This window comes from Bacillus rugosus (genome assembly GCF_023238245.1).
GTDB classification, from domain to species: domain Bacteria; phylum Bacillota; class Bacilli; order Bacillales; family Bacillaceae; genus Bacillus; species Bacillus rugosus.
The window spans coordinates 1,047,672-1,278,357 of sequence record NZ_CP096590.1 but is presented as its reverse complement, the minus strand read 5'-3'; the positions used below and the strand labels follow the sequence as shown (position 1 = coordinate 1,278,357).

General features: G+C 45.1%; 230 protein-coding genes, 9 pseudogenes, 2 riboswitches and 1 other annotated feature (1 of these 242 running past the window's edge). Of the genes and pseudogenes, 103 read left to right on the top strand and 136 right to left on the bottom strand.

Translation table 11 applies throughout. The features are described 5' to 3' along the window. The first annotated feature begins 56 nt into the window (after positions 1–56). Together cotY and cotZ are read left to right on the top strand one after the other, a co-directional pair. Positions 57–545 carry a spore coat protein CotY gene (gene cotY, locus M0696_RS06470; RefSeq protein ID WP_014113395.1) on the top strand — a complete coding sequence of 163 codons (489 nt, stop codon included), beginning with the start codon at positions 57–59 and terminating at the stop codon, positions 543–545. A 127-nt stretch (positions 546–672) separates the two neighbouring features. Beyond that, complete coding sequence (cotZ, locus tag M0696_RS06465) at positions 673–1,119, top strand: spore coat protein CotZ (protein WP_248602616.1); 447 nt, start codon at positions 673–675, stop codon at positions 1,117–1,119. A 91-nt stretch (positions 1,120–1,210) separates the two neighbouring features. On the opposite strand, the gene cotO is transcribed toward cotZ, so the two are convergent. The 10 genes from cotO to M0696_RS06415 form a co-directional block, all read right to left on the bottom strand. Continuing rightward, positions 1,211–1,909, bottom strand: coding sequence for a spore coat protein CotO (cotO, locus tag M0696_RS06460; protein ID WP_248602615.1), 699 nt, complete (start codon positions 1,907–1,909; stop codon positions 1,211–1,213). A 100-nt stretch (positions 1,910–2,009) separates the two neighbouring features. After that, entirely contained in the window at positions 2,010–2,786 is a 777-nt protein-coding gene (gene fabI / locus M0696_RS06455; RefSeq protein WP_166853613.1) for an enoyl-ACP reductase FabI, read from the bottom strand. Positions 2,787–2,927: 141 nt separating this feature from the next. Beyond that, entirely contained in the window at positions 2,928–3,743 is an 816-nt protein-coding gene (thiD, locus tag M0696_RS06450; protein WP_248602614.1) for a bifunctional hydroxymethylpyrimidine kinase/phosphomethylpyrimidine kinase, read from the bottom strand. Between the two features lie 18 nt (positions 3,744–3,761). Continuing rightward, positions 3,762–4,772: a thiazole biosynthesis adenylyltransferase ThiF gene (gene thiF, locus M0696_RS06445; protein WP_248602613.1), complete on the bottom strand. Its 1,011-nt coding sequence runs from the start codon at positions 4,770–4,772 to the stop codon at positions 3,762–3,764. Next, positions 4,769–5,539, bottom strand: a complete 771-nt coding sequence (gene thiG, locus M0696_RS06440) for a thiazole synthase (RefSeq protein ID WP_248602612.1) — start codon at positions 5,537–5,539, stop codon at positions 4,769–4,771. The genes thiF and thiG overlap by 4 nt, the downstream gene beginning before the upstream one ends. After that, a complete protein-coding gene (gene thiS, locus M0696_RS06435; protein WP_072182824.1) occupies positions 5,536–5,736 on the bottom strand; it encodes a sulfur carrier protein ThiS in 201 nt (66 codons plus the stop codon). Before thiS ends, thiG begins: the two co-directional genes overlap by 4 nt. Next, positions 5,736–6,845, bottom strand: a complete 1,110-nt coding sequence (gene thiO, locus M0696_RS06430; protein ID WP_248602611.1) for a glycine oxidase ThiO — start codon at positions 6,843–6,845, stop codon at positions 5,736–5,738. The genes thiS and thiO overlap by 1 nt, the downstream gene beginning before the upstream one ends. Then, the gene (tenI, locus tag M0696_RS06425) at positions 6,829–7,446 is read right to left on the bottom strand and encodes a thiazole tautomerase TenI (RefSeq protein WP_248602610.1); all 618 of its coding nucleotides are present in this window, start codon (positions 7,444–7,446) and stop codon (positions 6,829–6,831) included. The genes thiO and tenI overlap by 17 nt, the downstream gene beginning before the upstream one ends. After that, positions 7,424–8,131, bottom strand: coding sequence for a thiaminase II (gene tenA, locus M0696_RS06420; protein ID WP_248602609.1), 708 nt, complete (start codon positions 8,129–8,131; stop codon positions 7,424–7,426). The genes tenI and tenA overlap by 23 nt, the downstream gene beginning before the upstream one ends. An 81-nt stretch (positions 8,132–8,212) precedes the next feature. Continuing rightward, positions 8,213–8,321, bottom strand: a riboswitch (TPP riboswitch). A gap of 61 nt (positions 8,322–8,382) precedes the next feature. Beyond that, the gene (locus M0696_RS06415; protein WP_014113385.1) at positions 8,383–10,227 is read right to left on the bottom strand and encodes a monovalent cation:proton antiporter family protein; all 1,845 of its coding nucleotides are present in this window, start codon (positions 10,225–10,227) and stop codon (positions 8,383–8,385) included. Between the two features lie 233 nt (positions 10,228–10,460). Between M0696_RS06415 and prpE the strand changes: the two genes are divergently transcribed. After that, positions 10,461–11,195, top strand: coding sequence for a bis(5'-nucleosyl)-tetraphosphatase PrpE (gene prpE / locus M0696_RS06410; RefSeq protein WP_014113384.1), 735 nt, complete (start codon positions 10,461–10,463; stop codon positions 11,193–11,195). 12 nt (positions 11,196–11,207) lie between these two features. Here the strand turns inward: prpE and M0696_RS06405 are convergent, their stop codons facing one another. The 4 genes from M0696_RS06405 to M0696_RS06390 are packed head-to-tail and all read right to left on the bottom strand — an operon-like array spanning position 11,208 to position 13,970. Continuing rightward, positions 11,208–12,107 (bottom strand): RluA family pseudouridine synthase, encoded by a 900-nt coding sequence (locus M0696_RS06405; RefSeq protein WP_205200867.1) that lies wholly within the window; start codon positions 12,105–12,107, stop codon positions 11,208–11,210. A 14-nt stretch (positions 12,108–12,121) separates the two neighbouring features. After that, the gene (locus M0696_RS06400; RefSeq protein WP_003224622.1) at positions 12,122–12,922 is read right to left on the bottom strand and encodes an NAD kinase; all 801 of its coding nucleotides are present in this window, start codon (positions 12,920–12,922) and stop codon (positions 12,122–12,124) included. A gap of 18 nt (positions 12,923–12,940) precedes the next feature. Next, the gene (yjbM, locus tag M0696_RS06395) at positions 12,941–13,576 is read right to left on the bottom strand and encodes a GTP diphosphokinase (protein WP_019713982.1); all 636 of its coding nucleotides are present in this window, start codon (positions 13,574–13,576) and stop codon (positions 12,941–12,943) included. A 28-nt stretch (positions 13,577–13,604) separates the two neighbouring features. Further along, on the bottom strand, positions 13,605–13,970 hold the full coding sequence (locus M0696_RS06390) for a UPF0738 family protein (RefSeq protein WP_248602608.1): 366 nt from the start codon (positions 13,968–13,970) through the stop codon (positions 13,605–13,607). A gap of 123 nt (positions 13,971–14,093) precedes the next feature. Between M0696_RS06390 and M0696_RS06385 the strand changes: the two genes are divergently transcribed. From M0696_RS06385 to M0696_RS06365, 5 genes are all read left to right on the top strand, one after another. Continuing rightward, complete coding sequence (locus M0696_RS06385) at positions 14,094–14,666, top strand: CYTH domain-containing protein (protein WP_248602607.1); 573 nt, start codon at positions 14,094–14,096, stop codon at positions 14,664–14,666. A 14-nt stretch (positions 14,667–14,680) separates the two neighbouring features. After that, positions 14,681–15,418: a bifunctional muramidase/murein lytic transglycosylase gene (cwlQ, locus tag M0696_RS06380; RefSeq protein ID WP_248602606.1), complete on the top strand. Its 738-nt coding sequence runs from the start codon at positions 14,681–14,683 to the stop codon at positions 15,416–15,418. 254 nt (positions 15,419–15,672) lie between these two features. Then, the gene (locus M0696_RS06375) at positions 15,673–16,071 is read left to right on the top strand and encodes a globin domain-containing protein (RefSeq protein WP_003224612.1); all 399 of its coding nucleotides are present in this window, start codon (positions 15,673–15,675) and stop codon (positions 16,069–16,071) included. Next, complete coding sequence (spxH, locus tag M0696_RS06370) at positions 16,068–16,967, top strand: protease adaptor protein SpxH (RefSeq protein ID WP_166853625.1); 900 nt, start codon at positions 16,068–16,070, stop codon at positions 16,965–16,967. Before M0696_RS06375 ends, spxH begins: the two co-directional genes overlap by 4 nt. Positions 16,968–17,280: 313 nt before the next feature. Continuing rightward, a complete protein-coding gene (locus M0696_RS06365) occupies positions 17,281–17,448 on the top strand; it encodes a hypothetical protein (RefSeq protein ID WP_019713977.1) in 168 nt (55 codons plus the stop codon). Between the two features lie 36 nt (positions 17,449–17,484). Here the strand turns inward: M0696_RS06365 and pepF are convergent, their stop codons facing one another. After that, positions 17,485–19,314 (bottom strand): oligoendopeptidase F, encoded by a 1,830-nt coding sequence (gene pepF, locus M0696_RS06360; RefSeq protein WP_166854689.1) that lies wholly within the window; start codon positions 19,312–19,314, stop codon positions 17,485–17,487. A gap of 229 nt (positions 19,315–19,543) precedes the next feature. Next, positions 19,544–20,665, bottom strand: a complete 1,122-nt coding sequence (locus tag M0696_RS06355; protein WP_248602760.1) for a competence protein CoiA family protein — start codon at positions 20,663–20,665, stop codon at positions 19,544–19,546. Positions 20,666–20,738: 73 nt separating this feature from the next. On the opposite strand from M0696_RS06355, the pseudogene M0696_RS06350 reads away from it, so the two are divergent. Further along, positions 20,739–20,859, top strand: a pseudogene (locus tag M0696_RS06350) (hypothetical protein). Here M0696_RS06350 and mecA read toward each other — a convergent pair. Together mecA and M0696_RS06340 are read right to left on the bottom strand one after the other, a co-directional pair. Beyond that, positions 20,854–21,510, bottom strand: coding sequence for an adaptor protein MecA (gene mecA / locus M0696_RS06345; RefSeq protein WP_014113374.1), 657 nt, complete (start codon positions 21,508–21,510; stop codon positions 20,854–20,856). The pseudogene M0696_RS06350 and the gene mecA overlap by 6 nt on opposite strands. Beyond that, positions 21,477–21,602 carry a hypothetical protein gene (locus M0696_RS06340; protein ID WP_120698858.1) on the bottom strand — a complete coding sequence of 42 codons (126 nt, stop codon included), beginning with the start codon at positions 21,600–21,602 and terminating at the stop codon, positions 21,477–21,479. The genes mecA and M0696_RS06340 overlap by 34 nt, the downstream gene beginning before the upstream one ends. A 185-nt stretch (positions 21,603–21,787) precedes the next feature. Here M0696_RS06340 and M0696_RS06335 point away from each other — a divergent pair, with 185 nt between their 5' ends. Continuing rightward, on the top strand, positions 21,788–22,444 hold the full coding sequence (locus tag M0696_RS06335; protein ID WP_166853627.1) for a TerC family protein: 657 nt from the start codon (positions 21,788–21,790) through the stop codon (positions 22,442–22,444). Positions 22,445–22,486: 42 nt separating this feature from the next. Here M0696_RS06335 and spx read toward each other — a convergent pair whose 3' ends face one another. From spx to M0696_RS06295, 8 genes are all read right to left on the bottom strand, one after another. Next, positions 22,487–22,882 carry a transcriptional regulator Spx gene (gene spx, locus M0696_RS06330; protein ID WP_003239281.1) on the bottom strand — a complete coding sequence of 132 codons (396 nt, stop codon included), beginning with the start codon at positions 22,880–22,882 and terminating at the stop codon, positions 22,487–22,489. 180 nt (positions 22,883–23,062) lie between these two features. Beyond that, positions 23,063–23,641 carry a GNAT family N-acetyltransferase gene (locus M0696_RS06325; RefSeq protein WP_003224597.1) on the bottom strand — a complete coding sequence of 193 codons (579 nt, stop codon included), beginning with the start codon at positions 23,639–23,641 and terminating at the stop codon, positions 23,063–23,065. A 179-nt stretch (positions 23,642–23,820) separates the two neighbouring features. Further along, a complete protein-coding gene (locus M0696_RS06320) occupies positions 23,821–25,035 on the bottom strand; it encodes an MFS transporter (protein WP_222142934.1) in 1,215 nt (404 codons plus the stop codon). A gap of 105 nt (positions 25,036–25,140) precedes the next feature. Further along, on the bottom strand, positions 25,141–26,058 hold the full coding sequence (gene oppF / locus M0696_RS06315; protein WP_166853628.1) for an oligopeptide ABC transporter ATP-binding protein OppF: 918 nt from the start codon (positions 26,056–26,058) through the stop codon (positions 25,141–25,143). Between the two features lies 1 nt (position 26,059). Next, the gene (gene oppD / locus M0696_RS06310) at positions 26,060–27,136 is read right to left on the bottom strand and encodes an oligopeptide ABC transporter ATP-binding protein OppD (protein WP_072182805.1); all 1,077 of its coding nucleotides are present in this window, start codon (positions 27,134–27,136) and stop codon (positions 26,060–26,062) included. A gap of 4 nt (positions 27,137–27,140) precedes the next feature. Then, a complete protein-coding gene (gene oppC, locus M0696_RS06305) occupies positions 27,141–28,058 on the bottom strand; it encodes an oligopeptide ABC transporter permease OppC (RefSeq protein WP_166853629.1) in 918 nt (305 codons plus the stop codon). Between the two features lie 3 nt (positions 28,059–28,061). Next, a complete protein-coding gene (oppB, locus tag M0696_RS06300) occupies positions 28,062–28,997 on the bottom strand; it encodes an oligopeptide ABC transporter permease OppB (protein WP_222142600.1) in 936 nt (311 codons plus the stop codon). A 107-nt stretch (positions 28,998–29,104) separates the two neighbouring features. Continuing rightward, a complete protein-coding gene (locus M0696_RS06295) occupies positions 29,105–30,742 on the bottom strand; it encodes a peptide ABC transporter substrate-binding protein (RefSeq protein WP_222142599.1) in 1,638 nt (545 codons plus the stop codon). A gap of 473 nt (positions 30,743–31,215) precedes the next feature. Beyond that, positions 31,216–31,429 (top strand) — a binding site (T-box leader). Positions 31,430–31,487: 58 nt separating this feature from the next. Between M0696_RS06295 and trpS the strand changes: the two genes are divergently transcribed. Further along, positions 31,488–32,480, top strand: a complete 993-nt coding sequence (gene trpS / locus M0696_RS06290) for a tryptophan--tRNA ligase (protein WP_166853631.1) — start codon at positions 31,488–31,490, stop codon at positions 32,478–32,480. Positions 32,481–32,514: 34 nt separating this feature from the next. On the opposite strand, the gene M0696_RS06285 is transcribed toward trpS, so the two are convergent. The 9 genes from M0696_RS06285 to fabH all read right to left on the bottom strand — a co-directional run bounded on the left by M0696_RS06285 (position 32,515) and on the right by fabH (position 42,371). Continuing rightward, positions 32,515–33,267, bottom strand: a complete 753-nt coding sequence (locus tag M0696_RS06285; protein WP_003239298.1) for a YjbA family protein — start codon at positions 33,265–33,267, stop codon at positions 32,515–32,517. A gap of 205 nt (positions 33,268–33,472) precedes the next feature. Then, positions 33,473–34,387 (bottom strand): oligopeptide ABC transporter permease, encoded by a 915-nt coding sequence (gene opp4C / locus M0696_RS06280; protein WP_222142598.1) that lies wholly within the window; start codon positions 34,385–34,387, stop codon positions 33,473–33,475. A 15-nt stretch (positions 34,388–34,402) separates the two neighbouring features. Next, a complete protein-coding gene (locus tag M0696_RS06275) occupies positions 34,403–35,353 on the bottom strand; it encodes an ABC transporter permease (protein ID WP_039073551.1) in 951 nt (316 codons plus the stop codon). Between the two features lie 74 nt (positions 35,354–35,427). Next, positions 35,428–37,056 (bottom strand): peptide-binding protein, encoded by a 1,629-nt coding sequence (locus M0696_RS06270; RefSeq protein ID WP_222142597.1) that lies wholly within the window; start codon positions 37,054–37,056, stop codon positions 35,428–35,430. Between the two features lie 87 nt (positions 37,057–37,143). Next, complete coding sequence (appF, locus tag M0696_RS06265; protein WP_222142596.1) at positions 37,144–38,133, bottom strand: oligopeptide ABC transporter ATP-binding protein AppF; 990 nt, start codon at positions 38,131–38,133, stop codon at positions 37,144–37,146. Beyond that, positions 38,130–39,116 carry an oligopeptide ABC transporter ATP-binding protein AppD gene (gene appD, locus M0696_RS06260; protein WP_248602605.1) on the bottom strand — a complete coding sequence of 329 codons (987 nt, stop codon included), beginning with the start codon at positions 39,114–39,116 and terminating at the stop codon, positions 38,130–38,132. The genes appF and appD overlap by 4 nt, the downstream gene beginning before the upstream one ends. A 189-nt stretch (positions 39,117–39,305) precedes the next feature. Beyond that, positions 39,306–40,091, bottom strand: coding sequence for a DUF2268 domain-containing putative Zn-dependent protease (locus M0696_RS06255; RefSeq protein WP_166853637.1), 786 nt, complete (start codon positions 40,089–40,091; stop codon positions 39,306–39,308). A gap of 75 nt (positions 40,092–40,166) precedes the next feature. After that, positions 40,167–41,408 carry a beta-ketoacyl-ACP synthase II gene (gene fabF, locus M0696_RS06250; protein WP_222142594.1) on the bottom strand — a complete coding sequence of 414 codons (1,242 nt, stop codon included), beginning with the start codon at positions 41,406–41,408 and terminating at the stop codon, positions 40,167–40,169. Between the two features lie 24 nt (positions 41,409–41,432). Then, positions 41,433–42,371 carry a beta-ketoacyl-ACP synthase III gene (fabH, locus tag M0696_RS06245; RefSeq protein ID WP_222142593.1) on the bottom strand — a complete coding sequence of 313 codons (939 nt, stop codon included), beginning with the start codon at positions 42,369–42,371 and terminating at the stop codon, positions 41,433–41,435. Positions 42,372–42,536: 165 nt separating this feature from the next. Between fabH and yjzB the strand changes: the two genes are divergently transcribed. Beyond that, entirely contained in the window at positions 42,537–42,764 is a 228-nt protein-coding gene (gene yjzB, locus M0696_RS06240) for a spore coat protein YjzB (protein WP_222142933.1), read from the top strand. A 29-nt stretch (positions 42,765–42,793) separates the two neighbouring features. Here yjzB and comZ read toward each other — a convergent pair whose 3' ends face one another. From comZ to M0696_RS06220, 4 genes are all read right to left on the bottom strand, one after another. Further along, positions 42,794–42,985, bottom strand: coding sequence for a ComZ family protein (gene comZ, locus M0696_RS06235; protein ID WP_222142592.1), 192 nt, complete (start codon positions 42,983–42,985; stop codon positions 42,794–42,796). Positions 42,986–42,999: 14 nt separating this feature from the next. Beyond that, complete coding sequence (gene med / locus M0696_RS06230; RefSeq protein WP_222142591.1) at positions 43,000–43,953, bottom strand: transcriptional regulator Med; 954 nt, start codon at positions 43,951–43,953, stop codon at positions 43,000–43,002. Positions 43,954–44,043: 90 nt separating this feature from the next. Further along, complete coding sequence (locus M0696_RS06225; RefSeq protein ID WP_166853641.1) at positions 44,044–44,601, bottom strand: hypothetical protein; 558 nt, start codon at positions 44,599–44,601, stop codon at positions 44,044–44,046. An 81-nt stretch (positions 44,602–44,682) separates the two neighbouring features. Further along, positions 44,683–45,417, bottom strand: a complete 735-nt coding sequence (locus tag M0696_RS06220) for a hypothetical protein (RefSeq protein WP_248602604.1) — start codon at positions 45,415–45,417, stop codon at positions 44,683–44,685. Positions 45,418–45,667: 250 nt separating this feature from the next. Here M0696_RS06220 and M0696_RS06215 point away from each other — a divergent pair, with 250 nt between their 5' ends. After that, on the top strand, positions 45,668–45,853 hold the full coding sequence (locus tag M0696_RS06215; protein WP_003224551.1) for a YjzD family protein: 186 nt from the start codon (positions 45,668–45,670) through the stop codon (positions 45,851–45,853). A gap of 44 nt (positions 45,854–45,897) precedes the next feature. On the opposite strand, the gene M0696_RS06210 is transcribed toward M0696_RS06215, so the two are convergent. The 13 genes from M0696_RS06210 to M0696_RS06150 form a co-directional block, all read right to left on the bottom strand. Then, positions 45,898–46,077: a YjzC family protein gene (locus M0696_RS06210; protein WP_003224549.1), complete on the bottom strand. Its 180-nt coding sequence runs from the start codon at positions 46,075–46,077 to the stop codon at positions 45,898–45,900. A gap of 100 nt (positions 46,078–46,177) precedes the next feature. Further along, on the bottom strand, positions 46,178–47,122 hold the full coding sequence (argF, locus tag M0696_RS06205; RefSeq protein ID WP_166853643.1) for an ornithine carbamoyltransferase: 945 nt from the start codon (positions 47,120–47,122) through the stop codon (positions 46,178–46,180). After that, positions 47,110–50,202: a carbamoyl-phosphate synthase (glutamine-hydrolyzing) large subunit gene (carB, locus tag M0696_RS06200; protein ID WP_222142589.1), complete on the bottom strand. Its 3,093-nt coding sequence runs from the start codon at positions 50,200–50,202 to the stop codon at positions 47,110–47,112. Before carB ends, argF begins: the two co-directional genes overlap by 13 nt. Continuing rightward, entirely contained in the window at positions 50,195–51,256 is a 1,062-nt protein-coding gene (locus tag M0696_RS06195) for a carbamoyl phosphate synthase small subunit (protein ID WP_222142588.1), read from the bottom strand. The genes carB and M0696_RS06195 overlap by 8 nt, the downstream gene beginning before the upstream one ends. 70 nt (positions 51,257–51,326) lie before the next feature. Further along, positions 51,327–52,484: an acetylornithine transaminase gene (gene argD, locus M0696_RS06190; protein WP_222142587.1), complete on the bottom strand. Its 1,158-nt coding sequence runs from the start codon at positions 52,482–52,484 to the stop codon at positions 51,327–51,329. Further along, a complete protein-coding gene (gene argB, locus M0696_RS06185) occupies positions 52,481–53,257 on the bottom strand; it encodes an acetylglutamate kinase (protein WP_166853647.1) in 777 nt (258 codons plus the stop codon). The genes argD and argB overlap by 4 nt, the downstream gene beginning before the upstream one ends. Positions 53,258–53,271: 14 nt before the next feature. Next, positions 53,272–54,492, bottom strand: coding sequence for a bifunctional ornithine acetyltransferase/N-acetylglutamate synthase (gene argJ / locus M0696_RS06180; RefSeq protein WP_248602603.1), 1,221 nt, complete (start codon positions 54,490–54,492; stop codon positions 53,272–53,274). 19 nt (positions 54,493–54,511) lie between these two features. After that, positions 54,512–55,549: an N-acetyl-gamma-glutamyl-phosphate reductase gene (gene argC / locus M0696_RS06175; protein ID WP_166853649.1), complete on the bottom strand. Its 1,038-nt coding sequence runs from the start codon at positions 55,547–55,549 to the stop codon at positions 54,512–54,514. Between the two features lie 204 nt (positions 55,550–55,753). Continuing rightward, positions 55,754–56,293 carry an MFS transporter gene (locus M0696_RS06170; RefSeq protein ID WP_217501490.1) on the bottom strand — a complete coding sequence of 180 codons (540 nt, stop codon included), beginning with the start codon at positions 56,291–56,293 and terminating at the stop codon, positions 55,754–55,756. Then, positions 56,293–57,723: an FAD-binding oxidoreductase gene (locus M0696_RS06165; protein ID WP_248602602.1), complete on the bottom strand. Its 1,431-nt coding sequence runs from the start codon at positions 57,721–57,723 to the stop codon at positions 56,293–56,295. The genes M0696_RS06170 and M0696_RS06165 overlap by 1 nt, the downstream gene beginning before the upstream one ends. A gap of 61 nt (positions 57,724–57,784) precedes the next feature. Next, complete coding sequence (locus tag M0696_RS06160; protein ID WP_003232996.1) at positions 57,785–57,955, bottom strand: YqaE/Pmp3 family membrane protein; 171 nt, start codon at positions 57,953–57,955, stop codon at positions 57,785–57,787. 68 nt (positions 57,956–58,023) lie between these two features. Next, positions 58,024–58,332, bottom strand: a complete 309-nt coding sequence (locus M0696_RS06155; protein ID WP_003224525.1) for a metal-sulfur cluster assembly factor — start codon at positions 58,330–58,332, stop codon at positions 58,024–58,026. Positions 58,333–58,395: 63 nt separating this feature from the next. Then, positions 58,396–59,163, bottom strand: coding sequence for a prolyl oligopeptidase family serine peptidase (locus M0696_RS06150; RefSeq protein ID WP_166853651.1), 768 nt, complete (start codon positions 59,161–59,163; stop codon positions 58,396–58,398). Positions 59,164–59,283: 120 nt separating this feature from the next. Here M0696_RS06150 and yitU point away from each other — a divergent pair, with 120 nt between their 5' ends. The 3 genes from yitU to M0696_RS06135 all read left to right on the top strand — a co-directional run bounded on the left by yitU (position 59,284) and on the right by M0696_RS06135 (position 60,551). Beyond that, positions 59,284–60,096: a 5-amino-6-(5-phospho-D-ribitylamino)uracil phosphatase YitU gene (yitU, locus tag M0696_RS06145; protein WP_222142584.1), complete on the top strand. Its 813-nt coding sequence runs from the start codon at positions 59,284–59,286 to the stop codon at positions 60,094–60,096. A 104-nt stretch (positions 60,097–60,200) separates the two neighbouring features. Next, the gene (locus tag M0696_RS06140) at positions 60,201–60,353 is read left to right on the top strand and encodes a hypothetical protein (protein ID WP_003224519.1); all 153 of its coding nucleotides are present in this window, start codon (positions 60,201–60,203) and stop codon (positions 60,351–60,353) included. After that, positions 60,354–60,551 (top strand): DUF3813 domain-containing protein, encoded by a 198-nt coding sequence (locus M0696_RS06135; protein ID WP_162101973.1) that lies wholly within the window; start codon positions 60,354–60,356, stop codon positions 60,549–60,551. Between the two features lie 30 nt (positions 60,552–60,581). Here the strand turns inward: M0696_RS06135 and M0696_RS06130 are convergent, their stop codons facing one another. Both M0696_RS06130 and M0696_RS06125 read right to left on the bottom strand, forming a co-directional pair. Beyond that, positions 60,582–61,037 carry a BsuPI-related putative proteinase inhibitor gene (locus M0696_RS06130; RefSeq protein ID WP_069149352.1) on the bottom strand — a complete coding sequence of 152 codons (456 nt, stop codon included), beginning with the start codon at positions 61,035–61,037 and terminating at the stop codon, positions 60,582–60,584. 18 nt (positions 61,038–61,055) lie between these two features. Continuing rightward, positions 61,056–61,898 (bottom strand): YitT family protein, encoded by an 843-nt coding sequence (locus M0696_RS06125; protein WP_003224514.1) that lies wholly within the window; start codon positions 61,896–61,898, stop codon positions 61,056–61,058. 136 nt (positions 61,899–62,034) lie between these two features. On the opposite strand from M0696_RS06125, the gene M0696_RS06120 reads away from it, so the two are divergent. Then, on the top strand, positions 62,035–62,886 hold the full coding sequence (locus M0696_RS06120; protein ID WP_248602601.1) for a DegV family protein: 852 nt from the start codon (positions 62,035–62,037) through the stop codon (positions 62,884–62,886). A gap of 41 nt (positions 62,887–62,927) precedes the next feature. On the opposite strand, the gene M0696_RS06115 is transcribed toward M0696_RS06120, so the two are convergent. Together M0696_RS06115 and M0696_RS06110 are read right to left on the bottom strand one after the other, a co-directional pair. Next, the gene (locus tag M0696_RS06115; protein ID WP_428830223.1) at positions 62,928–63,179 is read right to left on the bottom strand and encodes a DUF3784 domain-containing protein; all 252 of its coding nucleotides are present in this window, start codon (positions 63,177–63,179) and stop codon (positions 62,928–62,930) included. Positions 63,180–63,329: 150 nt separating this feature from the next. Further along, a pseudogene (locus tag M0696_RS06110) lies at positions 63,330–64,227 on the bottom strand (CvfB family protein). A gap of 98 nt (positions 64,228–64,325) precedes the next feature. Here M0696_RS06110 and M0696_RS06105 point away from each other — a divergent pair. The 7 genes from M0696_RS06105 to M0696_RS06075 all read left to right on the top strand — a co-directional run bounded on the left by M0696_RS06105 (position 64,326) and on the right by M0696_RS06075 (position 71,602). Then, entirely contained in the window at positions 64,326–64,817 is a 492-nt protein-coding gene (locus M0696_RS06105; protein WP_019713929.1) for a YajQ family cyclic di-GMP-binding protein, read from the top strand. Positions 64,818–64,924: 107 nt separating this feature from the next. Further along, a riboswitch (SAM riboswitch) is annotated at positions 64,925–65,042 on the top strand. A gap of 90 nt (positions 65,043–65,132) precedes the next feature. Next, positions 65,133–66,971, top strand: a complete 1,839-nt coding sequence (locus tag M0696_RS06100) for a bifunctional homocysteine S-methyltransferase/methylenetetrahydrofolate reductase (RefSeq protein ID WP_248602599.1) — start codon at positions 65,133–65,135, stop codon at positions 66,969–66,971. A 90-nt stretch (positions 66,972–67,061) separates the two neighbouring features. Then, positions 67,062–67,511, top strand: a complete 450-nt coding sequence (locus M0696_RS06095; RefSeq protein ID WP_248602598.1) for a GNAT family N-acetyltransferase — start codon at positions 67,062–67,064, stop codon at positions 67,509–67,511. Positions 67,512–67,515: 4 nt separating this feature from the next. Then, positions 67,516–68,373: a GNAT family N-acetyltransferase gene (locus M0696_RS06090; RefSeq protein WP_222142579.1), complete on the top strand. Its 858-nt coding sequence runs from the start codon at positions 67,516–67,518 to the stop codon at positions 68,371–68,373. Between the two features lie 111 nt (positions 68,374–68,484). Then, positions 68,485–69,753 (top strand): MFS transporter, encoded by a 1,269-nt coding sequence (locus tag M0696_RS06085; RefSeq protein ID WP_222142578.1) that lies wholly within the window; start codon positions 68,485–68,487, stop codon positions 69,751–69,753. Between the two features lie 8 nt (positions 69,754–69,761). Further along, on the top strand, positions 69,762–70,877 hold the full coding sequence (locus M0696_RS06080; protein ID WP_248602597.1) for a mandelate racemase/muconate lactonizing enzyme family protein: 1,116 nt from the start codon (positions 69,762–69,764) through the stop codon (positions 70,875–70,877). 95 nt (positions 70,878–70,972) lie between these two features. Continuing rightward, positions 70,973–71,602: a YitT family protein gene (locus tag M0696_RS06075; RefSeq protein WP_222142576.1), complete on the top strand. Its 630-nt coding sequence runs from the start codon at positions 70,973–70,975 to the stop codon at positions 71,600–71,602. Between the two features lie 44 nt (positions 71,603–71,646). On the opposite strand, the gene M0696_RS06070 is transcribed toward M0696_RS06075, so the two are convergent. Both M0696_RS06070 and M0696_RS06065 read right to left on the bottom strand, forming a co-directional pair. Further along, the gene (locus M0696_RS06070) at positions 71,647–72,405 is read right to left on the bottom strand and encodes a phosphosulfolactate synthase (RefSeq protein ID WP_166853664.1); all 759 of its coding nucleotides are present in this window, start codon (positions 72,403–72,405) and stop codon (positions 71,647–71,649) included. Further along, a complete protein-coding gene (locus M0696_RS06065) occupies positions 72,402–73,088 on the bottom strand; it encodes a 2-phosphosulfolactate phosphatase (protein ID WP_166853665.1) in 687 nt (228 codons plus the stop codon). The genes M0696_RS06070 and M0696_RS06065 overlap by 4 nt, the downstream gene beginning before the upstream one ends. A 190-nt stretch (positions 73,089–73,278) precedes the next feature. Here M0696_RS06065 and M0696_RS06060 point away from each other — a divergent pair, with 190 nt between their 5' ends. The 3 genes from M0696_RS06060 to cysC all read left to right on the top strand — a co-directional run bounded on the left by M0696_RS06060 (position 73,279) and on the right by cysC (position 75,876). Then, on the top strand, positions 73,279–73,992 hold the full coding sequence (locus tag M0696_RS06060) for a phosphoadenylyl-sulfate reductase (protein WP_166853666.1): 714 nt from the start codon (positions 73,279–73,281) through the stop codon (positions 73,990–73,992). Between the two features lie 112 nt (positions 73,993–74,104). After that, on the top strand, positions 74,105–75,280 hold the full coding sequence (gene sat / locus M0696_RS06055) for a sulfate adenylyltransferase (RefSeq protein WP_166853667.1): 1,176 nt from the start codon (positions 74,105–74,107) through the stop codon (positions 75,278–75,280). After that, positions 75,277–75,876: an adenylyl-sulfate kinase gene (gene cysC / locus M0696_RS06050; protein ID WP_222142575.1), complete on the top strand. Its 600-nt coding sequence runs from the start codon at positions 75,277–75,279 to the stop codon at positions 75,874–75,876. Before sat ends, cysC begins: the two co-directional genes overlap by 4 nt. A 27-nt stretch (positions 75,877–75,903) precedes the next feature. Here the strand turns inward: cysC and M0696_RS06045 are convergent, their stop codons facing one another. Then, positions 75,904–76,710: an alpha/beta fold hydrolase gene (locus M0696_RS06045; RefSeq protein ID WP_248602596.1), complete on the bottom strand. Its 807-nt coding sequence runs from the start codon at positions 76,708–76,710 to the stop codon at positions 75,904–75,906. Between the two features lie 204 nt (positions 76,711–76,914). On the opposite strand from M0696_RS06045, the gene M0696_RS06040 reads away from it, so the two are divergent. After that, on the top strand, positions 76,915–77,553 hold the full coding sequence (locus M0696_RS06040) for a pentapeptide repeat-containing protein (RefSeq protein ID WP_248602595.1): 639 nt from the start codon (positions 76,915–76,917) through the stop codon (positions 77,551–77,553). A gap of 7 nt (positions 77,554–77,560) precedes the next feature. Here M0696_RS06040 and pdxR (M0696_RS06035) read toward each other — a convergent pair whose 3' ends face one another. After that, positions 77,561–79,009: a MocR-like pyridoxine biosynthesis transcription factor PdxR gene (gene pdxR / locus M0696_RS06035; protein ID WP_166853671.1), complete on the bottom strand. Its 1,449-nt coding sequence runs from the start codon at positions 79,007–79,009 to the stop codon at positions 77,561–77,563. A 79-nt stretch (positions 79,010–79,088) separates the two neighbouring features. Here pdxR (M0696_RS06035) and M0696_RS06030 point away from each other — a divergent pair. Continuing rightward, positions 79,089–79,738, top strand: a pseudogene (locus M0696_RS06030) (LysE/ArgO family amino acid transporter). A gap of 49 nt (positions 79,739–79,787) precedes the next feature. Next, positions 79,788–80,297, top strand: coding sequence for a DinB family protein (locus M0696_RS06025; protein ID WP_222142571.1), 510 nt, complete (start codon positions 79,788–79,790; stop codon positions 80,295–80,297). Positions 80,298–80,361: 64 nt separating this feature from the next. Here the strand turns inward: M0696_RS06025 and iolX are convergent, their stop codons facing one another. The 3 genes from iolX to M0696_RS06010 form a co-directional block, all read right to left on the bottom strand. Continuing rightward, positions 80,362–81,390, bottom strand: a complete 1,029-nt coding sequence (gene iolX, locus M0696_RS06020; RefSeq protein WP_248602594.1) for a scyllo-inositol 2-dehydrogenase — start codon at positions 81,388–81,390, stop codon at positions 80,362–80,364. Between the two features lie 207 nt (positions 81,391–81,597). Further along, positions 81,598–82,608, bottom strand: a complete 1,011-nt coding sequence (gene degA, locus M0696_RS06015) for a transcriptional regulator DegA (RefSeq protein WP_166853675.1) — start codon at positions 82,606–82,608, stop codon at positions 81,598–81,600. A gap of 17 nt (positions 82,609–82,625) precedes the next feature. Next, positions 82,626–83,489 (bottom strand): AraC family transcriptional regulator, encoded by an 864-nt coding sequence (locus M0696_RS06010; protein ID WP_166854692.1) that lies wholly within the window; start codon positions 83,487–83,489, stop codon positions 82,626–82,628. A 123-nt stretch (positions 83,490–83,612) separates the two neighbouring features. Between M0696_RS06010 and M0696_RS06005 the strand changes: the two genes are divergently transcribed. Beyond that, on the top strand, positions 83,613–84,980 hold the full coding sequence (locus tag M0696_RS06005) for an MATE family efflux transporter (protein WP_166853676.1): 1,368 nt from the start codon (positions 83,613–83,615) through the stop codon (positions 84,978–84,980). Positions 84,981–85,005: 25 nt separating this feature from the next. Here the strand turns inward: M0696_RS06005 and M0696_RS06000 are convergent. Further along, positions 85,006–85,835, bottom strand: a pseudogene (locus M0696_RS06000) (phytoene/squalene synthase family protein). 81 nt (positions 85,836–85,916) lie between these two features. Beyond that, on the bottom strand, positions 85,917–87,761 hold the full coding sequence (gene asnB, locus M0696_RS05995; RefSeq protein WP_222142567.1) for an asparagine synthase (glutamine-hydrolyzing): 1,845 nt from the start codon (positions 87,759–87,761) through the stop codon (positions 85,917–85,919). A gap of 169 nt (positions 87,762–87,930) precedes the next feature. Between asnB and M0696_RS05990 the strand changes: the two genes are divergently transcribed. Continuing rightward, on the top strand, positions 87,931–88,488 hold the full coding sequence (locus tag M0696_RS05990; protein WP_166853679.1) for a DUF2777 domain-containing protein: 558 nt from the start codon (positions 87,931–87,933) through the stop codon (positions 88,486–88,488). Between the two features lie 231 nt (positions 88,489–88,719). Here M0696_RS05990 and wprA read toward each other — a convergent pair whose 3' ends face one another. From wprA to M0696_RS05975, 3 genes are all read right to left on the bottom strand, one after another. Beyond that, entirely contained in the window at positions 88,720–91,404 is a 2,685-nt protein-coding gene (wprA, locus tag M0696_RS05985; protein WP_222142566.1) for a cell wall-associated protease WprA, read from the bottom strand. A 166-nt stretch (positions 91,405–91,570) separates the two neighbouring features. Then, positions 91,571–91,927 carry a YisL family protein gene (locus M0696_RS05980; protein WP_166853681.1) on the bottom strand — a complete coding sequence of 119 codons (357 nt, stop codon included), beginning with the start codon at positions 91,925–91,927 and terminating at the stop codon, positions 91,571–91,573. A 115-nt stretch (positions 91,928–92,042) separates the two neighbouring features. Continuing rightward, positions 92,043–92,948, bottom strand: a complete 906-nt coding sequence (locus M0696_RS05975) for a fumarylacetoacetate hydrolase family protein (protein WP_222142565.1) — start codon at positions 92,946–92,948, stop codon at positions 92,043–92,045. Between the two features lie 154 nt (positions 92,949–93,102). Here M0696_RS05975 and M0696_RS05970 point away from each other — a divergent pair, with 154 nt between their 5' ends. The 8 genes from M0696_RS05970 (at position 93,103) to M0696_RS05935 (ending at position 96,691) form a co-directional block, all read left to right on the top strand. Continuing rightward, the gene (locus M0696_RS05970) at positions 93,103–94,026 is read left to right on the top strand and encodes a CotH kinase family protein (protein WP_166853683.1); all 924 of its coding nucleotides are present in this window, start codon (positions 93,103–93,105) and stop codon (positions 94,024–94,026) included. A gap of 144 nt (positions 94,027–94,170) precedes the next feature. Further along, positions 94,171–94,341, top strand: a complete 171-nt coding sequence (locus tag M0696_RS05965) for an aspartyl-phosphate phosphatase Spo0E family protein (RefSeq protein WP_166853684.1) — start codon at positions 94,171–94,173, stop codon at positions 94,339–94,341. A 416-nt stretch (positions 94,342–94,757) separates the two neighbouring features. Continuing rightward, a complete protein-coding gene (locus tag M0696_RS05960; RefSeq protein ID WP_166853685.1) occupies positions 94,758–94,979 on the top strand; it encodes a spore germination protein in 222 nt (73 codons plus the stop codon). Between the two features lie 14 nt (positions 94,980–94,993). Beyond that, entirely contained in the window at positions 94,994–95,227 is a 234-nt protein-coding gene (locus M0696_RS05955; RefSeq protein WP_166853686.1) for a spore germination protein GerPB, read from the top strand. 23 nt (positions 95,228–95,250) lie between these two features. After that, positions 95,251–95,868 carry a spore germination protein GerPC gene (gene gerPC / locus M0696_RS05950; protein ID WP_166853687.1) on the top strand — a complete coding sequence of 206 codons (618 nt, stop codon included), beginning with the start codon at positions 95,251–95,253 and terminating at the stop codon, positions 95,866–95,868. After that, a complete protein-coding gene (gerPD, locus tag M0696_RS05945; protein WP_166853688.1) occupies positions 95,865–96,047 on the top strand; it encodes a spore germination protein GerPD in 183 nt (60 codons plus the stop codon). Before gerPC ends, gerPD begins: the two co-directional genes overlap by 4 nt. Further along, positions 96,040–96,441: a spore germination protein GerPE gene (locus M0696_RS05940; protein ID WP_166853689.1), complete on the top strand. Its 402-nt coding sequence runs from the start codon at positions 96,040–96,042 to the stop codon at positions 96,439–96,441. The genes gerPD and M0696_RS05940 overlap by 8 nt, the downstream gene beginning before the upstream one ends. A 31-nt stretch (positions 96,442–96,472) precedes the next feature. Beyond that, positions 96,473–96,691, top strand: coding sequence for a spore germination protein (locus tag M0696_RS05935; protein ID WP_003239412.1), 219 nt, complete (start codon positions 96,473–96,475; stop codon positions 96,689–96,691). A gap of 36 nt (positions 96,692–96,727) precedes the next feature. Here the strand turns inward: M0696_RS05935 and hlpB are convergent, their stop codons facing one another. The 5 genes from hlpB to addB all read right to left on the bottom strand — a co-directional run bounded on the left by hlpB (position 96,728) and on the right by addB (position 108,871). Next, positions 96,728–97,030 carry an HNH nuclease-like protein HlpB gene (hlpB, locus tag M0696_RS05930; RefSeq protein WP_166853690.1) on the bottom strand — a complete coding sequence of 101 codons (303 nt, stop codon included), beginning with the start codon at positions 97,028–97,030 and terminating at the stop codon, positions 96,728–96,730. Between the two features lie 13 nt (positions 97,031–97,043). Further along, positions 97,044–100,436: an exonuclease subunit SbcC gene (gene sbcC / locus M0696_RS05925; RefSeq protein ID WP_248602593.1), complete on the bottom strand. Its 3,393-nt coding sequence runs from the start codon at positions 100,434–100,436 to the stop codon at positions 97,044–97,046. Continuing rightward, positions 100,433–101,608 carry an exonuclease subunit SbcD gene (gene sbcD / locus M0696_RS05920; RefSeq protein ID WP_166853692.1) on the bottom strand — a complete coding sequence of 392 codons (1,176 nt, stop codon included), beginning with the start codon at positions 101,606–101,608 and terminating at the stop codon, positions 100,433–100,435. The genes sbcC and sbcD overlap by 4 nt, the downstream gene beginning before the upstream one ends. Before the next feature lie 71 nt (positions 101,609–101,679). Continuing rightward, on the bottom strand, positions 101,680–105,384 hold the full coding sequence (gene addA / locus M0696_RS05915; protein ID WP_248602592.1) for a helicase-exonuclease AddAB subunit AddA: 3,705 nt from the start codon (positions 105,382–105,384) through the stop codon (positions 101,680–101,682). Next, the gene (gene addB / locus M0696_RS05910; protein WP_222142562.1) at positions 105,371–108,871 is read right to left on the bottom strand and encodes a helicase-exonuclease AddAB subunit AddB; all 3,501 of its coding nucleotides are present in this window, start codon (positions 108,869–108,871) and stop codon (positions 105,371–105,373) included. The genes addA and addB overlap by 14 nt, the downstream gene beginning before the upstream one ends. A gap of 183 nt (positions 108,872–109,054) precedes the next feature. Here addB and M0696_RS05905 point away from each other — a divergent pair, with 183 nt between their 5' ends. Both M0696_RS05905 and M0696_RS05900 read left to right on the top strand, forming a co-directional pair. Then, positions 109,055–109,492: a ferritin family protein gene (locus M0696_RS05905; protein ID WP_222142561.1), complete on the top strand. Its 438-nt coding sequence runs from the start codon at positions 109,055–109,057 to the stop codon at positions 109,490–109,492. Positions 109,493–109,585: 93 nt separating this feature from the next. After that, a pseudogene (locus tag M0696_RS05900) lies at positions 109,586–109,891 on the top strand (four-helix bundle copper-binding protein); the annotation flags it as partial. 44 nt (positions 109,892–109,935) lie between these two features. Here M0696_RS05900 and M0696_RS05895 read toward each other — a convergent pair. Further along, on the bottom strand, positions 109,936–111,663 hold the full coding sequence (locus M0696_RS05895) for an SgrR family transcriptional regulator (protein WP_222142560.1): 1,728 nt from the start codon (positions 111,661–111,663) through the stop codon (positions 109,936–109,938). 113 nt (positions 111,664–111,776) lie between these two features. Here M0696_RS05895 and M0696_RS05890 point away from each other — a divergent pair, with 113 nt between their 5' ends. Further along, positions 111,777–112,982 (top strand): MDR family MFS transporter, encoded by a 1,206-nt coding sequence (locus M0696_RS05890; protein WP_166854693.1) that lies wholly within the window; start codon positions 111,777–111,779, stop codon positions 112,980–112,982. 104 nt (positions 112,983–113,086) lie between these two features. After that, complete coding sequence (locus M0696_RS05885) at positions 113,087–114,241, top strand: AbrB family transcriptional regulator (RefSeq protein WP_222142559.1); 1,155 nt, start codon at positions 113,087–113,089, stop codon at positions 114,239–114,241. Positions 114,242–114,494: 253 nt separating this feature from the next. Here M0696_RS05885 and M0696_RS05880 read toward each other — a convergent pair whose 3' ends face one another. The 4 genes from M0696_RS05880 to M0696_RS05865 form a co-directional block, all read right to left on the bottom strand. Further along, positions 114,495–115,022: a MarR family transcriptional regulator gene (locus M0696_RS05880; protein ID WP_166853698.1), complete on the bottom strand. Its 528-nt coding sequence runs from the start codon at positions 115,020–115,022 to the stop codon at positions 114,495–114,497. A 76-nt stretch (positions 115,023–115,098) separates the two neighbouring features. Beyond that, a complete protein-coding gene (locus tag M0696_RS05875; protein ID WP_222142558.1) occupies positions 115,099–116,592 on the bottom strand; it encodes a monooxygenase in 1,494 nt (497 codons plus the stop codon). A gap of 181 nt (positions 116,593–116,773) precedes the next feature. Further along, positions 116,774–117,280, bottom strand: coding sequence for a signal peptidase I (gene lepB / locus M0696_RS05870; RefSeq protein ID WP_166853700.1), 507 nt, complete (start codon positions 117,278–117,280; stop codon positions 116,774–116,776). A 1-nt stretch (position 117,281) separates the two neighbouring features. After that, a complete protein-coding gene (locus M0696_RS05865) occupies positions 117,282–117,905 on the bottom strand; it encodes a TVP38/TMEM64 family protein (protein ID WP_166853701.1) in 624 nt (207 codons plus the stop codon). Between the two features lie 152 nt (positions 117,906–118,057). On the opposite strand from M0696_RS05865, the gene M0696_RS05860 reads away from it, so the two are divergent. From M0696_RS05860 to M0696_RS05850, 3 genes are all read left to right on the top strand, one after another. Next, positions 118,058–118,420 carry a YhjD family protein gene (locus tag M0696_RS05860; RefSeq protein ID WP_222142557.1) on the top strand — a complete coding sequence of 121 codons (363 nt, stop codon included), beginning with the start codon at positions 118,058–118,060 and terminating at the stop codon, positions 118,418–118,420. Positions 118,421–118,646: 226 nt separating this feature from the next. Beyond that, on the top strand, positions 118,647–118,847 hold the full coding sequence (locus M0696_RS05855; protein WP_166853703.1) for a DUF3311 domain-containing protein: 201 nt from the start codon (positions 118,647–118,649) through the stop codon (positions 118,845–118,847). Further along, positions 118,844–120,313 (top strand): sodium:solute symporter family protein, encoded by a 1,470-nt coding sequence (locus M0696_RS05850; protein WP_166853704.1) that lies wholly within the window; start codon positions 118,844–118,846, stop codon positions 120,311–120,313. Before M0696_RS05855 ends, M0696_RS05850 begins: the two co-directional genes overlap by 4 nt. 40 nt (positions 120,314–120,353) lie before the next feature. On the opposite strand, the gene M0696_RS05845 is transcribed toward M0696_RS05850, so the two are convergent. Continuing rightward, positions 120,354–120,623, bottom strand: a complete 270-nt coding sequence (locus M0696_RS05845; RefSeq protein WP_019713871.1) for an excalibur calcium-binding domain-containing protein — start codon at positions 120,621–120,623, stop codon at positions 120,354–120,356. Positions 120,624–120,828: 205 nt separating this feature from the next. Here M0696_RS05845 and M0696_RS05840 point away from each other — a divergent pair, with 205 nt between their 5' ends. Continuing rightward, the gene (locus M0696_RS05840; protein WP_248602591.1) at positions 120,829–121,728 is read left to right on the top strand and encodes an SDR family oxidoreductase; all 900 of its coding nucleotides are present in this window, start codon (positions 120,829–120,831) and stop codon (positions 121,726–121,728) included. A gap of 46 nt (positions 121,729–121,774) precedes the next feature. Here the strand turns inward: M0696_RS05840 and comK are convergent, their stop codons facing one another. Continuing rightward, positions 121,775–122,353 (bottom strand): competence transcription factor ComK, encoded by a 579-nt coding sequence (gene comK / locus M0696_RS05835; RefSeq protein ID WP_166853705.1) that lies wholly within the window; start codon positions 122,351–122,353, stop codon positions 121,775–121,777. 292 nt (positions 122,354–122,645) lie between these two features. Here comK and M0696_RS05830 point away from each other — a divergent pair, with 292 nt between their 5' ends. Further along, the gene (locus tag M0696_RS05830; RefSeq protein WP_166853706.1) at positions 122,646–122,879 is read left to right on the top strand and encodes an IDEAL domain-containing protein; all 234 of its coding nucleotides are present in this window, start codon (positions 122,646–122,648) and stop codon (positions 122,877–122,879) included. Between the two features lie 26 nt (positions 122,880–122,905). Here the strand turns inward: M0696_RS05830 and M0696_RS05825 are convergent, their stop codons facing one another. Further along, the gene (locus M0696_RS05825; protein WP_166853707.1) at positions 122,906–123,763 is read right to left on the bottom strand and encodes an SDR family oxidoreductase; all 858 of its coding nucleotides are present in this window, start codon (positions 123,761–123,763) and stop codon (positions 122,906–122,908) included. 111 nt (positions 123,764–123,874) lie between these two features. Here M0696_RS05825 and M0696_RS05820 point away from each other — a divergent pair, with 111 nt between their 5' ends. The 7 genes and pseudogenes from M0696_RS05820 to phoE all read left to right on the top strand — a co-directional run bounded on the left by M0696_RS05820 (position 123,875) and on the right by phoE (position 130,728). Beyond that, on the top strand, positions 123,875–125,404 hold the full coding sequence (locus tag M0696_RS05820) for an FAD-dependent oxidoreductase (RefSeq protein ID WP_248602590.1): 1,530 nt from the start codon (positions 123,875–123,877) through the stop codon (positions 125,402–125,404). Positions 125,405–125,458: 54 nt separating this feature from the next. Continuing rightward, positions 125,459–126,085, top strand: a pseudogene (locus M0696_RS21120) (protoglobin domain-containing protein); the annotation flags it as partial. A gap of 240 nt (positions 126,086–126,325) precedes the next feature. Beyond that, complete coding sequence (locus M0696_RS21115) at positions 126,326–126,841, top strand: methyl-accepting chemotaxis protein (protein WP_371864110.1); 516 nt, start codon at positions 126,326–126,328, stop codon at positions 126,839–126,841. A gap of 134 nt (positions 126,842–126,975) precedes the next feature. Further along, on the top strand, positions 126,976–127,536 hold the full coding sequence (locus M0696_RS05810) for a biotin transporter BioY (RefSeq protein ID WP_222142553.1): 561 nt from the start codon (positions 126,976–126,978) through the stop codon (positions 127,534–127,536). A gap of 4 nt (positions 127,537–127,540) precedes the next feature. Then, entirely contained in the window at positions 127,541–128,980 is a 1,440-nt protein-coding gene (locus M0696_RS05805; protein WP_222142552.1) for an acyl-CoA synthetase, read from the top strand. 1 nt (position 128,981) lies between these two features. Beyond that, entirely contained in the window at positions 128,982–130,076 is a 1,095-nt protein-coding gene (locus M0696_RS05800; protein WP_222142551.1) for an acetyl-CoA C-acyltransferase, read from the top strand. A gap of 70 nt (positions 130,077–130,146) precedes the next feature. Next, the gene (gene phoE, locus M0696_RS05795; protein WP_222142550.1) at positions 130,147–130,728 is read left to right on the top strand and encodes a phosphatase PhoE; all 582 of its coding nucleotides are present in this window, start codon (positions 130,147–130,149) and stop codon (positions 130,726–130,728) included. A 31-nt stretch (positions 130,729–130,759) separates the two neighbouring features. On the opposite strand, the gene M0696_RS05790 is transcribed toward phoE, so the two are convergent. The 3 genes and pseudogenes from M0696_RS05790 to M0696_RS05780 all read right to left on the bottom strand — a co-directional run bounded on the left by M0696_RS05790 (position 130,760) and on the right by M0696_RS05780 (position 133,583). Continuing rightward, positions 130,760–131,731 (bottom strand): ABC transporter substrate-binding protein, encoded by a 972-nt coding sequence (locus tag M0696_RS05790; protein WP_248602589.1) that lies wholly within the window; start codon positions 131,729–131,731, stop codon positions 130,760–130,762. A 338-nt stretch (positions 131,732–132,069) separates the two neighbouring features. Then, positions 132,070–133,062 carry an NADPH:quinone oxidoreductase family protein gene (locus M0696_RS05785; protein WP_222142548.1) on the bottom strand — a complete coding sequence of 331 codons (993 nt, stop codon included), beginning with the start codon at positions 133,060–133,062 and terminating at the stop codon, positions 132,070–132,072. Positions 133,063–133,132: 70 nt separating this feature from the next. Further along, positions 133,133–133,583, bottom strand: a pseudogene (locus M0696_RS05780) (GNAT family N-acetyltransferase). A gap of 441 nt (positions 133,584–134,024) precedes the next feature. Between M0696_RS05780 and aprE the strand changes: the two are divergent. After that, positions 134,025–135,170, top strand: a complete 1,146-nt coding sequence (aprE, locus tag M0696_RS05775; protein ID WP_248602588.1) for a subtilisin AprE — start codon at positions 134,025–134,027, stop codon at positions 135,168–135,170. A 39-nt stretch (positions 135,171–135,209) separates the two neighbouring features. Here aprE and M0696_RS05770 read toward each other — a convergent pair whose 3' ends face one another. Further along, the gene (locus tag M0696_RS05770; protein ID WP_166853718.1) at positions 135,210–136,490 is read right to left on the bottom strand and encodes a M48 family metallopeptidase; all 1,281 of its coding nucleotides are present in this window, start codon (positions 136,488–136,490) and stop codon (positions 135,210–135,212) included. A 149-nt stretch (positions 136,491–136,639) separates the two neighbouring features. Here M0696_RS05770 and M0696_RS05765 point away from each other — a divergent pair, with 149 nt between their 5' ends. Continuing rightward, positions 136,640–137,035, top strand: a complete 396-nt coding sequence (locus M0696_RS05765) for a YhfM domain-containing protein (RefSeq protein WP_222142545.1) — start codon at positions 136,640–136,642, stop codon at positions 137,033–137,035. Positions 137,036–137,072: 37 nt separating this feature from the next. Here M0696_RS05765 and lcfB read toward each other — a convergent pair whose 3' ends face one another. The 4 genes from lcfB to M0696_RS05745 form a co-directional block, all read right to left on the bottom strand. After that, positions 137,073–138,614, bottom strand: coding sequence for a long-chain-fatty-acid--CoA ligase LcfB (lcfB, locus tag M0696_RS05760; RefSeq protein WP_222142544.1), 1,542 nt, complete (start codon positions 138,612–138,614; stop codon positions 137,073–137,075). A 117-nt stretch (positions 138,615–138,731) separates the two neighbouring features. Then, positions 138,732–139,376, bottom strand: coding sequence for an SDR family oxidoreductase (locus M0696_RS05755; protein ID WP_222142543.1), 645 nt, complete (start codon positions 139,374–139,376; stop codon positions 138,732–138,734). Between the two features lie 64 nt (positions 139,377–139,440). Continuing rightward, positions 139,441–140,436, bottom strand: coding sequence for a lipoate--protein ligase (gene lplA, locus M0696_RS05750; protein ID WP_222142542.1), 996 nt, complete (start codon positions 140,434–140,436; stop codon positions 139,441–139,443). A 12-nt stretch (positions 140,437–140,448) separates the two neighbouring features. Then, positions 140,449–141,183 carry an MBL fold metallo-hydrolase gene (locus tag M0696_RS05745; RefSeq protein ID WP_222142541.1) on the bottom strand — a complete coding sequence of 245 codons (735 nt, stop codon included), beginning with the start codon at positions 141,181–141,183 and terminating at the stop codon, positions 140,449–140,451. 157 nt (positions 141,184–141,340) lie between these two features. Between M0696_RS05745 and yhfH the strand changes: the two genes are divergently transcribed. Both yhfH and gltT read left to right on the top strand, forming a co-directional pair. Next, entirely contained in the window at positions 141,341–141,475 is a 135-nt protein-coding gene (gene yhfH, locus M0696_RS05740) for a protein YhfH (RefSeq protein ID WP_003244802.1), read from the top strand. A gap of 270 nt (positions 141,476–141,745) precedes the next feature. Then, positions 141,746–143,035, top strand: coding sequence for a glutamate/proton symporter GltT (gene gltT, locus M0696_RS05735; protein WP_014113257.1), 1,290 nt, complete (start codon positions 141,746–141,748; stop codon positions 143,033–143,035). A gap of 36 nt (positions 143,036–143,071) precedes the next feature. Here gltT and M0696_RS05730 read toward each other — a convergent pair whose 3' ends face one another. From M0696_RS05730 to M0696_RS05720, 3 genes are all read right to left on the bottom strand, one after another. After that, positions 143,072–143,479, bottom strand: a complete 408-nt coding sequence (locus M0696_RS05730) for an ASCH domain-containing protein (protein WP_222142540.1) — start codon at positions 143,477–143,479, stop codon at positions 143,072–143,074. Positions 143,480–143,491: 12 nt separating this feature from the next. After that, on the bottom strand, positions 143,492–144,532 hold the full coding sequence (locus tag M0696_RS05725) for a M42 family metallopeptidase (protein WP_166853725.1): 1,041 nt from the start codon (positions 144,530–144,532) through the stop codon (positions 143,492–143,494). Positions 144,533–144,949: 417 nt separating this feature from the next. Then, positions 144,950–145,726 carry a YhfC family intramembrane metalloprotease gene (locus tag M0696_RS05720; RefSeq protein WP_222142539.1) on the bottom strand — a complete coding sequence of 259 codons (777 nt, stop codon included), beginning with the start codon at positions 145,724–145,726 and terminating at the stop codon, positions 144,950–144,952. A 128-nt stretch (positions 145,727–145,854) separates the two neighbouring features. On the opposite strand from M0696_RS05720, the gene fabHB reads away from it, so the two are divergent. After that, on the top strand, positions 145,855–146,832 hold the full coding sequence (fabHB, locus tag M0696_RS05715; RefSeq protein WP_222142538.1) for a beta-ketoacyl-ACP synthase III FabHB: 978 nt from the start codon (positions 145,855–145,857) through the stop codon (positions 146,830–146,832). A gap of 41 nt (positions 146,833–146,873) precedes the next feature. Here fabHB and M0696_RS05710 read toward each other — a convergent pair whose 3' ends face one another. The 6 genes from M0696_RS05710 to M0696_RS05685 all read right to left on the bottom strand — a co-directional run bounded on the left by M0696_RS05710 (position 146,874) and on the right by M0696_RS05685 (position 155,751). Continuing rightward, entirely contained in the window at positions 146,874–149,201 is a 2,328-nt protein-coding gene (locus M0696_RS05710; protein WP_222142537.1) for a YhgE/Pip domain-containing protein, read from the bottom strand. 70 nt (positions 149,202–149,271) lie between these two features. After that, the gene (locus M0696_RS05705) at positions 149,272–149,847 is read right to left on the bottom strand and encodes a TetR/AcrR family transcriptional regulator (protein WP_222142536.1); all 576 of its coding nucleotides are present in this window, start codon (positions 149,845–149,847) and stop codon (positions 149,272–149,274) included. Positions 149,848–149,991: 144 nt separating this feature from the next. Then, complete coding sequence (gene hemY, locus M0696_RS05700; RefSeq protein WP_166853729.1) at positions 149,992–151,404, bottom strand: protoporphyrinogen oxidase; 1,413 nt, start codon at positions 151,402–151,404, stop codon at positions 149,992–149,994. A 14-nt stretch (positions 151,405–151,418) separates the two neighbouring features. Further along, on the bottom strand, positions 151,419–152,351 hold the full coding sequence (gene hemH / locus M0696_RS05695) for a ferrochelatase (RefSeq protein WP_248602587.1): 933 nt from the start codon (positions 152,349–152,351) through the stop codon (positions 151,419–151,421). Between the two features lie 72 nt (positions 152,352–152,423). Then, positions 152,424–153,485, bottom strand: a complete 1,062-nt coding sequence (hemE, locus tag M0696_RS05690; protein ID WP_003224305.1) for a uroporphyrinogen decarboxylase — start codon at positions 153,483–153,485, stop codon at positions 152,424–152,426. A gap of 121 nt (positions 153,486–153,606) precedes the next feature. Next, complete coding sequence (locus M0696_RS05685) at positions 153,607–155,751, bottom strand: transglycosylase domain-containing protein (protein WP_222142532.1); 2,145 nt, start codon at positions 155,749–155,751, stop codon at positions 153,607–153,609. A gap of 121 nt (positions 155,752–155,872) precedes the next feature. Here M0696_RS05685 and hmoB point away from each other — a divergent pair, with 121 nt between their 5' ends. The 4 genes from hmoB (at position 155,873) to sndC (ending at position 159,438) form a co-directional block, all read left to right on the top strand. Next, positions 155,873–156,373, top strand: coding sequence for a heme-degrading oxygenase HmoB (gene hmoB / locus M0696_RS05680; RefSeq protein ID WP_222142531.1), 501 nt, complete (start codon positions 155,873–155,875; stop codon positions 156,371–156,373). Positions 156,374–156,523: 150 nt separating this feature from the next. Next, positions 156,524–156,715: a hypothetical protein gene (locus M0696_RS05675; protein ID WP_248602586.1), complete on the top strand. Its 192-nt coding sequence runs from the start codon at positions 156,524–156,526 to the stop codon at positions 156,713–156,715. A gap of 68 nt (positions 156,716–156,783) precedes the next feature. Continuing rightward, on the top strand, positions 156,784–158,175 hold the full coding sequence (locus M0696_RS05670; protein WP_248602585.1) for a hypothetical protein: 1,392 nt from the start codon (positions 156,784–156,786) through the stop codon (positions 158,173–158,175). Positions 158,176–158,247: 72 nt separating this feature from the next. Then, on the top strand, positions 158,248–159,438 hold the full coding sequence (sndC, locus tag M0696_RS05665; protein ID WP_222142530.1) for an N-acetyl amino acid acetylase SndC: 1,191 nt from the start codon (positions 158,248–158,250) through the stop codon (positions 159,436–159,438). 17 nt (positions 159,439–159,455) lie between these two features. On the opposite strand, the gene M0696_RS05660 is transcribed toward sndC, so the two are convergent. From M0696_RS05660 to ecsA, 3 genes are read right to left on the bottom strand one after another with little or no spacing between them, the layout of a single operon-like run. Beyond that, entirely contained in the window at positions 159,456–160,166 is a 711-nt protein-coding gene (locus M0696_RS05660) for an EcsC family protein (RefSeq protein ID WP_248602584.1), read from the bottom strand. 20 nt (positions 160,167–160,186) lie between these two features. Then, positions 160,187–161,413 carry an ABC transporter permease EcsB gene (gene ecsB, locus M0696_RS05655; protein ID WP_222142528.1) on the bottom strand — a complete coding sequence of 409 codons (1,227 nt, stop codon included), beginning with the start codon at positions 161,411–161,413 and terminating at the stop codon, positions 160,187–160,189. After that, entirely contained in the window at positions 161,406–162,149 is a 744-nt protein-coding gene (ecsA, locus tag M0696_RS05650) for an ABC transporter ATP-binding protein EcsA (protein ID WP_222142527.1), read from the bottom strand. The genes ecsB and ecsA overlap by 8 nt, the downstream gene beginning before the upstream one ends. Positions 162,150–162,635: 486 nt before the next feature. Here ecsA and M0696_RS05645 point away from each other — a divergent pair, with 486 nt between their 5' ends. From M0696_RS05645 to trpP, 3 genes are all read left to right on the top strand, one after another. Next, on the top strand, positions 162,636–163,073 hold the full coding sequence (locus tag M0696_RS05645; RefSeq protein WP_166853739.1) for an HIT family protein: 438 nt from the start codon (positions 162,636–162,638) through the stop codon (positions 163,071–163,073). Positions 163,074–163,218: 145 nt separating this feature from the next. Continuing rightward, entirely contained in the window at positions 163,219–164,298 is a 1,080-nt protein-coding gene (serC, locus tag M0696_RS05640; RefSeq protein ID WP_222142932.1) for a 3-phosphoserine/phosphohydroxythreonine transaminase, read from the top strand. 123 nt (positions 164,299–164,421) lie between these two features. Further along, the gene (gene trpP, locus M0696_RS05635) at positions 164,422–164,940 is read left to right on the top strand and encodes a tryptophan transporter (RefSeq protein WP_222142526.1); all 519 of its coding nucleotides are present in this window, start codon (positions 164,422–164,424) and stop codon (positions 164,938–164,940) included. A gap of 73 nt (positions 164,941–165,013) precedes the next feature. Here trpP and yhzF read toward each other — a convergent pair whose 3' ends face one another. Then, positions 165,014–165,205: a membrane protein YhzF gene (gene yhzF, locus M0696_RS05630; RefSeq protein ID WP_166853742.1), complete on the bottom strand. Its 192-nt coding sequence runs from the start codon at positions 165,203–165,205 to the stop codon at positions 165,014–165,016. Positions 165,206–165,334: 129 nt separating this feature from the next. Between yhzF and M0696_RS05625 the strand changes: the two genes are divergently transcribed. Continuing rightward, positions 165,335–165,691 carry a YtxH domain-containing protein gene (locus tag M0696_RS05625; RefSeq protein ID WP_003224279.1) on the top strand — a complete coding sequence of 119 codons (357 nt, stop codon included), beginning with the start codon at positions 165,335–165,337 and terminating at the stop codon, positions 165,689–165,691. Between the two features lie 184 nt (positions 165,692–165,875). After that, positions 165,876–166,487 carry an HTH-type transcriptional regulator Hpr gene (locus M0696_RS05620; protein WP_222142525.1) on the top strand — a complete coding sequence of 204 codons (612 nt, stop codon included), beginning with the start codon at positions 165,876–165,878 and terminating at the stop codon, positions 166,485–166,487. Here M0696_RS05620 and M0696_RS05615 read toward each other — a convergent pair. After that, on the bottom strand, positions 166,484–166,825 hold the full coding sequence (locus M0696_RS05615; RefSeq protein ID WP_166853744.1) for a YhaI family protein: 342 nt from the start codon (positions 166,823–166,825) through the stop codon (positions 166,484–166,486). The two genes, M0696_RS05620 and M0696_RS05615, sit on opposite strands and share 4 nt — an antisense overlap. 209 nt (positions 166,826–167,034) lie before the next feature. On the opposite strand from M0696_RS05615, the gene M0696_RS05610 reads away from it, so the two are divergent. Beyond that, on the top strand, positions 167,035–167,553 hold the full coding sequence (locus tag M0696_RS05610; protein WP_019713826.1) for a DUF3267 domain-containing protein: 519 nt from the start codon (positions 167,035–167,037) through the stop codon (positions 167,551–167,553). A 107-nt stretch (positions 167,554–167,660) separates the two neighbouring features. Further along, a complete protein-coding gene (locus M0696_RS05605; protein ID WP_024571667.1) occupies positions 167,661–167,843 on the top strand; it encodes a hypothetical protein in 183 nt (60 codons plus the stop codon). 49 nt (positions 167,844–167,892) lie between these two features. Here the strand turns inward: M0696_RS05605 and yhzE2 are convergent, their stop codons facing one another. Together yhzE2 and yhzE1 are read right to left on the bottom strand one after the other, a co-directional pair. Then, positions 167,893–167,979, bottom strand: coding sequence for a sporulation protein YhzE2 (gene yhzE2 / locus M0696_RS05600; protein ID WP_003155248.1), 87 nt, complete (start codon positions 167,977–167,979; stop codon positions 167,893–167,895). 125 nt (positions 167,980–168,104) lie between these two features. Next, on the bottom strand, positions 168,105–168,191 hold the full coding sequence (yhzE1, locus tag M0696_RS05595; RefSeq protein WP_003327753.1) for a sporulation protein YhzE1: 87 nt from the start codon (positions 168,189–168,191) through the stop codon (positions 168,105–168,107). Positions 168,192–168,350: 159 nt separating this feature from the next. On the opposite strand from yhzE1, the gene M0696_RS05590 reads away from it, so the two are divergent. Next, a complete protein-coding gene (locus M0696_RS05590) occupies positions 168,351–169,226 on the top strand; it encodes a peptidylprolyl isomerase (RefSeq protein ID WP_166853746.1) in 876 nt (291 codons plus the stop codon). A gap of 40 nt (positions 169,227–169,266) precedes the next feature. On the opposite strand, the gene yhaL is transcribed toward M0696_RS05590, so the two are convergent. From yhaL to M0696_RS05560, 6 genes are all read right to left on the bottom strand, one after another. Continuing rightward, positions 169,267–169,479: a sporulation protein YhaL gene (yhaL, locus tag M0696_RS05585; protein ID WP_166853747.1), complete on the bottom strand. Its 213-nt coding sequence runs from the start codon at positions 169,477–169,479 to the stop codon at positions 169,267–169,269. Between the two features lie 124 nt (positions 169,480–169,603). Beyond that, complete coding sequence (gene yhaM, locus M0696_RS05580; protein ID WP_166853748.1) at positions 169,604–170,548, bottom strand: 3'-5' exoribonuclease YhaM; 945 nt, start codon at positions 170,546–170,548, stop codon at positions 169,604–169,606. A gap of 73 nt (positions 170,549–170,621) precedes the next feature. Beyond that, positions 170,622–173,519, bottom strand: coding sequence for an ATP-binding protein (locus M0696_RS05575; protein WP_248602583.1), 2,898 nt, complete (start codon positions 173,517–173,519; stop codon positions 170,622–170,624). 4 nt (positions 173,520–173,523) lie between these two features. Beyond that, positions 173,524–174,750 carry a metallophosphoesterase family protein gene (locus M0696_RS05570; RefSeq protein ID WP_222142523.1) on the bottom strand — a complete coding sequence of 409 codons (1,227 nt, stop codon included), beginning with the start codon at positions 174,748–174,750 and terminating at the stop codon, positions 173,524–173,526. A gap of 106 nt (positions 174,751–174,856) precedes the next feature. Then, positions 174,857–176,116: an ABC transporter permease gene (locus M0696_RS05565; RefSeq protein WP_166853751.1), complete on the bottom strand. Its 1,260-nt coding sequence runs from the start codon at positions 176,114–176,116 to the stop codon at positions 174,857–174,859. After that, positions 176,109–177,005: an ABC transporter ATP-binding protein gene (locus M0696_RS05560; protein WP_166853752.1), complete on the bottom strand. Its 897-nt coding sequence runs from the start codon at positions 177,003–177,005 to the stop codon at positions 176,109–176,111. Before M0696_RS05560 ends, M0696_RS05565 begins: the two co-directional genes overlap by 8 nt. A 125-nt stretch (positions 177,006–177,130) precedes the next feature. Between M0696_RS05560 and M0696_RS05555 the strand changes: the two genes are divergently transcribed. Then, positions 177,131–177,316, top strand: coding sequence for a YhzD family protein (locus tag M0696_RS05555; protein ID WP_003239513.1), 186 nt, complete (start codon positions 177,131–177,133; stop codon positions 177,314–177,316). Between the two features lie 20 nt (positions 177,317–177,336). Here the strand turns inward: M0696_RS05555 and M0696_RS05550 are convergent, their stop codons facing one another. Next, a complete protein-coding gene (locus tag M0696_RS05550) occupies positions 177,337–178,104 on the bottom strand; it encodes an enoyl-CoA hydratase (RefSeq protein WP_222142931.1) in 768 nt (255 codons plus the stop codon). A 162-nt stretch (positions 178,105–178,266) separates the two neighbouring features. On the opposite strand from M0696_RS05550, the pseudogene M0696_RS05545 reads away from it, so the two are divergent. The 3 genes and pseudogenes from M0696_RS05545 to khtU all read left to right on the top strand — a co-directional run bounded on the left by M0696_RS05545 (position 178,267) and on the right by khtU (position 180,390). Then, positions 178,267–178,606: pseudogene (locus M0696_RS05545) on the top strand (hypothetical protein). A 61-nt stretch (positions 178,607–178,667) separates the two neighbouring features. Continuing rightward, complete coding sequence (khtT, locus tag M0696_RS05540; protein WP_166853754.1) at positions 178,668–179,165, top strand: K(+)/H(+) antiporter subunit KhtT; 498 nt, start codon at positions 178,668–178,670, stop codon at positions 179,163–179,165. 7 nt (positions 179,166–179,172) lie between these two features. Further along, a complete protein-coding gene (gene khtU, locus M0696_RS05535; protein WP_166853755.1) occupies positions 179,173–180,390 on the top strand; it encodes a K(+)/H(+) antiporter subunit KhtU in 1,218 nt (405 codons plus the stop codon). Between the two features lie 17 nt (positions 180,391–180,407). On the opposite strand, the gene M0696_RS05530 is transcribed toward khtU, so the two are convergent. Both M0696_RS05530 and M0696_RS05525 read right to left on the bottom strand, forming a co-directional pair. Continuing rightward, positions 180,408–181,913, bottom strand: coding sequence for a coproporphyrinogen III oxidase (locus tag M0696_RS05530; RefSeq protein ID WP_248602582.1), 1,506 nt, complete (start codon positions 181,911–181,913; stop codon positions 180,408–180,410). Positions 181,914–182,024: 111 nt separating this feature from the next. Beyond that, positions 182,025–182,891 carry a Cof-type HAD-IIB family hydrolase gene (locus M0696_RS05525; protein WP_166853757.1) on the bottom strand — a complete coding sequence of 289 codons (867 nt, stop codon included), beginning with the start codon at positions 182,889–182,891 and terminating at the stop codon, positions 182,025–182,027. A gap of 485 nt (positions 182,892–183,376) precedes the next feature. Here M0696_RS05525 and M0696_RS05520 point away from each other — a divergent pair, with 485 nt between their 5' ends. Next, the gene (locus tag M0696_RS05520) at positions 183,377–184,450 is read left to right on the top strand and encodes a DNA alkylation repair protein (RefSeq protein ID WP_248602581.1); all 1,074 of its coding nucleotides are present in this window, start codon (positions 183,377–183,379) and stop codon (positions 184,448–184,450) included. Positions 184,451–184,491: 41 nt separating this feature from the next. On the opposite strand, the gene M0696_RS05515 is transcribed toward M0696_RS05520, so the two are convergent. Both M0696_RS05515 and M0696_RS05510 read right to left on the bottom strand, forming a co-directional pair. After that, on the bottom strand, positions 184,492–184,845 hold the full coding sequence (locus M0696_RS05515) for a YlbF/YmcA family competence regulator (protein ID WP_166853759.1): 354 nt from the start codon (positions 184,843–184,845) through the stop codon (positions 184,492–184,494). Positions 184,846–184,938: 93 nt separating this feature from the next. Then, entirely contained in the window at positions 184,939–186,072 is a 1,134-nt protein-coding gene (locus tag M0696_RS05510) for a DUF445 domain-containing protein (RefSeq protein ID WP_248602580.1), read from the bottom strand. 267 nt (positions 186,073–186,339) lie between these two features. On the opposite strand from M0696_RS05510, the gene spaC reads away from it, so the two are divergent. The 6 genes from spaC (at position 186,340) to M0696_RS05480 (ending at position 190,452) form a co-directional block, all read left to right on the top strand. Continuing rightward, positions 186,340–187,431, top strand: coding sequence for a spore coat associated protein SpaC (spaC, locus tag M0696_RS05505; protein ID WP_166853761.1), 1,092 nt, complete (start codon positions 186,340–186,342; stop codon positions 187,429–187,431). After that, positions 187,421–188,782, top strand: coding sequence for a spore coat associated protein YheD (gene yheD, locus M0696_RS05500; protein WP_222142517.1), 1,362 nt, complete (start codon positions 187,421–187,423; stop codon positions 188,780–188,782). The genes spaC and yheD overlap by 11 nt, the downstream gene beginning before the upstream one ends. 150 nt (positions 188,783–188,932) lie before the next feature. Beyond that, a complete protein-coding gene (locus M0696_RS05495; RefSeq protein ID WP_166853763.1) occupies positions 188,933–189,151 on the top strand; it encodes a YheE family protein in 219 nt (72 codons plus the stop codon). Between the two features lie 207 nt (positions 189,152–189,358). Beyond that, positions 189,359–189,562: a beta type acid-soluble spore protein SspB gene (gene sspB, locus M0696_RS05490; RefSeq protein WP_071580754.1), complete on the top strand. Its 204-nt coding sequence runs from the start codon at positions 189,359–189,361 to the stop codon at positions 189,560–189,562. 105 nt (positions 189,563–189,667) lie between these two features. Further along, on the top strand, positions 189,668–189,793 hold the full coding sequence (locus M0696_RS05485) for a hypothetical protein (protein ID WP_014113213.1): 126 nt from the start codon (positions 189,668–189,670) through the stop codon (positions 189,791–189,793). A 38-nt stretch (positions 189,794–189,831) separates the two neighbouring features. Continuing rightward, positions 189,832–190,452, top strand: coding sequence for an NAD(P)-dependent oxidoreductase (locus tag M0696_RS05480; RefSeq protein ID WP_166853765.1), 621 nt, complete (start codon positions 189,832–189,834; stop codon positions 190,450–190,452). A 44-nt stretch (positions 190,453–190,496) separates the two neighbouring features. Here the strand turns inward: M0696_RS05480 and bmrD are convergent, their stop codons facing one another. The 3 genes and pseudogenes from bmrD to M0696_RS05465 form a co-directional block, all read right to left on the bottom strand. After that, positions 190,497–192,521 carry a multidrug resistance ABC transporter ATP-binding protein/permease BmrD gene (bmrD, locus tag M0696_RS05475; protein WP_248602579.1) on the bottom strand — a complete coding sequence of 675 codons (2,025 nt, stop codon included), beginning with the start codon at positions 192,519–192,521 and terminating at the stop codon, positions 190,497–190,499. After that, positions 192,518–194,275: a multidrug ABC transporter ATP-binding protein BmrC gene (gene bmrC / locus M0696_RS05470; RefSeq protein ID WP_166853767.1), complete on the bottom strand. Its 1,758-nt coding sequence runs from the start codon at positions 194,273–194,275 to the stop codon at positions 192,518–192,520. The genes bmrD and bmrC overlap by 4 nt, the downstream gene beginning before the upstream one ends. 125 nt (positions 194,276–194,400) lie before the next feature. After that, positions 194,401–194,563, bottom strand: a pseudogene (locus tag M0696_RS05465) (hypothetical protein). A gap of 162 nt (positions 194,564–194,725) precedes the next feature. Between M0696_RS05465 and M0696_RS05460 the strand changes: the two are divergent. Next, the gene (locus M0696_RS05460) at positions 194,726–195,226 is read left to right on the top strand and encodes a universal stress protein (protein WP_166854696.1); all 501 of its coding nucleotides are present in this window, start codon (positions 194,726–194,728) and stop codon (positions 195,224–195,226) included. 126 nt (positions 195,227–195,352) lie between these two features. Further along, the gene (gene nhaC / locus M0696_RS05455; protein ID WP_166853768.1) at positions 195,353–196,714 is read left to right on the top strand and encodes a Na+/H+ antiporter NhaC; all 1,362 of its coding nucleotides are present in this window, start codon (positions 195,353–195,355) and stop codon (positions 196,712–196,714) included. A gap of 42 nt (positions 196,715–196,756) precedes the next feature. On the opposite strand, the gene dat is transcribed toward nhaC, so the two are convergent. Then, positions 196,757–197,605 (bottom strand): D-amino-acid transaminase, encoded by an 849-nt coding sequence (dat, locus tag M0696_RS05450; protein WP_166853769.1) that lies wholly within the window; start codon positions 197,603–197,605, stop codon positions 196,757–196,759. A 285-nt stretch (positions 197,606–197,890) separates the two neighbouring features. On the opposite strand from dat, the gene M0696_RS05445 reads away from it, so the two are divergent. Continuing rightward, the gene (locus M0696_RS05445) at positions 197,891–198,739 is read left to right on the top strand and encodes a polysaccharide deacetylase family protein (RefSeq protein WP_222142515.1); all 849 of its coding nucleotides are present in this window, start codon (positions 197,891–197,893) and stop codon (positions 198,737–198,739) included. Positions 198,740–198,768: 29 nt separating this feature from the next. Here M0696_RS05445 and M0696_RS05440 read toward each other — a convergent pair whose 3' ends face one another. From M0696_RS05440 to M0696_RS05430, 3 genes are all read right to left on the bottom strand, one after another. Further along, positions 198,769–199,512: an NAD-dependent protein deacylase gene (locus tag M0696_RS05440; protein WP_222142514.1), complete on the bottom strand. Its 744-nt coding sequence runs from the start codon at positions 199,510–199,512 to the stop codon at positions 198,769–198,771. Positions 199,513–199,584: 72 nt separating this feature from the next. After that, a complete protein-coding gene (gene mscY / locus M0696_RS05435; RefSeq protein ID WP_166853772.1) occupies positions 199,585–200,700 on the bottom strand; it encodes a small-conductance mechanosensitive channel protein MscY in 1,116 nt (371 codons plus the stop codon). A 149-nt stretch (positions 200,701–200,849) separates the two neighbouring features. Then, positions 200,850–200,957 (bottom strand): YhdX family protein, encoded by a 108-nt coding sequence (locus M0696_RS05430; RefSeq protein ID WP_003224203.1) that lies wholly within the window; start codon positions 200,955–200,957, stop codon positions 200,850–200,852. 233 nt (positions 200,958–201,190) lie between these two features. Between M0696_RS05430 and M0696_RS05425 the strand changes: the two genes are divergently transcribed. Genes M0696_RS05425 through crcB form a run of 3 tightly spaced genes read left to right on the top strand, consistent with a single transcriptional unit; the run spans position 201,191 to position 202,657 of the window. Continuing rightward, positions 201,191–201,922 (top strand): glycerophosphodiester phosphodiesterase, encoded by a 732-nt coding sequence (locus tag M0696_RS05425; RefSeq protein WP_248602578.1) that lies wholly within the window; start codon positions 201,191–201,193, stop codon positions 201,920–201,922. Then, positions 201,909–202,304, top strand: coding sequence for a fluoride efflux transporter FluC (locus M0696_RS05420; protein ID WP_248602577.1), 396 nt, complete (start codon positions 201,909–201,911; stop codon positions 202,302–202,304). Before M0696_RS05425 ends, M0696_RS05420 begins: the two co-directional genes overlap by 14 nt. After that, positions 202,301–202,657 carry a fluoride efflux transporter CrcB gene (gene crcB / locus M0696_RS05415; RefSeq protein ID WP_166853775.1) on the top strand — a complete coding sequence of 119 codons (357 nt, stop codon included), beginning with the start codon at positions 202,301–202,303 and terminating at the stop codon, positions 202,655–202,657. Before M0696_RS05420 ends, crcB begins: the two co-directional genes overlap by 4 nt. Positions 202,658–202,670: 13 nt before the next feature. On the opposite strand, the gene M0696_RS05410 is transcribed toward crcB, so the two are convergent. Together M0696_RS05410 and M0696_RS05405 are read right to left on the bottom strand one after the other, a co-directional pair. After that, positions 202,671–204,056 (bottom strand): hemolysin family protein, encoded by a 1,386-nt coding sequence (locus tag M0696_RS05410; protein ID WP_222142510.1) that lies wholly within the window; start codon positions 204,054–204,056, stop codon positions 202,671–202,673. 327 nt (positions 204,057–204,383) lie between these two features. Then, complete coding sequence (locus tag M0696_RS05405; protein ID WP_248602576.1) at positions 204,384–205,565, bottom strand: pyridoxal phosphate-dependent aminotransferase; 1,182 nt, start codon at positions 205,563–205,565, stop codon at positions 204,384–204,386. A 156-nt stretch (positions 205,566–205,721) separates the two neighbouring features. Between M0696_RS05405 and cueR the strand changes: the two genes are divergently transcribed. The 3 genes from cueR to M0696_RS05390 all read left to right on the top strand — a co-directional run bounded on the left by cueR (position 205,722) and on the right by M0696_RS05390 (position 208,608). After that, positions 205,722–206,153: a Cu(I)-responsive transcriptional regulator gene (gene cueR / locus M0696_RS05400; RefSeq protein WP_166854697.1), complete on the top strand. Its 432-nt coding sequence runs from the start codon at positions 205,722–205,724 to the stop codon at positions 206,151–206,153. A gap of 60 nt (positions 206,154–206,213) precedes the next feature. Next, positions 206,214–207,548: a hemolysin family protein gene (locus M0696_RS05395; protein WP_166853778.1), complete on the top strand. Its 1,335-nt coding sequence runs from the start codon at positions 206,214–206,216 to the stop codon at positions 207,546–207,548. A gap of 160 nt (positions 207,549–207,708) precedes the next feature. Beyond that, on the top strand, positions 207,709–208,608 hold the full coding sequence (locus tag M0696_RS05390; RefSeq protein WP_166853779.1) for an NAD-dependent epimerase/dehydratase family protein: 900 nt from the start codon (positions 207,709–207,711) through the stop codon (positions 208,606–208,608). Positions 208,609–208,628: 20 nt separating this feature from the next. On the opposite strand, the gene M0696_RS05385 is transcribed toward M0696_RS05390, so the two are convergent. The 3 genes from M0696_RS05385 to M0696_RS05375 form a co-directional block, all read right to left on the bottom strand. Continuing rightward, positions 208,629–209,756: an NAD(P)/FAD-dependent oxidoreductase gene (locus M0696_RS05385; protein ID WP_248602575.1), complete on the bottom strand. Its 1,128-nt coding sequence runs from the start codon at positions 209,754–209,756 to the stop codon at positions 208,629–208,631. Positions 209,757–209,857: 101 nt separating this feature from the next. Continuing rightward, entirely contained in the window at positions 209,858–210,457 is a 600-nt protein-coding gene (locus M0696_RS05380; RefSeq protein WP_003224182.1) for a 1-acylglycerol-3-phosphate O-acyltransferase, read from the bottom strand. Positions 210,458–210,591: 134 nt separating this feature from the next. Next, positions 210,592–211,587 (bottom strand): aldo/keto reductase, encoded by a 996-nt coding sequence (locus tag M0696_RS05375; protein WP_248602574.1) that lies wholly within the window; start codon positions 211,585–211,587, stop codon positions 210,592–210,594. Between the two features lie 196 nt (positions 211,588–211,783). Between M0696_RS05375 and sigM the strand changes: the two genes are divergently transcribed. The 3 genes from sigM to M0696_RS05360 are packed head-to-tail and all read left to right on the top strand — an operon-like array spanning position 211,784 to position 213,619. Next, a complete protein-coding gene (gene sigM, locus M0696_RS05370) occupies positions 211,784–212,275 on the top strand; it encodes an RNA polymerase sigma factor SigM (protein ID WP_003224177.1) in 492 nt (163 codons plus the stop codon). After that, positions 212,265–213,341: an anti-sigma factor gene (locus M0696_RS05365; RefSeq protein WP_166853782.1), complete on the top strand. Its 1,077-nt coding sequence runs from the start codon at positions 212,265–212,267 to the stop codon at positions 213,339–213,341. The genes sigM and M0696_RS05365 overlap by 11 nt, the downstream gene beginning before the upstream one ends. Next, positions 213,329–213,619 carry an anti-sigma factor gene (locus M0696_RS05360; RefSeq protein WP_166853783.1) on the top strand — a complete coding sequence of 97 codons (291 nt, stop codon included), beginning with the start codon at positions 213,329–213,331 and terminating at the stop codon, positions 213,617–213,619. The genes M0696_RS05365 and M0696_RS05360 overlap by 13 nt, the downstream gene beginning before the upstream one ends. A 29-nt stretch (positions 213,620–213,648) precedes the next feature. On the opposite strand, the gene M0696_RS05355 is transcribed toward M0696_RS05360, so the two are convergent. Next, positions 213,649–214,080: a GNAT family N-acetyltransferase gene (locus M0696_RS05355; RefSeq protein WP_166853784.1), complete on the bottom strand. Its 432-nt coding sequence runs from the start codon at positions 214,078–214,080 to the stop codon at positions 213,649–213,651. Positions 214,081–214,189: 109 nt separating this feature from the next. Between M0696_RS05355 and pdxR (M0696_RS05350) the strand changes: the two genes are divergently transcribed. After that, a complete protein-coding gene (gene pdxR / locus M0696_RS05350; protein WP_166853785.1) occupies positions 214,190–215,599 on the top strand; it encodes a MocR-like pyridoxine biosynthesis transcription factor PdxR in 1,410 nt (469 codons plus the stop codon). 36 nt (positions 215,600–215,635) lie between these two features. Here pdxR (M0696_RS05350) and M0696_RS05345 read toward each other — a convergent pair whose 3' ends face one another. The 4 genes from M0696_RS05345 to citA form a co-directional block, all read right to left on the bottom strand. Then, a complete protein-coding gene (locus M0696_RS05345) occupies positions 215,636–216,991 on the bottom strand; it encodes a sodium-dependent transporter (protein WP_222142505.1) in 1,356 nt (451 codons plus the stop codon). 117 nt (positions 216,992–217,108) lie between these two features. Next, on the bottom strand, positions 217,109–218,506 hold the full coding sequence (bcaP, locus tag M0696_RS05340; protein WP_166853787.1) for a branched-chain amino acid transporter BcaP: 1,398 nt from the start codon (positions 218,504–218,506) through the stop codon (positions 217,109–217,111). Positions 218,507–218,758: 252 nt separating this feature from the next. Beyond that, positions 218,759–219,628, bottom strand: a complete 870-nt coding sequence (locus M0696_RS05335) for an SDR family oxidoreductase (protein ID WP_222142504.1) — start codon at positions 219,626–219,628, stop codon at positions 218,759–218,761. Positions 219,629–219,701: 73 nt separating this feature from the next. Further along, complete coding sequence (gene citA / locus M0696_RS05330) at positions 219,702–220,802, bottom strand: citrate synthase/methylcitrate synthase (protein ID WP_222142503.1); 1,101 nt, start codon at positions 220,800–220,802, stop codon at positions 219,702–219,704. Between the two features lie 108 nt (positions 220,803–220,910). On the opposite strand from citA, the gene citR reads away from it, so the two are divergent. Continuing rightward, positions 220,911–221,786, top strand: a complete 876-nt coding sequence (gene citR, locus M0696_RS05325; protein ID WP_222142502.1) for a transcriptional regulator CitR — start codon at positions 220,911–220,913, stop codon at positions 221,784–221,786. A 70-nt stretch (positions 221,787–221,856) separates the two neighbouring features. Here citR and lytE read toward each other — a convergent pair whose 3' ends face one another. Further along, positions 221,857–222,876, bottom strand: a complete 1,020-nt coding sequence (gene lytE, locus M0696_RS05320; protein WP_166853791.1) for a peptidoglycan endopeptidase LytE — start codon at positions 222,874–222,876, stop codon at positions 221,857–221,859. Positions 222,877–223,404: 528 nt separating this feature from the next. Between lytE and phoA the strand changes: the two genes are divergently transcribed. Further along, entirely contained in the window at positions 223,405–224,790 is a 1,386-nt protein-coding gene (phoA, locus tag M0696_RS05315; RefSeq protein ID WP_248602573.1) for an alkaline phosphatase PhoA, read from the top strand. 31 nt (positions 224,791–224,821) lie between these two features. Here the strand turns inward: phoA and spoVR are convergent, their stop codons facing one another. Next, positions 224,822–226,228 carry a stage V sporulation protein SpoVR gene (gene spoVR, locus M0696_RS05310; RefSeq protein ID WP_248602572.1) on the bottom strand — a complete coding sequence of 469 codons (1,407 nt, stop codon included), beginning with the start codon at positions 226,226–226,228 and terminating at the stop codon, positions 224,822–224,824. 164 nt (positions 226,229–226,392) lie between these two features. Between spoVR and M0696_RS05305 the strand changes: the two genes are divergently transcribed. The 3 genes from M0696_RS05305 to lytF all read left to right on the top strand — a co-directional run bounded on the left by M0696_RS05305 (position 226,393) and on the right by lytF (position 230,067). Further along, entirely contained in the window at positions 226,393–227,919 is a 1,527-nt protein-coding gene (locus tag M0696_RS05305; RefSeq protein ID WP_166853794.1) for a mechanosensitive ion channel, read from the top strand. Between the two features lie 111 nt (positions 227,920–228,030). Further along, positions 228,031–228,471: a nitric oxide-sensing transcriptional repressor NsrR gene (nsrR, locus tag M0696_RS05300; protein ID WP_222142499.1), complete on the top strand. Its 441-nt coding sequence runs from the start codon at positions 228,031–228,033 to the stop codon at positions 228,469–228,471. 150 nt (positions 228,472–228,621) lie between these two features. Further along, positions 228,622–230,067, top strand: a complete 1,446-nt coding sequence (gene lytF / locus M0696_RS05295) for a peptidoglycan endopeptidase LytF (protein ID WP_222142498.1) — start codon at positions 228,622–228,624, stop codon at positions 230,065–230,067. 39 nt (positions 230,068–230,106) lie between these two features. Here the strand turns inward: lytF and M0696_RS05290 are convergent, their stop codons facing one another. Beyond that, the gene (locus M0696_RS05290; RefSeq protein ID WP_222142497.1) at positions 230,107–230,430 is read right to left on the bottom strand and encodes a YqzG/YhdC family protein; all 324 of its coding nucleotides are present in this window, start codon (positions 230,428–230,430) and stop codon (positions 230,107–230,109) included. Positions 230,431–230,630: 200 nt separating this feature from the next. Here M0696_RS05290 and M0696_RS05285 point away from each other — a divergent pair, with 200 nt between their 5' ends. Then, positions 230,631–230,686: the start of a YhdB family protein gene (locus M0696_RS05285; RefSeq protein ID WP_003224139.1), read on the top strand. It continues 187 nt past the right edge of the window; the window shows 56 of its 243 coding nt (coding positions 1–56); it begins with the start codon at positions 230,631–230,633; its stop codon lies off the right edge, out of view.

Below are 230,686 nucleotides of genomic sequence, written 5' to 3'. Positions count from 1 at the left end.
TACATATGTTGTTAAGGACTAAAGTCAAATACCCTATAAAGAAGGAGCTGAAATCAATGAGCTGCGGAAAAACCCATGGCCGGCATGAGAACTGTGTATGCGATGCAGTGGAAAAGATTTTAGCAGAGCAGGAGGCAGTTGAAGAACAGTGTCCGACTGGCTGCTATACCAACCTTTTAAACCCTACGATTGCTGGAAAAGACACAATTCCGTTTCTCGTTTTTGATAAAAAAGGCGGATTGTTCTCCACATTCGGAAACGTGGGGGGATTTGTGGATGATATGCAATGCTTTGAATCCATTTTCTTCCGCGTCGAAAAATTATGCGATTGCTGTGCAACACTGTCTATTTTACGCCCGGTCGATGTCAAAGGCGATACCTTAAGTGTTTGCCACCCTTGCGACCCGGATTTCTTCGGGCTAGAAAAAACAGATTTCTGCATTGAAGTGGATCTTGGATGCTTCTGTGCCATTCAGTGCTTGTCGCCAGAGTTAGTTGACAGAACATCCCCTAACAGAGATAAAAAGCATCATCACAATGGATAAACACTTGTAAAGAGGAATCCCCTTCCAAACTCTATTACAGGTGCAAATTATTCAGCTGCTTCCAGCGTGAGGCAGCTGACTCTCCATCATTTCGCCAGTCTCAAATTTATAAGGCAGGAGGGATAATATGAGCCAGAAAACATCAAGCTGCGTGCGTGAAGCTGTAGAAAATATTGAAGACCTGCAACACGCTGTTGAAGAGGATTGCCCGACAAGCTGCCATTCAAAGCTTTTGTCGCCAACTCATTCACTGGGCGACACGGTGCCTTTTGCAATATTTACATCAAAATCAAAGCCTTTAGTCGCCTTCGGTAATGTCGGCGAACTCGATAACGGCCCTTGCTTTAATACAGTATTTTTCAGAGTGGAAAAAGTTCATGACAGCTGCGCAACACTGTCATTATTAATCGCATTTGACGAACACAAACACATTTTGGACTTCACCGATACAGATACGGTTTGTGAAGTGTTCCGACTTGAAAAAACGAACTACTGCATTGAAGTGGACTTAGACTGCTTCTGCGCAATCAACTGCTTAAATCCTCGATTAATCAATCGCACGCATCATCATTAATGATAATGCTGAAAAGCTTGCAGGCCTGCAGGCTTTTCTCTATGTAAAAAAGCTGTCCGGGAAGATCTGCCGGGCAGCTTTTACCATTTCATTAAAAACCGAGCGGATGCAAAGAGGTGATTTCATCAATCGACAGCTCAGTCGGCGCGCCGTTTCCAGTCGTTCGAAGCAGAACGGAATCATTTCTTCTTCCGACAATCACACCCCTGTACGTTCTTCCATTGGCTTCAATCAGACAGAGTGCTCTCGGCATGTTATGAGGCAGCTTTGTTAAAAAATCAATTTTTTCATGGATTGTCATCTTGCTCATTGGCTTTTTCACTTTTCTTGCAGGCGGTGCTTTTTCCTCCGCTTTGGCAGCATTATGGACAGCTTCCGGTTCTTTTTCAGGCTTCCGGGCCTCAAGTTCAGGTGCAGGCTCTTCCTTTTTTTCTGCTTTCGGAGGCTCGTGTTCGACGGTTTCTTCAACAGCCTGCGGCTCTGCTTTCTGTTTCTGCTGGTTCTTTGTGTTCTTTGTGTTCTCTGGCTCTCTGACCTCTTGTGTTTGCTGACTCACTGGCTCAGCTTCAGGCTTTTCCTCTGCTTGCTGGACATCCTTTGCCACAACTTCCTCCGGCTGTTTCTCCTGGTAGGCCGGCTTTTCCTCTGCTTTTGGCGGAGCGGGTTTGCTGGCCTTTTTTTTGATGACAATCTCCTGCATGGATGACCTTGTTGTTTCTGCATAATCCGGCTGAACAATATACATGAGCGGTTTTTTATCCGCGTTTCTTTTCTTATTAGACATCTTCATCCCTCCGATTGTGTCATATTCTATCTATATGACAGAAAGCTGAAAATCAGAAGAAATAAAAAAGCAATCCCTGTTCGGGATTGCTTGACATAGATCCTGCTTAGCGGGCAGTGATATGGAAACCTGAATCAACGTGAAGATTTTCACCTGTAATGCCTCGGGACATATCACTGAATAAGAACGCAGCTGTATCGCCCACTTCTTCAGGTGTTGTCGTGCGGCGAAGCGGCGCACGGTCTTCGATGTCTTTTAAGATAGAGTTGAAATCACTGATGCCTTTAGCAGATAATGTTCTGATCGGCCCTGCAGAAATGCTGTTAACGCGGATATTTTCTTTTCCTAAGTCAGCAGCTAAGTATTTCACACTTGCATCAAGAGAAGCTTTCGCTACACCCATGACGTTGTAGTTTGGCATCACAAGCTCGCCGCCAAGGTAAGTCAAAGTGACAATGCTTCCGCCTTCAGTCATCATCGGACGTGCCGCTTTGACAACAGCTGTCAGAGAGTATGAGCTGATGTTATGAGCCAAAAGGAAACCGTCACGATTTGTGTTTAAGTATTCACCGACAAGTTCTTCTTTATTGGCAAACGCGATACAATGCGCGATACCGTGGATCACACCGACCTGCTCCTTAATGCTTGCGAAGCAAGTTTCGATTTCCGCGTCGTTTGTTACGTCGCAAGGAAGGATAATGGAATCATTGCGTTCTAACGTTCCCGCAAGCTCGTGAACAGATTTCTCAAGGCGTTCTCCTGCGTATGTGAAAATCAAACGTGCGCCTGCTTCATGTAAAGAGCGCGCAATTCCCCACGCGATACTGCGTTTATTGGCTACTCCCATCACAACAATGTTGCGGCCTTCGAGTGAAAAATTCATATGTATAAAGCCTCCTATATTTAATAAAGACATAGTATTAGTACCTGATCTTAAATTCCTATCCTATCATATCATAACCTTGTCCAGATGAAAAGCGCTACCATAAACAAACGTGAAAGAGACCACCATCAGCTGGTGATCTCATCGGCTAGTTTTTAAGCTGTTTCGTTTAAAGGCGAAATGGTTTGTCGGCCCGTGGCCCGATCCGATGCCGAGCGTATTTTCCACTGCTTCGCGGACAAAGTTGGCCGCAACCTCGAATGCCTGATGGATGCTGTCTCCCTTAGCAGTTTGAGCTGTCAAAGCCGCAGCAAAGGTACAGCCTGTGCCATGCGTATGCTTCGTATCGATATAAGGATGGCCGATTTGCATAAACATGTTTCCATCAAAAAGAAGGTCAGTAATGTGATTGTCCTCAGGCTGGTGCCCGCCTTTGATAATCACATGCTGCGCACCCATCTTTACGAGCTGCTCCGCAGCTTTTTTTCGGTCATCCAGCGAACGGATTGTCATTCCTGTCAGCGTTTCTGCTTCCGGAACATTCGGCGTAATCGCGTAACTTCTCGGAATGAGCAGCTCCTTTAAGGTAGCAACTGATTCGTCGTGCAGCAAGGATGCACCGCCCTTTGCGATCATAACCGGATCAACAATCACACGGTTAAACCCGTACTCGTCAATTTTTCTCGCCACTTCTTCAATCATTTCAGTATTCCAGAGCATTCCCGTTTTTACGGCGTCCGGCCTCAAATCCTCAGCAACAGCATCAATTTGCTGTCTCAGCGCCTCTACAGTCAGCGGATGCACCCCATGGACGCCAAGCGTATTTTGGGCGGTTACCGCCGTAATCGCAGACATTCCGAAAACATCAAGCTCCTGAAAGGTTTTAATATCGGCCTGTATCCCTGCGCCGCCGCCTGAATCAGAGCCGGCGATTGTCAATGCTTTATCTATACTCATTACATTACACTCCTTTTATTACCCGATCCATTTATGATAAATGGATTTTGCCCGGGCAATATCATTCGTTCCATGGATCAATGCTCTGCCATCCCTGAACAGCACCATTTTCATATCATCCGAGCGGCAGGAAATTAAATACGGATTCGCGGCTACTTCAAGCCCGGCCTGTCTCAGCTGGCCGGCTAGCACTTCAAGGTTCGCTTCTTTTGTAAGGGATGATCTGATTTGCACCGTATTCCTGCCGCACAATACAGCCGCTTTTGTTTGGTTCTCATATGACAAAAACGGAAAATCTTTCGTGCCGCAGCTTGGGCATGCGTCATGTTTGAGACCCGCCGCTCTCACCTCTGACCGTTCGTTTTTCCACAAGTCAAAGGAGCGCAGCACTGGCTCGCACTCCTCTCCCGTCAGCAGCTTCAGCGCGTCTGTCACCTGAAAGACCGCTACCTGCAAAACAGCCGGACTGATAATGCCGGCTGTGTCACATGTCGCTCCGCCAATCGGAAGTGTATCAAGCAAGCAATGCAAGCAAGGGGTCGACCCCGGCACTACGGTAAAGGTGAGGCCATAGCTCCCTACACAGGCACCGTAAAGAAAAGGAATCCCTTCTTTGACCGCAGCATCGTTTACGATTAGGCGGGTTTCAAAATTATCAGCCGCATCCACAATGATCGAAGCGCCCTTAATCAGCTCGAAGATATTTTCCGCTGTCACATCCATGACAAGGCCAGTCACATCGACATCACTGTTAATCGAACGGAGACGATGCTCAGCAGCGGCCGCTTTTGGCATTTCTTTTTTGACATCTTCTTCTGTATACAGCTGCTGGCGCTGCAGGTTGCTCCATTCAACGTAATCTCTGTCGGCAATTTTCACAGAGCCGACTCCCGCCCTAACCAGCATTTCAGCACTCGCTGTTCCAAGCGCGCCGGCGCCGATGATCACGGCGCGCGCTTCTTTCAATTTCTTCTGGCCGGCTGGGCCGATCGGAGCAAACAGCTCCTGTCTGGAGTACCTGTCCGTCATACCGGAAGACCTTCTCCCGGACTGCTTGCCGTTCCGTATTGCTTAAGCGGAATGCGGCCCGCCTCAAAAGAGAGGCGCCCTGCTTCCACCGCGAGCTTCATGGCATGCGCCATTTTCACAGGATCATTCGCGCCTGATACAGCTGTATTGAGGAGTACGCCATCCGCTCCAAGCTCCATTGCGTATGCTGCATCTTTAGGCGATCCGATTCCGGCGTCCACGATGACAGGCACCTTCGCCTGTTCAATAATAAATGACAGATTCAACGGGTTTAAGATTCCTTGTCCCGATCCAATCGGGGAGGCACCCGGCATGATGGCATGAACGCCAAGCTCCTCCAGTTTTCTCGCCAGCACAACATCATCCGACGTGTACGGGAGCACAATAAATCCTTCTTCAAGAAGCTGTTCAGACGCTTTTAATGTCTCAACGGGATCAGGCAGCAAGGAACGGCTGCATCCGATGACTTCGACTTTAATCATGTCACAAAGTCCTGACGCTTTCGCCAGCCTTGCAATCCGGACCGCTTCTTCAGCGGTGCTCGCGCCCGCTGTATTCGGCAAAAGCGTATATTTGGATAAATCAAGCTGTTCCAGAAAATTCGGCTGAGACGCTTCAAAGATGTTCATTCTCCGCACAGCAAATGTTAAAATATCAGACTCGGAAACGGCCACCGCTTCCTTTTGGATGTCAAACGATGGGTATTTCCCCGTACCCAGCAGCAATCTTGATTGAAATGATTTCCCGCCAATTGTTAACATGCTCATCCGCCTCCTACAAAATGGACAATTTCAATGACATCGCGATCACAAAGCTCAACCTCGTGATAATGTTCTTTGCCGATAATTTCTTTATTTCTTTCAACGATAACGATTTTATTTTCAAGCTGATAAGACGCCAGCAGGTCTTGAATTGTACCTGTATCTTTTTCCCACTTCACGTCTTTACCGTTCAGCTGTAGCATCATATCTGAACCGCCTCCTTGCGATCAATTCGGAATGCGTGCAGCCAGTCTTGATTGACCTCTTTATTCATCATGAGATCACTGATCAAAGCGCCCGTTGCCGGAGCAAGCAGAATCCCATTTCTGAAATGGCCCGCCGCAAATAAAATACGGCTGTCCTCAGGGTGTCTGCCGATGTACGGCTTCCCATCCTTTGTTCCCGGCCGCAGTCCTGCCCAAAAACGATCCACCTTCATACTCTGAATGGTCGGCAGCATCGTTTTTGCTTTTCTCATAACAGATTCCAACCCGCCAAGATCCGGTGTTTCACTCCAGTCACCCGGCTTCATTGTCGCGCCGACAACCAGTCTGCCGCTTTTTCTCGGGACGATATAGCAATGGTCATGGTAAAGTGTTTTTGTCAGCGGTATATCATCATTCCAAACAGAAAGGCACTCCCCTTTTACAGGGAAAAATGAATTGTTCAGCCCGAGCTGTTTAAAAAACATTCCGCTCCACACTCCGCTGGCAACCGCGACATGATCCGCCCACACATTACCATTCGGCGTCTCGATGGACAGCGCTTCCCCGTCACGTTCGACATGCAGGACAGGAGTACGCTCAAAAATCTCCGCCCCAAGCGCTTTCGCTGCTTTCGCATATGCCTTGCAAACGAAATAAGGCTCAACATGCACATCATCCTGGATAAAGGCTGCCCCGAAAATGTCACCAGACGTATATGGCTCTGTATCTAAAACTTCTTCTTTTGTATGCCAGCTGACAGAATCCAAGTCATCCATCTTCCTCAGCCGCAGCACATCTTCTTCAGAAAACGCAAGCTTAAACATACCGCCGTTATGCTGTCTGATATCGATACCGGATAATGTGTAAAGCTCTTCCCGAAGACCTTTGTACAGACGCTGGCTGTGCATGGCAAAGTCAAAAAACGCGTCACGTTCCTCGCACTCGGCATGGGCGCCCAGCATTCCGGCAGCGGCACTTGTTGTTCTGCCGCCCATTGTTCCACTTTCAAACAATGCGACATTTTTGTTTTCCTTTGTTAAATGATAAGCAATCGCGGAACCGATAATTCCGCCTCCAATGACAACTGCATCATAATGCCTTTTCATAGCGCATCTCCTTTAACTTACGGGAATATCGTCTGGCAGCTTCCAAAGGGTCAGCGGAAGAAAAAATCCCCGACATGACTGCAATGCCATCTGCTCCAGCTTGTTTTACGGCTCTTAATCTGTCCGGCGTCATTCCTCCGATTGCAATAACCGGGACAGAAATCCGCTGTGCGATATCTGACAGCAATGACACACCTCTGCCTTCAAGACCCTTTTTACAATCCGTTTCAAACACATGGCCGAACAGCACGTAGTCTGCGTCTTCCTTTTCTGCTTGAACCGCTTCCTCCAGTGAGTGCACCGACCGCCCGATATGCAGGTGAGGAAATCTGGCTCTGACCTGCTTCGGCGAAAAGCTGCTGCTTGGCAGCTGCACGCGATGAATTGTAGAAAAAAGCGCAATATCCACCCGTCCGTTCATGACCAGTTTTCGTTTATCAACACCGCCTTCAGAAATAAGCTCAAGCAGTTTCAAAATATCTGCCGCCGATTTTGAGCGTTCCCGAATGTGAATAAAATCAACTTCATTCTGAATAGCTATAATTGCTCTCGCTAACTCTTCAAGCGGCTTGCAGTCATCAGTTATGGCGTGAAGCTCCACATTCCTCCACCTCTTTTATGCCGCTGTCAGACCAGCCTTCTTTTCGATAGGCCATTCCCCAAAATTGATACTCATAGAAGCTGGAGATGACAAAATTCTCTTTCATCTTTGCGCGCACTTCCTCCGTGCTGTTTTCCGCCAGCTCATCAAACCGGTTGATTTGCTCTTCGACCTGCTGTCTGAACCAGTCACCGCCGTATGTGCCAATCCACTTTTGATAAATCGGATGTCCCGGGTCACAATGCAGCAATTTCTCACCAACCTCGTAATAAAGCCAGTAGCATGGAAGCAGAGCCGCTAAAATCTCAGCAAAATTTCCGCTCAAAACTGAACGATACATATGGGATGTATAAGAATACGCCGTAGGAGACGCCTTAAACGCCTTACGTTCTTCCTCACTGATTTCCAACAGCTCCGTAAATTCGCGATGAAGCGCCATTTCCGCCTCATATGTACCTTGGGCGTGGCTTGCCATCCGTCCCGTTGTATAAAGGTCCTTCGCATAAGCGGCGCCAAACGATTGCACCTTCGCAAAATGCGTTAAATAATAAGAATCCTGAAGCACGTAGTATTTAAAACGGTCAATCGGAAGCGTTCCATCACCGATTCCCTGAACGAACGGATGGACAAAACTCCCCTCCCACCATTCTGCGGCTGCACTGCGGCATTCTTCTGAAAACTTCACACGTCATTCCCCCTGTCTGATAAATAAAAAAACCACTTTCCCGCAAGGAAAAGTGGTTTGGAATTGGCATAGTAAAATAACACAAATACCGCTCCACTTCCCTACGCAGGTCTGAACCTGTTCAAGTTATGAGGGTCTAAAAGTCACACTTTTATCTCAGCCCTTATGAAGGACACCCCTAGTGGTTATACGAATACATATTGAATTGTTCTGCACCTCTATATTAACACGAATCCCTATTTGGTCAAGGTTTATCCTTCTAATGTTTTCTTAAGCTCCGTTACGTACCCCCGAGATCCGGTAACAATTAAGCGGTCTCCCAGTTTCAGCCTTGTGTCCCCATGTGGAACGATGCTATCCACACCCCTGAAAATCCTGACAAAGATGACGTCGCCTGTTAAAGGGAATTCCCGCAAAATCACACCGTCGTAAGTGCTGTTTTCCATATTAATTTGATACAGCGAAGACTCCTGGTTCGTGAGAAGCCTCATGACTCCAGGCGCTTCTATCAGAGCGCGAAGCAGTGTTTTTGTTGACAACAGAATAGAAAAGATGCTGATTCCCTGCTCCTTCAGAGCTGCTTCATTCTCCGGTGATCCTACGCTGGCAATGATTCTTTCTGTGCCTTTTTCTTTTGCAAGTAATGCAATGTCCGCATTCATGTCTTCATTCCCTGTCGCAACAACGAGGATATCCGTATCAAAAATGCCGAGTGATTCAAGCGTCTCGTGTTCATAGTCAGAAATCGTTTCGACAGTAAATACTGATTCTGACAGCTTTTCCTCCGCATTCTCTTGGTATACGTGTACAACACGCACATCATACTCTTCCTCCGGCAGTTCAAGAGTAACAGGCAATGTCATTTGGTTTGCACCGATAAACGTAATCGTCTTTTTCTCCTCCGGCTGCTCCTCCCGTTTGTACAATTTTTTAAAGAAGACCGGCGAAAAAATACTGGCAATGACGGCTACTAACGTCAGCGCTCCTGACATATTTGCGCTGATCACGTGAAGCTGCTGGCCGATTGTCGCAGCGGCAATCACGAGCGAAAGCGTTGATGTCAGCAGGAAACCAGATGCCAAAACGGTTCGGTTATCATACCACTTCTTCAAGTACAGGACAGGAATGATTTTGCTGACTAACAGCGCCAAAAGCAGAAGTGGAATCATGATTAATATTTTCGGATCTTGGAAAAGGGTCCATATATCCAGCTTCACACCGACCATCACAAAGAAAATCGGAATTAAGAACCCGTAGCCGAATGAATCCAGCTGCTGAACAAGTTCTTTGTTTGGTGAAAGAAGGGAAACGAGAACCCCTGCTAAGAAAGCGCCGAGAATATTTTCTGCCCCAAGTGATTCAGACAGGGCAACGAGTACGATAATTAACGTAAAAATCGCGCGCGTTCCGATCTGGATCGTCCCTTTTGACATGGATTGAACAAAAGAGCGATGTTTGAAGACCCGGCCGAAAAAGTAAAGCACCACTCCGGCTGCAAACAGGATCATCAGAAGCCACATGTTTCCGCTGTCCTCTCCGTATAAAGAGGAAAAAACAGCAAGAAGAATCATCGTAGCCAAATCAGCAATAACAGCAACGAGCAAAATAATCTGCCCGATATTTGAATTCATGATTCGTTCTTCTTTTAACGTTGGAACGACAACGCCTAATGAAATCGTTGAAATAATAAGCGTCATTAAGAATGCATTTTCGATAAATCCTGCCAAGACGAACCCATAAGACAGCAGCAATGATAAAATAAAAATACCGCCAAAGATAATAGATGCCGCAGCAAACGTATTAGGCGCTTCTTTGCCGTTCGGCATAAGCTGCTTTTTCTTTCCTTTCTCAAACGATGAAAAATCAATTTCAAGCCCGCTTAAAAACATTAAAAAGATAAATCCGAGCATAGAAAGCGTCTGGAGCCATGTGTCACCCTCCACAACTAAATTTAGGCCGCTTTTTCCTATGATCAATCCCATAATGATTTCAGCAACAACAACCGGAATGCTGAGTTTAAACCGATGCAAAAGGATGGGTGTCAAAAATGCAACGATAAGTACAACAACTAAAGATGCGACAGATGTATGCGCCATAATCAGAACCTCCTTTTTAGATCAGGGTTATTCTAGTTCTTAATCAAAGAACAAAACCTCAATTTTTTAAAAAACATAACGCGATTTTAACAAGGGTGATGATAAAAAATAAAGTAATATGGTCTAAATCCTGTTTAGAAAATGATTCTTCTATAATTTGCACATAAAAGCTTGTGATGACTCACAACACTTTGCATCATAATAAATAAAATCATTGGTAAGGAGGATGCCGAATGGCTTACGACATAATCAGCGATATTCATGGCTGCTATGACGAAATGACTGCATTAATCCAAAAGCTTGGCTATACGATCAAAAATGGAGTACCTGTCCACGAGGAAGGCAGGATGCTTGTTTTTGCCGGAGATTTAACCGACAGAGGACCCAAATCGATAGAGGTCATCCGCTTTGTAGCGGGCGCTTACGAAAAAGGCGCTGTACGTTATGTCCCGGGAAATCATTGCAATAAGCTGTTCCGCTACTTAAAAGGAAATCCGGTGAAAGTGATGCATGGTCTCGAAACAACAGCGGCAGAGCTTGAAGAACTTTCTAAAGAAGAAAGAACAGCAGTAAGCGAACAGTTTATGAAGCTGTACGAAACAGCGCCGCTTTACGACATCTTACATAACGGAGAATTAGTTGTCGCCCATGCTGGCATAAAGGCTGACGATATCGGCAAATATACCCGCAGAGTGAAAGACTTTGTGCTTTACGGTGATGTGACGGGTGAAACGTATCCGGACGGCAGACCCGTCAGACGTGATTGGGCGGCAGCCTATAACGGCAAGGCTTGGGTCGTATACGGCCATACACCTGTGAAAGAGCCTCGGAAGGTCAATCGCACCATCAACATTGATACAGGCTGCGTGTTCGGAAATAAACTGACAGGCTTTCGCTTTCCAGAAATAGAAACCGTCTCTGTTCCAAGTTCCCTGCCTTATGACGAATCAAGATTTCGCCCCATATAAAAAAGGAGAGAATCATTGATTCTCTCCTTTTATCAGTTCTTTCATATCTTGAGGCAGTGAAGCATGAAATGTCATGTTCTCCTGTGTCAGCGGATGGATAAATGAAAGCTGCTCGCTGTGCAGGGCCTGGCGGCCAATTTCCCGCCTCGTTCCGCCGTACAGTGTATCGCCGCACAGCGGGTGCCCGAGATAGCTCATATGAACACGAATTTGGTGGGTACGTCCAGTCTCAAGCTGCAATGTCACCGAGGTCAAGTCGTCATTTGCGCATGTGACATAAAAATGAGTAACAGCCTTCTGGCCGTCCGGTGTCACCTTCCGTTCAATAATACTGTCAGGATGTCTGCCAATCGGTGCATCGACTGTTCCCTCCGCCTGTGTCAACCGCCCGTGGACCACTGCCGCATACCGGCGTTTCACAAGCCCGTTTTTTTGCGCTGACGATAAAATGGAGTGGGCAAAGCGATGCTTGGCAACAAGCATGACACCAGATGTATCCCGGTCAAGCCGGGTTACAAGGTGAACCGTCGCCCGCACTCCGTTTTTTTGATAATGATGGATAATTCCATTGGCAATGCTGCCGGATGGGTGCTCTCTCGAAGGGATAGATGACACATACGGCTGCTTGTTTATCACAAGTACATGTTCATCCTCATACAGGATATCGAGCGGAACAGGCTCTGCCAGTAGCGTCTCGCTTACCTGTTCCTCAGGAAACTTGACGACAAGAAGATCTCCCTCTCTCAAAACGTATTTGACCGTCACATGCTCACCGTTGATAAGCAGGTCTCCACCGCCAAACTTGATATCGGTCAGCAGACGTTTCGAAATTCCCAGTTCAGCGGCATATTCTTTTAGAGTTATCCCATTTTCAGCGGAAGTAATGTTCTTTCTGATAAAAAAATAATCCACGATACGTCCTCTTTCTATTCACCTTTTCCGATAAACGAATCCTGGACTCTTTTCCAAAATGGAAACGGACGGAATCTCGCAAACCTCACATTTTCGGATGCAACTTGGCAGCGGATCGACTTTACATCCTTATGAAGAAGGGTTAAATGGTCAATTGTCACTTGAAAGTCAACTTCGTTTCTCGGCTTAATCATGCAATCATGATGGGAAGGGAGAAGCAGCGGCGATCCGACCGTCCGGAATACGCGGTTATTAATAGAAGCCATTTCCGCAAGCTGGATCGCTCTAATAGACGGATGGATAATCGCTCCGCCCAGCGCCTTATTGTAGGCGGTGCTGCCGGATGGCGTTGACAGGCAGAGGCCGTCGCCCCGGAAGGTTTCAAAGAGCTGTCCCTTGATTTCCACATCAGCCACAAGGCTTCCTTCTATGCTTTTAATCGTGCATTCATTCAATGCTAAATATCTTTCTTCCCGCTCGTTTTCGTGATAGGTCACAATCACTTCGAGAAGCGGATATTCGACGGTATGATACGGCGTTTTCGCAATCGCGAGAACAAGTTTTTCAATTTCATGAGGAACCCAGTCGGCATAAAACCCCAGATGACCCGTGTGAACGCCGACAAATGCTGTTTTGTCCAAGCGGTCGCTGTATCTGTGAAAAGCGTACAAAAGCGTTCCATCGCCCCCAACTGAAATGACGATTTCCGGTTCATTTTCATCCAGTTCCATATCAAAATCCAACAAATACGCCTGTATTTTGCTTTTCAGCGTATCAGAAACTTGATCACCTTTTGATGATACGGCAAATTTCATGCTTTTCTTCCCCTTTACCTATTGTTGCTCGCTTCCTTTTTTCTTTCTTGAAAAGGCAGCTTGAGCTTCCTGTACTTCACCCCTGATCTCCGACATCTCTTCATCAAGCCGGGAAGCCGCTTCAGAAGCACGCTGAAGCCTTAATTTTACTTTTTCAGGAATGTTTCCGCTGTATTTATAATTCAATGAATGCTCAATGGTCGCCCAAAAATTCATCGCCAGTGTACGGATCTGTATTTCGACAAGAACATGCTTTTCTCCGGATACCGTCTGTAAAGGATACAGCACGACAAGATGATATGACCGGTACCCGCTCTCTTTATGTTCCGCAATATAATCCCTCTGATCCACAACGGTGAAATCTTTTCTGGCAAACAGCATGTCTTTTACGATTTGGATGTCATCGACAAATTGGCACATGATTCTAAGGCCTGCGATATCCTGTATGGTTTCAATCTCATGTAACGGTATGCTTTTCCGTCTCGCTTTTTCTAGTATGCTCGCCACAGGTTTGACGCGCCCGGTCACAAATTCGATCGGAGAATGGTCATCCTCATATTCATATAGTGTGCGGATCCCCTTGAGCTTCACTTTCAACTCTTCGACAGCCTGGCGGTACGGCACTAAAAAACGCTCCCATTGTTTGTCATCCATCATACATCCCCCAATTCCGAACCAGTTTCTATAAAAACACGCGTTTCACTTTTTCTTCCATTTCTCCGTAGTTTGCATTATCTTTAATATTTTCTAACAGATACTCCAGTTCCTCATGCAGGCCTGCCAGTTCAATGGTTTCGCCTCCGGCCTCTAAAACAACCGGGACTCTTTGTTCATGGGCCTGCTTCAGTTCCGGCCATACATGTTCCTTTATAATGACATATTCAAAAGAATCAGCTAATTCAAGTATGTATACAAAAGCAAAGTGGTCAGAATCAACAAGCATTTGACCTGACGGCTTGCGTTCCGCTTCGTTTCCTTCTGTCTCACAGGCAAGGCGAAGCTGATCATCCGATAATGTTGCGTTCAAAATTTCGATTCTGTTATGCATAATGCTCTCCTTTTTAAACAAAGTACAGATTCATTTTATCATATCAAGCTGGATATTGATAAACCTAACATCTAAAGAGATAATAGTAAAAATAAGATTTACAGGGCGGAAAGGAAGAGCATCATGACACAAGAAATTGAAATAGAATTTAAAAACATGCTGACCAAACAAGAATTTGAAACCATTACTGCCGCACTCCACCTGACAGAAAAAGATTTTACAGATCAAAAGAATCATTATTTTGACACAGATAGCTTTGCGCTGAAACAAAAACACGCTGCGCTTCGAATCCGCAGAAAAAACGGAGAGTATGTCTTGACGCTAAAAGAACCGGCAGATGTAGGGCTTCTGGAAACGCATCAACAGCTTTCAGAGGTATCAGACCTTGCCAGCTTTTCAGTTCCCGAAGGCCCTGTGAAGGACCAGCTGCACAAGCTTCAAATCGATACAGACGCCATTCAATACTTTGGATCTCTAGCAACAAACCGCGCGGAAAAAGAAACAGAAAAAGGCTTAATAGTTTTAGACCACAGCCGATATTTAAATAAAGAGGACTATGAAATTGAATTTGAGGCGGCAGACTGGCATGAGGGCAAACAAGCCTTTGAGAAGCTGCTTCAGCAATTCAGCATTCCTCAGCGTGAAACCAAAAATAAAATTCTGCGTTTTTATGAAGAAAAACGAAAGTCTATATAAGGTGGAATGACATCGTGAATGTAACGAATTGGGCAGCTTTACTTCAGCTTCAAGCATTACAGTCTATATCTAATGCACGCAGCACAGGCACTCAAAATGATGCGGAAAGCCCGCTCTCAAGCTTCAGCTCTTTGCTCAGCCAATATACAAACGGTCTGACGACTCAGCAACCAACAGCATCTTCTGTAACATCAAGCCCGCTCAGCCTGCTGAACGGCGCTTCTTCAACAGCGCCGTCACTGCTTTCAGCTAATGGGCTTAACTCATATACGAATAGCAATTCAGGTTATATCACAAAAGCGGCAGAAAGCACCGAAACAGCTGCTGCAGATTCACCTTCAAACAAACATGAAGCAAAACAGATCAGCTCGGGGGACTTCTCCATTGACAGTGCTATAAAAAAGGCAGCTGACAAGTATGGCGTCGATGAAAAACTAATCCGTGCCGTCATCAAACAGGAATCAGGTTTTAATGCAAAAGCGGTCAGCGGGGCAGGTGCGATGGGCCTCATGCAGCTCATGCCGTCAACAGCAAGCTCACTTGGCGTTTCTAATCCACTGGATCCGCAGCAAAATGTGGAGGGCGGAACGAAGTATTTAAAACAAATGCTGAACAAATACGACGGCAATGTGTCTATGGCATTAGCGGCTTACAACGCCGGACCGGGAAATGTTGACCGATACGGAGGTATTCCCCCTTTCCAAGAAACGCAAAACTATGTGAAAAAAATAACTTCAGCTTATTACGCGTAACCAGAGCGGCTTCTGCCCTCTGGTTTTTTTGCGAAGTGAAATCTTACGCATTCCGGATTTTTATGTGATATGATATGAAATACAAACCCTGGCTTACAGCCGAATCTTTTGATCAAACGCATAAAAGGCAGTTTGTTTGTAGAAATGATGCCTTGTTGCTAAAATAAATCTAGATGAAATATTGAAATACAGAAAATTACTTTTTGCAATAGGATTTATGATTCCTATTAGCCATATTTAAAGGAGTAGTCAACATGGGACAATCGTTTAACGCACCTTATGAAGCGATTGGAGAGGAACTTCTATCGCAACTTGTTGATACTTTTTATGAGCGTGTCGCGTCTCATCCTTTGCTGAAGCCAATTTTTCCGAGCGATTTAACAGAAACCGCCAGGAAACAGAAGCAATTTTTGACTCAGTATTTAGGCGGGCCTCCGCTTTATACTGAGGAACACGGCCACCCCATGCTCAGAGCAAGGCATCTTCCCTTTCCAATTACAAACGAGAGAGCTGATGCGTGGCTCAGCTGTATGAAGGACGCAATGGACCATGTAGGGCTGGAGGGCGATATTCGCGAGTTTTTGTTTGGCCGGCTGGAATTGACAGCAAGGCATATGGTGAATCAAACGGAAGCGGAGGATCGATCATCTTGACAAACTATCAGCATGAGCAATACTTCGCCCATTGCCACGGCCATCCAAAAAAACCGCTTGAAATCTACATGTTTGTAGACCCTTTATGTCCTGAATGCTGGTCCTTAGAGCCCGTCATTAAAAAGCTGAAAATCAGATACGGACGCTTTTTCACCTTACGCATTATCGCTTCCGCAAGCCTTACCGCGTTAAATAAGAAACGGAAAAAGCACCTTCTCGCAGAAGCATGGGAAAAGATCGCGAGCCGTTCCGGCATGTCGTGTGACGGCAATGTCTGGTTCGAGCAAGATCAGCCGCTTTCATCGCCTTATATGGCTGCTCTCGCTTTTAAAGCAGCCGAACTGCAAGGAAGAAAAGCCGGCATGGAATTTCTCAGAAATATGCAGGAGAGTCTGTTTGTTTCAAAGAAAAATATTACGGATGAAAACGTGCTTTTGGAAATCGCGGAACAAACGAGTCTCGATCTTGAAGAATTCAAAAACGATCTTCATTCTCAAAGCGCGGTCAAGGCGCTTCAATGTGACATGAGAATTGCCGCTGAGATGGATGTTTCCGTCAATCCGACGCTGACGTTTTTCAATACACAGCATGAGGACGAAGGACTTAAAGTACCCGGCAGCTATTCATATGATGTATATGAAGAAATCTTATTTGAGATGCTTGGCGACGAACCGAAGCCGTCGGAAACACCGCCTCTGGAATGTTTTATTGAATATTTCCGCTTCGTTGCCTCCAAGGAAATAGCTCTTGTTTATGACCTGAGCCTTGAAGAGGTAGAAAAGGAAATGAAAAAATTGGCGTTTGCTAAAAAGGTTGCCAAAGTGGAAGCCAAACACGGAATGTTTTGGAAGTCTCTCAGCACTTATTCTGATGAATATCAATCATGCGAAAAATAGCCGCAGGCGTGTATATGCTTGAGGCTGTTTTTTTACGCCGGAATCAAACATACGTTCTGTTCATAACACTAAAGAAACCGCGCCGGGATAAGCGCGGTTTCATATGTCTTAACGACAACAAAGGGGATGGGAGAAATTTTTCACGGTCAAACAAAGGGGTAATGTTTGTTTGTGATCAATTTCACATCCTTATGATAACAAAAGATGTCGACTGTTGACAAGCTCTATGCTTAATGTTCATATTTTTGTCACAAAACATAACGAAGTATATTTACTCATATCCTAATAAGGAAAAAGGACGAGGGGGACCGCCATGATGTATACTGTGATCTCAATTGTGTGCATTGCCGTTTTTTTCTGTTTGAATATATTAGGCATGATGCATATGCTGCCGCTTTATATTACCTCTCCTCTGCTGTTTTTGTCTATTTTGTTTACCCTCTACCGCCTGAACCATCGGAAAACCTTTAAAGGGTTTTAAAAAAGCCTGTGCGTCATTTTTGCACAGGCTTTTTTTTTAAGACTGCTTGACTTTCATCAGCAGCTCTTCCATTTCATCAAGTTTTTCTTCAAACATTTTGCACGCAGCTTCGATCGGCTCTGGAGACGTCATATCAACGCCCGCTTTTTTCAGGACATCAATCGGGTATTGTGAGCTTCCCGCTTTCAGGAAGTCAATATAACGGTCAACCGCCGGCTTTCCTTCTTTCAAAATCTGGCTGCTTAACGCTTGGGCAGCGCTGTACCCTGTCGCATACTGATACACATAGTAATTGTAATAGAAATGCGGAATCCGTGACCATTCAAGGCCGATTTCCTTATCAATCACCATGCCGTCTCCGAAATACTTTTTATTCAGATCGTAATAGACATTTGTCAAAAGCTCAGGTGTAAGCGGCTCCCCTTCTTGCGCCTTTGTATGGATCAGATGTTCAAATTCAGCAAACATCGTTTGTCTAAAGACCGTACCTCTAAAGCCTTCAAGCATATGGTTGAGAATATATAAGCGCTGTTTTTCATCATCTAAATTGTTTAGCAGGTATTCTCCAAGAAGCGCTTCGTTTGTCGTAGACGCAACTTCCGCGACAAAGATACTGTAATTGCCGTATGGGTATGGCTGGTGCTTTCTCGTATAGTAGCTGTGTACGGAATGTCCAAACTCGTGCACGAGCGTAAAGAGATTATTGACGTTATCATGCCAGTTCATCAAGATATACGGATTCGTGCCGTAAGCTCCTGATGAATAAGCGCCATTGCGTTTTCCTTTATTTTCATAAACGTCGACCCAGCGGTTTTCCAGCCCTTCCTTCAAGATGGAAGCGTATTCTTCCCCTAAAGGTGCTAGACCTTTCAGCATGTAATCTTTGGCTTCCTCGTACGTGACCTTCATCCCCGCATCCTTCACAAGCGGTGTATACAGATCATAGATATGCACTTCGTCAAGCTCAAGCACTTTCTTTCTCAGCGCGATATAGCGGTGCAGGAGCGGCAAATGCTTATTAATCGTTTTGACGAGGTTGTCGTACACTTCCTCAGGAATACTGTTGTTAGAAAGCGCAGCTTCACGCGCTGACTTGTATTTTTTCACTCTCGCGTAGAAGTTGTCCTTTTTCACAGTGCCGCTTAGCGTCGTGGCCATTGTATTTTTATATTGACCATATGTTTTATATACTGCGTCAAAGGCATTTTTGCGGACTTCACGGTTTTCACTTTCTAAGAAATTTATAAAGTTGCCGTGCGTGATCTGTTTTTCATTCCCCTCTTCATCTTTAATGGACGGGAATGTAATCTCGGCGTTATTTAACACGCTGAACGTATTGGAAGATGAGCCGAGCACATCAGAAGCTTCAGCAAGCAGCGCCTCTTCCTTTTCGCTCAGTACATGCGGGCGTTCCTTTGTAATCTCCTCAATTGCATGGGAGTACAGTTTCAGTTCTTCCTTTTCAAGAATAAACTGCTGCAGTTTATCTTCCTCTATGGATAAAATTTCCGGAACCAAATAAGCTGTCGCGCTTGCGGCTTGTGTATACAGGTTCCCCGCCTTGTCATTCAGCCCCTGGTAAAAAGAGTTCCCGGTATCTTGGTCAGAGCGCATATGCGCATATGTGTACAGCCTGCCCAGCCGCTCCATCACTTTATCTTGGAACGTAAGAGCCTCGTATAAATGATCGGCTGAATCTGCCAGCTTTCCTTTATACTTAGATAAATTCGGAATTAATTCTTTTACAGCTTGAAATTCTTTATTCCAGGCCTCATCATTAGGAAAAATATCCTCAAGTCTCCATGTGTCTTCTGCCTTTACCTCACTTCTGTCAGGCAGTTGGTTTGCTTTTTTTTCCTCAGCCATGGTGATCCCCCTCGTTTTCTTTGATTCAAGCCAATTGAAAAAACCGCTGTTTCTCAATAAACTTGTGTTGTGAATATCTTCCGGTTTTTCACTGCCTTTTGTCAAATCATATGCAGTAATGAAGAGAACGAATGCTAAAAAAGCAGTAAAAACGCGAAAAACCTTTCCTTTTGTGCCTTTCACAGCCAGCCCACCACCTTTGTCTTAGGGTGAGCCAAATGAGACAAACTCATTCTATAAAACAGCTGCGGTCTCTTTCTATGAGATCCTGTAAAGAGCGTAAGCCTTCTGCAGGCTGGTTCAGCACATATACTTCTTTCTGAGTCTCCCTTAAAAATCCCTTCTTACACAAAAAATCAATGTACTGTTTCACAACATCAGAAAGACAATCTTTGCTGCATTCGTACCTGAGCGAGATGTTCTTTTTATGAATGTGCAGTTTGCATTGCTGTAAAACGGCTGAAAAGCGAATTGGCGCGCGTTTATATCCTAGATCCGTAATAAACAGATATAGAAACCCCTGCCACACAAAAACCGGGCTTTTAAAAACAGCTCCTTTTATAACAGGAACAAACACTTCCGTCGGAAGAAAAGAAAGGGGTGTCTGCCGCTTTTCATAAAACAGCAGCCTGAGGCGGTTTGTTTCCTTGGAGATAAACCGATGGGGTTTATGGCGAAAACGGTGAATCGCTTTCGTCCAGCTTGAATATCGAAATGAAGGTGTCGGTTCAGTGAAAAAAAGATCGTACGCAGCAGCCCGATGGATAGGGATCGTTTGAACGGAGGAATACGAATGGTTTGTGTAAAATGGAATGATGTGGCTGAGCCGGCAGAAAGAACGTGTTTCCGGGCAATAACATATTAGTTCCCTGGATGGACTTGCATTGATAAACTGCCAATGAAATGCAGAAAGCTGATAAAAGGATGGGGCCGCGCGTTGTATGCGGCTGTATCCCACAATCCACTGCGGGATGATTCCTGCTTGTTTGAAGCCTTCCGTCCGCTTTTGAAAAACATCTGAAGAAAGAGTGGCACATTGATACTCAACAGCAAGCATGCGTCCCTTGATCTTTGCCATGATATCCGGTCTTTGATTGATGTTCTTGATATACGGTTCTAATATCGGCGAAGCCTGTTGCGTTTTCAGCCATACGTACAGCTGTCTTTTTCCCTCTAAGTGGTAGGCGCTTTCCGGTTCTATGTCTATCGAGCAAGACTTGTTCTGTTTATGGGCGAAATGCGGCGCCTTTTGGAGTCCGAGCTTCACATCAAGCTCTCCTCCGCATACCGGGCAGAAGAATCGTCTCCGCTTTAATTTCTGGCTTTGCCGAGCGCCTAGAAGGTGAAACATTTGGCCGTCTTCAGTCACAGCACTAAACAATTGTCATCTCTCCTTTCCAGATAAGATATATTTTCTGGAAAAGATGATCAACTCCTGTTCGCTGTATTTTCCGCATGTATGTATGTTTTTGATTTCGCGTCTCAAAAATGGCATTTCATCGCATAAAAAAAACCGATTTCCGGAAAGAAATCGGTTTGCTATGATGCAAAGTGTTTTTTTATTGTTTCCAGAGCATGCTCTGAAATAATCAGCTTGCCGTACTCTTCAAGACGGTGTATGCTGATTGAGGATTCATTTGCGTACTCCAACAGGATGCTTAGCTGATTTTCAACCTCTTCATCAGTCATATTGCCAAAATCTACATATAAATAATATCGGTTCTCAAACGAGTATAAAGTCGTTTTGCTTCCGTTAACGTTCAATTTAGATAGAGAAATAACATCCTCAAAATCGCCAAACCGCAAGACAAATTGAAGCTTTTGCTCCTTCTCTTCCTGATTGACGGCTTGCTCTTCTTTCTGGAAATCATCCAGCAAGGCGTCAAGATCCTCAGATGCTGGTTCTTGCTTTTTATCCTCAGGAATCGGCAGTTCGAGCTTTTGTCCGTCTTTGGAAAGCTGGGCTTTTGTGACGATGATTTCTAATCCTTTGTCCAGTGCCTGAACTTGAATCCAAAGAGGGCCTTCCACAGCAAATTCCTCTTCCTCATGAACTTCATCCATGACTTCCCAGAAAAGTTCTTCACTTCGCTCACGGTTATACCAAATTTCTTCTCTGTCAAAACCGCGATCTTCAATATCTCCGTAAGACATATAAAATTTTACTGTATGCTCGTTAATTCTTTCAATTTCCATTTGCCAACCTTCCCTTCTATATAAGATGTTGAAGGGACATCTAAGCTCCCGATTAATAGTACTTTACTACACTTTACCCATTCCGTCCACATCTTAACCTTGATGCAAGGCCAGTGTGAATTCCTTTGTATTTCTATTTTATGATAAAACAGTCACAAAAGAAATAAAAATGCACCTTCACCTAAAAAACGGCATATCTGCGGCTCATATCATAAAATGCGACCTGTCTCATATAGTAAGTAGTACAAGCGATGGAACGAAAGCGAGGTGCCGATTCATGGAGCATGACTATCTGATTTCTCTGCTTGTTATTGTTGGGATCGACCTGATCCTTGGCGGAGATAATGCGGTCGTTATTGCCATGGCCAGCAGAAATTTGCCGGACAAGCAAAGACAGCAAGCCATTATACTCGGAACATTTATCGCCGTTGCCATGAGAATCGGATTAACAAGCGCAGCGGTATACCTTTTGAACATTCCGTTCTTGCAGTGCGCCGGCGGAATTTTCCTGCTGTATTTAGGATATCAGCTGCTGATTGAGAAAAAAGACACGCAGCATATCAAAAGCAGCACCTCTCTGTGGAGGGCGATACGGACGATTGTGCTTGCAGATCTCTTTATGTCGCTGGACAACGTTATAGCAGTTGCGGGAGCGTCACACGGTGAGTTTTCTCTCGTGGTCATAGGTTTGTGTGTATCGGTGCCGGTTATTATTTGGGGCAGCAAACTCATCCACATCGCACTTGAGAAAATACCGCTTCTGATTTACGCGGGAAGCGGTCTGCTTGCTTATACAGGCGGAGAAATGATTGTCAGGGACAAAAAGCTGTCTTTTTTTATGGCGCAGCACGGTGCGGTCGAAACGCTCCTCCCCATTTTAACGGTTGCATTTGTCATCCTTGCGAGTATTTACTATCAGCAGGTTGAAAAATAAAAGAAGGCTGATGACTCAGCCTTCTTTTGATGATACGATCTATTAGTTTGCCAAACGCTGTGCTTCTCTTAATTGGAAAGAGCGGACTTTTCTCGGCAAGAAACGTCTGATTTCGTCTTCGTTGTATCCGACCTGCAAACGTTTTTCGTCGATGATGATCGGACGGCGAAGCAAACCTGGGTGCTCGTTGATCAAGCGGTACAAATCTTGCAGCGGCATAGATTCAACGTTCACATTTAGTTTTTGGAATACTTTTGAACGGGTTGAGATGATTTCATCTGTTCCGTCCTCAGTCATTCGAAGAATTTGTTTTATTTCATCAATTGATAAAGGTTCAGAGAAAATGTTTCTTTCTTCAAATGGGATATCGTGCTCCTCAAGCCACGCTCTCGCCTTTCTGCATGAAGTACAGCTTGGTGATGTGTATAGTGTAACCATTCATCTTCACTCCTCTAATTAGTAGGATGAACATCTATTTTATTCTTAAATTGAAATTACTCTAAAAAAGGAATCTTTATAGGTATTATACTATAAAAAAGTAAGTGTGAACAGTATCCTAAGAAAAAAATGTGTCAATCCAGCAAATTTTTAATTTTAATGATATGTTCTAATTCTCAATTAGCTTAACTGATCGAAAATATTTTTTTGTTTTTCTTCATCAATGAGTTTCAGGACCTCGTCTGTTTTTTCGTACGATTCCCCGTACCATTTCTCATCTTTATAAGTATGAATGTTTTCATATGTCTGTTTCATGGCTTCAAGAATTTCTTCTTCTGATTCTGTTTTTGGTGACCAGTACAGAATCTCCATCTTGTTTACTTCATTCGTAGCCAATGACCGGCGCCGGTACCCAATTGACTGAGCATGTTTGAAATGCTCTCTTTGATAAAACCTCAGGCGTTTTTCTGTATCAGTATCATCTTCATCCACAGGCTCCACCTCGAGCAATATAGGCTTATTTTTCTTTTTCAGCTTCGCGATCAATTTGCCGCCAAGCCCCTGCCCTCTTGCATCCTTAGACACATACAGATAATCAACGAAGATAAAAGAATCGAATTCCGCAAACATTAAGATGTGATGTTTGCCTTCATCTTTATGATAAATATCGCTCCGCTCTTTTAGAAGAGCTTCCATATGCGCTTTTGATTTCATTTCTTCAATTGGAAAGTACTCGCTAAGCTTTTCATACCAGTTCATTGATTTGCTCCTTATGAGTTCATTGTCTTCATACTTTTAGATATACCCCATTTCTTCTTGTTTAAACAGCCTTACATCTATAAAGACGTACGAACTTCCGCCATGGTTTCATTTTTTTTCAGCAAAAAACGGAGCCAGATGCTCCGTTCATATTTTGAAGTGTTTGTAAAAAGCTCTCATTAAGCACGGCTTTCCTGCTTGTAATGAAGCAGACGGGGCTGCGCGAGTGCAATAAAAAACGTCATGATATACAATACAGCTGACGCGATAAAAGCTGTTTGCGCACCAGCCGCATCAGCCACGAGCCCCATAATGGAGTAGGTGACGCCTGACCAAGGAGCCAAAAACGCATTTTTGGCAGCCATGATCCCGATACGCTTCTGCTCGGGAATGACCTCCTGCAGCATGGTTTCCTGGCAAATATCACGCACCTGATAAAAAGGCCCCATTGCAGCACAAGCAAGAGCGCATAAAAACGGAATTGGGGAAAATGAGAACAAAAGGGTCAGCGCCGACATCACAAGTGAGCAGAAAATAATCGAATAGCCCATGTTCCGCTCAAAAAAAGCAGAAAAACGAATGGCAACCACACTGCCGACTATGGCACCTATAAAATAAGAAGCGTTAAACATCCCCCACCACACCTCTGTTTCATGCAATACAGCCGCAGTAAATGCGAGAAGAATCGCGGACGACCAAACAGAACCTGCCAGAGCTTCTATCATGTCCATTAGAGTAATGTCTCTTACAATAGGGATGATCATTAAATCCTTCCATATACTTCTGGCAGATGCTCCTTCAGCTGTTCCTTCAGCCGCTTCTTCATTTATATGAAGCACACTGATGGAAGCACCTGAAAGAACAAACAAGCAAATGGCTGCACCGACAACGAGTTCAAAAGGTACGGCATACGTCAAAAGACCTCCAAGGCCCCAGCCTGCTGTTAGAAACAATTGATTCGAGAGGGAGATCACACCATTCGCTTTCACATATTGCTCTTTTGGAACGATAATCGGCAGCAGCGCAAATCTTGCCGGCTGAAAAAAGGCGCCCGCAAATGAAAAACAGAACACAAACAGCAGCGTTACCCAAAAGAAAACCTGTCCGTTATGACTAACGCTAAAAGCCATCAGTAATGTAAAGACCGCTCTCAGCAGATTTGCACCCGCAAGCACCTTTTTAAATCCGAGATCGCGAAGCACTGGGGAGATGCAAAAGCTTGCTGCTATACTTGCAAACGACATGAACGATAAAACAAGACCTGCCAAAAAGACGGAGTCGGTCATTTGATAGACCCTTACCATTAAAACGATTGTGACAAGGACTCCTGCTAAAGATTGAAGAGATTGAGACAGCAGCAGCGCAAAGACATTTTTGTTATGCAAAAATTGAATCGTATTTCGCCTCCGCTTTTTCCTTCAATTGTAAATGTTATCACTCTCACTTTCTATGATTACGAAAAAAATCCTTCAAGAGAAATCTCTTAAAGGATTTATGATTCATGAATAAGCTTTAAATTCTGCCTCCGTGCACATCACAAAATGTCCAGGTTTGACTTCACGGAATTCCATCGTCTCCCCATCTTTTAACTGATGGATGGACGGATCGTATTTTTGGCGGACGCGATTTCTCTCATAGTCCGGATCAGGAAGCGGAATCGCTGAAAGCAATGACTTTGTATATGGGTGAAGCGGATTTTCATAAAGCTCATCTGCCGGCGCAAGCTCAACCAGTTTCCCGAAATACATGACTCCAATGCGGTCGCTGATGTATTTGACCATCGATAAATCGTGGGCAATAAACAGGTATGTGAGCCCTTTTTCTTTTTGCAGTTCTTTCATTAAATTTACGACCTGCGCTTGAATGGATACATCCAAAGCGGAAATTGGCTCATCCGCGATAATGAATTCCGGATCAACAGCAAGAGCTCTGGCAATCCCGATTCTTTGACGCTGGCCGCCGGAAAACTCATGCGGATAGCGGTTCGCGTGTTCCTTGTTTAAACCGACTGTTTCCAAGAGCTCATGGACCCGCTGCATCCGCTCTTTTTTCGTTTTTGCCAGTTTATGAATATCGAGGCCCTCGGCAATAATATCAGCAACTGTCATTCTCGGATTCAGGGATGCATAAGGATCTTGGAAAATCATCTGCATTTTGCGGTTGAATTCCAGCAGCTTTTTCCGCGATTTTTTCCCATGCACATTTTCGCCGTTGAACAGCACCTCACCATCGGTCGCTTCGTACAGCCGAATAATGCTTCGGCCAGTTGTCGATTTACCGCAGCCAGACTCACCAACCAGCCCTAATGTTTCACCTTTATAGATATCAAATGACAAATCGTCTACAGCCTTAACCGTTCCTTTTGGCGTGATAAAGTGCTGTTTTAAATGTTTGATTTCTAATAGTTTCTCAGTCATTTCATTCACCTTCTCTCACTAAGACAGGTTTTTCATACGTATTTGCCAGTTTACGCATTTTCGCTTTTACCGCTTCAGGCGGCTCTACCTTTGGCGCGTCAGGGTGAAGCAGCCATGATTTGACATAATGAGTATCGGACACCTTAAACATTGGCGGCTCCTGTTCAAAATCGATTTTCATTGCATAAGAGCTCCGCAGCGCAAAAGCATCTCCTTTTGGCGGGTTTGTCAAATCAGGCGGCGTGCCAGGGATTGCAGTCAGCTGTTCCTCTCCTGAACTTTCCAGTGTCGGCATAGATGCAAGAAGCCCCCACGTATACGGGTGTCTCGGATCGTAGAAAATCTCGTCTACTGTACCGGTTTCTACAATCTGTCCAGCGTACATGACAGCGACCCGGTCAGCAACGTTAGCCACGACACCAAGATCGTGTGTGATAAAGATGATGGACGTATCAATTTTCTTTTGCAGATCCTTCATCAATTCCAGAATTTGCGCTTGAATCGTTACATCAAGAGCAGTGGTCGGCTCATCGGCGATCAGAAGCTTCGGATTCGCCGCAAGCGCCATAGCAATGACAACCCGTTGTCTCATCCCGCCTGAAAATTCGTGCGGAAATTGGTTGACCCGCTTTTCCGGCATCGGGATACCGACTAACTCCAACAGTTCAACCGCGCGTTTTTTCGCCGCTTCCTTTGAGATTTTCTCGTGTTTAAAAAGCACTTCCGTAATTTGTTTGCCGACCTTCATCGTCGGATTTAAAGAAGTCATCGGATCCTGGAATATCATCCCGATCTCTTTTCCCCGGACATTTTGCATTTCTTTTTCGGACAGCGGCACCAGATCCTTTCCTTCAAACAAGATCTCACCGCGTTTGAAATAACCCGGAGGCATTGGAATCAGCTTCATGATCGCTTGAGAGGTCACACTTTTTCCGGAACCTGATTCTCCGACGATGGCCAGCGTTTCCCCTTTATCCAGATGGAAATTCACTCCGCGGATCGCCTGAACCTCTCCGCCATATGTTTTAAATGAAATCGCTAAATCTTTTACTTCTAATAGGCGTGTCACCCGTATCACTCCCTTATTTACGTAACTTAGGATCCAATGCGTCTCTTAATCCGTCGCCGACAACGTTAAAGCCAAACATCGTAATGCAGATGAAACCGGCAGGGAAGAATAAACGCCACGGATAATAGGTCAATGCAGGCAATCCGTCAGAAGCCATCGTTCCCCAGCTTGCCAGCGGAGCCGGAACACCAAGTCCCAAATAGCTTAAAAAGGCTTCTGTGAAAATTGCAGTCGGAACTGTCAATGTCATCGTGACCAAAATGGAACCCATTGCGTTTGGCACGATATGTTTAAACAGCAGACGAGATGTTTTCGCACCAAGTGTCTGTGAAGCAAGCACATACTCCTGATTCTTCAGCTGCAGCACTTGTCCACGCACGATTCTGGCCATGTTAATCCAGCCCGTAATCGTCATGGCAATAATAATCGTAAATAGCCCTTTCGGAAGAACAACCATCAGTAAGATGACCATTAATAATGAAGGAACTGCCCAAAGGATATCAGCGATACGCATCATAACTTCATCCGTTCTGCCTCCGCGGAAGCCTGAAATGCTTCCCCAAATGACGCCGATCAGCAAATCAAGAACAGCGGCTGCAACACCGATAAAGATTGAGATTCGCGCACCTACCCATGTACGGACGAAAATATCCCGTCCAAGATCATCTGTACCGAACCAGTGATCTTTTGAAGGCGGCTTATCCGCATTTAAGAGATTAGTAGTTGAATAATCGTACCTTGAGAACATCGGCGCAAAAATGGCCATAAGGATAATGAGCACAATAATGATAAGCCCGACCATTGCAAGCTTATTGCTGCGGAAGCGAAGCATCGCATCTTTCCAGAGGGAAAGGCTCTTTTTACTTATTTTTTCTGCATCGCCGGAATTCGCTGCGGCTGGTTCAAACAGGTTTTTTGGAATGTTCTGCATGGCCTAGGCTCCTTTCTTTGCTTTGGAAAGCTTGATTCTTGGATCAATAATGCCGTATAGCACGTCTACAATTAATACACACAATAGCAAGATGACACTGAAGAATACCGTTACACCCATAATGACTGTATAATCACGGTTTGTAATACTGTTTACGAAGTGTGCACCAAGTCCCGGGATCCCAAAAATCGTTTCAATGATAAAGCTTCCCGTTAAGACCTGCGCGGCCATCGGGCCCATGTATGTAACGACTGGCAAAAGCGCGTTTCGGATGGCGTGCCGCACTGTAACTGCTGGACGGGACAGCCCTTTTGCTTTCGCTGTGCGAATATAATCACTGTTTAACACTTCGATCATGCTTGAACGGGAAAGTCTGGCAATAAACGCCATCGGCATGGAAGCAAGTGCGATTGAAGGCAAAAAGGTGTATGCCCAGGACTCCCACCCCGCGACTGGAAACAGCCCAAGCTTCATGGAGAACACATATTGCAGAACAGCTGCCATGATAAAGCTCGGAACCGAAATGCCAAATATTGTTAAAATCGCGACGGTATAATCCTGCCACTTATTATGGTAAAGGGCTGCAATGACCCCAAACAATACACCTAACGCTAAAGCGAGGAGAATAGCTTCTGCTCCAAGAGTGAATGAAACGGGGAAACCTGAACTGATCAGGTCGTTAACACTCTGACCTTTATATTTAAATGACGGTCCGAAATCCCACATTGCAACTGATTTTAAATAACTGACGTATTGTACAAACAGCGGCTTGTCCAAGCCGTAATGTGCATTTAAGTTTGCTTCAATTTCAGGCGGAAGCTTTTTCTCACCTGAAAATGGCCCGCCCGGTGCTGCTTGCATTAAGAAGAATGTCACAGTAACAATCACAAATAATGTGATAACCATATAGACTAAGCGTCTTCCGATATATTTTAGCAAGGGGGAACACCTCCATGTTTTTTACATTTTTATACTCCATCAGTAAGAAAGGTATATGGGGCTTTTTTCCCCATATACCTTGAGGTCTTTTATTTTCAGATAAAGCCTTATTTAAAATATGCGTTTCTGAAATAAACCTCACCAGTACCTGTAACTATTGCACCTTTAAGGTTCTCATCCTGTACCCAAGTATTAGTATAGAAATAGACTGGGGCAACCGGCATTTCATCAATAAAAATACCTTCTGCTTTTTTCAGCAGCTCTGTACGTTTTGTTTTATCTGTTTCAGTTTGTGACTGGTTCAGAAGCTTTTTGAATTCCGGATTTTCCCAGCCGGTATCGTTATTTCCTCCGTCTTTGTCACGGAACAATTCAAGGAAGTTAATAGGATCATTAAAGTCGCCAAGCCAGCCCATACGGCCGATTTGATAATCTTGGCTGTGAAGCTTATCGATATATACATTCCATTCTGAATTATCAAGCTCCACGTTCACGCCTAAATTTTTCTTCCACATTTCTTGTACGGCTTGAGCGATTTTCGCATGCGCGTCATCAGTGTTATAAGATAATTTGATTTTTGGCAGGTCAGATGCCTTGCTTAAGCCCATTTCTTTCAGGCCTTTTTCAAGATATACTTTTGCCGTTTTGACATCGTTGTCTTTGAAGTAGCCTTCTTTGTTATCCTCAAATCCCATCATTGTCGGCGGCACCGCAGCCATTGCCGGGATTTGCTCTCCTTGTGTAACGTTTTTAACAATAGACTGACGGTCAAGCGCATAAGTTAAAGCTTTACGAATATTTACGTTGTTTAGTGGCTCAGCTTCAGTATTGAATTTAAACCAATAGACACCTGCAAACGGTTCTACGTGTAAAGATCCATCTTTTTTCAAGGTAGGCATAGACTCCGTTGGAAGCTGTCCGAGCGGCATACCGGCCCAATCGAGTTCGCCAGCCTGAAATTTTTTCAATTCAGTATTGTTATTATTGATCATGACTATGTTAATTTTCTTCAGCTTAACTTTATCTTTATCCCAGTACTGATTGTTCTTTTCAAGGGTGATAGATCCATTGTGTTTCCAAGCTGTCATTTTGAATGGCCCATTTGAAACATAGTCTCTTCCTGCATTCGTGTACCACTTTTTATTTTTTTCTGCAATCTTTTTGTTAATAGGATTATAAGTATAAAATGCTGTTAATTCAGTGAAGTAAGGAGTTGGATTGTTTAATTCCACTTTTAGTGTCTTTGAATTTTCAGCTTTTACTGCAACATCATCAATACTACCTTTACCTGTATTCGCAGCTTCAGCACCTTTTATGTAGTAGAGTTGGTAAGCGTATTGGGATTCATTTTTTGGGTCAAGCACCCATTTCCACGCGTACTCAAAATCATGTGCCGTTACTGGGTCACCATTAGACCATTTAACATCATCACGAATTGTAAATGTATATATTTTCCCATCATTACTTGTTTCAATTTTAGAGGCCATGGCGTTTTCAGGCTCCCCAGTCTCATTGATGCGTGTCAGACCTTCAAATGTCTGACGTATTACGTTTCCCGATACAGAATCATTTAATAACCCCGGATGTAAGGAGAACGGCTCAGTTTTAATATTAATGTTAAGTGTCGTCTTTCCTTTACTGTCCTTTTTCCCTTCACCGTTTGATCCGCTGCCGCCAAAGCCGCATGCGCTCAGCACGAGAGTGAAAATGAGCATTAACGTGACAATCGACCAACGCTTTTTCATTATCGCAAACCCCCTAATAATAATTTTTTCAGCTCCTTACGGCTAAATCCTCAGAAATATCAGACAAATGAACCTGAGTTTCCATAACTTTTATTCTGTTCCGTCTTTTCTGATTATTTTTGTAAAAAAGCTGTAACAATAGAGTGAACAAGTTCATTATAATGAAACAAATAATTTATTGCAATATTATTTTATCAATTTAAAATATTTGAACTTCGTTAGTTTTTCTTCCACGAACATAATATCCTTCTACCATTTAAAGCATAAATTGATTAAAAACTATTTTATAAGTTTTCTCTCCATATTGCTTTTTACATATAATATCTAGCTGTTTTCACGGTGATAGCAGTTATCATTTAGGGGTTTTACAGCATCAGTGGTGTTTATATCTTTTACAATGTTGCTGGAAAAAAGAATGTTTTTTCATGATGACAATTGGTTATAATTGATTTATAATGAAGCAATCAAAAGAAAAGCGTGCTATGAAAAAGAGTAGTACACATTTCTCCCGTTTGAAGAGAGTCTGCGGTGCTGGGAGCAGATAACGGGCAATGTGGAATGGACTTTGGAGCAGCTGACCGAAACCGAAAAAGTAGGCTCAGCCGGAGCAGTCTCCGTTACAAACGTCAGAGTGATTCCATTTTAATGGAATAATCAGGGTGGTACCACGGTTCATTCGTCCCTTTTTTATAGGGGAAGAATGAGCCTTTTTTATTATGTTTTAAGAAATGAGGTTGATGTTTTCATGAAACAAACGATTTTTTCAGGCATTCAGCCAAGCGGCTCCGTTACGCTTGGCAACTATATCGGTGCAATGAAGCAGTTTGTCGAACTGCAGCATGATTATAACAGCTATTTTTGCATTGTGGATCAGCATGCAATAACCGTGCCTCAAGACCGGCTTCAGCTAAGAAAGAATATCCGCAGTCTGGCGGCGCTTTACTTAGCTGTCGGTCTTGATCCAGAAAAAGCAACATTGTTTATTCAGTCAGAGGTTCCCGCGCATGCACAGGCCGGTTGGATGATGCAGTGTGTAGCATATATCGGCGAGCTTGAGCGGATGACACAATTTAAAGACAAGTCCAAAGGCAATGAAGCTGTCGTCTCCGGCCTGTTAACATACCCGCCGTTGATGGCCGCTGATATTCTGCTGTATGGAACGGATCTTGTGCCTGTCGGCGAGGATCAAAAGCAGCACCTTGAGCTGACGCGGAATCTCGCAGAACGCTTCAACAAAAAATATAACGACATCTTTACGGTTCCGGAAGTGAAAATTCCAAAAGTCGGGGCACGCATCATGTCTCTGAATGATCCGCTGAAGAAAATGAGCAAATCCGATCCGAACCAAAAAGCTTTTATTACATTGCTGGATGAACCGAAGCTTCTTGAAAAGAAAATCAAAAGCGCTGTGACAGATTCTGAAGGCATTGTAAAATTTGACAAAGAAAACAAACCGGGCGTTTCCAACCTTCTTACGATTTATTCAATCCTCGGCAATACAACAATTGAAGAGCTTGAAGCAAAGTACGAAGGGAAAGGCTACGGCGAATTTAAAGGTGATTTGGCAGAAGTCGTGGTTAACGCATTAAAACCGATCCAGGACCGCTATCATGAACTGATTGAATCTGATGAATTAGACCGGATTCTTGATGAAGGTGCGGAACGGGCGAACCGGACGGCAAACAAAATGCTGAAAAAAATGGAGAACGCCATGGGTCTGGGCCGAAAAAGACGCTAATCAAAAAACCGCTCTATGCAAAGAGCGGTTTTTTTCAGTTTACCTTTGATTCATTTTCCATTTCCCATAGCTTTTCGAAAAAAGGCTGTCCTTTTATCAGGTTTTCGCAAAATGCCAGATGCTTGTCCGACCAACCTTCAATGGTTTCGTTATACAGCATGTCCCAAATCTCTTCAAAGCTCATCCGTTTGATTTGTTCATACATATGCGGGTTCCACTCTGTGTACCAGTAGCCGATTTCAGCGCGGTTTTTCAGCCCTTTTAATTGGTCCAGCGCCATAAACATCAGCTGCTTGATTTGCCGTTCTTTTCTTGTCAGCCCTCTGACGTGTTCCGGTGCTAATGATAAAATGTGATATTCTTTAGAGGATTCCAGCTTCTTTGGCTCAAATTCATATGTTTCAGGCTCTACATCTTTTACCATTTCATAAACGAGCTGCTCCTGCCGCGGGATCAGACGGCTTTTTCTGACAGGGATCGTATAGCCGATCGTATCGACAGCCAAAATGCCGATTCCGTCTGTTACAACAAAACAATACTCAAGCTTTGTCCGCTCATGATTTTTCCGAATGTACGATTTCTGATGTACGTCTTCAAGCAAACCTTTCGGAAGCTCAGACAAATCGTTTTCTATGTAATGAAACAGTACTGACGGCACCCTTAACAGCGGCACCTGATCCAAAAGCTCAACCGTATCTTCCTTGCGCCATTCGTGAAAGTGGCATACATTGTAGCCATTTTCTTCCCCTTCAAACCAATTGACCCACACATCATGAAGAAATAACATCTCTAACCCCTCACTTTTATAAAAACTGTTGTCCACAGTATAGGCAAGGGACAGAGAAATTATTCCAAAGAGATTGAGGAAATCTGGAATCGCTGGGTTTATGTAAAAATCACAAAAAGCAGATCTCTTTGTATATTTTCTGACAAAAAGAGATCTGCTTTTCTTCTGATTTCGTTATATTTCATAGCAAATATTAATTTCATTTTTATTTAATATTTTTTGGATCCAGCGCATCGCGCAGGCCATCACCGACAAAGTTGAAACATAAAACGGTGATTAATATTAATAGCCCGGGAAATAACGGGTACCACCATGCTTGAATCATTAATGTAAAGTTTTGAGCATCCTGAAGCATGTTTCCCCAGCTTGCGATTGGCGGCTGGATACCGAAGCCCAAATAGCTTAAGGTTGATTCAGCTAAAATGACACTGCCTACTTTTAAAGTAGCGGAGACAATAATCGGCCCGATACAATTCGGTAAAATATGCGAAAAAATAATTTTATAATTTTTGGTGCCTATTGTTTTAGCAGCCAATACAAATTCTCTTGACCTTAGAGATAGAAACTCACTTCTGACAAGCCTAGCTGTTGTAGTCCAACCCGTCAGAGAAAAAATTAAAATTAATTTATCCATCCCCGGTTGAAAAATTGTCACCAAGGTAATAAGAAGAAAAATATCCGGAATAGATAAGACTACATCGACTGCCCTCATCAATACAGCATCTACTATCCCTTTAAAGTACCCCGCTAAGGCGCCCACAACGGTGCCTATAGTAATGGCACCAATTACTGAAACAAAACCGACCAATAAAGACACACGAGCCCCGTATAACACCCTTGTAAATATATCGCGCCCAAACTTATCTGTCCCCATTAGATTTTTAGGGCTTGGCGGCTTCAGTTTATTTAAAAGAGATTGACTCTCAGGTGAATAAGGCGCAATAAAAGGGGCAAAGACCGCCATTAATATAATAACTGTTAATATGATACCTCCAACAACAGCAAGTTTATTTTTGAAGAACTTCTCAAAAAAGATCCTAGTCATTGTTTCTGGTTTTTTTCTAATATTTTCTTTTAGCTTTACCTCATTAGAGGGAGCTACAGTGTTTGGATGTGCCATATGTGTCTCCCCCTTTTAATATTCAATACGCGGATCAACTAAAGCATACAAAATATCCGCAATCAAGTTACCCAGTACAACCAATACTGCAGAAATAACAGTCATGGCCATAATAACCGGATAATCTCGTGAGAATGCCGAATCAATAAATAACTTCCCTAATCCCGGCCAAGTGAAAATCTGCTCAACCACGACAGCACCACCAATAAATGATGGAATCATCAATCCGAAAATTGTAATAACAGGCAGAAGGCCATTTCTCAAGCCATGTTTGAAAATAACTTTATTTTCTTTAAACCCTTTTGACCGAGCTGTTCTTATATAATCTTGCTTTAATACATCGAGCATACTTGAACGTGTATATCGAGTAATACCGGCCATATCAGCAGTTGCTAAAACAAATGCAGGCAAAATTAAATGATGGAGCCTGTCAAAAATGCTAAAGTCAGCGTTTAATGTGCTGACACCCCCCGTAGGAAACCAGCCAAGATTTACGGAAAGAACCATAATAAGAATTAATCCGAACCAGAAATTTGGTATTGCCAGCCCTAAGAATGATGTAACAGTAATACCATAGTCAAGTTTAGAATAAGGGCGTTTCGCGGAAAGAACTCCGAAAGGAATTGAAATCAGAAGAGCAACAAGAGTTGAAAACACCATAAGCACCAAAGTATTCGGTAAACGTGAAAGTATTAGATCAGAAACTGGTGTACCCTTTTTAACAATAGATGTACCAAAGTCGCCTTGGAGCATATTTCCTAGCCATTTTAAGTATTGAACAGGTTCTGGATCATTGAGTCCATACTTTTCAATAAATTTCGCTCTGTCAGCCTGACTGATTGTTGGATCCATCATTAGTGACATCGGGTCACCTGGTGCCGCTTTCATTATCGCAAATGATAATATTGTAATGCCCAAAAGAATTGGCAGAGACATTAATGTTCGACGAACAATATATGTAACCATATTCTTGTCCCCTTTTCTAAAATAGGATAAAGAGGAAAGGATACTGGATCCTTACCTCTCTAGGGATTTCATTATTATTGTTCAAGCCACCATTTTTCAATATGATATAAGTCATTCTTTGGATGGAATACATAGCCATGCATGTTTGCCGGGATTGCCCTATGATAATTGTAATAAAATAAGAATGAATAAGGCTGATCCTCTGCAATCAATTTATAAATTTCTTCGTATTTTTTCTGATATTCTTTTCTGTCTGTAATAGATTTAGCTTCCTCCAAAAGTTTATCGACTTTAGGATTCTTATACCATATGTTATTTAATCCGTTCTCTGATTGACTGGAGTGAAAAATCGAAAATTGATCCGGAAATGTAGCCAAGCTCCAACCAAGCAGCAAAGCATCATAATCCCATTTAGGTGCACTTGTTTGTTCAATAAGAGCACTAAATTCTACAATTTGCGGTTTTGCTTCAATTCCTACTTCTTTAAGTTGCTGCTGAACAACAACCGCTAAATCTTCCCGAATTTTATTGCCTTGATTTGTCTTAATGGTAAACGAAAACTTCTTTCCATCCTTATCAAGGTAACCGTCTCCGTCTGTATCTTTCCATCCCGCTTCTTTCAATAGTTTCTTAGCTTTTTTAGGATTGTAATCAAATGTAGGTACATCACTTTTCGGGTAATTCCAAGATAGCGGACTTTCAGGAACGTTTGCAACTTCACCATCACCGTTTAACACTTGATCCACCATTGCTTTTCGATCAAGTGCATGCGTAAGAGCTTGGCGGACTTTTTTGTCTTTAAATAATTCATTTTTCTCATTCCAACCAATATAACTGTAGTTCAAACCAAGATCTGATTTAACTTGCACATTATCAAATGTCTTGACTGTCTCGAAATCAGTACCCGGAACAACAAAGAAATCAATATCTCCAGCCTTTAACTGGGCAACAGCTGCATTTGAATCCGGGATTGTTTTTACTGTAACTGTATCTAAATATGGTCTTCCGCCGTAATAATCTTCATTAGCTTCAAGTTTTACATAATCTCCTTTTTTCCATTCAGCAAACTTGAATGGACCCGAACCAATCGGATTCTTCCTATTAAACTCATTTTCGCCTAAATCTGAAACTGGCACTTTCCCTAAAATGTGTTTAGGCAGAATACCGTAACTATCTAAAACAACATTGTAAAAATACGCATCCTTTTTCTTTAGTTTAAATTCAACTTCATAATCACCTTTTTTCGTCACTGACTTAAGTGACTCAAAACCTGATCCGCGTTCACCATTATAATCTTTATTTAAAGGGATGCTGTATGTGAAAACAACATCATCTGCCGTAAGTTCTTTTCCATCGTGAAATTTTACACCTTTTCTAATCTTGACATCATACGTGAGACCATCTTTAGATTCTGTCACTTTCTCCGCCAAGGCAGGCTTTACATTTAATTTTTCATCTGTTTCTAATAAAGTGCTATAGATCATCCCTTCAATATCTGAACTGGCGACATCTGTAGAATAGAGTGGATTAAACAAAGTTGGCTCCCCAGTTGAACCCACAACCAAATCCCCGCCTTGCTGAGGTTTTCCGTTTGATTTTTTCTCGCTGCTGCTGCTTGATTTCGATCCAGAGCAGGCCGATAAAAAGATGGCCAGAACCATCAATACACTTAGCATCATTAGTGCGGTTTTCCGTCTTTTCATTAGATATTCCCCCTTTTGAAATGTTCGTTCCTCTAGGCTGTTGTTTATGTAGTGTGCATACCCCCTCTCAAAGCTGTGCGTTCAACATTAGCTATAAAGGTGACAAGCCACAAAATGGCTGGGAGCAGCTTCTTTGAATTCTGGTATTTGTTCCTTGCATATTGGCTTTGCAACAGGACATCTTGTGTGGAAAACGCAGCCTTTTGGCGGATTGGCCGGACTCGGCAGTTCTCCCTTCAGGACGATGCGTTCACGTTTGACAGATCCTTTTCTTCTTGTAACCGGAACGGATGATAAAAGAGCTTGAGTGTATGGGTGAAGCGGATTGTCGTAAAGCTCATGCTTTCCGGTCAATTCCATCATTTTGCCAAGATACATCACTCCTACTCTGTCGCTGATATGGCGGACGACACTTAGATCATGAGAGATAAATAGATAAGTCAGGTTGAATTCTTCCTGCAATTCTTCCATTAAGTTGATAACTTGAGCCTGAATGGATACATCAAGTGCGGAAACCGGCTCATCTGCAATGATCAGCTCTGGATTCAAAGTAAGCGCTCTGGCGATGCCGATCCGCTGACGCTGGCCGCCGGAAAATTCATGCGGATAACGGCCGGCAAACGACGGGTGAAGGCCTACTCTCGCAAGCAGTTCTTCGACTTTTTCGTTCCGTTCACGCATCGTATACATGTGGTGCGTGTTAAACGGCTCCTTAATGATAGAACGCAGCGTCTTCCTTGGATTCAAAGAGGCAAATGGATCTTGGAAGACCATTTGAATATTTTTACGGACACTTTTCCGCAGCTTCTCCTCTGACAGATTGGATATATCCTGCCCCTTAAAAAGGATTTGGCCTTCTGTCGGTTTGTACAGCCTGATCATCGTCCTGCCGGCAGTCGATTTTCCGCAGCCCGACTCTCCAACGATTCCGAGTGTTTCTCCTTTTTTTAATGTAAATGAAACACCGTCCACCGCTTTAACATCACCGACTTTTCTTTGAAAAAAGCCTGAGCGGATCGGGAAGTATTTTTTTACGTTACGAAGCTCTAAAATTGTTTCTTGATTGTCTGCTGTCATGATTGTTCGGCACCTTCTTCCTCATATAAAAAGCATCTCACCGTTCTTCCGCTTTTGTGTGTCAAAAGCGAAGGCTGATTTGTCCAGCATTTATCCATCGCTTTCGGACACCTTGGGGCAAAACGGCACCCCGGCGGCAGATTATCTGGAGTCGGCACACTGCCTTTAATGGCATTTAATTTATCAATCTCTCCATCTATGACGGGAATCGACGTAAGCAGGCCTTCTGTATAAGGATGAAGCGGCTCTAAAAATAAGTCGTCAACGGTGGCGTTTTCTACGACTTGTCCGCAGTACATGACAATCACTCTATCAGCTGCTTCCGACACGACACCTAAATCGTGTGTGATGAGAAGAATCGACGTGTTGAACTTCTGGCAGAGATCTTTCATGAGGTCCAAAACCTGGGCTTGTATTGTCACATCCAGTGCTGTCGTCGGTTCATCAGCAATGAGCAGTTTAGGATTACAGCTGAGTGCGATGGCAATCATCACCCTTTGCCTCATTCCGCCGGACAGCCGGTGCGGGTACTCCTTCATCATTTGCTCGGCCCGGGAGAAACCGACCATTTCCAAAAGTTCAACAGCTTTTTGGCGGGCTTCTTTTTTCTTCATGTTTTTATGGTAAATCAGCACTTCGGTAATTTGTTCTCCGATTGTTAACACCGGATTAAGGGAGGTCATTGGCTCCTGAAAGATCATGGATACTTCGTTTCCGCGGATTTTGCAATAGTCGTTTTCAGTGTATGAGGTGAGGTCTTTGTCTTCGAGTTTAATAGAGCCATCCATGATTTTTCCGCCTGAGCTTTGGACAAGGCCCATAATTGATAAAGAAGTAATGCTTTTTCCGGAGCCCGATTCACCTACAAGTGCGACGGTTTCGCCTTTGCTGATGTGAAAATCGACTCCGTCAACCGCAGGGATCGGCTCCTTTTTCCTGAAAAAATAAGTCTTCAAATTATTCACTTCTAAAAGTGTGCTCATGCTAGCTCCCCTTCCCCCTCTTGTTGTCAAACGTTTTCAAGAGAAAGTAATCCCTTTATTCAGAAATAATAAATAATATTGAATTATCGAAAAATTTTATAGTTGTATATTATTACAATCATTTTGCAAAATCAAGAATTTTTTAGGATAAATGTAATATTATTAACGAAATTCCATTATTTTATTCTTTTAAAGCGTTGCATTCAAAAAGGTTTCGGCAGGAATGGACAGCCCGTCTGCCGTGCTTGCTTTGTTGGCCGTTAAATATTTTTTTACAATATTGAATCCGACTGCGTATCCAAGCATTTTAGGCTGATATCCTTTGCCAAATAACAGCTGTGAGAACAATCGATTGTCCCGTTTGATTCCCTGGTGGGGCGCAATCTTTTTGTCGTATAAAGCTTGCAGCTGCTCCGGAGTATACCAAGACGTCCATTCAGCCGTTTGACTTCGGCCGAACCTCTCATAAACAGCATATTCCGCTAACCCTTCCATGATGATTGTATCAAGTAATGTGACATCCTTTTCCTCTTTTGTCAGATGATCTAACCGGCAAACATGATGATATTCATGTGTCATCAGAGCAGATACCGATGCAAAATCTAAATTTGACGAGAGAAAGAGGAACATCTTGTCTTGAAAGGCGAGTCCTGATTTTGATCCGAATTCTAAACGAATTCTCTTGTTTCGTTCATCAACCGGCAGCGTGACAATCGGTACATCAGGACCATGCCATTTGTTTTTAAGGTACTGTTCTTCCTTTTGAATATGCTCGTAAAAACCTTTTTCTTTCAGCTTGGAAGCAGTCTGAATGCCCTCTTTTATGTTTTTAAACATCCCATGATGCTGAAGGTGGCCCAGAATGCCTTTCCAGTTCTGTTTCTCCGCACCTGAAAAAAGCGGGACAATGTAATGGGCCAAATCATCTATTGAAGCAGCCTTCCCAAGCCAGCTATATGTTTGTTCCACACTCATGTGATCGCCTCCTCTTTTTATCCTATGCGCACAAAAAAAACCGGCTACCCTTTAGGGGCAGCCGGTTTGGCGTGATTATGCTTGGTATTTCTTAAAGATTAGTGTTGCATTGTGTCCGCCGAATCCCAATGAGTTGCTGAGAACATAATTAAGATCCTGTCTGCGGGCTTCATCAGGCACATAATCTAAATCGCATTCTTCGTCAGGCGTTTGAATATTAATTGTCGGCGGAATCATACCTTCCTTAATGGCAAGCACAGAGAAAATCGCTTCAATACCGCCAGCTGCTCCTAAGAGGTGGCCTGTCATCGATTTTGTAGAGCTTACCGCAAGTTTATGCGCATGCTCGCCGAAAACGGTTTTAATCGCCATTGTTTCGTATTTGTCATTGTAATATGTGCTTGTTCCGTGAGCATTGATATAATCAATTTCTTCAGGCGCAATACCTGCATCTTTAATGGCTTCTTGCATCGCTCTCGCTCCGCCTTCACCGTCTTGTGCCGGCGCTGTGATATGGTAAGCGTCTCCTGTTGAGCCGTAGCCGACAATTTCTCCGTAAATCTTAGCGCCGCGGGCCAGGGCATGCTCAAGCTCTTCAAGAACGATAATCCCTGCACCTTCACCCATGACAAAGCCATCACGGTTTTTATCGAATGGGCGGCTCGCTGTTTTCGGATCTGGATTAGTAGACAACGCTTTGTTGGCACTGAATCCTGCGAATGACATTCTTGTCAGCGGCGCTTCTGTTCCGCCTGTGACCATAACGTCTGCATCGCCGCGCTGAATAACTTTAAACGCGTCACCGATAGAGTTCGTTCCCGTTGCACATGCTGTAACCGTACAAGAGTTAACCCCTTTTGCTCCTAATGCAATAGAAATCTGGCCTGTCGCCATATCAGGAATCATCATTGGCACGAAAAACGGGCTTACCCGTCTTGGTCCTTTTGTTAAAAAGATTTCAAATTGAGACTCTAGTGTTTCAAGTCCTCCGATACCAGAGCCTACCCAAACACCGACTCTTGGCGCAATCTCATCGGTAATGTTAAGATCAGCGTCTTCAACCGCCATTTTTGCAGCTACAACCGCATATTGTGTAAAACGGTCCATTTTTCTAGCTTCTTTTTTATCCATATAATCTCCAACATTGAAGTCTTTCAATTCAGCAGCTACTTTTGCCGGATATTCTTCAGCATCAACACGAGTGATCGGACCGATTCCGGACACACCGTTGATTGCGTTATTCCAACTTGTATCGACATCGTTGCCAAGCGGAGACAATGCTCCGAGTCCTGTAACAACTACTCTTTTTTTACTCATCTTGTGTGCACCTCTCACCTTTTTTTATCGGCCCCAGCGTATTGCAATGGCGCCCCAAGTTAATCCTCCGCCGAATCCTACCATGACGACCACATCGCCATCTTTGATTTTACCGGCTTCCAATTCTTCTACGAGAGAAATCGGAATGGATGCGGCAGAAGTATTTCCATATTTATGAACGGTTTTAGACATCTTTTCGACAGGAAGCTCCAAACGCTCACGTGCAGCTTCCATGATGCGGATGTTCGCCTGATGCGGAATCAAAAAGTCGACATCTTCTTTTGAGAGTCCGGCTTTTTCGATGACATTGACACATGATTCTCCCATTTGGCGAACTGCAAATTTAAAAACTTCTCGTCCATTCATGATTGTATGTCGTTTTTCATTGAGATACAAGTGCTGACCGCCTGTGCCGTCCGCTCCAAGTTCAAATGAAAGGATCCCTCTGTCACCACTGACTGGTCCGACTACCGCAGCGCCAGCTCCATCACCAAACAGAACGGCTGTGTTGCGGTCTTCCCAGTCTGTAATGCTTGAGAGCTTTTCTACACCGACAACAAGAACATGTTTGAACGTTCCGGATTCAATAAATTGTTTACCGGTGACAACCCCGTACATAAAGCCCGCACAAGCCGCGCTGATATCCATAGCGCACGCTTTCTTCGCGCCGAGCTGTTCTTGAATCATACAAGAAACCGTAGGAAATGACTGATCAGGTGTAACAGTTGCAACCAGAATCATATCCAGGTCCTCAGCAGCCACCTCAGCTTGTTCAAGCGCTTGTTTTGCAGCTGCAACAGCCATATGTGATGAAAAGACGTCGTCTGCGGCGATTCTTCTTTCTTCTATTCCTGTTCTAGTACGAATCCACTCATCAGAAGTTTCAACCATTTTTTCAAGATCATGATTTGTTAAAACCTTCTCAGGGATATAACGTCCAACTCCAAGTATTCCAGCTTTCATAAGGGAAGACTCCTTTATATAGTTAATTTAGAAGATCAATCAGGTTGTGATCAATTATTAGTATCAGGTACTAATTCTATCCTATTTTTTTTCACATGGCAATATATTCGTCTAAACTATCAGTTCATCTTACTCATACAGTATGGTATATGGAAAAGGAGGCGTATACAGGTGGATATATTTTCAAAGATGATGTTCGGCGATAACGCAAAGCAAAACACAGAGAAGGAAGAAGTGGAAGAGGAGGTTTCCCGGACAAACGAAGAAGAGACGATTGATTACATGTATATTATGAACCAAATCGGTTCGATTATGAACTCTCTCGATCAAATCAAGCCCGCTCTCAAGGAGCTCGCGCCTATGGTTTCCGCTATTAAAAAGAAAATCAAGTGAAAAGCCACTTTCGAAAAAGTGGCTTCTTTTTATTCGGTTTCAGATTTCGCGTCAGACTTGCCAAGCTCATAAGCTTCAGCCATTACCGTTGTAAATAGATCCATAAACGGCTGTATGGCCTCCATTGACAGCTCAATGCCTGATTTTTCAAGCTGTTCTTTCGCTTCAGGCAGATATTTCATGGCAATTTGCAAGAACTCAAGTGATTTTTCGTGCTGCATGTGACGTCACTCCATTACTCGTTTTTTGGCAGTTCGCCTGTTTTGTTGTACGTTTTGATCAGCTTGGCGATTCTTTGCTGAAAGTCTTTATCGACAAGCGGGCTGAATGTTCCCATGTCAACAACCCCCGTTTTCAGATCGTAGTAATGATCGCCGCCTTCAAGGGTGCCTTTGTTGAATTGCTCAGCAATGATTTCATAGGCCTTGTCCACATTTTGCACCGTGCTGGTTAATACGGTATTTTCGCCCAGATCCGACTGATCTGTGACATAGCCGATGGCATAAAGGCCATCTTTTTTGATTTGCTGAATGACAGGAACATTATACCCGTCCCCGGCGGGATACACAACATCCGCGCCTTCGTTCTTCATTTTCTGATAAAGCTTTACTGCTGTCGTATCATCATCCCAATGATCCGTATATTTTGTGTTTACTTCTATATCCGGATTTTCATATTTGGCTCCTTTGATAAAACCGTCAACCTCCGGCTGCCACGTAAAGGAAGCAATCACGCCGACCTGATTCGTTTTCGACATATGGGCAGCTGTCATTCCCCCAAAAAAGCCCATTGCTTCGCCGCTGAAATGGACACTTGTTACATTATCAGCTTTCGCTTTCGCATTAGAAATGACGAATTCCATATCTGGATAATCTTCGCTGACCAAGTTAAACACCTCTGCATATTCACTCCCATGGCCATAGAGAAGATTAACGCCCCGCTTATGAAAATCTTCAATCGCATTTATAATATCTTCATCTGTTTTAACGCCTTCTTTATAGTAAACGTCCACATTGTATTTTGATTGTATATTCAGTAATCCTTTATACCCTTTTGTGCCCCATACGAGGTCATTAATCGTATCAGGAAAGAGCATGCCGACCTTCTCAATTTTTCCTTTAAACGGAGTTTGTCCACAACCGCTTAATAAAAGGAGGACAGAAAAGATCATGACAAGCCTTGTGATCAAGTCATGTTCAACTCCTTTTGACAAGCTATAACATGTATCATTTATATACGTTTATTGTATCTAGAAAACTCGAAACATGGAAGGTATTTCTTAATATTTGTCGAAAATTGATGAAAATTGTCTTTTCCACTCGGAAATTTTTGCTTTTGCTTCTTCTTTTGAGGTTTTTTCTGTGACTTGCAAATCAAAAAACTGATTTTTGCTATCTCGGCTTGGTTCTAGCAAGAATCCCAGAAGCTCATCAGCCACATCGTCTGTATAATAGCCGTCTTCCTCGGTTTCTTCTTTCCAGGGCCCATACATTTTCGGCAGGATCACCGTTTTTTCTGCCCCCGTCTTTTCACGTTTTTCCCATTCGTTTCGGTCTTGTTCATATACTAATATATAGGGAGAATCAAATTGGTCTAAAGGCAAAACGCTGCCGAACTGGATACAAATTGTATCATATTTTTGATCTTCAATGTGTTCAAGCTGGCGAAAGAGTCCATTTCTCCCAAGCCACATGAGTCTTTCTTCTAAGTACATTTGTCTCATTTCATCTTCTGTTTCCGCCAGAATGACATCCACATGTATGCCTTCATCCATCATTCGCTCGCATAATGAAAGGCCGAAAAATTCGTCCGCACCTACAATCAGCGTTGATTCCATTGCATCTGCCGCCCTTCCGGTTTTTCATTTCCCAAAGCAAAACAGCCTCCGCAAAAGAGAAGGCTGTTGTTATTGTATTCTTTATAACTCTTTTTCATGACTGTGAAAGAATTTGCAGATTGATGCATAAATTCTGCTTGGATGCTCAAATAAGTGAAATGTCATATCGACCGGTGAACCTTGCTTTTGCTGTTTTTCCTTGAATACTTCGGCATGTACGCTATACGGATATGGAGCTCCGGTCATACGCTGCCATATATGAACCGGCACGCCGCTCGGATAGCTTTCAATTGTTTTGTAACGGAGCACTTCCGCTTCTTTTTCAGAAATTCCGTAGCTTTCCGATACTTCTTTTAAAAATTGCTTATAGAAAAATTTATTTTCTTTCTCCGATTCATAATGTGCCTGAAGATCGAGACAAGGATTCAACATTGCGGCTGAGCGGATATGATCCGGGGAAAAACGAAGCAGTTCATCGGCCACGAGAGCACCCATTCCTTCTGCTAAAATATGAATCTTCGGATTGAGGATTTCCTGCTTCAGCACGGAATGTATCAGCTGTTTGGCATAGGTTACCGCTTTTTCCGCACCCCAATGCCTTCCGAACAGATTGCTGTTAAAAAGGGTATATCCTTCATTCCTCAGCATGTTCAAAAGCTGATTTCTGCCGTAATGCTGAAGCCAAAAGCTTGAATCTTTCCCGACAAAGTGGGTTCTGTCCCCCAAGATAAAGATGCCGAAGCCGTTCGGGCGATAGGGCAGATGAATGACATTATGCTCCGTTCCCAATCGAAAGTACCTTTCCGTTATTCCCATCGCTTGCCCGCCTCCTTTCACACTTCATCTCACGCTATCTTATGTAAAAAGAAAAGAAACGAATAAGGTAAAGTCCTAGCCTTTTACAGTTTTGGCTAATATACTGATTGACGTTTTTTATATTTTACCATTAAAGTGTGACGAATCAGACTCTTTTGTTACCTCACTTTCTGCTAAAATTGGATTCCCCCTTCGCTTTTTGTATGGTATGATAACTTTTAGAATAGAATGAGAAGGACGAGGTGGAAACGTGCGATATATTATTGCCTTTATTTGGACGTTCCTTTTATCACATATGGCATGCTACTTGATTGCCAGCATGAACAGCGCTGCGTATAATTTCAAAACATCATCTGTTATTGCTGTTGTACTGTATGTCTTAATCATGGTTTTAGCCGAAATCATGCCTATGAACAAAAATGCAAGCCAGCATTAAAAGCCAAAAACCCAAAACATTTATTGTTTTGGGTTTTTTCTTGATCACGGCTTTCTTTTATAGGTCCACAGCCGATTATGATTTGATGTTTCGGGGAACATTTCCCCTGCTGACAGATGGATTTTTTGAGGGTTTTTAACCATGCTTCCCGTCTCGCCAATTTCTACGTAGACACCGTTATTAGGCGCTTTCTGCCCGGGCCGGAATTGATGCTGCTGTCCCATAGTTTTTCCTCCTTTTCCTTTTTGCTGTAGTATGTGCCTAAGCGGCTGTGAATATGTTGCGATCAAAAAAACTGCTGAGTCTCACTCAGCAGTTTTTTGATTATTCCCCTTTGTATAAAATGGCCTTCAGCAGTGCTTTTTGCACATGGAGACGGTTTTCAGCCTGCTGGAATACGGCAGAATTCGGACCGTCAATAATCTCCGCAGTCACTTCTTCCTCACGGTGTGCAGGGAGGCAATGTAAAAATGTATAGTCGGGTTTGGCATGGCTGACCAGTGCCGCATTCACCTGATAAGGCGCAAAGATAGCAAGACGCTCTTGCTCTTCAGCTTCCTGCCCCATGCTTGTAAACACATCAGAATAAATCACGTCCGCATCTTTTACAGCTTCAATCGGATCAGCTGTGAGCGTGATAGAAGCGCCCGATTGAAGTGCAGCTGTTTTCGCCGCTTCAACTGCTTCATCTAACACTTCGTAGCCCTTTGGCGAAGCGATCGAGATATCGCAGCCCATTTTGGCGCAGCCAATCATTAATGAGTGCGCCACGTTATTTCCATCACCGATGTACGCGACTTTCACGCCTTTAAGCTTCCCTTTCTTTTCCTTAATCGTCAAGAGATCTGCCAGCGCCTGGCACGGATGGTATTTATCCGTAAGCCCGTTGATGACCGGAATGTCAGCTTCTTTGGCAAGCTCCTCCACCTTTTCATGTTCAAAGGTCCGAATCATGATGGCATCCACATAGCCTGACAGCACTCTAGCCGTATCAGCAACAGTCTCACCGCGCCCCAGCTGCAGATCTTTCTGGCTTAAGAAGAGGGCGCTCCCGCCCAGCTGCGCCATGCCGGCTTCAAATGAAACACGGGTCCGTGTTGATGATTTCTCAAAAATCATCGCCAAGGTTTTGCCTTGAAAAATAGGCTGGATTTTGTTTTGTTTCAGCTCACCGGCTTCAGCAAGCAAGGCATTTATATCCTGTTCACTAAGATCCTTTAACGTTAATAAATCTTTTCCGTATAAACTGGTTTGCGTCACTGTGTGCATGATGCCACTTCCTTTTTATAGAGATCTTTGAGAGATACGGGCTGCGGATGGCCTGAAGCGCTTTGTAAAAACGCACGCACGGTTTCTTCTTCTGTAAAGACGGGGATGCCATGCGTCATGGCTTCCAAACGTTCTTTGCGTGCTTCTTCAGAGCCGCTCAAATTGATGTGGAGCGCTTTTCCTTCCTGTTCCATCCATGAGGCAAATGTCCCTTCATGAACGGTAAAACCGGCTTTATCCGCTAACTCCTTCACATCTTCCGGGCCGTTTTGCAAATAAATGCTTCCTTTTTGATTCCAGACACGTGTATAAATTTTTTTAAAGGCGCTGTCGGCATCGTATGCAACACACATGCCTTCTCCCGTTGATTTCATCTCCGGCCCAAGCTTGACATCCACATCTTGAATCGCATGAGAAGAAAAAACAGGGAACTTCACGGCAACCCCATGATGATTTTGTACTGCAGGGTTTACATCTTTTAAAGATGCCCCTGCCAGCAGACGTGTGGCGAGCGGGATCATAGGAACACCCATTACTTTGCTGACAACAGGAACCGTGCGGCTCGCTCTTGGGTTCACTTCAAGAACGAGAATATTTCCATTGTCGATCACAAATTGAATGTTCATGATGCCTTTAAATGAAAGCTTTTGGGCAATTTTTTGTGCGGCATCTTTTATGCCCTGCTGCAGCCCGCTTGTGATGGACGGTCCCGGAAGGATGGCAAAGCTGTCTCCCGAATGGACACCTGCCCGTTCAATATGCTCGGTATATGTCGGGATAAAGACATCTTCACCGTCGGAAATCAAATCAATTTCGACTTCCTTTCCTGACACGTACTGATCAATTAAAATCGGGTACGGCATGCTGTCCTCACCGTTCAGCAGCTGAGAAAGCTGGGCTTGCGAATCAACAATGATCATGCCCATTCCGCCGATGACATAAGATGGGCGGATTAGCACCGGATAGCCGATCTCATCAGCTTTTGCAGCGGCCTCTTCTTTTGTATATGCGATTTCTCCTTTCGCGTGGTTCAATCCAAGCTCATCAAGAAGCTGATAGAATTGATCCCGATCCTCTAACACGTCGAGCGTTTTAAACGACGTGCCGAGCAGGGTAATGCCGGCTTTTTCAAGTGCTTCAGCAGCATTGATCGCGGTTTGGCCGCCGAATTGCACGATTGCAAAATCAATGTTTTCCTGCTCCGCCACGTTTAAAATGTGCTCCGTTGTCATCGGTTCAAAATACAGGCGATCTGCAATTTCATAATCGGTGCTGACCGTTTCCGGATTATTGTTGATCATGATGGTTTCAAACCCAAGCTCTTGCAGTGTCAGCACGCCATGAACAGCACTGTAATCAAATTCAACGCCTTGCCCGATCCGAATCGGGCCTGATCCGATAATCAGCGCGCGTTTTTTCTCTTTGCGGCTGATATCCCCATCGGTCTCTCCGAAATATGTGGAGTAGAAATAGTTTGTTTTCGCATCGAACTCAGCCGCGCACGTATCTACAATTTTGAAGGAAGGCGTAATGCCCATTTCCTTGCGAAGCGAACGCACTTCGTCTTCTGTTTTGCCGATCAGAGAGGCAATCGTTGCGTCTGAAAATCCCTTTTCTTTTGCTTTTTTCAATAATTCAAAAGAGAGATCATTGCTCTCTTCCATCATCCGGTTTTCCAGTTTGATGATGTTGTGAAAGGCATGAAGGAAAAACGGATCAATTTTTGTTTTCGCATGAATGTCATCAATTGTCACACTGCGGCTCAACAGCTCCATGACAACGAAAAATCTGCGGTCGTCCGGAGTGACTGCCAACTCCCAAAGCGCTTCAATCGACAAACCGCTGAGCTCTGGAAGGTGTGTACCGACATTTTTCAGCTCAAGGGATGCTGCCGCTTTTTGTATCGCCGCTTCTAAATTCCGTTCAATCGCCATTACTTCACCGGTGGCTTTCATTTTTGTGCCAAGCTTGCGGTCTGCGTTTTTGAATTTATCAAACGGCCAGCGCGGAAATTTGACGATCACATAGTCCAACGCAGGTTCAAAACTTGCGTAAGTAGAGCCTGTGAGCGGATTTTTCAGCTCATCAAGGGTATATCCGACTGCCAGTTTTGCAGCCATCTTCGCAATCGGATAACCGGTTGCTTTAGATGCGAGAGCAGATGACCGGCTTACACGCGGATTGACTTCAATGACGTAATATTGCTTGCTAAATGGATCAAGCGCGAATTGAATGTTACAGCCGCCTACGACATCAAGTGCTGAGATGATCGTCAGGCTTGCCGTCCGCAGCATTTGATAGTCTTCATCCGTCAATGTTTGTGACGGCGCCACAACGATGGAGTCACCTGTATGCACACCGACCGGATCGATGTTTTCCATGTTGCACACGGTAATGCATGTGTTATTGCTGTCACGCATAACTTCGTATTCGATTTCTTTAAAGCCGGCAATGCTTTTTTCCACAAGGCATTGATTGATCGGGCTTGCTAGTAGCGCCTGCTTGATCATGGCTGTAAACGCTTCTTTATCTGGAGCGATTCCTCCGCCCTTTCCGCCTAATGTGTAAGCAGGTCTGATAATGACAGGAAAACCGATGGATTCCGCAAAACGGAGGGCGTCGGCCTCGTTATCAACAATTTCGCTCTCCGGCACGGGCTGGTTCAATTCGTTCATTAACGAACGGAATTTTTCCCGGTCTTCACCTTTTTGTATCGTTTCAACGGATGTGCCGAGCAGTTTGACGCCATGCTCTTTTAAAACACCCGTTTCTTCAAGCTCCACCGCTAAATTCAACGCGGTCTGCCCGCCTAAATTGGCAAGAAGCCCATCAGGCTGTTCTTTCTTAATGATGGCTGTCAGACTTTCTGCTGTCAGCGGCTCAAAATAAATTTCATCAGCGAAGGCTTCATCGGTCATAATTGTCGCCGGATTGTTGTTGACGAGAATCACACGATAGCCTTCCTCCTTCAACGCGATGCACCCTTGAGTGCCTGAATAATCAAATTCCGCTGCCTGCCCGATGATGATCGGGCCTGAGCCGATTACTAATATGCTTGAAATACTGGTGTCTTTAGGCATGCGCGATTTCTCTCCTTGCTGGTATCACATTCTTTAAATAATCATCAAAAATCCATTCGCTTTCCGCCGGTCCAGGATGGGCTTCCGGGTGGAATTGAACACTCATGACAGGCAGTTTTTTATGGGAAAGCCCTTCAACTGACGTATCATTGACATGTTGAAACCTGATTGTGAGCTCTTCTTCATTTATGGACTGTTCATCAACCACATAGCTGTGATTTTGGCTTGTCATGAAGACACGTTTCGTTTCACGGTCGATGACCGGATGATTTGCGCCTCTGTGTCCGAATGGCAGCTTGAATGTATTCCCTCCGAAGGCGAGCGCGATCAGCTGATGGCCGAGACAGATGCCGAGAGTCGGATAACGGCTGACGATGGTTTTGATCTTTCCTAAATACGGCTGAATGGCTTTCGGGTCTCCAGGTCCGTTCGATAACACAATGCCGTCAGGCTTTATGTCGTATACAGCTTCCAATTGCTGATACGGCACCACAGTGACCTTGCAGCCTCGTTTGACAAGTGATGACGCGATGGACTTTTTATAGCCGAAATCGATGAGGGCGATATGTTTATGTCCGTCGCCGAATGTGCTGATTTCCTGTGCGGAAGCCTGTTCTGCCACGTTCTCAGGCTGAAGGGCGATCTCAGCTGCTTCTTTAGAGGCTGTGACAGTTGCACCCATTGTTCCGTTTGAACGGATTTTTTTCACGACAGCCCTCGTATCAACATGGGTCAATAGCGGAATGTTCCATTTCTGCAAATACTCTTTGAGGCTGTATACCGCTTCATGATGAGAAAAATGGTCACACGCCTCGTAGACAACCGCAGCTTTCACTTGCGGTTTCTTGCTTTCAAAATCCTTTTCATTAATGCCGTAGTTGCCAATCAGCGGGTAGGTAAATACGATAATCTGTCCTTTATATGATGGATCTGTCAGCACTTCCTGGTAGCCTGTCATTCCTGTAAAAAAAACAGCTTCTCCCGTACAGTTTTCATGACCGTCCAGCTCGCCGCTGAACGATGTTCCATCTTCTAACACTAAATAACCTTCCATCTAACAGCCCACCTCTTGATGAATAATTAATTATAAAAATGAATTTTTATACCCTTATATCGAAAAAAAATTACTGGTTTACAGCGGAATGATGAGCGATTGCCTGTTTCAGCTTGCTAACAGCTTCAGCTATTTCAGCCTTTGTCACTGTGAGCGGCGGCAGCAGCCGTATGACGTTCGGGCCGGCCGGCAAAACAAGCAAGCCTAATGTCTGCAATTCAGTAATGATGTCAGCAACAGGGCCATCACACTCAATTCCAAGCATTAATCCTTTACCGCGGATTTGTTTGACAAACGGGCTCTTTAGCTCAGCCTTGAGCAGTTCTTTTAAAAATGCCCCTTTGTCAGCAGCCTCTTGCAGGAAGTCAGGCTGGAATACAATTTGCAATGTGGCATTTACAGCAGCCATCGCCAGCATATTTCCTCCGAAAGTTGTTCCGTGAGAACCAGGGGTAAACGCTTCTCCAAGCTGTTTTTTGCCGATGACAGCACCGACTGGAAAGCCGTTTCCCAATCCTTTTGCGATTGTGATGATATCCGGCGAGAGCCCGAAGTGCTCGTATGCGAAGCCCTTTCCCGTCCGTCCGATGCCGGTCTGGATTTCATCAACGATCAGAAGGGCTTGCTTTTCATTACAAAACGACTGTACGGCTGTTAAAAATTCTGCGTTAGCCGGATTGACTCCGCCTTCTCCCTGCACTGTCTCAAGCATCACCGCGGCTATGCCGTCTTCCTCTCCGAGAGCCTCAAAAGCGGAAGGATCGTTGTATGGCAGGTAGTGAAAGCCTTCCAGCATCGGGCCGAATCCTGTTTTGATTTTATCCTGTCCGGTCGCAGCCATCCCTGCATACGTGCGGCCATGGAACGACTGAAGGAAAGTGATGATTTTCGTTTTTCCAGTTGCTTTTCGGGCGAGCTTTATCGCGCCTTCATTCGCTTCCGCACCGCTGTTGCAGAAAAAGACGAGATCTCCTGCACTGTGCGCTGCCAGCTTTTGTGCCGCTTGCTCCTGGAGACTGTTTTGAAATAGGTTGGATACGTGCCATACGCTGTCGAGCTGTGTTTTGACTGCTTCTGTAACTGTTTCATGGCAGTGGCCTAGATTAGATACCGCAATCCCTTGGATGAAATCAAGGTAGGTTTTGCCGTTTTGATCCTCAACGTACGTTCCCTTTGCTTTTTTGATGTCAATATCCCAGCGTCCGTAGGTTTGAAACAAGCTGCTCATGAAACAGCCTCCTTTGCTTTAACAATTTTTGTTCCTTGAAAGGTTTGTTCTGCGAAGAATGATCCTTTACCGTTTACGATCATGACTTCAGACACCTGATCTGATAAAGCTGACAAGGCTGAATTCACCTTCGGAATCATTCCCCCTGTGATCACTTCCTGTTTGATCAGCATTTGTACCTCCTCAGGGGTCAGAACGTCGAGACGCTGCTTTTCTTTCATGATCCCATCGACATCAGTGACGAACATCAGCTTATCAGCTTCAAGCGCTCCGGCGACTGCGGAAGCAGCCAGATCGGCATTCACATTCAGCGTCTTGCAGTCACTCGTCATAGACAGGGGTGCAATAACAGGAATGATTCCCTTTTCCATCAGCGCGTTCACCATCGATACATCGACCTTTTTAATTTCGCCGACTTCCCCGTATGTTTCCGGATCAAGATAATCCGCCTCCAAAAGTCCGCCGTCTTTTCCAGAGATGCCTGCGGCTCGCAGTCCGTGTTTGGCAAGCTCGGCAACGAAAAATTTATTAACAGAGCCGGATAAAACCATTTCAGCCACTTCCAGCACCGGCTTCGTTGTTTTCCGCTGTCCTCCCGAAAACTCTGTTTTGATATTTAACCGTTTCAGCATATTTGTGATTTCCGGGCCGCCGCCGTGAACGATCGCCAGATTCCATCCTGACGCCATCAATTCTTTCAGGTTATGAAAAAATTCCACCGACAGCTCACGGATGACACTTCCCCCGCATTTAAAAACGATTGTTTTCTTCATTGTGCTCCCCTTTATTACGTGCGATAGCTCGCGTTAATTTTGATATAGTCATAGGTCAAGTCACAGCCCCACGCTCTTCCGTTCCCGTCACCTTCGTCCATCTTGATGACAATGGTGATTTCATCTCCTTCAAGGTATTCCTTGGCGAGAGATTCAGAGAATGGCTGAGGTTCGTTATGTTTAAACAGGCATTGGCCTCCAAGATATACCTCTACTTCTTCTGCCGTCACCTGAGCTGCGCTGTGCCCGATGGCGCCGATGATGCGCCCCCAGTTGGCATCTGTTCCGTAGACCGCCGTTTTCACGAGACTTGAGCCGACAATTTTTTTGGCAATCACGTTTGCGTCAAGATTGTTTTTCGCCCCCTGTACTTGGGCTTCGATTAGTTTTGTCGCGCCTTCTCCGTCTCTGGCAATCTCTTTAGCCAAATCCTCGCAAGTAAGCAAGAGTGCTTTTTTAAAGATCGGCCATTCTGGATGATCTTCCGTCAGGCACTCGTTTTCCGCGCAGCCGTTTGCCATGACCAAGACCATATCGTTCGTGGATGTTTCACCGTCAACTGTGATTTGGTTAAATGAAACGTCAGTGATTTCGCGAAGCGCTTTTTGCAGCGCTTTTTCTTCGATTGCTGCATCAGTTGTGACAAACCCCAGCATCGTGGCCATGTTCGGATGAATCATTCCCGAACCTTTAGCTGCCCCGCCGATCGTGACTGTTTTGCCGCCGATCGTCAGCTCATAGCACGTCTGCTTGATCACTGTATCGGTTGTTAATATCGCTTCCTCAAAATCTCCTGATCCCGCAGGTGTTTGTTTCAGCAGCTCGATGCCTGCCTGGATTTTTTCCATGTCTAAATGTTCGCCGATGACGCCCGTTGATGAAACAGCAACAAGCTCCGGCTCAATGCCAAGCTGTGAAGCAAGGCTCTCCCGCATTGCATATGCGTCCTTTATACCCTGTTCTCCCGTGCAGGCATTGGCAATGGCGCTGTTGACGATGACGGCTTTCAATGCTGCCCCATGCTTTAAGCTGTCTTGTGTGACTTTAATCGGAGCGGCCTGAAAGTGGCTTTGGGTATAAACCGCTGCACTTACGGCCGGTGTCTCGCTGATAATAACGCCGAGGTCTTTTTTTGAGTAGCGCAGGCCGCAATGCACGCCCTTTGCCTGAAACCCTTTTGGCGAGGATACATCACCTGTTACTTTTACAATTTGATCTTCACTTAACTGAATCATGGTTCGATTCTCTCCCGTTCTATGGATATATTGGCGTCATGGTGAGTCCAGTCTCTTCATTCCAGCCATTCATCAAATTAAAGTTTTGCACAGCCTGACCGGCGGCACCCTTCATTAAATTATCGATTACCGAAACGATTGTGACTCTGTTCGTTCTCTCGTCGAGGGTAACGGCGATATCACAGAAATTACTGCCGTACACTTCCTTCGTTTGCGGATACTGCCCTTTTGGCCTTACTCTCACAAAATATGAATCTTGGTAAAATTCCGAATATAAATCATGCAGGTCATCTGCCGATAGACCAGAGGTTAATTGTGTATATATCGTCGCCATGATGCCTCTTGTCATCGGAACCAAATGAGCCGAAAATGTAATAGGCCCGAGCCCCGGCTGCCATTCTTGCAGCGCCTGTTCAATTTCCGGCGTATGCTGATGTTCATTGACTTTATAAATTTTAAAATTGTCGTTCAGCTCAGAAAAATGAGTTCCCATGGATGCTTTTCTTCCCGCTCCGGAAACACCAGTCTTTGCGTCAACGATAACGAAAGATTCATTGAGCAGTTTCTTTTGAGCCAATGGCGCGAGGCCAAGCAAAACAGCAGTTGGAAAACACCCCGGATTGGCGATGAGTTTCGCCTGTTGAATTTGCTTTTGATTCAGTTCTGCCAGACCGTATACCGCCTCATGAATCACTTCCTTCGGCGCCGCAGTCCGTTTATACCACTTTTCATATTCAGCAGGCTCTTGTATCCTCAGATCACCTGACAGATCAATAACTGGAATTCCCGCATCTGCCAGCTGCGGAGTCAATTCACTTGATACTCCGGGCGGTGCGGCAAGAAACATGATATCTATTTCGTGTTTGATCGTATTCATATCAATCGGCTTCAGCTTCTGATCAGCTAAGCCAGTTAGATGAGGATAAACCTCACTATAGACATTCCCTTCTCCGCTGGATGAATAAAGTATACATTCCTCTGCATGTGGGTGATGTGAGAGAATCCTGACAAGTTCGGTGCCGCCATATCCTGTAGCGCCTACAATTCCTATTTTCAAAACAAGTTCACCTTCTTGGTCTTTGTGAAATTATTTAACATTATAACATGAATAAAAATTAATTCAATCGTATATTTAATATTTTTATTCATTTATAAATTTTCTGTTCAATAAAAAATCCATTCGAAAAAAACGACAATGTTTCATCAGAAAACGTTGATCTGCCGCCTTATTTCAGCCACGTAAAAAAACAGGCTGACCGCGTCAGCCTGTTTTCATCATCATCAATCCGCTCAAAAAATAAAGAATAGAGCTTGCATAAAAAATCATTTGCACTGTGAAAAAGTCGGCGAGAAAGCCGCCGAGCATAATGGCTGCTGCTGAAAAGACAGCTGTCCAAAAGTGGTAATTCCCAATCTTCTTTCCGCGCTCTCCGCCGTCTGTAAAATCGGCGATCAGCACTTTTTCTCCGTGCTTTTGCATCGCTCCAAAGAGCCCTAACAGCACTTGGACGATATACATTTGAACGACGCTTCCAATATGCGGGACATACAAAAGCAGCACGGCCATGCCCCAAGAGTTTGCAAGCAGAAAATAGCGGCTGTCGAGCCTTTCAGACAGCCGTCCGAGCAGCGGATAAATGAGCGCTCCGCTCAGCCCGAACAATCCGTAGGAAAAACCGAACTGCGTGTAGCTTGAACCGATGTTTTTCACAAACAGGATATAAAACGGAAAGATTAAGCTGCTTGCGAAGAACACGCTGCTTTGTGATAATGTCAGCCATTTTAATTTGTTTTTCCCCATTATTTATACCTCTGATAAAAGTAATTCATAAAGCGCTCATCCGGGTCATACGTTCGTTTTTTCTGAAAAAACGATTCGCTTTTCGGATATGCCTGTCTCATTTGCGCTTTTGTCTGGTAAGTCATATACGGCAAATAATAGCTGCCGCCGTGCTTGATGGCAACGTCTGTCATGCGCCTGATAATCCGGGCAGTGTCTGCCTGGCCTTCTTTTGAAAAGCCCTCATTTATCAAAAGCACGAGTGAAAACATATCATTCTTCGCATAGGAAAGCTCGGCTTTTTCATTTTTCTGTACGTAGCGGATCGTAATGTTCAGCAGATTTAAGTCCTCGGCCGACAGCGTTTGTCTCAGGTCATCAATATATGACGTATACTCCTTCACCGGCACAAAGTATTCTTGCAGAACATCTGTGTTGTCATTGCTTTCATATTCGAGAAATTTTGATTCTGACCGCATGACGTTATTGCGTGAGACCTTTGTGCCGTTTTGGCTCTGAAAATAGGATTGCTGCGTGTTCCACAGCCAATTTCTTCCCCATTCATATCGTCTTGACAAGCCGAGTGCAAACTTTGTTACCCCCGTATACTCGTCTTCTTTGAGATCACTGTATGATGATAGCTGATCCTGATGATCAGCCAATTCATAATTCGTTACATACATGTCTTCCAGAAATCCTTTTTTCGCTGTTGAAATTCGCGCCAGATGCATTCGTACATCCGGATTTCCTTTTACGTGCTTTGTAAAATAGTCTGAGTATACACTGTAATTCATTTTTTCAGTCTGCATGACATACAGCTCATCATCCGTCAGCTCAAGCGTTACATCAAGAATCACGCCAAAAAGGCCGTACCCTCCAATGACTGCTGTAAACAAATCATCTTTTGGAGTAACGGTAACGATCGTTCCATCAGCTTTTAAAAGCCGAAATGATTTGACTGTATCAATCAGCGAGCCGTAGCGGATATCACGTCCGTGGGCATTGGCGCTGAGAGATCCTCCAATTGTAAAAATGTTTTGTGACTGCATGACTTTTACCGCGAGTCCGTATGGATTCACGTATTTCTGAATGTCATTCCATGTCGCGCCGCTTTGCACTCTGATGGTTTTCTGCTCTAGATCGAGCGACAGGATTTTATTGTAGCCTGTCATGTCGAGAACGATGCCGTCCTCATAATATGTATGGCCGCCCATGGAGTGCTGGGCCCCGGCGATCGAGATTTTTATGTTTTTTCGATTTGCTTCTTTGACCGTGTCAATCAGCGTCTCCTCTTCCTGCCCTTTCACTGTCTGCTTAATTTTCACAGGCATCAGGCGGCTGACATCCGTCATCTCGCTTATGTCTGTTTTTTGATCTGAGTGCACAGAGTACGCAAACAGGGCCGCATACGCGCCTGTACAAAGCGCGAATGCAAGCAATTTCTTTTTCATGGCGCTCTCCCTGCTGTTTTTTATGATCATTATACCATGTCTGCGCCCTCATTTTTCCAGATTATCTTCTTGCCCGTTTTTCGGCACGCCGGTCGGCGACGATAAAGCAGGCGTGAATCGCACCCGGCAGCCAAAAGATACAGGTCAATATGAGATTCAGCAATGCCTGAAACGGTTTTCCCGAAAACAAAACAGCGAGCGGCGGGCATAGGACAGCAAGCAGGTACATCATTTTACCTCACTCCTTTCAGTTGTAAAAAAGGACAGCCTCACAGTAAGGCTGTCCTCTTTTGTTTTGTTTTATTGAATGCCAAGCGCGATTTTCGCGTATCTGGACATTTTGTCTCTTGTCCAAGGCGGATTCCACACAATGTGAACCTCCGTCTCTTTTACTTCAGGAATGTCCGCTAACGCTTTTTTCACTTCATCAACGATAATCGGCGCTAACGGGCAGCCCATTGATGTCAGTGTCATCGTAACGTGCGTTAAGCCGTCTTCATCCATATCAACATCATATACCAAACCAAGGTTCACGATATCAACGCCAAGCTCAGGATCGACAACCTGTTCCAGGGCGCCCATGATGTTTTCTTTTAATGCTTCTTCCACGTTCCCTCACTCCTTTTTTCTACAGTATAACGTAAATACAGCCTTTGTTCACACCTTTGTGCTTTATAAGTGCGTATCAAACCATTCAATCGTTTTTAACACAGCTGTCCGCGGGACTTTATGGTCAGCGTGTTCATCTCCGATAAATTGGAGGCGTTCCGGCTGTTCGCTGTAATGGGATTTGATCGTGTCATAAAATTTCCGGGTCGGCGCGTAAGGCACGACTTTATCTTTTGCGCCGTGCCAAAATAGTAGCGGGCGCTGGCGCAGTCTCTCCGGCTGAAGGCTGAGATCCCGCAATTCGAGACGTTTCATCAGCTCCTCTACTTTTTCTTCCGGCACATCGATATCAATGCCCTGAGATTGAATATGGTCAATCTGCTGCTGAAACAGTTCTACATAATTCGGGCTTCCCATCAGGCTGACGCCGGCTTTTATCCAATCATAAGCAGTCAATGCGCCAAGCGTTGTGATACCTCCCATTGATGTGCCTGCGAGGCCGATGCGGCCGCTGTCTATCAGGCCCTCTTTTTCAAAGTGGGTTTTGAGTACGCCGATCTCTTCAATCTCGTTGAGGACGATGTCCCAAAAATGGCCGGCCAGCTCTTCAACTGCCATTTCTTCTCCCCGTTCACCATGGTGCAGAGCCTCCGGCAGAACGGCTCTAAAGCCCTTCTCCGCAAGCAGATAAGCAATATGAAGGTTGTGTTCCTTCGCGCTTGTAAAACCATGTATAAAGATCACGAGAGGAACAGCGCGGTGCCTGTTCTCTTCCTTTACAATATGTAAAAACGGAATACCGGAAACGGTTTGATTTTCAATTTGAATCACAATGTGCCCCTCCTTAGGATAACCATAATCATAAGTGTAACATGTAGACAATAAAGATGGTAAAAAGCTACACTGTAATTAAGGCAAAACAAGCAAATTCTAAGGTTAAAGGAGCTTTTCATGGAGACAAAACCCTATTTAATCGCATTAGATTTAGATGGAACGTTATTAAAGGATGATAAAACCATATCGGAAAACACCCTTCGGACGATACAGCGCCTAAAAGATGACGGGCATTATGTCTGCATCTCAACGGGCCGTCCGTACCGTTCAAGTTCCATGTACTACCAGCAGATGGAGCTGACAACGCCGATTGTCAATTTTAACGGGGCGTTTGTCCATCATCCGCAGGACGACAGCTGGGGACGGTATCATACCTCGCTGCCGCTTGATGTTGTCAAACAGCTAGTGGATATCAGTGAGAACTACAACGTACATAACGTGCTTGCTGAAATCATTGACGACGTGTACTTTCATTACCATGATGAGCAACTGATTGATGCCTTTAACATGAACACAACGAATGTCACGGTGGGAGACTTGCGGGAAAACCTCGGTGAGGATGTTACGTCCGTGCTCATTCATGCAAAAGAAGAAGATGTGCCGGCCATACGCTCCTATTTATCAGATGTGCATGCCGAAGTGATTGATCATAGAAGATGGGCCGCACCGTGGCACGTCATTGAAATTATTAAAAGCGGCATGAACAAAGCGGTCGGCCTGCAGAAAATCAGTGATTATTACGGTGTGCCGAGGGAGCGGATCATTGCTTTCGGAGATGAGGATAACGATTTGGAAATGCTTGAATTCGCAGGCTGCGGCGTTGCGATGGGAAATGGAATTGACGAGGTCAAGCAGATTGCCAACCGAACAACGGCTACAAATGAAGAGGACGGCGTGGCAAGATTTTTGAAAGAATATTTCTCACTTTAAAGACCAGCTTGTATTAATTTTTCCCACTCATAAACCTTACTTCGCCCCACCATACTATTGAAGACGACTCATCTCGTCAAAGTATGGAAGGGGGCAGTCTCAAAATGGGTAAACGAAGCAAATCCAGAAGGTTTATTCACCAGGGTAAAGACTCCATCGGGCTACACGCCGCAAGATTTCCATATCGGTCTACTTTAGAAGAAGCTCACCAGCATGCCGCGGCACGAGACTCGGCTGAAAGGCAGTATGAATATTAAATGAGAAATGAACTGTTCCAGCAGGCAAAATCATTTGTTCAACAGGCTGTCATGGTGACAAACGGTTTTGAGGAAGGCGATCAGGAGCAAGCAATTCTGAGAGCCAAAAACGCCGTATCTTCTGCGTATGCCAACTCGACAGATGCGGAACGTCACCAGCTCCATCAATTTCAGGATCAACTGGACAAACTGCAATAAAAAAAGGCTATGGCGAATCGCCATAGCCTCTTATTTGACTTCAAACTGCTGAACGGCTTGAACCTGCTTGAGATTCTCTGCTCTGCCCTTAAATGTCACCTTCACCTCGTAGGTTCCCGGCTCAGGGACTTCCTTCCACACATCAGAGAAATCATATGTTTCTCCAGGTTCTAGTGTCAGGTTTTGAAAAGCTTGCGTAAACATTTTGTCTTTCGAATAACGGTATCTTTCTTTGTGCTCAGAATCATACACGACAAGTTCAAATTTTTGTCCTGTGCTGAATTGAAACTCGACAGCACGTTCGCTTTGGTTCTTCAGCGACATGTTAAACTTGATTTGTTCAGGCTCCTGAATTGCGTCAACAGATAAAACAACCTCTTGATTCTCCATTCCGCCTGATACCTCCTTATCGGGTTCTGTCTGCTCATCTTTCCCGCAGCCTATCAAAAGCAGCACGGGCAGGAGCATCACAAGCAGCCGTTTCACGACTTCCACCTGCTTTCGTCAGTCTTTTCTAAAGAATCCAAAAATCCCTGTCGTTTGAACAATGTTCGTAAATGCTTTCGGATCAACTTCTTTGACGATCTTCTCTAAATCGTACAATTCGTACCTTGTGATGACGATAATCATCATTTCTTTCTGTTCGTTCGTAAAAGCTCCTTTGGCCGGAACAGTTGTGATGCCGCGCACCATTTTTCCGTAAATGGCTTCTTTGATTTCGTCCGCTTTTTTCGTCACGATCATCGCCGTGAGCTTCATATGGCGGGTGTGAATGGCGTCGATCACCCTAGTTGTCACATACAGTGTTACCAGGGTATATAATGCTTTCTCCCAACCTTGCAATAATCCTGCCGTCAAGATGATAATCCCGTTCAGAATGAAGAAATATGTGCCGACGGGTTTATCCTTCCACTTTGCAAGCACCATGGCGACGATATCGAGCCCACCTGTCGAAGCGCCGTATTTTAATGTTAAGCCGATACCGACCGCTGAAATGACGCCGCCGAACACCGCGTTCAGCAAAATATCATGTGACAGGCTTGTTTCCGGCAGGATCCCCATAAACACAGTAGTGAGTGCGACACTTAAAATGCTGTACACCGTAAACGATTTGCCGACTTTCAGCCACCCTAAAATACCGACCGGAATGTTTAAGAGGAACAAGAGCGTTCCCGTCGATATGTAAAAGGGGGCATATTGAACAATGACGCTTGATAAAAGCTGGGCGACACCCGTAAATCCGCTGGCATATACATCTGCCGGAATCAAAAATAAGTTCAGCCCGGCCGCATTGAGTAAAGCGCCGATGATGACGATGAGTAATTTTTTTGTTTGATCTAGTACCATGGCATGTTCCTCCGCTCTTTCTTCTTTATATGTTTTCCCTTAAAACAAATATTTGAACACGATTTTGGCAAATTAATATGATATAGTTGGCTTAACTCTTGTGATAACGAGCGATAACGGAAAGAAGGGAAGCAATATGACAGTTCATCTCATCGCTGACAGCGCCGCCGATCTGCCACGTTCTTATTTTGAAGAAAACAACATCGGCTTTATTCCGCTCAGAGTTTCTCTCGGCGATAAAGAATACGAAGATGCAGTCACGATTGATGCGGATCAAATATTTGAAGCGATGCAAAATGGAGAAACGCCTAAGACGTCCCAAGCCTCACCGCAAACGATTAAAAATGTGTTTTTGCAATATGCCGAAACAGGTGATCCCGCTCTTTACATTGCCTTTTCCTCAGGCCTCTCCGGCACGTATCAGACAGCTGTGATGATGGCCAATGAAGTGAAGGAGGAATTCCCTGGTTTCGATTTACGGGTCATTGATTCCAAATGTGCTTCATTAGGATACGGCCTGGCTGTCCGGCATGCTGCCGATCTCTGTATCAACGGGAATACAATACAAGAAATTGAAACGTCTGTAAAGAACTTTTGCAACCAGCTTGAGCACATTTTTACTGTTGATGATTTAACGTATCTCGCAAGAGGCGGCCGAATCTCCAAAACGTCCGCTTTTGTCGGCGGCCTGCTGAATATTAAACCGCTGCTTCAGATGGAAGACGGCAAGCTTGTGCCTCTGGAAAAAATCCGCGGACAGAAAAAACTTTTCAAACGAATCATCGAACTAATGAAAGAACGCGGTGATGATTGGGGCAATCAAACCGTGGGGATCAGCTACGCTGCGAACGAAGAAAAAGCCATTGACATGAAAGATTTGATTGAAGATGAATTCAAGCCGAAAGAGATCATCATGCATCCAATCGGTTCTACGATCGGCTCGCACGCCGGCCCCGGCACATTAGCCGTATTCTTTTTAAGAAAATGAGCAAACAAAAACCTCCAGACATTTGATATATGCTGGAGGTTTTATATTAATTTTTTATTTACATAAATGATAACTCCAGCTCCATATGCTAAAATCATTGGCGGAATCAGCTGATCTTGTCCTTGGAATGAGATAAAACCGTTTAAAAGAATAAAGATCCCTGAATTTAGAAAAAAGTATCCCGCAATTCTAGCCAGACGGTCTTTGTCACGTATCCGGGATTCACGGAAACCGGACAATATCCATGTTTGCTTTTTAATTCCTGCCATATAAGCAATCCAAAAGAAAAGCATCGCAATCAAGATCAATAAAAAATCGATGCGAATGTACACGACATCTCCCCCTATCTTTTTACTGACAAAACAATCTGTCTCCTAATGATACGTAACAGAATTTTATTTGTGAAGTTTTTATATAAAAAAATAGAGGGCCTGTACGGCCCTCTATTTTTTCTCGTATGTCCATCCGTCTTCCTGATACACTTTTCCGTTTTTCATCAAATGGCCAAGCGCGCGCTTAAAGGCGGCTTTGCTCATGTTAAAACGTTCTCTGATATCGTCAGGCTGGCTTTTGTCGCTGTACGGCATAGCGCCGTTTCTTGTTCTCATATACGTTAAAATGTACTCGGCATCCACAGACAATGCATCCTGTTTTCTCGGGAGCAGCGACATGTTGACTGAGCCGTCTTCTTTTACTTGAATCACCCGTCCCGTGATTCTTGAGCCGAGTCTTGGTTCCTCTTTTCTTTCTGACGGATGGATAAAACCGCGGATACCATCGTCTGTGATGATAAATGAACCCGTTGCGATTAATCTGTACACCGTACCTGTCAGCTCTTTATTCATCAGATCTTCTGAAGCGTCGGTAAACAGTTCGCTTATAATATCCTCCGGTGCTGGTTTGGCAAACATGCGCCCCCGATTCGTCACTTTGAGCATACAGTAAAGTTTATCCCCTTTTTGCGGCCAGACCTCCTCGTATGGCGGCAAATGCTCAGTTGCAACAAGCGCGTCCTTAGATAAGCCAATATCAACGAAAACGCCCATATCTTCCACTTTATCCACCACTTCGACCCAGCCGTACTCATCAGCGCTGATGACCGGAATTTTCATCGTAGCCGCAAGTCTTTCCTGCTGGTCGACATATATAAAGACCTCTACCTCATCCCTGTCTTCGATATCCTCAGTTATTTCACTGTTATGTAAGAGAATCGTATCTTCTCCGTCGGTTAAAAAGTAACCGAAGTCAGTTTGGTGATCTATACTCAAGGTTAATTGCTGCCCTGGTCTCATGCTATCGTCCTTCCTGTTCCGCTTATTTTTATGCGGATTCTGTTAACATTTTTTCCAATCATCACAAATTGATTCTTTGTTCTGTTGGAAGTTTCTCTTTATTCTACTATAATCGACACATAAGTTAAATGTTATGGAGGTTTTCATATGGCAAAAGAAAGTTCATTCGATATTGTATCCCAGGTGGAATTGCCAGAAGTGCAAAATGCGATTCAAATTGCGCTGAAAGAAATCAGCACACGCTATGACTTTAAAGGAAGCAAAAGCGACATTTCGTTAGATAAAGAGGAGCTTGTTCTCGTTTCTGATGACGAATTTAAATTAAGCCAGCTCAAAGATGTGCTGGTCAGTAAATTGATTAAACGAAACGTGCCGACAAAAAATATTGATTACGGCAAGGTTGAAAGCGCGTCAGGCGGAACGGTGCGCCAGCGTGCAAAGCTTGTTCAAGGCATTGACAAGGACAACGCCAAAAAAATCAATACCATCATCAAAAACTCCGGACTGAAAGTAAAGTCTCAAGTGCAGGATGATCAAGTGCGTGTCACCGGAAAAAACAAGGATGACCTGCAGCAGATTATCACAGCAGTACGGGGCGCAGATCTGCCAATTGACGTTCAATTTATAAATTTCAGATAAATTTTCTGAATCCTATTGATTATTGTCTTTATTTTCGGTAAATTTGGAGAAAGGGAAAACGCCAGGCATCTTTTGGCAGCTCCTGAACATGTAAAATTTCATATCCGTTCTTATCAAGAGAAGCAGAGGGACTGGCCCGACGAAGCTTCAGCAACCGGTGTAATGGCGATCAGCCATGACCAAGGTGCTAAATCCAGCAAGCTCGAACAGCTTGGAAGATAAGAAGAGACAAAATCACCGACAAAGTCTTCTTCTTAAGAGGACTTTTTTTATTTCTCTTTTTTCCTTGCTGAATGTGAATAAAGGAGGCAGACAATGGGACTTTTAGAAGATTTGCAAAAACAGGTGTTAATCGGCGACGGCGCCATGGGGACGCTCCTCTACTCCTACGGCATTGACAGATGCTTTGAGGAGCTCAACATTTCAAAGCCGGAGGAAATTCAGCGCATACATAAAGCGTACGTTGAGGCTGGAGCCAACATCATTCAAACTAATACGTACGGGGCCAATTATATTAAATTATCCAGACACGGGCTTGAGGATGACATCAAAAAAATGAATCAGGAGGCGGTAAAAATCGCGCGGGCTTCAGCAGGCGATGCGTACGTGCTGGGGACGATGGGCGGCATCCGCACCTTTAATAAAAATGCGTACAGCCTTGACGAAATCAAACGCAGCTTTCGCGAGCAGCTGTACCTGCTGCTGCATGAGGAGCCGGATGGGCTGCTGTTAGAAACGTATTATGATTTGGAAGAAGCCCGTGAAGTGCTGAAAATCGCGCGCAAAGAGACTGACCTTCCGATTATGCTTAATGTCTCCATGCATGAGCAAGGTGTACTGCAGGACGGAACACCGCTTTTTGAAGCATTGCGATCGATTGCGGATCTCGGAGCTGATATCGCCGGCATTAACTGCCGGCTCGGCCCTTATCACATGATTGAAGCGCTTAGCGAAGTGCCGATTTTTGATGATGTGTTCTTATCAGTTTATCCGAACAGCAGTCTCCCCTCGCTTGAAGAAGGCCGGCTCGTCTATGAAACAGACGACACGTATTTTCAAAACAGCGCGTCAGAATTCCGCAAGCAAGGCGCACGGATTATCGGCGGCTGCTGCGGCACCACGCCGAATCACATCCGGGCGATGGCGGAAGCGATTGGCGGGCTTGCTCCGATTACAGAAAAAGAAGTCAAAACCCGGCCTAAGGAATTCATTTCTGTTCAGGATGAGCGCACAGAACCGGGCCTGAATGAGATCGCAGCGGTAAAACGCTCCATTATCGTAGAGCTGGATCCGCCGAAAAAATTGAGCTTTGACAAATTTCTGTCCGCCGCTGCTGAATTAAAAGAAGCGGGAATCGATGCCCTAACGCTCGCTGACAATTCCCTAGCGACCCCGCGGATCAGCAATGTTGCCTGCGGCGCCCTTGTGAAGCAGCAGCTTGATATGCGCTCTCTTGTCCATATTACGTGCCGTGACCGAAATATTATCGGCTTGCAGTCACACTTAATGGGTCTTGATACGTTAGGGCTGAATGACGTGCTGGCCATCACGGGCGACCCTTCTAAAATCGGGGATTTTCCGGGTGCCACGTCTGTTTATGATTTAACATCCTTTGATTTAATCAGGCTGATCAAACAGTTCAATGAAGGGCTGTCCCTGTCTGGAAAGCCGCTTGGCAAGAAAACGAATTTCTCAGTCGCAGCCGCATTTAATCCTAACGTCCGCCACCTGGATAAAGCGGTAAAACGGCTGGAGAAAAAAATAGATTGCGGCGCCGATTATTTTGTTTCACAGCCTGTCTATTCCGAACAGCAGCTTGTCGATATCCATAACGAAACAAAGCATCTGCAGACGCCGATCTATATCGGAATTATGCCGCTTACTAGCAGCCGGAATGCTGAATTCATCCACAATGAAATTCCGGGCATTAAGCTGTCTGACTCTATTCGGGAAACAATGGCCCTCGCCGGTGAAGACAAAGAGAAGCAAAAAGCGGAGGGCCTTGCAATTGCACGCTCTCTGTTGGATACGGCATGCGAGCTGTTTAACGGCATCTATTTGATTACGCCTTTTCTCAGATCTGACTTAACTGCTGAGCTCACTTCTTATATCCAGCAAAAAGATGAGCAGCGACAAAATATCTATTTGCATTAATTCCGATAAGACTGCCTGAATCAATCGGGCGGTCTTTTTTAATAGGATTCGTGTTACGATATAGAAAATCGGTATATGAGGAGGAACATCATGCTCGAAGTCAAAACCATTTCCGCGGAAGATACATACGAAATCCGGCATCGTATCCTGCGTCCCCATCAATCCATCGAACAATGCAAATATGAACAAGATCATGCAGAAGGCGCTTTTCATCTCGGCGCGTTTTATGAAGGAACGCTGATCAGCATCGCTTCTTTTTTCCCTCAAAAACAGCCATTAATAACGGCCTCCTCCGCATATCGGCTGAGAGGCATGGCAACACTTGAAGGATATCGCGATCAAAAAGCCGGAAGCACGCTGATCAAATACGCGGAGCAAAAACTGGCAGATAGAGGCGTACAGGCGGTCTGGTGTAACGCAAGACACTATGTCAAAGGCTACTACGCAAAGCTCGGCTGGGAGGAACTAGGCTTACCGTTTGAGATTCCCGGCATTGGCACTCATATTGTGATGTACAAAACACTCGGAACAGGCAGGTGATCTTATGGACGTAATGGATGAGCTGATTGAGCTTCATGAAGAGCATGCATCCGGTCTATTGCGACTTTGCAGGCAAGCCGGGTGGCCGGATTATGGCGAACAAGAGCTGACACTTCTTGTCCAACAAGGACGCTTTTTCGGTTATCAAAATGTCCGCGGAGACATCATCTCTTGCATCGGCTTGTTTTTGTTTGGCCGTCTTGCTTCTATTGGACTCGTCATCGTGGACAAAGAATACAAACGGCTCGGTCTAGGGCGGCGGATGGTAAACGCGTGTATCAGCCAAACGGATGAAAGCACCGCCATCAGGCTTTGTGCTACAAAAGAAGGTTTGCCGCTTTATGAAAAAGCAGGTTTTCATTCGGCTGGTTCAGTCCGAAAGTACAGCTGTCACAGTTTTCGACCGATCGAAACGCAAAATCGCCTTGATGCTGAACTGTCATCCTTCAGAGAACAAGACTTTCAAGAATTAGCTGCAGCCGATCTGACAGCCTTTGGCGGAGATCGATCAAACCTTTTGCAGCAGCTTATTTCTACCTCAGAGGAATGCGTCATCGCCAGAAACAATGAGGGACATCTGGTTGGCTACGGCCTATCTGTACAGACACCTGCCAATCTGAAATTCGGCCCCATCATCGCCCCATCATCAGACGTTGCTGCACGAATTATCAACAGGCTGGCCGCAGGCAAACAAGGTCCGATGCGCATCGATATACCGGCTGAACACACATCTTTTCATGACAGGCTGTTAGAGATGGGATTTCATTCAGACGCAGAGCTTCCGCTTATGCTTTACCAGAAAAAGATGTTTCCGGACCAAAATGGACACTTATATGCGTTGATTTCACAGGCGCTCGGTTAACCCTCCTTTTTCCCGAACAGGTATTTTCTGTTCGGTTTTTTGCTGTCTAAACGTTGAATAAACGAAGCTATCAGGGACATTCTAAGCAGAAGAAAAGGAGTGTGCTCTGAGATGGAATCATCAAAACAAAATAACGGAATGACGATTGTCGCAATCGGTTCAATCCCGTTAATATTAACACTTGGAAACTCAATGCTTATTCCGATTTTGCCAAAAATGAAATCTGAACTTCATTTATCACAATTTCAAGTCAGTCTCGTGATCACAGTATTTTCCTTGATTGCGGCGTTTGCGATTCCGATTGTCGGTTATCTCGCTGACCGATTCTCAAGGAAAGTCATCATTATCCCTTGCTTAATTTTGTATGGTGCCGGCGGCTTGTTAGCCGGGTTTGCGGCAGGTTTTTTTGACAATGCGTACCCTTGGGTCATGGCAGGACGGGCGCTTCAGGGAATCGGGGCAGCCGGGACCGGCCCGATCGCCATGGCACTGACGGGGGATCTGTTTAAAGGCGCCCAGGAAAGCAAGGTACTCGGTCTCGTTGAAGCTTCAAACGGCATGGGGAAAGTGCTTTCACCGATCATAGGCTCGCTTATCGCCCTGCTTGTCTGGTATGGCGCGTTTTTTGCCTTCCCGGTATTTTGTATCATTTCGATCGTGCTGACTTGGATTTTTATTAAAGAAAAGAAAAAGGAAAAAGAACCGCCCCCGATCGGAAAATATGCAAAAGGGCTGTTAAGTGTTTTTAAACATGAAGGCAGATGGCTGTTTACCGCTTATTTAGCCGGAGCGACCTGTTTGTTTACTTTGTTCGGCATCCTGTTTTATCTATCAGATGTCTTGGAGAAAACATACGACACCGACGGCGTCAAAAAAGGCTTGATTTTGGCGATTCCGCTTTTGGTCATGTGTGTGACGTCTTATACAACCGGAAGCAAAATCGGGCAAAAGCAATCGTTAATGAAAAAGCTGATCGTTCTTGGATTGGCGTTCATGACGGTGTCTTACGCTGCACTATCATTCATTGAGAATCTGGTCCTTTTCATCAGTGTTCTCGTACTGAGCAGCGTCGGTTCAGGACTTGTTCTGCCTTGTGTGAACAGCTTTATTACCGGGGCTGTCGGCAAAGAAAGACGGGGATTTGTGACCTCGCTGTACGGATCAGTGCGTTTCTTAGGGGTGGCGATTGGGCCTCCGATTTTCGGCCGCTTAATGCAATGGTCCAGACCCGGCATGTTTTTGAGCATTGCGGGATTGACGTTTGTTGTCGGCATTCTCGTGATTTTACTGATCCATGTGAATCAAAACAAAGAAGAAACAAAAGAAAAAGAAGATCCTAAAATGGCTGGCAATCGGCTTCAACCAGCCGAGGAAAGGTAGTATCCAGTTTGAAAATCGAACGGGTTGAGACCTTTCCGCTTTTGTACCGATTAGAAAAGCCGTACGGAGACGCAAACGGATTTAAACGGTATCGCACTTGCTATCTCATCAGAGTAGTCACCGAAAGCGGGATTGACGGCTGGGGAGAATGCGTTGATTGGCTCCCTGCTCTCCATATCGGTTTTACCAAACGGATCATTCCCTATCTTTTAGGAAAACAGGCCGGCAGCCGCCTGCCATTAGTGCGCACGATTCAAAAATGGCACCAGCGCGCGGCCTCCGCTGTAAGCATGGCGCTAACAGAAATCGCGGCCAAAGCTGCCGATTGTTCTATTTGCGAACTATGGGGCGGGCGGTACAGAGAAGAGATCCCTGTATACGCCTCATTCCAATCATATTCAGACCATCCGCAATGGATCAGCCGGTCGGTTTCCAATGTAGAAGCCCAATTAAAAAAGGGCTTTAAGCAAATCAAAGTCAAAATCGGCGGGACTTCATTCGAGGAAGATGTCCGGCACATCAATGCGCTGCAGCATACGGCCGGCAGCTCCATTACGATGATTCTGGACGCCAACCAAAGCTACGATGCCGCTACAGCTTATAAATGGGAACGATATTTCTCAGCATGGACAAATATCGGCTGGTTTGAGGAGCCTTTGCCCTTTGATCAGCCGCAGGATTACGCTTTGCTGCGCAGCCGTTTATCTGTTCCTGTTGCCGGTGGAGAAAACATGAAAAGCGCGGCAAAATTTGCCCCTCTCCTTTCACAGCGCTGCTTGGATATCATTCAGCCCGATGTCATGCATGTCAACGGGATCGATGAGTTTCGGGACTGCCTCCAGCTCGCGCGTTATTTTGGCGTCAGAGCGTCCGCCCATGCATATGACGGATCGCTTTCACGGCTCTATGCCTTATTTTCGCAAGCCTGTCTGCCGCCGTGGTCTAAAATGGAGAAAGATCAAATTGAACCGATCGAGTGGGACGTCATGGAGAATCCATTTACAGACCTCGTCAGCCTTCAGCTTTCAAAAGGAATGGTTCACATTCCGAAAGGAAAAGGCATTGGAACAGAAATCAATATGGAGATTGTTAAACGCTACAAGTGGGATGGTTCAGCATATTAAGCTGAGCCATTTCTTTATTTGCAGACATAAATGATGGACAGCCTCATAAAATGGAAACAGCGGACAAGTCTTTTCATAAAGGAGCAAATGACTTAATGGCTGAACTGCTGATGAAAGTAAAACTCACGTTTATGATTGTCGTAGGCGGCGTACTACAGGGACTCGGCATGTCCTTATTTTTATTTCCGCATGATATTCCGACAGGCGGGGCAGCAGGTATTGCGGTGCTATTGCATTATCTGTTTGAAATTCCCCATGGGTTTTCAGTGTGGGCTGTGAATGTATCGATGCTTTTTACCGCCTTAAAATGGCTGGAGATGAGAACATTCACCGGCACCCTCGCTTCGATTACCGTCACCTCTGTCTCGGTATTAATCTTTGATGCGGTTTTTCCGGATATCACATCAAACCTGTGGATTGATCTTGCAAGCGGCGCTGTGTTATTGGGACTCGGCATCGGGCTTTTATACAAATATAAAATTTCAAACGGAGGATTCGGGGCTCTTGCTCTGATGATTTCCATCTACCGCGGCGGGAATCCCGGTACAATCCTGCTGATCATGAATTGCATCATTTTTATGGTGACTGCGTCTATTATTGCCTGGGGCATTGTCATTCAAGCCCTGATATGCCAAGTCATATCGACAAGAGTCATCGACTTCATCTATAACATCCGTCTGACTTCACTCCCCTATCTCACGCCTATGTACCGCCATAAAAAATAATAGGCAGAGGCTCTCTATAAGGCGAGAGCCCCGAAGCCGCGGTTTTACAAATAAAAGGTATCGGATCTTAGCCCTAAGCGCAGCGTCTCTAACGCGATCGCATCATGAAATGGGATATTGGCCAAATTCACATTCGGCCCGATCTTTTGAATAAACCCTTGCTGGAGCGTTTTGTTCGGCGCTTCAAAAATCAGCCGAGTGATATCAATATCCGAGGAAATGATATCATCAACGATTTGAAACCGGACATCGCCGCTGCTGGAACAGATCCCTCCTGTCCCGCTTTCCCTTGCCTCCGTAATCACTTTTTCCGCGCCCGCTTCCATATCCTCAATGATATACTCAAGCCATTCCTCAGAGCTTTGCCGGCTTGCCAATTCAGCATCCTTGCTGCCCACCTCGCTAAGCACAAGAAATTCATCAGAAAAATCGGCAATGTAAGCCGCTTTCTCTTTATTCGTCATCGGAAGCGTGCCGTTTGAAATCTCAATATATTCACAGCCGAAATAGGTGCAGTACCGATGAAATTCATTCACTTTTTTCTGGCTTACATACTTCTCAAACAATGTACCGCCAAAGAAAAATTTAATGTCATGCTCTTTCAGCGTGCTGATTTTTTCTTCAAGATCTTTCGTAAGTAATGATGTGCCCCAGCCGAATTTCACAAAATCAATATAGTCGGACGCTCCGGCTATTACATCTTTGAAAAATTGCAAGGGATATCCGTTATCGATTAAAATGGTCTGCCCGGTTTCTCTCGGTTTGCTTGTTCTCACTGGCAATTCTAGTGAAAAATCATTCATATTATGACCCTCTCTATCGTTGGAACTTCTCTTTCTTGTTTCACTTTCATCACGAAATCGCCTGTTAGTTCTTTTGTACAGTACGTGATATCTTCCGGATCAAACAATGGCTGGCTGCGGTCAAAAAATTTCTCCGCAACAGATGAGCGTTTTATTCTTTCAATCGACTCCGCAGCGGTTACAGCATTTGTCCCTTCGATGATGCCTTTAATATACTCCGCACACGCCATGTCGTCATCACCTGACGGGTGGGAAGCAACAATGTTCATGACACTATCCTTTGCGGCGAGAGTTTTCACATGCTCTGCCGTTGTTCTGGCGTTGGAAAATCCAGTTACAAACAGATGCTTGGCGTTCAGGGCCCCTAACGCCGCTGTGACGCCGTTTGTTGTTTTCTGGATCAGGCACTTATCCGCCATATCCTGTTCCGCCATGCGTTTTGGAGAATTATCCAAATCAAATCCGCTGATTCCGACCCCCTTTTCCTCTCCCGTCAATACGTATTCCGGATAAGTGTCTTTCAGCGCAAAGGCTTCCTCTGCTGTTCCGACCAATAAAATCTCTTTCGCCCCGCCGATAAACGCATAATGGGCGACCGTAAAGGCTCTGATGACATCAATGACGATGTTAATATCCGCCGGGGCAGGCGAATGATGATTCCCCTGATAAATGGTAATCGGCATAATACCTCTCCTTGGGCATAAAACCAGTTTGCTTAAAAGCATATTCAGCTGGTCTCTTAATGGTTCCGTTCCTCATTTTAGGCGGGTGCCGCACCTAAAAACCCTGAACCTTTATGCAAAAAATGAATAGTCTGCCTATAACTCGATCAAATAGATAAAAAAACAGACAGATGCAAACGGGGGGAAAACGTTGAACGAACAAATCATCACATATGACACATGGAACCACACGCTGTCCAAACAGATAACGGATCAATTGATCGATGAGCTTGATGTGTTGAAATGGGCTTACCGAACATACGGGGAAAAGATTGTGTACGCGTGCAGCTTTGGCGCAGAAGGAATGGTGCTTCTCGACCTCATATCAAAGATCAACAAAAACGCGCACATCATCTTTTTGGATACAGGGCTGCATTTCCAAGAAACATATGAGCTGATCGAGACCGTCAAAGAGCGATATCCGGGATTGACAATCCAGTTACTCGAACCCGAGCTGAGCTTAAAAGAACAGGAGACACAATACGGCGGTGAGCTGTGGAAGCATAACCCGAATCTATGCTGCCAATTGCGGAAAATCGAGCCGCTGAAAAAACACCTGTCCGGCATGACAGCTTGGATTTCAGGGCTGCGCAGGGAGCAGTCGCCTACGAGAAAGCATATTCAATACGTGAATCTGGATCAGAAGTTTAAGCTCATCAAAATTTGCCCGCTCATCCACTGGACATGGAATGACGTTTGGACGTACATCCGCCTGCACAATTTGCCTTATAACAAACTGCACGATCAACATTACCCGAGCATAGGCTGTGAAATGTGTACATTGCCTTCCTCGGACCCGGACGATGAGAGGGCGGGAAGATGGGCCGGACGGGAGAAAACAGAATGCGGCCTGCATCAAGAATAATGTCCGGCATGCCCATGCTTTGGGAATGAAATGATGTTGAGTCGCTGCCTTGACGTTTTAATCAGCGCACAAAAAAAAAACAAAGGAAACGTAAAAATGGAGGTTGAACACGTTGAATGGAAGCGAGCCCCATGGAGGGGTGTTAATCAACCGCTGCGATCCCGCATGCCATTTTGAAGGGTGCACGTGCGAAGCGGAGCTGGATCAGCTTGCACTGAGCGACCTGGAGCTTATCGCGATCGGCGGCTACAGCCCGTTAACTGGTTTTTTGGGAGAAAAAGATTATTATTCTGTTGTAAAAGAGATGAGGCTGGCAAACGGCTTGCCGTGGAGCCTGCCGATTACGCTGCCTGTCGGAGAAGAAACAGCAAACAAACTGTCTTCCGGAGATCGCGTTAAGCTTGTGAAAGACGGCGTCACCTACGGCATGATGACAGTCACTGATATCTACCAGCCTGATAAAACACAAGAATCACTGTCTGTTTTTAAAACAAACGATCCTGCCCACCCAGGCGTGAAAAAGTTGTTGGCGCGTCCGGATTACTATATCGGAGGGCCTATCGTTGTCAGCCGCCTTCCCGACAAATCCTTCGAACAGTTTTACGCAGCGCCCGCAGAAACACGAGCGGCCTTTAAAAAGCTCGGCTGGAAAACGATTGTCGGTTTTCAAACCAGAAACCCTGTTCACAGAGCGCATGAATACATTCAAAAAACAGCGTTAGAAACGGTCGACGGTCTGCTGCTGCACCCGCTTGTCGGAGAAACGAAGTCAGATGATATCCCGAGTGATATCAGAATGGAAAGCTACCAGGTTTTGCTTGATCACTATTATCCAAAGGATCGTGTCATGTTATCGGTTTTCCCTGCCGCCATGCGGTATGCAGGTCCGCGGGAAGCGATTTTCCATGCGCTCATCCGCAAAAATTACGGCTGCACCCATTTCATTGTAGGCCGTGATCACGCGGGTGTCGGCAGCTATTATGGAACGTACGACGCGCAACATATTTTTCAATCATTCACAGAGGAGGAGCTGGGCATCAAACCGCTGTTTTTCGAGCACAGCTTTTACTGCCGAAAATGCGGAAACATGGGCACCTCGAAAACATGTCCGCACAGCCAAAGAGACCACATCCACTTATCCGGCACAAAAGTGAGAGAGCTTCTCCGCAACGGCAAAAAGCCTCCTAAAGAATTCAGCCGGCCTGAGGTCGCAAACGTTCTGATCAAGGGTCTTCAGCAACAGCCCGTTGCCATCCAGATCCAGCATAACAGCGGGGGATTGCAATGAATCACAATCCAAACATCATTTGGCACCCTGCTGCAATCACAAAGTCTGACAGACAGACCTTAAACGGACACAAAAGCTGCGTTCTCTGGTTTACCGGTCTGTCCGGCTCAGGAAAATCGGTGCTTGCCAATGCCGTTGATGAAAAACTGTACCGAATGGGCATTCAGAGTTATGTGCTCGACGGCGATAATATCCGCCACGGCTTAAACAAAGATCTTGGTTTTCAGACTGAAGACAGGATTGAAAACATCCGCCGGATCGGAGAAGTGGCGAAGCTGTTTGTCGAGAGCGGTCAAATCATTTTAACAGCGTTTATTTCTCCATTCAGAGAGGACCGGGACATGGTCAGAGCACTCTTTCCTGAAGGAGAATTCTTCGAAATGTATGTAAAGTGCCCGCTGCATGTTTGTGAACAGCGCGATCCGAAGGGACTTTATAAAAAAGCGCGAAACGGAGAAATCAAACATTTCACCGGGATCGATTCTCCGTACGAATCGCCGCTTTCACCCGATTTCATCATTGAATCAGACCAGATATCTATTTCCGACGGAGCTGATTTGATCATTACAGAACTGCAAAGCAAAGGAATCATATAAAAAACCCGATCAATATCGGGTTTTTTCTTATGATTTGGCAAACTGCGCAATCAAACTGTTGATCTTCTCTTTTTCTTCAAAAAAAGCTCCGTGCCCGCTGTTTACAAACGGAACCAATTCCGACTGTTTGATGCCGCGCTTCAATTCTTTCGCAAAATCAAACGGCGCAATTTTATCCTTTCTCCCATGCAGGATCAGCGTCGGCACCTTGATTGAGGCAAGATCCTTTCTGAGATCCTCATCTCTTAATGCGATACCCGAGTGGATCGTCCCGTAGGAGGAGGCCTCCAGCATCAGATTGAGAAACCACTGCCTGAACTCTGGTGACACTTTTTTCTCAAAAAACTGCTGCCCTAAATCAGCCAGTGTTTTTGGCCGATCCGTTTTGAATTGTTCAATCATATCGTCAATATCCTGCTTCCTCATACCGTACGGATAACCCGGGCGTTTTGTGAATGCGGGTGCCGCTGCAGACAATAAAATCAGCTTATCAATATCGGCTCCGTTATGCCTTGCCAAATAACGGATTGCAATTGCGCCGCCCATCGAAAAACCGGCAAGAACCGCGTTCTCAAGCTGCAGCGTATAAATGACTGCCTTCACATCATCGGCCATCGTGTCATAATCATAGCCTTCCCACGGGCGGTCCGACTGCCCATATCCCCGTAAATCAATGCCAATGAAACGAAATCCTCTTTTCGGAAGCTCATTCATTTGATATTCAAACATCTTATGATTCAACGGCCACCCGTGTAAAAAGATGATCGGCCTTCCATGTCCGATATCCTCTACAAACAGTGTCACATGCTCCTCGGTTTTGACGTAATGCCCCATTCCGCACTCCTCCTGTTCCCTTTTCTTTCCCGGCCTGTATACGCCTTGACGTACAGGAAGCTTTCCATTTATGCTAACAAAACAAGCGGGCTGCTATACCAAGAAAAGGCTCTTCACGATTTACTATATGTATCAATTTCCATAACGATCTATTAAATTGATCCCGGAGGCTTCTGGTTTTCGGGCAGCAAAGGATGTCATCGCATGAATAAAATAGTGATTCAAAAACCGCACATACCGGAAAACCTGCAAACTGCAGATTTTCATGAAACCGTAACTCAGGATGATGTGGTCAGTATGCATTTGTTTGAAGATTGTACAATCTGCGGCGAAGAAATGGAAAGACTTTGTGTGGAAAAAACGATATTCAGAAATGTCGTATTTATCGATGTGTCTTTCCGGCATATTGAACTGACCGATGCGATCTTTGAAAAATGTGATTTGTCAAACGCCGATTTCAGCGGGGCTGTCATTCACAGAACTTCCGTTAAGCAATCAAAGATGGTTGGAATGAATGTGGCGGAATCAACGCTGCGGAATGTTTCATTCGAGGAGTGCCATGGACATTTCAGTTCATTTTCGTACTCAAATATGAGACAAGTTCGATTTGATCACTGTGCCCTTATGCAAAGTGAGTGCAGCAATATGACGCTCCAGCAAACACACTTTGACGGGTGCGAACTGGGAGGCGCCAGCTTTTTTGGCACGTCCCTTCAAAACATGGACCTCAGCACCTGCCGTTTTGAACAGCTTCATGTCTCCCTCGACAAATTGAAAGGCTGCAAAATTGCGCCGGAGCACGCGATTGCTTTCGCCAGGGCGCTGGGGGCTGTCATTATATAACAAACGCTTACATCAGGCGGCGGGCTGTATCGGCTGCCGCTTTAATGCCTGTTTCCAAATCCGTAAGAGACGCATAGGAATACGACAGCCTGATGCTGTTTCGATCTTCGCCGTCATAAATGGAACCGGGATTCACCAGCACCTGCTGTTTCAGCAACTCATGAAAGAAACGGCTGACAGGCAGGGTTTTGTGAAATGTCACCCAAATATAAAAGCCTCCGGCGGGAATGCGCCACGCCGCGATGTCTCCGGCATACTGCTTAAGAAAATGAATTGCCGCGTCTCTCCTTTGTTTTAGCACCCTTCGTATCCATGTCAGATGCTCTTCATAATACCCCTGTGACAGCCATTCGGCGGCAGCCCACTGGGACAGGCCGCTCGATCCGTAGTCTGTCTGCATTTTAATGTCCGCCAGCCTTTCAATGACTGGCTCCGGTCCGGCTAGCCAGCCGATTCGAAGGCCGGGGCTAACCGTTTTTGAAAAAGTGCCCAGATACAGAATATTGCCCTCATGATCCATTGCTTTTAAGGGGTGCGGCGGTTTTTCTTCAAACCACAAATCACCGTACGCATCATCCTCAATGATCGGCAGCTGCTCTTTTTTTGACAGGTCGATGATCTCTTTCCGTCGCTGCTCTGACATGACAGTGCCTGTCGGATTATGGAACGACGGAATGGTGTAAAGCAGCTGTCCTCCATATTGTTTTCGAAAAGAAGAGACAAGCCCCGCTTTGATTCCTTCCTCATCCAAAGGAAAGCCGCGAAGCCGCATCCCCGCTGATTGAAACACATGTAAAGATTGAAGATAGGACGGCTTTTCGGTCAAAATGACAGAACCTCGTTTTAAAAGCCCGACCGAGATGAGCTGAAGTGCCTGAAGTGCGCCGGACACTATTAAAATCGCTGACGGTGATACATGGATCTGCTTGCCTTTTAAATAGTCCGCCACCGCCTCCCTCAGCTTAAGATTTCCTTTCGGCTGCTCGTATCCTAAAGACAGGGCGTGCGGATTCATCTGCTGTAACATCCGGCGCATTGTGTCTTCCGGAAGCAGATCTGGTGAAAGCTCTCCTGTGCCTAATCTGATGATATCCGCTCTTGGTTCGTTTTGGTTAATCTCCTGAATGATAGAAGAATTTGGGTGATGAATACCGGAACGGACGTAATTGCTCCAATCGAGCGGAGGCTCAGCCGCCAGCACGCTCCAAGTACTGTTTACAACCTTCGTTCCGCCTCCTCTTCTCCCCTCTAACAGGCCTTGAGACGTGAGTTCATCAATGGCTGCTGTTACTGTGCTGCGATTGACTTGAAACATGTCGGCCAGCGTTCTCTGTGAAGGGATTTTCGTCCCCACAGCCCACTCTCCGTGAAGAATTTTGTCTTTCATGTATTGTTCAATCTGCCGATGCAGCGGAATATCCGAATCCCGGCTTGGCTGCCATTGCGACATAGTCATGCCCCCTTATTTTACATTATACATTTGGCCGGTTCTAAACCCAACCAAATGGCCGGAGACATGATAGAAAATCTCCCTTATGATTGAAAAAAAAGATGTAAAGGGAGTTTTTTCAGCATGAATGCAATTATTCACGGAGTTGTGCTTGCCTTTGGCTTAATTTTGCCGCTGGGAGCGCAGAATGTATTTATTTTTCAGCAAGGAGCGTGGCAAAGGCATATTTGGCGGGCATTCCCCGCCATCATCAGCGCTTCTGTCTGCGATACCCTGCTAATTGTTTTAGCTGTTGCAGGGGTATCTGTCATCGTGCAGCAGCTGCCTGTGTTTGAGACAGTTATGATGGCAGGCGGATTTTTATTTCTCCTCTATATGGGCTGGGTGACTTGGAACAGCCGTCCGAAAGCAAACCAAAATGTGAAAAATACGTTCACAGCTAAAAAACAAGCTGCGTTTGCGGCCGCCGTTTCTCTTTTAAACCCACACGCTATTCTGGACACGATCGGCGTCATCGGCACGAGCTCACTCCAATATTCTGGGCTTGAAAAATGGCTCTTTATGGCCGCCTGCATCGCTGTCTCTTGGTGTTGGTTTATCAGTCTTGCGATAGCGGGCCGGCTGTTTCAGACGATAGATACGAGCGGCAGGCTTATGCTGATCATAAACAAATGCTCTGCAGTGGTGATGTGGGCAGCAGCAGGATATTTCGGGGCATCGCTCTTCAGCAATTGAAGGAATAACAATTGAAACAGCGAATGTCTTAGAAAAGGAGGCAATGCTGATGACTGATGCAAAACAGTTTTATGACTACCATTCCTGGGCGAACAAGCGAATATTTAACCATATCGAAAACCTGCCGGAGGAAACCGCTTATCAAGAAGTAAAGAGCGTATTCCCTTCTGTCAGCCACGTGCTGCTTCATATGTGCAGGGCTGACTACATTTGGCTGAACGTTCTTTCGGAAGTTGCCTACCAAGAGATCATAGACAGCGTAGGCAAATTCGAGTCCGCGCAAGGTGATATGACAGCGATTAAACAGCATGCTTCCGAGTTGGAAGCACAGTATCATGATTTCTTCAGCCGCCAGATGGACTTGGAACAGACCTTCTCAATGAAACATCCGAAACTCGGTACACTGGAGACAACTTATGCAGACATCATCCTGCATGTCGTCAATCACGGCACTTATCACAGAGGGAACGTGACCGCAATGCTGAGGCAGCTTGGCCATACAGGTATACCTACTGATTATATGTACTATTTATATGAAAAGAGCGAAAGCAAGGGCTAAACTGTCCTTGCTTTTTTGATATGAACGATTTGCGGGAGAAGCCTCAAACGCAACATGATAACGCTTACATACCGGTGTAAGCACGCTTCACATCCAGCTGTACGGGCCTGCCGCTTCGATATGAATTGGTCGCGGCGATGCCGACTTCTAGATTGATCGTCGCATCGACATCTGTCACAATCGGTGTATTTCCATTCCGGACACACTCAGCAAAATGCTGCAGCTCTAAGCAGTAGGCTTCATGAAAACGAGTTTGAAAGTCTGGGATAATATCATAGCTGCTCCCTTTTGCCGACAGGATGGTCACATGTTGATTCCTCAATGTCCCTATGAAAATACTGCCCTCTGTTCCGATAATTTCCGCCCGGATGTCATGTCCGTATGGAGAGGTTCTGCTTGCCTCGACATCCCCCGCAGCGCCGGAATCAAATTCGATATACGTCAGCGCCTGATCCACATCGCCGTACTGCTCCATAAACGGGTTGTTCAGGATCCTGCCGTGTCCCGAAACAGAAGTGATCTCCGCTCCGAGCAAATAACGGGCAATGTCATAGTCATGGATGGAACAGTCAATAAAAATTCCGCCGCTGTGTTTGATAAACTCTGCGGGAGGCGCTCCCTGGTCACGCGTAAAACCTTTATAATAGATGGGTTTGCCGATTTCCCCAGCGTCGATCCGCCGTTTGGCATCTGCGTATGCGGGATCAAATCGCCTCATAAAGCCGACCTGGCAAATGACACCTGTCTCTTTCACTTTTTCAGAGACTGTTTTTGATTCCTCAAGGCTTAAGGTCAGCGGTTTTTCAACGAAGATCTGCTTGCCGTTTTCCGCTGCTTTGATGATTATATCGCCATGTGTGCTTGTCGGCGTTACGATGATAACAGCGTCAATGCCAGGATCTTCTAACATCTCATACGGGTCCTCTGACCATTTTTCGATACCGAATTCTCTGGCAACCTGCTCCGCTCTCCCTTTCAACGGATCACCGACACTGACCAGCTTTGCCCCCGGAACACTGGTGACGAGATTTTTCGCATGATAATAACCGAGCCTTCCTAATCCTAATACTGCACACCTTACTTGATGTTTCACGTCCCATCCTCTCCTTTATGTCATTCTAGGATCGCTTCGAGAAAGCGCTTTCTCACAACTGCTAAAAAACAGCGGTTCAATCCGCTTCCACATATTGCGCAAGCGCTTTCTCAAAAGATGGTTTCATTTTACACTGCCTGTTGTTTACACGCAATATGTTTTTTTGCTTCAGCTGTCAAAATGAAAAGAACCCGCTCATTAGCGGGCTTATGTTTTGAGTGGTGATGTAGAATGTCTGACCACGAGCTCAGGCGGCAGCACGATTTTTTGTTTTGTCTTTCGTCCTTCGATTGCTTCTGCCAGCAGTTCGATGACACTCCGTCCCATATCTTTGATCGGCTGGGCCACGGTGGTCAGGGGCGGGGCCGCCATTTCTGCAAGTATCGTGTTATCAAAACCGATGATGGAAAGGTCGTCCGGCACTTTTATGCCTCTTATTCTCGCAGCTTGTATAGCGGCGCAGGCCAATACGTCGTTGAAGGCAAAAATAGCCGTTGGGGTGTTCCTGTCCAGCAATTTTCCCGCTTCTTCCTTGCCGCTTTCCAAAGAAAATCGTGTCGGGACGATAAGCGATTCATCGACAGGCACGCCCGCTTCCTCCATCGCCTGACGGAAGCCTTTGATTCTGTTTTTTTCACCCGTTGTTGACCCGTCCCCAACAATGCAGGCGATGTTCGTGTGGCCGAGTGACAGTAGATGCTTGGCAGCCTCATACCCGCCGCGAACATCATCCATGACAACAATATCCATCGGAAGCAGCGGCTTATCCTGAGAAATCATGGCGAGCGGAATTTGTTCGCTGGCGATTTCCTCCAAAGCAGACATGCTGTCATGATTCTCAATGCCAGTCGCAAAAATAATCCCGTCCACTTTTTTCTGCTTCAGCATCGAAAAATACTTTGTTTCTTTTTTCGGATCGTAATCGGTACTGCAAATCATCATTTGAAAACCGAGCTCATCCGCCCTTTCCTCAATGCTTTTGGCAAGTTCGCCGTAAAACGGATTTGAAATATCAGGCGCCACAAGTGCGATCATATTCGTTCGTTTTCCTGTTAACGCCGCAGCGTGGACATTGGGCGTGTACGCCATTTCCTTCATGATATTCATCACCTTCTGCCGCGTTTTGCCGCTGATTCTGCCCGTATTGTTAATCACGCGCGACACAGTGGTGATCGAGACTCCTGCCGCCCTTGCCACATCGTAGATTGTTGTTTTCATGTTCATCCCTCGTCTGGTTATTGAACTTTCCGGCTGACAATTTTCCGGTATTCAATTGGTGAAATGCCCTCTATCTGCTTAAAGAGTTTTGAAAAGTATGTCGGGTCTTCCATTCCGATCGTTTCCGCAATGACACCCATTTTATCATTTGTAGAGGATAAAAGACGCTTCGCTTCTGTCATTCTCACCCGGTTCGTGTATTGTGCCGGCGTGACGCCTAGCACCTGCTGCATGCAGCGGCTCACATAATCCTGATGATAGTGAAGGGCGAGCGACAGATCCTTGATTGTCGTCTTTTCCTTATAATGCTCCTGTAAGTACCGAGCCGCCTCCCAGGCTACCCGCTCTTTCGCAGACGGTATTTGAAACGCCTCTTTTTGAAGATGCAGCATCAGCTCCTCAAATAAGATTTGCTTTCTAAGCGGCAAATCGGAGTTTTCCGCGGAGTAATCTATCAGCCTTTCAAACTGCTGCGCCATAAACTGCGGGCGCTGCACCTTGCCTTTTCTCGGCAAAGCCAGTCCGTAGCGGGCCGGCTCCTCGAAGCTCCCTTTTTCCTTCTGAAGCTCAGACCAATTGCTGCCTCCCTTTGCCGTAAATTCATACCGATGTTCATTAAAGTGAAGCCAATAATAGGAGGTTGCTTCATCACTGCCCTTCGTCCCGTAATGTTCAAGACCGGGAGAAAGCAGGATATACTCGCCGCCTTCAACAGAGAACGATTTTTCATTTTCTGTTATATATAACGTTCCCTGTTTGACATATATCAGATCAAACACGGAGAATACACGTTTCACATGGGTTTCTCCCTTTTTAAAAACCCCTTCTCCGGCTGCGATAAATACCGGAAAAGGCGGGACTGTAAACAGGATGCGAGGCATTTTGATCATCCTCCTTTTTAAGTCGGATTTTTGCAAGAAGTATCGTTTCTCTCCCTTTTTATTATAAGGAAATGGAGGTACACTTTAAAACGTTGATTTTATTTACGAAAGGGGTTAGACACAATGAAACAAGCTGTCTTCAAATCAACTGCTTTGAAAAAACCCGCTGACAAATCGTTCTCATTATTTTCACTTACTTGGCCGATCTTTATTGAGGTCTCATTATATATGTTTATGGGTAATGCCGATACACTGATGCTCAGCCAATACTCAGATAACAGCGTGGCAGCAGTCGGCGTCAGCAACCAGATTTTGAATTTAATTATCGTGATGTTCAGCTTTATCGCAACAGGAACGACCGTTATCATTTCACAATTTTTAGGGTCACGGCAAAAGAAAGAAGCCATGGAAGTCGCTTATGTATCAATCGGCGCCAACTTCTTCATCAGCCTTGCCATCAGCGCCATAATCTTTTTCGCGGCTGTCCCTCTGCTTCATATGATGGGATTGACAAGTGACCTGATGCCTGATGCAAAAGTCTTTTTACAAGTTGTCGGAGGTCTGTCCTTTATACAGGCTTTAATCATGACATTCAGCGCGATCTTAAAAAGCTATGGCTACACAAAGGATACAATGTTTGTCACAATCGGCATGAACATTTTAAACATTGCCGGAAACTTTGTTGTTATTTTCGGTCTGTTCGGCTTTCCTGTTCTCGGTGTTGCCGGTGTGGCGATATCTACATCTATCGCCCGCGTCATCGGATTAATCGCGATGATTATTATAGTCAACAAACGCATTCAGCTGAAGATGTCGCTGAAAAAAGTCTTTCATATGCATAAAGAGCATTTGCGCAAGCTGCTGAAAATCGGCATCCCTTCTGCAGGAGAACAGCTTTCATACAACTTGTCGCAAATGATTGTCACGTATTTTATCGCCATCATGGGCGCGCAGGCTTTGACAACAAAAGTGTATACGCAAAATATTACGATGTTTATTTTGCTGTTCGGCACTGCGATCAGCCAAGGCACGCAAATTTTAATCGGCCGTTATATTGGCGGTAAACAATTTGATGCTGCTTATGAGCGCTGCATGAAGAGCTTATATTGGGCACTTGGAATTGCTGCGGCTACATCGGTTTTGATGACGATTTTTTCAAAAGACCTGATCGGCATCTTTACACAAAGCCCTGACATTATTGCGACTGCGAGCCTTTTGATTGCCATGACGATTATCCTTGAACCGGGCCGCTCGTTTAATGTCATTATCATTAACTCCCTGCGTGCCGCGGGGGATGCGAAATTCCCGGTTTACATGGCAATGATTTCGATGTGGGGCATCGGCCTACCGCTTGCCTATCTATTCGGCATCCACCTCGGGTTCGGTCTTGCCGGCATTTGGATTTCCTTTATCGCGGACGAATGGGTCCGGGGAATCTTAATGTACAGAAGATGGCGCTCCCGTATCTGGATTCAAAAAGGAATGGCGTAACACCCGGCTCAAGGCCGGGTGTTTTTTATATGTCAGACAGAATCCGCTTCACTTCGTTCTCTGTGACATCGTATTGATGTTGAAATACATCGTGCTGCTCCGCCCGGATTTTTTCTAAAACAGCTCGATACAATTGAAGAGCGGCTTTCACCGTTTTTTGCGAATACAGCGGAAATAGCGGCAAGGCATCCTGACACTCCTCAAGGTAGGCTTCCGCTTCAAAAGCGATATACTCCCATGTCATGGTGAACGCCTTATTCACGACGCCCTTCTGAAGATCGTCCTCTGTATATCCAAATTGCTGCATCACCTGCCGGGGGATGCGGTTTTTTTGCTGGTGGCCCGTGCCGATATCTCTCAGAAGCCGAACCAGCTGAATCGCTAAACCGAGAGAACCTGCTGCATGTGTAAGCTGTTCCCGATGCCGGCGCGCCATGATCGGGAGCAGCATTAATCCGGCCGCGCCGCCCGTCTGGTATGCGTGCATGAGCAGTTCATCGAGGCTTTCGCAAGGTGTATCTTCCGCCTTCTGTGCGGCAATGAACTCACGGAATGGCGCGCTGTCCAATGTAAAGGTCTGATAAGCATGGCTGAAAGCCTTCCACAAAAAATGATTCCCGTTATATGTCCCGGAAAAAACCTGTTCCGCCTCAGCTTCGATGGCAGATAACGCCTTCTCTTCCGCACTGGCCGCCGTATGGCAAAACGCCATAACCGCCCAAGTTGCCTGTCTTTGCTTCAGCGGAAGAAACGAGAATGCTTTGTAACAGGCTGGTTCGCGGGCGCTGACGATCTGCCCGCACTGCTGATAGGCTTCTTTTATCTCTTTCATTTCTTTTCACTCCTATGTATCACTGCTTCTTCAAGTCTATTATGTTTTTTCCCAATTGTATATGAAGAAAAAGCCGATTCCTCTACATGGAATCGGCTTTTTCTTTATCCCTCATCAATATCAATGCGATACGCTTCAAACCATGTATGAATTTGGGCAAGGTGGGCGATCAGCTGTGGCCCCTTCATGAGCTGCCCGAACCACGGAACCTTGAAGGAGGAGCCTTCCGTTTCTAAAAGCTGATCCAGTTGTTTTCTGTCAAGCAGGGTATGGAGCACGGAGTCCTTTTGGCTTCTGATCGTTTTCAGCCATTCGCTGACGCCTTTTGTATATTCCGGGTGGTGTGTTTTCGGATATGGGCTTTTTTTGCGATACAGAATGTCATCAGGCAAAATGCCCTCGAGCGCTTTTCGCAAAATGCCTTTTTCCCGGTTGTCATGCATTTTCATTTCCCATGGGATATTCCAAACATATTCCACGAGCCGGTGATCAGCGAACGGCACCCGCACTTCAAGGCTCGCACCCATGCTCATGCGGTCCTTCCGATCCAAAAGGTTCGTCATAAACCAAAGCATATTTAAATAGAACAGCTGTCTTCTTGCTTTGTCCACACCCGTTTCTCCGTCTAATAATGGCGTTTCCGCCAAGGTTTCTTCGTATTTGGCATTTACATATTCTTTGAGATTCAATTTTTTCTGCCATGAATCAGAAAGCAGTTTGATCCGCTCTTCTGTCGATCTCATCCATGGAAAGCCCGATTCAACGTCTGCCATATGGAACCACGGGTACCCACCGAAAATCTCATCCGCGCACTCTCCCGACAGGCTGACGACAAAGTCCTTTTTGATTTCACGGCAAAACCACAGCAGAGACGAGTCGACATCAGCCATTCCGGGCAAGTCTTTGACCAGCACTGCTTCCTCCAGATGATTGACGAGATTCTTTTGGCTGATGACGCATTTGTGGTGTGTTGTGCCGAAGGCCTCTGTCATTTTTTCAATCCAAGGCCCGTCGTCATTCGGCTGAAATGCGCTTGCTTGAAAAAATTTATCGTTCTCTTCGTAATCAATCGAATAAGTATGAAGTGGCGCTTTTCCTCCCTTTTCAAAATGGCCTGCTGCAATTGCTGTAATGGCGCTTGAGTCCAGACCGCCTGATAGAAACGTACAAACCGGCACATCCGACACAAGCTGTCGCGTCACCGCATCCTGAAACAATGATCTGACATTGGCAACCGTGTCATCAAAACTGTCCGTATGTTTTTCGCTTTCAACATTCCAATAACGCCAAATATTCAGCCCATCTTTAGAAAACGTCAGCGCGTGAGCAGGCCGGACTTCTTTTATGCCTTTAAATACGCCAGTACCCGGAGTTCTGGACGGCCCAAGCCCGAAAATTTCAGAAAGTCCTGTTCTGTCCACTTGCGCTTTTATATCAGGGTGTGCGAGGATCGCTTTGATCTCTGACCCGAAGAGAAAAGAAGATCCTTGCTTCGTGTAAAAAAACGGCTTCACGCCGAGACGGTCTCTCGCGGCAAACAGCAGATCACGCTTTTCATCCCACACAGCAAAAGCGAATATGCCATTGAGATGGTCTACACAGTCTTCCTGCCATTCAATGTAGCTGTGCAGCAGCACCTCGGTATCTGACGTCCGCTCGAACTGATGGCCCCGCGCCCGCAATTCTTTGCGCAGATCTTCCGTGTTATACAGCTCGCCATTGTAAATAATGGTGTACGTATCTCCTTTATAGTTGCATGCCATCGGCTGGCGTCCGCCCTCAATATCGACAACCGCAAGCCTTTTATGTCCAAATAAAACATGGTGCTCCCCCCAAACGTTAGAATCATCAGGCCCCCGTTTGGAAAGAGTGTCTGTCATTCTGTTTATCGTTTGTTTTTCCTGGACGAGCTGCTTTTTAAAATCGACCCAACCCGTAATTCCACACATATGATATCAGCTCCAATCCCGTTTCTTTCATAACAATTTCGTTTCTTTCAGCACCTTAGTAAGTTTATGCATCTATAGGCAGATAGTTGATTTGTCCACAAAAGAGTTGTATGGGACAGGCTTGAATTGGAAAGAAAGGAGAGGAAAGAAGCAAAAGGAGACAGCATGCATGAAACGGAAACAATTATTATATAAAGAGGAGCGAAAATGGGAATACGGCACCATCCTCATTGAAGATGGCATCTGCTTAATCGAAAACGAGGAAGGCGATATACTGCTGGCGGACAGTCTCGATCACAGCCCAATCTGGATTCATCATAATGGAAAGTGGGAGCAGGCCGGCTTTCAGGATCAATTGGTTCTGACATGCGGTGAAGAAAACATCTCCCTTTCAGGCGGAGAACGCATCCGCTATGAAAAATCAGTCAAGCGGCCGCTCATGGCGCTTTTGGATTCGCTTGATGACGAAACCTTTCTCGCATTTTTACAGCACTTGCACAGCTTTGGCTTATCGGTATTCGATTGCGTGTTTTCTTATAATAAAGGAGTCTTTTCGAATACATCGGAGGAGCAGGGCGTTTCTTTTTATCACTTTTCAAACGACACCGCCCAGTGTGCGATGCAGCATCACTATAGCAGCGAAGGGACAGGAGACCGGTTCGAATGGACGGCTTCAAATGGAAAGCGATCCATTATGTATTCAGCAGTCCAGCGGGGGCACAAATAAAAAAATCCTATCGTAACGATAGGATTTTCAGATTGTTAACAAAACCCTAGAAGTCTAGGAAGGACAAGCATCGGAATAGACCTCCGCAGGATGCGGTGACAGCGGTGTTCGAGCAGGACGCTCTAGCTTTTAGCCGCTGATCTTTTTTAGTTGAGCACCGAAGCGCAGGCCTGGCAACGAATGCGAGGGTTTGTCGACACGCTGAGCGGTGCAGGGAGCACCGCTTTTTGATTACTTTTCAACAACAACTTTTACATCCTTGCTTTCTTTTTTGTCTGTATCGGCAGCCGTGACGTACAGTACCGTTCCGGCTTTTTGTTTTTTAATTTTCACCGTGAACGTTCCTTTCGCGTCAGCTTTGGCAGAAGCAATGACTTTCTTTGATTTGTTTTTCACTCTGATCATTGCCTTGCTGTTCGCCTTTCCTTTCACTGCCGTATCTTTCGTTTTCACTGCGTTTACTTTCGGTGTGCCGGAAGGTTTTCCTTTGACGACGACAACTTTATACGAGGTTTTCGCATCGCCTTTTGTCGCTTTGACATACAGGACTTGATCTTGTTTTTGAGTCGGGATGTTGACCTTGAACGCATTGTCTTTTCCGGCTTTGGCGCTGCCGAGTTTTTTCTTGCCGTTCATCACTTCGATAAGTGTGCCTTCCTTCGCGCTTCCTCTGACGGCTGTTTGCGTGCTTTCCAGCTTGTTGACTTTGAGCTGTAGATCAACTGCGCTGACAGCCTTCATGACATTCAGCCGTCCGTGGCCTGAATGCCAGTCTATTCCAGGTGTCTTCGGAATGTCAATCGGGTCGCCATAATCATCATACAATTCTTCTTCTTCGCCATCGACGCTTTCAAACGAAATATCATCTGCCGTCTTTTTCAGAATATCCTCTGCTTCTGTTCTTTTCAGCTTAGGGTTTTGAGCAAACAGCAATCCTGCAGCAGCGGCAGCATACGGCGTCGCCATAGATGTTCCGCTCATGTACGTGACATTTCCGTTCGGCACTAAGCTCGGGATATCAGATCCTGGAGCAGAGATGTCCAAACCTTTTCCATAGTTAGAGAAATCAGCGGTCATATCCATGCGGTTCGTTGCTCCGACTGACATCGCATATTTAGAAGAAGCGGGATAAGATAAGGAATTGGCTCCGTCATTTCCGCTGGCTGCGGCAATCAGGACATTTTTGTCAGCAGCGTATTTCAAAGCAAATTCAAGCACGCGGCTGTAGCCTCCGCCTAAACTTAAATTAATCACCTTTGCTCCTTTGTCAGCAGCATATTTGATGCCGAGGGCAATTTGTTCAGTATCTCCGTAGCCTGTGGAATCAAGCACTTTTACCGGGATAATTTTCGCTTTGGCATTCAAACCAGTCATAGAATAGCCGTTATCGCTTTGGGCGGCAATAATGCCGGCGACGTGTGTCCCATGCCCCTGATCATCCATTGCGTTATTATTCCGCCCGACAAAATTACGACCGAGATCGGTTCTTACTTTTCCTTTTAAATCAGCAAGCGTGCTGTCCACACCAGTGTCTACTACTGCAATCAATGTATCATTCAGCTTGCGTTTAGACAGCAATGTGCTGGCAGGCTCGTATTTCACATCCGCGTTTTTGGCACCGCCGTTTTCACCGTTATTTTTAAGCGGCCATTGGTAAGGGTATTGAATATCGTTTGACAGGCTTTTGTATTCCTGCACAGGTTCCGCAAACTCTACGTTAGACATCTTGGATAATGTCGCAGCAGCGCTTTTGACCCGTTTTGCGCTTGCCGTATATGTGCCGTTCTGTTTCTCGTCTTTTGGAAGCTCAAATGAATACAGATTGTCAAACAGTTTCTTTGCCTTTTTCACATTGGAAATGTCTTTTTTCGATTGCGCACTTGCAGAAAAGCCCTTCATTTCATTATGTACGGAAGAGAGGCTTTTGTTGTTTTTCACCTTGAAAATGACCTTTGTAGTCTGAACTTCGCTTTTTGCCGCAATCTTATTTTCTGTTAAAATTGCTCCTGCTGTTTTGCCTTGCAGCTGCTTGATATTTAATTGTTCCGCCTGTTTCTTTATCTCCTCTTTAAGGAAAGACGGGACTGATTGTAAAGCTTTCTCGTAAAGCCGATTGATCGATTTTTGATCCTTTTCAGTAATCTTATATGAAGAAGACGCTCCGTTTTCTGATACATCATCAAACAGTGGCTTTAATGTCACAAGATCCTGATAGATTTCATTTCTCGCTGTTTTATTGAGTGCTAGCTTTGCCACGATAAACGGCGCCGCTTTGTAGTAAAGGCTTGTCAGTTCTTTGCCTTCTGCTGTTTGGCTCAGCTGCTCATCACGAATCGCTCTCAACTTATCCAGGATGCCTTTACCTGATTTCTTCTGATCGACACTCATTTCAACCGGACAAGCTTCTTCTTGTTCTAAATCTGACGGCTGCTTTTTGGTGCCTTTATACCCAATCGAATACTTGGCTTCCGCAGCTGCTTCTGCCGTTCCGCCGTCCTCTGGTTCTTCTTCTCCGAGGTATTCAACTTTTACATAGTAAGGGCCGCTCCACGCGTATGGAAAAATGATTTCACTTTTTCCATCCTCCGCCGTGTAAGAACGGTACATCTCAAACGTTTCATCTTTAAGCGCTTTTTCCTTACTTGGATATACAGATACATTCAGTACTGAATCACTCTTTACGGTCAGTGCCATATGTGAGTTTTTCTGAATATCCGTTTTTCCCGGGGTCACTTTGTACCATTTTACCTGTTCCGGTTCCTTCATGGTGCCTGTCTGTTCTTTGCCGTTTTCCAGAGCCGCTGCCTGATCGATCGCACCGGCCGCTGCCGCTTTGGTTCCCGGAGAAAATAGGCTGAAGATCAGTGCAAAAATGAGCACTGCCGCCACAAACGAGCTAAATTTTCTGCGTTTCATGATATCCCTCCTGTAAAATAATGAATCTTCTTGAAGGTATCATAATTTCATAGGACGAGATACCGCTTACAGGGAATTTTAAGGTTATTTTAAATGATTTGGAATATAAGGGAGGAAATACCCAAAAACCCGACTCCATCTTAGGGCCGGGTTCATGCTCTTTCTATTAAAACAATTGAAAACCGATTGGCAAATGCAGACCGAGCAGCACTGTCAGCACGAGGACAATGATGAAGCCGATCCATAGGCCTCCGGTTGATTTTTCTTTTTTCTTGCGGATGAGAAGCATTTCCATTAGGCCGATGGTGATAATGCCAAGAATCATTTTCCCGCCGTATTCTCCGTTCCAGTTGGCGAAACGGACAAACAGCTCAGCTCCTGTCAAAATAATAAGGATATAGAATAACCGCAGAATCATATGAGTGATTTTTGCGCCCTTCGCACTTCCTGACGAATACAGCGAGTAGCTGACGAAAAGCAGAATCAGCGCTACCACCCATGTCGTAATATGTAGATGTGTCATACAGGTTCCCCCTATCAGATAAATTACCCCACTTATAGTACCATGAACTTATCCTCTGTCACAAAGATGAATCTCAGAAAAAACGGGCGGGTCCGTGTCCGCCCTCCTGTTTGGTTCAGCCGATTTGGTTTGACAGCGTTCCGATCGGGTCAATCGTAATGTCGATTTTGTCACCTGACCGCAAGAATATTGGCGGAGTAAAACCCTTTCCGACACCCGATGGCGTACCGGTGGCAATGATGTCTCCCGCTTCAAGCGTCATCCCCTTTGAGAGGGTTTCAATTAATTCCGGAATGGAAAAGATCATATCGCTCGTCGAACCGGATTGGCGGAGCTCGCCGTTGACTCTTGTTTCGACCTTGAGGCGCTCAGGCTCCTGAATCGATGATTTATGTACAAGGACAGGCCCCATCGGACATGTTGTATCCAGGCTTTTTCCGATAAAAAACTGCTTATGCCTTTTTTGCAGATCACGCGCCGTGATATCATTCACAATCGTATATCCGAAAATATGGTCATATGCGTCTTTTTTTGATATGCGGGTGCCGCTTTTTCCAATGACGACAGCAAGTTCTCCTTCATAATCAAGCTGAGAGGTGACCTCTTCGTGGCTGTTTACGATATCACCCTGGCCTGTAACCGTTACCGGTGATTTGGTAAATACCATCGGATGCTCAGGAATATCAGCCTCGCTTCCCATTTCAATCGCGTGATCCCTGTAGTTTTTGCCGATGCAGATGATATTTTTTGACGGCTTAGGAATGGGTGCATGGAGCTTCACCTCAGATAATGAATACATAAATGACCCCAGCTCATCATTCGGTTTCTTTGCCCACTCTGCCAGCTGCCTTGCATGCGCAACAAATTTATCCCCTTCTGCGATACATTCAATCAGCGATCCCGGAATCGTCTCAAGTTCAAACAGTTTTTTTTCAGCCTTTTGCAAATCCATAATTTTCTCATCATCAATGATCAGGCCGACAAACATTCGGTTGTAAAGTTCCCCTGTCGCAAATTTCATGTTATTCCTCCATCATCTTTTAAATCAGAATGCTCCTTCATGTATTCTCTGTCGAATGCTGAAATCCCTTTTTCTCATATCTGTTTTCATTTCGTTTCAGGACGAGCTTCCTGCACATATCATACAAATGTCGTTTTGAGGAGGAGGAAAGAATATGGAGAGCGTACATTTATTTTTTCATCGGCAGCAGCTGAATCGTAAAGGTACTGCCAAAGGGCTTCTAGTGACAAACAGATCAGTTTCTCCCATTCTTCTCACACAGCGTGATAAGGCGGAAAAGGCATCCTATGAAATCAGCTGGGAAAAGTCCCTGCTTGGTGAAAGCACACTTTTTTTGAATGCGGAACTGGATGATCCATCCCTGATGCGGCGCAGGCTCGCTTATTGTTTTTTTAACCAGATCGGTGTTCCTGCTCCCGCTGCCTCGTACAGCTTTCTGACCATCAATGGCGAGCCAGAAGGCATTTATTTGAACATCAAGAACGATCAGCTAGCCGATAGAACAAGTTACCGAGTGAAGACTGCCGACCCAAGGGTTCCGCTGTCTGTTTTTAAAAATGACTCTTCCGCGTTCTTACATGAATTTCTTACCCTGATCCGCACAGCCGGAGATGATGAATTGGCTGAACGAATCAAAATGTATCTGGATGTCAAACTGTTTTTTTTGTGGCTGATCGGCAGCGCCTGCACCAATCAAGGCTTTTATTACACATTTTGTTTAAACGAATCCGGCCAACTTCACGTTTCCCCGCTAGAGACCAGATCGCTTGCCGCACACGGAAAGTCTGACGAAGATCCTTTGCTGACAAACGGACGGACGCTTTCGTCAAGGCTTCTTTCCATTCCCGCCTTCCGGTCTCAATATCACACGTTAATGCAAAACGTGCTGAACCGGTCGTTTACCATTGAACGATTGTCTCCTTTCATCAGCGAATGGCATCTTGACATTTGTCAAAAAGCTGATGATGATCCTTTCATAAAAAAAAGCCCCTTGCAATTCGAAAAGGAGCAAACAAACATACTTAGAGAAATTGAGGAACGGCAGGACTTTTTGCAAATACACTTAGCTAGACTATAGTCCTTTCTTCTATTAAAAAAGACCGAAGCAAAAATTGTCGCTTTTTTAGTCAAATTGACGAAAGGCAACCTTTTCAGTGAAAATAGGTTATACTAACGATATCCTATGTTTATCAAAATAAATTCTAGAATTGGAGATAGCGTAATGAACAGTAAAATTGAAGAAATGAGAATCATACTAATTGAAACAGCACAAAAATACGGCATGAATTCAAAGGAAACGATTCAATGCAGCCAAAAGCTAGATAGCCTGCTGAACACCCGAATTAAAGAAGAAATGATTTTTTGGGGATATCCTGAAAATTCCCGTATGTAAATCATTATCTATAACAATTTGAATACACCACATGTAACTCCGCTTTTTGCTCAGCACTTCTGGGATATACCTCAGGGCGAGAATGTGCCCGCCCAAAAATCGGATACCGCAGCACGACTTACTCCAAAAAGCATTTCTACACGCAAAAACACCAAAGAAACTGAAACAAAAATCACGCAGGCGGATAGCGGCACCCATCGCCGCATTTCCGCTGTATACAATACCCGCTTTTAAAATGTTTAAACATGACGGCCGAAAAATGAGACCGCTTCCATTCAAAGCCGATATGTCCCCTTTAAATTTCTCTCACACATATGTGCGTTTGTCATAAGCTATCGTGAATAGCCCAATTACAATCAAATTATATTTTTACTTTACCTTCCTTTTTTCAATTTTTCAACAAAGGATGTGCTCGTATGCCGGCCATTGTCGGAGCGTTTAAAATTAATGCGATTGGTACGAGCGGAGTCATTCACATCGGGGATTGTATAACGATTTCACCTCAGGCCGAGGTCAGAACGTTTGCCGGTGCGGGCAGCTTTAATACCGGCGACAGCCTCAAGGTGATGAATTACCAAAACGCGACCAAAGTGTATGACAACGATGCAGTTGATCAGCCGATCGTAGGGAATGCGTAGAAGGGGTGTGCTTCATGAACTTTTATATTAATCAAACTATTCAAATTAACTATCTCCGGCTGGAATCAATCAGCAACTCCTCCATTCTGCAAATCGGAAGCGCCGGGTCAATCAAGTCTCTGTCAAACTTGTATAATACGGGCAGCTATGTCGAAGCCGCGCCAGAGGTAACCGCCTTGGGGCAGCCAATCGAATTACAGGAGCCCGGTACAGGTCCATTGGTTCCCCTCCAGCCTCCTGGCCGTTAATCTTCTGAAAGAGGTGAAAGAACATGTATGATCAATCTGTTTCCTCTTACTTGCAAAATTTGAATTCTTTTGTTCAGCAGCAGGCGCTTCATGTTCAGCAGCTCGAACGGCAGCTGAAAGAGATTCAAACTGAAATGAATACGATGAAACAGCGGCCGGCCACTACCATTGAGCGTGTGGAGTATAAATTTGATCAGCTGAAAATCGAAAGGCTTGACGGGACTTTGAATATCGGCTTAAATCCGACAGACCCGAACAGCGTCCAAAATTTTGAAGTCAGCCAAACGGCACCTGAAATCGGGATGTTGCAGCAGGAAGAGAGCGCCCAGCTCATGCAGCAGATCCGCCAGAATGTCGATATGTACTTAACCGAGGAAATCCCAGATGTTTTGGAGCAGCTTGAAAACCAATATAACAGCAGGCTTGACGATACAAACAGGCATCACGTCATTGAAGACATCAGAAAACAAATGGATAGCCGGATTCACTATTATATGTCCCATATCAAAAAAGAAGAAAATACTCCGCCTGCACAATATGCGGAACATATCGCTGAGCATGTGAAGCGGGACGTAATCCGTGCAGTAGAACATTTTCTGGAACATATCCCTACCGAAATGAAAGGAGATGAGCAAGCGTGATCTTTACAGTCATCAATCGCAACCTGGAAGTCGGGGATATCCGGATGAACGGTGTGTCCAGCTCCTCTGTTTTTCACATCGGAGACACTGAATCCATCTATCTGTCTTCTATTTTCGATACACCGCCTGAATCTCTTATTATCGGGCCGTTTGCTCCGCTGCCGTCGAATAATGTTTAAGCGTATATCCCGTATCAGACTGATTAAATTCAACTCTCTTGGAATAGCAAGTGTGTTTCAAGTTGGCGATACAAACGAAATCGATATGAGTGTAAAAGTATTAGCTGTTCAGCGCTCGCTGGCTGTGTTTTACAGTAATGAAGGCTCATTTAACAGAAAGGAGTACCCGATCTTTCAGCAGCAGGCAGTGAAGCCGATTCCCGAAACAGGTGTACACAGCGCGTTTTGCCACGAGGTGCCGATTATTCATGTCCGCAGCATCAAAATTCAAGGGGTCTCATCTTCTTCTGTTTTTCATGCGGGAGCATCTTCACTTGTCCGAGGCGACGCGAGAATCAAACATATCAGGCAGATTCAGTCTCCGCGCTCACAATCGCCCGACAAGAGCATATAATAAACAGAGACTTCGATAAAGGGTGTCGTTTATGCCAGCAATTGTCGGGCCTATAGCTATCAATTCCATATCGGGCGGAGTCGTAAACTTTGGTGATTCCTTTTACCTTTCTCCGAAAAGCTCTTCAAAATCTGCGCTCGGTTCGGGAGCAGGAAACACGGGAGATTTCCTTCTATTAAACAATGCAATCAACGCGACAAATTATATAGACCCCGATGTCAGCGATCAGGATATGGTTGGAAACGGATAAAAGCAGCCGCTCTGCAAGGAGAGGGCTGCTTTTTAGTCATTTTTTCTTTTTTCGTTCATTTGATTTCTTTGTTTTGGTCAGTTTCTCAGGCGGCTGTTTTCTGATCCATTTGACAAACCGTGCAAGCTGCGGATCGCTTCGGAGTTCATCTATTCCGTTTAAGCGAACGGCAAGCTCTTGATTGGTATATAAAGCATGAATCTGTTTATGGCAAGGAATACAGAGCATCGCTGTCGGAAGAAACGTTCCGCCTTCCTCTTTCGGTGTGAGGTGGTGCTCTGTCAGCTGGACATTGCTCCGGCCGCACAGTTCACATATTCCGGCAGTCTGTTTTGCCATATCCGCTCCTCCCTTACATCAACTCAAGTGATACCCGTGTACCGCGGCCGCTCGGTTCTGCCGGATGGACGATCAGCTTTTTCGGAAGCCGCGCCCGCAGTTCCTGCACATGGCTGATGACACCGACAGACAGATTGTCTGACTGCAGTTTTTCCAAGGCTGTTACAACCGTATCAAGCAGATCTTGATCCAAGGTGCCGAATCCTTCATCTAAGAAAAAGAACTGGAGCGGGTATTCCCCGCGAAGCTGGATCTGCGCAGACAGCGCAAGAGCAAGAGAAAGCGAGGTGAGGAAGGTCTCTCCCCCAGACAAGCTGGATACCGGGCGTTTGACGCCTCCATTCGCGTCATCCCGCATCACGAATCCGCCTTCTGAATCCACTTCGATGGCATAGCGTTGTCTCGTCAGCATGCCAAGTCTTGCCGAGGCGTCCCGCGCAACGCTTTCAAGCTGCTCTTCAGCTAAAAATTCAACGAAGGTATTGCCTTTAAACACAGCTTGCAGCTTGTCCATCCTGTCGATATGCGTCTGCCATATCTTCAGTTCAGCTTCAATTTCGTTAAACCGTTTATGATGGTCGCGAATGACGGCCAGCGCTTTCGCTGCTGCGCCTTTTTCCTCTATAGCAGCGCCAAATGCGTCCTCAGCTTCTTGTAATGCCGTAACGGTTTCGCTCCATTCACTCTCTGATAAGGCTCTGCCGGCAAGTATCTCTGCAACTCGTTTTAAGTTTGCAGCATTTTGCTTCAGTTTATCCACAAACTGGTCTATGACGGTTTTCATCTTTTCAAGCTCATCGGCCGGGATGAGACTTTGCTCCACCTCTTCAGTCCGGGTAAAGCGGGTGCTTTTCGCATACTCAAGCCAAGCAGCTTCCGCTTTCTCCAATCTGTCCTTCGCCTCTTGAAGGGTGAACTCGCTTGCTGAAGCGCGGCTTTTTGCCTGATTGAGCATGGTTTGGGCGCTTTGCAGTTCTTCATATAGAGATTGCTCTTTTTCCTTTAACAGCTTTAGATCCTGCTGGACAGAGCGGAGTTTGATGTGTATCGAATTTCCTTTTGCGTAATCTCCGAGTTCGTGCTCATAATCAGCTATCACACTCTTGATGCGTTCAGCCGCATAATGAAGCTCCAGCTTTTCCCGTTCAAGCTGGTGTCCCGATTCCCGCAGCTTTTCCTTTTGTGCTTCATGCTCAGTAAGAAACGCAATGCTGCGCTCAATCCGTTTTTCGCATTCTTCTGCAGCCCGGTCCTTTTCTTCAATGGCTTGCTGCCATTTTTCCGCTTCATTCACAGACTGATCCTGAAACGCTTCTTTAAACATTTTCAAACGGCTTTCCATCGAGGACTGAAGCTCGACGATGATGCTTTCAATCCGGTCAGCCTCTCTTTTTTCAAAACCGATTTTTTCATTAAGCTGATCGGCCTTTTTTATAGACTCCTGATAGGCGCTGATCATTTGTGCCATCCTTGTTTTAGCAGAAAGAATATCCTGTTTGATCCGTTTCCATTCAATTTTGGCAGTATCGAATGCCTCATGCACCGGCTGATTATCGTAAGAAGCTGCCACTTCAAGGCTCGGTGCTTGAATCGTTTGCAAAAACGGACACTGTTCGATAAAGCGCGCGGATTGTTCTTCAAGCGTGATTTTGGCTGATAGAATCTCCTGACTGAGAGCTGCCGCTTCCGTCAATAACATATCCGTCTGTTTGATGTTCTCTTCAAGATTGCTGTCGAGCTCATATGTTTCATGTACTGAGGCAGACGGATCATGATGGGTTGAACCGCAGACTGGGCAAGGCTTTCCGGCGGTCAGCTTTTCAGCTAACTCTTTTGTCAGCAGTGCCACCCTTGCTTTTTCACGCTGCGAGTGAAGCGTTTGCTGTCTCTTTTTAGCCTGCTCAGTCAAACGTGTTAATGAACGTTCCGTCTCGCACACCATATGGTATACAGTTTGTACAGCCTCATATGCCTGAATAATGTTGCTTTTTTCCGCTTCCGTCTTTTGAACGAGTGTACTCTTCTCCTCATTCATCTTCTGCAGCACGAGGTTCAATGCGTCACTACGTTTTTTCTCTTTCGTGATTTGCTCCTCAGTCTGTCTGATGCGCAATGCCATTTCTGCGGCCTGCTGGCAGCTTTTTCGCTCATCGGAAGTCACCTGCAGGGATTTGAGCTGTTGCTTCAATTCCGTCTGTCTGTTTGACCCTCGTGTCAGACGGTCTGTGACAGTCTCCAATTCATTCATGACAGATTGAAGGGCCTCTTCTTTCTGCTGGAGTTCAGCCTTTTTGCGCTCTTCCTCTTGATTGGCCTCACTCAGTTTGATTTCGATCTCCTGCAAGCGGGAAAGCTGTTCCTGCTTAGTTAAAAGTTCAGGCTCTTTCTCGCTTTTATGCTGGCGCCACGCTTCATACTCTTCATGTTTTTGTTGAAAGAAAGCAGTCCGGTCTGCTAAATCCTTTTGGGCAAGCATTTGTTCCTTTGCAGCTTTCTCCTCATGCTGGATCGCTTCTGCGTACCGGTCCGCATAGGGCTTCAGAGCAGCGGCTGTTTCTGCTTCCAGCATGCGCGTTTGCATTCTGTCTACGTGCGGCTGTTCCTCTTCGAGACGTTTTTTCTCTTCTTCATAAGCGGCTTTTTCCTTTTGGACATTCCAAATCTCTTGGTGCTCTGTAAACCGCTCTTTTGCCTGATCACGATTCTTCCTCATCTCTTCCAGCCGTGCTTCTGCTTGTTCGAGAGCCTTTTCCGCCTGCTCAACTGCTTCTGAGCTCGCCTCTCCGAGACCTGACTGTTCAGCAAGCATTTCATTTTTTCTCGCATTGGCTTCCTGCGCCTGCCGTCTCAGCTTTTTGACAAGCCGGTCTCCGTACTGCTCCAAATTAAACAAACGCTGAAGCATATGCCTGCGCTCCGCCCCTTTTAAAGACAGAAATTCAGCAAATTTCCCTTGCGGCAGGACCACCGCTCTCGTAAAGTCGTCGATCGTCAGCCCCAAGAGCTCCTCCACTCTTTTATTCACTTCACTGGCTTTATCAGCCAGCACCGTATGTTCGTCCTTGATTTCGATAAAGCGGCAAAGTGCCGTTTTTACCTTCATTTCATCCGTTCTCTTAAACACGCGCTCGACTTTGTAAGAGATTTGATGATCCGTCTGAAGCGCAAAGGTAAAGGAAACAGACAGCGTATCTTCCGCATGGTTTAAGATCCCGTGCGTATTATTCGCCGCCCGCTCCACCTTTCCGTATAAAGCAAGCGTCATTGCGTCGAGAATAGAGGATTTACCGCTTCCTGTCGGGCCGAAAATGCCGAAAACACCGGCACCGGAAAGGCCTTCAAAATCTATCGTCTGCTCCTCTCTAAAGCTGTGGAGCCCCTTAATGCTTAAGGCGATCGGCTTCATTTCGCATCCTCCTCTTCAACGCCTGATGCAAGCTCTAAAAACAGCTTCACCATTTCTTCATCCGGCACCGCGCCGCCAGTTTGTTTTTCATAAAATTTCTTAAAGCGGTCCTCGATCGACACATGCTTAACCTCGATCCGTTCCCGTTCTTTGTTCTGTTCTTCAAAAACCGGCCTGATATGGATAAAGCCCGGGTGCGCCTTTCGCAACCTGTGAATTTCTTCAAGTGACAGCTGGTCCGAGACACGGATTTCAAGGTCAATCCAGGCATTCTGATCCCTGCCTTCATCCAGCCAGCTGTACACCTCGCTTAAGCCATTTGCGGCTTTCCACTTCACAAGTGGCTTGCCGCTTGATAATAACACCTCACGCCAGGAGGCCTCTTCCCCCGGCTTAGCGTCTACGATCGTCACTGATTTGGCATAGCCCGCTTCAGAAAAACTGTAGGCGAGCGGAGATCCCGAATAACGTGCAAGCGTCCGCGCCCGCTTGATCGTTTGCGGACGATGCAAATGGCCGAGCGCCACATAAGCGGCATCCGCCGGCAGGCTTTCAGCAGCCACCGTATAAGCGCCGCCGACTTCAATCGGCCGCTCTGAATCCGTTTGGTTTCCGCCTGCGACATAAATATGGCTGGCGGCAATCTTCACTGCATCTTTGCGGAACCGGCTTGTCAAATGCTCAAACGCCTGTCTGATTTTCACATCATAATGATCGCGAAGCAGCTTTTCATCAAATGTATCGGAAAGCACTTCATTTAACCGCGCTTCAGATGGGTACGCCAGCGCTCCGACCGCCAAAAGCTCCCCTGCTGAAGGCACTTCAATATGGAGCGGTTCTGTTGTTGGATAGCCGATTAAATAAATGCCGCTTTCATGTGTCAGCGGTGAAGCGGCGGACAAACGGTCAGGATTATCATGGTTTCCGGCAATGACAACAATCGGGCGCTTCCCTCTGTCGCTAAGCGCAGACAGGCTTTCATAAAACAGCTGCTCGGCTAAAGCCGGCGGGTTCACGGTGTCAAACGCGTCTCCCGCCATTACAATGGCATCGACCTGCTCTTCCTTTACAATCGTATTCAGTTCATCAAGCACATCGGCCTGTTCACTCAGCCTGCTTCTTCCTTCTAGCGTTTTTCCAAGATGCCAGTCAGCCGTATGTAAAATCCGCAAATGCTATCACCTCTCTTTTGTATAGAAAACGAGATCCGCTCCGTCTGAAATCCCGGAGCTTACGGATCTCGCTATAATGTCAGAATGTGCCCTCCGTCAAAGAAATAAAGCGCACATCCCTTTACCTTTGTTTTTGCAATTTGCTCAACTGCCTTCGTGTACAGCTGAATTTGCGTTTCATATCGTTTCTTCAAGATAGGGGCCGCTCCTTCAAAGCCGTGCCGGAATTTGCCCTCAATCCGGTCTGATTTATAGTCCAAGAGATATAAGCCGTCCTCAGTTTCATAGAGACAATCTATGATTCCCTGCACTAAAAGCGGTTCATCCGCCTCCTGTGCATCTGGATAGATCTCCTTGGCCGGAAGCGCTAAACTGAATGGCACTTCCCGATCCTTCCATTTAGCACCGATCAGCTGTCCGCCGATTTCTGTATGGAAAAAATGCACGATTTCTTCTATATCAATAGCGGCTTTTTGTTCTTCAGTGAGCAGTTCTTTTTCATAAAGCTTTTGAACCGTCTGCTCCGCTTCTTCTATCGTCGGTACATGTGTCAGCGGGATATGCTGCATAACCGTATGCATGGCCGTCCCTTTCTCCGCTGCTGTCAGGCCTTTTTTCATCATAAAAGCGGGCCGCCTGTACAGAATGCTTCCTTCAGCAGGTTTAACGGGGGCCTGGCCGCTGTATTCATCCTCGTACTCTCTTTTTCTCTTGATCTCAGAAACCGACTGCTTTGTACGAATTTGTGTGACCTCGTAATGCGGATATGTCCAGTTCAGCTGCTCGCGGGCTATTTCATCAAATGCAAACGAGCCAGGAACTGGTTCACCTTTGCGGATCGCTTCTAAGCGCTCGCTTTTTTCTTCCATTCTTTCTTCCAAATCATCATCCAGCAAATCATAGGAATGAATCATTCGAACGGCAAAACGAGCCGGATGTCCTGATATATCAGCATGCGCTGCTGCACCGTTTTCAGCCAAAACCTCCATATCTCTGTGTCTGGCAAGAGCCGGCCCAATGAAATCTAAATAGGTTTTCGCCTGATAGCGGTCAAATTCCGGAAGAAGCCAGTCAGTTTGGGACGCGGATGCCTGCCATTTTGCGAGCTGTTTCTGATGATCCTTGCACGAACCAATCAGAAACAGTTTTTCTTTCGCTCTCGTTAATGCAACATAGAGAACACGCAATTCCTCTGACAGCAGCTCCCTGCGCATTTTTTTCTTCATCGCAATGAGCGGAAGCGTCGGGTAACTGATGCGCAATTGCGGATGAATATACTTCGAACCAAATCCAAGCTCCTTGTCCAGCAGGTACGATTTGTTCAAGTCCATCATGTTGAAATTCCGGCCGAGACCTGCTGCAAACACGACGGGAAATTCGAGCCCCTTGCTGCTGTGGATCGTCATTAAGCGGACAACATCCTCCTGCTCGCTGAGCGCTCTCGCCGTTCCAAGATCATCGCCCCGCTCCTGCATGCGTTCGATAAACCGCAGGAAACGGAACAGTCCGCGAAATGCCGTCGATTCATATTGGCGCGCCCGGTCATAGAGAACACGCAAATTGGCCTGGCGCTGTTTTCCGCCCGGCATCCCGCCGACATAATCCATATATTTCGTGTCTCGGTACACTTCCCAAATCAGCTCAGATACAGAGTGGTTTTTCGAAAACGCGCGCCATTTTTGCAGATGGCCGTAGAATGTTTGCAGCTTCTGATAAAGCTCATCGTTCCGGTCGCCAGCAGCCAAGTAGTCTTTCATCGCTTCATAGTACGGCGCTTTTGTATTTTCAAGCCGGATCAAAGACAGCTCGTTTTCATCTGCCCCGACAATCGGTGAGCGCAGAACAGAGGCAAGCGGTATATCCTGATACGGGTTATCGATCACTTTCAGCACGGAAAGCGCAACGGCGACTTCGACCGCTTCAAAATAACCTGACGTTAAATTGGCGTAAACCGGTATGCCCTGTGCTCTCAGCTCCTCCATGATTTGCGGCGCCCACGGCATGGAGCGTAGCAAAATCACGATATCGCGGTATTGAATATTGCGGTGTGTTTTCGTTTTTCCGTCATACACCTTAAATGGCGATGAAATCAGCTTGCGAATTTCCTTGGCGATCGCTTTCGCCTCGAACTGCACCGTTTCCAGCTCTTCTGCTTCCTCGCCTGCATCCGTCTCTTCTGTGTTGTCGATCAGCAGCAGCTCCGTTTCCGTCTCATCATTATCCGGATACGCCGCACCAAGCTTCAGCTCAGCCTGCTCGTCATAATCGACCTCACCGATTTTGCCGCCCATCAGCTGTTTAAATAGAAAGTTTGTGCTATCTAAAATATCAGCCCGGCTTCGGAAATTCTTATTCAAGTCGATTTTCCGACCCGTGCCTTCTCCGCTCTCTGTAAACCGTTTGTATTTGGAGAGGAAAAGAAGCGGCTCCGCAAGCCTGAATCGATAAATCGACTGTTTGACATCTCCTACCATAAACAGGTTACCGGTCTCCTCCGGCCCGCTTGTGACGAGCTGCAGGATCGATTCCTGCACTAAATTGGTATCCTGATATTCGTCAACGAGCACCTCATGAAACTGTTCCTGATAAAATCTTGCCGCCTCGCTCGGCTCACGTTCACCTTTGTCATTCTCAGCTGTCAAAATGGATAAACAGTAATGCTCCAAATCAGAAAAATCAATGATTGATTTTTCCTGTTTCGCGGCTTCGAACCGTTTTCCGTAGCTGATAACAAGCTGTACGAGCGTTTCAATGACAGGCTTCATATCGGCCAAGCTTTTCAAATGCTGTTCAGGACTTCTCGTGAAGTAATCGGATTTAAGCTTTTCAAGCAGTTTTTTTGCACCGTTTCTCAAATCCGTCGCTTCTTCAAGGAGCGCAGGATCAAACTCGTCCCCTTTTACTGCTTTCGCGCGCTTAAAAGAGACTGCAGGCACACGCCTATATAGTTCATTGAAATCGTCCTGATACTGAATCAGTTCATCAATCTGCGCAAGATCATCAAGAAAGGTGTCAGCGCGCGGGGCGGGGCCGCCCGGCGCTTTTGTCAGCTCCAGCGCGCGCTGCAGATTCTCCTTCGCTCCGTTAAGCACCATTGCAATATCCTCTTTGACATATTGATAAAACGGAAGCTCCTCGATGGCACTCTTTTCCGATACATCATATAAATGAACAAAGCTTTCCAGCCATGCCTCCGGGTTTGGGTTTGAACGGGAATACTCGTACACTTGTTTGACGAGAAATTGCAGGTCCAGATCGTGCCGGTCTGTCGTATAGCGGTCAACAAGCTCAAAAAATGCCTTTTCTCCCTTTGCGTATTCGTCTTCAAACAGCTCGTCCAACACCTCATCCCCAAGCAGCTCGCCTTCTGTCTGATCAGCAATCCGAAAGCCCGGATCAAGATCGATCAAGTAGTAATATTTCTTCAGCACTTGCAGGCAAAAGGAATGGAGTGTCGAAATGCTGGCCCGGTTTAAAAGAGACAGCTGGCGTCTGATATGCAGCGAGCCAGGGCGTTTTACAAGCTCTTTTTCCAAGGCATCTGCTATCCGGTGTTTCATCTCTGCCGCTGAGGCGTTTGTAAATGTCACAACGAGAAGGCGGTCTACATCAATCGGGTTTTCTTCTGCGGTGATTTTCCGTATCATTCGTTCAACGAGAACAGCGGTTTTACCCGAGCCCGCCGCCGCTGCCACGAGAATATCCTGGCCGGTTGAAACAATGGCATTCCATTGGTCATCTGTCCATGTGCTGTCTGCCGGTTTAGGAATGTTCATTGCCATCCGCCTCCTTTTTTATCCACTCAAGTATCGTCTTGTCCTTTTCAGCCTTTAGCGAGCGATACTCGTTCTCTTCTAATGATTCATCAAATTGACATACTGATTTGAACGCACAGTATGTGCATGGCGTCTTGTTCTTCATTTTATACGGCTCAATCGATACGCGTCCGTCGGTGATTTGTTCGCCGGCTTCTTGGAAGGTTCGGCGCACATGCTTCGTCAACAATTCAAATTCCTTTTCGCCGACTGCCGCTGAGTCTGATCTGAGAGAGCCGTCTTTTTTCAAGCCCGCGTTGATGATATTTGATCGTCCCTCTTGAAGGGTTGTATCCATGAGGCGAACAGCTTCCTGATCGCCGAGAAGCAGGCCCTTCATTTTAAATTTCTTAAAGATCTCCTGTTCAATCTCGTCAAGCCCAAGCGGGAGATTAGATTGAATCATTGGGTCATGAATATGGAAATACAGCACTCCGGCCGGTGTCGCTCTCATGCCAAGCCAGTCTGCTGAATGAGTAATCGATAAATCAAGGTACGTCAGCATTTGAAGCGCCAGCCCGTAATATACTTCCGCTAAGTCAAGGCCTTTGTCGCTTGATTTATAATCGACAATCCTTAGGAGCAGGCCTTTTGAGCTTTCCGCTTTATCAACACGGTCAATTCGCCCGACGAGTTCCATCGTGCAGCCGTTTTTCAGCTTAAAGGTCAGCGGCGGAAGCGGCCCTTTTCCTCCAAAGCCCAGTTCAAGCCCGATTGGCACAAATCCGCTCGCTTTCGCATGCTCGCTTAAAATGCCGGACACGCGTGTCACAATTTTTTGCAGTTTTTCCTTCACATAATAATGCCGGTTTGAGCTGAGCAAAATCTCCTTTTGCAGTTTCGGTGCCAGCCGCTCTACTGCATCATAGGAAAACAGCTCGCACTGCTCTTTCGTTAAATCGCGCCAATCCATTTTTTGCTCGCGCAGCCGGTCTGAAATCAGCTTTAAGCTGGAATGAAACAGCTGGCCGATATCCGGTGCTTCGAGCTTGAAAAATTGCCGTTCCTTCAGATTGAGCCCGTGCGATGCAAAATGGGAGAACGGGCACGCATTAAAGGTTTCCATTCTCGATACACTGCCCTGAATGCGTTCACCATAGAGCTGTCTCGATACGCTGCGTTCAAGCTGCTTTACTTCATTCCGGAAAAACAGGCTTGAGAACAGCTTTTTCGATTGCAGTCTGTCCGGATCACTCATCAGCACATTGTACGTGCTCCACCAGACGTCGCTGATGTCGTATTCCCTAGTCCATAATCTGAGCTGGCTCGCGGTAAAGGACTGTGCCACGCTTTTATTGACGACATACATAACCTGTTCCTCATCGCTGACCTGTTCAGGTTCACTTGTCAACAGACGCTCCTTATGCTGCGGAAACAGTTCTTCCAGCCGCTTAACGACAATCGACGGCAAAAGCGTTTTTCCTTCCGCATCGGCAATCGGATACGATACGTAAAGCCGGTCAGACGGACTGGAAAACGCCATATAGATGAGGAAATGCTCATCAAGCAGACGCTCCCGCCCGCCTGAGGAAAGCTCAACCCCAATCGTTTTCAGCCATTCCCGGTCATCGTCCGACAACACTCCGTTTTCATCAGGGCGTGCCGGCAGAACGCCGTCGTTTGCCCCCAGCACAAAGGTGCACGAGGTGCCATACATTCTGGATAAATCCATATTGCCGACAAACACTTGGTCTAGGGCAGGCGGAATTAAAGAAAATGTAAGCGACTCCGCGCCGGCTTCCATCATTTGCTGAAACAAATCAAGAGAAATCTCATCATCCCCCATCATTTCAACAAACTCCTCAAGCAGCTGAATGACCGCATCCCACGCCTGCTGATGCTGCTGTGCTTCAATGATTCTGCCGTCTTCCTCAGCACGCTGTCTTTCCTGATCCAGCTTCAGCGGCACATCCGTCTCTTCTAGATAGCGGTAGAGCGCCTCCGCCTTCTCCTGAACCGTCTTTGCTTTCTTCATTCTTTTCTGGAGCTGAAAAAGCGGCGGAACAATCCAGTCGCGTGTGTCATTCAGCATGTTTTCCATTTCGATTTCCTGATCGGTTTGCGCAAAATCATCATCCAATGACACAAAACGTCTGTAATGGAAACGGTCGCCCTTTGTCCAGCGATCGCCTTTGATACCGTAGGCGATACAGTAATTTTCAAGCTGATCGACCTGTTCTCTCACCTTAGTCTTCGGCTCGTTAAGCGGGAATAGCAGTTCGGTTTTCACACAGCGAAACACTGCTTCATAACGCCAATTCCCTTTCAGAACATCAATGCTCGACCTGATAAATTCGATTAACGGATGGTTCAGCATAGAAGCTTTTCCATCAATGAAATAAGGAATCTCGTAATCTGCGAAAACTTCCTTCACCATATCCTTGTAATCTTCCGGCTGGCGCGCAAGAATCGCTACATCCTTATAGCGATAGCCCTTCTCTCTGACAAGAGTGTGGATTTCCCGGGCAATGCCTTCCAGCTCAGCTCGTCTGTTTGTGGCCTGCATTACAGTAAAGGCCTCTTGTTTTTCTGCGTACGGGATAGCCGGACGCGCTTCATACTGCGCCTCTAGATGCGCCAGTTCTGGCGTCTGCATATGCCGCTCAGTTCCGTTTAGCTCTTTATAGGTAATATCCAGATTCAGTTCCTTGGCCTTCTGATGCAGGCGGTAATAGGTTTTTCCCGTCATTCTGAACAATTCCAGTTCATGCGGCTCCCGCTCATATGACGGCTTGTCCGCTGTCAGCGAAAACGTGATATGCTCTGCATGAACCATAAGCTGCTCCAACACCCTGAATTCCTGAGGTGTAAACTGGTAAAAGCCGTCCACATAGATATGCGCGCCTTTTACATCCTCCGACAGCGGAATATGCTCTGCCAGCAATGTCAAATAATCCTCAGAGTGAAGATATTGATCTGCAAGGCTTTTTTCCATTTGCTGATACAGAATCGATAAATCATGAAGCTTTTCAGATAAAACACGTTCTCCGCGATACTCGGAAGCCGTTCCGCTTTCCGCCATCCGGCAGATATCTTCCGGTTCCAAACAATAACGCTTAAACTCTGCCAGCATCCGTTCAACCTGTGCGGTAAACCCGCTTTTATCACTTGCTTTTTGATAGACTTTAAACTCCTGTTTATGCTCCTCAATGAGCTTCCGAAGGAGCATCTGTACGCCTGTGCTCGTAAGAAACGGCCTGCTCATTCCTCCCGTATGCTGGAGGACGCGCCAGGCCAATCGTGAAAAGCTGAACACTTGAGCACGTATCATTCCGCCCATATCAGGCGTTTTAGCAAGCTCGTATTCCATTAAAAACGTCATTTGATCCGGGACTAGAAAAATGATCGGTTTCCCGAATGGAGCCCGGCGCAGTTCATCCTGAATGCTGTCGATGATCAGCTTCGTTTTTCCACTCCCGGACCTGCCTACTAAAAACTCTGCTCCCAATTAGAAGACCCCTCTCTTTTTATCTCTATATATTTTATCGAATGTTGACGAAAATGACCAATCTGATCTATTGGTAAAAACGGCCTTTTCGCATATAAAAAGCTGAATTTCTCCGCACATGTCTTCCTGCCCTACATATACTTCTACAGAAGCCCAATTCCCAAGAATGGAGTTGAAACCCTTTTGCATTACAGCTACTATCCCTATCCAGTGCCATACCGGGAAGATCCTGTTTTGATTCGGAATTTGAAAAAGGCCATTAACGCAGAATTCAGCGCGATTCAATGCTATCGCAAACTTGCCGAACTTACCTACCGCGATGAAGTCAGAAAACAGATTGAAGAAATCAGGCGTGACGAAATGCGCCACCTCCGTGAACTTTCCACACTGTACGGTGCCATTACCGGCAAACACATCATGCCGAAACAGACGGAGGAATGCCCAGACACTTTCACGAGAGGGCTTGACGCAGCTTTTAAAGATGAACAAGAAACTGTCGACTTTTACTTACGTGCAGCCGAGGAAACTTCAAACTTAAAAGCGAAAGGCATCTTTACGCGCGCCGCACGGGACGAACAAAATCACGCTGTCTGGTTTCTATACTATCTGATGGAACGTTAATATACCCCTCACACAAAAAAACACACTCACCTGTTTTTTCAAAAGCAGCCGGGTAACATAAAACCATACACTGCCACACAGGGGGAATCAGTTATGGAGCAATATTCAGAAGCTTGTATTGAGGCTTGTAACCATTGTTTTACAAGATGCCTGGAAGAAAGCGTGCATCACGATCTCAGCGGCTGTATCCGGCTCGATAGGGAATGCGCGGATATTTGTGCGCTGGCGGTCAAAGCCACGCAAACGGACAGCCCGTTCATGAAAGAAATTTGCGTACTTTGCGCCGATATTTGTGAAGCGTGCGGCACTGAATGTGAAAAGCACGAGCACGAGCACGATCATTGCCAAGCATGTGCGAAGTCCTGCTTTACCTGCGCTGAACAATGCCGCAGCATGGCAGGTCATAAAAGACGGAGAGGGTTCAAAAAAAGGAACCCTCTTTTTTATTTGGACAGCCACACGGAGTACAAATCAATCCACCCCTCCTCATCAAGCATCAGGCCTTTCACATTCTCGCCTGATGTCACCTGCAGCACATTTTGATACAGCGGAATCGCATTGAACTCCTGTATAAGCTGGCAGTCAATGTCCTGCAGCATAAGGACTCTCGAACTGCGGTCAGACATTGAAAATATTCGTTCTGTCATTCCTGAACAAATCCGTTCCAGCTTTTCAGATAGATGCTGACACAAAAAACTGTTCTCCGACAACAGCAAATGCAGAAAACCAAACTCACTGTCTTGATAAAACGTCGCACTGTCATGAATGATATCTGCCATTTGCACGATTTCCGGCCGGCGCAGATCAGCGGAATCACAGAATTGAAGTGTAATCCTGATGCCATGTTGGGCGCAAACATTTTGAATCCACTCGGCATCCTCACAATGATCCGTCTCCGAAAAGGTACAAAGCACCAGCGCCTCTCCCTCGTACCCGCTCTGCTTCAGCAATTCAGAAGGTGAAACGTCTCCCCAATCAAAAGGATTCGGATGCAAAAAAGACGTAACCGGGGTTCTGCGGTGCCCGCCCGCTTCACGAACGAGCCGTTTAGAGGAAATCAGCAGGCGGAGCGCTTTTCTAAAGCTTCGATGCTGAAGAGGCCCCTTCTTTTTCAGATTGAGCGACAAATACTGAACATGCCTTTCATCAAAAACAGTTTGCTGCTCAGGACATGCTTGTTTTTCTTGAATGGTAAAACCGTTTACCTCTCCGGCTTGTTCAGAAAAAACAAACTCAACGCGATCCAAAAAGGGCCGTCCCTTGAAGTAGCGCTCATTGGCTTTAAGCACAAGCATCTGACCGCATTGCCGATTGACCCGAAAAGGCCCTGTGCCATTGATCCCGCCGCCCTGTTCTGCCAGCAGAATGGACAGCCGTTCATCACAAAGAACATACGGCAAAAGCTCATTCGGCTTATCGAGTATGAGTTCCACACAATAAGGCCCATTTTCTAAGATTTGTTTCACTCCGTGTAACAGCCATTTATATGGGTTGTCAGCCTGTGTCAAAAAACGCTGAAACGTAAACGCAACATCCCGCGCTGTCAGCAACTGTCCATTATGAAAAGACACACCCTTTCGAAGAAAGAATTTCCATCGTTTTTTCCCGTCCTCTTCCCATCCATGAATCAAATGAGGCTTCGGCTCCTGCAAAACTGGATCAAACGTGAGCAATGTATCAAATATCTGTTTAACGAAATGCCCCTCAGACCGCAAAAAGATGCGGCACGGGTCCAAACTGCTGACAGATTCAGGTGCGATGAATAGCCGGAGCACATCCTCTTCTCCATCCCGGCCGGTCTCTGTCACAAAACCGAATACCTCAGAAAACCACATATCATATTCGTTTTGAAGCCCTCGAAACGAGGATTGATACAGCTGAAGCAACTCCTTTGCCTTTTTAAGCTTTCCAGCCATTGTATATTCCTTGGCAGTTTGAAGAAGCAGTTCCTCAGGCTGGCGAAGAAACGCGATTTTGGATTTACGGCCGCGCCCCGCCCCACTTTCCCGGATGATCCAATTCTTGTTCTCCAGCTTATGTAATATAAGCTTTGCATTTCTTTCTGTACAAAATAAACAGTCAGCCATTTCAGCGAGAGTGATTTCATTCATTTGCCCATACGGAGCACGCCCTGTTTTTACAAGTGCCACATAGTGCTCAATCAGCTTCAATCCCCGCACCTCCCGACAAAAGGGGAATCTTTTTCTGTTATTTTCTTCACTTTTTGGGCCGCCGCCCCTTCTATACACTACTACTATATCAAACAGCGAAAGGCGGCGATCACATATTGAGCGGCTTTCAATCTATTAAATTAAGATATACCACTCCAGTTTGGCTCCGCTTTATCGGAGAAATGCTGACAAGCCTGACGGGTGCAATGATGGCCCCTTTTATGGTGCTGTATCTGCATGAACAATTAAATGGCAGTGTCATGATTCCCATGCTGATCATCAGTCTTCAGCCATTTGCTGATATTTTCCTGACACTCGTTGCAGGACGGGTAACGGACCAGCTAGGGCGGCGCACAGCGATTCTGATCGCATTGCTTCTGCAATCAGCGGCCATGACGGGGTTTGTGTTTGCCGAGCATGCATATTTTTTCGCCATTCTCTACGTCATGAATGGCATCGGGAGATCGTTGTACATACCTGCTTCCCGCGCCCAAATCGCTGAAAGCACGCCGGAAAGCAGACGTTCAGAAGTGTTTGCAGTCATCAATGCGATCTATTCGGCGGGCCTGACAGCAGGACCGCTAGTGGGAATGCTGCTGTACAATTATAACCCCGTGTGGATATTCGCTTTAGATGCCGCGGCATTGTTTACCTACTTTCTGATCGCTGCACTGAAACTGCCAGAAACAAAGCCGTTAAAGACAGCTGTTACACCGGAAATGTCCGCGAGCTTTACGGTATACAGACCTGTACTGCTTCTTTTGCTGCTTTCTCTCCCCATCAGCATGTTATACGCGCAAACAGAAACAACTTACAGGCTGTTCAGCAAAAACATGTTTTCTGATTATCTATCCATTTTGACCATCTACTCGGCGGCAAAAGCTTTATTCAGCTTTGTTCTCCAAGTTCCTCTTGTAAAAGGGACAGAAAAGCTTTCAATGAAAACGATCCTTTTCATTACTTATATCTGCTACTCTCTTGCGGCTGCCGGCTTTGCATGCTCAACCTCTCTGACCATGCTTTTAGTGACGGCAGCCGTGATGACGGTTGGCGAAAGCATCGGATTAACTCATATCCAAACCTTCATATCGAGATTGGCACCGCCCCATCTGCTCGGCCGGTTTTATGCGGTATACGGCCTGCATTGGGATATATCCCGCTCAATCGGACCTCTGGCAGGCGGGCTGATCTTGACATCGTTTGGCGGAGAAGTGATTTTCTACGCCCTTGCCGTGTGTTTGCTGACAGCGGGTTTATGCCTGACCTACACAATAGAGAAGCTCGAACACAAGGTCATAAGAAAAGCGAATGGCAAATAGAAAATAATTCATAATTTCTTTATCAACGAAAATATACTATAGTAATAATACATTCACTACGTGAACAATTGGAGTGTTACGTGAAAAGGAAGAAGGGTTTTACATTGAAGAAAGACAAAAATCTCCTCAAAGATCTATGGTTTATCGCAATCAGCGCAGCCGGGGGGTTTATTCTTTCATTAACCGGAATATCGATCGGATGGATGATCGGAACGCTGATTGTCGCCTGCTGCCTCGCCATGATACGGCCAGCATGGCTGATGATGGCGCCAGACCAAAAAGGAATTGACCGCCGATGGCTCGCCCTCGGGCAGATGATTCTCGGCATCGAATTGGGCCAAAAGCTGAATTTATCCGTTCTCTCTGTCCTTAAAGACCATTGGTTTTCAGTCGGCGTTATGCTGATATTGTCTATACTACTTGCTATGCTGTCAGGATATGTGCTTTGGCGTTTCAGCAAAACGGATATGATGACAAGCTTTGTCGGCACCGCTCCCGGCGGGCTGTCCGCCATGCCGAGTATCGCGCAGGAGGTCGGGGCCAACACCGCCATTGTCAGCCTTGTTCAAATGATGCGGGTGCTGCTCGTGGTGCTCTCCATTCCATTTTTAGTCATTCTGATCTATACAAAACAAGATCGTTCCGCAAGTGCCGCAGCAGAAACGCTTTCCTCGGCAACGGCAGATTTTAGGCTCGCTCCCGTTTTGTGGACTGCTGTTTTGATTCTCGCTGCCTGGGGAGCTTGCAAAGCTGCGAAATTTTTAAAATTTCCGGCTCCTTGGCTGCTCGGCAGCATGCTCGGTGTAGCACTTGTACATGTTGGGGGAGCTGCGGTGACAGGGCACGACATGATGGCATGGTGGCCGGCACAAGCTAACCATATATCACAAGTATTTCTTGGGGCAACGATTGGCTCTAAGATGTACAAAAGCATGTTTGCCGGCGTCACCCGCACTCTCATCGTCGGGTTTGTCTCGTCCGTCGGTTTAATCGCAGCTATGTTTTTGAGCGCCGTGATTGTTTCCAAGTTGACAGGAATCTCGCTCATCACTTCTGTTCTGGCATTTGCGCCCGGCGGCATTGCAGAAATGGCGACGACGTCTGTTACCTTGCATGCCGATTCCACCTTTGTCGTTGCGGTTCAGGTCATACGCGTCATCCTCGTCATTGCCCTCTTGCCGCCATTTTATCGTCTGCTTCACCATCTTCATGGTGAAAAAAAAGGCAAAGAGAGCTCCGTCAGCGGCAGTAGCGCCTAATTGGAAAAACAATCCTTCCATGGTACACTGACAGCAGATGGGGAAGGAGTGATCTTTTGCTGCGCAATAATCCCGAGAAAGCAATGCACTTATATTATGGAATATGCTTAGGAATCTGGCTGATTTATAATTTGTTGACATCGGGTTCTCCTGGACTGCCGCTTATGATTTTAGCCGGAGGAAATCTGATTTACGTTACAATCTTGAAAAAGAAAGAAGAAACGTGAAAAACACGCACCTTAGTGCGTGTTTTTTATTTAAAAACGTTGTGAAGACCGTCCCCCATTTCTTCTGATGACGGATACCATTTTGTCACCAGATCCCGAAACAGCCGTTCCGCAAAAAGAATCTCTTCCTCTGTATACCGATCAAAAAATGACAGAAAACGCTGTTCGACCTTCTGGTGATAATATTTGTGCAAACTGTGCAGTTTTTTCCCGGCCGGGGTCAATCGGAAGTAGACCTCCTTTTTGTTATCGCTGAGCTGTGTTCTGTGAAGGAAACCAGCGCCGAGCAATTTTGTGCTGATGCGCGATACAGTTGCTTTTGTCGTATTCATTTTTTCTGCAATAGACGTGACATTGATTGGTTCATTGTCCCCAACACAGGAAAGAACATGAATTTCTGTCATCGATAATTGAGATTTACTCTCGTGCTCGGCATCGAGCTTCTTCAATTCGTCAGCCAAAAAGGCTTTAATGAGCCCCTCCCATTTCTCCTGCTGATGAATGAGCTCCGCATATAATTCAAAAAGATTGCGCTTCGTATGATCTGTATTCATCGTTTTTTTCATCCTTTTTCATTCGATTGTTTCTTCTATCATACCGTTTTGTTACAGATGAAACAATCGAATTGAGCTACACCCGGCTGGTAACGGAAAACCAGCGGCTGATCCCTGATTGAATCACCTCACCACAATCAGGCTCCGATGCATCCACTGCCCAGGCAACATGTCCATCAGGGCGAATCAAAATCGTATGCACGTCTAGCAACTTTTCATTCTGTTCTGCAATTGAAGCGTTTACCGTACGTAAGCCTTTTAATCGGCTATGTACATCAGCTTCTTGTACCAATGACAGCAAAACGAATGTCCCGTTTTGGAGAAAGCTGTACAGCCGTTCCAAACTGCCTTCAGAAAGAATCAGGTCCATGTCAGGAAGCCTTGACCCGTTCAAACGATGCGGCGGCATGTTAGGATCAGCTTCATACCTGACATCAAGCGCAGAAATTTGGCCTGCTACATATCGATTCACGTCAGGGAAGGCGAGCAGTTCCGACATCATACTTCGCAAATGGAGGCCTGCTTGAGTAAAATCAAACAGCTTTGTTTGTGCCTCCGTGTTCCTCAGGAGCCCTTCAGCAGCCGGGTGCCGTTCCTCATGGTAGCTGTCCAAAAGCCATGAAGGCGCAGCCCCCTTGACGGCCGCCGCCAGCTTCCACCCAAGGTTCATTGCATCCTGAAGGCCGACATTCAGCCCTTGGCCGCCGGCTGGAAAATGAATATGCGCCGCATCCCCTGCAAGAAAGACTCTGCCATCCCGATACCGTTTCGCTTGGCGCGCGGCGTTCCCGAACCGCGACATCCACGAAGGCTCGGTTAAGCCAAAATCAGTCCCGCAAATTCGTACGAGGTCAGCTTTCAGCTCCTCCTCAGTGACAGGCGCATCTTTCGGCGTCTGGGTGCGATAAGGGCTGATCACGACGACACGGTATCGGCCCGGAGAAAGCGGGACGATCATGAAACCGCCCTCTTTCGTACAAAGGGACAGCACTCCTGACGGCGGCGGAGAAAGGAGCGCCACATCTCCAAGCGCAGCGGTGACGGTGCTGTCTGTTCCCGGAAACTCAATTCCAGCCTGTTTCCGGACGGTACTTCCTGCTCCATCGGCACCAATGACAAACATACTTTTGATCGTCCGCACACTGCCGTCCTGATCCTTAAAAATTGTTTGCGCCTCTGCCTCGTTTTGCGTAACCGCCAGTGCCTCCGCCCCTCGAAACACCTCTGTCCCCAAGCTTCGTGCATGTTCCTCAAGCAGCTTTTCTGTTTTGGACTGCGGAAGCAAAAGCGTGTAAGGACAGCTCGTATCCAAGCCTGAAAAATCAAGACGGGTATCCAGCATCGAAAAGTGCCCGGAAGGTATTTTGCTTCCCTTGGATACAAAACGTTCCAATAGCCCTCTCATCTCAAGAAGCTCCAGCGTGCGGGGATGCAGCGTCAACGCCTTGGAATGCGGAACAGGCTTTTGAAGCCGCTCAATCACACATGTTTTCACCCCGGCCATCGCAAGCTCGGAAGCCAACATAAATCCGACCGGCCCTCCCCCTATAATCACTGCTTCAACATTCATCTAAATCACTCCTTTTGTTTCATATGAAACTAATATAAACCATTGAAAACAAACGAAAATACAAAACATTTATTATTTTTGTTACACTCGTAACAATATTGATTATAACTTCTTACAAATTTTTCTTCAACACTTTTTTCCAAGCCAGCACAAAAAAGACGCCTCTTCAATTGGCGTCTTTTTATTCAGCATCGGAGATAACACCGACAATATTTTTTTCTCTTATCGGACCAAAGTGACGGCTGTCGAAGCTGTATATGCGATTATCTCCAACGACAAAATATTGTCCTTTCGGTACCTTGCTTGTACCTGTCACATCTTTCAAGGTAAAATCTCCCGTTACATGGCTTCCGGCAGAAACAGATTTCAAATGCTTCAAAAATGGCTCAGCCACCTGCTTTCCGTTCACATACAGCTGATCATCTTTATATTTGATCGTTTCACCGGGCAAGCCGATTACCCGTTTAATCAGCACTTTCTGATCGGGGCCTTTAAAAAGGACAATATCAAAACGATGGATGGTTTTAAATCGATGTGAAAATTTATTGACCAACAGTTCGTTTCCTTCCTGAAAGGTCGGGTTCATACTGACGCCTTCTACCTTGTAATCAATAAAGACGGCATTTTTAACCTGAATGACGAGAACGACGGACACTACACCGGCAAGAAACCAAAACCGTTTTTTCATGTTACTGTCTCCCTCCATCATGCTCACGCTGACTGGCTCTCACATGCAGGTACCGCTCTACCTTTTTGCCGATATACCATAAGATCGTGATCACCAATACAGCAATGACCGTTCGAATTGGCTGTGTAATCAGCGCGTGCAGATCATATCCGATGAAGCTGATCATAAAAATCATGACAAGCTTCCCCGAGGCTGCCGCCAAAATAAACGGCCGCGTTCCGATCCTCGACAAACCGGCAACAACATTCACCGCGGCTGACGGTGTAAACGGAAAACAAAGCAGAAGAAACACAGGACCAAAGCCATGCCTTTCCACCCATAACATCAGCTTTCTGACCGACGGGTGACTGCGGATAAAACCAAGCAATCTTCGCTGTCCGTATTGGCGGACAATCAAAAATACGAGTATAGATCCAGCAGTTGATCCAGCCCAAGACAGGATGAATCCTTCCCACAGTCCAAACGAGTTCGTATTTGCCACCACAAACACGATCAGCGGCAAAAACGGGAGAAATGCTTCAATTAAAGGCAGCAGCACAGCAATAAGAGGACCGAAAGCCCTATAGCTTTGAAATAATTCAGTTAAGTGTTCTTGTGTCAAATAGGATAAAAAATGCTCCAACATTTATACTCCTTACCGGGTTTGTCTATCCTTATTCTACACATTATCAGCAGAAAACTAAAAAGTTTTGGCGAATTTTTCTGTCTTGAAACATTTCACCAGCCGATATAGAATACATATAGAACAAACGTTCCCGTTAGAAAGAAGGAATCAGCATGCCGAATCTGCAGGAGGAAATATACGAATTAATTGAACGGGCTCTCTTTTTGCCCATGGCCATTACGATTTTAAATCGTGATCTTGCCGGTATTGAACAAAGCACATTAAAATTGAAGCATCCTTATAAACAGCTTATCAGCGAATCATTAAAAATAGCACAAAAGGATTTGATAGAGGTCAGAAAAGAGCTGAGGAAAAGAAAAGTTGCGATCCAAGAGGCGGAACGCGATGAGGCCTTTACGCTTTATGTATTTGTGATCGATGGTTATGAAGAAAAACACCGCTATTTTAATCCGCGAATCCGGGAGCAGGTCAGCGAATTATTAACGTTCTATTTATTTGCCCCGGACAGGCCATGAGTCTTTTGAATCATTCTGCACTCTCCCGAGACTGCCCGGTCCCTCTTCGGGCAATTCCAGCAATAAATTTCAGACAATTCGCACTATACAAACAAAATGAATTTATTTATAATTCGAACCACAGCCTTTTCACCCCAAAAAACGACATATGCTTCCATATCTGCGACATTATTTTCAGTACGCTTTAGGCTTGCCCACACCAATCCTAAAAGAGAAGGAGGATTCTATGAAACTGATTCACATTCTCGCCGCTTTGCCCTTTATTGGTATCTTACTCGGCATCCCTTTTGCAAATAAAGTGACTCCCTATGTGTTCGGCATGCCGTTTATTCTTGCCTATATCGTGATGTGGGCCCTTTTGACTTCTGTGTTGATGGCGATTGTGTATGTCCTTGACAACGAAAATAAAAAGGAGGAAGCAGAATGAACGCAGCTCTCATCATCATTTTCGGCGTCCTGCTCCTGAGCATTTTTCTTGGCATACGCGCCCAAAAAGGAAAAGACATGAACCTTGAGCAGTGGACTGTCGGAGGCCGCGGCTTCGGAACCTTGTTCGTGTTCTTATTGATGGCAGGCGAAATTTATACCACATTTACGTTTCTCGGCGGAAGCGGATGGGCCTACGGGAAAGGCGGTCCGGCTTTTTACATCATCGCCTACGGCTGTCTGGCTTACATCCTTTCTTATTGGCTCCTGCCGGCGGTTTGGACGTACGCAAAACAGCATAAGCTGATGTCGCAGTCTGATTTTTTCACCAAAAAATATAACAGCCCGCTGCTTGGCGTTTTCGTTTCACTGGTCGGCATCGCCGCTCTCATTCCGTATCTTGTGCTGCAGCTGAAAGGCCTCGGGCTGATTGTATCGGAAACATCGTACGGCAAAATCTCTCCGACTGCCGCCATCTGGATCGGCGCCATTTCGATCACGGTTTACGTTATGGTATCCGGCATTCACGGATCTGCCTGGATATCAGTTGTAAAAGACATTATGATTTTGGTTGTCGTTCTGTTTTTAGGAGTGTATTTGCCAATACATTATTACGGCGGATTTCAAAACATGTTTCAACAGATTGAAACGGCGAAGCCGGGCTTCCTTACGCTTCCCGAAACGGGACAAAGTACGGCGTGGTTTAGTTCAACCGTGCTCTTGACAGCACTTGGGTTTTACATGTGGCCTCATACGTTTTCCGCTTCGTATTCAGCCGAAAACCCAAAAGTCTTTCGTAAAAATGCTATTATCATGCCTTTATACCAGCTGGTCCTGCTTTTTGTCCTTTTCGTCGGCTTTGCGGCTATCCTGCAAGTTCCTGATCTAAAGGGGGCAGACGCGGATCTATCGCTTTTAAGGCTGTCTCTGCAAACATTTGACCCTTGGTTTGTCGGGATTATAGGCGCTGCCGGGCTGCTGACGGCGCTTGTGCCGGGGTCTATGATCTTAATGTCCGCCTCCACGCTGTTTGCAAAGAATGTGTATAAAGTGTTCGCGCCCCGCACGACAGAACAGCAAGTATCGGCGCTGGCTAAGTTTTTAGTGCCGGTGATCGCGCTGATTTCGGTGTACTTTACCTTGAAAGGCGGGAATACCATCGTTACGCTGCTATTGATGGGCTACAGCCTTGTCACACAACTGTTCCCTGCCCTGCTGTTCAGCCTGTTTAAGCATAATATGGTGACGAAGCAAGGAGCCTTCGCCGGGATCATTACAGGCGTCGGAGCGGTTTCTTATATTACATTGACGGAAACGACGATCGGCACTTTATTTCCGGCGCTGCCGCAAGCAGCAAAAGACTTAAATGTCGGCATAGTCGCCCTGCTTTTAAATATCACGGTCATGGTAGCTGTAAGCTTTGCGACAAGAAAAACGAAAAGCGCTGCGGCTGATCAGGCGGCGTAATAATAAAAAAGCAATCTGGCCATCAGATTGCTTTTCTTGTTTAACGTTCGCAGGCGATATAATCTTTATCGCGGTCTTTCTTTTTATTGGCATCATAAAGCGCCTTAGAGACGTAAGGCTTGTACTTTGTTTTTCCGCCTTTATTTTTCACCTTCGACGTGCGGGCCACCCCGCCTTTGTATACTTTGTTTAACTCCTTGCAGTTCTTATAGACCTTCACCTTTGTTTTGGCTTCCGCCACATGGTCAGCTCCGTATGAAAAACCGAAAACGAGACCGAGTGACAGCAAAACCGCCGCCGCTTTTTTCATGACGATATACTCCCCCTATATCCAATATTTAGTTGTTTTATAGCTGGATTTTATCATAATTCATACAGTCTTATTTTACAAGATAAATATGGAAGAAGGTTGGTTTTTCTTGTCTTTCAGCGTTCAATCTGCCAAAACATGTTTTTCTCCATATGCTCAGGGGTACACATACGAATGTACACCAAACAGAAAAGGAGCGTTGATGATGTCTGATTCAAATCTTAGCAATCCTTTAACAGCATTTTTTCACGATGAATTTCCTGAACAATATCAAGAACCACCCGGCCTGCAGAAGAACATGAAGCCTGTGCCGGATTGCGGAGAAAAAAGCTACAAAGGATCAGGCAAGCTGACTGGACGAAAAGCGCTTGTCACCGGCGGCGATTCCGGTATCGGCCGCGCTGCCGCGATTGCTTACGCCCGGGAAGGTGCCGATGTAGCCATTAACTACCTGCCTGCGGAACAGCCTGATGCTGAAGAAGTGAAAGAACTGATAGAAGCAGAAGGGCGAAAAGCAGTGCTGATCCCCGGAGACTTGAGCGACGAATCCTTTTGCCAGGATTTAGTCAAACAAGCCCATCAGGAACTCGGCGGACTGGATGTGTTGGCGCTGGTTGCCGGCAAACAGCAAGCAGTCGAAAACATCGAAGATCTGCCTACTGAACAAATCTATAAAACATTTAAAGTGAACGTCTTTTCCCTTTATTGGGTTGTAAAAGCAGCGCTTCCGTTATTGCCGGAGGGCGCATCAATTATTACCACCACCTCAGTTGAAGGCTACAATCCAAGCCCGATGCTGTTAGATTACGCAGCAACGAAAAACGCCATTATCGGCTTTACTGTCGGACTGGGAAAACAACTGGCTTCAAAAGGCATCAGAGTGAATTCAGTTGCGCCTGGGCCAATTTGGACGCCGCTCCAGATTTCCGGAGGACAACCGACGGAAAACATACCGAAATTCGGCCAAGGCACACCGCCATCACCGCTAAACCGCGCTGGACAGCCAGTTGAATTGGCAGATGTTTATGTATTCTTAGCTTCAGAGAATTCAAGCTATGTAACATCTCAGGTATATGGCATCACCGGCGGAATTCCGACAGCCTAAAGCAGGAGAAGGAGCTGTCCTGTTTGGTCAGCTCCTTTCTTTTTTTCTAATACCGCTCCCCGAGCTCACGTAAAATAAAATCATAAATCATCTTCGTCCGCTCTTCCTTCGGATACAGCATAAATTCCTGCCGTTTTGGCACGCGGTGTTCGATTCTGTCTTGGAATTTGGTTCTTAGCCATGCTGTTCGGTAAACCTGGTTCTCGAACGAATTGCAGGAGATCGGCAGCTCCATTGTTTTCCCGTTCGAAAACGTCACTTCCGTATCGTCGAATTCAGTCGGTTTGAATTCTTTCACATGCACATGGGAAATCCAGCCGCATTGGGGTCTTGTCGAAGAAAGTGTAGGGAATAAAAAGATTTGATTCGAAGGGTCCACCATGATCGGCGGTTTGTGAGAAATTTTTGTCACTTCATAAGTTCCAGCTTTTCTTCCCGCATAGCTTGATCCAAAAAACCGGCAGCTTCTGTCGACAATTTGCAGCGGCTTCATGCTGACGTAAAACACGCAGTCTTTTTCAATAATTTTGGAACAAATTTTGCCGTCGATTTCTTCTGGCAGCACGGCAATTGTTGCGCCGTTTACTTCATACGTTTCTAAAGGTGCGTCAGTTTTCTGACTCATATTATGGCCTCCATCCTTTTTCTGCAAAATTTATACTAATAATCTATCATCTGTTTTTATAAAACGACAGGTTTTTTTAACAAATATGCTAAAATCATCTTTTAATGATATTTATCGGTACTAAATTACTAGTAATAAAGTGATTTTACATTCATATGAACTTCCGGTTTACGGCATTTTGCAGGATATGTCGATAGATTGCCAAGCATTAGTTGTCTAAAAATTATAAAAATTTATTGATTTTTTCGACCGTTATCCATATACTATAAAAAAGGCATTGGGGGGATTCTTTATGAAAGAGAAAAAATCGTACACTGAGCTCATGAAGTCCCGCAACACGCAAAAAACAAATGAATTTGATGTCACAATGATGGATGTCTACATTCAAATGGTGCTCGATGAATCCTTGTATAAGCGTCGGCTTGCCATGCTGACGGACCAAATCAACAAAGCCTTGGACGAAAAAGATAAAGATGCGTTTCTTACGCTCTCTAAAGAATATGCAACGCTCAAGCAGAGCGAATAAGCCAATCCTCAAGGATTGGCTTTTTATTATCCATTTACAATTGTTCCGCCGTTGACGTGAATCGTCTGGCCTGTGACATAGGTGGAATCGTCGCTGGCAAGGTATAGATAGCTTGGCGCCACTTCCACCGGCTGTCCCGGGCGTTCCATCGGCACGTCTGAACCAAACACTTCTACATCCTTTGCGGAAAAGCTGGCCGGGATAAGCGGTGTCCATATGGGGCCCGGCGCTACTGCATTGACCCTTATGCCCTGCTGAACAAGCGACTGGGAAAGTGACCTTGTAAACGTAACGATCGCACCTTTTGTCGCTGAATAATCGATCAGCGTTTTATTGCCTTTATAGGCGGTAATTGATGCAGTATTAATGATAGAGCTACCCTTTTTTAAATGCGGCAGCACAGCCTTTGTTAAGTAAAACATGGAGAAAATGTTCGTTTGGAAGGTTCTGATCAGCTGGTGGCTTGTGATTTTTTCGATGCTGGGCTGGACATGCTGCTCAGCTGCATTGTTAACCAATATATCAATCGACGGAAATGCTTGGCTTGCCTGCATGACCACATCATTGCAAAACGCTTCCTCCCCGATATCTCCTGCAATCAGCAGGCATTTTACTCCTTCCTTTTCTACATACCGCTTTGTCTCCTCGGCGTCCTGATGCTCATTCAAATACACAATGACCACATTAGCCCCTTCTTTTGCGAATAACACCGATACAGCGCGTCCGATTCCGCTGTCTCCTCCAGTAATAATAGCGGTTTTGCCCTCTAATTTCTTTGCTTTCTTCGGCTTATCAAAAACCGGACGGGGATCCATGAGATATTCAAAACCCGGCTGCTGGTTCTGGTGCTGGGGCGGCAATGTTTTCTTTTTTTGATTCGCCAATGAAATCACTCCTTTTCAACCCTATTATGTTATGAACAATCCCTGCTTCCTATGTATGAAAAGAAAGAATATGGAAAAATTAAGAATAAATCTGATTGGAGGTATCATGGCTTGGCTAATCCATATTTTGCAAAGGAAGCACCTGAAACATACTGGAAAACATCAACTGACCTGCCTTCTTTTCCGGCGCTTCAAGAGGATACTGAATGTGACGTCACCATTATCGGAGGCGGGATTACGGGAATCACAACGGCGTATGAACTCACGAAGAGAGGCTTCCGTGTCGTATTGATTGAAGCAAATCAGGTTCTCAACGGCACCACTGCCCATACAACTGCTAAAATTACCGCACAGCATGACATGATATACGATGAATTTATCCGCAATTTTGGTTTGAATCACGCAAGGCTTTATTATGAAGCAAATCAAAACGCAATTGATTACATAAAAGGAATAGTAGATGAACATCAAATTGATTGCGAATGGATCGAACAGGACGCTTATCTTTACACAGCAAACGAAAACGCTGTGCAAAAAATCCGCACTGAACATGAGGCATACACAAAGCTTGGCATTGAAAGAGACCTGATCAAGGATCTTCCAATCCCCTTAGGTTCTAAGCTGGCGCTTGTCATGAAGAATCAAGCCCAATTTCATCCGCTGCAATACTTAAAAGCGCTTCTGGAGCAGATTGTTCAAAAAGGCGGACGGATTTATGAAGAGACCGTCGCGCTTGATATCAAAAAAGGAGAAAGGCCTGAAGTGGTAACCAAAAGCCGGCACGCCATTAAGAGCCGCTTCATCATATGCTGTTCCCACTTCCCTTTTTATGACGGAGGCGGATTATATGCTACAAGAATGTACTCTGACAGATCTTATGTCCTCGCCGTCAAGCCGAAGACAGAGTATCCCGAGGGCATGTATTTGAGTATTGATCAGCCGTCAGTGGCGCTCCGCTATACCATCGTAGGCGGTGAAAAACTGATTCTCTTTAGCGGAGTAAGCCATAAAACAGGCCAAGGAAAAGACATGTCGACACATTATGACACACTGAGACAGCTGGCCGAAAGCACCATTGGCATCGAAAGCATTCCATATTATTGGTCCACCCAGGATCTTGTAACCATCGACAAAATTCCGTTTATCGGGCCGATGTCGGAAAATGAGGACAATATTCTTGTAGCGACCGGGTTCAAAAAATGGGGCATGACGTCATCAGGAGTTGCGGCCACTCTATTGTCAGATATTGTAGAGAAAAAAGATAATCCATACGAAAGCATTTTCACACCGTCCCGTTTCCATCTGAATCCCGGGGTACAGAAAGTGATTTCTTACAATGCTGATGTCGCCAAGCATTTCATTAAAGGAAAGCTTGAAAAGCCTAACGTCCAGTTTGAAGACATTGCGCCAGGTGAAGGGAAAGCCGTCACTGTGAACGGCAAACGCGCGGGGGCTTTTCGGGATGAACAAGGCTGCCTCCATCTCGTTGATACAACGTGCACCCATTTAGGCTGCGAGGTTGAGTGGAACGACGGCGAGCATACATGGGATTGTCCGTGCCACGGATCGCGCTTTAAGCCAACCGGCGAAGTGGTGGAGGGCCCAGCCATCAAACCATTAAAACAAATAGATCTCGATTAAACCGTTCATTTTAATGAACGGTTTTTTAAATATTTTTCATCTGCATCTTCATTCATGTTTCCCTTAGCCGATAAAAAAGAAAAAGGCTTAAAAAGCCAAAAAGTGAAAATTATATTTTTCCCAAGGGGGATCATTGTATTGTTATTTAAAAAAGATAAAAAACAAGAAACAGCTTACTTTTCTGATTCAAACGGACAGCAAAAAAACCGCATTCAGCTCACAAACACATATGCAGATGTCAAAAAACAGCTCAAAATGGTCAGACTAGGAGATGCCGAGCTTTACGTGTTAGAGCAGCTTCAGCCATTAATTCAAGAAAATATCGTATACATCGTCGATGCGTTTTATAAAAACCTTGACCATGAAAGCTCATTGATGGATATCATTAATGACCATAGCTCAGTTGACCGCTTAAAACAAACGTTAAAACGGCATATTCAGGAAATGTTTGCAGGCGTTATCGATGATGAATTCATTGAAAAGCGAAACAGAATCGCCTCCATTCATTTAAGAATCGGCCTCCTGCCAAAATGGTACATGGGCGCGTTTCAAGAACTGCTTTTGTCAATGATTAACATTTATGAAACATCCATTACAAATCACCAAGAATTGCTGAAAGCCATCAAAGCGACAACTAAAATTTTGAACTTAGAACAGCAGCTTGTCCTTGAAGCGTTTCAAAGCGAGTACAACCAGGCCCGCGATGAACAAGAGGAAAAGAAAAACCTTCTTCATCAGAAAATTCAAGAAACCTCTGGGTCGATTGCAAATCTGTTTTCAGAAACGAGCAGATCTGTTCAAGAGCTTGTGGACAAATCTGAAGGCATTTCCGAAGCATCCAAGGCCGGCACAGTGACATCCAGCACTGTTGAAGAAAAGTCGATCGGCGGGAAAAAAGAGCTTGAAATCCAGCAAAAACAAATGAATAAAATTGACACAAGCCTTGTCCAAATCGAAAAAGAAATGGTCAAGCTGGATGAAATCGCACAGCAAATTGAAAAAATCTTCGGCATCGTCACAGGCATTGCTGAGCAGACAAACCTTCTCTCGCTCAATGCTTCTATTGAATCTGCCCGCGCCGGCGAACACGGCAAAGGCTTCGCCGTAGTGGCAAACGAAGTGCGGAAGCTTTCTGAGGATACGAAAAAAACCGTCTCTACCGTGTCTGAGCTTGTGAACAATACGAATACACAAATCAACATCGTATCAAAGCATATCAAAGACGTGAATGGGCTAGTCAGCGAGAGTAAAGAAAAAATGACGCAAATTAACCGCTTATTCGATGAAATCGTCCACAGCATGAAGGTCAGCAAAGAGCAATCAGGCAAAATCGACGTCGATTTGCAGGCCTTTCTTGGAGGTCTTCAGGAAGTCAGCCGCGCTGTTTCTCACGTGGCCGCATCTGTTGATTCACTTGTCATCCTGACAGAAGAATAAACATCAAAAACCGGTCTGCCAAGCAGCCGGTTTTTTCACGCCTATATTGTTAACTTAAATTAAAAATAAGTTGACATATTAACAGCCTGCATTTATTGTATAACCATATTTTATTACTGTTTGGAGGATTTCACATGCTGAGATTAATAGACATGATGCATATTGCCATTTTCACCGCGCTGATGGCCGTGCTGAGTTTTATGCCCCCTCTCTTCTTATCCTTTACACCCGTTCCGATTACATTGCAAACGCTTGGTGTCATGCTGGCAGGCAGCATCCTCAAGCCTAAGCCTGCTTTCTTAAGCCAGCTTGTCTTTTTGCTGCTTGTCGCCTTCGGTGCACCGCTTTTGCCTGGCGGACGAGGCGGATTTGGCGTTTTTTTTGGACCGAGCGCAGGCTTTTTAATCGCTTATCCCTTCGCCTCATGGCTGATCAGTTTAGCTGTTTGCAGACTGCGTAAGGTGACGCCACTGCGTCTTTTTTTCACCCATATTGTATTCGGCATCATCTTTATTTACCTGCTAGGTATACCAGTACAAGCTTTTATGATGCATATTGATTTGTCACAGGCCGCCTTCATGAGCCTTGCGTATGTTCCTGGTGATTTGATAAAGGCGGCTGTATCTGCGTTTCTGGCGATAAAAATCACCCAAGCCTTGTCTCTTTCTGATACGATGTTTACGAAAGGAGGCTGATTCCATGACAATTACTCATACCTATTCATCTATTGCCGAAAGATCACCAGGCCGTGTGGCGATCCAAACTGAATCGGAGCAAATCACATACCGGGTTTGGGCTCAACTAGTCTCTCAAACCGCAAACTGGCTGCGGTCGCAGCCAAACATGCCAAACCGTGTGGCGATCCTGCTCCCGAACAGCCTGGCGTTTTTACAGCTGTTTGCCGGGGCTGCAGCGGCGGGGTGCACGGCAGTTCCCATCGACACACGCTGGAGCGCGGCTGAATGCAAGGAGCGGCTGTCCATAAGTAATGCGGATCTTGTGGTTACTTCAGCCTTTTTCAAAAACAAACTGATAGATAACAAGGCACCTGTTGTTTTGCTGGATAACTGTATGGCAGATATTTCTGAGGCATCCGCTGAAGCCGTGCCTATCATTGATCCAGAGCACCCTTTTTATATGGGATTTACGTCTGGCTCGACAGGAAAACCGAAGGCCTTCACGCGATCTCACCGTTCATGGATGGAGAGCTTTACGTGTACGGAAACAGATTTTTCGATTTCATCAGATGACACAGTATTGATTCCAGGAACATTAATGTCCTCTCACTTCCTATATGGGGCTGTCAGCACCTTGTTTCTCGGGGGAACCGTTTGCTTGATGAAAAAATTCTACCCTGCTCAAGCGAAGGAATGGCTGAACCGTAAATCTGTCAGCGTTCTCTATACCGTACCGACGATGACAGACGCCCTCACCCGGGTTAAGGCCTTTCCCAACAATCCCGTCAAAATCATTTCATCAGGTGCAGACTGGCCGACAGAATCCAAAAAGAGGCTGGCCGCTACATGGCCTCATCTCAAGCTATATGATTTTTACGGTACATCAGAGCTTAGCTTTGTGACATATTCCTCACCGGAAGACAGCAAACGGAAGCCGCATTCAGCCGGCCGGCCGTTTCACAACGTCCACATTGAAATCCGCAATGCAGCCGGGGAACGCTGCCAGCCCGGGGAAATCGGAAAAATATTTGTCAAAAGCCCAATGAGGTTTTCCGGCTATGTCAACGGCAGCGCACCAGATGAATCCGGCTGGATGACAGTGGATGATATGGGCTGTGTCGATGAGGATGGCTTTCTATACATATCAGGAAGAGAAAACGGGATGATCGTATACGGAGGATTAAATATTTTCCCGGAAGAAATTGAACGTGTGCTTCTCTCCAGTCCAGAGGTTGAAAACGCGGCTGTCGTTGGAATCCCGGACGAGTATTGGGGAGAAATCGCTGTAGCTGTCATTCACGGAAACACTGATGCCAGAAAACTGAAAGCCTGGTGCAAACAGAAACTAGCATCCTACAAAATCCCGAAAAAATGGGTGTTTACTGACTCCTTGCCAGAAACGAGCAGCGGAAAAATTGCCCGTTCCATCGTAAGGAAATGGCTAGAAGAGGGTGCAGTGTAGTTTGAATGCGGTTATTGTTGATGCAAAACGAACGATCTTTGGAAAACAAAACGGGCTGCTGAAGCCATTTCTCCCGGAGGATTTGGCGGCTCCCATCATCAGCTGTCTCAGCCGAAAGCTAGGGGGTCAAATTCATGAAGTGATTCTCGGAAACGCGACCGGCAGAGGCGGCAATCTCGCCAGGCTGTCAGCTCTGCAAGCCGGACTGCCTTTATCGGTTCCAGGGATGACGATTGACAGACAGTGTGGCTCCGGTCTTGAAGCTGTGCGCTATGCCTGCACTCTCATTCAAGCGGGAGCCGGCACGATATATATCGCGGGCGGCTCAGAAAGCAGCAGTCAATCGCCTTTTTCAGAACGGGCCCACTTTTCTCCAGATACAATCGGTGATCCCGACATGGGCATCGCAGCGGAATATACGGCAGCACGCTTCTCCATCAGCAGAAAAAAGCAGGATGAATACGCGCTGCTCAGCCATCAACGCAGCAGAAACGCACATGATAGAGGATTTTACCGTCAAGAAATCGTTCCTCTCGGAGAATTAGAGAGGGACGAAGCATTTCTGAAAAGGCGGCCGATAGAAGCGATTATTTCCCGTGCAAAACCGGTTTTCGACACGAGTTCCGGAACGGTTACAGCAGCCAACAGCAGCGGCATATCAGACGGAGCGGCCGCTCTTCTTGTGATGGAAGAAGAAAAAGCGGCATCACTCGGCTATAAGCCTGTGCTTCGGTTTATCGGAAGCGCCGTCAGCGGGATTCACCCGAACTATCCGCCCGCGGCACCGGTTGATGCGATCCGGAAGCTCTTAACTGCACATGATGTAACACCTGATGATATCGATTTATATGAGATCAATGAAGCCTTTGCCGTCAAAATTTGTGTCTGCTCGCAAGAACTCGGCATCCCCTTTTCAAAAATCAATGTACGCGGCGGCGCGTTAGCTCTCGGTCATCCGTACGGCGCATCAGGTGCAGCTCTGGTAACCAGATTGTTTTATGAAGCGCAAAGACGGACAGACTGTCAATATGCCGTTGCTGCTATCGGGAGCGGCGGCGGAATCGGACTGGCTTTATTATTTGAAGTTCTTGCATAGGCGTTTTCATAGGATGCGTGCTTTTGATTTAGTATAATAGCGATATGACTAAAGTCAGAAAGGGGATTTTATGACAGCCGTTTGCTTAGTAAGACATGGAGAAACCGATTGGAACCTGCAGCAAAAATGCCAAGGCAAAACCGATATTCCGCTGAACGCGACAGGTGAACGCCAAGCAAGAGAAACCGGAGAATATGTAAAGGATTTCTCTTGGGATATTATTGTGACGAGCCCGCTGAAAAGAGCAAAAAGAACCGCGGAAATCATTAATGAATATCTGCATCTTCCAGTTGTCGAGATGGATGATTTTAAGGAACGCAATTACGGCGATGCGGAGGGCATGCTGCTGGAAGAACGGACCAAGCGCTATCCTGATAAAAACTATCCGAATATGGAAACGCTGGAAGAACTCACTGACAGGCTGATGGGCGGTTTGGTCAAAGTGAATCAGGCGTATCCAAACCAGAAGGTGCTGATCGTCGCGCACGGCGCAGCGATTCATGCATTGCTGACGGAGATTTCCGGCGGGGACCCAGAGCTTCAAAGCACGCGCCTCGTCAACGCCTGCCTCAGCAACATTGAATTTGCAGAAGAGAAATGGCGGATTAAAGACTATAATATTAACAGCCACTTATCCGGCTTTATCAAATAAGAAAAAGACAGGCATTCGCCTGTCTTTTCTTCTATTTCTTATCAGCCGGCATCTCTTTCTGAAGCTCATCCAAAATGGCATTCGCCCCGTCCACACTGCGGCGCAGAGACCATACCGCGCGGTCCACGTGGTACACATGTCCGTTTTTCACTGCCTTCAACTTCTTCCAAAGCACATTCTTTTCAATAGGGCGTTTGCCGTCCGCGTCGATCTCATCTGTTTTTCCTGTCATCAGGATGATCACATCTGGATCTGTTTTCAGCAGCTGCTCAAGTGTCATTTTCATGTTCACTGAGTCGCCGCCATTGCTTGATTCGCTGTTACTTGACGTGCTGATCGCGTATCGATAGCCAACCTGTGTTAAAAGTCTTGATGTAAAGAAATTTTCATCTCTCGCCTTAATCGTATCATTTGTATTTCCGATCAAAAGGACGGACTGGCTGTTAGCGCTGATTTTCCGCTTTGTCTCGCTAAGCTTTTCTTCATGTGCTGTCAGCTTTTTCTCCATTTCCTTCTCCTTGCCGACTGCTTTTGCAATCGTAAGTGAAGCATCAATTGTATCCTGATAATCAGCATTTAAATTATCAAGCGCGATCGTCGGCGCGATTTTTTTCAGCTGATCGTATACCTTCTTATACCGGGTTGTGTCGGCAATAATTAAATCAGGTTTTAATGAAGCGATTTTTTCCATGCTTGGCTGTGAACGAGTACCGACAGATGTGTAGCCGTCAATTTTCTTCAGCACATCCTTGTTGATCAGCTGCTTCGCTTTATTGTCATCGGCAACCCCGACAGGCGTAATGCCGAGATCAAGCAGTGTGTCGATAAAACCAAGCTCAAGAACAACAACCCGCTTCGGATGCTCAGGCACATTTGTCTTTCCTAAATCATGTGTTACCTCCACTTTATTTTCTTTGCTGTTTTGATTGCCGCTTGAAGACGAGCAGGCAGCCGTTAAGACAGAAAGAAGTAAAACTGTAAGAATAATCAGTGTTTTTTTCATGCGTTCCAGTCTCTCCTGTATGTAGTTTCTAAGGTTAAGATGTCCAAGAGATAGTATAACACGGAATGAGAATCATTATCACTAATTATTTTTTAAATGAGAAGAGAAAGTTCAGCTTACAAGAACATCTTGTTTCTCTCTGTTTAAAACGGCCATGCTTTCAAGTGATACGGAAGCTTTGGATGAACTTCTGGCTGATGACCTTATTTTTGTTAACCACATCGGTCAGGTGAATGAAAAATGACAAACATCGATGTTTTGGATCAATACAGCAGCTTAACATTATGTATATAAAAAAGCTTGCAGAAAAACCTAGATTTCTCTGCAAGCTGATCCTGTTAAAGCTTTACAATGACTCTTCCTTGAATCCGATTTTGCAAAATATCGTTTAACGCAGCCGGCGCTTCTGCCAATGATACTTCCCTGTCCACGATAGTCAGCAGCTGATCAGGCTTGAGATCAGAAGACATGCGCTCCCAAACAGCGGCTCTGACATCCATCGGACAGTACACTGAATCAATTCCGAGCAGACTGACCCCGCGAAGAATAAACGGATACACTGTTGCAGGAACCTCTCCCCCGCCCGTTAAGCCGCTCACCGCGACAGCTCCGCCATATTGGATTTTGCTTAAAAGCGAGGCAAGCTGTTTTCCGCCGACAGGATCAACCGCTCCCTGCCATTGCTGCTTGGACAGCGCCTTAAGCTTTCCGTCATAGACCTCTTCTCTGCTGATCACTTCGCTTGCACCGATCTGCTTCAAGTAATCAGCCGCATCCCGGTTTCCGGTGCTTGCCACCACATCATAGCCCCGCTTGTTCAGCATCGAGACCGCAATTCCGCCGACACCGCCGGTTGCTCCTGTGACAAGCACGCTCCCTTTTTCCGGAGACAGGCCGTTCTGTTCAAGCCGATGTACCGATAACGCCGCAGTAAACCCCGCCGTTCCGTACGCCATCGCTTCTTTTAAAGTAAGATTCGATGGCAGAGGCACCAGCCAGTCACCAGGCACTGAAGCATATTCACTTAATCCGCCATCGCGGGAGACACCGAGCTCATAGCTTGTCGCGATCACCTCATCACCCTCGGCAAAGCGCGGATCATTGGAAGAGACAACCGTACCCGCAGCATCAATGCCTAAAATAAGCGGATACTCTCTGACGATATTGCCGCCTGCTTTTCCGGCCAGGCCATCTTTATAATTGATGCCGGAATAAGCAATTTTAATCAGGACACCGTCTTTCGGCAAATCCTCTGTTGACATGGTTTTCACATGGACTGAAACATCTTCGGCATTTTTCTCTGCCAGCAATGCTTGAAATAACGTTGACATTCGGCACACTCCTTTTCGTTTATATCGTAACCGAAGAACGTTCAAAAAACCAAATCATCAAGCTTCAATTTTACTTCGCCGGCACATTGAGACGATAATGGACAAAAGCAGTTTCCTCTTCATAGCCGTTTTGCTCATATAAGCTCCTTGCCGTCCTGTTGTGGTGTTCCGTCTGAAGCGATAAACGGTTTGCTCCGTTTTCCGCAGCAAAATCCTTTGCAGCAGACAGCAGCTGCCCGCCGGCTCCCTTTGCCCGCGCATGAGGAGCGACGAATAAGTCATTTAATATGTAGATTCTTTTCATAGACACAGAAGAAAACGTTGGATAGAGCTGGGTAAAACCTATGAATTCTCCGTTTTTTTCTGCTATCAAAATAATAGACTCGTCATTTTCCAGACGCGCTTTCAAAAAAGTCTCTGCCCCTTTCCAGATCGGACGCCTGCTTATAAAACTCCCGATACTGGTTAAACAGAGGCGCAATGGCTTCTGCATCTGATGTCTTTGCTAGGCGAATGTTCATCTCATTTCTTCCTCCCTATCTATAATCGTTTTATTTTAGTCCTAATAGAATTTTCTGTAAAGTTTATTTGTTAGAATACTTTTATCAGCATGCATAGAAAAAATATCACGATAATATCCATTGATCTCACGGAAACACATGCAGGTCATTTGAAGGATTTTTTTCGACAGGAATTTGCCGGGGCTCAGGAGCATTTAACCTGAAAAAGCATGACATTTCAGCATAATGAACATTTACTCATGTCTATTTTCGTTCTTTTCTGTATAAAAATAGTTATTTCGAGTTCCTACAGAAATAGCGAGAGATGATATACCTAAATAGAGATGAAATCATCGCGAAAAAATGGGTCTACTAAAATATTATTCCATCTATTACAATAAATTTACAGAATAGTCTTTTAAGTAAGTCTACTCTGAATTCTTTTAAAGGAGAGGGTAAAGAGTGAGAAACAAAAAATTGTGGATCAGCTTGTTGTTTGCGTTAACGTTAATCTTTACGATGGCGTTCAGCAACATGTCTGCGCAGGCTGCCGGAAAAAACAGTACAGAAAAGAAGTACATTGTCGGATTTAAACAGACAATGAGTGCGATGAGTTCCGCTAAGAAAAAGGATGTTATTTCTGAGAATGGCGGAAAAGTTCAAAAGCAGTTTAAGTATGTTAACGCAGCCACAGCTACATTGGATGAAAAAGCTGTAAAAGAATTAAAACAAGATCCTAGCGTTGCATATGTGGAAGAAGATCATATTGCACATGAATATGCGCAATCTGTTCCTTACGGCATTTCTCAAATTAAAGCGCCAGCTCTTCACTCTCAAGGCTACACAGGCTCTAACGTAAAAGTAGCTGTTATCGACAGCGGAATTGACTCTTCTCACCCTGACTTAAACGTCAGAGGCGGAGCAAGCTTTGTACCTTCTGAAACAAACCCATACCAGGACGGCAGTTCTCACGGCACGCATGTAGCTGGTACGATTGCCGCTCTTAATAACTCAATCGGTGTTCTCGGCGTAGCGCCAAACGCATCGTTATATGCAGTAAAAGTTCTTGATTCAACAGGAAGCGGCCAATACAGCTGGATTATTAACGGCATTGAGTGGGCCATTTCCAACAATATGGACGTTATCAACATGAGCCTTGGCGGACCTTCTGGTTCTACAGCGCTGAAAACAGTAGTTGATAAAGCCGTTTCCAACGGTATCGTCGTTGCAGCTGCAGCCGGAAACGAAGGCACGTCCGGCAGCTCAAGCACAGTAGGATACCCTGCAAAATATCCTTCTACCATTGCGGTAGGTGCGGTAAACAGCAGCAACCAAAGAGCTTCATTCTCAAGCGTAGGTTCTGAGCTTGATGTGATGGCTCCTGGCGTATCCATCCAAAGCACACTTCCTGGAGGCACTTACGGCGCTTACAACGGAACGTCTATGGCGACTCCGCACGTTGCCGGAGCAGCAGCGTTAATTCTTTCTAAGCACCCGACTTGGACAAACGCGCAAGTCCGTGATCGTTTAGAAAGCACTACAACATACCTTGGAAGCTCTTTCTACTATGGAAAAGGCTTAATCAATGTAGAGGCAGCTGCACAATAATATAAAAAAGAAGCAGGTTCCTCCATACCTGCTTCTTTTTTATTTGTCAGCATCCTGATGTTCTGGCGCATTCTCTTCATTTTCCGCGTGTTGTATCCGTTCCATGATCGAAGGGTGGCTGCCTCTGAATATCTTTACAAGCACCGGAGGATCAACCTGGCTCAGTCCCGTCACAGCCAAATCCTGAAACGTTTTGACAGCGGCCTCTCTGTTCTCCGTCAGCTCAATCCCATACTGGTCAGCCTGATTCTCCTGATAACGAGAGACAGCATTAGAAAAAGGCGTGACCGCAAAACTCAAAACAGACACCAACAGCAACAACAGCGGCAGTGCTGCAAGGTCATGCCGCCCCTCCAAATGAAACATGCTGCGGGTAAAGCGGACCGTCCGCTTGTAAAGCTTATCAATGACATAAAATCCGGCGAGCGACACAAACAAATAGCCAGCCAGTCCGATATAGACGTGTTTCATGACATAATGGCCCATTTCGTGGCCCATAATAAAGAGAATTTCTGAGTCGTCAAGCTTGTTCAGCGTCGTATCCCACAATACAATCCGTTTGTTCGCTCCGATTCCTGTGACATAGGCATTAAGCGCATTTGTTTTTTCGGACATGTTCACTTCATATACATGATCAGCCGGAATATCGGCTTCTTCTGCCAGCTCTAAAATTTTGCTTTCAAGCTCTTTGTTTTTCAGAGGGTAAAAATCATTGTATAAAGGATCGATAATGACTGGCTGAATAAAAAACAGAAACAGCGAAAACGGCACAGTTAACAGCCAAGCATATAACCACCATTTTTTTTCATGCCTTTTGATCAGCCAATAAAACACGAGAACGCAAAGCGTAAAGATCGGAAAGCTGATCCAAAAGTCTATGACCTGATCCTTAGCCCAGCTGGCCGCTGTCTGTGTAGAAATGTTGTATTCAAGCGATACTTGATAGCCTATCCAATCTAAAGGCAGCGTCACTAACGTTGTGATCAGCGAAAGCACAAACACAAAGCCAATGATCTGCAAAAACCGAAAGGGCACGGCTGCTTCCATCCATTTTTTGATCTTCTTTGAAACGCCGCTGACCAGCAACACAAAGAACAGAAACCAATCAAGAGGAATCCCAATAAAAAATAAAAAATTCTTTACATTCGAATACTGCTCGGCCACTGTCAATTCAGACGGCTTCATGAAAGAAGCCGGGTCAGCCTGCGTCCCTTTAACGGCCTCCGGTACTGCGGAATCACCAGACAGGAAAAAATACCAATAAAAAAACAGCCCATACAGCACGTAAGCAAGCCCTGCTGCCGCAATCCACCTGCGCATAACGCCTCACTCCTCACATCAACCCGTTACTTCTATTGTAATCATAAATTCAAATTCTTAGAACCAGGCTGTGCATTCGTACTTTTCCATCCTTTTAGGCATGGAAACCCTGATCGCTGGGAAAACTAACAATGTTTGGAGTGATGCAAATGAAAAAAATAGTGGCAGCCATCGTGGTTATCGGTCTTGTGTTTCTTGCATTTTTCTATCTTTACAGCCGGTCAGGCGATGTATATCAATCGGTAGACGCGGATTTGATCACGCTGTCTTCTAGCGGCCAGGAAGATATCGAGATTGAAAAAAGGCAGCACGTCAAAGATATGCTGGACATTATGAATCAGGGAAAACAGCTGAAGACAGAAAAAACAGCAACCCCTGATTACGAAGGGACAATCAAATTTCATAAAGACCGGTACGACTCATTCAGACTATGGATTGACGGCAGCCAGCAAGCCGTTTATTTGAAGGACGGGACATACTACAAATTAAGTAAAAGTGATACAAAGGCGCTGCTAAACATTATTAAAAAAGAAGCAAAGGATTGAAATGAAAAAGCGAAGCTCGCCGCTTCGCTTTTTCGTATTATTGAGGCAAAATATCTCTCAGCGCCCGTCTGAGCATTTTCCCCGTCGCATTTTTCGGAATGTCGTCAAGAAACGTAATGGCGGCAGGCCGTTTGTATTTTGCCAGATGTTTTTCACAGTGCTGCATGATGTCCGATTCTGTTACGCCAGATCGTTTAGGTACAATATATCCCTTTACCGCTTCACCGCTTTGGGCGTCCGGCACACCGATAACAACTGCCTCCTTGACATCCGGGTGGCTGTACAGCACTTCCTCCACCTCGCGCGGATAGACGTTGTATCCCCCTACAATGATCATGTCTTTTTTCCGGTCAACAATGTAAAAATAGCCGTCCTCATCTCGTCTTGCCAAGTCCCCCGTATAAAGCCATCCGTCTTTTAACGCATGCTTTGTTTCCGCCGGCATTTTATAATAGCCCTTCATCACATTGGGGCCTTTCACGATCAATTCGCCGACCTGGTGATCGGGCAGCTCACGCCCGAGCGGATCTACGACCTTGTTTTCGACATGCAATATACTTGTCCCGATAGAGCCCGGCTTTCTGCCCCTGTCAAACGGGTTAAAACACGTGACTGGTGATGCTTCTGAAAGCCCGTAGCCTTCCAAAATGGTCACGCCAAATTTTTCTTCAAACGCGGTCAGCAGCGCGACTGGCATGGCTGCGCCTCCCGAAATGCACAGCCGAATGGAAGAAAAGTCATCTTTCTTTCCGTTTTCATGCTGAAACAAGTAATTATACATCGTAGGCACACCGGCAAAAATGGTCGCCTGCCGCTGCTTAACAAGCTGAAAAACAGATGCCGGGCTGAATTGAGGTTCAATCAAGACAGTTGCTCCGCTCATCAGCGGGGCATTCATGCAGACGGTTAAACAAAACACGTGAAACATGGGAAGAGCACAGACCACATTGTCATTCTCATCCATTCCCAAATAGCCGGCGACGTCGTTGGCATTGCTGTACAAATTTTGATGGGTCAGCATCGCGCCTTTCGGTTTTCCGGTTGTTCCTGACGTATACAAAATGACTGCGGTATCATCAGAGACAATCTCCGGGCTTTGTTTAGCGGCAGATGTCGGACGCAATATTTTTGCAAACGTTGTCATTTTCATCCTGACCTCTGGGTCTGAAGCTTCTGGCTCGGCATCTCCCGTCTGGCATAAAATGACGAGCTCAACCTTCGGAAGCGATTCATGCATGCTCTCATAAAGCGGCAAAAGCTGATCAACGCCCACGACCGCCTTTACATCGCCATTTGTCAGCATATAACCGATTTCTGTAGGCGTATACATCGGGTTGATGGGCACAACCACAATCCCAGCCTTTAACGCACCAAAAAACGCGATGATAAAATCGGGCGAATTGCCAAGCAGCAAAGCTAGATGGTCCCCTTTCTCCATACCGGCTTCCTGAAGTCCGTCCGCAAATCGCTGAATGTGTTCATTCAGCTCCTGATACGTTATCATGTGATCCTTAAACCTGCATGCGATGCTGTCGGGCTTCTCAGATGCTGTCTCTTCCAATTTTGAAACGAGATTCATTCTCCCACCCCTTAAAGTGAATGAACAGTCATTCATTAATGAAGATAAGCTTTCCCTTTCATTATAGAGAAACAGAAAAAAACACTCAAGAGCAAAAAGCCCTGAGTGTCAGTACTGTTATAGTTTCTTTAATGCTTCGGCAATCGGTGTGTCTCCTTCTGTCAGATCAAAGGCCCGATTTTCCGTATTGGTTTCATCTAAAGAGGCAATGACCGTTTTCGCAACGTCATCCCGGGAAATATCCCCCCGCGCCAGGTCCTCCGCTGCTGAAACAGTACCCGTTCCAGGCTCATTGCGAAGGCCTCCCGGACGGATAATCGTATAAGTTAAACCGCTAGCTTCCAGAATTTTATCAGCATAATGTTTGGCTACATAATAAGGTTTAAGTGATTCATTCCAATTTTCACGGTTGTGGGCTTGCAGGGCGCTAACCATAACAAACCGTTTAATGCCCGCGATATCCGCAGCTTCCATTGCTTTTGCCGCTCCGTCTAGATCAACCAGCAGCGTTTTATCATAACCTGTGCTGCCGCCGGAACCCGCTGTGAAAATGATCACGTCGCAACCTTTTGCCGCGGCAGCAATTTCTTCCGGGCTGCCCTCCAGATTCGCAAGCACAGCTTCTGCACCGGCAGCTTCGAGAGACGCTTTCTGTTCTTCTTTTCTGACCATCGCTCTAACGGAATGATCAGGATTGTCTCGGAATAAAGAAACGAGTCTTTGTCCAATTTGTCCGTTCGCTCCGATTAAAAACACTTTCATGTGAATCCCTCCTGCCTCCATTATTTCAAAACCACACCCGCTCTTTCAAACAATGTGTTTTGCCTTAATAAATCAGATCAAGGAAATCCTCTTTCGTAATGTTCCCAAAGTAATGCTTAAGATTCACACCGTCCAGCACATCAGCGATGACACTGCGTTCATATTGTTTTCCGACCAGCAGGTTTTCAATTTCAGATACATCACCGACTCCGAAGAAATCTCCGAAGATTTTGCAGTCCTCAATTTTGCCTTTCTTGACTTCCAGACGCAAGTCTATCGATCCGATCGGATAGCGTTTGGAGTGATTGAGGTTAAATTTCGGTGAACGGCCATAGTTCCAATCCCAATTCTGATAGCGCTCTTTCGAAATCTGATGAATGACCTCCCAATCTTTTTCTGTCAGCTTATACTCCGGCACGTTTTGAATATCATTTGTATTAAAAATATGGCGAAGCAAATGACTGCGGAATTGTTCTGTCGTCATTTTATCATCGAGAAACTCACTGATATTTGCCACTCGGCTTCTGATCGATTTGATGCCTTTTGATTCAATTTTATCCTTTTTCACTTTTAATGCAGACACAACATGATCAATGGCTGAATCAAACATGAGAGTGCCGTGGCTGAAAATTCGTCCTTTTGTTGCAAACTGGGCGTTTCCGGATATTTTCCGGCCATCTACTACAATGTCGTTCCGGCCGCTCAATTCTGCGTCTACTCCGAGCTGGCGTAAAGCCTGGATCACCGGCTCAGTGAACTTTTTGAAGTTATGAAAGCTGTCCCCGTCATCCTTTGTGATAAAGCTGAAGTTCAAGTTCCCCAGATCATGATACACAGCGCCTCCGCCTGATAAACGGCGGACAACGATAATCCCGTTTTCCTCTACATATTTTGTATTGATTTCTTCTATTGTATTTTGGTTTTTCCCAATGATAATAGACGGCTGATTCACATAAAAGAGCAAATACGGCTGTTTTGGGTCTAAATGCTTTACACAGTACTCCTCGATAGCAAGATTGATCCGCGGATCATTGATATTTTGATTGTCGATAAATAACATGGTGCTCCTCCTTTATCCTTCCCACACAAAACCTGATTTCGCAATATTCACTTCGCCGTTAAAAACGGTTTTCGCTTCTTTGCGAAGATTGTCATGCACGCCGAAATGCGGCAAATGTGTCAGCAGCAGTTCTCCCGCTCCCGCTTCTTTTGCAATTCGCCCGGCTTCCAGGCTGTTCATATGGCCTGCGCTTGTCCCGTTTTGGTCAGCATAAAAATTGCATTCTGAGATCAATAAATCGGCATTTTCCGAAAATGGAATAAATGAATCCTGATAGCTGGAATCAGCAGTATATACGACAGTATGGCTGCCGTCAGTAATCCGCATGGCATAGCATGTCACCGGGTGAATCGTTTTTAAAAAGGTGATCGTAAACGGACCGGCAGTCAGCGGCTGATCCGGCTGGTAGGCAATCCCTTTCGTATGTGTTTTATATGTAAGCTTTTGAAACTGTTCTATATCAGCATCATGTCCGTAAATCGGAAGCGAATGCTCTCCTTTGCCCAGAAACGAACCGACTTGCTTGGCAAATTGCAACGGCCCGATGTCAGCGATATGGTCATGGTGATAATGAGACAGAACCACCGCATCCAGCTTCTCCGCCGGCACATATCTGAACAGCTTAGATAATACGGCACTGCCGCAATCAACAAGCAAAGAGTAATCACCTGACTGAAATAAATAGCCCGACGTCGCTTCATTTGCCGCCGGAAAACCGCCATAGCATCCGATAACTGTAACTTTCATAATGTCCTCCTATCTTTTCAAGAAAATTGATCCTCCTTCAATATACCCATTTTTCTTAAAAAAAGCATGTTTTAAACATTGTATCAAAACAGTTGTTGATTTTTATAATCTGTTATATTACAATGAAGACACTACAAAGGGGAAAGAGGGATTGGTTATGCTGGGGAAAATCACAGAATTTTTTAGAAACCTGCCTTCGAAAAAGTGCGCGGAATGCGGAAAAAAGATAGAAGAGCAGCATGAATGTTATGGAAATATATGCAATGACTGTATAAAAGTAAACGATTTGTAAAAGAGCGAAAATCCCGCGCAGCACGCGCGGGATTTTCTTTATTTTTCCACACTTCTTTATTTTGAAATAATAATCAGGTTAGGTCAAAGCTCACCCGTTTTTAGATAATTCTGGTGATTTCAATCTCATTTTAGAAAATTCTTTATTTTCTAAATATAATTTACTATAGACGAATTCATTTCTTATCTATTATAATTTGATCTAATAGTGAGATTAAATATATGTCTATTCATGATATATGTTGATACTTTGTTTTTTGGGAGGTAATCTATGAAAAGAATTAAGTTTGGATTAGCCACACAAATATTCGTTGGACTTATTCTAGGTGTCATTGTTGGCGTTATTTGGTACGGCAACCCAGCATTGCCTACTTACCTGCAGCCAATCGGGGATCTCTTTTTACGCTTAATCAAAATGATAGTGATTCCTATTGTTGTCTCCAGCTTAATCATCGGTGTAGCCGGTGCAGGAAATGGAAAGCAAGTCGGTAAATTAGGCTTCAGAACAATTCTGTACTTCGAGATCATTACGACTTTTGCTATCATTCTCGGACTAGCCCTTGCAAACATCTTCCATCCGGGTACAGGAGTTAATATACACGAAGCCCAAAAATCAGACATTAGTCAATATGTTGAAACTGAAAAAGAGCAAAGCAATAAATCAGTGGCGGAAACGTTCCTGCATATTGTGCCGACAAACTTCTTCCAGTCCTTGGTTGAAGGGGATCTTCTTGCCATCATCTGTTTTACAGTTCTATTTGCATTGGGGATTTCCGCAATCGGAGAAAGAGGCAAGCCTGTATTAGCCTTTTTTGAAGGCGTATCCCATGCCATGTTCCACGTTGTAAACCTTGTGATGAAAGTGGCGCCATTCGGCGTTTTCGCGCTTATCGGAGTCACTGTGTCTAAATTCGGACTCAGTTCTCTTCTCTCTCTCGGAAAGCTCGTCGGATTGGTGTATGTCGCACTTGCTTTCTTCTTAATTGTTGTATTTGGAATTGTTGCAAAAATTGCCGGCATCAACATTTTCAAATTCCTTGCTTACATGAAGGACGAAATTTTACTGGCGTTCAGTACGTCCAGCTCAGAAACAGTTCTTCCGCGCATCATGGAAAAAATGGAGAAAATCGGCTGCCCGAAAGGCATTGTTTCATTTGTTATTCCGATCGGATATACGTTTAACTTAGACGGTTCCGTTCTCTATCAATCTATTGCCGCACTGTTTTTGGCACAGGTATACGGCATTGATTTGACACTTTGGCACCAAATTACACTTGTGCTCGTCCTTATGGTGACATCTAAAGGGATGGCTGCCGTGCCTGGCACTTCTTTTGTCGTCTTGCTTGCGACACTTGGCACTATCGGCGTTCCGGCTGAAGGACTTGCCTTTATTGCCGGTGTAGACCGCATCATGGACATGGCACGTACAGTTGTCAACCTGACTGGTAACGCGCTTGCTGCCGTTGTGATGTCTAAATGGGAAGGCCTGTTTAATCCTGCGAAAGCTGAGACGGTCATGTCTCAAGCAAAAGCAGACCAAAACGCAACCATTTCCGGTTAATGAAAAGCCTGCGGGGTTCTTGCCCCGCAGGCTTTTTTAATCTTTAATAAGCTCAAACAGCTCTGTAATCAAAACAGTATCCTCATACAGCTCCAGTTCACCGTTTTTGATCAGTTCCGCCCATGCCATCCGATGGTCTTCCTGAAATTCTTCAATTCGATCTCCATTGCCCTCTCCTTTGACTAACCTCATATCAGGCGCTCCAAAGGTCGTTTCAAACACATCTGTCACCTTTATATTGCCTCTCGGATTGTCATGTTTATCATAAACGGTAACAAGCTGCCCCGCCGTTTGATACACTTCTCTCAATTCATCTTTTGAATATAATGATTTCGGGGCGCACGTGGCTGTTTTTTCTCCGGCGAGGATTTGCTGAATCAGCTGTTCTCCCAAGCCGTCATCACCTTCCCATCCGAAAGTGCTTTTCAGCTTATAAATCTTCATTCGTCTTCTCCCTTATACCATCGGCGACTGTACATAATAGTACAGAAGCTTAGCTGTATGGCGAAGGGATGATTTATGGGTGCGCTCAAATGCATGCGAAGCGTCAATTCCCGGCCCGATCAGGCCATGTACAATATCATGCCCGGATTTGATTGCTGCTGACGCATCCGACCCGTAGTACGGATAAATATCAAGTTTATAGTCGATATGATGCTTCTCAGCTAAATTGGCTAAATGCTTTCTCAGCTGATAATGATACGGCCCGCTCGCATCCTTCACACAGATTGATACTGAATATTCATCTGTCGCCTGCCCGTCACCGATAGCTCCCATATCAACCGCCAAATATTCAACTGTTTCAGGAGGAATATTTGAATTCCCGCCGTATCCGATTTCTTCATTATTCGAAATGAGAAAATGAGTTGTATACGGCAATTCAATTTCTTCTGTTTGAATTTGATGAATTAGGCGGAGCAATAAGGCGACGCTTGCTTTGTCATCCAAATGGCGCGATTTAATAAATCCGCTTGATGTAATCTCGACACGGGGATCAAACGACACAAAATCTCCGACGCCAATGCCAAGCTCTTCCGTATCTTTCCGGCAGTGAACAGGTTCATCAAGGCGGATCTCCATATTCTCTTGATTCCGCTCCGCTTTGCCCGCGTCTTTGTATACGTGCACAGACGTTTGATGCATTAAAATTGTGCCTGTATACGTTTTTCCCGAGGCGGTTTCAATTTGGCAGTACTCCCCCTCAATCGAGTTGTAGCGGAACCCGCCGATCAAATCGATTTTCAGCCGGCCGTCAGCTTTAATCTCCTTTACCATAGCGCCGAGGGTGTCAACGTGCGCCGTCAGCATGCGGTGCCGGGATGTGTCGCGTCCGGGAAGTGTTGCAATTAAGCCGCCCTTATGGTTCCGAACCGTTTCTACCTTCCATTCATTTAAAAGGCTATCAATATAATTGATCACCTCATATGTATTTCCTGTCGGGCTTGGGATCGAAACAAGCTCTTTAATGAGCTCCATCGTTTTACGTACGGACGTCATAGGATATTCCTCCTTTTATTTTTCTATATAAAATATACTCTTTTCCCGAGGGACCCGTCCAATCTTTTCCTATCAATCTCTCATATGCTGTAGAGAGCATGGGAAGAGGAGGGATATCTATGTGCTGTCGTCATTCACATGAACGGAAACATCATTGTCACGATTGGTTTGATGAGTTTTGGTTCTTTGACGAGTGGTTCGATAAGGATTTCCACGACCATTGCAAGAAAAAGAAAGAATGCCATGACCCTTGCGAGAAGAAGAAGAAAAAGAAAAACCATTGTTTCTCTTGTAAAAAACACAGACACTCTTGCTGTCATTGCTAAGGGCTGAATCAGAAATATTCTGATGACCCATGCTTATCGAATATTTCCATTCACATTTTTCCAAGCAGGCTTTACTGCTGCTTGGACTTTTTTATTGAAACAGGCTTTTTGCTTTTACAATCCAATAGACTGATATGGCAGCTATTAAAGCAACAATGATTTCAACAGCTGCAGCATGTTCTATTATTCTTTTTTGGTATAAAACCGCCGGTACATTAAAGATCGCATGTAAAAGAATAGAATACAGCAAAAAAAGCGGCCGGCGGCTTTTAACCGCATACAGGATAAGCAGCGACAGCCCGATTTGGACGGCAATCGCACTGATTCTTTCTATTCCGCCCAGCAGCCATTCATACGAAGGGGTATGCAGCAGCTGCTCCTGAATCGGCAGAAGCGCCTGTTTGATGTCTTCATTGATCAGAAACTGTTCAAACGTTCCGCTATTGATCGCAAATGCGTATACAATAAGTGAAATGGAGGACAAGCCTGTAATCAGGATGGCTTCAAGCCCCCCATGGCCTGCTCCGAAAGCCAGGCCATCCGCCCAAGCATGATGGCGCTTCAAAAAAATTCTCATCATGATATATCGTCCGCACTCCTCAAAAATCCCGGCCATCAAGCAGCCGTAAATGCCATACCACAATGGATTTTGCATGGCCTCTTTCGTTATGTCATTCACTTGCAGTACATAAACATGAACGCCGCCCTCCAACAGCTGAGCAAAGACAAAAAACGTGAGAGCGCCAATAAAAAACACCTTTAACGAGGCGCCATACTTTCGTTTAAACCATACTATCAGTCCGACCGGCAACAAAAATGCAATAGCCCCGGATATCGCCATAAAGACTACTGCTTCTTGACTGACCATTTACCAGCCTCCTTTTTCTATTCCTAGATTCCCTATTTCACATTTTCTCTTTTTTTATGAAAAATCCTTCTTTTTAGTACCAGATGCTAATATCTAGTGTTATAATTTGGTCACAAGGAGTGGTTCATATGTCAAAAGCAAAAATTACGGCTATCGGCACCTATGCGCCTAGCAGGCGCTTAACCAATGCTGATTTAGAAAAAATTGTTGATACGTCAGATGAATGGATTGTTCAGCGCACAGGTATGAGAGAACGCCGGATTGCGGATGAACAGCAGTTCACCTCTGATTTATGCATCGAAGCGGTGAAGGATCTTAAGAGCCGTTATGAAGGGACACTTAATGATGTCGATATGATCCTCGTTGCCACAACAACATCCGATTATGCCTTCCCGAGTACGGCATGCCGTGTGCAGGAATTTTTCGGGTGGGAAAGCACCGGCGCACTGGATATTAATGCGACGTGCGCCGGTCTGACATACGGCCTTCATTTGGCAAATGGATTGATCACATCCGGCCTTCATCAAAAAATTCTCGTCATCGCCGGAGAGACACTGTCAAAAGTAACGGATTATACCGATCGAACGACATGCGTTCTGTTTGGCGACGCTGCGGGTGCGCTGTTGGTAGAACGAGATGAAGAGACGCCTGGATTTCTTGCGTCTGTCCAAGGAACAAACGGGAACAGCGGAGATATTTTGTACCGTGCCGGGCTTCGGAATGAACTAAACGGGGTGCAGCTTGCTGGTTCCGGTAAAATGGTCCAAAACGGCAGCGAGGTGTATAAATGGGCAGCGAGAACCGTTCCGCGCGAATTTGAACGCCTTTTACGTCAAGCGGATCTGACAAGCGGAGAGCTCGATTGGTTTGTGCCTCACAGCGCCAACTTGCGCATGATCGAGTCGATTTGTGAAAAAACACCGTTCCCGATTGAAAAAACGCTCACCAGTGTTGAATACTATGGAAACACGTCTTCTGTTTCGATTGTTTTGGCGCTGGATCTCGCAGTGAAAGCCGGGAAGCTGAAAAAAGATCAAACCGTGATGCTTTTCGGATTTGGCGGCGGATTAACCTATACAGGGTTGCTTGTCAAATGGGGAATGTAACAAAAAAAGAACTTGTTTCATAGGAAACAAGTTCTTTTTTATTATGAAGCCGGCTGTTCTTCTGAAGTATCTTCCTTCCGGCTTAAAATCGTAAAGTAAGTAATGCTCAGCAAAATCATAACGAGGGCGATGCCGATTAATACGCCGGCCATCTGCCACATGTAGCCAAAATCCCCGTTTGAAATGACCGCTCTGAATCCGTTAATGCTGTAGGTCATCGGCAATGCGCCATGGATAACTTGATAGAAATTCGGAAGCAATTCTAACGGGAAGGTTCCTCCGCTGGCACCGAGCTGCAGCACTAAAATAATGACTGCGATAAATCGTCCCGGGTTGCCCATCGTTGTCGCCAAAAATTGAATCATCGCTAGGAAAGCGAGACTCGTAATGATCGTAAACACGTAAAATCTCCACGTGCTCTCAACCTCGAGACCAATTCCGAGAAGCAGAACCGTCGCCACAATCAGCGATTGAATAATTCCAACGAGCATCATGACATTGAATTTGCTGAAGAACCACTCAAAACCGTTTCTCGGACGTCCTGACGCTTCCTTCAGCGGGAAGACAACCGTCAGCATGATGCCGCCGACATACAAGCCCATTGACAGGATATAAGGTGTCAGCCCTGTTCCGTAGTTAGGAACAGAATGAATGGCATCATCTTTGGTTTTAACCGGATCGGCAAACATGCCGTATGTTTGATCGTCAGCGTCGATATCTCCTGTTTGATCTGCCGCATCCTTCAGCTTATTAGACAGCTCTCCTGTTCCGTCCAATAGCTTGCCTAAACCTGTATCAAGTGATGCAGATCCGTCTGCGAGTTTTGATGACCCGCTTTGGATTTGTTTAGACCCGTCTAACAGTTTCAGCAATCCGCCAGATACTTGACTGCTTCCTGTCACCAATTGCTCTGAGCCGGCTTTTGCTTTTGCGAATTGTTTATTATATTCACCGATGCCGGCAGTCAATTTATTTTGGCCATCTGTCACCTGCTGTGACGCATTGTATATTTTCTCAGATCCAGCAGTTAATTTGTCAATCGCGTCTTGAGTGGCTTTTGCGCCGTTATAAAGCTTAGAGGTAGCTTCCGGCAATGCCTTCACCTGGGCAACCTCCGCTTTCACATCTTCCAATGAGCTTTTTATCGTTGCGATGTCAGGCAGCTGATCAGCTGCAGGAAGCCCACTTAAAATTTCATCAAAATCAGGCGCATCAACTTGCGGAAGCTGCTTTTCAACAGAATTGATCAGCTGGCTTTTTTGCTCTGCTGTTAAGAAATCACTCGAGTTGATGAGATTTTTGAATGCCTGATCACGGTTTTTCAAACTGTTTTCAAAGTCAGACAGCTGTTTTTTAAATTCCTTCATCGCAGTTTCTGACTTTTCCAGATTGTTCACAGCTGTTTCAAGCTGTGTTAAATCGAGCGCATTTATGAGTTTTTCCGCTTTTGCTGCTTTCTCAGAACCTTCTTGCGCTTTACTGTTGAGCTGATCCAGCCCGTTTGTAAGATTAGGCAAGCCCTGCTGCACCTTTTGAAGGCCGGCATTCAGTTCATTCAGTTTGCCCGTCAGCTTGCCTGATCCTGCTGCAAGCTTACTAGAATTATCATAAATCTGGTTGCTGCTGTCCTGGAATTTACCGAGCGAGCTGTCAAGTGATTGGATGCCGCTCGTCACCTGTGCCGCTCCATCTGCAAGCTGCGCCGTTTTGTCACTGATGGTGGCAGTGCTTTCCTTCAGCTTCGCCAGATTTTCTTTCAGCTGGGCGCTTCCGTTTTTCGCATCTTTTGTGCCGTCATCAATTTTTTTCGCGCCGCTGCTCGCGTCGCTCAACCCTTTTGCGATATCTTTAAAGTTATCAAAAATAACTTTCGTATATTGCTCGGTCACTTCTTTAGAAACAGAAGCTTTCAGTTTATCAATCGCTTTTTCGCCGATCGTTGCCCCCACATAGTTGGAACCGGCATTTGTATGGTATTTCAGATCCAATTTTTTCGGATTTTTGTCCAACACAGTACTGGCATTCTTAGAAAAATCCTCAGGAATCTCGACAACTAAATAATATTTTTGATTTAATAAGTCCTTTAACGATTGGTCAAGATCATTGGAAAAATGCCAATCAAAGTTGTTATTATCCTTTAATTCTTTGACCAGATCATCACCGATTTGAAGTTTTTCTCCTTCATACGTTGCGCCCTCATCTTGGTTGACGACAACGACAGGCAGCTGGTCAACCGTGCCGTATGGGTCCCAATAAGCCTTTAAGAACACGCCGCTGTAAATAAGCGGGACAAACAAAATGGCAATGATGGGAATTAATAATTTTTTACTCGTTACGATGTCTTTCCACTGACTTCGTATTGTGTTCATCCTGATGCCTCCATTCTAAAACTGACTCATCATGAAAAATGGTCATTTTCTTGCAAAGAGAAAGGATTATCTAGTTGGCTGACAATCCTTTGACAACATACAATTCAAGCAGTTCCGCAATCGTCTCTTTATCGAGCGGGGGATGCTGTTTTTCCCAATCAAAAATGAGCGCGATATAAAGCTTCAACATCACAAAAGCTGTCAGTTCAGGATCGCACGGCTTGATTGCACCGTTCTTGATTCCGTCTTCAATCTTATTTTTGATATAAGACAGAATGCCTCGCTCCATTTTTTGGATCACTTCCTGAACTGCCATTGTACCAATCTCAGCATTTTCTTGGAAAATTTTAATCGTCAGCTGATGTGTTTTCCTGAACTCAAGAATGGCAAACAGCGCCCTGTGCACATTTTCATGGAACGGAAGGTTCGGCTCCATCGCTTCGTCCGCTTTTTGCTTCATTTCCTTCAATAAAGTAGTGAAAATCTCGTCAAACAGCTCTTCTTTGTTTTTGAAAAAAGTATAAATGGTTCCCTTCCCCACGTTCGCAAGCTTCGCCACAAGATCCATTGTCGTCGCTTTATACCCGAACTGAGTAAAAGACTTTGTGGCTGCCGCCAAAATGAGCTTTTTTCGATCTATTGACATTGTATTCACCTCGAAACTGACCGTTTGAACATTTTAGTCATTAAGTACATATGCAAATGTATCATAACCTGCTGTTCAATTCAATCATTTCTTTACGCAATATTGCCATTGCACAACAAAAAACCTCCGCCTTAGCGGAGGTTTTCAGCTGAATAAATAAGTAAGCGCGTCAGACACGGCTGCTTTTCCTTGGTCGATGCAGTCGGGAATTCCAACACCTTCAAAAGAAGCGCCTGTCACGTAGACACCCGGATATGCAGAGGTCAGTGCTTCGCGCAGCTCTTTGATGCGCTGCTTATGGCCGACATGGTACTGCGGCATGCTTTCGTGCCAGCGGGTGACACAGGTCATTTCCGGCTCCCCGTTTATGTTCATGACTTTCTTTAAGTCTTCTAACACAATGTTGATAATGTCGTTATCTGAGAGATCGACAATCGATTCGTCTCCGGCTTTTCCAACATATGCCCGAAGCAGTGTTTTGCCTTCAGGTGCTGCATGCGGCCATTTTTTATTCGTCCACGTACAGGCTGTGATGGCGAAATCACTGTTTCTTGAGATAACAAAGCCCGTCCCCTCATGCTCCATTTGGACGGCGCCTTCAGGGAAGCCCAAAGCGACATTTGCCACGGATGTGGAGTGCATATTTTTCAAATGAGAAATGACCGGAAGCTCAGGAAGCATTCCTGCAGCCGCTTTATGCGGAGCAGTCACAATCACTGATTCAGCATCAAGTGTGACGCCGTTATCCAGATCAAGCGAGTAGCCAGTGCCGCCGCGGCTGATCTTGGTCACTTTGGTCCCTTTGTATACCTTCGTCAGCTTTAATTGCTTTTCGATCTCTTCGACAAGGGTCTGCAAACCGGTTGAAAGGGTCTGGAACTGCCCTTGCTTTTTAGCCGTCAGCTGCTGGCCGGAGCCTTGAGGCCTTGTTTTTTTCATGCCGAGAATCAGGCTTCTGTGCTTTTGTTCCGTCTGGTAAAATTGCGGAAAAGTCGACATTAGACTGAGCTTGTCAATGTCGCCAGCGTAGATGCCTGATAGAAGCGGCTCGATTAAATTCTCAACCACTTCATCTCCGACACGTCTGCGGAAAAATTCTCCCAATGACTGGTCGTCTTTTGACTTGCTTGCAGGCAGGATGAAATCCATAGCGGCCCTTGCCTTCCCAGACACAGAAAACAGACCGGTTGAAACAAACGGCGCAATTTTAGTCGGTATCCCCATCACGGCTCCCTTAGGCATTGGATGCAGGGTGCGATTTACAAGCACATAGGATTGTCCTGTCGCATTGTTGACAAGCAAATGCTCAAGGCCTACATCTTTGACAAGCTGCGGAGCGCTTGTCTTCCGTTCCAGAAATGAGTCAGGCCCTCTTTCGATGGTATAGCCGTCTTTCTTGACAGTCTGGATTTTCCCGCCGACTCTTGGACTTGCCTCAACAAGCGTCAGCTCAAGCGGCAGATTTTTTTCTTTGATTTCTTTTTCCATATAGAAGGCGGCGGCTAAACCGGTAATGCCGCCGCCGATGATGACTACATGTTTTTTAGCGTCACTCATGTTCATCGCCTTCTTTAACGTCCTAATTTTTTTAATACAACTGTTGCTAATGCATCAATAAATTCCGGCTTTGCATTCGGCATTTCCGGGCGGTAGTAGCTTGCACCGATATCGTCAGTGACCACTTTGCATTCATAATCATTATCATAAAGCACTTCTAAATGATCCGCTACAAATCCGACAGGGACATATACGAATGCCTGATAGCCTTTTTGTTCGAATAAATCACGTGTTAAATCCTGTACATCAGGTCCCAGCCAAGGATCAGGCGTGTTTCCTTCGCTTTGCCAGCCGACAGCATATTCGGAAACGCCTGCGCCTTCAGCAATCAATTTCGCTGATTCATGAAGCTGGTCCGGGTATGGGTCTCCAAATTCTTTGATTTTTTCCGGCAGACTGTGTGCGGATACGATGAGCATCGCGTTTTCTCTTTCACCTTCAGGCATTGACGCATATGTTTCCTTCACTCGGTCAACCCAGTATTTCACGAATTTCGGTTCATTGTACCAGCTTTCAACAGACGTAATCGTTAAACCGCCAAGTTTTTCAGCCTCTTCTTTGGCACGTTTGTTGTAGGACTGCACGCTGAACGTGGAGAAATGCGGTGCCAGCACGATGCTGACCGCTTCTGTAATGCCGTCCTTATGCATCTCTGCTACAGCATCTTCAATAAATGGCTCGATATGCTTCAGCCCGATATACGCTTTAAACGTAATCTCGTCCTGAATCTCATTTAAGTGCTGTTCAAGCTTGTGCGCTTGCTCATCTGTGATTTTGGCAAGCGGTGAAATGCCGCCAATTGCTTCGTATCTGTCTTTCAAATCTTGAAGCATTTCAGGTTCAGGCTTTCTGCCTCTTCTGATATGTGTATAATAACGTTCGATATCTTCTTCTTTATAAGGCGTGCCGTACGCCATAACGAGAAGCCCCATTTTCTTTCTACTCACTGTTTACACCCTCTTTAATGAACTGATACAAACATTTTGACAGGTTATCATTAAGATAACCAAAAGATATGCTTAGGAATATTGACCCATTTTTTTGTTTTGTGAATATTTATGGACAAATGCTGTCAGTTTTTTCAAAACCTCAGGACTGACGTCAGGAAATACCCCGTGTCCAAGGTTGAAAATGAAGCTGTCCGATTTCATGCCCTGATCCAGTATTTCCGTCGTTTTCTTCTCAATGACTTCCCATGGCGCAAGCAAAATGGACGGGTCCAGGTTGCCCTGCACTGTTTTAGTGATACCTTTTGATCTGGCTTCATCTATGCTGAGTCTCCAATCGAGCCCAACAACATCAAGAGGTAGGTCATGCCAGTCACCTGCCAGATGGCTTGCACCAACGCCAAACATGATCAGCGGCACATTTTCCTCCGCAAGCTCTGAAAAGATCCGGTTCATTACGGGTTTGATGTATGTTCTGTAATCTGCCTGATTCAGCGCACCGACCCACGAATCAAAGATTTGAATCGCTTTTGCGCCTGCCTTAATCTGCGCTTTCACATATACAATGATCATGTCGGCAAGCTTGGACATCAGCAGATTCCATGCATCCGGCATGCTGTACATGAAGGCTTTTGTTTTATTGTAGTTTTTCGACGGACCGCCTTCGATCATATAACTGGCCAGCGTAAAAGGCGCCCCTGAGAAACCGATGAGCGGGACGTTGAGCTGCTCATTGACAAGCAGTTTAATCGTCTCAAGCACGTACGGCACGTCCTGTTCCGGATCAATCTGGCCGAGTTTTTCAATGTCCGCCAGAGACCGGATCGGCTGGTCAATCACAGGCCCGATTCCGTTTTTGATTTCAACATCCACACCGATTGACGGCAGCGGAGTCATGATATCTTTATAAAGGATTGCAGCATCGACTCCGTATTGCTCAACCGGCAGTCTGGTGACATACGCACAAAGCTCCGGCTGATGTGTAATGTCAAACAATCCGTACTTTTCCTTCAGCTTACGGTATTCCGGCTGTGATCGCCCTGCTTGTCTCATATACCATACAGGCGTGTGATCCGCTTTTTCTCCCCGTGCAGCTTTTAAAAACGTCTCGTTAAACGTTTCTCGTTTACTCATCTGATTTCCACCTTTCATACTGCAACCATACGTTCGTATTTCTTGACTTATTACACTATACCTTGTTTTAGGCAAATGGTATAGAAGTGAGGCTCAAAGTTCAAAAAATCGCCGAATTCCATTAAGAGGAAAACAATTTAGGCTGAACGTAATCGGTTCCATCCCCTTCTCTCTTTGTCTGTGTATTATAAGGCACAATTTTATAAGAAGCGCCTGAAAACAAGTTGGCATAAGGGATTTCATAGCTTCCCTTTCCTTCAACTGAATCAAGAAGCGTCTCCTTGCCATCCTTATTTACATAAATTCTGTATACGGCCCGATCATCCTCTTGAGCATCCCATTTTAATTCAATGGTAAAGAGCCCCGCAGCTTTAAATGTGTAATCTGCTTTCAGCGTTTTGACTGGCTCCAGTTCAATCGGGCTTTCCAGTTCTTTGACGTTTTTAGGCTTCGTAAACACAGAACCGGTTTCTCCAGCCTGTGTCAAAATATCCTTAAACAGTCTCGTCGGATACGCGCTGCCGCCTTTTAAATAATGACTTTGATCCGTTTTGTCATAGCCCATCCAGACCGCCCCGGTTATTTTCGGCGTATAGCCTGCAAACCAGGCGTCCTTTGTGGCGCCAGACACTCCTGTATAAGATGTAGAACCAGTTTTCCCCGCCAGATCGCCGTGATAGGTGCCGGAGGTTGCCGTTCCCTTTTTGACCACCTGCTGCAACATTCTCGTCATATTCCAGGACGTTTGCTTGCTGAATACCCGCTTTCCTTCTTCTTTATGATCGGCTATTGTTTCTCCGTCTTCATCCTTTATGCTGGTAATAAAGTACGGTTCAGTATACGTCCCATTCGCGGCAAACGTATGAAATGCGCCGGCAAGCTGGAGTGGTGAAACGCCTTTTTCCAAGCCGCCTAGAGCGAGAGCAAGCCCTTCATCAGGGATATCAATGCCGTTTGCTTGCAAATAAGACTTTCCTGTTTCGACGCCGATCTCATTCAGCGTCCAGACAGCCGGCGCGTTTTTGCTGTACGTAATGGCATCAGACATGGTCACTTCGCCCTCATACTGGCTGTCATAGTTTTTCGGCGTATAATCTCCGTAGGATTGCAGCTCATCCTTCAATAGAGAGTAGGGCTTAAATTTCTTTTCCTGCATCGCCGGTCCGTATACTGCAAGCGGCTTAAATGTGGAACCCGGCTGGCGTGCAGCTGTGACACGGTTATACCCTTTGGATGTGTAATCTCTTCCGCCGATCGCCGCTTCCACACCGCCTGTCTTGTTATTGATAAAGACCGCGCTTCCTTCGGCATTCTGGTCTGTTCCGGGATAATAGCTTCCTTGTTTCATCACCTGATAAGCGGTCTTCTGCAGCTTCGAATCAAGCGGCACCTTGATCGTGTATCCGCCTTGAAGGAGCTGCTCTCCGGAAATCGAGTACTTGTTCTCCGCCTCTTCAATCACAAGATCAATATAGCTGTCAAACCAAGGTGTTTCTGACTGTTTCTTCACGTTCAGCCCGAGTGTCCGGCCCTGCGCGCTGACAGCCTCTTTAGCACTGATGTAGCCTTGGTCATTCATCATGCCGAGAATCGTATCACGCCGCTCCTTACTTTTATCAGGATGCAAAACAGGAGAATACGTAGAAGGCGCCTTCGGTATAGCGGCCAAAACCGCACCTTCGGATACAGTTAAATCTTTTACTTCTTTATTAAAATAATAGTGGGACGCCGCTTGTATGCCGTAGACTCCATGCCCGAAGTAAAGCTGGTTCAAATACATTTCCAGCAGCTTGTCCTTGCTGTAATCCCGTTCAAGATTGATCGCAATGATCACTTCTTTTGTTTTTCTTAAAAATGTTTTGTCATGGGTCAGAAAAATATTTTTGGCAAGCTGCTGGGTGATCGTGCTTCCGCCTTCCACCTTTCCGCCTGCTAAGATATCGCGGTATATTGCCCTTCCGACAGATTTTGCATCAATGCCGTGATGCTCATAGAACCTTTTATCCTCAACAGCAATAAACGCTTCTCTGACCTGCTTCGGAATCTCATTGATCGAGACAGGCTCACGATTTTCTGTATACAGGCTTGCAACCTCATCTCCGTTTTGATCCACAATTTTTGAAGATGCATGAAGAATGAGCTTCTTTTCATCTATGACATAATGTCCGAGAAAAATAATTGAAATATATCCTATTAAAGCGAGAAAAGCAGTTAACACTAAAATAATGATGGGTATAAATAGTTTCTTTTTCTTTATCTTAAACATGAACTCACCTCGCCTTTCTAAAGGTAGTATGGGAAAAATTGTTTGGAATTATGTTCGAAGCACTCGCCAATAGAAACTTATACCATTGTTTTGATATACTAGCAAGCAGGAGGTGGCTGATATGAAGGTTTATATTACATATGGGACAGCCGATTTTTTAAAAACGATCGTAAAGAAGCATCCTTCGGAAAATATCCTTTTGATGCAGGGGCAGGAAAACGCGATTTTGATTCACGAAACAAGCGGAGATACGGTTTTCCATTCACCCCACGCTTATGAAGTGATTGACCAAGTCGGAGAGTTGAAGCATCCCGGTTTTGCAGTATTGAACAATATTGCCGTTACTCAAGAAGGACGTCCGCTGTTTGAAAACAGATTTAAAAACAGAGCGGGAAAGGTCGAAAACGAGCCCGGTTTTGAAGCGATTCGTGTGCTTCGTCCGCTTGACAGTGACACCTATGTCATTCTCACCTTGTGGGAAACGGAAAGAGCCTTTCAAGATTGGCAGCAGTCTGATTCATACAAAGAAGCCCACAAAAAACGCGGCACGTCTGCCGGAATTGACACAACGTCGATCTTCTCACGGCCTTCGTATGTCACCACATATTTCGCTGTTGAATAGCTGCCGGCATGTCCGGCAGCTTGTTTAATGGGAGGAAAGCAAAATGATGTATACCTGCCAAACCTGCGGGTTTAAGGGATTGACGGAGCCGGCATATGATAAGCTTGGTAATCGTATTGCGGTTTCCAGTTCGGATATGATGATTACGAGATGCAGCGCAAGGATGGTTCATATTTAGAACGATCGGAAAGCATCATCGCCTATAGAAAAAACTGGATTGCTGGTGGAGGCATCATTTTTTCTCCTGAATGCTTCCCAACACATCAGCAAAAATCAAAAAAAGTGCTAAAGCATGATTTAACTGAACAGCTGCAAAATATCAATGTCAATTTTCCATCATAACCCAGCCTTCCGTCCCGGCACCTTCCGCCCGCCTATGAATAATCTGTAGGAAGCGGAAGGAGTGATCAATGATGGAAGTCGGGATTTTGTCTGTCCATGTTCTGTATGTGTTTTTTATCGGTGCAATTATCCTATTTATGCTGCTGAGAAAAGACACGACATTTATTTCTCTATTCGGCATTTTTATTATATCGCTATGGGCCAGCCATTCACTTTCAGCTTCTGTCAGCAGTTTATTCCACAGCTTTATCTATGCGGCCGGCGAACTGCTGCCCACGATTTTCATCATTTGCTTTATCGTTTCGATGAGTGATTTGTTAACAAAAACAGGGATAAATGAAGCGATGATTTCTCCCTTTGCAAGCCTTGTGAAAGGTCCTGTGACTGCCTACTGGCTGATTGGCGGCCTGATGTTTGCCATTTCTCTCTTCTTCTGGCCTTCTCCGGGTGTCGCTTTGATCGGCGCCGTCCTGCTCCCGGCAGCCGCCCGCGTCGGTTTGCCGCCCATTGCCGCAGCCATGGCCATGAACTTATTCGGACACGGCTTTGCTCTGTCAGGAGACTTTGTCATTCAGGCAGCACCAAAGCTGACAGCGGATGCAGCGGGCATTCCAGTCGGTGCTGTCATCTCAGCGAGTATTCCCCTTGTGCTGATTATGGGCGTGACCACCACAACCGCAGCATTTATTATGATTCAGCGAGAACGCAAAAAACAGCTGGGTGCAGCTTCTTTTTCCCCCGTACATTCTGGCGAACAAGACACCTCGCTGTACTTGCCAAAACGCCTGCGGTCCATACTGGCTTTTTTGATTCCTTTTGTCTTTATTGTGGATATCGCCTGCATGCTCTTGTTTAACCTACAGGGAAATGATGCGACTGCGTTAATTGGCGGGTCTGCAATCTGCATCCTCCTGATCGTTCATTTTCTCGTGTATAAGCAAAAAGGGCTTGAAAAAATCACCGGTTATTTTATTGATGGATTCCAGTTCGGCTTTAAGGTTTTCGGTCCCGTCATCCCGATTGCCGCTTTCTTTTATCTTGGCGACTCAGGCTATGAAAACATACTAGGCACTTCACTCCCTAAAGGTTCCCACGGAATTGTCAATGATCTCGGCATTGCTTTATCCCACATGATGCCCATGTCAAAGGAGCTTGCCGCTGCTGCTTTAACTGCCGCCGGTGCCATAACCGGCCTGGATGGATCAGGGTTTTCAGGCATTTCTCTCGCCGGCTCTATCGCCAAGCTCTTTTCGTCCGCTCTTCATACTGATCCCGCCGTTCTGACCGCACTCGGCCAAATATCTGCCATCTGGGTGGGCGGCGGAACACTGGTCCCATGGGCGCTGATTCCCGCCGCTGCCATTTGTAAAGTTGATCCTTTTGAGCTTGCCAGAAAAAACTTCATTCCCGTCGCAATTGGCCTTATCGTGACAACCATCGCTGCCATGATTTTGCTTTAAAACGCGCTGAGTTGAAATATTCAGACTTTTTCTATACAATCATGGAAAAGCATAGAAAAGGGGGAAGCGGCCTTGTCCATATCCACATTGCAGAAAGAGATTAACAAACAGCTCGACAGCTGTTTTGAAGAAATGGTCGAGATCAGGCGCCACTTTCATATGTATCCCGAACTCTCCTTTCAAGAAGAAAAAACCGCCGCATTTATTGCTTCCTATTATGAATCGTTAGGAGTCCCGATCCGCACGAACGTCGGCGGCAGAGGGGTTTTAGCATATATAGAAGGAAGCGAACCAGGCCCTACTGTCGCGTTGCGGGCCGACTTTGACGCTCTCCCCATTCAAGATGAAAAAGATGTTCCTTACGCCTCCAAAGTGCCAGGTGTCATGCACGCATGCGGCCATGACGGCCATACGGCAGCTCTTCTCGCTGTGGCGAAGGTCCTTCACCAAAACAGACATGAGCTGAAGGGAACATTTGTGATGATCCACCAGCATGCGGAAGAATATTATCCGGGAGGCGCAAAGCCAATGATTGATGACGGCTGTCTCGAAAACGCGGATGTGATATTCGGCACACATCTTTGGGCGACTGAACCGCTCGGAACCATTCTCTGCCGCCCCGGCGCCGTGATGGCGGCGGCGGACCGATTCACGATAAAAATCCTCGGGAAGGGCGGCCACGGCGCTCACCCGCATGATACAAAAGACGCCGTCCTGATCGGCTCGCAAATCGTTTCCTCTTTGCAGCACATTGTCAGCCGCAAAGTCAACCCGATTCAATCCGCCGTCATTTCGACAGGCTCTTTCATCGCCAACAACCCGTTTAATGTCATTGCAGACCAAGCGGCACTCATCGGCACAGCACGTTCTTTTGACGAAAATGTCCGCAGCATGCTGGAGAAGGAAATTGAAGCAGTTGTAAAAGGCGTGTGCACCATGCACGGCGCGTCCTATGAGTATAACTATGAATGGGGCTATCCGGCGGTTGTGAATCATCCTGCAGAAACGAGCCACTTGGTCAGCGTCGCAAAGAACACTGAGGGCGTTCAGCAGGTCATTGACGGTGAACCGCAAATGGGCGGCGAGGATTTTGCTTACTACTTACAAAATGTCAAAGGCACCTTTTTCTTTACAGGTGCCGCTCCTGAACAGCCAGAGCGCGTCTACTCCCATCACCATCCGAAATTTGATATCAATGAAAAAGCGATGCTGACTGCAGCCAAGGTACTTGCGGGCGCGGCGATCACCTATCATCAGCTATAAAAAAACAGCCGGAGTGTTCATTCTCCGGCTGTTTCCTTTCCTATTCTCAGATGAAAAACGTGTCTTGCCGTCTCCCCAAGCTGAGCAAGCAGCTTATAATTGGCAATGCCGCCGACCGCCGCTCCTACTCCGGGCAAAAGCTGCAAAAGCTTCACGACGTCGATATAATCGCGATATTCCTGCTGGAACACTCTCCAGTCGATACTCTTTTTCTCCGTCTCCCAATTGTCGACGACGGAAAAAAGCGATTTTCGGCAGTCATCACTCGAAAACGCAAGCTGAAACACAAGCAGCAAAAACATTCTTTCTTGTGGATCCTTCACATCAAAGCCATAAATTGAGGATAAGGTAAATAAACACTTCATCTTAATCGAAAGCAGCAGCGGGAAATCGGCAATGCCTAAAAAAATGCCGCCCGCTCCGGTGCCCACTCCCTCAGCAGCTGCCACCTTCTGATAAGAAGCAATCGTTTTTTTCGCCAGTTCGTTTTTTTCACCGAGCGAAAGTGCACTTGTATCCTTCTTATAGGTTATGATATTAGAGCCGGCCATCGTCGCTTCCACCATTTTTTTCACGCTCTCAGTGACGACCGTATGGATTTTTTCGGGAATCCGCTCATTCACCTTCGTTTGCACACGCTTCGAAAAACGTTCAAACATGGAATCCTTCCGCAAAAAATGCATTTTCCATTGAAGGGCTTCCTGCATCAGCAGATGATTGTCTGTCATTTGACTACCCCTTTTTTAGCTCACAGCTTTCCATGTTTTTTCAGTCTTGTTGTCATATAAGACGGCAGAACAACAAAAATCAGAACGGCAGAACCGATCAGCGCATAAAGAAAACCTGTCAATCCCGCAGCATAGGCAGATGCAGCAGATATCAGCAGCGCTTGAACGGTAAGTGCAGTTTTTAATAGAGAGAAATAGCTTTTCAGCTTCGTTTCTTTTTTCACAGGATAAAGCTCTTGAAGCGCCAGATGATCAAAGTGGCCAAACAGCGGCAGAAGCTGAATGCCTGTTATGAAAATGGTAAACACAGTCAAAACCGCTGCAATCAGCGGGCTAGCTGAGACATACATAATGATCAGCGCGAAAATGACCGTTAATCTGACGAGAATCCCCAAATAATCACTTGAACGCAAAAAGGCGCGGGTGAACATGTAGGCAAACGTTTTCCGCTGTTCAAACGGCACGAGCCGCAGCAAAAAGTCGAGATACGCCCTGCGTTTCGCTTGCTTTCGCAAATGCGGCACATCAGTGAACAGGTTGGCAATCCGATAGAAACGCTGCTTGCGTCTCAATTCGGACTCAATATGGCTCTCCCATTTAAACGTTTTGCGTTTTGCTGAGGAAGACATATACAGATAAAGAGCAGCCATAATGACATAGACCACAACCGCATACATATAAACAGATTGGAAAACAAAATAAAGAACGAGCGTATTCGCCGCAAAGCGAATGATCACATCCATCCGTTTCATGCTTCGGTCGTTCTGGAAGGTCGTACGCCATTCCATCACCTGATTCCACGCTTTCAGCAGCAAAAGCTGGACGAAGACTGCCGCATACGATACAAGCGAAGCCCCCGGTGCGACAGCGAAATAGAGCGGCATTGCAACAATGCTCAATGCAATCAGCGGAAACAGCTGAGACACATAGCTGTAGACAAACGCCTGCTTCAAGTAAGGCTCCATTTTTGCTTCAAGCGGCAATAAGAAGACAAGGTCAGCCTCCTTCAAAAGCGTCCGCACATAAGAGCTTGTCAACACGAGTGAAAACAGCACGGCCATTACCCAGAAGGACGGAAAGTGAGCGGGAATGTCCCGTATCCATTTGCTGTACCAGCTTACAGCGCCCGCGAGAAAAAAGATCAAAACAATGACGAGGTGATCGTTGAGCATATATTTCATGTATGTTCTTGTTTCTTTGATATGCTCCTGCAGCCGCGACTGCCAAATATCAAGCATATTATTCATGGCCAGGGTCTTCCTTTGTGAGCTCAAGATACAAATCGTCCAGCGCCGCGTCCTTCATTCCAAACTGCTCTCTGAGCTCAGACAGCGTGCCTCGCGCCCGCACCTCGCCGTTATGTAAAATAATAAACGAATCACAATAGCGCTCTGCCGTTGCCAAAATGTGCGTTGACATCAGCACGCTCGCTCCGCCTTTTTTCGCTTCATTCATACGCTCAAGCAGCGCGTTAATCGCAAGCGGATCAAGCCCTAGAAAAGGCTCATCAATAATATATAGTGCGGGCTCTGCCAAAAATGCGCACATGATCATAACCTTCTGTTTCATTCCTTTAGAAAAATGAGCCGGAAACCACTTCAGCCTCTTTTCCATTCGGAATTCCTTTAAAAGCGCCGGCAGCCTTTTCTCCATCGTTTCTTTTGACAGGCCGTATGCCATGGCTGTTAGTTCAAGATGCTCCATCAGCGTCAGCTCTTCATATAAAACAGGTGTTTCAGGTATATAGGTGAATTGTGAACGGTAGCCTTCCGGGTCCTCAGCAAAGGTTTTTCCATTTAATTCGATTGAACCTTTATGCGGGTCCATCAGCCCGATGATATGTCTGATTGTTGTACTTTTACCAGCACCGTTCAGCCCGATTAAGCCGACAATTTGATTCGGTTCGAGGGTGAATGATACGTTTTTTAAAACCGGATTCCTTGTATATCCGCCGGTTAAGTCTTTTACCGATAGCAGAGACATAATTTCTCCCCTTATATTGTTTTTCTTCATAGTACCAAAAACAAGGCCTGAATTGAAACAATTCCCTTTTAACAAATGATGAATTTGCTGTTATAAGAAGACAGCTTCTGGACATCATAATGGTCGTAGAGGAAAAGCATATCAACTGAAAAATGAGGTGTTTGTCAAAGACGTCTTAGATACAGTTGGATAGAAAATAAACATGTCCAATGCTCAAACCTTTTCTCTTCACTGAATTGATGAATTCTTCATCTATGAAGCAAATTGTCAAATGAGGTGTTTATCGCAGGAATCGTTAGGCATTAAACAAGTCTTCATTTTATTGACAAATGAGGTGCTTACCAAAGGCATATCACATTTTCTTTATATAAGCTCTTCCTCTGCATTCAGGGTGAACGCTCGCCGTTCATCCTGTTTTCTATTTTCTGCATTTCTGTGGTACGATGAGTGTATACATACTAAACAATTTCATAAGGAGGAACCCTCATGCATTGTGCAGAAAATTGTATCTTTTGTAAAATCATCGCCGGCGACATCCCATCCGCAAAGGTGTATGAAGATGAGCATGTATTGGCCTTTCTTGATATCAGCCAAGTGACAAAGGGTCATACGCTTGTCATTCCGAAAACGCATATCGAAAATGTGTATGAATTTACGGATGAATTAGCAAAACAATATTTTCACGCCGTTCCGAAAATCGCCCGCGCTATTCGGGATGAATTTGAACCGATTGGCTTAAATACGCTGAACAATAACGGCGAAAAAGCAGGACAATCTGTTTTCCATTATCATATGCATATTATCCCGCGCTACGGAAAAGGAGATGGATTCGGAGCCGTTTGGAAAACACATGCTGATGATTACAAACCAGAGGATCTGCAGAACATCTCTTCCTCTATCGCAAAACGCCTAACCTCATCATAAGATGGGGTTATTTTATTTGTGAACATTTCGCAAACATCCGTCAATTTCTTTTGATTATTCTAATTTTTTATCAAAAAACTGAATTTTTATGATAGGATAATTGTATTATTTTATACATTAACGTGGAAAACAGGGAGAGATCATGATGGAACGTACAACGAATTTTAACGCAGGTCCTGCAGCACTGCCATTGGAAGTTCTGCAAAAAGCACAGAAAGAATTTATTGATTTTAACGAATCCGGCATGTCTGTTATGGAGCTTTCCCACCGCAGCAAAGAGTATGAAGCGGTGCACCAAAAAGCGAAAAACCTTTTAGTTGAACTGATGGGCATCCCGGAAGATTACGATATTTTGTTTCTTCAAGGCGGGGCAAGCCTTCAATTCTCAATGCTTCCAATGAACTTTTTAACACCTGAAAAAACCGCGCATTTTGTGATGACCGGCGCATGGTCTGAAAAAGCACTGGCAGAAACGAAACTGTTCGGAAATACGTCTGTCACTGCCACAAGTGAAGCAGACAATTATAGCTTTATTCCGGAGGTTGACCTTTCGAATGTAAAAGACGGTGCGTATTTACATATCACGTCCAATAATACGATTTTCGGCACACAGTGGCAGGAATTCCCGAATTCCCCAATTCCGCTCGTCGCTGACATGTCCAGCGATATTTTGAGCAGAAAAATCGATGTGTCCAAGTTTGACGTGATCTACGGAGGCGCCCAAAAGAACCTCGGCCCTTCCGGTGTGACAGTTGTCATCATGAAAAAAACTTGGCTGCAAAATGAAAATGCGAACGTTCCAAAAATCTTAAAATATTCAACGCATGTCAAAGCGGATTCACTCTACAACACTCCGCCGACATTTGCGATTTATATGCTGAGCCTTGTTCTGGAATGGCTGAAGGAGAACGGCGGTGTGGACGCTGCTGAACAGCGCAATGAACAAAAAGCTCAGGTTCTCTACAGCTGTATTGATGAAAGCAACGGATTCTATAAAGGGCATGCCAGAAAGGACAGCCGCTCACGCATGAATGTTACCTTCACGCTTCGTGATGACGAATTAACAAAAACATTCGTTCAGGAAGCAAAAGCAGCAAAAATGATCGGGCTTGGCGGACACCGTTCAGTAGGAGGCTGCCGCGCTTCTATTTATAACGCGGTGTCTCTCGAAGACTGTGAAAAATTAGCTGCGTTCATGAAGAAATTCCAGCAGAAAAATGAGTAAAAAGTCTGGCTATGCAAACCGTTCGTTTGGTATACTGTTTGCATATCACATTCTTTAAGCCTTCGCAATAAATGACGAGCATATTATTGGAGGGCAAAAAGCTTAGCAGAGGAGAGCATAGATATGAAAACGAAAGAGTTAGTCATTATGGCTCTGTTTGCCGCAATCGGCGCAGCGCTTCATTCCATTATTCCGCCTTTTTTAGGCGGCATGAAACCAGATATGATGCTGATCATGATGTTCATGGGCATCCTTCTGTTCCCGCGGGTGCAAAACGTACTCGTCATCGGGATTGTGACCGGAATCATTTCCGCGCTTACAACCGCATTTCCAGCCGGACAGATCCCTAACATCATTGATAAACCCGTGTCAGCGTTTCTGTTCTTCATCATATTCCTTTTATTCAGAAGGAGCCAGAAAACAGGTGCAGCCGCTGTGCTGACTGCGATCGGAACCATCTTATCGGGAATTGTATTTTTATCGTCAGCTTTATTGATTGTCGGTTTGCCTGGCGGTTTTGCCGCATTGTTCGCAGCAGTTGTTCTGCCGGCAACTGTGCTGAACACAATTGCAATGATTATTATATATCCAATTCTCCAAACCATTTTAAGACGTTCGAGCTTTATGGAAGCTGCTAAATAATTGTCACACAAAACCTCTTCCGCTTCCGGGAGAGGTTTTTTCGAACAGAGAGCCCGCAGCATGTCAGCATGTTTTAAGAGAAGAGTTTTGTGAAAAAGATAAGACATAGTGTAAAGGCGGTTCCGGTTGAACAAACAAGCGCTTTCTGCCGGATGACCTTTTTGGGCGGATAAGAAGCAGCCTGGCTGAGAAGTCTGATATAGTAAACAGCGCCTGAAGCGAAGGCAAGGGTGATGCAGGATAACACGATCATAAAGACAGACAACCTTCTCCCTCCTTTTCACTTAAAAAATATGCTAAAATAGAGCAAGCTATGTATAGAAGTTCAGGCTTTCAACAAAAATGAAAAATGCTGAATGAATCCTATTTTCAAGAAAAAGACGGGGTGATTGTAATGGCGGACGGACGTTCTCTATTAACAGGACTATTCGTAGGCGGCATCATCGGAGGAGCAGCAGTTCTTCTTTCTGCACCTTCCTCAGGAAAGCAGCTGCGTGAAAAAATGAAAACCAATTATGATTCTTTCGAGGAAACGATCAAACGCTTGAAATCAGACGGGCTTGCGTTAAAAGACCAGCTGATCAAAGCGGCAAAAGAAAGCACGGATGTCATTAAAGACGTGAGCGGAGAGCTCCAAACGTCAATTAAAAAATGGCAGGAAGAGATTAAGCCTCACCAGCAAGATCTGCAAAAAGAAATCGCTGATATTGAAGAAAAAATCAGACAGCTGGAGAAAACCTTACAAAACTAATATCCTATTCTAAAGAAAAAAATGCAGGCCAAAATTGGACCTGCATTTTTTTTTTGCCGAAAAAGCCTCTTACCGCAATGGATTGTGAATTTATTAAAAAATTCTTACATTTTCATCTTTATTAATCTTTATTTTATTGGCATAATAGAGAAAAAGAAAAAGAAAAAGAGAAGCAGGTGACGTAATGAATCGAGTGGAACCGCCCTATGATGTGAAAGAAGCTCTTGTCTTCACCCAGAAAATGGCTCAGCTTAGCAAGGCTCTTTGGAAATCGATCGAGAAGGATTGGCAGCAATGGCTCAAACCGTATGACCTGAATATTAATGAGCATCATATTTTATGGATTGCGTATCAATTGAATGGAGCTTCCATTTCTGAAATCGCGAAATTCGGGGTCATGCATGTATCGACCGCATTCAACTTTTCTAAAAAGCTGGAAGAACGAGGATATTTAAGGTTCTCCAAACGGCTGAATGATAAACGGAACACATACGTCCAATTGACTGAGGAAGGCACTGAGGTATTCTGGAGCTTGCTTGAGGAATTTGATCCGACTCGCAACGCGGTTTTTAAAGGGTCGCAGCCTCTGTATCATTTATTCGGAAAATTCCCTGAAGTGGCTGAATTGATGTGTATGATACGCCATATCTACGGCGATGATTTTATGGAAATTTTCGAAACGTCACTCACCAATATTGACAATGACTTTGAAAGCGTAAACGGAAAACTGAAGAAAAAAGCAAAGGACAGTGCGGCGGATGAACCGGCAGAAGAGCTCGAACCTGTAAACAGTTAATCAAAGTGCTTCATGATGTCAATAAAGACTTCCATCAGCTCTTGATAAAGCCCCTGCTCGTACAGGGCAAAAATCGTTTCATGAACATCTAATTTTTCATTCAGCTGTCCAGCAAAAAGCGCAAGGAGCTTATCGAAGGTTACAAATCCTTGCGCTTTTTGTGTTGCCAGCTCTTCTGACAATTCTTCGCATATCCTCATAACCTCTTCCCCTTCTTCCCTGCTCAGCCCTTTATCAATGAGAAGCGCATAGAAGGGGTACCTGTCCATATCTACTGTTTTCACCAATAATTGTATGTAATATTCTAATCGCTTAATGCGATGATCCATCGAATCCATCCACACCACTTCTTTCTATCTTTAATCTTATTTTAGCTGATTATTCACTGAGAAGAAAGTTCTAACCCCATATTTCGCGCTGTTTGTTTGCTTGTTTCAAAAAAATACCTGCCGGATGATATTTTTTCTTAAAAAAGCATTGATTTTTTCTCTTGGGAGGAGTAAATTATTTTGAGATTCTATTCAAGATGTATGGAAGGATGACTTTGATGAATTGCTGGAAGACCATAAATCTCATGAAGGATTATGGTGCCGTTCGCATAATATTAACTGCTGTATGTTTTATGATTTTGGTTTTTATATCTACCTTTTTAGCATTTGAGCTGCTGCGGCCTGGCACAAGCTTAAGCGATGAATATGTACCTTTATTCGGCGGTTTGCTCGTCGTTATTTTATTTGTACATAAAGTCATCCATGTCCTGCCAATCATCTGCAAAAAAAGAAAAATAGAAAAAAAGTTTTATATACTGCGCATGCGCACATGGAAACGAATACCAAAAACGACAATGTTGATTTCACTCGTAAGCCCGTTCTTGCTGATTACGCCTGTATTATTTTACGCCGCGCTGGCTTTTCCGAATCACGCCCATTATTTCTGCATGATTTCGGGCATTCATGCCGGCTACTGTCTGCCTGACTTCCTGCTGGCCCTCAAGCTGATAAAAGCGCCGAAAGCCGCTTTTATTGATCAGGAAGCAGACGGCTTGGATATTCTTGTTGAAAAGTAGCCAAACCTTGGCGCTAGCGGCGATTTTTCAATTTGCATTCTATCTTTTTTAATAAATATTTGGTAATGTAATATGGGACAGTTCAGAGAGAGGGGGAATCTCCCATCATTTTATTCTATTTTATCGTGGCTGCCGTGTTTATTTTATATTTCATAAACAGGCTCACCAATACATTATGCCTTGTCAGAGAGATTCCTGAAGAGCGGCAAGATAAGGTATTCCGATTTATTAATGTATCTATATTAATTTTACTGATCTCTTCGTTTGTGGAGATCTCCTTTACAGTGTAAATACGAAAAAAAGCATAGCTGAATCAGCAGCTATGCTTTTTTATTTTGATTAGTACAGCCAAGAAGCGCCGATGATAATCAATAAAATAAATAACACAACCAATAAAGCGAATCCGCCTGCAAATACTTCACCCATCTTAAAAAGCACCTCCTGTAAAAAACTTTATTTACCAATTACATGTTATGCAATTCATGTTTAAAACGATTAGGCGCTAGTGAAAGTAAAGGATCGCTTATCGTGCAAGCGATCCCCCGGGCTGCTTAGTAGATGTAAGCTGCACCTACGATGATAAGCAAAATGAACAGTACTACGAGCAACGCGAATCCGTTAGAGTATCCTCCGCTCATGTTACATACCTCCTTTTCTTGATCAATATATAAGTATGTCGTCAGCAAAAGTTTGACTAGACGAATGCCCTTTATTTAAAATCTTTTTACAGAAAGCCACAATATGTTATGATACGCATAGGTAATTTAATTTGGAATGATTAGGAGTGTTTGAAAACAATGAAGAAAATCGCAATAGCAGCTATCACTGCTACAAGCATCCTCACTCTCAGTGCTTGCAGCAGCGGCGACAAAGAAGTCATCGCAAAAACAGACGCAGGCGATGTAACAAAAGGCGAGCTCTACACAAACATGAAGAAAACAGCTGGTGCAAGCGTCCTGACACAGCTGGTGCAAGAAAAAGTATTAGACAAGAAATATAAAGTGACAGATAAAGAAATTGACAACAAGCTGAAAGAATACAAAACACAGCTGGGTGATCAATATACTGCTCTCGAAGAGCAATATGGCAAGGATTACCTTAAAGAGCAAGTAAAATATGAATTGCTCACGCAAAAGGCAGCTAAAGATAACATCAAAGTAACAGATGCCGATACCAAAGAGTACTGGGAAGGCTTAAAAGACAAAATCCGTGCAAGCCACATCCTTGTCGCTGATAAAAAGACAGCTGAAGAAGTAGAGAAAAAGCTGAAAAAAGGCGAGAAATTTGAAGACCTTGCGAAAGAATACTCTACAGACAGCTCTGCTTCACAAGGCGGGGATCTTGGCTGGTTCGCAAAAGACGGTATGGTTGCTGAATTCAGTAAAGCTGCATTCAAATTAAAAACAGGTGAAGTCAGCGATCCCGTCAAATCACAATACGGTTACCATATCATTAAAAAGACTGAAGAACGCGGCAAATACGATGATATGAAAAAAGAACTGAAATCTGAAGTACTTGAACAAAAACTAAATGACAGCAATGCCGTTCAGGAAGCTGTCCAAAAAGTTATGAAGAAAGCTGACATCGAAGTAAAAGATAAAGACCTGAAAGACACATTTAATACGTCTTCATCAAGCAGCAACTCTTCTTCATCTTCAAGCACTTCTAAATAATAAAAAAAGCTGTGCAGGCTCATTGAGCTGCACAGCTTTTTTATGCGATGGAATGGTTGTGATTTTCTTCTTCATGCTGTTGAGAACTGCGCCGTTCTCTCTCCTTTTCCATCCTCTCCATATAAATCTGCCCTTCTTTTTCAATAAAGGACTGGTCTACTTTTTCTTCCTCTTTGGCTGCTGCCACAATTTTATATGCACTGAAAATGATGCCTACAATACAAAGGTACACCCACCATGGAAAAAATAACACGGGCTCCTCCCCCTTTTTGCATAGATTCTTTATTCTTAACCATATGCGGGAATGAGACGAGTTATGAGCGGCAAAAGCGCATAAAAAGGACTGACCTGAATGTTTCAGCATCAGTCCTTTTTGATTATTTATGAAAAGTCGGTTTGTAAAAGGAACGGTTTTCCAGTGCAAATACACGTTCAGTGTACTCGCCCGGCTTCACGCGCTCAAGTGCTCTGTCCATCATATTCATTTTCGCATCCAGGTTGTCTATATAGTGTAAAATTTCTGCTTCTTTCACCATCGGCGGTTTTGGGCTGCCCCATTCTGCTTTGCCGTGGTGACTCAAAATCAAGTGCTGAAGAATTAACACCTCTTCAGAATCGATTTGAAGCTCCTCTGCAGCTTTTGAAAGCTCTGTAACCATAATCGAAATATGGCCGAGTAGATTGCCTTCGACCGTATACGAAGTTGAAACAGGGCCGGACAGCTCTTTCACTTTTCCGAGATCATGCAGGATAACGCCGGCATAAAGCAGATCGCGGTCAAGAGACGGATATAAATCTGCAATCGATTTCGCCAAATTCAGCATAGATACAACATGATACGCTAAACCTGAGACAAACTCATGATGGTTTTTCGTAGCTGCCGGATAATCCATAAATTCAGTTTCGTGTTTTTTGACTAAAAACCTTGTGATCCGCTGGATGTTCGGATTTTTCATTTCAAATATATATTGAGTGATGGTATCCATCATTTCATTTTTCGGAATCGGTGCGGTTTCTAAAAAATCATCAATATTGACATTTTCATGCTCGCTCACCGGTCTGATATTTCTCAGCTTCAGCTGGGTGCGCCCGCGGTAATGGTGGACATCCCCCACGACCTTCACAATCGTCTGCGGCGCATAGGTCACTTCATCACTTTGCTTGGCATCCCACAGCTTCGCTTCAATATCACCTGACTGGTCTTGCAGCATCAGCGTTAAAAACGGTTTCCCATTGCTCGCAATCCCTTTCGTCGAGGATTTAATCAATAGATATTGGTCCACCTGTTCGCCAACCTCATGTAGCATAATCCCTTTAGCCATTCTATTAAAGCTCCCTCCGTATCTTACATAATATCAGTATATCACATACCGATTTACAGCTATAGAACCTCTTTTATGACACCAAATGGATGATTTGGCTGCTTTGAAATGCATCTTTTACATGGTCATGGCATGTAAAATACAAAATCTGCCTTCCGCCTTCAGATAAATCATTTAGAACGTCTAATACACGTTTGAGTCTTTCCTGATCAAAATGAACAAAGCTGTCGTCAAGCTGGAACGGAAGCCTAGATCCATCCTGACGCGTAACAGCCAGAGCAAACCGGATCGCTGTATACAGCTGTTCACACGTCCCCTGTGACAGCTCTTCCGCATGATAGACAGTTCCATCACAATGCATGACCATAATGGAATCATCCGTTTCAGAAAAATATATCGTCTTGTAGCTTCCGTCAGTCAATGGACGGAAAAATTCTCCTGCCGTCTCCAGAAGGCGCGGAAGCTCGACTTTTTTATGACGTTCCAATTTGTTTCGGATCACCTGTTTGATTATTTGGAGCGAAGCCCATTTTTTAGCGGTTTCTTTGACACGCTCTTTTTGCATTTCCAATTGCAGCTTGAGATCAGAGACCAATCCCGAAGCCTCTAGTTGTTCCTGTTTCACGAAGAGCAATGCGATTTGGCTGCGAAGCTGTTGGATCTCCTCAGCCAGCCGCTCTTTTCTTTCATTCTCAACTAATTGCTTGTTTTTCAATTCAGAAAGCGTATTGGAATCCGCCAGTTTAAGCTCCTCTGGCTGTCCGCCTTCAAGCTGTGCGTTTATGTGATGAAGCTTGTTCTCCGTATCCTTCAATTGCCTGTTGATGTCGGCTATGGCGCAAAACTCATTTCTGTCTTTTGCAGCCACCGCGGAAAATAGCTGTTCTATCTGTGCCTGAAAATACTGTATTTCTTGCTCCAGCTCCAGCAGCTGATCCTTTATATAATAAATATCTGTTTCGATAGCCTTTTTTTGCTTCGCGATTTCTTTTTCACGTTCAACGTTTTTCCGCAGTGTATGAAGGGCGTCTGGGATGGAAATGTTCTGACTCTCATTCGCAGGATAAAGCATGCTGACGCGTTCTTCAAATGTGCGCCGGTGCTTTTTCAGCCTCCCTGCTTCAATTGTCAGCTCATGCTTTTTCTTCACTTCTTTTTTGACATCCTTCATCAAGCTGTATGCATCAAGCAAAAAAGTCGGATCTTCCTTGAATCCGAGCTCCTTCATAAAATGCTCGACCTGTGTAAAGGAGGGGGCCATATCGGCTTCCCACTGTTCAAACTGCTGGATGACTCTTTCATATGCTGCCTCTTTTTGCTGGAGCACTGCCCGCTGTGTGATGAAATGCTGTTTATTGCGGTCATCCTCCCATAACGCTTCTCTAAGCGCTTCGGCTTCTGCCGGTGAAATGTTTATCATTGGCTGTCTCATCTCCCGGCTGTTTCCGGAAGACGGTGTTTTTTTTCCAGAAGCAAGCCCATACACAATAAGGGCAGCGCCGATACTAATGGCGGGAATCCATTGCTGCAGCAGCAGAAAGAGAACGATGAACAGCATACCAGCTGCAATAACAGTCTTTTTCTGTTTAGCCTGCTGCCTTTCAAAAAACTTCAGCTGTTCTCTCAGCTTCGCTTGCTCCTGATGTTGCCCCTGTGCTTCATCATATGCTTTCAGAGCCGCTTCTTTATCTTTTCTTTCGCTGATTTCAAAGATGGCGGACGAAGCGGCATGAACGGCCTTTTCTGCGTCTTCCAGCTCTTGCCGGGCAAGTTCAAACGTCTCATCAAGCTGCCGTTTTCTGTCTCGTGCCTGTACGTATTGCTGCACCGCCTGCTGGAGCTGCCATTCATAGTCATATGACGTGTTCATATTCAACAGCTCATTTTCATCCGTTTTATTGAGCTGTTCCAGCCCTGCCGCTGCCTGTGCGGACGACTGGCGCAGCTGTGCCTGAATGGCGGCGAGCTGTTCCCCATAGGATTGGTACATATGAAACGCTGCCGAAAGCTCTTGTATCAGCGTTTCCTTTGCCAATATTTCTTTATCGGGATTAAGTTTTTGCATCTGTTTGTCCAGCTCCGCCATCTTCACCCGAAGCGCCTCCAGCTGTGCGGATTTCGGGTGAAGGTGGGATTCATATTTTTCCAGCTGATGCAGTCCGTCTGCCGGAAATTGTCCCGCCTGTTCCGGGTATTGTGCTATCGCCTGTTCCAGCGCCGCTTTTTCATTTAGCAGCGGCTTCAGCTCAATCGCTCCCTCAATCGTTCGGATATGTCCTGCCGCCTCTTTCAATTCGGTTTCTGCGGCTGCAAGGCGGGCTTCGAGCGTTCTTTTTTCCTCAAGAAGCTGATGATAGCCCGCTTCCTCTGCTTCAGCCTGTTTCAGCTTCGCTCCCATCTGCTTAAGCGTTTCCAGCTCCTGATTCAATTGAGGGTTTCGCCCGTTTGGTTTATAGAGCCTTTCGCTTTCCTTTGTCAGCCGTGAATCAAGCTTAGATACGGCTTCAGCGCCAAATAAACTGGAAAACAGCAAAAATTCCCCTATCTTGTCCCGATTAAAGGAGTGAATTTCCTGCAGCCCGAATACATCAAACGAATAAATGGCTTTGTACAATGCCCTGTCTGTACCCTGGAACAACTGCTTTAAAAAATCTCCTTTCTTCACTTCGCCCTTTTCTGTGTACACTCTTAGCTTTTCGGCAGTCCCTTTCGTCCGTTCGATTTTCACAGCCCCATACTCAGGGTGTTCAGCTTCAAGAACACCGCCATAGACACCGCCTGTTTTCGGTTCATATTTCTTCGTTTTCGGAAAACCAAACAGCATGCTTTCAATAAATGACATCATCGTCGTTTTTCCTGCCTCATTTAATCCGTAGATTAATTGGACAGGCGAGGCGGAGAAGTGAAAGGTCCGATTCGAAAATTTCCCGTATTGGTAGATATGTAAAGATTTAATTCGCAAAGCTTTCACCGCCTCATGTTCCAAGCACCTTAAGCTGTCTTTTCAATAAAATCTGTGCCTGCTCTTTTATTTCCTGTAACTCTTCTTGGCTAAACCGGTCCGCGTGCCTTCTGTACACAGGATGCCGCTCAAGCCCTTCCAGTACGTCTGACAGATCGCCGCGATCAATGTCTGTAAATAAACCGCCAAAAAAAGGATCAAGGTTTGTAAGGTTTGCTTCATTTTCTGTCTCATCGTCCAATGAAAGCGGCCAAACGAAGTGTTCCTCCTCCGCCTCTTGCTCCTGAAAGGCTTCGAGAAGCTCATCTAAGGTGCCTTTCGGCGCTTCCAGCAGCCATTCCGGCGCCCGCCCTTGTAATACAAGTCTTACACAAACAGGGCTCCCCTTTATCTGCAGCTTCGAAAACGCGTCCTCAACCATTTTGATAAGGGCGGTCATATTCTTTGCCTCCGTCACATCAACTGCCGCTTTTTCCCACAGGATGTCATGCGCTTTCTGAAATTCGTAAGATATATCTCCATTTGTCACACGAACGAGATAATAGCCTTTATCTCCCGTCTCCTTCATATGGCGCGCTTGCGTGTTTCCCGGATAGATGACTGCCGGGTGCTCGGCGGAAAGAACCTGGCGTTTATGTATATGGCCAAGCGCCCAATAATCCATTCCGCTTTTCACGAGATCGTCATGCGTAAACGGGCAATACGGATCGTGTCCTTCAGATCCTGATAGCGTGCCATGGAGCATACCGATATGAAGCGGCGCGTCAGTCGACCTCCGATAGCGGGCGGCTTGGTTTTCCGTCACTGCTCTGGCCTGATAGCTGAAGCCGTAAATGCTCGCTATGCGTTTGCCTTCCTTATAAAACGATTTTTCTTCAGGAACAGCGGACGAAAAAATATGGACATTCTCAGGCCATTCAATCGGCGTCCACTCCCCGCCAAGATGATCGTGGTTCCCAAAGATCACATAAACTGAAATCCCGCACTCTCTGAGTCTTTCAAATTGCTTTTTTAAAAAAAGCTGGGCCTTTAAACTTCGATTCGCTTCGTCAAACAGGTCCCCCGCCAGCAAAATGAAATCAACGTTTTCTCTCACTGCGGCATCTATCATATGTTTCACGCTTGCAAACGTGCTTTCTTTGATCCGGGCAAAAATCGGTTCCGGCAGATGCGATATCCCGTAAAACGGGCTGTCGAGATGTAGATCTGCCGCATGAATAAAGGTTAGATCAGTCAACATTCTGCTCCTTTCCAGGATGAAGTACCCTTATTTTAGCACCGAATTCTTGCGAATGCACGTTCTGTCAATAAAGAAACAGCCTGAGGAACCTCAGGCTGTTTTTCAATCAGTTTTTCGCTAAACGAAGCGCTTGTTTGATCGCTTTAAATGCGCTTGAATTGCCGTAAATCAACACACCGCCTTTGTAAATTCTGGCGCCGATGACTGCTAGTATAACAATGGTGAGCAGTGTGATTCCGATACCGGCAGCCGCCTGCCAGAACGGAATATCAAGCATACCGACGCGCAAGAACATAATCATTGGCGTAAAAAATGGAATAAACGAGGTTACTGTAATAAATCCTGCATCAGGTGCATTCAAGCCGAACATCGCGATCATAAAACCGGCGACAACCAATAGCGTCATCGGTGTGATCGTTTGCTGCACGTCCTCTATTCTGCTGACGACACTGCCGAGAAACGCAGCCAGTGTCGCGTATAAAAAGTAGCCGAGCAAAAAGAAAATCACAGCATAGATGACAGTGGTAGCGGAAACGTCGGTTAGATTAAGGAATCCGCCGATAGGTGAAGCTGTTTCGTTCGTTTTGTTCAGCATCAGCGACAAAGAGCCGGCTCCTATAATGACAGCAAGCTGCGTGATCCCAACAAGCCCGATGCCAAGCAGCTTAGCAAACATCTGCTGGATCGGCGGCATGCTTGAGATCAGGATTTCCATGACACGCGAAGATTTTTCGGTTGCAACCTCCATCGCAATCATGCTGGCATACATAATCACAGAGAAATAAATGACGAACAGCAGAATGTAAACAAGCCCTACCGTCTGGCCAAGCTCTTCCTCAGACTTCGCCCCCTCTTTCAGCGCCTCCTGCCCGACAGTAACGGGCGCATAAAGGCTGCTGATCGTTTCCTGCGAAACACCGAGCTCTGCCGTTCCGACAGCCGTTTTGGTTTGCGTCAGCGCCTGCTGCAGCGTTTGGTACGTGCTTTCATCAGAAATCGTTAACGCTTTATATGTTCCTGAAATGGTCCCTTTTTCATCTCGTTTGATGATGAGCATGCCATCGAGCGTTTCATCTTTGACTTGCTTTGTGACCTCGTCAGCGGATTGCTTCGACTGCTTCACATCAAGATCACCGTTTGTATCCACCGCTTTCAGCTGCTTCGAAAAAATCGGATATAATTCGTTTGTTTCATCAACAACGGCGATTTTTTCTTTCACATCATCACCTTGAAACGAAGAAATGATCGACTCCAGATTCGTTACAACTAATACAAGCAGTACCGTGATGACAGTCGAAATAATAAAGGATTTTGCCCTAATCTTATTTTTGTATGTATGAGAAAGCATGATCCAAAATTTATTCATAGACGGCCCCCACCTTTTCTATAAAAATATCATGCAGTGACGGCTCTTCAAGCTCAAACTTTCTGATAAACCCTTTTCCTTGGAGCATAGCAAAGATCTCTTGAGAAATGTCTTCATTAGCGATCTGCAGCTTGACGCCGCCAGCCGTTTCCTTCCATTGGAGAATGCCTTCATGAGACTGCAAAAAACGCAGATCGTCATCAGAGTGAATGGTGACATTCTTTTTCCCGAAGGAACGTTTTATCTCCTTCAACTTGCCTTGCACAACCGGCTTTCCTTTCTGCAGTATGCAAAGGTTCTCACATAGCTCCTCAACATGTTCCATCCGATGGCTAGAAAATAAAATAGAAACGCCGCTGTTTTTCAAAGAAATCACAGCATCTTTTAACAGCTCAACATTGACAGGGTCCAGACCGCTGAATGGTTCATCTAGGATCAGCAGCTCCGGCTTATGCAAAACAGCCGAAATGAATTGGATTTTCTGCTGATTTCCCTTCGAAAGCTCTTCCACCTTCTTATTCTCGTAATCTGTTATATTGAAGCGTTCAAGCCATGTCCCGAGCTCTTTTACAGCCTCCCGCTTCTCCATTCCTTTTAATCTGGCAAGATAGACGAGCTGATCCTTTACCTTCATTTTCGGATAAAGGCCCCGCTCTTCCGGCAAATAACCGATTTTGTTGCTCATACTATAATTCACAGGACGGCCCTTCCAGCTGATTGAGCCCTCCGTAATGCTTAATAAACCAAGGATCATGCGAAACGTCGTCGTTTTTCCCGCTCCGTTTGCGCCTAAAAGACCGAACATTTGCTGTTCCGGAATGTCTAAGTCCAATCCGTCAACGGCTTTAAAATCTCCAAATCTCTTCGTTACGTGATCAATTGTAAGCACCGAATCTCCTCCTTCCCTGACCCATTATATACTAATTTTGGATGAAACATAATAAAGGATTTTGATTTCCTTTTTAGAATATAAATGAAGAAGACTATAAACCTTGAAAATGGAGGAGAAACCTGATGGCTGATTATTTCCTTACAGCTTTTGATCCTTCGGGGAAAACACTGGTAAATGAGAGATTCGAGGCAGAAAATGAAGAAACGGCAAAAACGCATGGTGAAGCTCTGTTAAAAGAAAAAGAGCTTCACAGCCATACCCATCGTTTAGTCAATGCAGCCGGAAAGCTGATTTTGTTTCACAGATGATCAGCTTTCCGGCTGATCTGTTACACTTGGAACTTCGGCTCCCGTTTTTCTAAAAAGGCACGGATTCCTTCTTGGTGATCCTTGGTCCTTCTCATTTTCTCTTGGGCGCTGCGCTCAAGAGAAAGCACCTTTTTCAGTTCTTCAAGCTGAAGGCTTTGAAAGATGGCTTTCGTTTCGATCATCGCCAAAAGAGGTGAGGCCAAAAGGGTTTCGATAAAGGGTCTTGCGCCTTCCGCAGGGTCTCCAGCAAATGTCCCATCCAAGAGACCCATATCGGCGGCTTCCCTGGCGGAAAGTTTTTTCCCGCTCCAAATCAGCTTTTTCGCCTTCGCTTCCCCAATTCTTTTCTTCAGCAAATAATGCCCCCCGCCGTCCGGAACAAGCCCAATGCCGATAAAATTCATCGCGAGAACGGCGTTTTTTTCCGCGAGCACAATGTCAGCGCACAGCGCCAAACTCAGGCCCAGTCCCGCAGCAGCGCCGTGAATAGCTGCAATTGTTACTTTCTTCATCTGATATAACGTCAGAGTGACAGCCTCAATCGTATCCATTAGCTGTTTAAATTGATCAGGGTCATGCTCTGATGTCATCATCCGGATATCTCCACCGGCCGAAAAGCCTTTCCCGGTTCCTCTCAGGAGAACGATGAGCGCCTCGCTTGCAGCCGCCTTTTCAACCGCCTCCTTCAGTTCAGACAGCATCTGTTCATTCAGGGCGTGATGGGCATCAGGGCGATTCAGGATAATTTCTGCAACGACTCCATTCCGTTCATATTGAATAAACTCCATATGAAGCACCTCCATGTATGCGCTTGCTTTTTTCTTTCTCATATACATTCCCTGCCATCCTCAAATAAACCTTTTTATTTTTCAAGGTCAATAGATACCGAAAAATGCATATTGTTTGAGTGGAAACATAAAGTTTTATATAGTGAAAGAGAGGATATCAGGATGAGAAAGGAGGAAAGGAAGCATGGATAAATTGCTGATCATTTTTCTGTTAAGTTTATTTATGGTGTACTTTCCCCCTTCGGACGTGGTTCTGCCTTCCCAGCTTGAAGCAAGCACTGACAGCTATGTGCCTATGTCCTCATATCCGCAGGAAGCACAATCAGCCAAGGTTCCGTCGCCGAGCAGCCTGTACCCCGCAGAACTGATCAAAGAGTACAGTCCGCTGGCGCAATCTGTCAGGCAGCTGTCTGTCAAGCCCCTTGACGAACCGCTGATGAACAGGCTGGAAAAGGTTTGTGCCGTCCCTGTCAAATACCAGTCTAATTACCTCCGAATATAAATGCTCAAGCTTTATTTGTAACTCACCCCATTTGGCCAACACTACATTCGGAGGGATTTCATTGAATATTAAAGAAAACGATCTGCCGGGCATCGGCAAAAAATTTGAAATTGAAACGAGAAGTCACGAAAAAATGACGATTATCATTCATGATGACGGAAGAAGAGAGATTTACCGGTTTAATGACCGAGACCCGGATGAACTTCTTTCCAATATCTCATTGGATGATTCTGAAGCAAGGCAAATTGCCGCTATTCTAGGTGGCATGGTCTATAAACCGCAAGCGCTTGAGTCCATTGAAATGGCCTTCAGCGATCTCATTATTGAATGGTTTAAGGTTGAAAAAGCCGCCAAATCGATCGGGCGCACACTCGGGGAACTTGATGTACGCCAGAATTACGACGTCACTGTGATCGCTATCATCAAGCACAATCAGGAAAAGCTTTTAAATCCTGGAGCCGATTCGGTTATTGAAGAAAATGACACACTTGTCCTCTCAGGTGAAAGAAAGCATCTGAAGAAACTAATTCACGATTTTCTTTCTGGAGAGGGCGTGTGAGCGGCCGATGGATCATCTTGTATTTGAAGTCGGGACTGCGCTAGTTCTTGTGGCGATTGCCAGTGTAATCGCCAATAAAATTAAATTTTCGATTATTCCGTTTCTGATTGTGCTGGGCATGCTGGTTGGACCGCACGCGCCGAAAGCGGGGATTATTGACCTGACATTTATAGAAAGCAGTGAAATCATCGAGTTTTTTGGGCGGATGGGCGTACTGTTCCTCCTCTTTTATCTCGGACTCGAATTCTCAGTCGGAAAGTTGATTAAATCCGGAAAATCAATCGCGATCGGCGGAACGATTTATATCTTGATTAATTTCAGCCTCGGGCTGCTTTACGGGTTTATCACCGGGTTTTCCTTTCTGGAAGTCCTCGTCCTCGCAGGGGTCATCACAATCTCGTCAAGTGCGATTGTCGCAAAAGTGCTCGTTGATTTAAAAAGAACCGCCAATCCGGAAACCGAGCTGATTCTCGGCATCATTATGTTTGAGGATATTTTCCTTGCCGTGTATTTGTCCGTTGTTTCCGGCCTTGTGTTAGGTGATGCGACATCCGTCGGGAGTGCGCTCTTGTCCATTTTGATCGCCTTCGGTTATATGCTGCTGTTTTTTATCGCAGCCAGAAAGCTCCCGCCGCTGTTGAATAAACTGTTGGACATTCGCTCAAACGAAGTGTTTATTATCGTCATTTTCGCCGCACTCTTTTTTATCGCCGGATTTTCAGAGACGATCCATGTAGCGGAAGCGATCGGGGCGCTGCTGCTCGGTTTGGTGTTTTCAGAAACAGAGCATTCCGATAGGATTGAGCATCTTGTCGTTCCGTTTCGCGACTTCTTCGGCGCAATGTTCTTTTTCAGCTTCGGCCTCAGCATTGATCCGTTTTCACTCGGTGAAGCGGTTTGGCTTGCGTTGGGAGCAGTGATTCTGACCATTCTCGGAAACTTTATTGCCGGAATGGTGGCAGGGCGACGCGCAGGGCTTTCTCATAAGGCTTCATCGAATATCGGACTGACGATCGTATCACGGGGGGAGTTTTCGATTATCGTTGCGAACCTTGGGATAGCCGGAGGCCTGTCAGCCACATTAAAGCCGTTTGCCGCATTATACGTCCTCATTCTGGCGATTTTGGGACCGCTTTTAACAAAGGAATCAAAACGAATTTACCGCTTGCTGAACAAGATATTTAAATGGAAGCCTGATGTTCAGCCTGCAAGAAAACAAGGGTAAAAAAAGCAGCACTGTGATCAGTGCTGCTTTGTCGTTTTCTCAAAAATCTGCTCTAAATATTTAATTTTTTCGTCCGTGTAATGCTCAAAGCGCTCGTTGTACGATTTCGGATCTTTCGGATTGGCAAAGTGCGTGATTTTCCCCGTATCCCGATCAATAAATTTACTTGCAGCGCCGCAGCCAATGCCGATAATCGTCTGCACCTCTTCCATAATCATGATGTTGTAGATGCTTTCTTGTCCCGGCAAAGAATATCCGACGTTTTCAAGGTTTCCAAGAATATTTTTCTGGCGGTATAAATAATAAGGCACGTACCCATGCTCTTTCGTCCAGGCCACCGCGTCATCCATCATTTGAGAAACCTCTTCCCTGCCGGCAACTTTGTACTTATGCTTGTTTCTCGTCATTTCTGACGCCCGTTTAAAGGAAAGCGTATGAACGGTAAGGGATTCCGGCATCAGCTTTTCCGTTTCTGAAAGGCTGTGTCTAAACTCCTTAACGCCTTCCCCAGGCAAACCGATAATCAGGTCCATGTTGATATTATTCATGCCGTGCCGGCGTGACAGATGATATTTCTCAATGGTCTCTTCAACCGTATGATGCCGCCCGATCGCCTTTAGCGTTTCATTTTCATAGGATTGTGGATTGATGCTGATCCGGTCAATATCATATTTGTTTAAAACGGCGAGCTTTTCTTCTGTAATCGTGTCAGGGCGGCCGGCCTCCACCGTAATCTCACGAATGTTTTTCACATCCGGGAAGGAGCGGACCATTTCTTCATACAGAAGATCCATTTCTTCCGCTGTAATGCTTGTTGGTGTCCCGCCGCCAAAGTAAATGGTTGTAACCTTAACATCATGCTTCTTAAGCCATTCGCCAATTTTCTGCATTTCGTAATGCAGCCCCCATAAGAATGAGCCGACTCTGCCCGCCTGCCCTTGAATAGCGTACGCAGGGAATGTGCAATATGCGCACTTTGTCGGGCAGAACGGAATGCCGATATAAATACTGACTTCATCCTTTACTTGGTACAAATCCGGCACTGCCGCCAGCTGCCGGTCAACAATCTCCTGCATTAGCTCGATTTTCTCATCATGAATTAAATAGTCTTTTTTCAATTCAGCATGCGCTTGCTCCTTCGGCATTCCGCTTTGCAGCTTTTTGTGAAGCAGCTTTGTGGGCCGGATCCCTGTCAAGATTCCCCACTTTTGCGTGATGCCCGTATGCGCCTGAAGAAGATTGAGATACACATAAGAAATCGTGTTTTTCACTTGCTTAAAAGCTTCTTTTTCATTCATGTCGGGAGAAAAAGATTTTGTATGCTGTTCCTTTATGCCAGTTTCCATCACTTCTCCCGAAACCGTCACATGCTCATCCGTTTGTGAGCACTTTAAAGAAATAACAAAATCTGCGGGCTCCTCTCCACCGTACACAAGCTCGCACTCTTCATAAAACAAATTTGCAATATTTTGCAGAGGCCGATGCAGGCGGTCATCATGTATGCCTTCTATTTTTATTTGCAACTTCATCACCTAATTTATCAGATTCAAAACTTTCTTTAGTGTACAGAAATAAATCGCTAAAATCAATCCGGCAAAAAGCCGCCGCACCTGTCAGGGCGCGAGCGGCTTTTTTTACACACGTTTCATGTGGAACTTATCAAGAAATCCTTTTCGCTGCTGCATTCGGAAATATTCCTTCATCATGTAAGCAACACCTTGCTCGTCATTGGACCTTGTGACCCAATCGGCCTTTCTCTTGATCTCCGGAGCGGCGTTCCCCATCGCTACCCCAAGACCGGCAAGTTCAATCATCGGGAGGTCGTCATACTGATGCCCGATGGCCACAACATCATCCATAGTTAGGCCCAACTCTGACGCGACAAGGGCCAGGCCAGTTTCCTTCGAGACACCTTTAGGGACGATATTCAGCTTCTCATCGTTTACATGAATAACGTCAACTGCTGGGAAGGCTTTCGTAATCGTTTCTGTAATGTCATGCTGAATGTCGTGCTCTGTGTACACTTCGATGACAGGTGCACTAACCGGCTCATCCATGAGAAGATCGCTTAAAGATTCAACGAACTGGACTGGATAAAAGATCGGATCAGACGGATGAATGAGTGCTTTCCCCAATAAATTTGAATTCACCTTTTTCTTGTTTCCAATGGAATACTTCTCGTGAAGAAGCCGAATATTGCATTGATAGCTCTCCAGCACTTGAACAATGTTAAAGGTGTGATCGTCAGAAATTCTCTTTTCAAAAAACGGGGCGTCTATTTTCTCAGCGATGTATGCCCCGCTGTGGGTGATCAGCTTAGCATCAAGCTTAAGTGATTTCGCTATTTTCTGTGCTGAACGAAAATGGCGATTGGTCACGAGAGTAACGTAAATCCCTTTTTTCTTTACATATTCAATCGCGTCCTTCGTTGCCTGATGAATCTTCCCGTTCGACCGTAGCAGCGCTCCATCTATATTTAAGGCAAGCAATTGTTTTGACACAGAGATGTCCCCCTCCTTGATGACTGTACTTGTGTATAGGATATGACCCTGTCTCTGTGTTTAGAACAACCTTTTCTGGAAAGCAAAAAAGCCTGGCTCAGCAGACTTTATGTATGGCATGATGATAGGATACGATCGAAGCAGCCATTCTCCCTAATATCGTTATTTCGATTTACGAAAAATCATGTATCAGGAACCCCTTGTTTGACCGATGATGCGCTCCGAACACTTACTCTCTGTTGCTTATCCCCTCTATATAACGGCATGATATGCGACCGTATCCAATTGAAATCAGGTAAGTGTAGGCGCTTTCAATGCTATTATCTCAGTTTTTCTTGCTGATGACAAGGGTTTTTTTAACTAAAAAAAGTATCCAAATGATGTATACTAAGGTAGGATTTGTTGTTAATTTTTGGAACAATCTTCTTGATACAGAACATACATTCTCATATAATATAAATAATAAACGAAAGAGCGGTGATCAGGTGGCTGATTTAAAAGAAATATACAATGAAAAACTGATATCTCAATTGATACATCATATAAAGGCATCTTGTCCTGATTTTAACCAAGACAGATTCGAGGAACAATTGCTGCAGGAAGACTGGCCTGAACTCGCTTTAAAAGAGCGGATGCGCCGCATTACAGCTTCCTTATACGAAACACTGCCAAAACATTACGGTGAAGCGCTCGCAATTTTACGGGATGCAGCCCCTCATTTTAAAGGACTCGGCGGAATTCTATTCCCTGATTATGTGGAACAGTACGGGTTAGCGCATTGGGAAGAATCAATAGAGGCATTGGAATACTTTACGCAATATTCTACCTCAGAATTTGCTGTGAGGCCTTTTTTGCTTTTAGATCAAGAAAAAATGATTGCACAATTGCTTAAATGGACCGAGCATGAAAATGAACACGTGAGAAGGCTTGCGAGCGAAGGAAGCAGACCCCGCCTGCCATGGGGAAAATCGATACCCGCTTTGAAATCAGACCCTTCCCCCGTTCTGCCGATCCTTGAGAAGCTGATGCAGGACGAGTCCTTGTATGTAAGGAAAAGCGCGGCCAACAACCTTAATGATATATCAAAAACGCATCCTCATTTGCTGACAAAAGTCGCAGATCAATGGTATGGAACACATCCCTATTCCGATTGGATCATCAAACACGCCTATCGGACCTTATTAAAAAAGGGTGATAAACAGGCCTTAACGCTTTTTGGTTATGAAAGTGCTGATTCAATACAATTACATGATTTAACATGTCAATCCCGCCGTATAACCATTGGCGAAAGCCTTGAATTTTCTTTCTATATTCATTCAGACAGGGATCAAAAAGTAAGAATTGAGTACGCAATTGATTATGTAAAAGCAAGAGGTCAGCGTCATCAAAAAGTATTTAAAATAACAGAAACAAACATCAGAAAAAACGAAACGAAGCCATACACAAGAACTCAATCCTTTAAGGATCTAACTACCAGAAAACATTACAAAGGAATTCATACATTATCAGTGATCATCAATGGAGAGGTAAAAGGTTCATTGGATTTCCAAGTTTGCTGAGAATAAAAAATCCCTTCTTTTCCAAGAAGGGATTTTACTGTTTAGCCTTCGACACTGCCGTAAAGCTCTTCTAAAGGCTTCATAATGATTTTGTTCAATTCGCCGATCAGCACGCTCATGCGCTGCTCCGCTTCCATCAGCTGAGAAATTTTTTCGTGCTGCTGTACAAGCGCAACTGTTTTTTGAGCCTGAGTCACTTCTTCTTGTGTAATTTCTTCTCCTGCCATTTGTTTTTGCTGGAGTCTAAGCTGCACATCACGGAAATTTTCGAACATGCGCTTCGCTGATTCATCTGCGTTTACTTCATCGTAAAGGTTTTTTAAACGGGTGAACTCTTCGCTCCCGCGTAATGCATTTTCCAGATCATACGCTACATCATAAAAATTAACAGCCATTGTGAATAGCTCCTTTCATCATTGCCGTTTAGACATACCACTCCACTATAACAGACTATGGAGCTCCTTTCATTAATCAAGAACCATTTCTTCTTAAAAAAGGGTGACAAACAACGCTTGAACTGCGCCTATGATTCCGCCGAGTAGGCCTCCCAAATAGGTAATCATTTTAAATTCTTTTTTTGAAATGGACAGCACCATTTCTTCGAGCCGCTGCACCGGGAACTGATCCACCTGCTCCTTGACGATTTCCTCAAGACGCATCCGTTTTAAGACACTTTCAAGATTAGCCGAAATCCCCTCAAGTAATTTGTCTAACAGTGCCGGCAGCATTTGCCCGGTCAGTTCAGATTCATAGCGGACGGTTAGCGTGCCAACCGTATTGTCGAAGAAAGGAGCAGTCGAAAATGTTTGCAGCACTCTTCGCTTCAAGCTGAAAATAAGCGCTTTCGCATTCCATTTTTCGTCTGCTTCATTAAACGTATACTCCCTCAGCTTGCCCCATTCGTTTTTCAAGAGATCAGAAAGCAGTTTATTTGTTTCCTCATTCCGCAAAAACTTCAGCAGTTCCGGCAGCACGCGGTCCGCAAGGCTTGTATTGCCCAGAAACATTTGTACCATGCTGCCAAGCATGCCGCGTTCTTTTAAAAAGCCATCAATCATATTGCCAAGACGGACTTTTCCTTCATCACTTTCAAAATAATTGACACTGCGTGACAATATATATTCGGAAATCATCGGAATCTTTTCCTCAAGCTTTTCCTGCACTTCCAAAGGCACCAGGTCTTTTAACGATTGGTGCTCGTATTGGCGGAAAAGCTCATTCAGCTTATCATCCGTCCAGCGGCTGATCCATGCGTCTGCCGCTTCATCAGGACGCTTCACCCCGGCTTTTTCAAGCGCTTCTTTTACTGTCATTTCAGAAAGTGACAGCTTTTGAATCAGCTGTTCCCCGGCTTGAAGAGCCTGCGTTTTGGCTGCATCAGAGACGAGCCTCTTTTTAATGCCCTCAGGGGTTAAGAGATGATTGACTACCATCAGTCCCATTTGTTTTGCAAGTTCATCCCGTCGTCTCGGAATCAGCCCGGGGGTAAAAGGGACTCGTTTTCCAAATAAATAATATGCCTTATAGGGCCTAAATAGCATTTGAATTGCTAAATGATTGGTCACCGCGCCAATAGCAGCGCCGATCACGATCATAAAAATAAAGGTTCCTGCAATACCCATTCCTATTCATCTTCCTCCATCTGTGCTTCAGCTTTTTTTCTTATAGATGATGTACCTATTCGTATTATAGAGGCTCATGCAATCACTTAGCAAACCAGGAGACAAATTCCTGTTGTCAGAAAATCAGCTTGTTCTTTTGGAATAGGGCAAGGTGAAGAATCGTAATCTGTAAAGTAGAATACCGTCAGCTGCGTTCGTCTTGAATGTATTTAGCGTAAAGTTGCTGACACCCGCCAGCAGCTTTTGAATAAAAGGGGGAGTCTCACCATGATAACACTCGGTTTTATGTCCTTATCCCGCCAGCATGAAGCGGACTATTCCGCAGAGCTGGCCAAAAGAGCACCCGAATTTGGCATACGTTTCATCCGGTTTACACCGTTTGATATTTCTCCTGACACATTGCGTGTCAAAGCATCGGTTTATCATTCGGCCAGCAGCACATGGAACGAAACTGAAATGGCGATTCCAGATTATATTTACGACCGCTGTTTTTACGGCAAGGATTCACAATCCCAAAAAGCAAAACCAATCGTTGAGTGGCTCAAAAAATACCCAAAAACGGAATTCATCGGCCGGGGCCTTCCCGATAAGTGGACCGTCCTTCATGACTTGCAGCAGCATGCTGTGATCAACCCTTATATTCCGGAAACGATGAAGGTGAGCCGCTATGAACAAATTCACTCCTTCTTATCCAAAGAAAAGGCCTGCATCTTAAAACCGGCGTTCGGCGCAGGAGGCAGAGGCGTGATTCTTTTGGAACTGGGCAAGAAAAACATAACCGCTACGTATCACATCGGAAAGGATAAGCAGACAAAAACCTTTTCCAACCAAGCTTCTTTTAAAACATGGTGCAAAAAAGTGCTTCAGCATCAATATTTGCTTCAGCCTTATTTAAATATTCAAGATAAGGAACAATACCCGTGTGATATTCGCCTATTCATGGAAAAAAACGAAGCAGGTGAATGGAATACAGTCGGAAAGGCAGTGAGACGCGGATACAAACACGGGCTGCTGGCCAACTTGTCTGGAGGATCTGATGCGCTGACATTTGATTCTTGGTTTGAAGATATACCGAAAAAACAGCAAGTGGTCTTACTTGATGACGTGTTCTCGATTACCCAGTCGGTTCCGTATTATCTTGACGAGCGCTATGGGCCGCTGTTTGAACTCGGCCTCGATATATGCCTTGCGAAGGACGGGAGAATTTGGATTTTGGATATCAATTCCAAACCGGGCAGAAAGTCAATCCTGCGTGTCTCTCCCGAGCAAAAAGAACAGCTGTACACTTGTCCCCTAAAGCGCTGCCAAAATCTGTTTTCTGAGCAAAGCCAGAAAGGAGTTCTTCCGCGTGAATCGTAAACGGTTTTTGATCGGCATAGACAAAAACAGTGAAAATACTCTGTTTCTTCCTTCTTCGCTGAAGCGAGACGGACTTTTGCATGCCGCGTTCGGGACGAAGGTTGTCAGATGCCACATTTCTTACAGACAGCATCTGGACCAAACCGTGCTTCTCTCTGAAAATCTGTTTCATGAGCTTTTGCTTCCTCACCGAAGCAGAGCTGACATTCTGATTCATGATCATACGGTGCATATCGGGCCGTTAATCGGCATTTTCACGGCGGGGTTTACCGTATCTCTTGAGCGCCCTTTTAAGGATCGTTCCCTCTTTTTTTCTAAGCTCGTCACGTTACATGAGCAAGCCGGAGGCTACTGCTTCGTTTTTGGCGCGCACCAAATCAATTGGGAGGAAGGCACGATTGAGGGGCTCCTCTACAGGGAAAACGGCTGGGAGAAAAAGATCGTTCCATTGCCGAACGTTGTTTATGATCGTTTGCCAAACCGAAAAATTGAAGATTCGCTTCTCTTGCAGCATACAAAAAAGAGACTGATCGATGAATATCAAATTCCATGGTTTAATAAAACGTTTTTCAATAAATGGAGCGTTCATCAATTGCTCGAAAAAGATCCAAGAACAGCCCCTTTTTTGCCGAAATCCGAGCTAACACCATCTGTGGAGCGGATTGATGAGCTCTGTGATGCATACAAAAAAGTCTATATCAAACCGGCAAACGGAGCACTCGGCACCGGCATTTATCAGCTGACAAAAACAGACGACGGCCTGACGGTGAAACATACGAATGACGCCAAAACGTTTTCTTCAATCGATTATTCAGATGCCGCCGCATTTTTGGCAGAATTTCAAAAACAGCATGACCCGTCAGACTTTCTCATTCAGCAAGGTGTTGATTTAATCGAATTTCAAGGCAAACCAGCGGATTTCCGTGTCCATACGAATAAAAACAGAAAAGGGAAATGGACGGTGACAGCAATAGCCGTAAAAATTTCCGGAGAAAACAGCATTACAACACATCTTTCTAATGGCGGAATTGTAAAAACACTTGCAGAAGTATACGATGACCCCGCCGAAAGAATTGAGGTCATTAAAAAGCTTTCTGCTGCGGCACTGACGGCAAGCCATGTGCTTCACGATCATATCGAGGGGTTTATCGGGGAGATCGGTTTCGACTTTGGCATTGATCAGAACGGTAAAGTGTGGATGTTTGAAGCCAATTCACGTCCGGGCCGCAGTATTTTTTCTCATCCCAATTTGCATCATGTTGATTCTCTGACAAAAAGAAGAAGCTTTGAATACGCGTCATATCTATCCGAGAAGGCGATCACCTCCCATAATGCGCTGTGGCCTTCGTAATCTGTCCGCTTTTTTTGATAAAGCGGGCTTATTTTTGTTGAAATCCGGGACAAATTGCATCACAAAGACCTCTTCAATGATGTTCTGAAACAGTGCTACAATGAACATAATTCTTCGTATTCAGGTCAATTGATATCAATTTTAAGGAGCGTGGCCGTAATGATTTCTCATTTCAGCTGGAAACCTTTGTTCCAAAAAGAAAAGCTGCCCGGATGGAGAATTTCGTTTTATTATAAAGGAACCCATTATGAAGGCATCTATCACAAAAGCGGTGAGATTGAATGGGGAAATTTATATCCCGCCCGCGCTGACGAGCCTGCTCTTGCAAACGAAATTCATGAACTGATGCTTTTTCATATTTATGACTAGCTTAGCCTAAGCGGCTAAGCTTTTTTATATCTTCTCAAGATTTACCACTCAATTCTTTGCATGCGTTCCCGGCCAATTTAACATAATACTAGTAACAAGCCGGCAAGCATTGGGTTACGCCGAAGGGCAGTGACACCCGAGACGGGTCCACGGACTGGTGCAACTCCAGTTAACCCAACCATACTAAACAAAAAGGAGATTTTACACATGGCTAACCAAAACTCTTCAAATGACTTACTAGTTCCTGGCGCAGCTCAGGCTATCGATCAAATGAAACTTGAAATCGCTTCCGAATTCGGTGTTAACCTTGGAGCGGATACAACTTCCCGCGCTAACGGTTCTGTCGGAGGAGAAATCACAAAACGTTTAGTATCTTTCGCTCAGCAGCAAATGGGCGGCAGAATTCAATAACAACTCAATATATGGCTATAGAGGGCGCGGTTTCCGCGCTCTCTTTATATTTGTCACCCTTTTTTCCTACTCCACATATCCTAGAAAAAAAGGGAGGGAATAAGGATGGCATTCATCGCCTTTGTGAATTGGGAGCTGGTTCAGTTCGTAAGTATTTCCATGATTCATGAATATGTTTCCCATCGTTCTGTCTATTTGTACAGGTATTCTTTCCCGCGCTGTTCAAACTGAGAACATCCTTTTATAATGAGTGGCGAGGAGGTTTTTTGATGAAAATCGCTTTATTTGGAGCCAGCGGCCGCGTCGGACAAGCTTTTTTAAAAAAAGCTGCCGCAGATGAACAATTTGACATTTACGCTCTGGTTAGATCTCAACATGCTGAACTTCCCCTTCAAAAAGACCGAATCGTCATGGGGAACGCGCGCCGCCGGGAAGATGTAACAAAAGTTGTGAAGGATGCTGAAATCGTGATTAGCTGTCTCGGCACAGATGGTGATGATACCCTATCCGCAGCTATGACAAATATACTCGCCATTATGAGGGAACAGCATATCAAAAGACTGATTACGATCGGTACCGCAGGCATTCTTGATTCCCGGTATGAACCGGGAAAGTACCGGTTTGAAACAAATGAATCGAAGCGAAAGCTCACCCGCGCAGCTAGGGAGCATGCAAAAGTATACGAAATGCTAAAAGATTCCTCGTTAGACTGGACAATCATCTGTCCCACTTACCTCCCGGAGGGACCTGCAACTGGTGTTTATCGTACAGAGCGTGACGTTTTGCCGGAGGGCGGCACGAGCATTTCGGTCGGCGATACTGCTGATTTTCTATATCGTGAGCTTGTTACAGGAGAATATGTCGGATACCGTGCCGGACTGGCTTATTAACTACATAAAAAACCCAAAACACGATTGTTTTGGGTTTTTGAGCGTTATGCAATGGAATGTTTCTGGCCCTTTTGCAGCTCATACATTTGATAATATTGGCCTTTGATTGCCATCAATTCCTCATGGTCCCCTCGTTCAACAATTTCTCCTTTATCGAGGACCAAAATCTGATCCGCGTTTCTGATTGTTGAAAGCCGGTGAGCGATGACGAAGGTGGTGCGTCCTTGTTTGACGATATCAAGCGCCTTCTGGATTACGGCCTCTGTCTCTGTATCAATGTGCGCCGTTGCTTCATCTAAAATCAAAATGGCGGGATCGAACGCCAAAGCTCTTGCGAAAGAAATTAACTGCCGCTCTCCAGAGGATAGTGTGCTCCCTTTTTCAATCACGGGTTCATTAATGCCTTTCGGAAGCTTTTCCAGAAGCGGCTCGGCACCGACTTGCCGCAAAGCTTTTTTGATATCATCTTCGGTCATTCTTTCGTCATCCAGATTGACGTTAGACCCGATTGTGCCCGAAAATAAGTACGGATCCTGAAGCACAATGCCCATATGGGATCTGAGTTCCTGTCTTGACATGTTGTAAATGCTTTTTCCATCAATCAGAACATCCCCTTTTTGCGCATCATAAAAACGAAAAAGGAGATTCAAAATCGAGCTTTTTCCTGATCCGGTATGGCCGACGAGCGCTATGGTTTCGCCTTTTTGCGCGGTAAAGGAAATATGTTTTAATACCTCTTCACCATCATCTTGATAAGCAAATGACACATCACGAAATTCAACCCGCCCCAGCGCGCGCTCCTTCGCCGGTTCACCCGCTTCTTCCGTATTCTTTTCTTCAAGCAGTTCGAACACGCGCCCGGCAGAAACCCGTGCCAGCTCCAGCTTTGAAAACTGATTGACGATGCCTGTAATCGGCTGAAATAACCGGTTTAAATAATCGACAAACGCGTACAGCACACCGACGGAAACAATCCCGGCCGCATTCAGGCTGACACCGCCAAAATGCCAGATCAGACTGACAAACGCAAGGTTCCGGATCACATTGACAAGGTTATGGGACATTAAGGAGTTTAAATTCAGCATCCTGTTTTGAAAATAAAAATGAGATTCATTTAATTCCTCAAATTCTCTCATCGTTTCCTTTTGATGACGGAAAGCCTGAATTATCGTCATGCCTTGAATGGATTCATTCATTTTAGCGTTAATGTCACTGTTGATTGAGCGGATTTTTTGATTGTAATAAGACGCGTATTTTCGGTATATGACCGACCACACCCAGATAATCGGCACAATTGCCAGACACACAAACGCGAGCTTAACATCCAGCAGAAACAAAGCCGTGAATATCCCGAGCATATAGATTCCGCTTGTCACAAATGTTGACAGCACTGTGACATATAAATCCCTAATGGCCTCCGTATCATTGGTAATCCGCGCAACCACTTTCCCGGCCGGAAGGTTGTCAAAGTAGCGAATCGGCATTTTCTGAATATGCGAAAACACGTCCTGCCTCATCTTTTGAATAATCTGATTGGCGCTCATCTGCAGCAAATAATGCTGTCCGTATTGAAAGAAAACCGAAAAGACAAGCAAGCCCCCATAAAGGCAGATTAGAAACACCATTCCCTTTATTTCCGGCTGATAGAACTGGAAAAGTTCCTGCTTTGTCAGCTTTTCGGCAGCAAATGTCCGGCTCTTGTCTCCATTTGTGATCGTCAGCTTCCCGTCAGAAATCGTTCTGTTCCCGTCAAAGCTGACAGCCTGATCAACAAAATAGAACGCCATTCCCACTTGATAAATATGCGCTTCTTTCTCTTGAGAAACAGGGCCCTGGATACGGTCTTCTCTGACATAAGATGTACCGTGAAACTGAACGGCGTTTTTATCTTTTTCCGACGCTTCATACCATGTTTTTTCGATGCCGAGGATATGGTCGTCAATCATTTTTTTGCCGATAAACGGCCCGGTCAGTTCTGCCCCGACGGCGACAGCAAGCAATAGGACGGCAATGATCAGCAATTTTCGATAAAGGAGTGCGTATCTCCATAACGTTTTTCCTGTTTTCATGCACCCGCTCCCCCTTCTTCCGCAGTGAACAGCTGCTGTCTTTCATATTGTTCGCGGTACCACCCATTATTGGCCATTAGTTCTTGATGCGTGCCTCTTTCAGCAATCACACCGCCGTCCATCACAAGGATCAGGTCAGCATGCTCTACTGCTGATAATCGGTGCGTCAAAATGAATGTTGTTTTTCCTTTGCGGTTTTCTCTGATATTCCTGATAATTGCAGCCTCTGTTTTGGCGTCTACTGCAGAAAGCGAATCATCCAGGATCAATATCTCCGGATTCGCCATAAGTGCTCTCGCAATCGAAATTCTTTGTTTTTGCCCGCCGGACAGTGCCACGCCTTTTTCACCAACCATCGTCTCCAAACCGGTTGGAAGCATGTGTAAATCTTTTTCAAAATGTGCTTCGGCAATGGCTTGCTTAACTTCTTCATCACTTGCATCCTGTTTTCCATACAAAATATTTTCTTTTACCGTCCGTGAAAACAGCAAATGATCCTGAGGCACATATCCGATCCACCCGCGGAGCCGGTCAAGCGGGATCTGCTGAATCGGCACGCCTGAGAATGTGATACTCCCTTCACCGGCAGGGTACTGGCGCAAAAGCTGCTTAATAATCGTCGTTTTTCCGCTCCCGGTTTTACCGGCAATCCCGACAGTCTGCCCTTTTCGTACCGTAAACGAAATATCTTGAATATTGCCGCTTGTTGAGCTTGGATATGTAAAGCTGACATGGCTGAAAATGATATCCCCAGGCTCTTTAAGATCAGCAGGCTGCTTTGGGTCCATCACGTCCGGCTCATAAGAAAGGGTTTCATTTACCCGGTCTAATGATGCATTGCCCCGCTGCATCACATTAATGAGTTCACCGATTGCAAACATCGGCCAAATCATCATGCCGAGATAAACGTTAAAGGACACAAGCTCACCCAGCGTCAACTCGTTCCGGAACACCAGAAACGCTCCATAGCCGAGCCCGATCAGATAGCTGGCGCCGACAAGCAGCTTCACCGTCGGCTCAAACAGTGAATCAATAAAAGCCACTTTCATATTTTTCTGATAAACATCTGCGGTCATATCATTAAACCGGCGGACATCATTTGTTTCCTGTACATACGCGCGAATCACCCGCACGCCCGAAACAGATTCAAGCACCCTGTCATTCAGCGCCCCGAACGCATTTTGGGCCTCCGTAAACCGCTCATGAATTTTACTTCCGTATAGACTGATCGCAATCGCCATAATAGGAAGCGGGATAATGGCGGCTAAGGTCAGCTTCCAGCTGATCAGAAACCCCATCGTCAAAAAGATCGTCATCATAAACATCGTAGAATCGACTAATGTCAAGATGCCAAACCCCGTCGTTAAACTGACCGCCTGAAGATCATTCGTCCCCCGTGCCATCAAATCGCCTGTCCGGTTTTTTTCATAAAACGGCGGCGACATGGCCAGCAGATGCCCCATCAGCTTCGTACGGAGAATTTTCTCCATCACATTCGCTCCGCCGAACAGCTGGTGCATCCAAAAATAAGACATGATATACACGACCGCCGTCAGCACAAAAAAGATACCGATATAAAACAGCAGCCCCTCCGCAGTAAACGCCCCTGATTTCATATCATCTATGGCGTTCCCCAAGAGCTTAGGCGGAAACATTTCAATGACATTGACTCCCAATAAAAGCACAATTGCAATCGTATAGCGCAGCCAGTACGCTTTAAAAAACCAGCCTAGCTTTTTCAATACTGAAAACATCGATCCCCATCTCCTTTATCTCATCAGCCGCCTTCTATTTTTTCCTTGCTGCTTTTTTCGTTTAATTTGACATGAGCTGCCCTCGTCTCTGTATTTGTCTTCACATCCCATACACCTGTCTTTCCTTAGATTTTGTATATAAAAAAGGCATGAAGCGTCAGCTCCATGCCTTTTTTAACCAATATGATATGCACAGCGCTCTTCAGCGCGCGGCTAGACTTAAAAAAACCGTTCGATCGAACAGAACATAGGGGTTGCCGCGCCAATATGAAATTGTTTTGGAAACACGCAAATTCCTTGGCATAGCAAACCCTCCTTCCATTGATTTCATCTTTTTTTCATCATATAAACAAAACCTTTTTTTGTCAATCATTACTTGAATAGGAAAAGGGTTAATTGTACCCGAATCCGGGTATTGTGTTGTAAGACGCTTTTGAAAGGGTGAGAATGATGTTTCATGCTGACCGTATCATCGTTGCGTTTGACGGAAGTGAAAATAGTAAGAAAGCACTGCAGACAGCCATCGATCTTGCTACAACAGTAAATGCTGCCATTACCGTCGCCCATTCACATGATATGAAAGACAATCAGACCATCATCGACCCGCCGAGGCCCGCAGCAGGGGCAAGCTATATTGGCGGAGGCATGACAAGTGTTCCTGATCCGCTGATATCAGACGTTGCACCATCTGAGCCAATGATCTATGAAGACCGTACGGAAGAAGTCATCGCCGAAGCCAGAATGATGCTGAATGACCAACAGACAGATGGAGATATTGATATATTAGAAGGCGATCCGGCTGAATCAATTATCGAGCATGCAAACCGTATTTCTGCCGATTTGATCGTAACCGGAAGCAGAGACCAAAACAGGCTGAAAAAGCTCATATTCGGAAGTGTAAGTGAAAAGCTTTCAGCGAAATCGGATATACCCGTCCTGATTGTAAAGTGAGCACGCCCCGTGCTCACTTTTTTAAATTCATAATTGTGAAAAAACATAGATTTTCGTTTTTTTCTGTTATAATGCTTTCGTGCCCAAAAGCACAAAAGCATTAAAGATAAATTATGGGGTGTTATTTTGGATTCTCAAAGAAAGCTGACGTTTCCGTTAGCCGTCGGTTTATTTATATTAATGTTAGGAATCATTATTTCTTGCTTATTCTTGTTTCATACAGAACCGCATATTCCGCTGTTTCTATGTGTTGTCATGCTTTCGGCTGCCGGTTTATGGTTTGGTTTTTCCTGGAAGTCATTAGAAAAAGGGATTACAGATGGGATCAAGAACGGCGTACAGCCGATTATCGTTCTGGCGCTGATCGGTATCTTAATCGGCGCTTGGATGTACAGCGGCGCAATACCGTCCGTGACAGTTTATGTCCTGTCATTTATTGAACCCAGCCACCTCCTTTTGACTGCTTTGTTTTCTTGCATGATCATCAGTACGCTTGTCGGCTCAAGTTTGACAACAGTGAGCACGATTGGGGTCGCGCTGATCGGAGTGGCGAGTGCGGCCGGCGTTCCGCTTGAATGGACAGCAGGCGCGGTCATATGCGGCGCATGCTTTGGTGATAAAATGTCGCCGATGTCGGACACAACCAATTTTGCCGCCGGCATAGGCGAAATCCCAATCTTTGAACACATTCGCCATATGATGGGCACTACTATTCCGGCTTTGCTCATTACTGTCGTGCTGTTTTACTTTCTCGGTTTATCTGTGTCAGCGGACACGGCTTCAACCGATGATATTCAACATGTCATAACCGGAATCAATGATGCCGCAAACGTAACGCCGTGGGCGCTTCTTTCTCCACTCTTAGTCGTCTTGCTGGCGGTTAAGCGTGTGCCCGTGATTCCCGTGCTGACTGCTGGAATTATTTCCTCGGGAATTTTGACTGCTATATTTGTACCTGACAGCAGCCTGCAGGCGTTTATGACAGCTTTGCAAAATGGCACGTCGTTCGAAACTGACAATGAGGCCGCCGCTAAAATTATCAACAGAGGCGGACTGCAATCCATGATGGGCTCAGTCTCGCTCATTATGATTGCTTTTGCACTCGGCGGATTGATGGAGAAAATCGGATTGATTTCCGCGCTATTGGAGGGTGTCATGAAAGGCATCCGTTCAAAAGGCCAACTGATTGCGGCAACTGTCTGTTCAAGCATCGGCATCAATCTGGCAACCGGTGAACAGTATCTTTCAATATTAATACCGGGACAATCATTTAAAGCCTTATACGACAAACAAAACATCCAGCGAAAATTTCTTTCCAGATCCTTAGAGGACGGCGGGACATTAATTAATCCGTTGATCCCTTGGGGAGTATGCGGTGCTTTTATGACGAGCGCACTTGGTGTTCCCGTCATAGACTATATCCCGTTTACGTTCTTCCTCTATATATCACCGATGATCTCCATTTTGGTTGGATTTATTAAAAAATAAAAAGAGCTCCGCTTGCAAAGCGGGCTCTTTTTTTATGCTTCATTATGAAATACTTGCAGCCTGCTGAATGCTTTCTTGAAAAGCAGCCTGAAGCTGTTTTGTCACCGGCCCGGGTTCACCGCTTCCGACCGATTCTCCATCGAGCGTCACGACCGGAATAATCTCTGCCGTTGTTGATGAAATAAAGATCTCTTCCGCCTGTCTCAGTTCTTCCTCACTGACAGGCTTCTCTTCAAGCTCGATCCCGTTCTTTTTAATAAGCCCTAAAATATTCATTCGTGTAATTCCATTGAGAATGAGCCGATTAGCCGGATGCGTTCGCACCGTCCCATTGATAACCGCATAAACGTTAGAGGATGTACCTTCCGTAACAGTGCCGTCTCTTAGTAAAATAGTTTCAAAGGCTCCCGCTTCATAGGCTTTTTGCTTGGTCATAACATTATACAGTAAATTCAGACTTTTAATGTCGCATCTCAGCCAGCGGAGATCCTCATCTGTTATGGCTGCCACTCCGTATGCCTGCTCTTGCTCCGGTTTTTTCACACTAAAAGTGTAAGCAGTAGTCTGCGGTTCAAGTCCAGCTTCATATTGATGTTTTCGAGGCGCCACACCTCTTGTTGTCTGAATGTATACCGCTCCTTCACTGATCGCATTCTCCTGTACAAGCTTTTGCAGGTCCCACTCTAAATCTTCTATACTGAACGGCAGTGACATTCCGATTTCAGCCGCACTTCTGAAAAAACGCTCCGCATGCTCGCGCAAGCCGAACAATACCCCTTTGTACACCCTGATAACCTCATAGATACCGTCACCAAACTGATAACCGCGATCTTCCAAATCAACCGAAGCTTCGCTGCGTTCGATCAGCTGGCTGTTGACTAAAACCTTCATAATAGCCCTCCCTTTTCGAGATTTCCCTGATGTTTTTCTAGCTGTCATTGTCACTTATTCTATCATATTGGACGAGCTGAAAAACAGAAAGATCCAAGAGATCTATAGCGGGAAGGAGTTTATTTTTTCCTTAAAATCTGACATTTCGACACATTTTCTATGTTCTTTCCCGTTTTATTCCTGTATACTTGACTGGTAATACATAGGTTGTAAACATATGGCATCTTCATAAGCTGCCTGCTGTACAGCGGTATGTAGAGATTTTATGCCAATGGAGAGATTGTTATGCGACAAACGAGAGGAGACGCTTCTCCTTCTGCAGTTTCGCTTGCTTTTAAATTTGCAAGTTTAGCAGTTTTATGTGTGCTGCTTTTGCTTATGGTGATTCTGGGGTATTCCAACAGCTCATCGAAAGCAAAGGAAGTCACTGTCACAACAAACGGCCAGCTTCGCAATGAGAAGGAAAGCCTGAAGCTGAAAAACGACTCCCCCGATCTGCTGATAAAACATCTGCAGACAAAACAGAACATGGGAGATAAGACGGTTTACTTAACCTTCGATGATGGCCCGTCAGCCTATACAACCCGCTTGCTCGACGCACTGAAACGCGCTGATGTAAAAGCGACATTTTTTATGCTGTCACCGCGGATGAACGAATTCAAACAAGTGGTGAAAAGGGCAGAAAAGGAAGGCCACACACTCGGTTTACACGGCGTCACCCATAATAACAAATTATTCTATCAAACACCGACATCCCCGTTAAAAGAAATGCAGGAGGCGCGTGACACGCTGAAAGACATAACAGGATATAAAACCGATCTTGTCAGAACGCCATACGGGAGCAAGCCGTCACTGACCGCTTCACAAATCCGCAATCTTGAGAAAGACGGTTTTGTGTACTGGGATTGGACGATTGACAGCCTGGACTGGAAATACCGGAATTCAAAATATGTGACGGCAGTATTACAACAGCTTGAGAATATGGAACACAGCCACTCAAGCAGGCCGTATGTCATTCTCATGCATGATCTTCCAGCTACCGTAAACGCGCTGCCGGCATTAATCGATAAACTCAAAGAAAAAGGCTATTCCTTCGGAGTATTAGAGGACACCATGGTTCCTGTTCATGAATAAAAAAGTGAGGCGCACGCATATGGGTGGCCTCACTTTTTTATGTCCAAACTTCGGGCAAACTCTCCAATTTTTTGATGGATGACCATGTCAAACAAGCTGTCACAATACGTCGGCTCGAGGTTAATGATGACTTTCTTCATGCCGGGAATCCGGCTTGCGTCCTCAGGCACAAATCTCGCCGGAGCAACTTCGAGAGACGTGCCGATGACCAATAAAAGATCTGCTTGATCTAACTTTTCATAAAGGGTGTCAAAGTGCAGGACGGCATCACCAAAGAGAACAACATCGGTTTTTAATACCGTTCCGCAAATATCATCATCTTTTCCGACCGCCGTGCACTCCGGCACCTCTCTCTCCAGCAAATGAGGGAGCTCATATCGGACGCCGCATGCCGGACAAGCTGCTGTCTGGATAGAGCCATGCAGTTCATACACATGCCTGTTCCCGGCTTTTTTATGAAGGCCGTCAATGTTTTGCGTGAAAATATCGACTTGCTTCCCTTGCTTCTCCAGCTCAGCTAAAAGCAAGTGCCCTTCATTCGGTTCAAAGCTGCCACTCATCTTCATCTGGAACAATTCTTTGAATTTAGGCCAAAACAGACGCGGATGGTTTAAAAAGTAATCAAGACTCATCGCTTCCATTCTTGAGGCATCCTCCGTCCAAATGCCCCCGGCTGAACGAAAGTCGGGAATCCCTGATTCTGTGCTCATCCCAGCTCCGGTCAGCACGACAATTCGCTGCGCTTCATTTAGAATATTTCTGAATGCTTCCAACTCAACACCGCCTTTTTTCTATTATTTTACCACGAAAAAAACTCCGCCTCTGTAGACGGAGTCTTTCCCTTTTTAAGCTCGTTCCTTTTCCTCTTTATTTAAATTGACTTGGAACGGATCGTTTTGGTGCTTTTGCTTAACAAAAACCATTTGGCCGGGGTATGCAAACTCAACACCTTCTGCGGCTAGAATTTCAATAATTTTATAGTTGATATCCTCTCTAACATCAAGATTTTCAGCCCAAATCGTTGTTTTTGTATAGAAGTTGAAAAATAAATTGTAGTAGCTGTCGGCAAACGTATCAAAGTTGACCATGATCGTTTCATTATCAACGCCCTCATGTTCCAAAAGCATGGTTCTGAGAGAACGAATGGAGCGTTCAAGGTTCTCAATCGGCGTAGCGTAGGATACATGGATGGAAAACGTGATCTGGCGTTTGGTCATTCTCGTCCAGTTCGTGATTGCTTCCATCGACAGCGTAGAGTTAGGCACCGTTACAAGCGCCCCCTGTGCTGTTCTGAATCTCGTGCTCCTGAAGGTTATATCTTCTACTGATCCGGTTACTGTCGACGTCTCCACCCAGTCACCGATGGTAAACGGCTTTTCAGTAATAATAATGATGCCGCCGAAGAAGTTGCTGATGGTATCCTTCGCTGCAAGCGCAAAAGCCAGTCCGCCAAGACCTAGGCCCGCCACAAATCCGTTGACATCATAATTAAATTCCTGAGCGATCACACTGACACTGAGCGCAATGATGACAAAACGGAGCAATTTGGATAAAAACGGCGCCAGAATGTCATCCATGTCCAGTTCGAAGCGCTGATTCACCTTATGGAAGATAAATGACGACGCTGCGGTCAAATTACAAAGCCCCCAGCACAAGAGCGCAACAATCAGTGATCGGTATATTTTGCTGATGATCGGCATTTGTTCGTCTAAAAACGGTGAATACCGGATTGCTAAAAACAGCCCTAAGGCAACAAAAAACCACCTGGCCGGCTTTTCAAACGCAAGAACGACCTGTTTGAAAATTTCTGTTTTCCGCCGATTCGTTAAATTAAAAAGCAACTGAAAGAAATATCTTGTAAACAGTTTTCTCAGTATAAGAAACACCAGCAAAATCGCCAAGCTGATGCCGATTTGTATGATTTTATCAAGCGTAAAATATTGCTGCAGATAATCTGGCATGACAGTCTCCCTTCTATTTAAATCGAATGTTTATTATACTAAAAGATTCGTAAAGATGCTCTTCTAAATGTCTTTTTGCAGCACAAAACCCCGGCGAACGCCGGGGCCATTTCTCAATTCATCTATTCAGCCAGATACACTAGGGACAGTCACTTACTTTTTTTCGTTTGTGTCTGATCAAGGAGAGTTGCTTTTTGCATTTCAGCATCCGTTTCGGCTTTAATTCTTTCCTCCACTCTGATTCTCCCTTTTCCCATGATCTCGCCTCCTTTTTTGCTATTATAAAGTAACAGAATGTTTTGTGAATATGTCGAAAGACCTAATTTCCTGCCGAAATATGTTCTGAAACGCTGAGTGTCTTTTTTTAGTTATACGCACTCATCAGCCCGGACCATTCCGAGATGGCAGAAAAAATTCACCAGTTTGTATCGCCGCGCATATATGGATTTGATACAATAACAGAAATGCCCATATGAGGAGCTGACTTAGCTTGTACACCATTGCCCATCGAGGAGCATCAGGTTACGCTCCGGAAAATACGTTTGCCGCATTTGACCTTGCGGCGAAAATGAATGCAGATATGATCGAACTGGATGTCCAGCTTACAAAAGACAGGCAGATTGTTGTGATACACGATGACAGGGTTGACCGAACAACAAACGGCTCGGGTTTTGTTAAGGAATTTACACTGGAGGAATTGCAGAAGCTCGATGCAGGAAGCTGGTACGGCCCCAATTTTAAGGGAGAGCGTATTCCAACCTTAGAAGCGGTGCTCAAACGCTACCACAAAAAAATCGGCCTTTTAATTGAATTAAAAGGCCATCCATCTCAAGTCGGAATTGAAGAAGAAGTGGGACAGCTGTTAGGGCAATTTTCTTTTTCTATCAACAATATTGTCCAATCCTTTCAATTCCGCTCCGTCCAGAGGTTCCGCAAGCTTTATCCATCGATTCCGACAGCAGTCATTACAAGGCCGAACTTTGGCATGCTGTCCAGAAATCAGCTGAAGGCCTGCCAATCTATCGCAAACTATGTCAATATAAAATACACACGACTCAATCGGCTGATGATCGCTTCCGCCCATAAAAATGGCTTAAAAGTATTTGCATGGACTGTCAAGAATCCAAAGGTAGCAGCAAAATTACAAGCCATGGGTGTGGACGGCATCGTAACAGACTACCCGGATTTCATCAAAAAGGATGGCAAACATGAAAATATATAGCGCGGTTTTTATCGGAGGCGCGCTTGGCGCCTGCCTCCGATACGGATTAAACATGTGGATACACACCGATCAGTTTCCGGCAGCAACCTTGCTGGAAAATGCGGCTGGAAGCCTTCTATTAGGCATTCTGACCGGTTTTTTTATGGTCAGGGCAAAACGGCCTCTGCTGTCGGCTTTTTTAGGCACCGGCTTTTGCGGCGGCTTCACGACAATGTCCACGTTTTCTAAAGAAACGGTGCTGCTTTTGCAATCACAATCTTCACTGGCTGTTTTGTATATGGCAGTCTCATTGATATCAGGAATCGCTCTTGCACTGATTGGTGTTCTGGCGGGCCGGCGCATAGTAAGCATTCGGCAAAGAAAGGGGCTGCAGGAAAAATGACACTAGCGGGTATCTTCATAGCGGGCGGGCTTGGCGCGATCCTGCGCTTCTGGCTTGGCAATGTCATAACCGCCAAAGCCAAAGGTTTCATCCTGCCCATCGGCATAGTAACAGTCAATATTCTCGGAGCTCTCGGGCTTGGAATATTTACAGGGTTTCACGTTACAAATGCTTCGGCCTCCCTCATCATCGGCACGGGATTTTTTGGCGCCTTTACGACCTTTTCCACTTTCAGCGTTGAAAGTGTACAGCTCCTGCTGGCCAAACGCGTAATGGAAAGCATCCTGTACATCGCTCTGACGCTTTGCGGGTCGCTTTTGGCATTTTGGTGCGGCTGGACAATCACAACGTAAAAAAACCTTGAGCTTATTTCTCGCTCAAGGTTGCACTGTTCAGCATCACAGGCTCGGGCATCGGCAGCGTGTGGTGCGCCGTAATCCCGGTTGTGCTGCCAGCTTCTTCTTTTATATCGATTTGTTTAATTAATCGGCCGTCCATCTTCAGCACCTTTATCGTATACGAACCGATACGGATGGATTCACCAGCCTCAATATCGATGTTTTCTTTTAATATCAGCCCGCCGATCGTATCGACGTCCTCTTGAATCGATGCACCAAGAAGGCTGTTCACCTGATCGATCCGAACCTTTCCATCCATCACATAATGGCGGTCGCCAAGCTTTTGGATCACCGGCTGTTCATCTTCATCAAATTCATCTCTGATCTCGCCGACAATTTCCTCAAGAATATCCTCTGTCGTCACAAGTCCCGAGGTTCCTCCGTATTCATCAGACAATATGGCCATATGAATGCGTTCGCGCTGCATTTTAATCAGCAAATCATGAACCGGGATGGTTTCAATCACTTCGATTACGGGCCGCACATACGGGTGGATTGTCATCTTCATTCGTTCCTCTTCTGTCATAAACAGCAAATCAGAAAACAAATGCTTCGTATTAACCAATCCGATGACACTGTCTTTGTCCCCGTCTGTGACAGGCCAGCGCGTATATTTTTCCTTCAGCATGACTTCTAGCATCTCGGCCATCGTCATCTCTGTTGACACAGCGGCCATTTCCTTCCGCGGTATCATAATTTCTTTAGCGATCCGATTATCAAATTCGAAAATTTTATTCACATATTTATATTCAGACGGATTAATCTCTCCGTTTTTTAAACTCTCAGACAACAGCATTCTGAGTTCTTCCTCAGAATGGGAACCATCATGTTCTGACGCAGGCTTTAAACCGAACATCCCGCATAAAAGCCGCGCCGATCCATTGAGGATCCAAATAAACGGAAACAGGAGCAAATAGAATAAACGCAAAGGACCCGCTATCAGCAAAGTCAGCTGTTCAGCCTTTTGAATTGCGACCGTTTTCGGGGCCAGCTCACCTACAACAACGTGCAGGAATGTAATCAAGCCGTACGCGACCGCAAATGAGATCGCATGAGAAACCGATTCCGGCAGATCGAGCGGTTCAAACAATGGATGCAGCAGCCGTTCAAATGCCGGCTCCCCCAACACGCCGAGCCCGATTGATGTCAATGTAATGCCCAGCTGGGATGCGGATAAATATTCATCCAAATCTGTAATGACACGCTTTGCGAGTATTGCCCGTTTGTTTCCTTCCGTTATAAGCTGATCAATTCTGGATCTCCTTACTCTAACAATCGCAAACTCGCTTGCAACGAAAAACGCGGTTAAAGCAATGAGCACACCAATTAAAATCAGACTGTCAATATCGTCCATTTAACCTTATCCCCTTCATGAAAGGATAAGGAGTCACCTCCTGATATAATCATTTTTCCTTAACATTGAGGTACGCGGTGTATTGTTGCCTAAGCAGTGGGCCCCATCATACCACCTCCAAGTCAAAGTGATTATAAATTGTATATTTTATTGTAACACAACTCATTCCAAAAATGATTTTTAATTTTTAGACTTTTAGCATGGAGCAAGCCTTAATTGCAAGCACGGCCTGTCATTTCTGTTGCCTGATTGGATTGGAAGAGGGAGGGTTTGTGAATATAAAAAAAGAAAACAGCATTCAAAGCCATTTTCTTTTTCTTTGCTTTCCTAAGCAAAATCTCTATATAAGGATACGAAAATATCCCGTGAGTTTTTAATCTGCTCGATCGGCACGCTGAAGGATAAACGGAAGTGCCCTTTCATTCCAAAACCGCTGCTCGGCACAATTAATAATTTGTACTTTTGGGCGGCATGCACGCAAAATGCGACTTCATCTTCAATTGGCGATTTCGGAAAAACGAAGAAGCCGCCCTTCGGCATTTCAAATTCAAAACCGGCTTCCTTTAAAATGCTGACCATTAAATCCCTGCGCTCTTTATAAGCGCTTGCGTCTACTCTTACATCATCCATTCTTGCCACAGCCCGCTGCATCATGACAGGCGCATTCACAAATCCAAGCGTTCGATTACAATACACAAAAGCGTTGATCAAAAGACCGGCATCCGGCATCTTGCTGTCCAAACCGATATACCCGAGCCGCTCCCCGGCTATGCCGAGATCCTTACTGAATGAGCTCGCCAAAATCACACGATGATACGATTGAAACGGATTTGCCAGCTCTTCATCATAGATTAATTGACTGTATGGTTCATCAAACAGAACATAAATCGTCTGGCCGCTCTTCTCTTCTATTTCATTTAATAAAGCGCCTAAATCATCTATATTTTTCTGGCTGAGAACGGTACCTGTCGGGTTATGAGGTGTATTGAGGATCAGCCCTTTCGTCTTTGGAGTGATCGATTGCCTTACCGCTTCAATATCGATCTCAAACCGGGACGTCAACGGGCAGCTGACAGCCTTCCCCCCGTAGTTCTCAATATACAATTTATACTCGGCAAAATAAGGTGCGAGAATAATGACCTCTTCTCCCGGGTTTACGATACTTTTTAGCGCGACATTCAATGCGCCGCCCGCACCCACCGTCATGACGACGCGTTCCGCCGAGAACTCCGCTTCAAAACGGGACGCCAGAAATTGCGCGACTTTTTCTCTCGCCGCCGGAAGACCTTGGTTTTGTATGTATCCGTGATTGCCTTTTTCAGCTTCCTCTATTAACGCTCTCTTAAAAGCTTCAGGCGGTTCGACAATCGGGTTGCCGAGTGAAAAATCAAATACCTGGTCATCCCCGAACTCTTTCTTCAGCCTTGCGCCTTCATCAAACAGCTTGCGAATCCATGATCCTTTTTTTAAGTTTTCTTCAATTTCCCGGGATAACCCAGCCAATCTCATCTGTCCCTTCTGCATATAAAAGTTTGAAAATTCTATCTTTCTATGTTACTTCAATGAGATGAGGAATTCCACTACTTCCAGTTACCGTCTGGAAAAAACAATAAACTTGTGCAAGACACCGTTCATATATTAAACTATTCTCATAACTATAACGTGATGGTTGGGAGGGATATAGATGGGGCTGAGACTTATCGCATCAGTGAACTAGCGGCACTTGCCGGAGTAACGAAACGAACAGTTGATTATTATACGAATCTCGGTCTGCTTACGCCGGCCAGATCCTGTTCGAATTACCGTTACTACGACGAAATTGCACTCAAACGGCTTATATTTATTGTAGATTGTAAGAAGCAGCGATTGGCCCTGTCCGATATTAAAGATCGACTGGAGAACCAGTTTCCCTCTTCAGCTAAACTTGATGATGAAATTGGAAATCTGGCATTAGAAATTGATCATATGAATCAAAACATCTCCGGAATCTTGCATCGGTTTGAACGGCTGAAGCCCGAGGAGCGAGACAGGCTGAAAAGCAAGCTCCCGCCCGAAAAGCTCGCCGTGTTCCAATCATTTATGCTGCTGTTAAGTTAAAACCATTTTATCTAACAGGAGGTGTTACCTTCATTCTCATTGCTAGAATGAAGGTTCTAATTGGACATAGTGAATTTGATTTTTGTCGCTGTTTTAATCGCCCTGACGGCATTTTTCGTGGCATCTGAGTTTGCCATTATCAGAATCAGAGGCTCACGGATTGATCAGCTGATCGCGGAAGGAAATAAAGCAGCAATAGCCGTAAAAAAAGTGACCACGCATCTTGATGAATATTTATCTGCGTGTCAGCTCGGAATTACATTGACTTCCATCGGATTAGGGGTTTTAGGTGAATCAACGATTGAAGGGCTGCTTCACCCGCTTTTCGTACAATTGAACGTTCCAGGTTCCCTTTCACATGTCATATCGTTTATTTTTGCGTATGCCATTATTACGTTCCTGCACGTTGTTGTCGGAGAACTTGCACCTAAGACAGTCGCTATCCAAAAGGCGGAATCAGTGTCTATGCTGTTTGCGAAACCGCTGATTTGGTTTTACCGCATTATGTTCCCGTTCATTTGGCTTTTGAACAATTCCGCACGGTTATTGACAAAAGCATTTGGCCTGGAGACCGTTTCAGAAAACGAACTCGCTCACTCTGAAGAAGAGCTGCGAATCATTCTGTCTGAAAGCTATAAAAGCGGTGAAATTAACCAGTCAGAGTTTAAATATGTGAATAAAATCTTTGAATTTGACGACAGGCTCGCGAAAGAAATTATGATTCCGCGGACCGAAATTGTCAGCCTTCCGCATGATATCAAGATTTCTGAAATGATGGACATCATTCAGATTGAAAAATATACCCGCTACCCTGTAGAAGAGGGCGATAAGGATAACATTATCGGGGTTATTAATATTAAAGAAGTGCTGACCGCCTGCATCAGCGGCGAGGTATCTGTTGATTCTACCATTTCTCAATTCGTCAACCCGATCATTCATGTCATTGAATCTGCGCCGATCCAAGATCTGCTTGTCAAAATGCAAAAAGAACGGGTCCACATGGCCATCCTGTCTGATGAATACGGCGGGACTGCCGGGCTCGTGACGGTTGAAGACATTATCGAAGAAATCGTCGGCGAAATCCGCGATGAATTTGATATTGATGAAATTAACGAAATCCGCAAAATCGGCGAAGGCCATTATATTCTTGACGGAAAAGTGTTGATCGACCAAGTAAACGATCTGCTCGGCATTCATTTAGAGAACGAAGAAGTCGATACGATCGGCGGCTGGTTCCTTACCCAAAAATACGATGTTGAAAAAGACGATTCTATCATCGAAGAAGGCTGCGAATTTATCATCAATGAAATCGACGGCCACCACGTCGCTTATATTGAAGTCAAAAAGCTTGCGGCAGAAGAGCTGGTCGAAGCTGGGGAACCAAGAGAAGCATAATATAAAAAGACACCTTTTACTGAGGTGTCTTTTTATTATGTTTTATTTTAACCTCCCTATTCTCCTCCTATGAAAACTGCTGCTAATAAAACGCTAATCCTCGGGAATTCTAATCAGGGGACTGGATCTCATTTTAAAAGCGAGAAAAAGGAGTGACATCATGAAAGTAGTGGTAACTGGAGCAGCAGGCAAAATAGGACGGTGGGCCGTAAGAACAATACTGGAGGCCGGCCATGATGTAACAGCGTCAGATCGATTATTAAGAGAGGAATCAGCATCGAAAAAATTTATTCAAGCAGATTTGCGGGATTATGGCCAGGTATGTCAGCTTATTATGGGCTGTGATGCTGTGGTTCACCTCGGGAATATTCCGACCGATGTCAGGAATACCTCTCAGGCGATATTTGAAAATAATATGCTTGTCAATTTTAATGTCCTGGAAGCCTGTAAAGATTTTAAAATCCCTAAGCTGGTATGGGCTTCAAGTGAGACGGTGCTGGGATATCCGTTTGTCCCGAAAGAGCTCAGCTACCTTCCTGTAGACGAGGAGCACCCGACGATCGTGAAATCATCGTATGCCATGGCAAAACGGCTGACTGAAATTCTCTCAGATATGTATTCAAAGCTAACCAAAACACAAATCGTCACTCTTCGTTTTGCGAATATATATGAGCCCGATGAGTACGAAAAAATACCCGGGATGCACTGGAACGAGCAGCAAAAAGATATTCAAAAGAAAAATGCATGGGCGTATTGTGATGTCAGAGATGCTGCACACGCTTGCCTGCTTGCAGTCGAAAAAAATAATCTCGGAAACGATGTCTTCCATATTACTGCGCCGGACACCATCATGAAAGAACCGAGTGAAGATTTGGTTAAGCGGTTTTTCCCGGATGTCTCTTTAAAAAGAGATATAAAAGGATATGAAACGCTGATGGCAATCGATAAAGCGAAAAAGATACTTGGTTATGAACCGCGTTATACATGGCGTTCTGTATTAAACAATGACGGCTCACTTAAAGCACTGCCAGAGGATCAGCTTTCATTATCCAAAATATAAAACAAAAAAGCAGCAGATGTTCAATGAACTTCTGCTGCTTTTTTTATATCATAATCATCTAAATTGATGTCTACATCCATTTTGAGAGCCAGCTTTGCCAGCTGCAGCCCCATATAGGGGCCCATTGTCAAACCTGACGATCCAAGGCCATTTGCTGCTATGATCCCGTCCCAGCCGGGAAGGGGTCCGATTACCGGCACATCCCCTGGTGTAAAGGGACGTAAACCGACTCTTGCTTCTTGAAAGGTGCTGTTTGCTAAACCAGGAGCCATTTCTAAACCTTTGTTCAACAATTCCTGCAGCCCGCCGGCCGTTATCCGTACATCATGTCCTTCTATGTCATCTTCACGAGTTGCTCCGATGGCTATTCTCTTGTCAGCATAAGCTAACAGATATTCCTTAGAAGGCGGCATCACAGCCGGCCAGCTGTACATATCGTTTGCGGCCGGAACCTGTACATATACGATTTGCGCTTTTTGCACGCTTACTTTGAAGCGAATGCCTAAAGGCTCCAGCAATTGGCCTGCCCATACACCAGCACAAACAATCACCTCATCAGCAGTATAACGTTCATCACCGACGGTTACGCCTGTCACTCGTTTTGAATGATATTGAATTTTGGCGTCGCCTGTTAAAAAAACGGCGCCCATTCTTTGAGCAGAACGCACTAATGCATCTCTCAGCACTTCGCCATCCACTCGGGCAGCACCGCTTATATGAATGGAATGGTACCGTTTATCCAATAGCGGAAACATACCCGCTGTTTTTATTTCAGAAAGAAAGGAAATCTCACCGATTTCCGGGGCATCTTGTTTACGTTCCTGCACCCGTTTTTCAATATTCTCTATCTTTTCTTTCTCCTGATGGATACTAAGAGCACCAACAGGAGCATAACCCGTTTCTTTCTCGCCTTCTTTTCTAAGCTCCTCTATGAAACTGGGGTAAAAGTGTGCTCCTGCCTTTGCCATTCTGTACCACGCCTGATTTTGCCTGGGTGACAGCCATGGACAAATAATGCCCTTCGCCGCATAGGTGGCCTGTCCCTTATCCTTCCGATCTATAACAAGGACCTCGGCCCCCATTTTGGCTAACTGATATGCAGTTGACGCTCCCAGAATTCCAGCTCCTACCACGATAATTTTTTTCATTTTCCGTAACCTTTCCCAATAGTCAATTCCTCAATTAGTATAGCTAATTGCCGAGGAACTTATAAACAATCGGAAAATCAGTGAGTAGAAATACTGATGGTTTATAGCTGCTCAAGCTTCTTTTCAAGCTCTTTAATGCTGTTATTCAAAGCCTCTGTCATTGCTGCAAGTCTTTCTTTTGACGGCAGGTGGGCAAAATCAGCCTGCTGAAGTGGCTCACCGATAATTAGCTTCATTTTTCCTTTTTTGAACAATTCCTTTCCGCTTGAAGGCCCTTTATAAGCAGCGGGAACGAGCGGAGCTTTCCCCATTTGCGCAATCGTCACCGCGCCTCTTTTTAAAGGCACGTCCTCAGAGGTTCTTGTTCCGCTTGGGAAGATACCGACGATCTCTCCTTCTTTCAGCAGCTTAATCGGTGTTTTAATACTGCTTGGCCCGGGATTTTCCCGATCTACCGGAAAGGCATGAATTTTTTGCAGAAATGAACCGATCCATTTATTTTGAAAAAGCTCTTTTTTCGCCATGTAGTGTATTTGATAAGGAAGAATCCCGACTCCGAGTGTGATCACATCAACCCAGCCGGAGTGTGTACACGCGATGACAAAACCTGAATCGGCCGGAAGGTTTTCTTTGTTATACACCTTCACTCCTCCGCGAAGAGAAAGAATAACTTTTAAAGCATTTGCACAAAACTTATACATATCGCACTTCCTTTGTCGTAATCAATGATTCTTACTGTTACTTATTATAACAACATTTTTTATTACCTGGTACTAATTTTTATGATTTCTCTGGTTAAAACGACAAAAAGCTGAGGATGTGCCCTCAGCTTTTGTTATACTTCCTCTCTTGTCGGCGGTGCCATAAACTCCGGTCCGACCGTGTCTGATATCGTATTTTCTAATATGGTATTGATGTCTTTATGATCTTCACTGCTCAGCGTCCAATCTGTAATCTCTGATACCGCTTCAACCTGCTCAGTCTTTCTTGCTCCCCAAAGAGCGATATCTGCTCCAGGCTGATCTAATATCCATCTGACAGCCAAATGAATTACTGATTTACCATAACGTGTTTCCGCCAGTTCATCCAATTGTTTGACAGCGGAAAGATACTCTTTAAAGCGGGGCTTTTGGAATTTCGGATCGTGATTTCGCAGATCGTCGCCCTCAAATGTATACGCTTCGGTCATTTTTCCTGTTAACAGCCCTCTGCATAAACTGCCGTATAATAACGTTGTGATCTGTTTGTCTTTCGCATAAGGAAGAACATCCTCTTCGATTTCTCTTTCAAACAGATTATATGGAGGCTGTATCGTATGAAGCGGTGCGGCAGCGCGAAATGTATCCATTTGCTCAACTGAAAAATTACTGACGCCAATCGCCCGGATTTTCCCCGCATCATACAATTCCTTCATTACTTCCGCCGTTTCTTCAATTGGCACAAGCGGATCAGGCCAATGCACCTGATAAAGATCAATATAATCCGTTTGAAGCCGCTTCAAAGAATTCTCGACTTCCTCTATGATTCTCGCTCTGTTCGCATGGCGGAACAGCTGGTTGTTCTTCCAGTCCAGAGCCGTTTTCGTTGCGAGAATCACCTGATCTCTTTTGCCGTGCTCCTTGATCGCCTTGCCGACGATTTCCTCGGACTGTCCGAAGCCGTAAGCCGGCGCGGTGTCAATCAGTGTGATCCCCTGATCAAGAGCGGCGCGGATTGTTTTGATGGATGTTTTTTCGTCAGTGCCTCCCCACATCGTTCCGCCAATCGCCCATGTACCGAGGCCGATTCTGGAGGCTTTGATTCCTGTATCTGCTATACGGGTATTTTCCATTGTGCCACTCCTTCACTTTTTCACTATCTTTTCCCCGCTGGCAAAAATGTTAAACATTTCTCGGTACTATCTTTTGCGGCCATTTTTGGTTACTATATAGGAATGGTGTTTGATTAGGTATAAAAAAGCCGTTTGCACGTAATGTGCAACTTTAAACCTTTCTTATGCGTGTATAAGATAGAGGGGAGAAAAGGCAGTGACGATCGATGAAATTTACCAAATGTACATGAATGATGTTTACAGGTTCCTGCTCTCCATGACAAAAGACAAGCATCTTGCCGAAGACTTGCTGCAGGAAACCTTTATGCGGGCATACATACACATTCACTCCTATGATCACAGCAAAGTAAAACCCTGGCTTTTTCAAGTGGCGCGAAACGCCTTCATTGATTACGTCAGAAAGCATAAGAAAGAAGTCACCATTTCTGATGACTTAATCGGAAGCCTCTTTCAAAATGCTGTTCAGAGCCCTGCCCATCAGGTAGAGATAAAGGAAGTGCTGACTGGTTATATGTCCGAGCTCCCCGATAATTATCGGGAGGCCTTAACGCTATATTATTTAAAAGAGTTAAATTACAAAGAAGCATCCCATATTATGAATATTTCAGAGGCGAATTTTAAAAGTGTTTTATTTCGCGCCAGACAGCGGCTGAAAGCACTTTATAATAGAGGTGTTAATGATGAATGAAGAATTTAAAAAGCGTTTTGATCAATATAAAAATGGGGAAATGAGCGACCAGGAAATGACAGCATTTGAGGAAGAACTTGAGAAGCTCGAAGTGTATCAGGAACTGATTGACAGCGAGCTAGAGGACAACAACGATTGGGATGTCAGCATTAGTCCTGAAAAACAAAAAGCGATTTTAGCCTACGGAAAACGCAAGTCTTATTTGCGAATTTCTGTGCTTGCCGTCATTTCGACATTAATGATTTTGCCGCTCTGTACGCTGGGTAGCTACCTCTATTACGGAATGGGAGGAAAACACAGCACCGGCAATGAGCTTATGGAAACCGCCGCAGTCACTGTGGCCCTGACCATGCCGAATGTTCTTGTTGATACATCCGGACTGAAAAGCCAAGTGAAGCTGTTTGGCATGAATACGGAATTCCCGCTGCAAAAGCAGATCGGCACGAAGACGGCTGCCGTAGGGAATGAACGGGTTGAAATGTTTTATGATAAAGTGAAAGCGCCGGCCGTTAACTACTATGACTTAGAAGTGAACAAAACAGGCCATTACTTTACACACCCATCAAATGCGTCAGAACAAACAACCGCAAAAGCGGAAAAAACGTTAAAGACATTGCCTGAAGGAACGGTATCCGAGGTCTATCTTTCATATGACCGTGCATACCCGACAAAAGAGGTGTATAACAAGTTCAAAGGCTACGATGTGAGCTTTTTGTGGAATGCAATTGAAACAGAGAAAAATACAAATAAGACAGTGTACACAGAACCTCTTGGCTATCCTGGGAAGGATTCAAAGTTCTTGGCTGCACTTAATTCAAAAGGCAAGTCAAATGGCGATCAGTTTATCAACGCCCTGAAATTCATGTCCAAGCACGAAAAATGGGCGCAGGTCATTTCAAAACGAAAAGACCTGAATGTGGATAATCGATTGGATTATGTAGAGAAAAACGGTGTCAATGTATACGGTTCGGTCGTTACAGGGCCGACCAAGGAAATCCAGCGCATGCTGAAAAACAAATCTGTAAAATCAGCGAATGTCGGCGAGGTGGAATTATGGAACTGGTAAGAATTTTTAAAGAACACAATGTATTCGGCTGGATCTCTGTCGGGACAGCGATTCTGTCCCTGCTCTTGCTGAATTTGGCGATTATCAGCAACGTCACATTTTATTCCTATCAAATGCTTCCGTTCGCCATGGCTGCCGTTCCGTTTGGCATTATTGAACTCTTCATCAAGAGAGGGCGGACAGGTCCTGGCTTGCTCGGCGTCATCCTGAATCTCTTTGTGATCATTTGTGTGTATACCATTGTATCTGTTGATACCAATTTACAGTTTGGCTTTTAAAAGAAAGACGCCTGAAGAGGCGTCTTTTTTCATTGCATCGGCTTTCGAAACAAGTAGCTTTCTATAGTAAAACCCATTTTGTCTGTATAAAATCGGTGAGCGTCTTTACGCTGAAGGCCAGATGAAAGACTGACAAAGCTTAATCCGGCTTTTTTCGCCCAGTCTGTGGCATAATCCAAAAGCATTTTGCCGTATCCCTTTGATCGGCAAGGCGCGGTTGTCACAAGATCCGCAATCCATAAGTGCTCCCCTTTATGAATGGAAACCCTCGGCAGCGCGCCGCATAGCGCCCTGATTGTTGTACCCTCATATAAGGCAAACAGCATATACGATTCTTTCTGCACGCAGGCTTCAAGTCTTTGTAAATACGTCTCTTCATTCAGTTCTGTTCTCAATTCACTCATTATCGGATACGACTCGGCCCATTCTTCTTTCGTGGTTAATTGTTTCATATGAATCATCTTCTCAATCCCCTTTCCATTCGTTACAATGATCATAGCGAATAAATGGCATTCACCAAATAGCCAATATCAGAAAAATTGACCATGCCAGATACAAAGGAGATATGAGATGGATATCACGCCTTTTCTTGATAAAAAAAGCAAAACACCGCTGTATGAGCAGCTTTATACCTTTTTCAAACAAGAAATTTCACATGCGCGAATACCGAAGGGAACAAAACTTCCGTCAAAGCGCAGGCTCTCCGGCTTGCTCGGTGTCAGTACGGCAACAATCGAACGTGCTTACGAGCAATTAACTGCTGAAGGCTATGTCAAAAGCAAGCCAAAAATCGGCTGGTACGCGGCGGAAGTAGAAGCAGACTTCCCGACAGCTCCTGACCATTTTCAGCAGTCTATGCAAAAGGTCTTACATGTAAAGAACACACCTGCTATTGACTTTCATCAGGGCAATGTTGATCATGACCTCTTTCCCTTTAACGCCTGGAGAAAAAGTATGGCAAAAAGTCTGGATCGCTATTCCGGATCGTTCCATACCTCTGGCGATCCACAAGGAGAACCTGAACTCAGGCAGATGATTGCCCGTTTTGTCAGGCTGTCACGAGGAGTACATTGCGAGCCAGAGCAGATCATCATCGGCGCAGGAACTACCGTGCTTCTGCAGATTCTTTGCCTTACGCTTGTGCCAGGAACAAAAATCGGTTTTGAAGAACCGGGTTTTCACCGGTCGAGAAGGATGTTTGAAGCAAATCGCATGAATGTCATTCCGATTTGTTCTGATAAAGAAGGCGTCCTGCCGGGTGAGCTTAAACGCCAAAATCCGTATCTGGTGTATACGACTCCTTCGCATCAGTTTCCGCTCGGGACCATTATGACGATAACCCGCAGACAGGAGCTGCTGGCGTGGGCGAAAGAAGCAAACTCGTTCATTATAGAGGATGATTACGATGGAGAATTTCGCTACAGCGGCCAGCCCATTCCGTCTTTGCAGGGTCTTGATCCGAATGGCAGAGTCATATACCTGGGCACTTTTTCAAAGTCACTACTGCCTTCCTTGCGGCTCAGCTACATGATCCTCCCCCCTGCACTCGTGGAACCGGTCAGAAAAAACGCTCAGTTAATGAAGCAAACCGTCTCTTCCCACTCGCAAATGGCACTGGCAGACTTCATCGAAAGCGGAGAGTGGCAAAAGCACGTAAATAGAATGAGAGCCTTATACCGAAAAAAACATGCTGTCCTGTTAGAGGCCATACGCTCTGAACTAGGAAACACCGTTGAGATTCTCGGTAAAAACTCCGGGCTTCACATCCTGCTGCGGCTTTTGTTTTCAGTAAGTGAAGAAGAAGCGATTAAAGCTGCCGCCGACAACGGCGTAACCATCTATCCCGTATCCCCCTCATATAAAGGACAGCCGCCATTTGTTTCTGTCTTAATCGGTTATGGCGGTTTGTCAGAAGAGGACATCAGGCTTGGTATCCAAAAACTGAAAACAGCATGGGCTAAGTTGATATCGTCTAATTAAATAAGAAAACAGGCTCCGGAAACGGAGCCTGTTTTTTTAAAATGATAAAATCCCGATTAAATTTAAGAATACAATAATAATGGCTAATGGCACGATAAAACGAAGCAAATAAAACCAAGTGTAAAAGAATGCTTTACCTGCATTTGATCCGTTTCTCATTTCCTCCCAGAGCTCGCGCTTCGAAATTTTGAGCGGGATAAAAAGAGAAATTAACAGAGCGCCTAATGGCATCAAAACATTGCTGACGGTAAAATCAGCAATATCAAAAAACGTTTTACCAAATATGTGCACATCGCTCAATACGCCATAAGACAAGCAGCAAGGGATTCCGACCAAGAAGATTAAAAGCCCGCTCGTCCATGACAGTTTTTTTCTCTTCTTTTCGTTCCCTTTTCCGATTGTGGCGACAATAATTTCAACCATCGAAAACGCTGAGGTTAAGGCTGCAAATAAAAACGCAACGAGAAAGCCGATAAAAAATAACGTGCCGAACGGAAGCTGTTCAAAAACGGCCGGAAGCACTGTAAACAGCAGTGTTGGACCTTCATTTGGCTGAAAGCCGAATGAAAAAACCGCCGGAAAAATGGCCAAGCCCGCCAAGAGTGTCACAATGATATTCATCACGACAATGGAGGCTGCCGAACGAGGGACATTTTGTGTTTTCGGCAAGTAAGAGCTGTAAGTCACCATTACCGAAACACCCAGTGTTAACGTAAAGAAGGCCTGTCCCAGCGCGAATAATATCGATTCTGGAGTCAGATCGCCGAAATGAGGCACAAGCAAAAATTTCACGCCTTCCATCGCACCATTAAGTGTGAGAGACCGAAGAACGAGAAGAATAAACAATATAAACAAAATCGGCATGATCACCGCACTGACCCGTTCAATCCCTTTTTGAACCCCTCTGGCCACTACCAAGACAGTCAGCACCATAAAAACAAACTGAGCCGCGATCGTCTGCACCGGATTTTGGATAATAGAAGCAAAAAGGGTGCCATACTGTGCTTGAGAAAGTCCGGACAGTGAACCAGATGCTGTCTTCACGATATACAGCAAAATCCATCCTCCGATTACACTGTAAAACGAGAGTACTAAGAAACATGCTGCTACGCCGACCCACCCTGTTAGAAACCAAGCTGTTCGCGGCGCTTCTTTTTTATATGCATCAATGGCATTCGTCTGGTTCCGTCTTCCAAAAATAAATTCCCCCACTAAAAGCGGATAGCCTAAGAGGATGGTAAATAACACAAAGATAAGAAAAAAGGCTCCTCCTCCATTAGTCCCCGCTACATAAGGGAATTTCCAAATCGCGCCCAAGCCGATGGCAGAGCCGGCGGCTGCCATGACGAAACCGATTTTCGAAGCCCATTGGACTGGTTTTTGCTCAGACAATAAACGTCACTTCCTTTCCAGCCTATATTATCTCTTATTTTTGTCTTCATTTCTATATATTCATGATCAAGAATATAAAAGAGAGCGGTCTGAATCACCGCTCTCTTTATTGAAAGATTATTGATTTAATTTTGAATGCTTTCTTGAATACAGGAAATAGATTGCCAAGCCGATTAACAGCCACACTAAGAAGCGGACAATCGTCACCCATCCAAGATTTAAAATAAGGAACAGGCAGAACAGAATCGCCAGGCCGGGGATCACTGGAACCCCCGGACATTTAAAAGCTCTCGGAAGATCCGGCTGTTTCTTTCTCAAAACGATAACTGCCACAGAAATCAGCACAAACGCTGAAAGCGTCCCGATGTTTACCAGTTTTGCAAGTTCATCCAGCGGAACAAGCGAGCCGAGAAGCGCCGACATTGTTCCGAAAAACCAAGTGGCCACATATGGTGTTTTGTGCTTTGGATGTACCTTAGAAAGTGAGCCCGGCACAAGACCGTCACGTGACATGGCAAACATGACGCGTGTCTGTCCATAAAGCATCACGAGCATAACTGTCGTCATCCCTAAAACAGCGCCAATATCAATAATGCCTGCCACCCAATTTTGCCCTGCGCTTTGAAGAACGAGAGAAACCGGATGATCCACACCCGCAAACTGAGCAAATGGGATAACCCCTGTCATGATCGCTGATACGGTGACATATAAAATCGTGCAAACCAATAAAGAGAATATAATGCCTTTAGGCAGATCCTTCGCAGGATTTTTCGTCTCTTCCGCTGCAGAGGATACAGCGTCAAATCCGATAAAAGCAAAGAATACGAGCGCCGCTGCACTGAATACGCCGCCAAAGCCCATCGGCATAAACGGCTGCCAGTTATGCGGCTTCACGTAAACGGCTGCCACTGCGATAAACAGCAGAACGACCAGCACTTTCAAGATAACCATGATGTTGTTGACTCTTTTTGATTCTTTAATTCCTAAATAAAGCAAAAACGTTATCGCCATTACAATCACGAATGCAGGCAGATTAAAAATGGTAAAGGTGCCTTTCACCGCGCCCGGTGCCGCTGTTAAAGCAACCGGAAGATGAATGCCAAGCCCTGATAAAAATGATTGGAAATAACCAGACCAGCCGACTGACACTGCACTTACCGCCAGCATGTATTCTAAAATTAAATCCCACCCGATAATAAAGGCCATAAGCTCTCCCAATGTCGCATATGTGAATGTATACACCGAACCTGAAACAGGCACGCTTGAAGCAAATTCTGCGTAAGACAGGGCGGCGAATAGACAAGCCAGCGCCGCCACAACAAATGAAACGGTCAGGCCGGGACCGGCCGTGACTGCACCTGTTCCCGTCAGCACAAAAATCCCTGTGCCAATAATAGCTCCGATTCCAAGCAATGTTAAATCGAATGCCCCTAATTCTCTTTTTAAAGATTTTTCACCGCTCGTCGCAGCGATTAAATCCTGAATGCTTTTCTTCCTAAATACGCTCCCTTTCATTCCCCTTCAACTCCTAGACTAATTCTCTATTTTTATATATTTTATTTGAATTTTCTGAATTCATGAACGATAATGGGCATTTTTCTTTTTTTCTACTCTATTTGTACCGGTCGTGAATCATTCCTTTCTCCTACTCAATATTATATATAAAATCACAAAAATGAAAACAAAATTGTTAGAAAAATCGACAAATTTTTTATTTTTAAATTTCTCATCGTAAAAAAACCAGCCATCAGGCTGGTTTCTCGTTGATTATGTTGAAATAAAACGGCCGCCATTCACATGAATGGTCTGCCCTGTCATATAAGAAGATTCGTCAGACGCCAGCAGGACATAAGCGCCTGCATGCTCAACCGGCTGTCCCGGTCTTCCCATTGGGGTATCCAAACCGTGCTGTTTCACTTTTTCCTCAGGGAATGTCGCCGGAATAAGAGGTGTCCAAATCGGGCCAGGCGCCACCGCATTCACTCTGATGCCTTTATCCGCAAGCGACATCGCCATGGACCTCGTAAAGGAGACAATTGCACCTTTTGTGCTGGAGTAATCAATTAACGCCGTATCCCCTTCATAAGCGGTAATGGAAGTCGTATTAATAATTGCACTCCCCTCTTTCAAGTGAGGCAAAGCTTTCTTCGTCATATGAAACATGGAAAAAATGTTTGTGCGAAATGTTTTTTCAAGCTGTTCTGTTGAAATGTTGAGAATGCTGTCCTGCGGATGTTGTTCAGCAGCGTTGTTCACCAAGATATCAAGTTTGCCAAAATGGTCTACTGTTTGCTGTACAGCTTGTTCACAATGGTTCTCGTCCCCGACATCTCCCGGGATAAGCAGGCAGCGGACATGTTCCTTTTCGATCCGTTTACGCGTTTCCTCAGCGTCCGAATGCTCGTCTAAGTAGAGAATGGAGACATCAGCCCCTTCTTTAGCAAACGCAATAGCGGCTGCTCTCCCTATTCCGCTGTCGCCCCCGGTAATGATGGCGACTTTTCCTTTCAGCTTTCCGCTTCCTTGATAATCCTCGTCCTCTGACAGAGGCAGCGGATTCATTTCTGACTCAATGCCCGGCTGTCTGTCCTGATGCTGCGGCGCTTGCCCTTCTGTTTGTCTGTCCATTGGGTTCATATTCATCAGTCCTAGACATGTGGTTGATACTGAACGTTACCACGCCATAGAAGCAAATAAACGGCAAGATATGTTATGAAAGAACTTCTTCAGGAATGACGCCTGTATATTTCGCCGATGGACGGAAAATCATGTTGTTTTCTGCCTGTTCGAGCACATGGGCGCACCATCCTACCATTCTGCTTGCTGAAAAGGTCGGTGTAAACAATTCATCATCAAAATCGATCGCCTTCATGACAGCCGCCGCATAAAATTCAACATTTGTATACAGCTTGCGTCCCGGTTTGTAGATTTCAAGCAAACGAATCGCTTCTGCTTCTACATGCAGCGCAAGATCAAGGTCGCGGTCATTGCCGGCCACCTCTTCTGCTTTCTGTCGCAAAGCTTCTGCCCGCGGGTCCTTCGTCTTGTACACCCTATGGCCGAATCCCATCAGGCGCTCTCCTTTTTCGAGTTTTTCTTTCAGATATGCTTCAGCATTTTCTTTTTCTCCAATGTCTTCAAGCATTTTTGTCACCGCAGAAGGAGCGCCTCCGTGCAGCGGGCCTTTCATCGTGCCGAGAGCAGCAGTGACGGCAGATACTAAATCACTCTCTGTAGATAATGTGACCCGTGCCGAAAAAGTGGATGCGTTCATGCCGTGCTCCATGGCCAGAATCATATATGTTTCAAGCGCTTTCTTTTTTGCCTCTGAAGGCTGTTCACCTGTGAGCATATAATAGTAGTTTTCGACATGTCCGTACTGGGAAGATGGCGCAATTGATTGTTCACCGCGCGTCCATCGTTTTCTGTACGCTATGATGGAAGGCGTGATTGCAATCAGCCGAATCGCTTCTTCTGTTTTAGGATGGAATGTGTACGCATTTTCTCCCAATGCGGATACAACCGTTCTCAGCACCGACATGTCGTCCATGTTGTTTGGCAGTGACTGAATCAAGCGCTCGATGTGTTCCGGCAGATGCCGCTCCGCAGCCAGCTTATCTTCAAATGTCTGCAATTCTTCAGATGTCGGCAGTTTTCCAAATAAAATCAAATAAGCGGCTTCTTCAAAGCTGTGATTCAAAGCAATGTCTTTTGCATGATGGCCTCGGTAAATCAGACGGCCTTTTTCGCCATCAATATGGCTGATAGATGTTTCCACACATGTAATTCCCTTTAATCCGTAATGTACCATTTGTATTCCCCCTATCCTTTTCTGTTATTATAGTAAATATAATATTTAAAAAATAATGAATATTTTAAAGGGAATTAATTAAAAATATTAATCAGAGGGAGAATAGAAATGGACTTCAAATGGCTTCACACCTTTGTGACCGCTGCGAAATATGAAAACTTCCGAAAAACAGCGGAAACGCTTTTTTTATCTCAACCCACTGTGACCGTACATATCAAGCAATTAGAAAAAGAAATCAGCTGCAAGCTGTTCGAGCGAAAAGGAAGGCAGATCCAGCTGACTGATGAAGGCAGAGCTTATTTGCCGTATGCGCTCCGGCTTCTTGATGATTACGAAAACAGCATGGCAGAGCTTCACAGAGTGAGACAAGGCTACTCTCAAACCTTACAGCTCGCGGTTTCTCCGCTTATCGCAGATACTGTGCTCCCTTCTGTCATGAAGCGGTACACAGCGATGAATACGGAAACAGAAATGGCAGTTACGATTTTCGAATCCGCAGAAATCGCGTCACTGATTAAAGCCGGCGAAGCAGATATCGGCCTGAGCTGTTTAAAGGTGCAGTCTTCCTCTTTAACCTGCCACTGTTTATATCAAGATCCTGTTGTCCTTGTTGCTCCGCCCGATCAGCGTTTCATAGATGACAAAGAAATTGATGCCAAAGAGGTGCTTGAGCAGTACCTGCTTTTGACCCACAATCACCCTGATTACTGGGACGACTTGCTCCATCAAGTCAGAGTGACATTTCCATTTGTGAGAACAATGAAAGTCACACAAACACATATAACGAAACGGTTTATCAAGGAAGGACTCGGCGTTTCATTTCTGCCCTTATCCACAGTAAAGCGTGAATTGGCAGAAAAACAGATGATCAGAATCCCTTATCAATCAGTGCAGCTGCCCTATGCCGGCGCTTACGCAATTGCCCTTTATGAAAATAAGAAAGAAAAAAAATTTTTGGATTTTCTATCACATTTTCATTTTTAGGAGCAACCAAAACGAATGTGCTTCGTCTAATGAAAAAAACCCGTTCCAATGAACGGGTTTCCTATTAAAATTAGAATCTTTTCGCACCGAGGTAACGAGGCTTCCAGTAGCTGTTGTCCAGGCTGCTGATTTGTACGCCGTCAGACCCTGCATGAACGAAACTGTTGTTTCCGATATAAATTCCCATATGAGAAGGGCCGGATTTATATGTTGTGAAGAAGACAAAATCTCCGACAGACGGGTTGGAAATGCTCTTCATAGAACTCCAGTATCCCGCAGTGCTTGTTCTGCCCACACTTGTTTGTTTATTCAGCACGTACCAGATGAATCCGCTGCAGTCAAAGCCGGAAGTTGTCGTTCCGCCCCATTTGTATGGCGTTCCGATTAACGCTTTTGCATCAGAAACCAGCTTGCTCACATTAAGTGATGTAGCAGATGATGCTTTGCTGCTTGAAGATGAAGAAGAGCCGGAAGAAACATTTTTTGAGCTTGAGCTTGTGCTTGTTCCTTTTACTTTCAACACTTGGTTGACGTAGATTACATCTGATTTTAAGCCGTTTAAGCTTTTTAATTTGCTAACTGTAGTGCCGTATTGATTTGCGATTTTAGACAGACTATCCCCGCGTTTCACTTTATAAGTTGAAGTTGAACCTGAAGATGTTGATACGCTTGATGAACTAGAGCTGCTTGAACTTGTTGAACCTTTCAGTTTCAGAACTTGTCCGATACGAAGTAAGTCTGATTTTAAGCCATTCAGTTTTTTCAGTTCATTGACTGTCATGCCGTATTTTTTAGAAATTTTCCAAAGGCTGTCCCCGCTCTTTACTGTGTATGTAGAAGAAGATGAAGAACTGCTGCTTTTTGAACTTGTAGATTTGCCGTTAATCGATAAAGTCTGCCCTACATAAATGATGTCTGAACGAAGGTTGTTTTCTGATTTAATTTTACTGATCGTAGTGTCATATTTTCTTGAAAGATCCCATAGCGTGTCGCCTTTTTTCACCTTGATGCTTTGTGCAGATGCCGCTCCTGCAAATAATGTCGATCCTAAAACAACTGCTGTCGTCGCTGTAATGATTTGCTTTTTCATATTTTCCTCCCCAAATTTTATATCTATATATGTATCTCTTTTTTTTAATTAATCTTATTGTTTTCTATTATAAGGATAGATTCCCAACAGAAATAGTCTTGACTTCATGCGACAAATTTCTTAATTATTCGTTCTTAAAAAAAGTTTTTAAGGGTATTAAATATTTCATTTTCGTTTCAAAGGTGACAAAAAACGAGTGCTTTTGTCATGTTTTATGGGAGGTTTTTCAACATAAAGGAAATAAATGAGAACCTCTCGGGGTCAACTTACTTATGGAAGAATGTGTGATAAAGAATATACGTGGAAAGCTGCGGTCATCCGCAGTTTTTTTATTTAAACAAACATATCATGCAAGGGCAAAGAGGTAAAGATTTTTCTGAAAAATGAATGCTTTACATCAAATAAGGCAAGATAACGAAACAGCGTTTTTATATTTCCTTACAATGCTTTACTTAATGTTTACACGATCAATAGCCGCATTTAACAATATTTCCCTAACATGATAAACAGAATACATTTAAAGGAGGCATGCAAAGAATGAATTTGTTTCAAAACATGAAATCAAAACTTTTGCCACTCGCCGCTGTTTCTGTCCTTACAGCTGGGATTTTTGCCGGAGCCGAGCTGCAGAAAACCGAAACGGCAAGCGCTAAAAAACAAGACAAAGCCGAAATCAGAAATGTCATTGTGATGATCGGTGACGGCATGGGGACTCCTTACATAAACGCCTACCGTTCCCTGAAAAATAACGGTGAAACACCGAATAACCCGAAACTAACTGAGTTTGACCGGAACCTGACAGGCATGATGATGACGCACCCGGATGACCCTGACTATAATATTACAGATTCAGCAGCAGCCGGAACAGCATTAGCGACAGGCGTTAAGACTTATAACAATGCAATTGGCGTTGATAAAAACGGAAAAAAAGTAAAATCAGTGCTTGAAGAGGCCAAACAGCAAGGCAAGTCAACAGGTCTTGTCGCAACGTCTGAAATTAACCACGCCACTCCAGCCGCATATGGCGCCCACAATGAATCACGGAAAAACATGGACCAAATTGCCAACAGCTATATGGATGACAAAATAAAAGGCAAACAAAAAATAGACGTTTTACTTGGCGGCGGAAAATCGTATTTTAACCGCAAAGATAGAAATTTGACCAAGGAATTCAAACAAGCCGGCTACAGCTATGTGACAACAAAACAATCACTGAAGAAAAATAAAGATCAGCAGGTGCTCGGGCTTTTTGCAGACGGAGGGCTTGCTAAAGCGCTCGACCGTGACAGCAAAACACCATCTCTCAAAGATATGACGGTTTCAGCAATTGACCGCCTGAACCAAAATAAAAAAGGATTTTTCTTGATGGTCGAAGGCAGCCAAATTGACTGGGCGGCCCATGACAATGATACAGTAGGAGCCATGAGCGAGGTTAAAGATTTTGAACAGGCCTATAAAGCCGCGATTGATTTTGCGAAAAAAGATAAACATACGCTTGTCATTGCAACTGCTGACCATACAACCGGCGGCTTTGCCATTGGCGCAAACGGCGAAAAGAATTGGCACGCGGAGCCGATTCTCTCCGCGAAAAAAACACCTGTATTTATGGCAAAAAAAATCAATGAAGGCAAACCGGCCAAAGATGTGCTCGCCCGCTATACAAATCTGAAATTTACATCAGAAGAAATCAAAAGTGTTGAAGCCGCTGCACAGGCTGACAAAAGCAAAGGCGCCTACAAAGCCATCATTAAGATTTTTAACACACGCTCTAACAGCGGCTGGACGAGTACCGATCATACCGGCGAAGAAGTGCCATTATACGCGTACGGCCCCGGAAAAGAAAAATTCCGCGGACTGATTAACAATACAGATCAGGCAAACATCATATTTAAAATTTTGAAAACAGGAAAATAAAGAGGATGCAGAACGCTGCATCCTCTTTTTTTTATAAATACCTGCGGTGAACACCTTTTCCGTCATACGAAAACATGACTTCCTTATCCTCTAGTACAGACTCGATGTGCACGCTTCTCCCCCAAAGCTGAAATAAATAAGGGAGCACTTTCTCCAAATACTTTAAATCCAGCTCAATGCCCTCATACCAATGCTTAATGTAGAGCTCGTTATTTTTCATGTAATCGCCGTCGTTTACTGTCAAATATGGAAACCCGCCGTTTACCCGCATGCTCACGAGCTGGTCGCGTACCGATTTCCATTCTTTATCGACGATTTTATAATCTCTGCCCTGTTTTTGAAACAAGTAAAGATCCTCGCGCATAACTAAGTCTTTTGTTAAATAATTGCGGATGAAAGAGATATCAGATTCAATTTCCCTGACCTCAAACATTTTCTCGCGGCCTGAGTCAGGCTTCACGCCCATTTTTTTCATTTCTTCCGTCGGGTTGTTGTACCGCTCTTCAATGTCTTCAAATATTTTCAGCCCTAAATAATAAGGATTGATGCCTGTTTTGGACGGCTGAACGACACCTGCATTCAGCTTGGCGAACTCTATCGCTTCATCAGAGGTTAAATCAAGCTCACGTATAATTCGCTGGTGCCAATAGGAAGCCCAGCCTTCATTCATAATCTTTGTTTCCAGCTGAGGCCAGAAATAAAGCATTTCCTCTCTCATCATCGTTAAAATATCACGCTGCCACGGCTCCAGCTCCCGGGAATGCTCCTCGATAAAAAGCAGAATATCTTTTTCCGGTCGCGGCGGGAAAGGTTTTTTCGATTTTTTCACTTGTTTTTTCGGTTTCTTTTCATCCAAAGACCATAAATCATCATAAGGCGTTGCTGCCTCTTCCATCTCCTCTTCCTCATCATCCACACTCCATAGGAGCTTCGGACGGACCAAAGACGGATCGATATGCTCCTGAATCGAAAGGATCGCGTCTAAAAAAGCTTCTACTTCCTTTATCCCGTGAACCTGTTCATAGTGTTTAATCCGCTCGGCCGTTGCCGCCATGCTTTCCACCATATCGCGCTTCGTGTTTTGGAATCTGCAGTTGTTTTTAAAGAAATCGCAATGGGCGAGAACGTGAGCGACAATTAATTTATTTTGGATCAGTGAGTTGCTGTCCAGCAAAAAAGCGTAGCATGGATCTGAATTAATGACCAGCTCATAAATCTTGCTTAATCCAAGATCATAATGCAGCTTCATTTTGTGAAACTGCTTGCCGAAGCTCCAGTGGCTGAATCTTGTCGGCATCCCGTACGCGCCGAATGTATAAATAATTTCAGCCGGGCAGATTTCATATCTCATCGGGTAGAAATCAAGGCCGAATCCTTTTGCAACTTCGGTAATTTCCTCAATTGCCCGCTGTAATCCCTTCTTCTCCTCCGCGTTCAACCGAATCCCCCCTACTTGGACTTATCTATAATGTATGAGCCCGCCTGACAAAAGATGATAGCCTCACATGGGCAAGAAAAAATTCGACCGGCACATTCAGCTGTTTGCCGATTGTGGCAGTGGGTAAAAACACACCATATTACGAAAAAAAGGAGCGATACCAATTGAATGTAGCAGACATGCTTTCTTCTTATCTCAGTAAGCTTCCAAACGTAATCATTGCTTTACTCGTCTTATTAATCGGATGGGCTATCGCTAAAATTATTGAAAAAGCGGTTTACAAAGGGCTCAGAAAAACAAAAATCGACGACAAGCTCTTTGCTGGGAAAAAGCCATCACGCTATTCCTCCGAAAAAGTCATAAGCAAGATCGTTTATTTTATCGCATTGATTATCGTCTTTATTTTATTCTTTAACATTTTGCACCTGACAACAGTAGCATCACCGTTTGTCAGCATGCTTTCCGCAATTGCAGCAGCCATCCCAAGCGTGCTGAAGGCCGGACTCATTCTGCTGTTAGGGTGGGCTGCAGCCTCTGTATTGAGCTTCCTTGTTAAAAAAATCGGGATGAAGCTGAACACGAGTGACAAGCTGCGCAAGTGGAATTTGGTGTCTGAAGGAAAAGATATTCATCAGGCAGTCAATGCCGCTTCACAAATTGTTTTTTATCTCGTGCTGCTTGTTTTTCTGCCCGGGGTTTTATCTTCTTTAAAAATCAGCGGCATTTCAGGTCCGTTTACAAATATGATGGAAAGCGTGCTCGCTTTTCTCCCGAAATTATTTGCCGCCGCGCTTATCGTCTTAATCGGCTGGCTTGTTGCCCGTCTTGTACGTGACATCATTACGAATTTCCTTGCAAGCATCGGCACGGAGAGATTTGCAGCACGTATGGGTTTATCTATTTACTTAAAAGATACAAGCCTTTCTGCAGTCATCGGAACAATCGCTTATGTGCTGATTTTAATACCGGTCGTCATTTCAGCGCTTGACCAGCTGGATGTCGCCGGCATTTCGAAACCGGCTGTCTCTATGCTAAACACCATTTTAAACATGCTTCCGAACATCATCATAGCCATCGTACTTGTTTTAGCGGGTATATGGGCAGGAAAATGGGTAAACACCATGGTGACCGGACTGCTCCATCGCGCAGGCTTTGATTCTGTGTTAGGAAAAATGGGCATGGAAACAGGAACGCCTGCGAAGCTGTCCCTGTCTCAAGTTGTTGGTATGATTGCGCAAATCATTGTCATTCTGCTGTTTACAGCCGAAGCGCTGCAAATTGTTCAGCTGCACTTCCTCGTAGAGATTGCGACTGGCATCATTGCGTATCTGCCGAATGTTCTTGTCGCTGTATTCATTCTCGGCATCGGCCTTTACGCCGGAGAATTGGTGCGAAAAGTGCTCGCAAGCATGATCAAAGGCCAGGAATTCAAGTCTTTAGCGGCGATTGCTAAATATACGATTATTGCACTTGCTTTCTTTATGGCCCTGGACCAGCTTGGTGTCGCTGCCACAATCGTCAATTCCGCGTTCATCATCGTGCTTAGCGGCTTCGCACTCGCTTTCGGTTTATCCTTCGGCCTTGGCGGAAAGGATTTTGCATCACGTTATCTGTCTACATTTGAACGCAAAATGCAAAACACCGAAATTGATAAGAACCGTAAAAACCAAAATCCGCCGAATAACATGTAATAAAAAACGTGTACCCAGCAGGGTGCACGTTTTTTATGGAAAATTCCTTTTTTTTCATTTTTCAATCGATTATGATAAGATATAGAAAATGTCTTATTACGAGGTCTTATTATGAAGTTAACAAATTATACAGATTATTCATTAAGAGTGTTGATTTTTCTGGCTGCAGAACGTCCCGGAGAACTTTCAAATATAAAACAGATTGCCGAAACGTATGCTATTTCAAAAAATCATCTCATGAAAGTGATATACAGGCTCGGCCAGCTCGGCTACGTAGAAACAATACGCGGACGAGGCGGCGGTATACGCTTAGGCATGAACCCGGAAGACATCAACATCGGTGAGGTTGTCAGAAAAACGGAAGACGATTTTAATATTGTGGAATGTTTTGATGTGAACAAGAATCTCTGCGTTATTTCCCCAGTATGCGGTTTAAAACATGTGCTTAATGAAGCGCTTATGGCCTATCTTGCGGTTTTGGACAACTACACACTGCGCGACCTTGTTAAAAACAAAGAAGACATTATGAAGCTTTTAAGATTGAAGGAATAGATTGATTCCTTCTTTTTTATGCCCTTTTTCCCCCTTTTTGTTAAGAAAATTTGGCTGTTTTAAAAAAAAGGCAAAACGATGGGACGTATCTGCCGATATAAAAAAGAAACAGCATATTCAAAATCATTGGGGGAAAAAAGGAGAGCTCAGATGAAAAAGAAATTAGCAGCAGGTCTGACAGCATCTGCGATTGTCAGTACAACTTTAGCAGTGACACCAGCTGAAGCAGCAACGATTAAGGTCAAAAGCGGAGATTCGTTATGGAAACTGGCACAAAACTACAACTCAAGTGTGGCGGCTATCACATCCGCCAACCATCTATCGACTACTGTTCTGTCGATCGGCCAGACGCTTACGATTCCGGGCAGCAATTCCGGCACTTCATCTACTTCAAGCTCAACAACCAAGAAGAGCGGAAGTTCTGTTTACACAGTGAAAAGCGGAGATTCACTTTGGCTGATCGCAAATGAGTATAAAATGACGGTGCAGGAACTGAAAAAATTAAATGGACTAAGCAGCGACATGATTCGTGCGGGCCAGAAATTAAAGGTGGCCGGTACGGTTTCTTCAAACTCCAGCTCTAGTTCCAGTACAAAAAGCAGTTCTAATAAGAGCTCAAGCTCTTCATCTTCTACCGGAACATACAAGGTGCAGCTTGGAGATTCGCTTTGGAAAATTGCAAACAAAGTCAATATGTCCGTCGCTGAATTGAAGGTCTTGAACAACTTAAAATCAGATACCATTTATGTGAATCAAGTGTTGAAAACAAAATCAAGCGGCTCTAAAACGTCTTCCAAAGACACTTCATCCAACTCCAATTCGAGCCAAACTTCAGGAACAAAGAATTATACTGTAAAAAGCGGAGATTCACTTTGGAAAATTGCAAACAACTATAACTTAACTGTTCAGCAAATCCGAAACAGCAACAATCTAAAATCAGACGTGCTGTACGTCGGACAAGTGCTGAAGCTGACAGGTCAAGCATCTTCAGGAACTTCATCACCATCGTCTTCTTCGTCAAATGCTAGCTCAAGCACGACGACTACATACACGGTGAAAAGCGGCGATTCCTTATGGGTGATTGCTCAAAAGTTTAATGTAACAGCTCAGCAGATTCGAGAGAAAAACAATTTGAAAACGGATGTCTTGCAGATTGGCCAAAAGCTGGTCATTACCGGAAAAGCTTCATCTTCATCGTCTTCTTCATCCGGTTCTTCAAACACTACCAGCTCAACAAGCGCAAAAATTAACACAATGATTGCCGCCGCTAAAGAGCAGTTGGGGGTTCCGTATCGCTGGGGAGGCACGACACCGGCCGGGTTTGACTGCAGCGGATTCATTTACTATGCACTGAACAAAGTCACATCCGTATCTAGATTAACGGCAGCTGGATATTGGAACACAATGAAAACTGTCAGCCAGCCTGCTGTGGGAGACTTCGTTTTCTTTACAACATATAAAGCCGGCCCTTCCCACGTCGGAATTTATCTTGGAAACGGGGAATTCATTAATGCCAACGATTCCGGTGTTGTCATTTCCAGTATGAACAACTCTTACTGGAAACAGCGCTATCTTGGTGCAAAACGATATTTCTAAAAATAGAAACTGTATGGCCTGAGCGGCTGTACAGTTTTTTTAGAGCCTAAAGACATTGATGCTGATCATATGCTTTGTCACCGGATGAAAATAGACTTCGGCCCGAACAGAAAAGGTATCATCTTTCTGTCTGACCGTCACCCGAAAAACATCTTTCGTCTGCTCATCATTCACCTCGGTCCGCCCCATATAAGCGTAATCAGAAAATGAAGCACCCTTATATTCATCCTGAATTTTACTCCAGGCGAGCTGTTCCCACTTTTGAACGGACTCGTCTGTGTCCGTTGAATGCCCTTTTGCAGCCATTGACACGATGATCAATCCGCAAAAAAGAAGCGCAATGGTATACGGCAGAGATTTCATGTTTTCAGTCTCCTGTACCCAGATTATGTTCTCCCATAGGTTTTCCAAAAGAGACAGCTTCATTCAAGCATTTTGATTTTATGTCTCCCTCATATTGCTACCCCTGTACTGCCGCAGACGCCAAGTTTTGCCCCGTCAATAACATGGAATGCGGCATAAACTAATCACGAACTTCTCACACAAGAAAGGAGAAGCGATTCATGGATTATGCCGATTACGATAAAGCGTTGTATTACACCCATCGTTCTCAATGGGA

Bases quoted from the DNA above. Each gene is read 5' to 3' on its own strand.
- cotY (WP_014113395.1), top strand. From the start codon at position 57: ATGAGCTGCGGAAAAACCCATGGCCGGCATGAGAACTGTGTATGCGAT.
- cotZ (WP_248602616.1), top strand. From the start codon at position 673: ATGAGCCAGAAAACATCAAGCTGCGTGCGTGAAGCTGTAGAAAATATT.
- cotO (WP_248602615.1), bottom strand. From the start codon at position 1,909: ATGAAGATGTCTAATAAGAAAAGAAACGCGGATAAAAAACCGCTCATG.
- fabI (WP_166853613.1), bottom strand. From the start codon at position 2,786: ATGAATTTTTCACTCGAAGGCCGCAACATTGTTGTGATGGGAGTAGCC.
- thiD (WP_248602614.1), bottom strand. From the start codon at position 3,743: ATGAGTATAGATAAAGCATTGACAATCGCCGGCTCTGATTCAGGCGGC.
- thiF (WP_248602613.1), bottom strand. From the start codon at position 4,772: ATGACGGACAGGTACTCCAGACAGGAGCTGTTTGCTCCGATCGGCCCA.
- thiG (WP_248602612.1), bottom strand. From the start codon at position 5,539: ATGAGCATGTTAACAATTGGCGGGAAATCATTTCAATCAAGATTGCTG.
- thiS (WP_072182824.1), bottom strand. From the start codon at position 5,736: ATGCTACAGCTGAACGGTAAAGACGTGAAGTGGGAAAAAGATACAGGT.
- thiO (WP_248602611.1), bottom strand. From the start codon at position 6,845: ATGAAAAGGCATTATGATGCAGTTGTCATTGGAGGCGGAATTATCGGT.
- M0696_RS06415 (WP_014113385.1), bottom strand. From the start codon at position 10,227: ATGGCGCATACATCTGTCGCATCTTTAGTTGTTGTACTTATCGTTGCA.
- prpE (WP_014113384.1), top strand. From the start codon at position 10,461: ATGGCTTACGACATAATCAGCGATATTCATGGCTGCTATGACGAAATG.
- M0696_RS06400 (WP_003224622.1), bottom strand. From the start codon at position 12,922: ATGAAATTTGCCGTATCATCAAAAGGTGATCAAGTTTCTGATACGCTG.
- yjbM (WP_019713982.1), bottom strand. From the start codon at position 13,576: ATGGATGACAAACAATGGGAGCGTTTTTTAGTGCCGTACCGCCAGGCT.
- M0696_RS06390 (WP_248602608.1), bottom strand. From the start codon at position 13,970: ATGCATAACAGAATCGAAATTTTGAACGCAACATTATCGGATGATCAG.
- M0696_RS06385 (WP_248602607.1), top strand. From the start codon at position 14,094: ATGACACAAGAAATTGAAATAGAATTTAAAAACATGCTGACCAAACAA.
- M0696_RS06375 (WP_003224612.1), top strand. From the start codon at position 15,673: ATGGGACAATCGTTTAACGCACCTTATGAAGCGATTGGAGAGGAACTT.
- M0696_RS06365 (WP_019713977.1), top strand. From the start codon at position 17,281: ATGATGTATACTGTGATCTCAATTGTGTGCATTGCCGTTTTTTTCTGT.
- pepF (WP_166854689.1), bottom strand. From the start codon at position 19,314: ATGGCTGAGGAAAAAAAAGCAAACCAACTGCCTGACAGAAGTGAGGTA.
- M0696_RS06355 (WP_248602760.1), bottom strand. From the start codon at position 20,665: ATGTTTCACCTTCTAGGCGCTCGGCAAAGCCAGAAATTAAAGCGGAGA.
- mecA (WP_014113374.1), bottom strand. From the start codon at position 21,510: ATGGAAATTGAAAGAATTAACGAGCATACAGTAAAATTTTATATGTCT.
- M0696_RS06340 (WP_120698858.1), bottom strand. From the start codon at position 21,602: ATGTGGACGGAATGGGTAAAGTGTAGTAAAGTACTATTAATCGGGAGC.
- M0696_RS06335 (WP_166853627.1), top strand. From the start codon at position 21,788: ATGGAGCATGACTATCTGATTTCTCTGCTTGTTATTGTTGGGATCGAC.
- spx (WP_003239281.1), bottom strand. From the start codon at position 22,882: ATGGTTACACTATACACATCACCAAGCTGTACTTCATGCAGAAAGGCG.
- M0696_RS06325 (WP_003224597.1), bottom strand. From the start codon at position 23,641: ATGAACTGGTATGAAAAGCTTAGCGAGTACTTTCCAATTGAAGAAATG.
- oppF (WP_166853628.1), bottom strand. From the start codon at position 26,058: ATGACTGAGAAACTATTAGAAATCAAACATTTAAAACAGCACTTTATC.
- oppC (WP_166853629.1), bottom strand. From the start codon at position 28,058: ATGCAGAACATTCCAAAAAACCTGTTTGAACCAGCCGCAGCGAATTCC.
- M0696_RS06295 (WP_222142599.1), bottom strand. From the start codon at position 30,742: ATGAAAAAGCGTTGGTCGATTGTCACGTTAATGCTCATTTTCACTCTC.
- trpS (WP_166853631.1), top strand. From the start codon at position 31,488: ATGAAACAAACGATTTTTTCAGGCATTCAGCCAAGCGGCTCCGTTACG.
- M0696_RS06285 (WP_003239298.1), bottom strand. From the start codon at position 33,267: ATGTTATTTCTTCATGATGTGTGGGTCAATTGGTTTGAAGGGGAAGAA.
- opp4C (WP_222142598.1), bottom strand. From the start codon at position 34,387: ATGGCACATCCAAACACTGTAGCTCCCTCTAATGAGGTAAAGCTAAAA.
- M0696_RS06275 (WP_039073551.1), bottom strand. From the start codon at position 35,353: ATGGTTACATATATTGTTCGTCGAACATTAATGTCTCTGCCAATTCTT.
- M0696_RS06270 (WP_222142597.1), bottom strand. From the start codon at position 37,056: ATGAAAAGACGGAAAACCGCACTAATGATGCTAAGTGTATTGATGGTT.
- appF (WP_222142596.1), bottom strand. From the start codon at position 38,133: ATGACAGCAGACAATCAAGAAACAATTTTAGAGCTTCGTAACGTAAAA.
- appD (WP_248602605.1), bottom strand. From the start codon at position 39,116: ATGAGCACACTTTTAGAAGTGAATAATTTGAAGACTTATTTTTTCAGG.
- M0696_RS06255 (WP_166853637.1), bottom strand. From the start codon at position 40,091: ATGAGTGTGGAACAAACATATAGCTGGCTTGGGAAGGCTGCTTCAATA.
- fabF (WP_222142594.1), bottom strand. From the start codon at position 41,408: ATGAGTAAAAAAAGAGTAGTTGTTACAGGACTCGGAGCATTGTCTCCG.
- fabH (WP_222142593.1), bottom strand. From the start codon at position 42,371: ATGAAAGCTGGAATACTTGGAGTTGGACGTTATATCCCTGAGAAGGTT.
- comZ (WP_222142592.1), bottom strand. From the start codon at position 42,985: ATGCAGCACGAAAAATCACTTGAGTTCTTGCAAATTGCCATGAAATAT.
- M0696_RS06225 (WP_166853641.1), bottom strand. From the start codon at position 44,601: ATGGAATCAACGCTGATTGTAGGTGCGGACGAATTTTTCGGCCTTTCA.
- M0696_RS06220 (WP_248602604.1), bottom strand. From the start codon at position 45,417: ATGGGAATAACGGAAAGGTACTTTCGATTGGGAACGGAGCATAATGTC.
- M0696_RS06210 (WP_003224549.1), bottom strand. From the start codon at position 46,077: ATGGGACAGCAGCATCAATTCCGGCCCGGGCAGAAAGCGCCTAATAAC.
- argF (WP_166853643.1), bottom strand. From the start codon at position 47,122: ATGCACACAGTGACGCAAACCAGTTTATACGGAAAAGATTTATTAACG.
- carB (WP_222142589.1), bottom strand. From the start codon at position 50,202: ATGCCTAAAGACACCAGTATTTCAAGCATATTAGTAATCGGCTCAGGC.
- M0696_RS06195 (WP_222142588.1), bottom strand. From the start codon at position 51,256: ATGGAAGGTTATTTAGTGTTAGAAGATGGAACATCGTTCAGCGGCGAG.
- argD (WP_222142587.1), bottom strand. From the start codon at position 52,484: ATGAGCAGCTTGTTTCAAACCTACGGACGCTGGGATATTGACATCAAA.
- argB (WP_166853647.1), bottom strand. From the start codon at position 53,257: ATGAAGAAAACAATCGTTTTTAAATGCGGGGGAAGTGTCATCCGTGAG.
- argJ (WP_248602603.1), bottom strand. From the start codon at position 54,492: ATGATTCAGTTAAGTGAAGATCAAATTGTAAAAGTAACAGGTGATGTA.
- M0696_RS06170 (WP_217501490.1), bottom strand. From the start codon at position 56,293: ATGGGGAAAAACAAATTAAAATGGCTGACATTATCACAAAGCAGCGTG.
- M0696_RS06165 (WP_248602602.1), bottom strand. From the start codon at position 57,723: ATGAAAAAGAAATTGCTTGCATTCGCGCTTTGTACAGGCGCGTATGCG.
- M0696_RS06160 (WP_003232996.1), bottom strand. From the start codon at position 57,955: ATGATGTACCTGCTTGCTGTCCTATGCCCGCCGCTCGCTGTTTTGTTT.
- yitU (WP_222142584.1), top strand. From the start codon at position 59,284: ATGGAGACAAAACCCTATTTAATCGCATTAGATTTAGATGGAACGTTA.
- M0696_RS06140 (WP_003224519.1), top strand. From the start codon at position 60,201: ATGGGTAAACGAAGCAAATCCAGAAGGTTTATTCACCAGGGTAAAGAC.
- M0696_RS06135 (WP_162101973.1), top strand. From the start codon at position 60,354: ATGAGAAATGAACTGTTCCAGCAGGCAAAATCATTTGTTCAACAGGCT.
- M0696_RS06125 (WP_003224514.1), bottom strand. From the start codon at position 61,898: ATGGTACTAGATCAAACAAAAAAATTACTCATCGTCATCATCGGCGCT.
- M0696_RS06120 (WP_248602601.1), top strand. From the start codon at position 62,035: ATGACAGTTCATCTCATCGCTGACAGCGCCGCCGATCTGCCACGTTCT.
- M0696_RS06115 (WP_428830223.1), bottom strand. From the start codon at position 63,179: ATGCTTTTCTTTTGGATTGCTTATATGGCAGGAATTAAAAAGCAAACA.
- M0696_RS06105 (WP_019713929.1), top strand. From the start codon at position 64,326: ATGGCAAAAGAAAGTTCATTCGATATTGTATCCCAGGTGGAATTGCCA.
- M0696_RS06100 (WP_248602599.1), top strand. From the start codon at position 65,133: ATGGGACTTTTAGAAGATTTGCAAAAACAGGTGTTAATCGGCGACGGC.
- M0696_RS06095 (WP_248602598.1), top strand. From the start codon at position 67,062: ATGCTCGAAGTCAAAACCATTTCCGCGGAAGATACATACGAAATCCGG.
- M0696_RS06090 (WP_222142579.1), top strand. From the start codon at position 67,516: ATGGACGTAATGGATGAGCTGATTGAGCTTCATGAAGAGCATGCATCC.
- M0696_RS06085 (WP_222142578.1), top strand. From the start codon at position 68,485: ATGGAATCATCAAAACAAAATAACGGAATGACGATTGTCGCAATCGGT.
- M0696_RS06075 (WP_222142576.1), top strand. From the start codon at position 70,973: ATGGCTGAACTGCTGATGAAAGTAAAACTCACGTTTATGATTGTCGTA.
- M0696_RS06070 (WP_166853664.1), bottom strand. From the start codon at position 72,405: ATGAATGATTTTTCACTAGAATTGCCAGTGAGAACAAGCAAACCGAGA.
- M0696_RS06065 (WP_166853665.1), bottom strand. From the start codon at position 73,088: ATGCCGATTACCATTTATCAGGGGAATCATCATTCGCCTGCCCCGGCG.
- cysC (WP_222142575.1), top strand. From the start codon at position 75,277: ATGAATCACAATCCAAACATCATTTGGCACCCTGCTGCAATCACAAAG.
- M0696_RS06045 (WP_248602596.1), bottom strand. From the start codon at position 76,710: ATGGGGCATTACGTCAAAACCGAGGAGCATGTGACACTGTTTGTAGAG.
- M0696_RS06040 (WP_248602595.1), top strand. From the start codon at position 76,915: ATGAATAAAATAGTGATTCAAAAACCGCACATACCGGAAAACCTGCAA.
- pdxR (WP_166853671.1), bottom strand. From the start codon at position 79,009: ATGACTATGTCGCAATGGCAGCCAAGCCGGGATTCGGATATTCCGCTG.
- M0696_RS06025 (WP_222142571.1), top strand. From the start codon at position 79,788: ATGACTGATGCAAAACAGTTTTATGACTACCATTCCTGGGCGAACAAG.
- degA (WP_166853675.1), bottom strand. From the start codon at position 82,608: ATGAAAACAACAATCTACGATGTGGCAAGGGCGGCAGGAGTCTCGATC.
- M0696_RS06010 (WP_166854692.1), bottom strand. From the start codon at position 83,489: ATGCCTCGCATCCTGTTTACAGTCCCGCCTTTTCCGGTATTTATCGCA.
- M0696_RS06005 (WP_166853676.1), top strand. From the start codon at position 83,613: ATGAAACAAGCTGTCTTCAAATCAACTGCTTTGAAAAAACCCGCTGAC.
- asnB (WP_222142567.1), bottom strand. From the start codon at position 87,761: ATGTGTGGAATTACGGGTTGGGTCGATTTTAAAAAGCAGCTCGTCCAG.
- M0696_RS05990 (WP_166853679.1), top strand. From the start codon at position 87,931: ATGAAACGGAAACAATTATTATATAAAGAGGAGCGAAAATGGGAATAC.
- wprA (WP_222142566.1), bottom strand. From the start codon at position 91,404: ATGAAACGCAGAAAATTTAGCTCGTTTGTGGCGGCAGTGCTCATTTTT.
- M0696_RS05980 (WP_166853681.1), bottom strand. From the start codon at position 91,927: ATGACACATCTACATATTACGACATGGGTGGTAGCGCTGATTCTGCTT.
- M0696_RS05975 (WP_222142565.1), bottom strand. From the start codon at position 92,948: ATGAAATTTGCGACAGGGGAACTTTACAACCGAATGTTTGTCGGCCTG.
- M0696_RS05970 (WP_166853683.1), top strand. From the start codon at position 93,103: ATGGAGAGCGTACATTTATTTTTTCATCGGCAGCAGCTGAATCGTAAA.
- M0696_RS05965 (WP_166853684.1), top strand. From the start codon at position 94,171: ATGAACAGTAAAATTGAAGAAATGAGAATCATACTAATTGAAACAGCA.
- M0696_RS05960 (WP_166853685.1), top strand. From the start codon at position 94,758: ATGCCGGCCATTGTCGGAGCGTTTAAAATTAATGCGATTGGTACGAGC.
- M0696_RS05955 (WP_166853686.1), top strand. From the start codon at position 94,994: ATGAACTTTTATATTAATCAAACTATTCAAATTAACTATCTCCGGCTG.
- gerPC (WP_166853687.1), top strand. From the start codon at position 95,251: ATGTATGATCAATCTGTTTCCTCTTACTTGCAAAATTTGAATTCTTTT.
- M0696_RS05940 (WP_166853689.1), top strand. From the start codon at position 96,040: ATGTTTAAGCGTATATCCCGTATCAGACTGATTAAATTCAACTCTCTT.
- M0696_RS05935 (WP_003239412.1), top strand. From the start codon at position 96,473: ATGCCAGCAATTGTCGGGCCTATAGCTATCAATTCCATATCGGGCGGA.
- hlpB (WP_166853690.1), bottom strand. From the start codon at position 97,030: ATGGCAAAACAGACTGCCGGAATATGTGAACTGTGCGGCCGGAGCAAT.
- sbcC (WP_248602593.1), bottom strand. From the start codon at position 100,436: ATGAAGCCGATCGCCTTAAGCATTAAGGGGCTCCACAGCTTTAGAGAG.
- addA (WP_248602592.1), bottom strand. From the start codon at position 105,384: ATGAACATTCCTAAACCGGCAGACAGCACATGGACAGATGACCAATGG.
- M0696_RS05880 (WP_166853698.1), bottom strand. From the start codon at position 115,022: ATGAATACAGATCATACGAAGCGCAATCTTTTTGAATTATATGCGGAG.
- M0696_RS05875 (WP_222142558.1), bottom strand. From the start codon at position 116,592: ATGAATGTTGAAGCAGTGATTATAGGGGGAGGGCCGGTCGGATTTATG.
- lepB (WP_166853700.1), bottom strand. From the start codon at position 117,280: ATGAAAAAACGGTTTTGGTTTCTTGCCGGTGTAGTGTCCGTCGTTCTC.
- M0696_RS05865 (WP_166853701.1), bottom strand. From the start codon at position 117,905: ATGTTGGAGCATTTTTTATCCTATTTGACACAAGAACACTTAACTGAA.
- M0696_RS05860 (WP_222142557.1), top strand. From the start codon at position 118,058: ATGCCGAATCTGCAGGAGGAAATATACGAATTAATTGAACGGGCTCTC.
- M0696_RS05855 (WP_166853703.1), top strand. From the start codon at position 118,647: ATGAAACTGATTCACATTCTCGCCGCTTTGCCCTTTATTGGTATCTTA.
- M0696_RS05850 (WP_166853704.1), top strand. From the start codon at position 118,844: ATGAACGCAGCTCTCATCATCATTTTCGGCGTCCTGCTCCTGAGCATT.
- M0696_RS05845 (WP_019713871.1), bottom strand. From the start codon at position 120,623: ATGAAAAAAGCGGCGGCGGTTTTGCTGTCACTCGGTCTCGTTTTCGGT.
- M0696_RS05840 (WP_248602591.1), top strand. From the start codon at position 120,829: ATGTCTGATTCAAATCTTAGCAATCCTTTAACAGCATTTTTTCACGAT.
- comK (WP_166853705.1), bottom strand. From the start codon at position 122,353: ATGAGTCAGAAAACTGACGCACCTTTAGAAACGTATGAAGTAAACGGC.
- M0696_RS05830 (WP_166853706.1), top strand. From the start codon at position 122,646: ATGAAAGAGAAAAAATCGTACACTGAGCTCATGAAGTCCCGCAACACG.
- M0696_RS21115 (WP_371864110.1), top strand. From the start codon at position 126,326: ATGAATAAAATTGACACAAGCCTTGTCCAAATCGAAAAAGAAATGGTC.
- M0696_RS05810 (WP_222142553.1), top strand. From the start codon at position 126,976: ATGCTGAGATTAATAGACATGATGCATATTGCCATTTTCACCGCGCTG.
- M0696_RS05805 (WP_222142552.1), top strand. From the start codon at position 127,541: ATGACAATTACTCATACCTATTCATCTATTGCCGAAAGATCACCAGGC.
- phoE (WP_222142550.1), top strand. From the start codon at position 130,147: ATGACAGCCGTTTGCTTAGTAAGACATGGAGAAACCGATTGGAACCTG.
- M0696_RS05790 (WP_248602589.1), bottom strand. From the start codon at position 131,731: ATGAAAAAAACACTGATTATTCTTACAGTTTTACTTCTTTCTGTCTTA.
- M0696_RS05785 (WP_222142548.1), bottom strand. From the start codon at position 133,062: ATGTCAACGTTATTTCAAGCATTGCTGGCAGAGAAAAATGCCGAAGAT.
- M0696_RS05770 (WP_166853718.1), bottom strand. From the start codon at position 136,490: ATGCGCAGGTGGATTGCGGCAGCAGGGCTTGCTTACGTGCTGTATGGG.
- M0696_RS05765 (WP_222142545.1), top strand. From the start codon at position 136,640: ATGAAAAAAATAGTGGCAGCCATCGTGGTTATCGGTCTTGTGTTTCTT.
- lcfB (WP_222142544.1), bottom strand. From the start codon at position 138,614: ATGAATCTCGTTTCAAAATTGGAAGAGACAGCATCTGAGAAGCCCGAC.
- M0696_RS05755 (WP_222142543.1), bottom strand. From the start codon at position 139,376: ATGAAAGTGTTTTTAATCGGAGCGAACGGACAAATTGGACAAAGACTC.
- lplA (WP_222142542.1), bottom strand. From the start codon at position 140,436: ATGTTATTTATCGACAATCAAAATATCAATGATCCGCGGATCAATCTT.
- M0696_RS05745 (WP_222142541.1), bottom strand. From the start codon at position 141,183: ATGAAAGTTACAGTTATCGGATGCTATGGCGGTTTTCCGGCGGCAAAT.
- yhfH (WP_003244802.1), top strand. From the start codon at position 141,341: ATGCTGGGGAAAATCACAGAATTTTTTAGAAACCTGCCTTCGAAAAAG.
- gltT (WP_014113257.1), top strand. From the start codon at position 141,746: ATGAAAAGAATTAAGTTTGGATTAGCCACACAAATATTCGTTGGACTT.
- M0696_RS05730 (WP_222142540.1), bottom strand. From the start codon at position 143,479: ATGAAGATTTATAAGCTGAAAAGCACTTTCGGATGGGAAGGTGATGAC.
- M0696_RS05725 (WP_166853725.1), bottom strand. From the start codon at position 144,532: ATGACGTCCGTACGTAAAACGATGGAGCTCATTAAAGAGCTTGTTTCG.
- M0696_RS05720 (WP_222142539.1), bottom strand. From the start codon at position 145,726: ATGGTCAGTCAAGAAGCAGTAGTCTTTATGGCGATATCCGGGGCTATT.
- fabHB (WP_222142538.1), top strand. From the start codon at position 145,855: ATGTCAAAAGCAAAAATTACGGCTATCGGCACCTATGCGCCTAGCAGG.
- M0696_RS05710 (WP_222142537.1), bottom strand. From the start codon at position 149,201: ATGAACACAATACGAAGTCAGTGGAAAGACATCGTAACGAGTAAAAAA.
- M0696_RS05705 (WP_222142536.1), bottom strand. From the start codon at position 149,847: ATGTCAATAGATCGAAAAAAGCTCATTTTGGCGGCAGCCACAAAGTCT.
- hemY (WP_166853729.1), bottom strand. From the start codon at position 151,404: ATGAGTGACGCTAAAAAACATGTAGTCATCATCGGCGGCGGCATTACC.
- hemE (WP_003224305.1), bottom strand. From the start codon at position 153,485: ATGAGTAAACGAGAAACGTTTAACGAGACGTTTTTAAAAGCTGCACGG.
- M0696_RS05685 (WP_222142532.1), bottom strand. From the start codon at position 155,751: ATGTTTAAGATAAAGAAAAAGAAACTATTTATACCCATCATTATTTTA.
- hmoB (WP_222142531.1), top strand. From the start codon at position 155,873: ATGAAGGTTTATATTACATATGGGACAGCCGATTTTTTAAAAACGATC.
- M0696_RS05675 (WP_248602586.1), top strand. From the start codon at position 156,524: ATGCAGCGCAAGGATGGTTCATATTTAGAACGATCGGAAAGCATCATC.
- M0696_RS05670 (WP_248602585.1), top strand. From the start codon at position 156,784: ATGATGGAAGTCGGGATTTTGTCTGTCCATGTTCTGTATGTGTTTTTT.
- M0696_RS05660 (WP_248602584.1), bottom strand. From the start codon at position 160,166: ATGACAGACAATCATCTGCTGATGCAGGAAGCCCTTCAATGGAAAATG.
- ecsB (WP_222142528.1), bottom strand. From the start codon at position 161,413: ATGAATAATATGCTTGATATTTGGCAGTCGCGGCTGCAGGAGCATATC.
- ecsA (WP_222142527.1), bottom strand. From the start codon at position 162,149: ATGTCTCTGCTATCGGTAAAAGACTTAACCGGCGGATATACAAGGAAT.
- M0696_RS05645 (WP_166853739.1), top strand. From the start codon at position 162,636: ATGCATTGTGCAGAAAATTGTATCTTTTGTAAAATCATCGCCGGCGAC.
- serC (WP_222142932.1), top strand. From the start codon at position 163,219: ATGGAACGTACAACGAATTTTAACGCAGGTCCTGCAGCACTGCCATTG.
- trpP (WP_222142526.1), top strand. From the start codon at position 164,422: ATGAAAACGAAAGAGTTAGTCATTATGGCTCTGTTTGCCGCAATCGGC.
- M0696_RS05625 (WP_003224279.1), top strand. From the start codon at position 165,335: ATGGCGGACGGACGTTCTCTATTAACAGGACTATTCGTAGGCGGCATC.
- M0696_RS05620 (WP_222142525.1), top strand. From the start codon at position 165,876: ATGAATCGAGTGGAACCGCCCTATGATGTGAAAGAAGCTCTTGTCTTC.
- M0696_RS05615 (WP_166853744.1), bottom strand. From the start codon at position 166,825: ATGGATTCGATGGATCATCGCATTAAGCGATTAGAATATTACATACAA.
- M0696_RS05610 (WP_019713826.1), top strand. From the start codon at position 167,035: ATGAATTGCTGGAAGACCATAAATCTCATGAAGGATTATGGTGCCGTT.
- yhzE2 (WP_003155248.1), bottom strand. From the start codon at position 167,979: ATGGGTGAAGTATTTGCAGGCGGATTCGCTTTATTGGTTGTGTTATTT.
- yhzE1 (WP_003327753.1), bottom strand. From the start codon at position 168,191: ATGAGCGGAGGATACTCTAACGGATTCGCGTTGCTCGTAGTACTGTTC.
- M0696_RS05590 (WP_166853746.1), top strand. From the start codon at position 168,351: ATGAAGAAAATCGCAATAGCAGCTATCACTGCTACAAGCATCCTCACT.
- yhaM (WP_166853748.1), bottom strand. From the start codon at position 170,548: ATGGCTAAAGGGATTATGCTACATGAGGTTGGCGAACAGGTGGACCAA.
- M0696_RS05570 (WP_222142523.1), bottom strand. From the start codon at position 174,750: ATGTTGACTGATCTAACCTTTATTCATGCGGCAGATCTACATCTCGAC.
- M0696_RS05565 (WP_166853751.1), bottom strand. From the start codon at position 176,116: ATGAATAAATTTTGGATCATGCTTTCTCATACATACAAAAATAAGATT.
- M0696_RS05555 (WP_003239513.1), top strand. From the start codon at position 177,131: ATGGCTGATTATTTCCTTACAGCTTTTGATCCTTCGGGGAAAACACTG.
- M0696_RS05550 (WP_222142931.1), bottom strand. From the start codon at position 178,104: ATGGAGTTTATTCAATATGAACGGAATGGAGTCGTTGCAGAAATTATC.
- khtU (WP_166853755.1), top strand. From the start codon at position 179,173: ATGGATCATCTTGTATTTGAAGTCGGGACTGCGCTAGTTCTTGTGGCG.
- M0696_RS05515 (WP_166853759.1), bottom strand. From the start codon at position 184,845: ATGGCTGTTAATTTTTATGATGTAGCGTATGATCTGGAAAATGCATTA.
- M0696_RS05510 (WP_248602580.1), bottom strand. From the start codon at position 186,072: ATGGGTATTGCAGGAACCTTTATTTTTATGATCGTGATCGGCGCTGCT.
- spaC (WP_166853761.1), top strand. From the start codon at position 186,340: ATGATAACACTCGGTTTTATGTCCTTATCCCGCCAGCATGAAGCGGAC.
- sspB (WP_071580754.1), top strand. From the start codon at position 189,359: ATGGCTAACCAAAACTCTTCAAATGACTTACTAGTTCCTGGCGCAGCT.
- M0696_RS05485 (WP_014113213.1), top strand. From the start codon at position 189,668: ATGGCATTCATCGCCTTTGTGAATTGGGAGCTGGTTCAGTTCGTAAGT.
- M0696_RS05480 (WP_166853765.1), top strand. From the start codon at position 189,832: ATGAAAATCGCTTTATTTGGAGCCAGCGGCCGCGTCGGACAAGCTTTT.
- bmrD (WP_248602579.1), bottom strand. From the start codon at position 192,521: ATGAAAACAGGAAAAACGTTATGGAGATACGCACTCCTTTATCGAAAA.
- bmrC (WP_166853767.1), bottom strand. From the start codon at position 194,275: ATGTTTTCAGTATTGAAAAAGCTAGGCTGGTTTTTTAAAGCGTACTGG.
- M0696_RS05460 (WP_166854696.1), top strand. From the start codon at position 194,726: ATGTTTCATGCTGACCGTATCATCGTTGCGTTTGACGGAAGTGAAAAT.
- dat (WP_166853769.1), bottom strand. From the start codon at position 197,605: ATGAAGGTTTTAGTCAACAGCCAGCTGATCGAACGCAGCGAAGCTTCG.
- M0696_RS05445 (WP_222142515.1), top strand. From the start codon at position 197,891: ATGCGACAAACGAGAGGAGACGCTTCTCCTTCTGCAGTTTCGCTTGCT.
- mscY (WP_166853772.1), bottom strand. From the start codon at position 200,700: ATGCCAGATTATCTGCAGCAATATTTTACGCTTGATAAAATCATACAA.
- M0696_RS05430 (WP_003224203.1), bottom strand. From the start codon at position 200,957: ATGGGAAAAGGGAGAATCAGAGTGGAGGAAAGAATTAAAGCCGAAACG.
- M0696_RS05420 (WP_248602577.1), top strand. From the start codon at position 201,909: ATGAAAATATATAGCGCGGTTTTTATCGGAGGCGCGCTTGGCGCCTGC.
- crcB (WP_166853775.1), top strand. From the start codon at position 202,301: ATGACACTAGCGGGTATCTTCATAGCGGGCGGGCTTGGCGCGATCCTG.
- M0696_RS05410 (WP_222142510.1), bottom strand. From the start codon at position 204,056: ATGGACGATATTGACAGTCTGATTTTAATTGGTGTGCTCATTGCTTTA.
- M0696_RS05405 (WP_248602576.1), bottom strand. From the start codon at position 205,565: ATGAGATTGGCTGGGTTATCCCGGGAAATTGAAGAAAACTTAAAAAAA.
- cueR (WP_166854697.1), top strand. From the start codon at position 205,722: ATGGTTGGGAGGGATATAGATGGGGCTGAGACTTATCGCATCAGTGAA.
- M0696_RS05390 (WP_166853779.1), top strand. From the start codon at position 207,709: ATGAAAGTAGTGGTAACTGGAGCAGCAGGCAAAATAGGACGGTGGGCC.
- M0696_RS05385 (WP_248602575.1), bottom strand. From the start codon at position 209,756: ATGAAAAAAATTATCGTGGTAGGAGCTGGAATTCTGGGAGCGTCAACT.
- M0696_RS05380 (WP_003224182.1), bottom strand. From the start codon at position 210,457: ATGTATAAGTTTTGTGCAAATGCTTTAAAAGTTATTCTTTCTCTTCGC.
- M0696_RS05375 (WP_248602574.1), bottom strand. From the start codon at position 211,587: ATGGAAAATACCCGTATAGCAGATACAGGAATCAAAGCCTCCAGAATC.
- M0696_RS05365 (WP_166853782.1), top strand. From the start codon at position 212,265: ATGATGAATGAAGAATTTAAAAAGCGTTTTGATCAATATAAAAATGGG.
- M0696_RS05360 (WP_166853783.1), top strand. From the start codon at position 213,329: ATGGAACTGGTAAGAATTTTTAAAGAACACAATGTATTCGGCTGGATC.
- M0696_RS05355 (WP_166853784.1), bottom strand. From the start codon at position 214,080: ATGATTCATATGAAACAATTAACCACGAAAGAAGAATGGGCCGAGTCG.
- pdxR (WP_166853785.1), top strand. From the start codon at position 214,190: ATGGATATCACGCCTTTTCTTGATAAAAAAAGCAAAACACCGCTGTAT.
- bcaP (WP_166853787.1), bottom strand. From the start codon at position 218,506: ATGAAAGGGAGCGTATTTAGGAAGAAAAGCATTCAGGATTTAATCGCT.
- M0696_RS05335 (WP_222142504.1), bottom strand. From the start codon at position 219,628: ATGAACCCAATGGACAGACAAACAGAAGGGCAAGCGCCGCAGCATCAG.
- citA (WP_222142503.1), bottom strand. From the start codon at position 220,802: ATGGTACATTACGGATTAAAGGGAATTACATGTGTGGAAACATCTATC.
- citR (WP_222142502.1), top strand. From the start codon at position 220,911: ATGGACTTCAAATGGCTTCACACCTTTGTGACCGCTGCGAAATATGAA.
- lytE (WP_166853791.1), bottom strand. From the start codon at position 222,876: ATGAAAAAGCAAATCATTACAGCGACGACAGCAGTTGTTTTAGGATCG.
- phoA (WP_248602573.1), top strand. From the start codon at position 223,405: ATGCAAAGAATGAATTTGTTTCAAAACATGAAATCAAAACTTTTGCCA.
- nsrR (WP_222142499.1), top strand. From the start codon at position 228,031: ATGAAGTTAACAAATTATACAGATTATTCATTAAGAGTGTTGATTTTT.
- lytF (WP_222142498.1), top strand. From the start codon at position 228,622: ATGAAAAAGAAATTAGCAGCAGGTCTGACAGCATCTGCGATTGTCAGT.
- M0696_RS05290 (WP_222142497.1), bottom strand. From the start codon at position 230,430: ATGAAATCTCTGCCGTATACCATTGCGCTTCTTTTTTGCGGATTGATC.